Origin of the sequence: Sinorhizobium americanum, from assembly GCF_001651855.1 — a bacterium.
Classification (GTDB): Bacteria; Pseudomonadota; Alphaproteobacteria; order Rhizobiales; family Rhizobiaceae; genus Sinorhizobium; species Sinorhizobium americanum.
The window spans coordinates 56138-277370 of sequence record NZ_LNQC01000077.1; the positions used below are offsets into that span (position 1 = coordinate 56138).

The window sequence follows — 221233 nt, forward strand, 5'->3', positions numbered from 1 at the left end:
TCTCGGCCCTGCCGTCGGGGTGAAGGGTGATACCCCCCTCTGCCCTGCCGGGCATCTCCCCCACAAGGAGGGAGATTGGTCAGAGGCAAAGCCCTGCCCCATCAGCGCACAAATATCGAACCCGTCGAACTCAACAGTAAACGCGCAGCCGAATTCGTTGAGCGGGACGTCACGGCTTGCCGATCTCCCCCCTTGCGGGGGAGATGCCCGGCAGGGCAGAGGGGGGTGCCTGCCTGCACGCGACGACCTTTCCGAGCATGATCTCGAGCGCGTCGAAACCGTCACCCGGCCTACATCCGATTTTTCCAAAGCCGAACAGTTCGAGGCGATGTCGGCGGGCGCCACGACGACGATTGCGCCGATCGAGAGGAAGGTCTTCCAGCAATTCTCCGCCAATCTGCCCTTCAAGGAAGAGCAGAATTTCAAGCTCGGCAAGGCGCTGTTCGAAAAGCTCTGGGTCTCGGCCCCCTCCTCGACGCAGGCTTCTGACGGACTCGGACCTCTTTACAACGCGCGCGCCTGCGAAAGCTGCCATCCGCGCGACGGCCGGGGCCGCCCGCCGGAGGGAGCGGATGCGACGTCGACGGTCTACCGTCTCGCCCGTCCGCCGCGCGACGAAGCCGAACGGCGCATGATCGCGGCTCACCGGGCGCTCAATTTCCCGGATCCCGTCTATGGCGCACAGCTGCAGGACAGCGCCGTGCCGGGGCTTGCTGCCGAAGGCCGTCTCAAGGTCAGCTACCGCGAAGAAGCTGTGCCGCTTGCGGATGGCGAGATCGTCCATCTCCGCAAGCCGCATTACGCAATCACCGATCTCGGCTATGGCCCGATGGACCCGATGACGTCCGTGTCGCCGCGCGTCGCGCCGCCGATGATCGGGCTCGGCCTCATCGAGATGATCCACGAGGCAGACCTCCTTGTGAAAGCCGACCCGGACGACCGGGACGGTGACAAAATCAGCGGACGGCCGGCACTCGTCCGGGATCGGGATAGTGGCGCGATCGCGCTCGGCCGCTTCGGCTGGAAAGCCCAGAACCCGACCATTCGCCAACAGGCCGCAGACGCCTTTGCGGTCGACATCGGCATTTCAACGCCGGCCTTCGACAGCGGCCATGGCGACTGCACCGGGGCGCAAGACGTTTGCCTGGAGCTTCCGACCGGCGTGCAGGCGCGGCTCGGACCGGTCGAGGCGCCCGACCCGGTGCTCGGCCTCGTCACCTTCTATTCCGCCAATCTCGCGGTGCCAGCCCGGCGCAAGGCGAGCTTTCCGCAAACGCTGCAGGGCAAACAGCTCTTCTATGAAGCGGGTTGCCCGGCCTGCCACACGCCGAAATACGTCACCCGGCGCGATGCGCCGCACAAGGAGCTGGCATTCCAGTTAATCTGGCCCTATTCCGACTTCCTGCTGCACGACATGGGTGACGGGCTCGCCGACGGACAGCAGGTCGGAATTGCCAGCGGTCGCGAATGGCGGACACCGCCGCTGTGGGGGCTGGGCTTGACGAAGACGGTCAGCGGTCACACGTTCCTGCTCCACGACGGGCGTGCCCGCAATTTCACCGAGGCCATCCTCTGGCACGGCGGCGAGGCAGAAAATGCCCGCACTGCCTTCGCCGCCATGTCGAAGGACGACCGACACGCCCTGCTTTCCTTTCTGGAGTCGCTCTGATGCGCCTGAGCCTTCCTCTGACCCTCGGCTTGCTGTTTCTTGCAGCCGTCGCGCCCGCGGCGGCCCAGGAGGGCAATGCGCTTTCGCCGGGCGTCCTCGACGAAGCCGCCCTGCCCGGCGTGATGGCAAAGGCGGTCGATAGTTTCATTATTCCCGGCTATCGCGATCTGTCGCAGGCGACGGCGGAACTTGACGAGAAAAGCGCCGCGCTTTGCGCGACGCCGTCCGCCGAGACGCTGGAGGAAACGCGATCGGCCTTCTCGGATCTCGTGCAGAAATGGTCAGCAATCGAAATCATCCGCCTCGGACCGGCGCTCGAACAGAACAGGTTCGAGCGCTTCCTCTTCTATCCGGATCGCAAGAGCACCGGCCTGAAACAGGTCCAGGCCATTCTCGCCAAGCGCGACGAGAGCGCGACGAAGACAGACAGCCTCAAGACGAAAAGCGTCGCCGTGCAGGGCCTCGGCGCGCTGGAATATGTTCTTTACGGCACGGGAGCCGAGACGCTGACCGGCACGGAAGGTGACTTTCGCTGCCGTTACGGAACGGCGATAGCGCAGAACCTGACGACGATTGCCGGCGAGTTGCTCGCCGCCTGGGAGAAGCCCGATGGCCTCCAGCCCGTCTGGAAGTCGCCGAGCCCTGACAATCCGCTCTTCCGCGACAACAAGGAAGCGGCAACCGAACTGCTCGGCGTTCTCGTGCACAGCGTCGAGATGATCAAGGACCAGCGGCTGCGCCCCTTCTATGGCGGGGCGATCGACGGCAAGACGGACGAGGGCCGCCCCAAGCTCGCCATCTACTGGCGATCGGGCAATACGATGAGGTCGATTGCCGGCAACCTCCGCGGCCTGCAGACGCTCTTCAACGTTGCCGGCATGGAGAACCTGCTTCCCGCCGACAGCCGCTCGATCGCCGGTTCGGTGAATTTTCTCTTCAAGACGTTGATCGGCACGGCCGAGCGTGTTGAAGGCCCCATCGACGCAGCGCTCGCAGACAAGAAGCAGCGTTCCCGGCTCGACTTCATCGCTCTCAACGCCGCCGACCTCCTCGACCGGCTGAATCGCGACTTCGGCGGCGCGATCGGGCTCGGGGCCGGGTTTTCCTTCGCGGACGGCGATTGACACTACAGCGCCGTGCGTCCTTTCAGACGCACAAAGGACGCTGTAGCACTTGGAATTACTGCATGTTTTGCCCTTAAATCGGCTACGATTTAAGGAACATACAGTAGCGTGAAAAAGCCTCAGGTTGACAAGCCGCGAATATGGGAGCAAAGCGCATTCGATGCCCATCTCGCGGGCATGCTTCACCCACGAAGGACCAACCCAAGATGAACCCCGACAGTCGAAGTCGAGTCTTCATTGCGGCCGCACGGACCTGATTGATCAGGGCTCCAGGCGGTCCGATGACCTCGCCCATGGAGCCCAGAATGCTGCGCATCTACACAAGCCAGAACGGCCACCTCGTGTTTGTCGATCGTGTCAGCGGTCCTGTCTTTCAGGAGCCGGTGACCTGGTTCGACCTCTTCAATCCATCCGCCGATGAGACGCGTTTTGTCGAGGAGCATCTCGGCATCGCCATTCCGACCCGCGACGAGATGCAGGAAATCGAGTTGTCCGACCGGCTGTACCAGGAGGACGGCGCGGAGTTCATGACCATGACCGCGACCGCCAAGCTCGACAGCGACTATCCCGCCAAGGTGCCGGTGACCTTCGTCCTGAAGGGCGCCACGCTCGTCACGGTCCGCCACGCCGACCCGAAGCCGTTCCAGCTCTATGCAACGCGCATTCAGAAGCCGAACGGCGCCGTCTGCGAGACGGGTGAACTAGTCATGCTGGGTTTGATCGAGGCAATGATCGACCGGATCGCCGACGCGCTGGAACGTGCCGGCAACGAGGTCGACGCGATCTCGCGCGAGATCTTCCGCAAGTCGCATGCCAGCGCCACCAAGAAGACGCGCGACCTGCAGTCGCTGATCGAGCAGATCGGTCAGAAGGGCGACCTTCTGACGACCATCCGCGAAAGCCTGGTCAGCATCGGCAGGCTCGTCGCCTATCACGTCGCGGCGGAAGGCAGCACTGCGCGCAAGGCCGCCAAGGAGAGCCGGCAGCGGATCAAGCTGATCCAGCGCGACGCCGCCTCGCTCGGCGACCACGCGCTGTTCCTGTCGAACAAGATCAACTTCCTGCTCGACGCGACGCTCGGCCTGATCAATCTCGAGCAGAACCAGATCATCAAGATCTTCTCGGTCGCCTCCGTCGTGTTCCTGCCGCCGACACTGGTCGCCTCGGTCTATGGCATGAACTTCGACGCGATACCGGAACTGCACTGGAACTTGGGTTATCCCTATGCACTGGTGCTGATGGTCATGTCCGCGCTGTTGCCGTATCTCTATTTCAAGCGCAGGGGCTGGCTGTAGATGACGCAGTCGAGACCCCTCCCCAACCCCTCCCCACAAGGGGCACGGGCTTGCCCGCCGCGGCCCGCCGAGCGCCATCTGCGACATCCGAACTCGCGGATCCGCTCGAAGCGGCCGAATCGGGCGCGGCATTGTAAGTCCCTCCCCCTTGTGGGGAGGGGTTGGAGAGGGGTTGCGCCGCAGGATCGCCTCTCCGCCGAGAGACGTTCACTGTCGTCGACCACGCGAGAAATCGCATGAGCACCAAAAACCTCATCAATCGACGCAGCTTCGTCAAAATGGCCGGCGCTGCCTGGCTGACGACGCTTGGCTCCCGCGGCGCCGTCGCGCTCGAGCGGGCCGACGCCGTCTTCGCCTCGGCCTTCATGGCACCGGATGGCAGCTATGGCGTGGCGACGCTGACGGAGGAGGGAGAGATCGTCGAGCGGACGCTGCTGCCGGCGCGGGCCCACGGCATGGCCTCCTCGCCGGCAACCGGCCGCGCCGTCGCCTTTGCGCGCCGGCCGGGGACCTATGCTATGATCCTGGCGACCGGCGGCACAGCCGAGCCGGTCGTCATCACCGCCGCCGAAGGTCGCCATTTCTTCGGCCATGGCTGCTTCTCCGCCGACGGGCGACTGCTCTACGCCACGGAAAACGATTTCTCCGCCAATCGTGGCATGATCGGCGTCTATGACGGTACGCGCGGCTTTGCCCGCATCGATGAATTCCCGACCTATGGCATCGGCCCACACGATATGACGCTGACCGCCGACGGCCGGACGCTCGCAATCGCCAATGGCGGCATCGAGACCCATCCGGATTTCGGCCGCACCAAGCTCAACCTCGACCACATGGAACCAAGCCTCGTCCTGGTCGATACGGCGACCGGCGCGCTCATCGAGAAACACGGCCTGCCGCCGGAGCTCAAGCAGCTTTCCACCCGCCACGTCGATATCAGCCCCGACGGTAGTATCTGGTTCGCCTGCCAGTACGAGGGCGCACGCGACGATCTGCCGCCGCTGGTCGGGCATTTCAAAAAGGGGGAGGAACTGAGTTTTGTCCCCCTCCCCGAGCGCACGACCGCCGCCCTCGCCAATTATGTCGGCGCCATCGCCATCAACCGCCGCGAGGGACTTGTCGGGCTCACGTCGCCGAAAGGCAATGTCGCCGTGACGCTCGATGCGAAAACGGGTGTGGTCTTGAAGGAGGAACGGGTCTTAGATGCGGCGGGCGTTGCCACCGCGAGACCCGGCTTCGCCGTCTCGTCCTATGATGGCCGGTTCAAGAATCGTCGAAGCCCGGTCGCCTGGGACCAGCACATCGTCCGGCTGGGATAGCGCCAGATCAATAAGAGACCCCTCCCTATAAGTGGGAGGGGCTACGCGGCCGCGGCGACCGCCTGCCCAGATTCCGCAGGGCATTCGTCGAAAGCGTTGAGACCGAGCGGAAATCGGCGCGGCAGGGTTAAGCCCCTCCCACCTGTAGGGAGGGGTTGGGGAGCGGCCTTGTTATGGATCAGGCCGAGGTCTTGCCGACACCGGAAAGCTTGGCCAGGTCATCCCAGCGATAGGCGATCTGCTCGAGGCTCTCGCGGCCGACGCTGACCCGGCCCTCTCCCACCGCCCGCGCGCCGAGCCGCTCGTAGAAGGCCCGGTTCGGATTGCCCTTGAGCACCCAGGCGAAGAGCGACGAGGCCTGCAGCTCCCGGCAGTGGACCGCGACCGTGCGCACCAGCGCCGCACCAATGCCCGCGCCATGGAACTCCGGCAGAAGATAAAGCTCGTAAAGTTCCCGGTCGAAGGCCGGCGGCATGGACCGCGCCCGGCCGTAATTCGCAAAACCCACCACTCGATCTTCCGAGAGATCGACGGCGACCAGGAGGAAGGCGCCCGGGATTCGCATTCGCCGCGCGTGACCGATCGCCTGGTCCTCGACCTTCATTGCATCGAGATAGGCATCGGAAATGATGCCGCGAAAGGTCGCGCGCCAGGTGCTCACCAGGACCGATGCGATCATCATTACGTCATCCGGTAGGGCCGGGCGGATCTCGATGCGCCTGAAGTTCCTCATCCGGATGATATATGGATGCGGCGTGCGTCCCGAAAGCCCGTCGGCACCGGGTTCACGGTCGTGACGTACGGATGATTGCGCTTGTCCTCGGTCGCGACGCATGCAACTGTCGGCGCGACGGGGTCTGCAGGCCCATACTGCAAGGGGCTTTTCAAATTGAGGGACGACAGCGAACCGCACGATTTCCGTGCCCGCATCCGCGAAAGCTTCGACCGCCAGGCCGCCATGCGCACGATCGGCGCGGAACTCACGCGCGTCGAGCAGGGCACGGTGGAAATCGAACTGCCGTTCGATCCCAAGCTAACGCAGCAGCACGGGCTGCTGCATGCCGGGGTGATCTCGGCAGCGCTCGATGCCGCCGGCACCTATGCGGGCTATTCGCTCATCGACCCCGATGCATCGCTGCTGACCATCGAATTCAAGGTCAATCTCCTTTCGCCCGGTCGCGGCGAGCGCTTCCTCTTTCGCGGCGAGGTCACCAAACCGGGCACGACGATCATCGTCTCGGACGGCAAGGCCTATGCCGTCCGATCCGACGGACCGGCGAAGCTCATCGCCTCGATGACCGGAACGATGATGGTGGTGCGCGGCCGCGAGGGGATCGAGGGATGAGTTTCGAGTTGAAGCCGGTGGCCGGCAAGAACATCCTCTACGTGATGGCCGTCGACCCGGAATACGGCCCCTGCCTCAAGCAGCGGATCAGGCCGCTGATGACCGGCGTCGGCCCGGTCGAGGCGGCCGTCCGCCTGACCAGGGCGCTTTGCGAGCTCAAGGCCGCGGGCAGGCTGCCGGATCTTGTCGTCTCGCTCGGCTCCGCCGGTTCCGCGACGCTCGAACAGACCGAAATCTACCAGGCGACCTCGGTCGGCTATCGCGACATGGACGCCTCGCCGCTCGGTTTCGAGAAGGGCGCAACACCATTTCTCGACCTGCCGGCCGTCGTCAAGCTGCCGCATCGGGTCCCGGGCGTGAAGGAGGCGCGGCTTTCGACCGGCGCCGGTATCGTCTCCGGCAAGGCCTATGACGAGATCGACGCCGACATGGTCGAGATGGAGACCTATGCCATCCTGCGCGCTTGCCAAGCCTTCGAGGTACCGCTGATCGGGCTGCGCGGCATATCGGACGGCAAATCGGAGCTGAAGCATGTCGACGACTGGACGGAATATCTGCACATCATTGACGAGAAGCTGGCAGATGCGGTGGACCGGCTGGAAAAGGCGCTCGGCACGGGCCAAATCCGGCTCTGACGGTTCTGCAGGAGGTCCTAAATTGTCGGGGTGCAATGAAATCGTTGCGCCAAAGGCGGCCTTTCATTAAAGGCTCGCCATGATCAAGCTTGCCTGAAGGCCCGCCATGACCCAGACAGCCCATCCCGACACCGTCCTCATCGTCGATTTCGGCAGCCAGGTGACGCAGCTCATCGCCCGGCGCGTGCGCGAGGCCGGCGTCTACTGCGAGATCGTGCCGTTCCAGTCGGCTGAAGAGGGCTTCAGGCGCCTGAGCCCGAAGGCGGTGATCCTGTCCGGCAGCCCGGCATCGACCCTCGAGATCGGCTCGCCGCGCGCGCCGTCGGTGATCTTCGAAAGCGGCCTGCCGGTCTTCGGCATCTGCTACGGCCAGCAGACCATGTGCGCCCAGCTCGGCGGCAAGGTGGAAAGCGGCCATCACCGCGAATTCGGCCGCGCCTTCCTGGAGGTCGAGAAGGATTGCGCCCTCTTCGACGGGGTCTGGTCGCTCGGCTCGCGCCACCAGGTATGGATGTCGCATGGCGACCGGGTGACAGCACTGCCCGAGGGCTTCGAGGTGGTGGCGACCTCTTCCAATGCCCCCTTCGCCTTCATCGCCGACGAGAAGCGCAAATATTACGCCGTGCAGTTCCACCCGGAGGTGGTGCACACGCCGGACGGCGCCAAGCTCATCTCCAACTTCGTCCACAAGATCGCCGGCATCCGCGGCGACTGGACGATGTCGGCCTACCGCGCCAAGGCGGTCGAAGCGATCCGCCAGCAGGTCGGCGACAAGAAGGTGATCTGCGCGCTCTCGGGCGGCGTCGATTCCTCGGTTGCGGCGCTCCTCATCCATGAGGCGGTCGGCGACCAGCTCACCTGCATCCTCGTCGACCACGGCCTGATGCGCAAGGACGAGGCGGCGAACGTCGTCGCCATGTTCCAGGAGCATTACAATCTCCACCTGCTCCACATCGACGCATCCGATCGCTTCATCGGCGAGCTTACGGGCGTCAGCGATCCGGAGACCAAGCGCAAGATCATCGGCCGGCTGTTCATCGAGGTCTTCGAGGAAGAGGCGAAGAAGCTCGGCGGCGCCGATTTCCTCGCCCAGGGCACGCTTTATCCGGACGTCATCGAAAGCGTTTCCTTCACCGGCGGCCCGTCGGTGACGATCAAGTCGCATCACAATGTCGGCGGCCTGCCGGAGCGCATGAACATGCAGCTCGTCGAGCCGCTGCGCGAACTCTTCAAGGACGAAGTGCGCGTGCTCGGCCGCGAGCTCGGCCTGCCGGACAGCTTCATCGGCCGCCACCCCTTCCCCGGCCCCGGTCTTGCCATCCGCTGCCCGGGCGGCATCAGCCGCGAGAAGCTCGAAATCCTGCGCGAGGCGGATGCCATCTATCTCGACGAGATCCGCAAGGCAGGCCTCTACGACGCCATCTGGCAGGCCTTCGCCGTGCTGCTGCCGGTGCAGACGGTCGGCGTCATGGGCGACGGGCGCACCTACGAATTCGTCTGTGCGCTGCGCGCCGTCACCTCGGTCGACGGCATGACCGCCGACTTCTACCACTACGACATGGAATTCCTGGGCCGCGCGGCGACCCGCATCATCAACGAGGTGCGCGGCATCAACCGCGTCGTCTACGATGTGACCTCGAAGCCGCCGGGCACGATCGAGTGGGAGTGAGCGCTGAGCTCGGGAAACAATTCCTCATCACCCCTACATCGGGTGTTTCATGACGGATGTCGCCTGAGCCGCGCCTTTCGTTAATGCTCGTCTCTGGACACGTTTTGCCCCTATGCTTTGAACGGGCCGCAATCACCCACTTACGAGGTTTCCATGTCTCCCCAGGAAAAGCGCTTGCGCATCGTCCGCCAGGTTGTGATTTTCGGCGCCGTCATGGTCGCGTTTCTGATCTACGTGACTTACCGGCTCAAAACCGGCGACTTCGGTTAGCGCCGCCGAACTGGCCGATATCGATTTGCAAAGCGTCTCGTGCAGAGGCAGAAACGACGTGGAAATTTCCGAGATCATCATCGCCGGCGATACGCCCGGCCTCGAATGGCGGCTGCCGGTGTTCCGGTTTACCGGGACTAGACCTGAGGCACCGCGGACCTATATCCAGGCCGCCCTCCACGCCAACGAGCTGCCCGGCACGGCACTGCTTCACTTTCTCCTAGAGCGACTGCGCCAGGCCGAGAGCGAAGGCGCGATCCTCGGCGATATCACCGTCGTCCCGCAGGCGAACCCGATCGGATCGGCGCAGGCGCATTTCGGCGAGCTGCAGGGCCGCTTCGATCTCGGCACCCGCACCAACTTCAACCGCGACTTTCGGCTGATCGCACTCGGCGAGCGCGCCGGCCTCGTCGAGGGCCTCGATCGGCATTCGGCCATCGACCGGCTGAAGCGGCATCTCCTTCATATGGCGCTCGGCTGCGACCTGGTGCTCGACCTCCATTGCGACGACGAAGGGCTGCAATACGCCTATATCGACGAGGCCTTCTGGCCGGAGGCCGCGGACCTTGCCGCCGCACTCGACATGCGGGCGGTGTTCCTCTCCGACGGCGAAAGCTCCGCCTTCGAGGAGGCCGTCGCTTATGCCTGGAAACACGAGAGCGGCGGCGAAAAGAAGGTTTTGCTGCCCGGCCGGCTTTCGGCGACCGTGGAGCTGCGCGGCACGCGCGATGTCTATCCTGACCTGGCCCGCAAGGATGCCGAGGGCCTCTATCGTTTTCTCGCCGGACGCGGCGGCGTCGCGGCGAACGACGATCCTCTCCCGACCTTTGGCGGCGTGGTCGCGCCGCTCGACAATATCGAGATGATCCGCGCGCCGGCAGCCGGTGCGATCCTCTTTCACCGGGACCCCGGCGAACGCGTCAAGGCCGGAGACCTGCTCGCGACGATCCTGGCCAGGCCCGGCATCCCGGATGGAGCGGTCGCGGTTCGGGCGCCGCAGGACGGCCTGATCGTCACCCGCGTTTCGACCCGCTTCGCCCGCCGCCGATCGGACCTGATGAAGATCGCCTGCGCCGAGCCGTCGCGGGCATTGCGCAGGCCGGGGACGCTGGAGGCGTGACCCTTGAGTGACCCTTGAGCGCCCCTCATCCCCCCTGCCGGGACCTTCTCCCCCGCAGGCGGGGAGAAGGGGCATGCCGCAACGTCTCAGTCGCTCTCGCTGCATGCCGAAGCGGGAATAAAGTCGCCGCGAGTCTCCTTCGCCCCACTTGCGGGGAGGTGCCGGCAGGCGGATGGGGGGGCATGCGGCGGATACAATTACCGTGACCCGCACGTTGGAATTTCCCAACCGGGGCGAAACGGTCGCTGCTACGGCGTCGAACCACCCTGCAGCTTCGGGCTGTCGAGCAAAATCGTCGAGCGCAGCGTCTTGATCTCGGCGATCTGCTCGAACTCGCTCCAGAGCAGGCGCTTGTAATCCGCCACATCGCGCACCGCGATCTTCAGCAGAAAGTCGAAATCGCCGGCGACCGTATGGCACTCGACCACCTCAGGGATGCGCGATACCAGCTCGATGAACCGCTGTCCGACCTTGGGGGCGGTGCGCTCCAGCGTCACCTCGACAAAGGCGTGGAAGCCGATGCCGAGTGCCTTTGGGTCGACGACGACCGTCTGACGGATGACGCCTGTCGAGTAGAGACGCGCCAGCCGCCGCGACAGCGGCGCCGGCGACAGCCCCACCTTGGCGGCGAGCTCGTTGTTGCTGAGCGATGCGTCATCGATCAGCAACCTGATGATCCGCCGGTCGGTCGCATCCAGTTCGGTTCGTTCGATTTCCATCCCCAGATACCAGCAAATTCGTGCAGTAAATGTACAGCATACCGCAAAAACAGACACCATCACCTACAAAACCAGACAAATCTATCGTCGATTTTGCGCCATGGCTATCTTAAACAGGAATCCGGCAAACGGCTTGCCTTTAGACAAACTCAAGACGACTATCGACCGGTCACCGCTTCAAGGATTTTCCAGCATGTTCGACGCCCTCACCCGCCAACCCGACGATCCGTTGCTGGCCCTGATCGGCCTGTTCAGTAAGGATGAACGCCCCGGCAAGGTGGATCTCGGCGTCGGCGTCTATCGCGACGAAACCGGCCGCACGCCGATCTTCCGCGCCGTCAAGGCGGCGGAAAGGCGGCTGCTTGAGACGCAGGAGACGAAGGCCTATGTGGGCCCCGAGGGAGACCTCGTGTTCCTCGACCACCTGTGGGCCCTCGTCGGCGGCGAGACGGTCGAGCGCAGCCATGTGGCGGGCGTGCAGACGCCCGGCGGCTCCGGCGCATTGCGGCTTGCGGCCGACCTGATCCATCGCATGGGCGGCCGGAAGATCTGGCTCGGCCTGCCGAGCTGGCCAAACCACGCGCCGATCTTCAAGGCAGCGGGGCTGGAAATCGCCACCTACGATTTCTTCGACATTCCGTCGCAGTTGGTGAGCTTCGACAATCTCGTCAGCGCGCTCGAAGGTGCTGCCGCCGGAGACGCCGTGCTCCTGCATGCGAGCTGCCACAACCCGACCGGCGGGGTGCTGTCCGAACCCCAGTGGATGGAGATCGCCGCGCTCGTTGCCGAGCGCGGCCTGCTGCCGCTCGTCGACCTCGCCTATCAGGGTTTTGGCCGCGGCCTCGAGCAGGACGTCGCCGGGCTTAGGCACCTCTTGACCGTCGTTCCGGAAGCGCTCGTCGCGGTTTCCTGCTCGAAATCCTTTGGGCTCTACCGCGAGCGCACCGGCGCGATCTTCGGCGTCACCACCTCGTCCTCCTCCGCCGATACGGTGCGTTCCAATCTCGCCGGCCTTGCCCGCACCAGCTATTCGATGCCGCCGGACCATGGCGCGGCAGTCGTCCGCACGATTCTGGCCGATCCCGAACTTGCCCGCGACTGGGCTGAGGAATTGGAAGGCATGCGGCTGCGCATGACCGGCATCCGCAAAATGCTCGCCGAGGGCCTCAGGGGCCGCTGGCAGAGCTTGGGCGCGATCGCCGGCCAGGAAGGGATGTTCTCGATGCTGCCGCTCGCCGAAGCGGAGGTGATGCGGCTCCGGACCGATCACGGCATCTACATGCCGGGTTCGGGGCGCATCAACATTGCCGGACTGAAGACGGCGGAGGTCGCCGGTGTCATCCAGAAATTCACCAGCCTCTGATCGGATCGCCGGAATGACAGCCGACAGCGAAGCGGTCGACACCACGGTCGAACGCCACAAACACTACGAGGACGTGCTCGCCATCCTGACCGGCACGCTCATCGTCTCCCTGGGGGTGGTGATCTACAGCAAGGCGGTGCTCTTGACCGGCAGCACCGCCGGGTTGGCGCTGCTCCTGCAATATGCGACCGGCACCAGCTTCTGGCTGATGTTCTCGCTCGTCAACCTGCCCTTCTACATCTTGGCGGTGAAGCGCCTTGGCTGGCTCTTCACGCTGCGGACTTTCCTGGCGGTCAGCCTCGTCTCGCTCTTCTCGCGGCTGACGACGCAATGGGTCGAGTTCGCTCGGCTCGACCCGGTCTATGCGGCGGTCGTCGGTGGCGGGCTGATGGGGATGGGACTGCTGGTGCTCTTCCGCCACCGCACGGGCCTCGGCGGCATCAACATCCTGGCGATCTACCTGCAGGAAAAGAGCGGCATCCGCGCCGGCTATTTCCAGCTTGCCGTCGACCTCGCGATCCTGGCCGCCGCCTATTTCGTACTGCCGCCCGCCAACCTGATGCTGTCGGTCCTCGGTGCAACCGTCGTCAACATGATGCTGGCAATCAACCATAGGCCCGGGCGCTATGTCGGCGTGACCTGAGATCGCCGGTTCCGGACTTTTCTCCGCCGCCGCGCGCGCCTATGTGTGATCCCGAATCTGGACGGAAGAGAATAGGCAATGGCGGTCACCATTTACGGCATCAAGAACTGCGACACGATGAAGAAGGCGCGCGGCTGGCTCGACGGCAGCGGCACGGCCTACCGGTTCCACGACTACAAGGCCGAGGGCATCGATCGCGCTCACCTCGAGCGGTGGTGCGCGGAGCTCGGCTGGGAGGCGGTCCTCAATCGCCAGGGCATGACCTTCCGCAATTTGCGGGAGGCGGAGAAGCAGGAGCTGACCGCCGAAAAGGCGATCGCGCTGATGCTCAAGCAGCCGTCGATGATCAAGCGCCCCGTGCTCGAAGCCGATAGCAAGCTGCTCGTCGGCTTCAAGCCCGAACTCTACGAAGCCGAATTCGGCGCTTAAGAGCGATGTCTAGGACGACCCGCGCAACGCAGACGCTCGCAAGGGCCGGCATCTCCTTCACGGTGCACAGCTACGAGTACGATCCGGGCGCCGAGCGCGTCGGCCTGCAGGCGGCCGACGCGCTCGGCGAAGATCCGTCGCGCGTGTTGAAGACGCTGATGGCGGAGGTGGACGGCAAGCCGGTCTGCTGCATCGTGCCCTCTGACCGGGAAGTGAGCATGAAGAAGCTCGCCGCCGCCTTCGGCGGCAAGTCGGCGAACATGATGAAGCCGGCCGACGCCGAGCGGCTGACCGGCTATCACGTCGGCGGCATCAGCCCCTTCGGCCAGAAGAAGCTCGTGCCGACCGCGATCGAGCAAGCCGCACTTGGCGAAGCGCTGGTGTTCATCAATGGCGGCCAGCGCGGGCTGCAGCTGCGGCTTGCGCCTAAGGACGCGCAGGCGGTGCTGAAAGCGATCGGCGCGCCCCTGATTTCCTGACGAGGTCATGACAGTTTTGCAAGCAGCGCCGCGAGCGCCTTGGCCTCTGGCTCACTGAGCTTCGTGCCGACATGCGTCTCGATCGACTGCGAATAGATATCCCACATGCGAGCCCGCATCGCCCTCCCCGCTTCAGTGACGGTGACCCAGCAACCGCGCGCATCCTCGTCATAGGATTCGCGGCGCACCAATCCTTCCTTTTCCAGCCGATCGATCAGACGGGACAGATTGTATTGGGCAAGCAGCGTCCGGGCCTCGATCTCGAACGGGCGTAGCCTGCCTGCTTCGACCTTCACGAGTTCCCAGAGCACGTCGTACCAGGAAAGCGGGGGGAGCCCTGCCGCCTTAAACTCCTTTTCGATGGCCGCAAGAACGCGCTGCTGCGCCCGCATGAGCCCTATCCATGCGTCGGTGGTCGCTGATGTCGGCGCAGCTTTCTCTCTCATACATGCAATTACATCTATCTTGACACGGTTCGCAAGCGGAGATATATGCAATTGCATATAATTCTCTCGCGAGCGGAGGCTCCCATGACCGCGTCACTGACCCTGATCAGCCATCATCTCTGCCCCTATGTGCAGCGGGCCGCCATCGTGCTGACTGAAAAGGGCATTCCCTTCGAGCGCGTCTATATCGACCTCGCCAACAAGCCGGACTGGTTCCTCAAGATCTCGCCGCTCGGCAAAGTGCCGCTGCTGCGCATCGCGCAGGACAAGGGCGAGGCGATCCTCTTCGAAAGCACGGTAATCTGCGAATATCTCGAAGACACTCAGCCGGGCACGAAACTCCATCCGACAGATCCTCTGGTAAGGGCACGGCACCGCGGCTGGATGGAATTCGGCTCCTCCGTCCTTTCCGATCTCTGGGTCTATGAGACCACGCAGGACGGCGAGACGCTCGAAGCCAAGCGCAACGTGCTCAGGACGAAATTCGCGACGGTCGAGGCAGAGCTCGGCGAGGGCCCCTATTTCGCCGGCGCCGATTTCAGCCTTGTCGATGTGGTCTTCGCGCCGATTTTCCGCTATTTCGACCTGTTCGACACGATCGCGGAGCACCGCATCTTCGATGGTCTGCAGCGCGTCGGCGCCTGGCGCAAGGCACTGACCGAGCGGCCGAGTGTCAAGGCGGCAGTCACCGTCGACTACGCCGAGCGACTGTTGGCGTTCCTCGAGAAACATGACGCGGCATTGCTGAAAACGGCACAGATCGCCGCCTGATTGGTGGAATACAGAGCCTTCTGTTTTTGCGGGAAGCGGTCTAAAACGGGCGCACCCGCATAACATCCGAGAAGGAGCTGCCATGAACGCCCCCCTCCAGTCGGCCAGAAATCCCGTCGACCCCGCCAAGCTCGAAAAGCTCGCCGAGGTCGCCATCAAGGTCGGCCTGCAATTGCAGCGCGGCCAGGACCTGGTGATGACAGCACCGATCGCCGCGCTGCCGCTCGTGCGGCTCATCACCAAGCATGCCTACAAGGCCGGCGCCGGGCTGGTGACGACCTTCTATGCCGACGAGGAGGCGACGCTCGCCCGCTACGCCCATGCGCCGGACGAGAGCTTCGACCGGGCCAGCACCTGGCTCTATGAGGGCATGGCAAAGGCCTTCGCTGGCGGCGCGGCCCGTCTTGCGATCGCCGGCGACAACCCGATGCTGCTCGCGTCCGAAGACCCGCAAAAAGTCGCCCGCGCCAACCGAGCCAATTCGATCGCCTACAAACCGGCGCTCGAAAAGATCTCCAATTTCGACATCAACTGGAACATCGTCTCCTATCCGAACCTGTCCTGGGCGAAGCAGATGTTTCCGGACGATCCCGAAGCGATCGCCGTCGAGAAACTGGCAAACGCCATCTTCGCCGCCTCCCGCGTCGACGCCGACGACCCGATCGCCGCCTGGGCGGACCACAATGCCAATCTCCGCCGGCGCTCGGCCTGGCTGAACGAGGAGCGCTTCGCGGCGCTGCATTTCACAGGTCCCGATACCGACCTGACGGTCGGGCTTGCGGACGGCCACGAATGGCACGGCGGCGCTTCGACCGCGAAGAACGGCATCACCTGCAACCCGAACATTCCGACCGAGGAGGTGTTCACGACGCCGCACGCGCTGCGCGTCGAGGGGCATGTGTCGAGCACCAAGCCGCTCTCGCACCAGGGCACGCTGATCGACAATATCCAGGTGCGCTTCGAGGGCGGCCGCATCGTCGAGGCAAAGGCGTCGCGCGGCGAGGAAGTGCTGAAGAAGGTGCTCGACACAGATGACGGCGCCCGCCGGCTCGGCGAAGTGGCGCTGGTGCCGCATTCCTCGCCGATCTCGGCCTCCGGCATCCTTTTCTACAACACGCTCTTCGACGAGAACGCCTCCTGCCACATCGCGCTCGGCCAATGCTATTCGAAGTGCTTCCTCGACGGCGCCAACCTCAGCGAGGAACAGATCCGCGCCCAGGGCGGCAATGCGAGCCTGATCCATATCGACTGGATGATCGGCTCCTGCGAAGTCGACATCGACGGGGTGCGCGCCGATGGCGCCCGCGTGCCAGTAATGCGCCAGGGCGAGTGGGTCTAGCTTCCGCCGGCATTTCCGCCCCTCTTCCGGCCTGCCGGCCACCTTCTCCCCGCAGGCGGGGCGAAGGCGACTCGCGGTACCGTTCCAGTCCCCTCTCCCCGCCGGCGGGGAGAGGGCTAGGGTGAGGCGCATTCCGCCTCAACTCACGAATTTCGGCCGCCGCGCCATCTGCGCCTGCTGACTCAGCCAGACGCTCGCAAAGACGACGACAATGCCGAGCGACTGTACGACAGTCAACTCTTGTCCGAGCACACCCCAGCCGAGCAGGATCGCCACGACCGGGCTCAGGAAGCCGAGCGGGGAGACCTGGGACGGCTCGAGCCGTGACAATCCGCGGAACCACAGGAGATAGGTGAAGGCGGCGCCGATCAGGCCGAGATAGGCGAATCCCAGCAGATTGGATACGGTGAGCGGTGGCAGAGAGGGCTCGAAGAACAATGCCACCGGCACGAGGAGAAGCCCGCCGGCCGCCAATTGCCAGGCGGTGAAGGTCAGCGGCGCGACCGGTGGCGCCCAATGGCGGCTCAGCACCGTCCCGAAGGCCATGGAGACCGCGCCGGCGAGACCGGCCGCGACGCCCAGCGGATCGAGCGCGGCGCCGGGCGTCAGCACCAGTAGCGCCACCCCGCCTATGCCGGCCATGCCGGCGATGACGCTCAGCGCCTTGATCGGCGAACCAAGAACGACACGCGACAGCATCACGACGATCAGCGGCTGGATGGCGCCGACGGTCGCGGCGACGCCGCCCGGAAGGCGGTAGGCCGAGACGAACAGCATCGCCCAGAAGAAGGAGAAATTGAGTGCGCCGAGCAGAAAGCTGCGCGGCCACCAGATGCCCTTCGGCATTTGCCGGACGACGAACAGCAACAGCAGGCCGGCAGGCAGGGCTCTCAGCATGGCCACCGTCAGCGGGTAGCCGGCCGGGAGGAATTCGGTGGTGACCAGATAGGTACTTCCCCAAATCGCCGGGGCTATGGCGGTAAAGGCAAGGTCGAGGTTCTGCTTCATTATCTTTATCTCAAGTAACTTGATATCAAGATAAATGTAGCGCAATTTATCTTGACGTCAAGATACACACTTAGTAGTGCCATGCTGAAGGCGCGGAGAGGCTCCGCTGCCATGCCGTATGGATGGCCATGAAACATAGCGACAAGGACCACGTGGATAGGATCCTGGCACAGTGGCGGCGGGAACGGCCGGAGCTGGACGTTTCCGCCATGGGTCCGCTCGGCCGATTGGCGCGGCTGAGGGCTCATGTCGCCCGCGAGCAGGAAACGGTCTTCACCCAGTACGATCTCTCGTCGGCAAGTTTCGACGTGCTGGCGACGCTCCGCCGCTCCGGCCCGCCCTTTCAACTTTCGCCGGGCGAACTGCTTGCGGCAACAATGGTGACCTCCGGCACCATGACCAACCGCATCGACCAACTCGAAAGAGCGGGCCTCGTCGAGCGGCTGGACAATCCCGAAGACCGCCGCGGCGTGATCATCGCATTGACGCCGGAGGGCTTGCAGCGCATCGATGCCGCAGCGGCCGCACATGTCGCCAACCAGCAGCGCCTGATCGCGGGGCTCGAGCCCGAGGAACGGGAGGCGCTCGACACGCTGCTCAGGAAATTTCTCGCGACATTCGAATGAGCTGATCAGATGCGGCTCAGCAAGGCGCGCACGCGCTTGATATGGCGCTTGCGCTTCGCCTCCGTTGCCCGGTCCATGTCGTGAAGGCTGACCATGCGGAACCGGAGATCCTTGCTGCAGAAGGCGGCGATGCCGCGCTTCAGCAGGCGGCGAACCGGGTTGCCCATATAGAGATGCACGACCCACCAGGGCGAGCCGGTCGTCGTAAGCGCCCAGAACAGCTTTATGTTAGTGAGCCGCGGGATGATGCGTCCGCCCGCCGGATCGTGCTCGAACGCGACACCCGGAGCGAAGACCCGGTCGAAGAAGCCTTTCAGGATCGCCGGAAAATTGAACCACCATTGCGGGACGACGAGCATGAGCCCGTCGGCCGCCTGAAGCCGCTCGATCCAGCCGGCAACTTCGGCGGCATCATATCGCTCGGCAAAATAGCTGGCGCGCTCGGCACCGGTCATTCGCGATTCGAAACCTTCGCGATAGAGATCGAGCAGATCGACGCTGTGACCCCGCCCCTCCAAGGTTTCCTTGGCAGCCTTTGCGACGCTCGCCGCGAAGCTGTCCTCAAGCGGATGGGCGAGCACCAGCAGAATCCGCATCGCCACCCTCTTAGAACAGGCTGCCCTGCTTTGTCGGCACGGCCGTTCGGGCCGTTCGTTTCTTCGGCGCCGCGGGCGAGCCGCCCTCGCCCGCAACCGCCGCAACTCGGCCGTCCGCGAATTCGAGCGACAGCGCCATGCCCTCCGTCACCGCCGCCGCCTGCTTCACCGGTTCGCCCGCTGCATCACGCACCAGGGCAAAGCCGCGCTGCAGGACGTTGCGATAGGACAGCGATTGCAGCACCCGGTCCTGCGCCGCGAGCGCGCCCTTCAGCCGGCGCATATCCGCGGCCATGGCGCCATCGGCGCGCGCGCTCAAGCCCGAGACACGATCCGAGGCGCGGTGGATCTGGCTGACGAGACGCGACGGCAGCGCCCGAAGCGACGCATCGGCGGCGGAAACCCGCGCCTGCCGGCGGTCGAGCTGGCGCTCCACGCAGCGCTCGGCTTTGTTCATTGCCTCAAGAAGATGCCGGCGTTGCTCGCGGATCTTCGTCGTCAGCAGCTCCGGGCGCAGATGGGCCGCGATGCGCTCAAAGCTGCGGCGCTTGTTGGCGGTGTTCATCTGCAGGCCGCGGCCGAGACCGGCGGCCGCCTCGTCGAAGCGTCTCCTTGGCAGGGCCAGCAACTGATCGAGCGACGGCAGCGCCCGGGCGAGCGCTCGTAGCGCGTGGCGGCGGTGATCCATCTGCCGTGTGGCGGCCGCCTGCAGCCGGGCCGAAAGATTGGCGATCTGCGCCTCGATATCGGCCTTCACCGGAACCGCCATCTCGGCCGCGCCGGTCGGCGTCGGCGCCCGCTGGTCGGAGGCGTAGTCGATCAGCGTCCAGTCGGTTTCGTGACCGACGGCCGAGATCAGCGGAATGGCGGAGGCCGCCGCCGCGCGCACCACCGCCTCGTCGTTGAAGCACCAGAGATCCTCGAGGCTGCCGCCACCGCGCGCGACGATCAGCACCTCCGGTCGCGGAATGGCGCCGCCGATCTCGAGCGCGTTGAAGCCGCGGATCGCCGCCTCGATCTCGTCGCACGCCCCATCACCCTGGACGCGCACCGGCCAGACGACGACATGGACGGGAAAGCGATCGGCAATCCGGTGCAGGATGTCGCGGATGACGGCGCCTGTCGGCGAGGTGACGACGCCGATCACCTTCGGCATGAAGGGCAGCTGCCGCTTCCGTGCGGCATCGAACAGGCCCTCTGCCGCGAGCTTGCGCTTGCGCTCCTCGATCATCGCCATCAGCGCGCCGGCACCGGCGGGTTCGAGCGAGTCGATTACAATCTGGTATTTCGACGAGCCGGGAAAGGTCGTGACCCGGCCGGTCGCGATCACTTCCATCCCCTCCTCCGGCCGGAATTTCAGCCGCGCGAAGGTGCCCTTCCAGATCACCGCCTCCATTCGGGCGCGATCGTCCTTCAGCGCGAAATAGGCGTGGCCGGAGGAATGCGGCCCGCGATAGCCGGAAATCTCGCCGCGCACCCGCACATGCTCGAAGGCCTGCTCGAGCGTGCGCTTGATCGAGCCGGACAGTTCCGACACCGAATATTCGGCGACGTTGGATGAAGAATCGGATTCGAAGAACGACGTCATGAGCCCTTTGTAGCCGACCGGGCGCCGAAGATCAGCACTCCGTGGCGCCTTTTTACTGTTTTTCCGGCGAGGTGGCCTTCTCGAAAAAGCGTCGCGTCGCCTCGTCCGCTGGAAAGAAGGATTCGATCAGCACGCCCTCCACCAGTGCATCCTGGGTCGAACCGAAGGTCGACAGCGTCGTGATGAAGCGGAGTTGCGTATCACCGACACGCAGTTCGATCGGCAGCACCGGCAAACGATCCGTAACAGGATAGCTGTCGAGCGCCTTGATGACCGCCGGATCGGCAGTGAGCCGGTCGAGCCGGCGCTGCAGCGGACTGCGCGGCCCCTGCAGCCAGGCCTCCGTCCGAACCCGCTGGACAAGATCGGCGGCTGCAGCCTCCCAATTCACGACGAGGCTACGGACGCTCTCGGCTCCCAGGAAAGCATCGAGGAAATTCTCGCCCGGCCTGAACGGCACGTCGGCCGCCTCGGCAAGCGCTGCAAAGGCCGGATTGGCCAAGAGCACGCTGTACTGGTGATCGAGGACAAGGCCCGGATACGGGTCGTGCCGGTCCAGCATCAAACGGATCGCGTCGGCGATGGCGGCCGGCATGGCGTCGAGGCCGGCGGCCGGGCGCGTCGCCATGCGCGGCCGATAGCCGGCCGCGGAAAAGAGCGAGCCCTGGTCGCGCGCCGGGATATCGAGCACCGAGGCGAGCCGCAGGATCATCCCCTCGGTCGGCCGCGAACGCCCGGTTTCGAGAAAAGAAAGGTGCCGGGTGGAAATGCCCGCCGCGGTCGCCAGGTCAAGCTGACTCATGCGGCGATGGCCGCGCCATTCCTTCAGGTGACTGCCGAATGCCATGAATGTCTTCCTTCGTTGCGCGGCAAGAGTGGCCCGAACGCGGCGTGAAATCCATTACCTCCGAGGTAATTGGTTTGGTGCTCGCAACGGGCCAGCATCGCTCCATCGACAACCGAAGGAGACCGACATGCTCGCCCTTTCCCACCGCTCGCTTCTCAACAAGACGTTCATCGCCGACGGCATCTTCTCGCTCGTCGTCGGCACGATCCTGATCGCCGACGCCGGGCCGCTGGCGGCGCTGGTCGGCCCCGCCCTTTCGCCAACAGCCATCGTCGCGCTGGGCATGGGTCTGCTGCTCTGGGGCGCCTTTCACGTGATCTCGGCGCGAAACGGCGGCCCGACTGCTCTGGCGGCCCGAATCAGCATCGCTGGCGACATTCTCTGGGAGATCGCCAGCCTCGTCATCCTCGCCCTTGCCTACGCGTCGCTGACGGCGACCGGCATCGGGCTGATCATCGTGGCGATGATCGGCGTCGCCGACTTTCTTTTCCTGAAGCTGAGGGGTGCCTTCCAGGCGGGCATGCGGCAGGCCGCTTAGGTCAGAGAAATGCGACGGCCAGCCGTTTTGGCGGGCCGTCTTTGAATCGGCCTCAGACTGCCTCCCAGCCGGCCTTCTCGCTGGCGCGATAGATCGCGTCGATGAACTTCTGATTGAGGCGCGAACTCTCCAGCGTCACCACCTCTTCCGCCTCACCCTTCGCCGCACGCGCGAAGGCTTCCGCCTCGAGCTTGTACTGGCGCGCATCCTGGAAGCGGAAAAGCTGCGACTGGGCGTGGTTCTGGTTGGTGAGTTCCACTTCCTCACGGCCGTAGCGATCCGCATTGAACGGCGATTTCACCTCTATGTAGCCCTGGTCGCCGTGGAAGACCATGACCTGACGGGCGGCGAGCTGCGTGGAGATGTAGAAGCTCAGCTCGAAATCACCGAAGTCGGCGCGCACGCTCGAATAGATGTCGGTGCCGAATTCCGGATCCCGGTCGGTATTGGCCTGGACACGCAGCGGCTCCTTGCCGGTGGTGAAGCGGGTGGTGATCGCCGGGTAGACGCCGATGTCAGGCAGGCCGCCGCCGCCGAGCGCCGGAACGTTGCGCATGTTGCCGGGGTCGCGATTGTAATAGGTGAAGGCACCCTGGACGTGCCGGAGCTTGCCGATCGCTCCGTCGGCAATGAGCGAGCGCACCTTCCGCCAGACGGGGCTGTAGGTGACCATATAGGCCTCAGAAACCAGCACCCTGTTGCGGTCGCGCGCCGCGATCACCGCCTCGATCTCCTCGGCCTTGAGCGCCAGCGGCTTTTCGCAAAGCACGTGCTTGCCGGCATCGGCCGCCTTGATCGCCCACTCGACGTGCTGCGAAGTCGGGAGCGGAATATAGACGGCGTCGATCACGTCGGAGGCAAGCATCTCCTCATAGGAACCGAAGGCATGCGGCACCGAGAAGCGGTCGGCCATCGCCCGTGCCTTCGCCTGGTCGCGGCTGGCGATTGCCGTGACCACGCAATTCTCGGCATCCTGAATGGCGGGCACCACGAGTTCGCGGCCGATCCTGGCCGTCGACAGAATTCCGAAGCGCAACATGGGGCAGTCTCCTTTTCGAGCGGAACGTGAGTGAGGCTCTTGACGAGCCCGCATCCTGATCGATTGCTGTAGGTCAGAGCGGGACGCGGGCGGAAAACGGCTCGCACCTTTAGTGAGGACCGATCGCGGTGCGATTCCAAATCGCGCGATCAGGCGAACCGACACTATCGCCGAGGTACGTGCCTAGCAAGCGGGGCGCGGACCGGAAAATCGGTGACTGCAGGTGTCATTGGGCCGGAAGCTGGCCTATGTTTCCCGGCAATCCTCCCGATCGCAGCTCGTTTTAATCCAACCACACGGAGCGAAACCATGGAAATGCGCAGACTTGGCCGTACGGGTCTTTCCATTGCCCCCCTCGTCTTCGGCGGCAACGTTTTCGGCTGGACGGCGGACGAGAAAACCTCCTTCGCCCTCCTAGATGCCTTTTTCGATGGAGGCTTCAATGCCGTCGATACGGCGGACGTCTATTCCTCCTGGGTACCCGGAAACCGGGGCGGCGAATCCGAGACGATCATCGGCAAGTGGTTGAAGCAGTCCGGACGCCCGCGCGACCGGGCCGTCATCGTCACCAAGGTCGGCTCCGACCTCGGACCCGAACGCAAGGGACTCTCGCGCCGCTGGATCCTGCAGGCGGTCGAAGAGTCGCTGAAGCGCCTGCAGACCGACCATATCGACCTTTACTTGTCGCACTGGCCCGATCCGGAGGTCCCCTATGAGGAGACGCTCGCCGCCTATGACACGCTCCTCGCCCAGGGCAAGGTGCGGGCGATCGGCGCCTCGAACCTCGATGCGGGGCAACTCGGCGACACCCTCGCCGTCGCGAAGGCGAAAAACCTGCCGCGTTATGACGTTCTGCAGCCGGAATACAATCTCTACGACCGCGCCGCCTATGACGGGCCGCTGCGCGACCTCTGCATCGCCGAGGAGATCGGCGTCATCACCTATTTCAGCCTCGCCCGGGGCTTTCTTTCCGGCAAGTACCGCTCGCACCAGGATCTTGAAGGCTCGGCGCGGGGCGGCGGCGTCGAAAAATATCTGGACGGGCGCGGCATGCGCATTCTCGGCGTACTCGACGAGATCGCCGAGGAGACCGGCGCGAAACAGGCGGAGATCGCCCTTGCCTGGATCATCGCCCGCGACGGCATCACCGCGCCGATCGCCAGCGGCACGAATCTCGATCAGCTGGCAAGCCTCCTGAAATCGGCGGAACTCAAGCTCTCGGAAGAGGCGATCCAGCGGCTGAACGATGTGAGCGGATAGCACATCACGCAAGAATGGCCCCTCCCCAACCCCTCCCCACAGGTGGGAGGGGCTTGCACACGTCGCTCCGTTAGATGACATACCTAACCATCCGAACTCGAGAGACCGGTGAGATATGCACTTGGTGGGCGCGGCAGGTTAAGCCCCTCCCACCTGTGGGGAGGGGCTTTCGTTACTATGCCCTTACGAGCGCCGGGAACCCCGGATAAAGATCCCCGTGGCTGCCTTCATGGTTGGCCATGCCGGGCTTCGTCAGGAGGCCGCGCGGCTCGGCAAAGCTGCGGATTCTCCGTTGCGGCCGCTCATGCCATTGGATGTTGAAGGCCCAAAGCTTCGGGAAGAAGCAGAGCGAAGCATAGGGGAGGTGGTCGTGGATCCACCAGGCCAGACTCTGCCAACCGCCCTCGCCGCGCTCCCGGTCCCAGACCCGGGGAATGACAATGCAGGCGGTCGCCCCCATGCAGCCGTCTGCGTCGCGCATGTCCCAGATATGGTCGGCCGCCGTCGCCGCATTGGTCGAGCAGTTGAGCTTGTTCCTGTTGCCGAAGTCGTTGACGGCGCGGTTGCGATAGGCGGAGCGGATGTGAAGCCGCCCGAACGTCGCCTGCAGAGGCTCGATAAGTTCCTCGCAGAGCTTGCGACCCGCCGCGATGGCAAGCTCCGGATCGTCCGGGATGTTCGGGATCCGGTAGAAATCGGCGATCTCCGAATGCAGGAAGTCGCGCAGGAAGAAGTTTTTGGACAGGCGCACGCGGCCGAGATCCTCCAGCGACTTCATCGACCCCGGCTTCCTCATGCTTTCTTCCCTCCGCCTGTTCCTCATGTCCTGCTGATCGAAACGCCGCCATCGACCAGCAATGCGGCGCCGGTGACGAAGCTAGCACCGTCGGAAGCGAGGTAAAGCGCGGCCTCGGCGATTTCCGCCGGTCGCGCCATGCGCTTCAGCGCATGCAGACCTTCGACGAAGCCGCGCGTCTCGGGCGGAGCACCCGGCAGGTTCGCGGCATTGGACGGCGTGTCGGTGCCGCCCGGCAGCAGTGCATTGACCCGCACGCCGCGCGCTCCGAACTCGACCGCCAAGGACTGCACTAGGCCGATCAACCCCGCCTTGCTGGCAGCGTAGGCGGCCATCCCCGGGAAGCCTGCCGTGTGACCGACGAAGCTCGACGTGAAGACAAGCGAGCCGCCGCCACGCGCAATCATGGCCGGAGCCTGGTGCTTGGCGGCGAGAAAGGCGCTGGTCAGGTTGGTGTCGAGCGTTTCGCGCCATCCCTCGACGGAGAGCGAGGAGACCTCGCCCATGGCGCCCAACGCGCCGGCATTGTTGAAGGCGACGTCCAATCCGCCGAAGCGGCAAAGCGCCAGATCGACGAGCGCCTCGTTCAAGCCTTCGTCGCGCAGGTCGCCGGCAAGCATTGCCGCTTCGCCCCCCTCTTGCGCGATCTCCTCCACAAGCTGCTCAAGAGCCTCGGCACGCCTTGCGGCGATCACCACCTTTGCGCCTTCCCGCGCAAAGAGAGAGGCTGCCGCACGGCCTATTCCCGAACTCGCACCCGTCACGATCGCCACCTTTCCTGCAAGTCTCAGCATTTCATCTTCCTCACCATTGTTATCGACGCATGGAAGATTCCAGCTGGCGGCGGTCGCGGCCACCCGATTTCAGCGCAGCGGAAGCGGCCGCGCTCATTGGAGATCGACGGGAGACAAGGGCGTCCACGCATTTTCCCCGAAGAAAGGAACAAATGCCTCTGTCTGATGTTGATTGGGCGTCACAGCCAAGCTCCCCACCGGACAAGGAAGGAATTCGACAATGCCCAAGGAAAAGACAATGGACGATCTGTTCTACGACGCGCTCAAGGACATCTACTATGCCGAGCGCAAGATCCTGAAGGCTCTGCCGAAGATGGCGCGTGCCGCGCAAGCACAGGAGCTCAAGGCAGCCTTCGAAAAGCACCGCGAACAGACGGAAACCCATGTCGAGCGGCTGCAGCAGGTCTTTGAGTTGATCGGCAAGCGCGCGACAGGCAAAACCTGCGAAGCGATCGAAGGTATCATTGCAGAGGGCGAGGAAATCATGGACGAGTTCAAGGGCACGCAGGCACTTGATGCCGGCCTGATCTCCGCCGCGCAATCCGTCGAGCACTACGAGATCGCTCGCTACGGCACCCTGAAGACATGGGCACAGACCATCGGCCTCAAGGATGCGGTCCCGCTTCTCGACGCAACGCTGAAGGAAGAAGTCGTCACCGACCAGGATCTGACGAAGCTTGCGACGGCGAAAGCGAACAGGAAGGCCGCCTGACTTTCGTCCGGCGACCGGCGAAGAAGCCGGTCGCCGGGCAATGAAGTCAATGAACGCTTTGAGGGCCGGGAATCCCCGCTCCCTTGCCGCATTTCCCCTCTGCCACCCAACCGCTGACACACGGTCTCTCGGAGACGGGCTATCGCAATTCCGTTGCGGCACACTAACTATGATATGTCCGCCTCGATGATGGCTGGAGCGGCATCGGAGGCGGGAGTATCGCTCACGCAGAATGCGTCGTGTCTTGGCCGCTTCGGGAATGGAGGAATCAGGCATGTCCGATGAGCAGGCCATCAGCGCGGTCATCCATCTCTATGTCGACGGCATGGCTTTCGCCAATGAGGCGGCGCTGCGCAAAGCCTTTCACCCGAGCGCCTCGATCGTCGGCAACTACGAAGACTCGGTCGAATGGCTCACACGCGATGCCTTCATCGCCGCCGTCTCCAAGGAAGGCTCTGCCCCGCCGGAAACGCAGCCCGTGATGGAGGTGGAACTGATCCATATCACCGGCGATGCGGCGAGCGTGAAGGTCATCGATGAATTCGGCGGCTCGCGCTATACGGACTACCTGTCGCTGCTGAAGGTCGACGGCCGCTGGCTGATCGTCAACAAAGTCTGGCATCGCCACGCTTAACCCGGCAATCCCTTCGGAACAGGTATCATGCCGCAACGGACATCGGGCAAGGTCGTCGCCATCCACCATGTGCAACTCGCCATGCCGGAAGGCGGCGAAGCGGAGGCGCGCCGCTTCTATGCCGGCCTGCTCGCAATTCCCGAGGTGGCCAAACCGCCCAACCTCGCGGCGCGCGGCGGCTGCTGGTTCGAGGAGGCCGGCCTCAGGATTCATATCGGCATCGAGAAGGATTTCCTGCCCGCACGCAAGGCGCATCCCGCCTTCATGGTCGACGAGCTTTTCGTGCTGATCGCGCGGCTGCAGGCGGCCGGCTTTGACGTCGTAGAAGACGAGCCGCTCGCTGGTTTCGTCCGCCGCTATGTCAGCGATCCCTTCGGCAATAGGATCGAGCTGATGCAGCCGATCGGTTAATGCTCGCGGAACGGTAGGGGCGAGATCACCCTCCCCACAAGGGGCGCCGATGCGGGGAGAGGGACTGTGGGAGCGCCGGGAGTCTCCTTCGCCCCGCCTGCGGGAGAATGTGGCCGGCAGGCCGGATGAGGGGGCTAACTCAGAGCGTCAGGCACGCAGCACGCCGCCCGTGCTCTTGGCGACGTTGGCGACGATGCGCGAGGTCAGCGCCTCGAAATCCTCGTCGGTGAGCGTGCGCTCGACCGGCTGGATCGTCACCTCGATGGCCACCGACTTCTTGCCCTCGCCAAGCGAAGCGCCCTCGAAGACGTCGAAGACGTTGACAGCTGTCACCAACTTGCGGTCGGCGCCGGATGCCGCCCGCGCGATTGCAGCGGCCTCCACCGCCTTGTCGACGACGAAGGCGAAGTCGCGCTTGACCGCCTGGAAGGGCGAGAGCTCGAGCGCCGGCTTGGTCCGCGTCGCCTTCTTCTTCGGCTCCGGCATGGCGTCGACATAGATCTCGAAACCGGCGATCGGGCCGGAGACGTCGAGGGCGTCGAGCGTCTTCGGATGGAATTCGCCGAAGGCGCCGAGCACGATCTTCGGGCCGAGCTTGATCGTGCCGGAACGGCCCGGATGATACCAGGCAGGGCCGCCGGCCTCGAACTGGACATTACCCATCGGCACGCCGCAGGCCTCGAGCACGGCGATCGCATCGGCCTTGGCGTCGAAGACGTCGACCGGCTTGCCGCCGCCCTTGGCGGCATTCGACCAGAGCCGGCCGGCGCCGTTGAGCGACGCGGTGCCACGGCGGACGCCACCGGTGACGCGGCGCTGCGCCTCGGGCGTGTCGCCCTCATAGGTGCCCGAGACCTCGAAGATTGCCACGTCGCCATAGCCCTTGTCGGCATTGCGCTGCGCCGCGGTCAGAAGACCCGGCAGCAACGACGGCCGCATGTCGGACATGTCGGCGGCGATCGGATTGGCGAGCTTCAGCGCCGGCTGACCGCCGCCGAAAAGCTTCGCCTGCTCCTCCGAGATGAACGACCAGGTGACGGCTTCGAGCATGCCGCGGCTTGCAAGCGCACGTCTCGCCTGGCGCGTGCGGATCTGCAGCGTCGTCAGGATCTTGCCGTTGACGGCGTTGTGGCTCGGCAAGGCCGCGGCGACGATATTGTCGACGCCATGGATGCGCATCACTTCCTCGACGAGGTCCGCCTTGCCGTCGACGTCCGGCCGCCAGGAGGGCACGGTGACGCGGAAGCGCTCGCCGGAGCCCTCGACTCCGAAGCCGAGTTTTTGCAGGATCGAAACGCTCTCCTCGGGGGAAACTTCGAGGCCGGTCAGGCGCTTCACTTCCGAGACCGGGAAATCGACGGCCTTGGCCGTGTGGCCCTCATAGCCGACGACATTGAGCTTCGCCGCCGTGCCGCCGCAGAGCTCCAGCACCAGTTCCGTCGCCCGTTCGATGCCCGGCACCATGTATTCCGGATCGACGCCGCGCTCGAAGCGGTAGCGCGCATCGGTAATGATGCCGAGGGTGCGGCCGGTCTTGGCGATGTTCATCGGGTCCCAGAGCGCCGATTCGATCAGCACGTCGGTGGTCGCCTCGTCGCAGCCGGAATACTCGCCGCCCATGACGCCGCCGATCGACTCGACGCTTTCCTCGTCGGCGATCACCACATTGGCCGGCGACAGCGTGTACTCACGCGTATCGAGCGCCAGCACCTTCTCGCCTTCTTTGGCGCGGCGGACCGTCAGATTGCCGGTAACCTTGGCCGCATCGAAGACATGCAGCGGCCGGCCCTGGTCGAAGGTCAGATAATTGGTGATGTCGACGAGCGCGTTGATCGGCCGAAGCCCGATCGCCGTCAGCCGCTGGCGCATCCACGCCGGGCTCGGGCCGTTCTTGACGCCGCGCACCAGACGGAGCGCGAAGCCCGGGCAGAGGTGCCTGTCTTCGCCGAGTTCGAGCCGGACCTTGATCGCTGTGACGCCTTCGACCGGGAAGGACGGCGCGGGACGCGACTTCAAGGTTCCAAGGCCGGAGGCGGCGAGGTCGCGGGCAATGCCGTGGACGCTGGTGCAATCCGGCCGGTTCGGCGTCAGGTTGATCTCGATGACCGGATCGTCGAGGCCCGCATAGGCCGCGTAGCTCGTGCCCAGAGGGGCATCCTCAGGCAGGTCGATGATGCCGGTGTGGTCGTCGGAAATCTCCAATTCCTTTTCCGAGCACATCATGCCGCGGCTTTCGACGCCGCGGATATTGCCGACCGAGAGCGTCATATCGATGCCGGGCACGTAGGTGCCGGGGGCGGCAAAGGCGCCGACGAGGCCGGTGCGCGCATTGGGGGCGCCGCAGACGACCTGCACCGGCTCGCCGGTGCCGGTGTCGACCATCAGAACCTTGAGCTTGTCGGCGTTCGGGTGCTGCTCGGCGGCGATCACCTTGGCGATGACGAAGGGCTTGAAGGCGGCCTTGTCGTCGACGTCTTCGACTTCGAGCCCGATCATCGTCAGGCGCGCGCAGATTTCCTCGAGCGAGGCGTCGGTTTCCAGATGGTCCTTCAGCCAGGAAAGCGTGAACTTCATAATTTCACCTGTGTCCTAAAATTCTTGCGCGAGCGATCAGGCCGAAAGGCCGCCGAAAAGCGTCGGCATGTCGAGCGGGCGGAAGCCGTAATGGGTCATCCAGCGGACATCGGCGTTGAAGAAGTCGCGCAGGTCCGGCATGCCGTATTTCAGCATGGCGATACGGTCGAGGCCCATACCCCAGGCAAAACCCTGATACTCGTCCGGATCGAGGCCGCCGGCGCGCAGCACGTTCGGGTGCACCATGCCGCAGCCGAGGATCTCCATCCAGTCCTTGCCTTCGCCGAACTTGACGATCGGGCCGGAGCGGTCGCACTGGATATCGACCTCGAAGGACGGCTCGGTGAAGGGGAAGAAGGACGGCCGGAAGCGCATCGTCACCTGATCGACCTCGAAGAACGCCTTGCAGAATTCCTCCAGCACCCAGCGCATGTTGGCGACGTTTGCCGCCTTGTCGATCACCAAGCCTTCGACCTGATGGAACATCGGCGAATGGGTGGCGTCGGAATCCTGGCGATAGGTCTTGCCCGGAATGATGATGCGGATCGGCGGCTGTTGCGCCTCCATCGTGCGGATCTGCACCGGCGAGGTGTGCGTGCGCAGCACCTTGCGCTCGCCCTTCTCGTCCGGCTCGAAGAAGAACGTGTCGTGCATCTCGCGGGCCGGGTGACCTTCTGGGAAGTTCAGCGCCGTGAAATTGTAATAGTCCGTCTCGATGTCTGGCCCTTCGGCAATCGAGAAGCCCATGTCGCCGAAGATCGCGGTGATCTCGTCGACGATCTGGCTGATCGGGTGGATGCGGCCGCGCTCGGCCGGCGAGGAGCGAACCGGCAGGCTGATATCGACGGTCTCGCGCGCCAGCCGCTCGGCGATCGCCGCGTCCTTGAGGGCGAGCTTCCGCGCCGAAATCGCCTCGGTGACGACATTCTTCAGCGCATTGATGCGGGAGCCGCGGGTCTGGCGCTCTTCCGGGCTCATCGTGCCGAGCGTCTTCAGAAGCTCCGAGATCGAGCCCTTCTTGCCGAGCGCACCGACGCGCAACGCCTCGATCGCCCCCTCGTCGGCGGCGGCATCGATTTCCGCCAGCAATGTCCGTTCCAATGTTTCCAGTTCGCTCATTCTGTCCTGCCTCGATGCGGGAATGGTTCGGTATATCGGTTCAACACTGCAGCGATGTGATCGCCGGCGATCGAGCCGAACAAGAAAAACCCGCGCCAGCCCTGCCAGCGCGGGTTTCCCAACAATTTCAGAAACGGTCTTGGGAAAACGCTGGCTTAACGGACAGCGCTTTCAAACTCGTTTGCAGTGCCGGCTTCCTTGAGATAGGCGAGCGCCTTCTTGGCGGCTTCGACGAGCGCCGTGAATGCAGCCGTCTCATGGATCGCCATGTCGGAGAGAACCTTGCGGTCGATCTCGATACCAGCCTTGTTCAGGCCGTCGATGAAGCGGCCATAGGTCAGGCCGTGCTCGCGGACGGCAGCGTTGATGCGCTGGATCCAGAGGGCGCGGAAATTGCGCTTGTTAACCTTGCGGTCGCGATAGGCGTACTGCTTGGAACGGTCGACCGCTGCCTTGGCGGCGCGGATCGTGTTCTTGCGGCGGCCGTAGAAACCCTTGGCGGCCTTCAGTGTCTTCTTGTGCTTGGCGTGGGCGGTGACGCCGCGTTTTACACGTGCCATGTCATGATCTCCTTAACGTGTCCAATATGCCTGAAGTCTCAGAGACCGTTCGGCAGGTAGTTCTTGACGACCTTCTTGCCATCAGGCTCGGCGAGAACCATGGTCCCGCGCGCGTCGCGAATGAACTTGTTGGTACGCTTGATCATGCCGTGGCGCTTGCCGGCAGCGGCAGCGCGCACCTTGCCGGTAGCGGTTACCTTGAACCGCTTCTTGGCAGACGACTTCGTCTTCATCTTGGGCATTTTGCTACTCCATTGTTCTTGATATCTGAAACCGGCTGACGAGGCTGGTTTCCAGCGTTAAGAACGGCCACGGCATGCCCTGCCGGACCGTTCGGACCGGGGGCTTGTAGCCGAAGTCCTGCAAAAGCGCAAGCCGCGCGTCGATCCTACGCCCACGACGTCAGACAGGATCGCGCAACGGACGCCGCACGACCCTGACAGGAAAGGTCAGCCGCGCTCTCAGCCCTCCGAGATCAGATTGATCGATGGTCAAGGAGGCGCCGTAGGCGTCGGCGATATCCGCACTGATCGCCAGACCTAGCCCGGCGCCCTCCGGCTCTCGTTCGTCGGTGCTGTCGATCCGCGCGCCGCGTTTGAGGATCGCGTCGCGGTCCTGCTCGGCAATGCCGGGCCCGTCATCCTCGATCACGATGGTAATCGCGTCGTTCACCCGGCGTGCCGAGAAGCGGATGAATGAACGGGCCCATTTGGCGGCATTGTCGAGGAGATTGCCGAGGCACTCGGCGAGGTCGGCCGGGTCGACGTCAAGGGAAAGCGAGCTGTCGATCGAGACCTCCCAGGCGACATCCCGCTCGGCGGTGACGGGACGAAGGACGCTAACGAGCTTGCCACCAAGGCCCATAACCGACGTCGTCGCCATCCGCTCGACGCCCATGCGCGCGGCCTGCAATTGCCGGTCGGCCCGCTGGCGGGCCAGTTCCACCTGTCTGAGCGCCAGCGCGCGGTCCTCCGCCGGAAGTCGATCGGCAAGCTGCGCCAGCACCGTCAGCGGCGTCTTGAGGCCATGGGCGAGATCGCTTGCACGGGCACGCGCGCGCTCGACCGCCACCTCGCGTTCCTTGAGCAGAAGGTTGATTTCGCTGACCAGCGGCTGCACCTCGCTCGGCCCGGAGGTTCCGAAATCCCGTTCGCGGCCGGCGCGCACTGCAGCCGCCCGCTCGCTCAGGCGGCGGAGCGGTACAAGGCCTATGGCATTCTGGAAAAAGGCGGCGGCGGCCAGAACCCCGGCGGTCGCAAGCAGCATCAGCTGCAGCGGCGCCTGGAAATCATTGAGCGCTTCGTCCAGTTCCCGCTGCGGGAATGCCGCTGACGCGACGAAGCGCACCGGCCGGGGTTCTTCGCCGAGCGACAGCGTTTGGCTGTGCACCAGCATCGGACGCCCGTCCGGGCCTTCACTGGTGGTAAAGCCCTCATAGTGTGAGTTGGGCGGCGCGTCGGAATCGATCGACACGTCCCAAAGCGAGCGCGACCGCAAGCTATTGCTGCCGTCGACGGGTGAGATCTGCCAATAGCGGCCGCCGTTCGGCAGGTCGAAGCGCGGATCGGCCGGCTCGCCGGTGAGCATCAGCCTGCCTTCGCGCAAGACGAGTTCGGCGGCGAGCGTGTCGACCGTCGTCATCATCTCGCTGCGGTAGCGGCCGACCACGTGGTCGGTGAACAGCCGCGTCAGGGAAAACCATGCAACGAGCAGAACGAGGCCGATCGCGATCACCGCTCCGACCGCCAGGCGCAGCCGCAGCGAGCGCATCACGCAGGGGCGTCCGGCAGGAGATAGCCGAAGCCGCGCCGCGTCTCGATGGCGCCGCTTTCGGTCTTGCGGCGCAGACGGGCGATCATCGCCTCGACCGCGTTCTTGGCCGAATCGTCGTCGCGTCCCTGGACATGGCTTGCCAGTTCGAGCGAGGTCAGCACTTCGCCCTTGCGTTCGATGAAGTAGGCGACCATGCGGAATTCGAGCGGGCTGAGTTCGAGCGCCTCTCCGTCGAACGTCACCCGGCGGGTCGACTCGTCGAGCGTAAAACGGCCCGCCGATTTGGTGATCTGGAAACGCGGGCCGGCGCGCCGCAGAAGCGCCCTCAGCCGCGCCAGCAGTTCCTCGGCCCGAAACGGCTTGGGAATATAGTCGTCGGCGCCGGCCTCGAAACCGTCGACGCGCTCCATCCAGGATCCGCGGGCGGTCAGGACCACGACGGGCGTTTCCACGCCGTCGTGGCGCCACCGCTTGAGGATCGACAATCCGTCGAGACCGGGCAGACCGAGGTCGAGGATGATGGCGGCATAGCCGCCGTCTTCACCGCGCTCCCAGATGTCGGGACCGTGCGCCAGCGTATCGACCGCGTAGCCTTCGGCCTCGAGCTTGCCGCGGACATGGCCCGCGATATTGGGATCGTCTTCTGCCAGAAGTATGCGCATGTCTGCCTCAGAAATTCACGAATCTGCCGGTGCGCGCATCGATCCCGAGATCGCGGATGACGCCTGTGCCATCGCGCGTCCTCAGCCGGTAGACGTCGCTGCCCATGTATCGTACCAGCTCGACCGCGATGACCATGCCGTAGAGATCGCGATCGACCAGGGCGAGCAGCTTGCTGAGCGGGAGGATCTCTCCCTTGGCGACGGCGTCGCGCGCATCCTCCTGGCTTCTGGTTTCCCGGGTCCTGTCGATCTCCGGGGCCGCCGTGCTGCGGTCGCCTCGGGTGCCGGTATCGCCGGTGCCGCCGGTGTCCGAGGTGTCGCGGCTGTCCTTTCCGTCCTCGGCCAAAGCGGCACCGCTCGCGGACAACGGCACGACACAGGAAGCGACCGACCAGCAAACAAATGCGGCCAGACTCCGGCGCATGAGCGAAGCGGGACGAGGCGGCGCAGCGCGCTCCAGGCAGATATGGTGTCTCATTATCCCCTCAACACAGGTCGCCGCAGCATCCGCCAGAAAAGTGACGGAAACAGGGGTGGAACTTCGATTTTCTTGCTGAAACGGGCGTGCCCCTTGCAGCAGGATGATGCAAGAGGCACGAATTTGATAAGTCTGCGGCGATGGCGTCAGCCACCGCCGCAGTTCAGGGCTCAGCCCGGAATCGGATCAGTTCGCCGTCGGCGTTCCGCCACCGTCTTGTCCACCGCCGGTACCAGTATCCTGTCCGCCACCGGAACCGCTTTCGCCGCCGGTGCCGCCACCTTCGCCGCCGGTGCCGCCGCCTTCGCCGCCGCTGCCGCCACCTTCGCCGCCGCTGCCGCCGCCTTCGCCGCCGCTGCCGCCGCTGCCGCCACCTTCGCCGCCGCTGCCGCCGCCTTCGCCGCCGCTGCCGCCGCCTTCGCCGCCGGTGCCGCCACCTTCGCCGCCAGTGCCGCCGCCTTCGCCGNTTCGCCGCCAGTGCCGCCGCCTTCACCGCCGGTGCCGCCGCCTTCACCGCCGGTGCCGCCGCCAGTGTCTTGTCCACCGCCCGTACCGGTATCCTGTCCACCGCCCGTGCCGGTGTCCTGTCCGCCGCCGGATCCACCTTCGCCACCTGTAGTGGGGCTGCTCGTGTCGAAGCCGCCGTTAGGTCCGGCTTCGAAGCTGCTGGCCGCGCCGGTATCCGCAAGAGCCATCGTCACGGGTCCTCCAACGACGCCGATCAAGCTCACTGTGGAAACGAGCAGCACTTTTTTGAATGCGCTGTGCATATCTATACCCTTCCTTGTTTTGGAACGGGCAGAGACTGGCATCCGACAACTGACAGGCGGCTGAGCGCGGCTGTCAGCATTCTGTCAGGCCCGCCAACGATGCGCCAGAACGCGAAAAGCCGCCTCACGGCGGCTTTTTGCATGGGATTGGTTTCGCGTGCGGTCGACGCTTTCGTGCTTACTTCGGCGCGAGTACCATCATCATCTGGCGGCCTTCGAGCTTCGGCTCGGCTTCGACCTTGGCGATCGCCTGCGTATCGTCCTTGACCTGCAGCAGAAGCTTCATGCCGAGCTCCTGGTGGGCCATTTCGCGGCCGCGGAACTTCAGCGTCACCTTGACCTTGTCGCCCTCTTCGAAGAAGCGGTTCATCGCCTTCATCTTCACCTCGTAATCATGGGTGTCGATGTTCGGGCGCATCTTGATTTCCTTGATCTCGACGATCTTCTGCTTCTTGCGCGCCTCGGCCGCCTTCTTCTGGTTGGCGTATTTCAGCTTACCAAGATCGAGAATCTTGCACACCGGCGGTTCGGAATTCGGTGCGATCTCCACCAGATCAAGACCGGCCTCTTCCGCCATGCGGAGCGCGTGGTCGATCGGCACGTTGCCCATGTTCTGGCCTTCGGCGTCGATGAGCTGAACCCGGGGAACCCGGATTTCCTTGTTTGCGCGCGGGCCTTCCTTGACTGGGGCGTCCGCTTTGAACGGTCTGCGAATGGTCGTACTCTCCTCGAGCTGTTTTCGGTAATAGTGGTCGATCAAACGATCAGCGTCATCTCAAACTAGCGCTTGAAATAGTCACTGACGGCAATGTGTGAATTGCGGCTCCAGAGTCAATAGCATGGCTCGCAAGGAAAATCACCTCTTCGAGGCTCTGGCGAATTTGTTTTTAGCGGGATATCTGGACGAAACGGGTGCTTGCGAGGAATTAAGCGATGCCAGCCATGCCGGCCGAAACCGAAGTCACGCATGTAAAGGTGGGCGCGGAAGCCTCGGCGCGCAATATCGCCATGCGGATTTTCCGCGCCGAGCTCCCCTCGAACCGCCCGGCGCTCGTCTGGCTCGGCGGCTACCGGTCCGACATGACCGGTACGAAGGCGCTCGAAGTCGAACGCCATGCCCATGCCGTCGGAACGGACTGTGTGCGCTTCGACTATTCCGGCCATGGCGCTTCCGGCGGCGACTTCAAGGAAGGCACGATCTCGCGCTGGGTCGAGGAAAGCCTTGCAGTCGTCGATCACGCGGTCGCCGGGCGCATGATCCTGATCGGCTCCTCCATGGGCGCTTGGGTGGCACTGCGCCTCATCGAAGAGCTGCGAGCACGCGGCCACGGCGAACGCATCGCCGGCCTGGTGCTGATCGCCCCTGCCCCCGACTTCACCGCCGAGCTGATCGAGCCCAACCTGTCGCCGGCCGAACGGGCTTCGCTTGCCGAGCGCGGCTATTTCGAGGAGCCGTCGGACTATAGTCCGGAGCCCAATGTCTTCACCCGCGCCCTGATTGAGGACGGGCGGGAAAACCGCGTTCTCAGGGGGCCGATCGCGACCGGCTGCCCGGTGCATATTCTCCAGGGCATGCGCGATCCGGATGTGCCCTATACGCATGCCCTGAAGCTCATGGAGCACATGCCGGCGGACGATGTCGTCATGACCCTCATTCGCGACGGCGACCACCGGTTGTCGCGCGAGGAGGACATCGTCAAACTGAAACAGGCGATCAACGCCGTGCTCGCCAAGGCCTGAGTCGCCCGGCGGACATCCATTAACGCACCGCCCCGTTTTCGAAACATCCCGGAGAGCCCGGGATGCAAGGCTTCCGCTGCCTTATAGTGGATGATCTTAACCATAAAGGTCAATCAGACGAATCGGTAGATTGACTCAACCCCTTCGACAATATTAACTCTTTATTAACGATTAGAGCAGCGCTAGGGGAAGCCTACAAAAGCTGTCATCAACTTGAGATTGCGCGTGCACGCACGCGCTGCAGGGGATTTGTATGGCATTTTGGACCGGGGTAAAGGCAGGCGTCGCGGGATTCTGCGCATTTTTCATTTCGGCAAGCATGGCGGTTCCGGCTCAGTCGGGATCCACTCCCTGGATGCAGACCGGCTCTGCCACCTCGCAGCCGATCGGCCATTTCGAATTCTGTCAGAAGAACAGAAGTGAGTGCGGCGTCCGGTCTCGGGCGGGCGCGCCGCCGCGCGTCACGGCGAGCGGCTGGGCTGTCATCCGCCAGGTGAACGCGGCCGTCAACCGCGAGATCTCGCCGGTCACCGACCAGGAGCTTCTCGGCCGCGACGAGGTCTGGTCTTACCCGAAGGGCCGGGGCGACTGCGAGGACTTCGCGCTTGAAAAGCGCCGGCGCCTGATGCAGCGCGGCTTCGCGGCCGGCAATCTGCTGATGACCGTGGTGCGCAAGCCCGACGGCGAAGGCCATGCGGTTCTGACGGTGCGCACCGCCCAGGGAGATTTCATCCTCGACAATCTCGACAACGGCGTAAAGCTCTGGACCAACACGCCCTATCGCTTCCTGAAGCGCCAGGCTTCGAGCAATAGCGGCCGCTGGGTGACGATCGACAACAGCGCCGAGGTGCTCGTCGGTTCCGTCGGCAACTGAGCCGCCGGATTATCCGATCAAGAAAGGGCCGGTTTCGGCCCTTTTTTCATGGCGCGTCTCTTCCCAATTCCGCTGTGCCGTCGTCGGCACCGGCATCAGGCATTGCCGATGACGATGCCAGCCGCGAGCACCAGGCCGCCGCCGAGCACGACCTGGAAGGCCGCTCTCAAGAAGGTCGTTTCCATGAACCGGTTCTGGATGAAGGCAATGGCCCAGAGCTCGAAGAAGACGATCGCCACCGCGGTCACCGTCGCCGTCCAGAAATGCGGGATTAGATAGGGAAGCGCATGGCCGAGGCCGCCGAGCGCGGTCATCACACCGGAGGCGAGGCCGCGCTTGACCGGTGAGCCGCGGCCGGAAAGCTTGCCGTCGTCATGGGCGGCTTCGGTAAAACCCATGGAGATGCCGGCACCGATCGAGGCCGACAGCCCGACGAGGAAAGTCTGCCAGGTATCCTGGGTTGCAAAGGCGGCGGCGAAGATCGGCGCCAGCGTCGAGACTGAGCCGTCCATCAGCCCCGCGAGGCCGGGCTGCACATAGGTAAGAATGAACTGCCGGTGCGACGTCCGGTCTTCCTCGGCACGCACTTGCGCCGGCGCATGCCTTTCGCCGAGCCGCCTGGCGAGAGACTCATGCGCCTTCTCGGCAATCGCCAGATCCCCCAGCAGCTTGCGCATTGCCGCGTCCTGTGTGCGTGCCGCCGCCTCGAGATAGAAGCGGTGGGCAGCCTCCTCCATGGCTTCCGCCTCCGCGCGCGCCTTTTCGATCGGCATCTCGGCAATCAGCCAATCGGGCTTCCGCTCCGGAAAATCGCGCACATGCTCGCGGCGGATGAGCGGAATCCGGTTGCCGAAACGCGCCACGTGCAGGTCGATCAGGGCCTGTCGATGGCGGCTCTCCTCCTCGGCCATGTCCTCGAAGACCCTGGCGGAATGCGGATATTTTTCGCGCAACGCATCCGCATAGGCGAGGTAGATGCGTCCGTCGTCCTCTTCGGAAGATATGGCGAGGGCCAGGATTTCCTGTTCGCCCAGCGACAGAAACGGACGCTTCGAGCGGGAGAAGAGACGGGAGAACATGGACGCGGCCTTCTTTAGAATTATTCTAAAGAAATAGGCGGTACATCCTCGGGCGTCAAGCCTGTGGGCCGGGAGGCGATCGGCGTAGCGCCGCTGCCATTATCCGGCCCGCTGGCCATCATTTTCCGCAAAAGGGAAGCTCTCCCTGCCAGGATTGGAGGCCCAATTCAGGCTTGGCGCGGTCCGCCTCGCTTCATTCCGCGTCGGCGACGCGGAGCGTCTCGAGTGCCGGCATCGAGGTGATGTTGTAGCCGGAATCCACGTAGTGGATCTCGCCGGTGACGCCGCGGGAAAGATCTGAAAGCAGGTAGAGTGCCGAACTGCCGACGTCCTCGATGGTCACGGTGCGGCGCAGCGGCGAGTTCTTCTGCTGCCAGGAGAGCATGGCCCGGGCGTCCGAAATGCCGGCGCCGGCAAGCGTGCGGATCGGGCCGGCGGAGATGGCGTTGACGCGAATGCCGCGGGTCCCGTAGTCGGCTGCAAGGTAGCGTACCGAGGCTTCGAGAGCCGCCTTGGCGACCCCCATGACATTGTAGTTCGGCATCACCCGCACCGAACCGCCATAGGTGAGCGTCAGCATCGTGCCGCCATCGCTCATGAGCTCGGCGGCCCGCCTGGCGATCTCGGTGAAGGAGAAGCAGGAGATCACCATGGTGCGGCTGAAATTCTCCCGCGACGTGTCCGCGTAGAGACCTTTCAGTTCGCTCTTGTCGGAGAAACCGATGGCATGGACGATGAAGTCGAGCTTGCCCCAGCGCTCCTTGATCGCGTCGATGACGGCGTCGACCGAGGCGATGTCCTCCACGTCGCAGGGCAGCAGGAAGTCGGAATTTAGCTCCGCGGCAAGCGGCTTGACGCGCTTGCCGAGCGCCTCGCCCTGGTAGGTGAAGGCGAGTTCGGCGCCTTGGCTCGCGAGTGCCTTCGCGATCCCCCAGGCAATAGAATGGTTGTTGGCCACACCCATGATGAGGCCGCGCTTTCCGTTCATCAGTCCGTTCATCTGGTTATCCGTTGTAGCGCTGGAAGACGAGCGTCGCGTTGGTACCGCCGAAACCGAAGGAGTTCGAAAGAACCGTGTCGATCTTGGCGTTGTCGATGCGCTTGCGGACGATCGGCACGCCTTCGAATTCGGGGTCGAGCGTGTCGATATGGGCGCTTTCGCCGATGAAGCCGGCCTGCATCATCAACAGGCCGTAGATCGATTCCTGCACGCCGGCAGCACCGAGCGAATGGCCGGTCAGCGACTTTGTCGACTGGATGTGCGGCATCTTCTCGCCAAACACCTCGCGGATGGCGCCGATTTCCTTCTGGTCGCCGACCGGCGTCGAGGTTCCGTGCGTGTTGATATAGTCGACCTCGCCCTTCACGGTCGCAAGCGCCTGGCGCATGCAGCGCACCGCGCCCTCGCCGGAGGGGGCGACCATGTCGTAGCCGTCCGAGGTCGCGCCATAGCCGACGATCTCGGCATAGATCTTGGCGCCGCGCGCCTTGGCGCGCTCCAGTTCCTCGAGCACGAGGACGCCAGCGCCGCCGGCGATGACGAACCCGTCGCGGTCGACGTCATAGGCGCGCGAGGCCGAGGCCGGCGTGTCGTTGTATTTGGAGGACATGGCGCCCATGGCGTCGAAGAGGTTCGACATAGTCCAGTCGAGATCCTCGTGGCCGCCGGCGAACATCACGTCCTGCTTGCCCCACTGGATCATTTCCGCGGCATTGCCGATGCAGTGCGCCGAGGTCGAGCAGGCCGACGAGATCGAGTAGTTGACGCCGTGGATCTGGAACCAGGTGGCAAGCGTCGCAGAAGCGGTCGAGGACATCGCCTTCGGCACCGCAAAGGGGCCGATGCGCTTGGGGCTGACATTTTTGCGGGTGATTTCTGCGGCCTCGACGATGGTGCGCGTCGAGGCGCCGCCGGAACCCATGATGATGCCGGTGCGCTCGTTGGTGATGTCGGCGGCCTCGAGGCCCGCATCGGCGATCGCCTGCTTCATCGCCACGTGGTTCCAGGCGCCGGCCTGCGACAGGAAGCGCATGGCACGGCGGTCGACGAGTTCGGTGGGGTCGAGCGTCGGCTGGCCCCAGACCTGGCACTTGAAGCCATGCTCGGCGAAATCCGGGGAAAAGGTGATGCCCGATTTCGCCTCGCGCAGCGACGCGGTGACTTCGTCGGCATTGTTACCGATCGAGGAAACGATGCCGAGGCCCGTTACAACAACCCGTCTCATGGTAGATGACCTTTTGTTCGTTGGGGATCCGTGCGGGGGAAGCCCCCGCCGTTCAGTCGGCCTTTTCCTGGAAGAGGCCGACCCTGAGGTCGGTAGCCTTGTAGATCACTTCGCCGTCGGCCTTCATCCAGCCGTCGGCAATGCCGAGCACCAGCCGGCCGCGCATCACCCGCTTGAAGTCGATGCCGTATTCCACCAGCTTGGTCTTCGGCGTCACCATGCCGGTGAACTTCACCTCACCGGTGGAGAGGGCGCGGCCCTTCCCGGGCTCGCCGAGCCAGCCAAGGAAGAAGCCGGTCAGTTGCCACATGGCGTCGAGGCCAAGGCAGCCCGGCATTACCGGATCGCCCATGAAGTGGCAGGGGAAGAACCAGAGGTCGGGGGTGATATCGAACTCGGCGCGCACGTATCCCTTGTCGTGCGGGCCGCCGGTTTCCGAAATCTCGGTGATGCGGTTGAACATCAGCATCGGCGGCAGCGGCAGCTGCGCGTTGCCGCGGCCAAACATTTCGCCTCGGCCGCAGGTCAGGATTTCCTCATAGCTGAAGCTGGATTGCCTGGTGGTCATGAATGGTTGCTTCCCCGAGTTCTCAAACGTTCTCCGACCTGCTTTAGAGCAAGTTCGGCCTGAATTGAAGCGCGGCCCGTCCTGGTCGCTGCCGGTTGCAGTTTGTCACCATCGTCCAAGTAGAGCGACATGCGGGTGGGAAAACCTGTCTCGCATTGTCCTAAGCGCCGCTCCCTATGCGATGGCGTTCCGCCGTCGCTTACAATATGTATGTGGCCTCGGCCAGAGTTAAATGCCAGCCTTCCCCCGCTTTAGGCTGATTTTCAGGCCTTTGCGGGCGCTTCCGGGGCCGGAATCTATTGAAAGCCTCGGCGCCAGAAGTTATATCGCAAGCTGATACTCCATAATCTTGGCAGGAATATCGGAACGGCTGCGCATGACGAAAGCAATGGAAATCTCTTCGCAGGAGAGGCTGCGCAATTCGGGACTGCGCCCGACGCGCCAGCGGATTGCGCTCGCGGATCTGATTTTTGCCAAGGGCGACCGTCACCTGACCGTCGAGGAACTGCATGAGGAGGCGGTCGAGGCGGGCGTTCCGGTGTCGCTCGCAACCGTCTACAACACGCTGCACCAGTTCACCGAAGCGGGCATGATCCGTGTTCTCGCAGTCGAGAGCGCTAAGACCTATTTCGACACGAACGTTTCGGATCACCACCATTTCTTCATCGAGGGCCAGAACGAGGTCCTCGACATTCCGGTGAGCAACATTCAGATCGGCAACCTCCCGGAACCGCCGGAAGGCATGGAGATCTCCCATGTCGACGTGGTGGTCCGTCTGCGCCGCAAAACGCAGCGCTGAGTCTACATGACCTCGTCTGGATCACGGCCCGGGCCAGCCTTGCCGGCCGGTAGCGTCCAGCCATAGCGAAGCGCCCCGCCGCGGACCGCAAAGGCGGCAGCAACGCCAAGCGCCGAACTTGCGGCGAGCGGCAGGCCGAGGAGTGTCGCCACCACGAAGGCGCCGGCGCCGACAAGCGCCGCGGTGACATAGATTTCCGGCCTTAGCAGCACCGACGGCTCACCGGCCAGGAGATCACGCAGGATGCCGCCGAAGGTCGCCGTCAGCATGCCGGTGACGATCGCAACCGTCGGCGAGCCGGTGGCAGCCAGCCCCTTCGCCGCGCCCATCACGCAATAGGCGGAAAGCCCGACCGCATCGAGCCAGACGAGTAGCCGGTAGCGCGACTCGAAACGGTGCGAGGTCAGGAACACCAGGAACCCGACCGCGACGCAAACGAGCACGTAGGCGGGATTCGTCGCCCAGAAGACCGGCGTCGCGCCGAGGATCACATCGCGCATCGTGCCGCCACCGATGCCGGTGACGGAGGCCAGGAACAGGTAACCGACGATGTCGAGTTGCTTGCGCGAGGCAGAAAGCGCCCCGGTCGCGGCGAACACGGCGATGCCGGCATAGTCGAGAATTTCGAGGATCGGCATGGATGCTCCGCTTGGACGACGGCCGAATTGGCAATTTCAAGATCATTAGCGCAGCGTCGCCGACAAGTCAGGAGGCACGCGCGCTCTCGCTGCCGTATTGCCGTTCACGCGTGTATCACTGTGGCAGCAGCGTCTGCGTCCGGCCGAGCAGATAATAGGCGAGAAGCCCCGTCCATTCCTTGGCGGCGGTGGTTGCCAGCTGCGCATTGAGCGAGGGCTGGGTGAAATCAAAGCCGAGCCGCACCTTGCCGCTCGTCCGGTAGTCCGCCGCCCAGGGAACGACCTCGATGCCGTTGGCGCGGAAGAGGCCGATCGAGCGAGGCATATGATAGGCCGAAGTGACCAAAGCACAGCGTTGGAGGCCGTTCGTCGCGAGCAGATCCTTCGTATAGCGGGCGTTCTCGAAAGTGGTGCGCGAGTCTTCCTCGCGGATCACCCGATCGGCCGCGATCCCAAAGGCGTCGAAAAAGCCTCGCGAGGCCCGCGCATCGCCTTCATAGGCGCCGCTGATCGAGCCGTCGCCACCCGAAACGAGGATGCGTGCCGCCGGATTGGCTTTGGCGAGCCGCACCGCCTCGATGAAGCGATCGGCCGCCTGATTGAACTCGATGCCGCCGCGGCTTGCGATCACCACATTCTCGAAGGCGCCGCCGAGCACGATGATGCAGGAGATCTCCGTCGGCGGCGCCGGTCGGGGAAACCGGTCCTCGAGAGTCTGCAGGAAATAGGGCCCGGCGGTGGTGAACAGACTGAGGAACAGCACCACGAGACCGAGCCAAGCGAAGACGCCGCCGCTGCGGCGGAAGCGGGCGAGCATGAGCAGCACGCCGAAGAGGATGCTGAAGAAGGCAACGGAGAGTGGCTGGGCAATGAGCCAGAAGATTTTCGAGGCGAGGAACATCATGATCGTTCTTGTTCCGGTCGGTTAAGATTTCGCAAAGCCCTTAGTCGGCTTCACCGTCCAGACATGCCACTCTCGACTAAGTCTCTCATCAATTTGTCCGTTTTGACTCCGGATGCAAAGCGGATTTCACTCAACCTTGGGGTAGCGTTGAGGGGCGTGTCGTGTTCAAACGCTTGGCTTTAGTACTTGGCTTCCTATGGATGATGCCGCTCAATGCCGGCGCTGCGCAGCTTCAAATGGAGAAGCTCTCGGAGAACATTCATCTGATCCTCGTTGACGGCGAATTTATTGAAGGCGACGACACCCGTTTCAAGAATATGGCGATCACGGCCGAACGAGCCGTGGTTGCGTTCAACAGCCCCGGTGGCCTGGTACAAGTCGGTATCGAGATCGGCCGAACGATTGCGATCAAAGGCTTCTATACGGCCGTTGCGGATCAACATGTATGTGCGTCGTCGTGTGGGTTGGCTTGGCTGGCTGGCCACAAACGGCTGCTTTCTCCAACATCCAAGATCGGATTTCATGCAGCCTTCAACAACGAGAACGGTCGGCAAGATGTCAGCAGTGCGGGCAATGCGCTGGTCGGCTCATACCTCCAGCAACTCAACCTTAATCCCAATATTATCGTCTATGTCACCGCAACCCGCCCCTCCTCCATGCAGTGGCTGACGGCGGATGATGCGGAACGGATCGGTCTGGATGTGGAGGTCTTGCGTCTAGGTGACGCCGCCGCAGGTGCACCAGTGCCCTTTGGCGGAGCCGCGGAAGAACAAGCCAATCTCTCCGTGCCGGAATCCACTGTCCCGCAGCGAAGCTGGCTATATTTCGACTACACCGATCTTCCGGGCTACGACCTGCCCGGCATGCCGCTGAAGCTCGAGACCGCAGCGCAGTGCCAGTCGGCCTGCCAAGCCACCGACCGCTGCTCTGCCTTCACTTTCAATCAAATTCACCGCGCCTGCTTCCTGAAGGGAATGGCCGCCGAAGCGCTGCAGTTTTCGGGCGCCGTTTCCGGGTACTATGGTCAGGCGAGCGAGATCAGCAGGGTCGGCCACGATTTTGGCGCTTCAGTCGCATTTCGGACGAGCAGAAACGTCGAAATCGTGGGCAAACCGTTCGCGAGGATCAAGAACTTCAGTCTGGCCGCCTGTCAGGATCAGTGCGTCCTCACTCCATCTTGCCAAGGCTTTACGTTTTATCGAAACGGAATGTGCCTGATGTTCGAGGCGCGCAACCCCACGAAGGCAAATCTTACGTCAGTAGCCGGGGTTCGCGCGGACTGAGGACTGCTTGGGAAATTTTGGTGGAGCTAAGCGGGATCGAACCGCTGACCTCTTGCATGCCATGCAAGCGCTCTCCCAGCTGAGCTATAGCCCCATCAAGGGTCCGGCAGTGCCGGTTCCGGGAAGTTCGTCGGTCGTCGTGTCCGGCGAGTGGCGGCTTATTACTTCTGCTTTTGGCAGATGGCAAGCCGAAAATTGATGACCGGGGAAAATTTGTTTTCTCTTCCGGCCGGCCGGCCGGCCGCTGCATGGTCGCGCGGCCGGAGCGGCTTTTATCCGTCTTTTGAACGCTTTAGACGTCCTCGTCCTCGTCGGAGACGCCGATGAGGTCGCTCATGTCGTCGTCATCGTCATCGTCCTCGGCCTCGAGGAAGGTGTCGTCGTCATCGCCGTCGATCTCGACGTCGTCATCGCCGAGATCCGGCAGGTCGTCGCCGCCCGATGCCTCGTCGTCGGCATCCTCGAGCGAAACGAGTTCGACTTCGGTGTTCTCTGCATCGACTTCCGTGACGTCTTCCTCTTCTTCCTTCTCGAGCACCTTGGCGACGGAGGTTTCCTCGAAGAAGGACAGCGGATAGGACTTGCCGGTATAGGGGGAGACGATCGGGTCACGGTTCAGATCGTAGAATTTGCGCCCCGTTTCCGGGTCGATGCGCTTTGTTCCAAGTTCCGGTTTTGCCACAGTCAAAGCCTCTTGAATGGCCGGCGAGCCGGCTCTTGCCGGTAAAGCCGGCGGTTAGAAAGGTATCAAGCTGATGATGATTAGCCGGTCCCCATAATCGTCTTGGTGTCGTCTGTCAAAGGCAAACTTCCGGGGCCTGCTGCACCGCATTTTCTTCTTGGGGGAGGATGACCCCTATTGCTCTTTATGTTACGGAGCGCGCAACACCGGCGGTTCCTCGTTCAACCCCAAGCAGCGCTTGATCCCTGGGCCGCCGACGAGCCGGATTGTCAGAGGTAAATATCATGTCCCATGGCCTGAGCCCGCGGCCCGCCACCGCCAAGAAGTCTGCCGATCTCAAGGGCACGGTCCGCATACCCGGCGACAAGTCGATCTCGCACCGCTCCTTCATGTTCGGCGGCCTGGCCTCGGGCGAGACGCGCATCACCGGCCTGCTCGAGGGCGAGGACGTCATCAACACCGGCAAGGCGATGCAGGCGATGGGTGCCAATATCCGCAAGGAGGGCGACACCTGGATCATCAACGGCGTCGGCAATGGCGCGCTGCTCGCGCCGGAGGCGCCGCTCGATTTCGGCAATGCCGGCACCGGCTGCCGGCTGACCATGGGCTTGGTCGGCGTCTATGATTTCGATTCCACCTTCATCGGCGACGCTTCGCTGACCAAGCGGCCGATGGGCCGCGTGCTCGACCCGCTGCGTCAGATGGGCGTGCAGGTGAAGTCGGCCGAGGGCGACCGGCTGCCGGTGACGCTGCGCGGGCCGCAGACGCCGAACCCGATCACCTACCGCGTGCCGATGGCCTCTGCCCAGGTGAAATCCGCCGTGCTGCTTGCCGGCCTCAACACGCCCGGCATCACCACCGTCATCGAACCGGTAATGACCCGCGACCATACGGAAAAGATGCTGCAGGGCTTCGGCGCCAACCTGACGGTCGAGACCGATACGCAAGGCGTGCGCACCATCCGCCTCGAAGGCCGCGGCAAGCTCACCGGCCAGGTGATCGACGTGCCCGGCGACCCGTCCTCCACCGCCTTCCCGCTGGTGGCGGCGCTTCTCGTCCCGGGCTCGGACGTCACGATCCTCAACGTGCTGATGAACCCGACCCGCACCGGCCTGATCCTGACGCTCCAGGAAATGGGCGCCAATATCGAGGTCATGAACCAGCGCCTCGCCGGCGGCGAGGACGTCGCCGATCTGCGCGTCCGCTATTCGGAACTTAAGGGCGTCACCGTTCCGGAAGAGCGCGCCCCGTCGATGATCGACGAATATCCGGTGCTCGCGGTCGCCGCCGCCTTTGCCGAGGGTGCGACGGTGATGAACGGGCTCGACGAGCTGCGCGTCAAAGAATCCGACCGCCTTTCGGCCGTCGCCGATGGCCTGAAGCTCAACGGCGTCGACTGCGACGAGGGCGAAGCCTCGCTGGTCGTGCGCGGCAGGCCGGACGGCAAGGGCCTCGGCAATGCAGCGGGCGAGAAGGTGAAGACCCATCTCGACCACCGCATCGCCATGAGCTTCCTTGTCATGGGATTGGCCTCCGAGCATCCGGTGACCATCGACGACGGGACGATGATTGCCACCAGCTTCCCGGAATTCATGGATCTGATGACGGGGTTGGGTGCGAAGATCGAGTGATCGATATAACAGGACATCGGTCGGGCTCGCGTGGAGCCAAATCTCTGCAAAGCGAAATCGGCAGCGACCGGACGGCTGACGTGGTGTCCTGAGCACCGTGTAGCCGACCTTCCCCGCAGCCTCGCTTTATGAGCCGTCGCCCGAAAGCGACGGCTCATACGTTACTGCGTGCCACCCGATGGGGCTTGCTGAGTACCCTGTCCTCCTGTGGGAGCGGGTTGCGTGGTTTGCCCGCCTTCAGGCGCCTGTTGCGTTCCCTGCCCGCCAGCCGGTGTTTCGATGGTCGGGGCGTTGACATTGACATCCGTGTCACCTCCGCCGCCAGCTCCATCGAACAGGTCGCCGCCAAAGAGGAACAAGGCACCGACGACAAGCAGAACCAACACTATAGCCACGGCCCAGCCGCCGCCACTACCAGTATTCACAACTGTTGGACCTCTATCAGCCATTTAACTTCTCCTTATTCTTCACGCTGTGGCAAAACTCACGGGAGTGATTTAGGTTCCACCAAGAAGAAGGGCGATAAAGCGGGGCGAAATGAGCCTGTGGACGGATTTGAAGTCACGTTTAAATAGTTTGACGCGAAATAATCGTGGTTTTCATCAGTCGGACGAAAGAATTCCCCTATTGTTTGCCCGGCATGCAGGTTGGATGTCGCTCTGAATAGTGCCACCGCTGACCAGCGCCCTACCCGGCCCCATACGCAACAAGGCCGGCGAACCGAAATTTATCGAATGATCGTGGATTCTCCGACGATTTTGATCTAACAGGCCCCGCAGAAACGACCGCAGGACCAAATATGATCACCATCGCCATCGACGGACCCGCTGCCTCCGGCAAGGGCACGCTTTCGCGCCGCATCGCCGAGGAATACGGCTTCCACCATCTCGACACGGGGCTCACCTATCGTGCCACGGCCAAGGCGCTCCTCGATGCTGGGCTGTCGCTCGATGACGAGGCGGTTGCCGAGACGATGGCGCGCGAGGTCGAGCTTGGCGGGCTCGATCGTTCCGTGCTATCGGCGCATGCGATCGGCGAGGCGGCATCGAAAATCGCCGTCATGCCGGCGGTGCGCCGGGCGCTGGTCGAGGCGCAGCGGGGCTTTTCGCGGAAAGAGCCAGGCACGGTGCTCGACGGGCGCGACATCGGCACCGTTGTCTGCCCGGATGCGGCGGTAAAGCTCTATGTCACCGCCTCGCCGGAAGTGCGGGCCAAGCGGCGCTATGACGAGATCATTGCCGGCGGCGGCACGGCCGATTACGGGGCGATCTTCGAGGACGTCAAGAAGCGCGACGAGCGCGACATGGGCCGGGCCGACAGCCCGCTGAAGCCCGCCGAGGATGCGCACTTGCTCGACACGTCCGAAATGGGTATAGAGGCCGCATTCCAGGCGGCGAAGACGCTGATCGACGCTGCCCTGAAAGAGAAGATTTGAAGAAAGCCCTGTTTCCGGTCCCGGCCGGAACCGTCTTTCTCGAAAAGCCTGAAATTCCGTCCATGCGCCGGATTGCCCTTTAAGAAGGGCGGACTGGGTTCAGGCCCTTTTAACGCTAGCCCCCCGGCGCACATGCGTCTCCGGCAGGAGATGCAGCAGGAGATTACATGTCTGCAACCACCCCCACCCGTGATGATTTCGCCGCACTTCTCGAAGAGTCCTTCGCCAAGACGGACCTCGCCGAAGGCTATGTCGCCAAGGGCGTCATCACGGCCATCGAAAAGGACGTCGCCATCGTCGACGTCGGTCTGAAGGTCGAAGGCCGCGTTCCGTTGAAGGAATTCGGCGCCAAGGCTAAGGACGGCTCGCTCAAGGTCGGCGACGAAGTCGAAGTCTATGTCGAGCGTATCGAAAACGCGCTCGGCGAAGCCGTTCTGTCGCGCGAGAAGGCTCGGCGCGAAGAGAGCTGGATGCGCCTGGAAGTGAAGTTCGAAGCCGGCGAACGCGTCGAAGGCATCATCTTCAACCAGGTCAAGGGCGGCTTCACCGTCGATCTCGACGGCGCCGTAGCCTTCCTGCCGCGTTCGCAGGTCGACATCCGTCCGATCCGCGACGTCACGCCGCTGATGCACAACCCGCAGCCCTTCGAAATCCTCAAGATGGACAAGCGCCGCGGCAACATCGTCGTTTCGCGCCGCACGGTTCTCGAAGAGTCGCGCGCCGAGCAGCGTTCTGAAATCGTTCAGAACCTCGAGGAAGGCCAGGTTGTCGAAGGCGTCGTCAAGAACATCACCGATTACGGTGCGTTCGTCGACCTCGGCGGCATCGACGGCCTGCTGCACGTCACCGACATGGCATGGCGCCGCGTCAACCATCCGTCGGAGATCCTGAGCATCGGCCAGCAGGTCAAGGTTCAGATCATCCGCATCAACCAGGAAACCCACCGCATCTCGCTCGGCATGAAGCAGCTCGAGTCCGATCCGTGGGATGGTATCGGTGCGAAGTACCCGGTCGGCAAGAAGATCACCGGTACGGTCACGAACATCACCGACTACGGTGCGTTCGTCGAACTGGAGCCGGGCATCGAAGGCCTGATCCACATCTCCGAAATGTCCTGGACCAAGAAGAACGTTCACCCCGGCAAGATCCTGTCCACCAGCCAGGAAGTCGACGTGGTCGTTCTCGAAGTCGACCCGACCAAGCGTCGTATCTCGCTCGGCCTCAAGCAGACGCTCGAGAATCCGTGGCAGGCATTCGCGCATAGCCATCCGGCCGGCACCGAAGTCGAAGGCGAAGTCAAGAACAAGACCGAATTCGGCCTGTTCATCGGCCTCGACGGCGATGTCGACGGCATGGTCCACCTTTCCGACCTCGACTGGAACCGTCCGGGCGAGCAGGTCATCGAGGAATTCAACAAGGGCGATGTCGTCCGTGCTGTCGTTCTCGATGTGGACGTCGATAAGGAGCGTATCTCACTCGGCATCAAGCAGCTCGGCAAGGATGCGGTCGGTGAAGCTGCCGCTTCCGGCGAACTGCGCAAGAACGCCGTCGTTTCGGCCGAAGTCATCGGCGTCAACGATGGCGGCATCGAAGTGAAGCTCGTCAACCACGAGGACATCACCTCGTTCATCCGCCGCGCCGATCTGTCGCGTGACCGCGACGAACAGCGTCCGGAGCGCTTCTCGGTAGGTCAGGTTGTTGACGCCCGCGTCACCAACTTCTCCAAGAAGGACCGCAAGATCCAGCTGTCGATCAAGGCTCTGGAAATCGCGGAAGAGAAGGAGGCCGTCGCCCAGTTCGGTTCGTCCGACTCGGGTGCTTCGCTCGGCGACATTCTGGGTGCAGCGCTGAAGAACCGCCAGGGCAACGAGTAATCGTTGTCAGGTTGAAATGAAGAGGCCCGCGGAGAGCGATCTCCGCGGGCTTTTTTTACGAGCTGCAGTGCCGTTGGATTTAGTGCCTCAACCGAGATCGCCGAGCTTTTTGTAGAGGTCATAGGCATCGCTTGCCTCCGCATCGGCCGTATCGTCGCCGTCGCCTTCGGGATCCTGCCCTCCGCTCGCCTCTTCCCGGCCGTCTTTCCCGCTGCCGTCGCCCTCGCCGTCATCTCCCGGGTGGCGGGCGGTGCTCTCGTCTTCGTCGTCCACCTCCTCCTTTGCCGGCAGATAGGGCACCATTGCGAAGGGAATGATCTCCGGCAGGCCGCTCTCGACGAGAAGGGCGATGGTCTGTTGCATGGCGACGTCTTCGCCGGCCGGCGCTTGCCGCTGAACGGCAGCCGAACCGCGCGGAGCGGCCTCCGGCTTTTCCGCAGCGACCGGTTCGGAGATGGGCTGCGCGTCCTCGGCGGCGCTGTCCAGGGGCGAAGCCTCCGGCAGCCGCTCAGGCAAATCAGGCGCCGGCCGCGTCGATACCGCTTCTCGCCCGCCGTCGCTGGATACCGGCGCGCGCCCGTCCTCAGCCACCATGTACGGCAGATCGAGGCTCCTTTGGAGGAGCGCCTCGGCGGCACCGGCGAGTGCGGCCTCCGGCACGGTTCCGGGAGGCGCCGCGGCCTGGGCCGGCGGCCGTGCGTCGTTTCCTTTGGCGCGCGTCGGCGCGTAGGTTCCGTCCGTCTCGAAGCCTTCCTCTTCCCCAGCACTGCCTTGCGCGCCGGCCGGTTCCGCTTCGCCAGAAATCTGCTCCGCCCCGTCGTCGGGCAACTCCGCCGCCTGTCGCTGGCCGCCCACTTCGTCGCCCTCGGAACGAACCAGCAAGAGATCGTCCGTCGGAGCCGTGGCACTCTCCAAAGCCTCCGCCGAAGCCGTCTCTATCGCCTCGGCCAACTCGACGCCCTCGTCCGTGGCGACGGCCGCAGGCGCCGGCGCAGCACTAACGCCATTGCTCGGCGACCGTGCCGCTGGGGCCAGTGCCTGCTGCGCCGCGCGGGCCGGTGCGCCGGTCTCTGCCGCTTGCGGCATTTCTTCCAGAACCGGCTCGGCAGATGCACCGTCATCGGCACCGTAGGTCTTCCGCAACATCGCCTGCAGCAGCGCCAGGTCGTTTGGCTGCGGCGTCGGTGCGGAGGCAAGGTGCGGGGCTGCCGACAGCGGCAGCGGCAGATTCCTGATTCCCGTGTGGCCAGCGGGCAAGGGCGTCGTGGGGTTCGCAAATCCTGTCGATGGCCCGCTTTGCGTCAGGGCAGCTAGGCGTCGCGCAAGGCTGCCGCCGCCAAGCTGCCTCTCTATCGCCTGACGCTCCGGCAGCGGCAAGGATTCCACTACCTCGACGAGACGCCGGACAAAGGCGCGGCCGTCTTCCTGCGGCAGCGGCGGAAACTTGAGGAGGCGCGCAAGATCTTCGATGAGCCGCACCAGCGCCTGGCGGGGAAGAACCTCCTTGCCAGAGAGATGACGTCCGGGCATGTCGAGCAGCTTCTGGATCGCCTCGGCGCGCTGGCCGGCGGGCGGCAGCACCCGTCGGACGGCCTGGACCATGTCTTCGCCGGGCGTGCTCGCGGTCCTGATCGTGCCAATCAGTATCGGCATCCTCGTCTCCAATTGCGCGCAGCGGCGCCAGGGGGAGCCGCGCTCGCCATCGAACGTCCTTGCTGCTGGAGGGCGCCTCATGCGCGTAGCGGCCGATGGGCCGGGCCCGCCGCGGCAGCGCCGCGGGCATGGGACTTGGGCATGATCATCAAATATAGGGCACAGAAGTTTAAGAACTGTTAACCATGGCCGCGGCGGCGACGATAAGACGGGGCGGCTTTTCCCCGGGGCCACCGGATCCTGCGTCCGACGCTTCGCTCTTGCGGGAGGGCTCCCGCCGGTCCATCCTGTGAGGGCCAGTCTCGATGGAGCTGCCGATGACATTCCGTCCGCCGCAATCGCTGAGCCGCTTCAATGCCGGAAGCGACGTGAACGTTCTCGAATACGAGCTGATGGCCGAGCGCGCCGATGCCCTGGGGCGCCACGGCCTCAAGGTCGAGAAAGCGATCGCCGCCGTCACCGGCTTCGACCGGGACAGGGGTCGGCCGGAGGAACGCCAGCGGCTGCTCGACGAGGCAGCCGACGCCGTCTGGGCCTTCCTCATCCAGCGGGAAATCTGCGGCTTGCGCGACAGCCGCGACGCGGTGCGCCGCTATGGCATTCCCGGGGAAGTCATGGCGCGGCTCGGGATTGTCAGGAAGCGATAGGCCGCGCGGGACGCGGCAGTCTACTCGCGTCGCAGCTTCAGCCATCCGTCAGGCCCGGCGAAAGCCGCCGCCGAGCCTCATTTGAACGAGCCGTTACCAGCCGTATCTGTAGTACCGATGGCCGTAGTAACCGGGCCGATAATAGCGGTACGGAGCGCCGTAATACCGGTACGGATAGTAACCGGGATAGTAGCCCGGGCCGTAATAGCGGGTGCCGTAATAATAGCGGTTCCCATAATAATGGCGACGCGGATAGTATCCACCGGACCCGAAATAGAAGGCGATTCCGGCCCGTCGATAGCCGGGATAATAGCCCGGCCAGCCGCCATAGTAACCGCCGCGCCAGCGCGGATAATAGCCCCGACCATAGTATCCTCGGTGGGTGACACTCTGGACGTCCGCAGGGGCCTTGATCTCTATGTCGAGCGCCGGACGCGGCATGGCCTGAACGGGCGCTGCAGGGGGGATCATGGAGGCGGCCGCCAGAGCGCAGCTCATAACGAAATTCCGAAATCCCGTCATTTTCTCCTCACTTTCCGAAAGACGTGCTTTCTGGTTCCTGCCCCTCCTCCTCAGACCTCTGTTTGGTTGAGTTTTATTTCACGACGCAGGGCGCGCGCACGCGTACTCACGCCCGGATTTCCGCGCCGTCCAGTCGTCCGCAGAAGCATGCGCCTCTCCGGCCCTCATGTCACTGGAATTCTTGCCCGACTTTGCGCCGTTTGAACGCCCCGGCCGGATCCGCACAAAGCGGGTTATGCCGAAGCGGCGCCGCTTGCCGCGCTTTTTCGCGTCCTGGCGCGAAAACTTCAAAATGCCTGTTGACACTTCGCCCCCGGCCTTTTACATGCCGGTCCGTCGCCCAGATGGCGGAATTGGTAGACGCGCAGGTTTCAGGTACCTGTGCCGCGAGGCGTGGAGGTTCGAGTCCTCTTCTGGGCACCATTTCCCTTTTAGAAATGCAGAAAAAGCCCGGATCTCCGGGCTTTTTGCATTTCTGCGACCCAGACAGAACGGACCTGCTCGCCGCCCTACGCCGCCGTGCCCGCCTGCTCGCCGGGCGGTTGTCCCGCGATCGAGGCGGCCGGCAACACCTCGTAGATTTCCAGCGCAGTGGCACGCCCCTTTGCCTGGGCGAAGCCGAGCGGGCGGAAGCCGATGACCCCGCTGCATTGCGCCACCACGGCGCCGCTCGCGAGTATTGTCGTGCCGTAGTCCTTGTTCATGCCTTCGAGCCGCGAGGCGACGTTCACCGTGTCGCCCATGGCGGTATATTGCAGCCGTTCCTTGGCGCCGACGCTGCCGACGACGGCAGGGCCGGTATGGATGCCGAAGCGGGTGCGGAACTCCGGCAGCCCCATCTCCCGTTGCTTGGCGTTGAAGTCGGCGAGCCGCTCCTCCACGGCCAGGGCGCAGCGGCAGGCGTGTTCGGCATGGCGCGGGTCGGCGACCGGCGCGTTCCACATGGCAAAGACCGAGTCGCCCAGAAACTGGATAATCGTGCCGTCATGGGCGGCGACCACATCGCTGAAGATGTCGAAATATTCCGACAGCATCGCCACCACCGCCTCCGGCGAGTGATGCTCGCTGATCGTGGTGAAATCGTAGATGTCGGTGAACAGCGCCGTCACCTCCTGGCGCCAGCCGGCCCGGCCGGCGAACTGCCCGGATTCGATGCCCTTGCGCACCAGCTCCCGCGGCACATAGAGCGCGAAGGTGAAGATCGCGTCGCGGGCCCTGTTCATCGCGCTGTTGAGGGTCGAGATTTCCGCCACATGCGAGGAGACCTCGATCGGCGTCGCGAAATCGAGATCCTGCAGCCGGTTGGCGCTGGCGGTGAGCTGGTTGAGCGACTTGGTGACGAGATGCGCCAGCACCAGCGAGAAGAGGACGGCAAGCACCACCACCGAACCGGAGATGGCGAGGCCCTGGACGAGAGTCTCGTTGGCGGCGGCCATCAACTCGTCGAGCGGCGCCGCGACCACGATCCGGTGGCCCGCTAGAAGCTGCGCCGATTGGATCGGCGTCACCGCGACGAGATAGGTGCGATCGGCCACATCGATTAGGCCGGCCTCGCCCGGCGGCGGCGGGTTGCGCCGGATGCTTTCGACGAGCGGATCGGCCTCGGGCACCGCGACCGGCGCGGTGCTGTCCTTCGTGGCCAGAATGCGCTTCATCGCCATCGGATCCGAATGGATGATCGGCCTTCCGACAGCATCGAGAACCAGCGACACGGAGTCGGCCGTCAGCCGTTCGCGAGACAGGAAATCGGTGATCGTGTCCACGACGACGTCGGCGCCGATGACGATCTGCGGATTGCCACGATGGGCCTGGGAGATGGTCATGCCGAGCTTGCCCGTCGTCGCCATCTCATAAGGACCGATCGCCATCGGCGCCTTCCCGTTGACGGCCGCGCGGTACCAGGGGCGCGTCCGCGGATCGTAGGGGGTCGAGGGCACGCGGCGCTCGGCGAACTGCAGGCCGCTTGCGTCGAGGAAGAGCACCCGATAAAGCCCCCTCCCCTGGTCGCCCCGCTCCATCGAGCGAACGGCGAGCGTCGCCCCGCGCGGCGCGTCGAGTGCCATCCGCCAGGCGGCCGACCTCAGATCGACCACATGGAAGAAGGCGCCGCTCGGATAGCCGACATAGACGCCATCGATATGAGGCGAGCGGATGATGCCTTCGCGCAGCAGTGCCACCTTGTCGTTCATGCGCTGCGGCGGCGGCACCAGAAAGGCGTTGGCGACCGATGCGACGAGGCTGACCAGCGCCGACGTGTCCCCGGAAAGCATACCGAGCCGATCGACGAGGCGATCGACGAAGGCGCCCATGTTGGCCTCGGCGTCCTCAATCGCCGCATTGCGGGCGCGGCGGTAGTCGAGCCCTACGAGGGTGGCGGACACGACGACGAGCACGGCGACCATGACGAGGCTCAGCAGTGACCGGAGCGTCCAGGTCTCGAGACGCTTGTTCTCCTTAGAGCCGCGCATGTCCGTGCCCCTATGCGGATTGGCTATTTTGATCTTGGCGCTATCGCGCTGCTTTGCATAGGGCCGTTTGTTGCCGTTGTCAGCAGGGCGGCATCAATTGACGCTGACCGGCCGCGATCGCATGCGCGCCACCGTCTCCCGTTCCGCCCGCTTGCAGCGCAACGGCGGCAGGTTGCGGTCCATCAGGTCCATGTCGTCCAGCACCATCTCGCCCATCTTCTTGAAGGCCTGGTCGAGCGCGCCGGCGCGGTGCGCCGAGCGCAGGAAGCCGGGAAGCCGGCGGACCGGATGGTCGAGCGGAAGCGGTTCTTCCGGGAAGACGTCGCTCGCCGCGACGATCCGGCCGCTTTTAACCGCGGCGACCAGCGCGTCGAAATCGACGACGCCGGCGCGGCTGAGCAGAATGAAGGCCGCTCCGGGCCGCATCTTCGCGAAGGCCTCGGCGCCGAGAAAACCTTCGTTTTCGCTGGTGACGGCGGCGACGACGAAGACGAAATCGCTGCTCGAGAGCACCGTCTCGAGCGAGGCCGGCTCAACCCCGGCGTCGGCGAGAATGGAGGCGGGCAGCCAGGGATCGTAGACGCGGATCCTGGCGCGAAAGCCGGAAAGCACCCGGTTCAACGCCCTTCCGAGATCGCCGAAGCCGACGATGCCGATCTCGGAGCCGGAGAGGAGCCGCGCCGAGCGGTTGCCGTCGCCGCCCCAGAGCTCGCGTCCCTCGCGAAAGGCGAGATCGGCATCCACGATGCCGCGGGCGAGATTGAGCGCCATGGCGAGCCCCAGTTCCGCCACCGGCTCGGCAAAGACCTGGCCGGTCGTCACCACGTGAATGCCGCGGCGGAAAAGGACCTCATAGGGCATGTTGTTCAAGAGATTGCTTTCGACATTGAGGATGGCGCGCAGCTGCGGCATGCGTTCGAGCGTCCGCTCATCCAGGGGCGGTTGGCCGATGATGTAGCGAACCTGGCCAAGCGTTGCTTCATCGAGCCCGGCGATATTGTCCCGGTCGGCTTCGACGAGGCGGTAGCGCCTGTTGAGCGCTTCCAGCGTTTCCCGGCTGAAGATCAGCTCGAGCGTGCGCGGCGCCGGCGCGCTGATGACAAGCGGTCGGTTCGTCTCGGGCATTGTTTTCTCCATTCCTTTTGGTCGTCAAAGCCTTGCCGCGCTCAATAGTTCAGGCCCCGCTTCTGCCGTTCCAGAGACGGCGGCAGCCGGCCGCTTTGAAAGACCGGCCCGTCGCCTTTACGGCATCGGTAGATCGTGTCGTAGCGCGGACGGCCATGAGAGGACTCGAAGGGTCCATAGCGGTCGATGAAAACCTGCTCGCACGCCGTGGCCTCACCGTCCTGCAGCGGGTTCACTGGCCGCACGCCGGGAAGGTCATGAAAGCTCTGGGCAAAGTTCAGAGGCGTCTCGTCCGCCGGGGCGACAGTGGCCGAGAGGCCGAGCATCAGGACGGCCAGAAAAAGCGACGGTGCGGAACGGAAGGAGGTCATGCCGGCGGACTTTCGGGAGGACGGCGGCGGGACGCCGACGAGGGACACGGTATCGCGGCCGACAAACTTGCGCTATAGGCCAGCTACGCTCTACAGCGCCGCCCGCCTATGGGCGCGGCCAGGTGCTGCTACTTTGAATCACTGCATGGTTCTTAAATCGAATCCGCTTAAGGAACCATGCAGCTCACGATCTGGGGATTCTCGATGGCGAATACAATACGGTTCCACGAAGGTGATATTTCCGCAGCCGATGCGGCCCGCTATACCGGCGCGATCGCCATCGATACGGAAACGCTCGGTCTTGTCCCCCGCCGCGACCGTCTCTGCGTCGTGCAGCTTTCGCCGGGCGACGGCACCGCCGACGTGATCCGCATCGCCGCCGGCCAGAAAGAGGCGCCGAACCTCGTTGCCATGCTTGCCGATCCGGCCCGCCAGAAGATTTTTCATTTCGGCCGATTCGACATCGCCGTGCTGTTCCACACTTTCGGTGTCACTGCTGCTCCGGTCTTCTGCACAAAGATCGCCTCGCGTCTGACCCGCACCTATACGGACCGGCACGGCCTCAAGGACAACCTCAAGGAACTGCTCGACATCGATATCTCCAAGCAGCAGCAGTCCTCCGATTGGGCCGCCGACATCCTCTCGCCGGCGCAGCTCGAATACGCCGCCTCGGACGTGCTCCACCTGCATGCGCTGCGCGACAAGCTGACGGCACGCCTCCTGCGCGACGGCCGCATGGACCACGCCGAAGCCTGCTTTGCCTTCCTGCCGACGCGCGCCAAGCTCGACCTGCTCGGCTGGGAAGAGACGGATATTTTCGCGCATAGCTGAGACTGCGATTTAGGACGGCATCAGCCACAGCAGCGCCGCATAACGCCCGGCCTTGCCGATCGTCACATAGGCGAGAAAGACCGTGAGCGGCGTCCGGAGCAGCCCGGCGGCGAGCGTCAGCGGATCGCCGACGATCGGCAGCCAGGAGAAAAGCAACACCGGCTGGCCGTATCGCGCGAAGAGAGTTTCGGCCTTTTGCCGCGCCAGCGGTGAGACCGGAAACCAACGCCTGTCCTCGAAACGGATCGCGAACCGGCCGAGGGCGTAATTCACCAGCGCGCCGAGCACATTGCCCACCGTCGCTGCGAGAAACAGCGCGGCCCGGGTCGTCTCGGCTGAAAGCGCCGCAGCAACCACCGCCGCTTCCGACAGGCCGAAGAGCAGGGTCGCGGAGAGAAAGGCTGCGCCGAAGACGCCGGCAAGCGTGGCGAGATCCAGGAGTTCAGCTCCTGTCGACGTGGCCGAGATCGCGCTCCGGCTCGAGGACGTCGCGGATTCGCTGCTTCAATTCCTTTGGCCCTGGAAAGCCCCCGTCGCGCTTGCGTTCCCAGACGAGCTCGCCATCGACGCGGATCTCGAAATTGCCGCCGGTGCCGGGGATCAGCGCCACTTCGCCGAGCGTGTCGGCGAAGGTCGACAGCAGCTCCTGCGCCATCCAGCCGGCGCGCAGCAGCCAGTTGCACTGGGTGCAATAGAGGATCGTGACGCGCGGCTTCTCACTCATCTGGCAATGTCCTGTTTTCGGCCACCATAGCTTCCCGATTGGTACGGAACAACCGGCGCTTCACCGGCTCTTCACACGATTGTCAACTCGAACAATCATGTTTTTATCGCGCGGTCCTTGTTTTTGAAGAGATGTGCGGCAAGAGACTTTTGCATTGCAACACACTGCGAGAGGGATAGCATGACCACTGCAACCAACAGCCGCCCGCGAACGATTCTGCCAGCGCTCGAAAAGATCTACCTGCCGCTCGATACCTTCGCCGAAACGCTGCTACGCGTGCTGGCCGGCGCGCTGCTCGTCACCCATGGCTACGGCAAGATCCTCGATCCGTTCGGCGCCGTCGGCATGGTCGAGGGGCTCGGCTTTTATCCGGGCGCCTTCTGGTCGCCGCTGCTCGCCGCCACCGAATTCTTCGGCGGCATCTTCATCGCCATCGGCTTCCTGACCCGGCCCGCCGCCTTTGCGGCCACCATCGTGCTGCTCGTCACCGTCTATTTCCACGGCATCGTCCAGGGCCAGGGTCTTGGCGGCGCCGAGAAGTCGATCCTCTGGGCGGCGATCACCTTCTTCTTCGCCATCCGCGGGGCCAACGGCCAGTCGGTCGACGCCAAGCTCGGCAAGCAGTTCTGAACCTTGTACCGAGACGCGGCCGGAGTGTTCCGGCCGCGTCTCCAGTATCATGCCTTCTCAGCCTACTTGAACGGCCGCTTCGCCCGTGGTCATCTGATGGCGGGAGGAGCGAAGCATGAGTGAAGCGATCGAAGGCGGCTGCTTTTGCGGCCGCATCCGCTACCGCCTGAAGCGCCGGCCGATGTTCGTCCATTGCTGCCATTGCCGCGATTGCCAGCGCCAGCTCGGCAGCGCCTTCGTCATCAACGGCCTCGTCGAGGCGGAAAACCTCGAGCTTCTTCAAGGCGAGCCAGTGATCGTCACGCTTTCGACCGACAGCGGCCGGCCGCACGACGTCTATCGCTGCGCCGAATGCCAGTCGGCGCTCTGGAGCGACTACGGCCGGCGCAAGTGGCTTGCCTTCCTGCGTCTGGCGACGCTCGACCGGCCGTCCGAATTTCCGCCGGACGTGCATATCTACACGCGTTCGAAACTCGACTGGGTGCCGCTGCCGGCGGGGGCGAGGGTTTTCGACGCCTATTACGACACGCAGGCGGAATGGCCGCAAGAGAGCCTCGAACGACTCAACGAGGCCCGCGCCAAGGCCAAGGGGCAGGCCAAGCCGTGACGAAAAGCGAGCGCGAAAAGATGGCGGCGGGCGAGTGGTACACCTGCGTCGACCCGGAACTCGACGCGCTGCGCGCCGCCGCCCGCCGCGCCGTTAACCAGCACAACATAATGGCGCCGGACGAGCGCGGCCGCATGGCCCCGCCGCTGGAGGCGCTCTTCGTGGCGGTTGCGGCAGACGCGTTCGTCGAGGCGCCGTTCCATTGCGCCTACGGCATGAACATCACCCTCGGCGCCGGCGTCTACCTGAATGCCGGCTGCACCATCCTAGACTGCGCCTCGGTCGTCATCGGCGACGGCTCGATGCTGGGTCCGGGCGTCCATATCTACTGCGCCGAGCATCACAAGGACGTGGCGCTCCGCCGCGCCGGGCTGGAAATCGCTCGGCCGGTGACGATCGGCAGGGACGTCTGGATCGGCGGCGGTGCGATCATCTTGGCCGGCGTGATGATCGGCGACGGTGCCGTCGTCGGCGCCGGCGCGGTGGTGACGAAGGACGTGGCGCCAGGCGCGACGGTGGTGGGGAACCCGGCGCGGGTGCGCTGACAAAGGAAGAACGAGTCTCGATGGCCGAAACAGCTACAGCGATCGCCATTCGCCCGGCGCGCACCGACGATGTGTCGGCGCTTTGCGCCTTCCTGAACGAAATCATACGGATTGGCGGCACCACGGCGCACGAAACGCCGTTTACCGACGAGACCTTCGTCAGCCACTTTCTGGCAGGGCCGGGCTTTGTCAGTTGCTTCGTTGCGGAAGATGGCTCGGGTCAGCCATGCGCCTTTCAGGGCCTGGAGCGCGCGCACGGCCTGCCCGAGGGCTGGGCGGATATCGGCACCTTCGCCCGGCCGCACGCGAAGCTTCCCGGCGCCGGCACCGCGCTTTTCGCCGCGCCGAAAGCGCATGCCCGCGATGCCGGCTTCGAGGCGATCAACGCGACGATCCGAGCCGATAATATCGGCGGGCTAGCCTACTACAGCAAGATGGGCTTCGTCGACTACAAGGTCGACAAGGCGGTGCCGCTGAAGGATGGGCGGGCGGTCGATCGGATTTCCAAGCGGTATTTGCTTTGAGGCATGTGCGAGAATGATCCTGCAAGCTCTGAGCACCAGCGCCGGTCCCTCAGCCGCGCATCCGCCGTGCGCTTAGACATGGATCCTCGGGTCAAGCCCGGTCAAGTCCGAGGATGACGAAGGAGGGGGTTTGCGGCTATCTCCCGACGCGGGCCTGCCGCAACCAACTCTTGGCTGGGTGCAAGGCAGGCCATCAGCCGCTCGGCGCGTTGCCGCGGCTTGGCCGCTGTCTGGCGCCGACCTCTCCACCCGTCATTCTCGGGCTTGACCGGCTTGACCGAGGTTCCATGCGCCGGCGAGAGATGGACGAACCGGCCGATATCAAAACCCTTGAAAGGCGAAATCCGTGGCGGCGACAATTTTGTCGCGGTGGTTTGACAGGTCACCGATCAATTCGCCGAGTTCGTTCAGCGAAATGGCGGCCAAGAGATGGATGGCAACGACGTAGGCGTTCCCGTTGATCGTTGCGCGCGGGTTGAGGCTCGCCATGACGTGGGCAATGTTATGGGCCGGAATGAGAGGCGCGACGATCCTTGTCTTCAGCATATCGAACAGGTCGGCCTGAAGATCGACCACCAATGTCTCGCTTTGCTTCAGGCGGTAGACACGAAATCGGGCCATCAGAACTGCCGCAGTTTGGCCAGCGGCAGTCCGCGTTTTTCGACGAAGTCATTGGCATCGGCGATCGATTTGGCATTCTCCACGCGCCAGAGCCGCTCCTGTTCGGCTCTGACAGCCTGAGCGATGCCCTCTTCCGCTGCGCGCGAAACGTTGATCTTGAGGTCGCGCGCCTGCGAAAGCAGATCGCCATCAAGCGAAAGATTGGTGGGGCGTCTCGCGATCGATCGTTTCATATCCGCTCCCATGAAGATGCGCACAGTATATGCGCATCTTCATGGGAAGAGAACAGTCACTCATCCCCCATCTTCAGCGCCGCGATAAACGCCTCCTGCGGGATCTCCACCTTGCCGAACTGGCGCATGCGCTTCTTGCCTTCCTTCTGCTTTTCCAGAAGCTTGCGCTTGCGGGTGGCGTCGCCGCCGTAGCACTTGGCCGTGACGTCTTTCCGGAGGGCGCGCACCGTTTCGCGGGCGATGATGCGGCCGCCGATCGCCGCCTGGATCGGGATCTGGAACATGTGCTGCGGGATCAGGTCCTTGAGCTTTTCGCACATCACGCGGCCGCGCTTTTCCGCCGCCGAGCGGTGGACCAGCATCGACAGCGCGTCGACCGGCTCGGCATTGACGAGGATCGACATCTTGACGAGGTCGCTCTCGCGATAGTCGGCCAGGTGGTAGTCGAAGGAGGCGTAGCCCTTGGAGATCGACTTCAGCCGGTCGTAGAAGTCGAAGACCACTTCGTTGAGCGGCAGGTCATAGGTCAGCATCGCCCGGCTGCCGACATAGGTGAGTTCCGTCTGGATCCCGCGCCGGTCCTGGCAGAGCTTCAGGATGCCGCCGAGATATTCGTCCGGCGTCAGGATCGTCGCCTTGATCCAGGGCTCGCGAAACTCGGAAATCTTCACGACGTCCGGCATGTCGGTCGGGTTGTGCAACTCGATCTCGGTGCCGTCGATCATCGTCAGCTGATAGACGACCGAAGGCGCGGTGGCGATCAGGTCGAGGTCGAACTCGCGCGACAGGCGCTCCTGGATGATTTCGAGATGCAGGAGACCGAGGAAGCCGCAGCGGAAGCCGAAGCCGAGGGCGGCGGAAGATTCCATTTCGAAGGAGAACGAGGCGTCGTTGAGGCGCAGCTTGCCCATGGCGCTGCGCAGTTCCTCGAAGTCGGCAGCATCGACCGGAAAGAGGCCGCAGAAGACCACCGGCTGCGCCGGCTTGAAGCCCGGCAGCGCCGCCTCCGTCGGACGCCTATCGTCGGTGATCGTATCGCCGACGCGGGTGTCGGCCACTTCCTTGATCGAGGCGGTGATGAAGCCGATTTCGCCGGGGCCGAGCGAATCCATCGCCACCATCTTCGGCGTCAGCACGCCGACGCGCTCGATGGTGTATTTGGCGCCGGTGCCCATCATCCGGATGGTCTGGCCCTTCACCAGCACGCCGTCGATGATGCGCACCAGAACCATGACGCCGAGATAGGTGTCGTACCAGCTGTCGACGAGCAGCGCCTTCAGCGGCGCCTTCTCCCCGCCCGGGCTCTTCGGCGCCGGCAGCTTGTGGACGATTGCTTCGAGCACGTCCGGAATGCCGAGGCCGGTCTTTGCCGAAATCAGCACGGCGTCGGAAGCGTCGATGCCGATCACCTCCTCGATCTGCTCCTTGATGCGGTCGGGCTCGGCCGCCGGCAGGTCGATCTTGTTGAGCACGGTGACGAGCTCGTGGTTGTTGTCGATCGCCTGGTAGACGTTGGCAAGCGTCTGGGCCTCGACGCCCTGGCTGGCGTCGACGACGAGCAGCGAGCCCTCGCAGGCCGACAGCGAACGCGAGACTTCGTAGGCGAAGTCGACGTGGCCGGGCGTGTCGATCAGATTCAAGACATAGGTGTCGCCGTCATTGGCCTTGTAGTGCAGGCGCACGGTCTGGGCCTTGATGGTGATGCCGCGCTCGCGTTCGATATCCATGCTGTCCAGCACCTGCTCGGACATCTCGCGCTCGGCAAGCCCGCCGGTCAGCTGGATCAGCCGGTCGGCCAGCGTTGATTTGCCGTGGTCGATATGGGCCACGATCGAGAAGTTTCGGATATGCGACAGGGGCGTCTTGGAGGATGGTGTGCTCATGGGGCGCATATAGCAGCGCGATCAGGCGGCGCAAAGCGGGAAATGAAGGCTTCGTTCACTATAAATCCGGGCGTGGCGCGGCTATTTCGCCCTCGCCTCCGCCTCGGCAAGCGCGCCCGCATTAGGCACCTGCGCGCTCTTCAGTTCGAAGGTCTCGCAGAGCTGCGGCGGCACGCGTTCACGCAGCCGCAGGCGTATGAGCACGAAGGCCGCATAGAGGATGGCAACGGCGATCGTCGCGTGGATGAACAGCTGAGCGCCGAAGACAGGCGTCAGCAGCGTCACGAGCATCGGTACCAGGGTCGCCGCCGCCGACCAAGCGACCAGCATCGTGCTGGCGAGCGGCACGTAATCGGCGGGAACGGTGCGGTCGTTGGCATGGGCATTGGCAATCGAATAGACCGTCTCGACGGCGCCGGCAAAGAGCGCGAAGACGAGCATCAGCAGCGGAAGGCTTTCAAAGGAGACGACGAGCGCTGCGAGCCCCGCCGCAACGATCAGGACGCAGGTGGCGACAAGAACGATGCGGCGGTCGATCCGGTCGGAAAGCGAGCCCATCGGATACTGGATGAGGAGCAGGCCGAACTGCATGACGAACATCAGCGTCGCCACGTCCTGCTGGCTCATCGCATTGGCGGCGGCATAGATCGGCGTGAAGCCCTGCACCAGCATCGAGAGACCGCCGGAGGCGAGTACGCCGATGAGGGCGACGGGCGAGCTGCGCCAGGCCATGGCGATGTCGATGCTGACCTTGGCGGGCGCGGGCGGCGTCGGCAGGCGTGTGAGGCCGATCGGCAATATGGCGAGTGCGGTGAAGAAGATCGTGACGATCGGGGCGATGTTGCCGTCGACCGGGATGCGGCCGAAAAGCCAGGCACCGGCCCCAAGCCCGATCACATAGGCCATGTAGAAGAGTGCCATGGCCTTGCCGCGCCAGTGGTTGTCGCTCGCGTGGTTCAGCCAGCTCTGGGTGATGATGAAGTTGGTGTTGGCAGCCGCTCCGTAAAGCGCCCGGGCAAAGATCCAGAGGGTGGGATGGACGCCGAGGCTGATCAGCACCGCCGCGAGGATGACGAGCGCCATCGAACAGGAGAAGGCCCGCGCATGGCCGACGCGGCGGATCAGCGGGCCCGCCATCACGCAGCCGATCAGGCCGCCGAAAGCGATCGCGGTGACCGCCGCTCCCGGAATCCACTCCGGTGCCGCGGAGCGCGTCAGCACGAAGGGAACATAGGCAAGCATCATGCCGTTGCCGATGGCGACGGCGGTCATCGAGGTGACGATGCTGGCAATCGACAGGAGAGACGAACGATCGCTGCCCATGTGCTTGTCCTCTCGCAGCCGCTTCTCCGACGCAAACTAGCGCGGCGCCGCCTGTCGCATTGTCGCCGGAGCGGCATGGAAGAAATTTATTTTGGGCCCACGGGGGCCGCTTGACTCCACTATATGAGAAATGCAATCTCAAATAATGGAACAGACAATCAACTCCCTCGAACGGACGATCGGCGAGCGCGTGCGTGAGATGCGGACGCTCCAGGCCCTGACGCTTGACGAATTGGCGATCCGCTCCGGCGTCAGCCGGGCGATGATCTCCCGGGTCGAACGCGGCGAGGCGAGCCCGACGGCACAGCTACTGGCAAAGGTCTGCAGCGCCCTCGGCACGACGCTCTCGGCGCTTTTCGCCTCTGCCGCGGACAACCCCTCGCCGATCGCGCGGCGGGCGGAGCAGCGGCTCTGGCGCGATCCGGAAAGCGGCTATCTCCGTCGCTCGGTGTCGCCGGAGGGCCTCGGCTCGCCGGTCGATATCGTCGAGGTCGAGTTCCCGCCCGGAGCCCGCGTCGTCTTCGAACGCCAGCCGGCCGACCGCGGCATCACCCAGCACCTCTGGCTTTTCTCCGGGCGGCTGGAACTGACGATGGAGAGCGGACCGCAGGTGCTAGAGGCCGGCGACTGCCTTTTCATGGGCCTCGAAGAGGCGCACATCTTCCACAACCCCTACGACGAGCCGGCGCACTACGCCGTGATCCTCTGCCGCACCAAGGTGTAATCATGCCCGACGTCATTATCCACGTGCTTACCGAAGAAGAAACCCACGCCGCGCTGCCGACGCTCGCCGAAATCCTTTCCGACTGCGTCGAGGGCGGCGCCTCGGTGGGCTTCATGCAGCCCTTCGGACCGGAAGACGCGGTGCCCTATTGGCAGGGTGTCGCCGCCGCGGTCGGCCGGCAAGAGACGGTGCTCCTTGTTGCCGAGCTCGACGGACGCGCTTTCGGCACCGTGCAGCTTGGGGTCGCGACGATGCCGAACCAGCCGCACCGCGCCGACATCAAGAAGCTGCTCGTGCATCGGGACGCGCGCGGCCTGGGTCTTGCTCGGCGGCTGATGGACAAAGCCGAGGCCGAGGCGCAAAAGCGTGGCCGGCGCGTGCTGGTGCTCGATACCGCGACCGGCGAGCCGGCGGAGGCGATCTACGAACGCTTCGGTTGGCTGCGCGCCGGCGCCGTTCCCGACTATGCGCTGATGCCGGACGGGCGCTACTGCGCGACGACGTTTTTCTACAAGCATCTGGCGGGTTAAGTGGGACGATGGCTGCCCCCTCATCCCGCTGCCGCGACCTTCTCCCCGCGCGCGGGGAGAAGGGGCAAGGCGCACGCCGCTCAATCCGTCGAAGCTTGGGCGGAGGGGTTCTGATGGTGCCGCATTTGCCTTCTCTCCGCCGGCGGAGAGAAGGTGCCGGCAGGCGGATGAGGGGCGTGCCCGACCAAATCCATCAAAGTAATTTACAGTAGCATTCCCCCGAATCAGGACACCCAAAATGCGCGTTTTCTACTCCGAAGACCACAAGCTCCGGGACGCCAGAACCGAACTCCATGGCGGCGAACTCGTGCCGCCCTTCGAGGCGCCGTTCCGGGCCGAATGGATTCTTGCCGCTGTCAGGGAAGCAGGCTTCTCGGACGTGGTCGCTCCCGAACAGCACGGCATGGAGACGGCGCTGAAGCTGCATTCCGCGGATTACCTCGAGTTCCTCGAAACCGCCTGGCAGCGCTGGGTCGCGGACGGCTACCGCGGCGAGGCTATTCCCGCCTGCTTTCCGGCGCGGCGCATGCGCCAGCATCCGCCGAAGGATATCGACGGCGCGCTCGGCTACTATTCCTTCGCCGCCGAGACGGCGATTACCGAAGGCACCTTCGCCGCCGCGCGCGCCGCCATGGATTGCGCGATTTCGGCCGCCGACCATGTCGCTGTCGGCAATACCGCCGCCTTCGCGCTCTGCCGTCCGCCCGGCCATCATGCGGCGATCGATCTCTTCGGCGGCTACTCCTTCATCAACAATGCCGCCTGCGCCGCCCAGCGCCTGCGCGACCGCGGCGCGCCAAAGGTCGCCGTGCTCGACGTCGATTTCCATCACGGCAACGGCACGCAGGATATCTTCTACGAACGCGGCGACGTCTTCTTCGCCTCACTGCACGGCGATCCCGTCGACGCCTTCCCGCATTTCCTCGGCTTCGCCGATGAGGAAGGGGCCGGTGCGGGGCTCGGCACGACGAAGAACTATCCGCTGCCGCGCGGCACCACCTTCGACACCTGGGTCGCGGCAATGGACGACGCGCTCGCGCGCATTGCCGGTTTCGGGGCCGAGGCGCTGGTGCTCTCGCTCGGCGTCGATACGTTCGAGCGCGACCCGATCAGCTTCTTCAAGTTGAAATCGGAGGATTTTCTGAGCCTGGGCGCGCGCTTGCAGAAAACCGGCCTGCCGGTCGTCGTCTGCATGGAGGGCGGCTATGGCGTGCCAGAGATCGGCCTGAACGTCGCCAACGTGCTGAAGGGCATCGCCGGCTGATCGTCCTCAGCCGTCTACGACACAAAGAACTGCGACAGCCCCTGGCCGGCGGCGAAGGCGAGATAGGCGAGCACCACGAAATAGATGGTGGTGGCGACGAGGAAGAGGTAACCGCCGGCCACCATCAACCCGTCGCGCTGGATGATGCCGAGCGACAGAAGCAGGATGGCGACGCCCGGCAGCGTGTTCGACAGCGGGATCAGCCCGAGCGGGAACATCAGCAGCACGCCGCCGGCCATGATCATCAGGCCGTTGAAGCGGTTCATCACGGCGCCATGGGTGAGGAAATGCAGCCTCGGGCGCACATAGCGGTCGAGTTTCGAAACCAGCGCCGCGCCCTTCTGCAGGGTCGGCACGAGTTTTTCGGTCTCGATCTGCCGGTCGAGAATCCGCCGCGGCAGCCAGGGCAGACGATTGAGGGTGATCGCCAGCGAAATGAGAATGATCGCCGCGCCGAAGACGGTGCTGACGCCGGGGATCGATACCGGGATCAGGAAGGGCAGCGTCAAGAGCGCGCAGAGAAGCAGGAAGCCGTGCTCGCCGATCTCGATCATCAGCTCGCGCAGCGTGATCGTATTGCCCCGGATCGAAGCGATCATGCCGGTCAGCGTATCGCTGAGGCTGCGCTCTGTGTCGTCGAACTCGATCGCCATTCCTGTCCCTCTCGTCTGCGTCTCGGCCGGCCAATGACACCGTAGCGCAAGCCTGTGAAGCTTCGGTTAGCGTCCGCTCTGGACAGCAATGTGGCGAAGCAAGGTATCAATGCTGCAGTGCAGAAACATTACAGCTGCCAGTCCATGTGGAAAGCGTCGCGCCCCTTCATCTTCCTGCCGCAATCGATAGTATGAAGCAGCTTTAGCACCAATGGGGACAATTGATTCGATGATCAAGAAATGCGCCATTCTGGCTGTCGCGGCCATCTATCTTTCCGGATGCACGACCACCGATCCCTATACGGGAGAACAGAAGATGTCGAACACGGCCGGCGGCGCGTTGATCGGTGCGGGGCTCGGCGCCGCAACCGGCCTCCTGGTCGGCGGCAGTGCGGCGGGACGGCGTGACGCCGCACTCGTCGGCGCCGGCATCGGTGCGCTCGGCGGCGGCCTGATCGGCAACTATATGGACCAGCAGGAATCGGAATTGCGCGCCCAGTTGCAGGGCACCGGCGTCTCCGTCACACGCCAGGGCGACCGCATCATTCTCAACATGCCGTCGAACATCACTTTCGCGACCGACCGCGACCAGGTGATCCCGCCCTTCTACCCGACGCTCGACTCGGTCGCGGTCGTGTTGCGCAAGTTCAACAAGACGCTGATCGACGTCGACGGCCACACCGACTCGACCGGCAGCGCCTCCCACAACCAGGGCCTTTCGGAGCGCCGCGCCGCTTCGGTCGCCAATTATCTCGGCAGCCGCGGCATCGACCAGCGCCGCATCTCGACGATGGGCTACGGCATGGAACGGCCGATCGCGTCGAACGCCAGCGAGGCCGGCCGCGCCCAGAACCGCCGCGTCGAAATCTCGATCGCGCCGATCAAACAGGGCTGACAGCTTTTCGATATTTCGCAAGGGCCGCGCGGAATCTCCGTCGCGGCCCTTTGTTTTGAAGCGGCAAGCACTTAGGCGAGTTCGCTTCCACTAAGGCAGCGGTGTTACGGGCAGTGTCCGCGGCCTATCCAGCGACGCACACGTCCCCTACGGTCGTCATCCTCGGGCTTGAGGGAGGCGCGGTCCCCGTTATCGAAAGTGCAGCGCCGCCCGCGGCGACGTCAGCCTTGCGGCGGATAGGTGTGCGCGTTTCCGCGGAAATCGGTGACGGTGTAGCAGCCGCCGCCTTCCGCCTCTATCGAGCTGGCGCTGATCACGGCCTTGCCGTAACCGCCGGGAATATCGAGGATATAGGTCGGCTGGCAGAGGCCCGAGACGCGGCCGCGCAGCGAGGCGACGAGCGCCTGGCCCTCTTCGATCGACAGTCGGAAATGGCCGGTGCCGGGCGCGAGGTCCGGATGGTGCAGGTAATAGGGCTTGATCCGCGTCTCGACGAAGGCGCGCATCAGTTCGGCAAGCACCTCCGGGTCGTCGTTGACGCCCTTCAGCAGCACCGATTGACTGATCATGACGATCCCCGCATCGATCAGCCGGGCCGCGGCGCCGCGCGCTTCGCCCGTCAGCTCGCGCGGATGATTGGCGTGGAGCGCCACATAGGTCGCCTTGCCGCTGCTTTTGAGCGCCGCGATGAGATCCGCATCGATGCGGTGCGGCTCGACGACCGGTACGCGCGTGTGGAAGCGCACGACCTTGACGTGCTCAATCGCGCCGAGACGCTCGAGGATTTCCTGAAGCCGCCGCGGCGACAGCACCAGCGGGTCACCGCCGGTCAGAATCACCTCCCAGATTTCCGGATGCGCCGCGAGATAGGCGATCGCCGCATCGAGCTCGGCGGGCGTCAGTGTGCCGAGCCCCTGCGGGCCGACCATCTCGCGGCGGAAACAGAAGCGGCAATAGACCGGGCAGACATGGACGGCCTTGAGCAGCACCCGGTCCGGGTAGCGGTGGACAATGCCGGGAACGGGGCTGTGGGCGCCGTCGCCGATCGGATCGGCGCGCTCCTCGGGGGTCAGGGTCAACTCCGCTGCGTCCGGTACGAACTGCCTGGCAATGGGATCATGCGGATCGGCGCGGTCGATGAGGTCTGCAACAGCGGGGCTGATCGCGATCGCGTAGCGGGAGGCGACGCGAGAGATCGCTTCCTCGGCCGAGGCGTCGATAAGGCCGGCCTCGGCGAGATCGCCGGCGGTCCGGATGGGACGGTGCGCGGTCATGCGCCGGCCTCCGCCACCGGTGCCCAGAGCACCTGATCGATGCGTGCCGCACCCGTCGCCAGCATCACCAGCCGGTCGAAGCCGAGCGCGATGCCGCTCGCCTCCGGCATAATGGAAAGCGCCGACAGGAAGTCCTCGTCGAGCGGATAGGTTTCGCCATAGACCCGCACCTTTTCCGCCATCTCCAGCTCGAAGCGGCGGCGCTGTTCCTTGGCATCGGTCAGTTCGCCGAAGGCGTTGGCCAATTCGACGCCGCAGGCATAGAGCTCGAAGCGCTCGGCGACGCGAGGATCGCGCGAGGTCGGCCGGGCGAGCGCCGCCTCGGCAACCGGATATTCGTCCAGGATCGTGGTGCGTCCGAAGCCGAGGTTCGGCTCGACCTTTTCGACGAGCACGCGGCTGAAGAGGTCAGCCCAGGTGTCGTCGTCGGCAACGCGGAGACCGGCCCGCCGCATGGCCGCGGCCAGACCTTCGCGATCGGTCGCGCCGTCTTTTTCGATCGAGGCGAGAAGATCGATGCCGGCAAAGCGCGCGAAGGCCTCGGCGACCGACAGCCGCTCCGGTTCGAGGAACGGGTCGCAACGGCCGCCCTGATACGCGAAGGACCGCGTGCCCGTCGTCTCGGCGGCGAGCGCGAGGATCTCGGCGCAATCGTCCATCAGCGTCTCGTAGCTCTCCTCGGCGCGGTACCATTCGAGCATGGTGAATTCCGGATGGTGCAGCGGGCCACGCTCGCGATTGCGATAGACATGGGCGAAGCAGGCGATGCGTCTTTCGCCGGCCGCCAGGAGCTTCTTGCAGGCGAATTCCGGCGAAGTGTGGAGATAGAGCGGCTGCATCGATCCGTCCGACCCAAGCGCCTGCGTTTCGAAGGCGTGCAGATGCGCCTCATTGCCCGGCGACAGCTGCAGCGTTGCCGTATCGACTTCCATGAAGTCCCGCTCGCCGAAGAAGCGGCGGAGTGCCGACTGGATGCGGTTGCGGCCGATCAGAAAGGGACGGCGGTCGGCGTGGACATCCGGTGTCCACCAGGGAGAAGCATGCGGCATGGTCGGTTCGGTCCAAGCTTTCTTCCGCACGAATGCCGCTCAGGCTGGCTATTTGCGCGAAATTAGGGTAGTGGCGGCGCGAAATCGAAACATTCTCGCGTCCTTCCGGGCCGATTTCCGGCCCGCGCGTGTCGCTGATACCTCTGTTACAAGGAAGACTAATGGTCAAGGTCATCGCTTCTTCGGTCCGCAAGGGCAACGTTCTCGACGTCGACGGCAAGCTCTATGTCGTGCTCACCGCGCAGAACTTCCATCCGGGCAAGGGCACGCCGGTCACGCAGGTCGACATGCGCCGCATCTCCGACGGCGTGAAGGTCTCGGAACGCTACCGAACCACCGAGCAGGTCGAGCGCGCCTTCGTCGAGGACCGCGAGCACACCTTCCTCTATGAAGATGCCGAAGGCTTCCATTTCATGAATCCGGAGAGCTACGACCAGCTCGTCATGTCGGCCGAGGACATCGGCGACCTGAAGGCTTACCTTCAGGAAGGCATGGCGGTGATGCTGTCGATCCACGAGGGCATTGCGATCGCCATCGACCTGCCGCGCCACGTCATCCTCGAGATCACCGAGACCGAGCCGGTCGTCAAGGGCCAGACGGCGTCTTCCTCCTACAAGCCGGCCCTGCTTTCGAACGGCGTCCGCACCTCGGTGCCGCCGCATATCCAGGCCGGCACCCGCGTTGTCATCGCAACGGAAGACGGCTCCTACGTCGAGCGCGCCAAGGACTGAGGCACGTCCTGAGAGCGCTGTTTAACAGGGGCGGCAGGTTACCTGCCGCCCTTTTTTTGTCGCGACTCACAACTCAGAATGCGAGTGCGCAAGGCCTGCAAAATTGAGCGTGCATTTTTGAGGCGCGCTGTTTAGGGTCACCTGCCGCTGCCGAAAGCTGGACGAGATCGAGGGATTGCATGTTTCCATTGTCGCATATGATGAAAGCCTTCATCCGCAAAGGCCGCCTTACCGTGATCGACGCCGACGGCAAAAGGCACGTCTTTTCGGGCGAGCCGGGGCCGAGCGTCACAATGCGGCTCACCGACAAGCGGCTCTATCGCAGTCTCGTCCTCAATGCCGAGCTTGCCGCCGGCGAGGCATATATGGACGGGACGATGCGCTTCGAGGAGGGATCGACCCTTCGAGACTTCCTCACCCTCTTCTCGATCAACCGGCTGTCGCTCGGCTCCTACCCGATCCAGAAGCTGCTGCGGGCGATCAAGATGCGCTTTCGCAAGCGCCAGCAGGCAAATCCGAAGGGGAAGGCGCAGCAGAACGTCGCGCATCACTACGATCTCGGCAACGCGTTCTACAAGCTCTTCCTCGACGAGAACATGCTCTATTCCTGCGCCTATTTCCGCGAACCGGACGAGACGCTGGAGGCGGCACAGCGCAACAAGCTCAGGCTGCTCGCCTCAAAGCTCTGCCTGAAGCCCGGCATGAAGGTGCTCGACATCGGCTGCGGCTGGGGCGATCTGGCGCTCTATCTGGCCGCTCTCGAGAATGTCGAGGTTCTCGGCGTGACGCTCTCTAAGGAGCAGCAGGCACTCGCCTCCGAGCGTGCCCGCGCCGCGGGCCTTGCCGACCGGGTGCGCTTCGAGCTCAAGGACTACCGCGACGTCGAGGGGCCGTTCGACCGCATCGTCTCGGTCGGCATGTTCGAACATGTCGGCGTTCATCACTACGACGAATTCTTCAAGAAGGTGAACGCGCTGATGCGCGATGACGGCATCGCCGTCCTGCACTCGATCGGCCATATGAGCCCGCCCGGCATGGCGAGCCCGTGGCTCAGGAAGTATATCTTCCCGGGCGCCTATTCGCCGGCCCTCTCCGAAGTCTTCGAGGTCGTCGAGCGCAACAGCCTATGGGTGAGCGACCTCGAGTTCCTGCGCGTCCATTACGCGACGACGCTCGCCCATTGGGGCGCGCGCTTCGAAGAAAACCGCGACAAGGTGATCGCGATGTATGACGAGCGCTTCGCGAGGATGTGGGAGTTCTATCTGATCAGCGCAGAGATGATGTTCCGCACCGGCAGCCAGCTCGTCTTCCACATGCAGCTGTCGCGCTCCCGCGATGCGGCGCCGATCGTGCGCGATTACATCACCGACCAGCAGCGCGCCTATATGGAACAGGAAAAGGCGCTCGACCTGGCGATCTGAGACCCGTCTGCCTATGCGGTGACGCGGGCAAAATGCGCCGTCAGCGTTTCGCCCAGAGCACCTTGAAGCGCGCATTGCGGCAGGTTTCGCCACTTTCCTTGAAGCTTTCCGCCAGGACCAGTTCATAAGGCAGGCCGCGATTGGCGACCAGCATCAGCCGGCCGCCCTGCTTCAGGGCCTTGGCGGCTGCCTTGATCATCGCCGCGCCGAGGGCGGGCTCGGCCGCGTGGCCCTCGTGGAAGGGCGGGTTCATGACAATCAGGTCGTATTTGTCGCGGGTTTCCTCGCTCGTCAGATCGTGCCAGTAGAAGCGCGCCGGCGTCGACGAAGCGTTCGCCGCCATGTTGGCCCGCGCCGCCTCCAGGGAATTGTGATCCGCCTCGAACAGGTCGATGCCCTTGAGGCCCGGCGAGGCCTCGGCAAGCTTCACCGAGAGAAAACCCCAGCCGGCGCCGAAATCCGCCGCATGGCCGCTGAAATCGCGCGGCAGGCGGGAGGCGAGCAGTTCCGAGCCGGCATCGACGCGGTCGTGCGAGAACATGCCCGGCGCCGCCTCGAACAGGCCGTCGACGCGCACGGGGACCTTGGTGAGCTTCGACACGGCCTCGGAGGCGTCCTCCGGCCGCGTGAACCAGAAGGCGACGCCGTGATATTTCGGCATCGAATCGCCTTCCCAGCCGAACTTGTCGATCTTCTTGCGCAGCGGCTGGATACCGTCCTCCTTGCCGCCGGCGACGACGATGAGGGCGCCGTCCCGGGTGCGTTTCAGCGCCTCGGCAATGCGGTCCTCGTTCTCGCCCTTGTGTTTGCCGCAGAGCACCAACGCTGCGTCGTAGTCCTCGCCCGAGGCGACCGGCGCCGCTTCAGCCCGTGCAGCTTCCAGAGCGCGATACAGGGATTTGAGCGGCTGGACGGCCAGCATCGATGCGGCAAAGCCTTCCGGCAGCCTGTAGCCCGCTTCCGCACCGAGAAACAGGACGCGCTCGCCCTCCCCCGGCGGATCGATGACGCCGGTCTCGAAGGGGTAGAACAGGGTTTTCAGCGCGTCGCGGCTCATGGATGTTTCCGTTAGCAAATCTGTCGGTCGAGTGCGGGCCGCCTCACAGGGAGAGTCTTGTCCCGCGCTTACGAGAAAGGGCGCGAAGCGATCTGCTCCGCGCCCCGAGTTGGATTGAACTGAAGCCGGCTTATTCGGCCGCTTCGCCGCCGTCCTTCTTGTCGGACTTGTCGCCCTTTTCGGCGACGATCTCCTTGCCGGTCGCTTGGTCGACGACCTTCATGGAGAGGCGGACCTTGCCGCGCTCGTCGAAGCCCATCAGCTTTACCCAGACTTTGTCGCCTTCCTTGACGACGTCGGTCGTCTTGGCGACGCGCTCGGAGGCGAGCTGCGAGATGTGGACGAGGCCGTCACGGGCGCCGAAGAAGTTGACGAAGGCGCCGAAATCGGCGGTCTTGACGACCGTGCCCTCATAGATCTGGCCGACTTCCGGCTCGGCGACGATCGAGTGGATCCACTTGCGCGCAGCCTCGATCTCCTTGCCGGACGACGAAGCGATCTTGACGGTGCCGTCGTCCTCGATGTTGATCTTGGCGCCGGTCTTCTCGACGATTTCACGGATGACCTTACCGCCGGAACCGATGACTTCGCGGATCTTGTCGACCGGGATGTTCATCACCTCGATGCGCGGCGCGAATTCGCCGAGCTGGCCGCGGCTCTCGGAAATGGCCTTGGCCATTTCGCCGAGAATGTGCATGCGGCCGCCCTTCGCCTGGTTGAGCGCAACACCCATGATCTCTTCGGTGATGCCCTCGATCTTGATGTCCATCTGCAGCGACGTGATGCCGGCTTCCGTGCCGGCCACCTTGAAGTCCATGTCGCCGAGATGATCTTCGTCACCGAGGATGTCGGAGAGAACGGCGAAGCGGTCGTCTTCCTTGATCAGGCCCATGGCGATGCCGGCGACCGGCTTGGCAAGCGGCACGCCCGCATCCATCAGCGCCAGCGAGGTACCGCAGACGGTTGCCATCGAGGAGGAGCCGTTCGACTCGGTGATCTCGGAGACCACGCGCAGCGTGTAGGGGAACTGTTCCGCCGTCGGCAGCATCGGATGGATGGCGCGCCAGGCGAGCTTGCCGTGGCCGATTTCGCGGCGGCCTGGAGAACCCATGCGGCCCGTCTCACCGACCGAGAAGGGCGGGAAGTTGTAGTGCAGCATGAAGTTTTCCTTGTACATGCCGGTCAAGGAATCGACATACTGCTCGTCTTCGCCGGTGCCGAGGGTGGCAACGACGATCGCCTGCGTTTCACCGCGGGTAAAGATCGCCGAACCGTGGGTGCGCGGCAGGAGGCCGACTTCGGCGACGATCGGGCGAACCGTCACGAGGTCGCGGCCATCGATGCGGCTCTGGGTGTCGAGGATGTTCCAGCGGACGATCTTGGCCTGCAAGTGCTTGAAGACCGAGGCGATTTCCTCTGCCGTGTGAGCCGGGTTCTCGATGCCTTCCGGCAGGAAGTGCTCCTTCACCCTGGCCTTGACGGCGTCGACTGCGGCGTAGCGGGCGGCCTTCTCGGTGATCTTGTAGGCGTTGCGCAGCTCGTCCTCGGCGATCGCCAGCATGGCGTTTTCGAGAGCGGAATGATCTTCCGCTTCGAACTCGCGCGGCTCCTTGGCGGCGACTTCGGCAAGCTTGATGATCGCGTCGATCACCGGCTGGAAGCCCTTCTGCCCGAAAACGACGGCGCCGAGCATGATGTCTTCCGGCAGTTCCTTGGCTTCCGACTCGACCATCAGCACGGCTTCCTGGGTGCCGGCGACGACCAGATCCAGCGAGGACTCGTCCATTTCGTCGAGATGCGGGTTCAAGACGTATTCGCCGTTGATGTAGCCGACGCGGGCGCCGCCGATCGGACCCATGAACGGAATGCCGGAAAGCGTCAGCGCCGCGGAAGCGGCGACCATCGAGACGACGTCCGGGTTGTTTTCAAGGTCATGCTGCATGACCGTGACGATCACCTGGGTGTCGTTCTTGTAGCCTTCCGGGAAGAGCGGGCGGATCGGCCGGTCAATCAGGCGCGAAACGAGCGTCTCGTTTTCGCTCGGGCGGCCTTCACGCTTGAAATAGCCGCCGGGGATCTTGCCGGCGGCATAGGTCTTTTCCTGGTAGTTGACGGTCAGCGGGAAGAAATCCTGGCCGGGTTTCGGTGCCTTGGCGGAGACCACCGTGGCGAGCACGACGGTTTCGCCGTAGGTGGCGAGAACGGCGCCGTCGGCCTGGCGGGCGATCTTGCCGGTTTCGAGCTTGAGCGGACGCCCAGCCCATTCGATTTCTACCTTGTGGGTCTCGAACATGTTCTGTCCTTCGTGTGCGGGAGACCGTCCGCGGCTGTTGCAGCGCAGACGATCCGGTGCCGCTTGGTGTGGCGCATCACGGGCAAGACAACGGGAGGCTTCAATCAGAGCCGGCCGCTCGCCACTTTGCCGCGCTGCCTGCATGGAAGCGCTTCGGCGAGCAGGCGCCGAAGCATCCTGCAATCCTGCCCCATGACGGGCCATCGGTTAATCCGCGATACCGGCCCATCCGGTCCGCTGGACATTCCCCCATTGCGTCTTCGACGCAGGTGGAGGGACGATTGGTGGGCGCTTCAGCGCCCAAAAAAACCGGCGGATCGCCAAGCGACCCGCCGGACAGTCGATTAGCGACGGATGCCGAGGGCACCGATCAGCTTGCTGTAGCGCGCTTCGTCTTTCTTCTTCAGATAGTCGAGGAGCGAGCGACGGCTGGAGACCATCGCGAGAAGACCACGGCGGGAATGGTTGTCCTTCTTGTGGTCCTTGAAGTGTTCGGTCAGGTTGTTGATCCGTTCCGTCAGGAGCGCAACCTGGACTTCCGGAGAACCGGTATCGCCTTCAACGGTCGCGAATTCCTTGATGAGCTGAGCCTTGCGCTCTGCAGTGATCGACATCGGATGTTCCTTTCGTTTTCGAGGATTTGAGGGTCGCCGGCAGCCGGGATGTCGTCCAGCCACGGCCGTTCACACGAAGAGGCGAGGCCTTTTCGCTGGCGTGCCTATAACCGAAACGGACACAAAAGGAAAGGGCGATCGAGCCGGCCACGGATCGGGCGGCTGCGCCGCAATTTTCCTATGCTCAAGCTGCCGCAAGCGTCGACATCGGCAGGCGCCGCATCAATTGTCCGCCCCGCCCTTGGCTCCGCCGTCGCGCGGGATGCGGATGTGCCATTCGATACCGTCGGCATGCATCGTTCTGTCAAGTTCGGCGCGCAAGGCCATGCCGAGCATGCGTTCGATGACCACTGACCCGAAGCCCTTGCGGGGCGCCCGGGCCTGCTCGACGAGGTCCGCGCCACTCTCGCGCCAGCGGATGGTGATCGCTCCCGGCGATATCGACCACTCGAGGTTGACGACCCCCGTCATATTGGCAAGCGCGCCATGCTTGATCGCATTGGTGGCGAGTTCGTGAAGCACCATGCCGAGCGTCTGCGCCAGCTGCGTGTCCAATCGCAAGCTTGGACCGGCAAGCACGATGCGGTCCGGATCGTCGGGGGCAAAAGGCTGAAGCTGGTCCTCGGCAAGCTCGCGGAAATCGACGCCCATCGCCGCATTGGCGATCATCAGATCGGTCGAGCGGGCGAGACCCGCGAGCCGCTTGCGGAACGCGTCGACGAATTCCGTCGTGTCCTCGCTCGACGCGGCGGATTGGGCGAGCATCGACTGGATGACGGTCAGCTGGTTCTTCGAGCGATGCGCGACCTCCCGCATGAGGAGGCGGATTTCCGCCTCGGCCCTTGTTCGGGCCGCCGCCGCGCGGGCAAGCGCCGTCGAAACCGCCTCGACTTCGGTAATGACGTAGCGGCGCGGCTCAATCACCTCGCCGGCGCCGAGGCGCCGCGCGTCGAGCGCCAAAAGCTTGACCCCTTGCGTCAACAGCCGCGCGATGGTCAGCGATCCGGCAACTGCGATGCTAGCAAAAATGATGCCGCCGAGCGACAGCCAGAGAAACGACCACAGAATCGGCGCATCGACGACCTCACGCGGCGCCCAGGCGACGATGCGCCAGCCGGTGATAACCGAAAATTCCGAAACGACGCGGTAATCCACGCCATGCTCGTTAATGTCGCTGACGCCGATGCTGATCTGAGGGAGCTTGTTCAGAAAGAACGCTTCACCGGGGCGGGCCGCGGGATCCGAGGAGGCAATCACCTTGCCCTTGCCGTCGACGAGCGCGGCATTCCAACCCGGTGAAAGCGTGTCCCGATTGACCGCCTTGACCATCCGAGCGGCATCCTGGGTCAGGCCCAACAGATACCGTTCGCCGTCCGGCCCGTTTATCGGCAGATACACGTTGAAGGCCCAATCCTTGGCGGTGCTGGCGAAGAAGGCGCCCGAGACGAGCGGTCCGCTGCTCTTGAGGGCAAGGTCGAGGTCCGGATCGGATCCCCGTCCCAACAGCGTTCCGAAGGGAACTCCGGTGCTCATCCGCAAATTGTGGTCGCTGTCAACGACAATCAGATTGGAATGGGTGCCCGCCAAAGCACTTGAAGCGCGGTGGTAAAACCCGCGCAAGTCGCGAAGATCGACCGCCCCGGAGGTCGACAGGACCCGGAGCGTGGTCATCATGCCCTCGACCTCGCGTTCGACTATCCGGGTCACGGAGCCGGTCGAGGCCCTGAGCAGCGAGGTGACGACCTGCTCCTGTGCATCGACGCTGCGCTTCACGATCACGAAGGAAAAGATGAAGGAAGGGACGATCGCGATCAGCAGCAGCGAGAGCAGGTAGAAGCTGAAGGGCCTGCGAAGGTAAGTACGGACAAAGGCCGCTACGGCCTGCAGACCGCCGGACGAGACCTCTCCCTCGCTTTTCTCTGGCGCCTTGAGCATCCGAACCGCCTTTCGCCCCGGCTTCTCAACCCCGTTTGCGCGCCTACACGCCGCACGCAAAAGCGTAGCGATTGTTGGCCGCGCAATGGCTGCCGGTCAATGGCTGGCGAACACACGTTTCGGTCGAAATTCACCTTCGGCCACTTCACCGATTGCAACGAGCTTGCCGCGTGCGGTTGCGTAGGCCTCCGGGGCCGGCAACGGGGCGTCCCGGCCACGCAGGATGATCGGGTTGCCCATTCTCAAGCGGTGCGCCTGATCGTCGCTCACCGCCACATGCGGCAGTTCGGACAGCGCCTCGCCGGTATCGATCAGATAATCGTCGAGCGCGGCAAGTCGTTCCGCGTCGTCCTCGATCTTTTCCAGCGCCACGAGATCGGCGAGCGCGACCATGTCCTCCTCGCCGAAAGGGGCGACGAAGGTGCGGCGCAAAGAGGCGATGTGACCGAAGCAGCCGAGATCGCGGCCCATGTCACGGGCAAGCGAACGGACATAGGTGCCCTTGCCGCATTCGATCTCGAAATGGGCGAGATGCGGCGTCGAGCCGATCAGCGAGAGACGGAAGACCTCCACCTCGCGCGCGGGAATTTCCACGGTTTCGCCGTCCCGTGCGAGATCGTAGGCACGCTCGCCGTCGATCTTGATCGCCGAAAACTGCGGCGGCACCTGGCTGATTACGCCGGTATATTTCGGCAGCAGGGCACGGATCGCCTCTTCGCTCGGGCGCTCGGAAGACGAGCGAACGGCATCCCCTTCCAGGTCGTCGGTCGAGCGCTCCTCGCCCCAGGCGACGGTGAACTCGTAGATCTTGCGGCCGTCCATGACGTAAGGAACGGTCTTCGTGGCGTCGCCGAGGGCGATCGGCAGCATGCCGGAGGCCAGCGGATCGAGCGTGCCGGCATGGCCGGCCTTCTGCGCCTTGAACAGCCACTTGATCTTGGAGACCGCCTCCGTGGAGCCGAAATCGAGCGGCTTGTCGAGGATGAGCCAGCCCGAAATCGGACGGCCCTTGGGTTTGCGCGGCTTGGACATGGATCTTTCTATTCTTCGTCGTCGCTGTCGGGATCGAGGTCGCGGCTGACTTCCGGCGAGCGCAGCAGCTGATCGATCTTCTGATAGTTGTCGAAGCTGGTGTCGTCCCTGAAGCGGACGTCCGGCATGTATTTCATCTGCCGAAGCTGCGGCCCGAGGCGGCCGCGGATGAATTTCGCATGCTTGTTCAACGCCTCGATGACCGCCGCGTGATCGGCAACACCGAGCGGCGTCACATAGGCGGTGGCGATCTTCAGATCGGGCGACATGCGCACTTCGGAAATCGAAATCACCGTCTTCTCGATCAGCGGGTCGCGCACTTCGCCGCGCTGCAGGACTTGGGTGATCGCGGCGCGCACCTGTTCGCCGACGCGCAGCATGCGCTGGGACGGAGCGGAGGATGTGGATCTGGTCATCGTGCTTATCCTGGATCACGGCGATTGCGGCCACATCGACCGGAATCGAGACGCGATCGCTTCAATAGAGGCGAAACGGCTATGGTGGCGTCTCGTCTCGTCCGCAAAAAACAGGAGCGCCGGAGATGATCCGGCGCCCGCATATTTTCCTGCCGGATCGACTTAGAGCGTCCGCGTGATGTGCTCGACGCGGAAGCACTCGATCGTGTCGCCGGCGCGAATGTCTTCGTAGTTCTCGAAGGCCATGCCGCATTCCTGGCCGGACTGGACCTCGGAAACCTCGTCCTTGAAGCGCTTGAGCGTCTTGAGCTTGCCTTCGTGGATGACGACGTTGTCGCGCACGAGACGCACGCCGACGCCACGCTCGACCTTGCCCTCGGTGACGCGGCAACCCGCAACCTTGCCGACCTTGGTGATGTTGAACACCTCGAGGATCTCGGCATTGCCGAGGAAGGTCTCGCGCCGTTCGGGCGACAGCAGGCCGGACATCGCCGCCTTCACGTCATCCACCAGATCGTAGATGATGTTGTAGTAGCGGATCTCGATACCGGACCGTTCGGCCGCGTCGCGCGCCTGCTTGTTGGCACGGACGTTGAAGCCGATGATCGCGGCATTGGACGCCTCGGCGAGCGAGATATCCGACTCGGTAATGCCGCCGGCGCCCGAGTGAACGATGCGCGCCCGCACTTCATCCGTTCCAAGCTTGTCGAGAGCACCGGCGATCGCTTCGATCGAGCCCTGCACGTCGCCCTTGATGACCAGCGGGAACTCCTTCAGGCCGGAGGCCTGGAGCTGGCTCATCATCTGCTCGAGCGAACCGCGCGAGCCGGACTGGCGGGCAACCATCTTCTCGCGGGCAAGCCGCTGGCGATATTCGGAGATCTCGCGCGCACGGCTTTCGTTCTCGACGACGGCAAACTTGTCGCCGGCCGCCGGCGTGCCGGAAAGGCCGAGGACCTCGACCGGCATGGACGGGCCTGCTTCCTTGACGTGTTCGCCCTTGTCGTTGACGAGGGCACGCACACGGCCCCACTGGTCGCCCGCGACGATGATCTGGCCGGGCGTCAGCGTGCCCTTCTGGACGAGGACGGTGGCCACCGCACCGCGGCCGCGGTCGAGCTCGGCTTCGACCACAGTGCCCTCGGCCGTCCGGTTCGGATTGGCCTTGAGGTCAAGGATTTCCGCCTGCAACAGGATCGCCTCGAGCAGCTTGTCGAGATTGGTCTGGTTCTTCGCCGAAACCTCGACGTCGAGCACCTCACCACCCATCGATTCGACGAAGACCTCGTGCTGCAGCAGCTCGGTGCGAACCTTTTGCGGGTTCGCCGTCGGCTTGTCGATCTTGTTGATCGCCACGATGATCGGCACACCCGCCGCCTTGGCGTGGTTGATCGATTCGATCGTCTGCGGCATCACGCTGTCATCGGCCGCGACGACAAGAACGGCAATGTCCGTCGCCTGGGCGCCGCGGGCACGCATCGCCGTGAAGGCGGCGTGGCCGGGGGTGTCGATGAAGGTGATCTTCTGGCCGTTCTGTTCGACCTGGTAGGCGCCGATGTGCTGGGTGATGCCACCCGCTTCGCCGGCAACCACATTGGCGTGCCGGATCGCATCGAGCAGCGACGTCTTGCCGTGGTCGACGTGGCCCATGATCGTCACGATCGGCGGGCGGGAGATCATCGTCTCATCCAGGTCGGCAACGTTGAAGATGCCTTCCTCGACGTCCGACTCGGAAACCCGCTTGACCGTGTGGCCGAATTCGCCGGCGATGAGTTCGGCGAGATCCGCATCGATCAGGTCGCCAGGCTTCATCATCTGGCCTTCCTTCATCAGGAACTTGATGACGTCGACGGCGCGCTCCGACATGCGCTGCGACAGTTCCTGAATCGTGATGGTCTCCGGCAGAACGACCTCGCGCGAAATCTTCTCGCGAGTTTCCTGCATCTGGCTTCGCCGGAACTTTTCCTGGCGGCGGCGCATCGCCGAAAGCGAACGGCCGCGCTGGCCGCCGTCCTCGTCGACGGCAGCGGTCAGCGTCAGCTTGCCCTGGCGACGGCCCTCGTCGCCCTTGGCGCGCGGAGCGGGCTTTGCCGGCTCGGGACGGACGACCTTGCCGCGGGCCGGTCCGGCGCCGCTGCGCGGGCGTTCATCCTCGTCGTCATTGCCTGGCCGGCGACCGCGAAGAGCGGCGCCGGGGGCACCGGGCGCCTGAGGCGCGGCAGGCGCCGGGCGGACGGGCTGAGGACGCGCCTCGGCGCGGCGCTCGGCGACCGCCGGGCGCTCCTCCTCGGCGACCTCATCGGTCTTTTCGGCGACGGCGGCCGGGCGAGCAGCCTCCTCGGCGGCGCGGCGGGCAGCCTCTTCCTTTTCGCGAGCCAGACGCGCTTCTTCTTCTGCGCGACGACGCACTTCCTCTTCTGCGCGGCGCTTGGCCTCCTCGGCATCGCGGACCTGGGCTTCGGCCAGCGCGCGACGGCGGGCTTCCATCTCGCCGGCCGAGAGGTCGTTCAGCACGACGCCGACGCGAGGACGGTTCTGCTCAGCGCGCGGCTGATGGGGCTGCGGCTGCGGGGCCGGGCGGCCGGCCGGGTGCGGCTGAACCGGGCGCGGTTCGGCCGGTCGCGCAACGGGTGTCGCACTCACCGGCGTGATCGGGCGCTCGTCCTTGTGCCGCGCCAAGCCGAACTTCTTCTTGGTTTCGACCACGACCGCCTTCGTGCGACCGCGGCCCATGTCCTGGCGCACAGTCCCCTGCGTCACCCCGGCGGGCTTCAGGGTCAGCGTCTTCTTGCCCGCTACGCTGAGTGTCTTGTCGTCTTTGTTGTCGGTCATTCCGTTCCGTTCCTAGCGATCAGGGCCGGATGCGTAACACCTGACCCCGTCTTCCAATTTGTCTCAAGCAGCGCTCGCGATGCCGGCCTCCGCCGGTGACGCGTGTCATTGCTGTGGCTTATCAGCGCCGCCTTCGGCCCGGACCGGGACGGATCCTCGGTACTTTTCGAGCATGATTGCGCGCTTCACTACACCCTCACCCGCCTGCCCTGCAAGCGCTGCGGCATGGATAAAAGCATTACTTCCCAAAAGCCCCTCCATTTCCGCCGTCGCAAACGGGCGGAACGCAGGTATTTCCGTTTCATCGTCGGCGACGAAGCTCATCGCCTTGCGGGCCTGATCGATCTTGCGAACGCCGTCGGCGGCCGCGTCGATCGCGTGGAAAACGCCAAGCGCCGCGAGCCCGCGCACCGCCTGCTCCGTCTTCGTGGCGCCGGAGACGAACTGGCCGGCCTTGCGCGCCATGTTCATCATTCCGGCAAGCTGCTCGGCGAGCAGCCTGTCGACCTCGTCGACGAGCGCCGTCTCGGCCTTCACCTCGGCACGCAAAGCGCGGGCGAAAAGCTTCTTCGCCACCGCCTTCTCGACGAGGCGCCGCTCCGCCCTCACCCAGCAGCCGCGTCCCGGAAGCTGCCGCTTCAGGTCGGGTACGACGCGGCCGTCCGGTCCGGCCACGAAGCGGATCAGCTCATCCGGCGATCCGCTCTCGCGCGTGACGATGCAGGTACGGCTGCTGCCGCTCCGGTCCTTGGGGCCCTTGTCCGAGGGCAGGATTTCGGTGACGGCTGTCATCCTGGATCAGGCGTCCTGTTCCGAACCCTCGGCAACTTCGATCGGCTCGTCCTGATCACTCGCGAGGTCTTCCTCGGTGATCCAGCCAGCCGCCAGGCGCGCCTGCACGATCATTGCCTCGGCCTCTTCGCGGCTGACCTCGAGCTTCGAGAAGGTGCCCTCGAAGCGCTTGGTCTCGCCGTCCCTGCGCTCGGTCCAGCCAACGAGGTCGTCGGCGGCGCAGCCGGCGAAGTCCTCGATCGTCTTGATGCCTTCCTCGCCGAGCGCGACCAGCATCTGGCTGGTCAGGCCTTCGATCTGGCGCAGGTCGTCCGAGACGCCGAGCTCCTTGCGCCGGGCGTCCATCTCCGCCTCGATCTTGTCCAGGTATTCGCGGGCGCGCGTCTGGATTTCCGTCGCGGTTTCGTCGTCGAAACCATCGATCGAGGAAATCTCGTCGAGCTCGACATAGGCAAGCTCCTCGACCTGGGCGAAGCCCTCGGAGGCAAGCACCTGGCCGACCATTTCGTCGACGTCCAGCGCTTCCATGAAGAGTTGGGTGCGCTCGTTGAATTCCTTCTGGCGGCGCTCGCTCTCCTCCTGCTCGGTGAGAATGTCGATGTCCCAGCCGGTCAGCTGCGAGGCGAGGCGAACGTTCTGGCCGCGGCGGCCGATCGCCAGCGACAGCTGCTCATCCGGCACGACGACTTCGATGCGCTCGGCGTCCTCGTCGAGAACGACCTTGGTCACTTCGGCCGGCTGCAGGGCGTTGACGATGAAGGAGGCCGGATCCGGCGACCACGGGATGATATCGATCTTCTCGCCCTGGAGTTCGCCGACGACCGCCTGGACGCGCGAACCGCGCATACCGACGCAGGCGCCGACCGGGTCGATCGAGGAATCGTTGGAGACGACGGCGATCTTGGCGCGCGAGCCCGGATCACGGGCGACGGACTTGATCTGGATAATGCCGTCGTAGATTTCCGGCACTTCCATGGTGAAGAGCTTGACCATGAACTGCGGATGCGTGCGCGACAGGAAAATCTGCGGGCCGCGCTGCTCGCGGCGGACGTCGTAGACGAAGGCGCGGACGCGGTCGCCGTAGCGCATGTTCTCGCGCGGGATCATCTCGTCGCGGCGAATGATGCCCTCGCCACGGCCGAGATCGACGATGACGTTGCCATACTCGACGCGCTTGACGGTGCCGTTGACAATCTCGCCGACGCGATCCTTGAATTCCTCATACTGCCGGTCGCGCTCAGCCTCGCGCACCTTCTGCACGATCACCTGCTTGGCGGATTGCGCGGCGATACGGCCGAAATCCATCGGCGGCAGCGGATCGGCGATGAAGTCGCCGAGCTTGGCGTCCGGGTTGCGGTCGCGGGCGAGCTCCAGCGGGATCTGTGTCGAGTAGTCCTCGGCTTTCTCGACAACTTCGAGAAGGCGCTGGAGACGGATTTCACCGGTCTTCGAATTGATGTCCGCCCGGATGTTCGTTTCCGAACCATAGCGCGAACGGGCCGCCTTCTGGATCGCATCTGCCATCGCGGCCAGAACGATCTCGCGGTCGATCACCTTTTCGCGTGCCACAGCGTCCGCGATCTGCAGAAGCTCGAGCCGGTTAGCACTGACTGCCATGTCTTGTCTCCGTCTGGTTACAGGGGCCTCACAAGCGCGCCCTGCCTCATTCGATGTCTGAATCTTCGTCTTCGAAATTCTCATTGGCGGCGCGCGCCGCCTTCGCCTTCTTGTCGGCCGCCAGCGCGTCGCGGATCAGGTCGTCGGTCAGGATCAGCCGTGCTTCCGAAATGGCGGAGAACGGGATGGCGACGACGGCCTCCTCGCCATAGGCGGGCTGGTCGCGCTCGAGGCGGAACCCCTCCTCGTCAACCGACACGATCTTGCCTCGGAAACGCTTGCGCCCGTCGACCATGATCGAAGTCTCGCACTTCATCAGATGGCCCTGCCAGCGGACGAAATCGGACTTGCGCACCATCGGGCGATCGATGCCCGGCGACGACACTTCGAGATGATACGCCTTGTCTATCGGATCTTCCACATCGAGGACCGGCGAAACGGCCTTGGAGACCTCCTCGCAATCCTCGACGGTCATGGTACCGTCGTTGCGCTCGGTCATAATCTGCAGCGTCAGGCCGTTCTGGCCGGACATCCGCACGCGCACGAGACGGAAGCCCATCTGCACCAGCACGGGCTCGATGATATCGGCAATGCGCCGGTCGAGGCCGGTCTCGGTGACCAGCCGCGGTTCATTTGCAGTTTCAGCCGTTGTCTGTTCGGACAAACGATCATCTCCTCGTCGGACCGGCTAATAAAAAAGAGCGGGTCCTGACGGGCCCACTCTTCATCTACCGATCAAGAATTTGACGCTCATATACGCTGCATCGCCGGAAATTGCAAGGCTTGCGGCAGTCCCGGCCGGCAGAGGAGGCAAAGCCCGTCCAATGGCAAGTTTAAGCGGCTGGCGTGCCGCATTTCGAGGTTTATAAACGAACCACACCCCGCATCATCGGCAAATGAGAGAGACACGAGGTGACGAACCGCATATCGCCGCTGGCCCCCTTCCGGCATGATACGTTCCGGATCATCTGGATCGCCAGCCTCGCTTCCAATTTCGGCGGCCTCATTCAGGCGGTGGGTGCCGCCTGGCTGATGACGTCCATCTCCCAATCCGTGAACATGGTGGCGCTGGTGCAGGCCTCGACCTCGCTGCCGATCATGCTCTTCTCGCTGGTCTCCGGTGCGCTCGCCGACAATTTCGACCGGCGGCGCATCATGCTGGTCGCGCAGGCCTTCATGCTTGCCGTTTCGGCGCTCTTGACCGTCTTTGCCTATTACGGGCTGATCACCCCGTGGCTGCTCTTGCTCTTCACCTTCCTGATCGGCTGCGGCACGGCACTCAACAACCCGTCCTGGCAGGCGTCGGTCGGCGACATGGTGCCGCGCGACGACCTGCCGGCGGCCGTCGCGCTGAACAGCATGGGCTTCAACATCACCCGCAGCGTCGGCCCGGCGATCGGCGGCGCCATCGTCGCCGCCGCCGGAGCGGCCGCGGCCTTCGCGGTCAACGCGCTCAGCTATTTCGCCATCCTGTTCGCGATTTCGCGCTGGCGGCCGAGCGTTCCCCAGAGTGCGCTGCCGCGCGAGCGGCTCGGCCGGGCGGTTTCGGCCGGGCTGCGCTATGTGGCGATGTCGCCCAATATCGGCAAGGTGCTGCTGCGCGGCTTCGCCTTCGGCCTTTCGGCAAGCGCGATCCTGGCGCTGCTGCCGCTGGTGGCCCGCGACCTCGTCAAAGGCGGACCGCTCACCTACGGCATCATGCTTGGCGCCTTCGGCCTCGGGGCGATCGGCGGCGCGCTGCTCAGCGCCCGTCTCAGGGAGCGCCTTTCGAGCGAAGCGATCGTGCGGCTTGCCTTCGTAGGATTTGCCGCAAGCGCGATCGTCACTGCGCTCAGCGCGCAGGCATGGCTGACGTCGCTCGCTCTCACCGTCTCGGGCGCCTGCTGGGTACTGGCGCTGTCGCTGTTCAACACCACGGTGCAGCTCTCGACGCCGCGCTGGGTGGTCGGCAGGGCGCTGTCGCTCTACCAGACGACGACCTTCGGCGGCATTGCCGGGGGCAGCTGGCTGTGGGGTGTCGCCGCCGAGGCATACGGCGCTGCGAATGCGCTGATCGGCTCCTGTCTTCTGATGCTGGCCGGCATCGCCATCGGGCTGCGCTTTGCGCTGCCGGAATTCACCTCGCTGAACCTCGACCCGCTCAATCGCTTCAACGAACCGCTGCTCGCTCTCGACCTGAAACCCCGCAGCGGTCCGATCGTGGTGATGATCGACTATGAGATCGAGGAGCCGGACATCCCCGAATTCCTGACGACCATGGCCGAGCGGCGGCGCATCCGTATCCGCGACGGGGCCGGCCATTGGGCGCTGATGCGCGACCTCGAGAACCCGATCATCTGGACAGAGACTTATCATGTGCCGACCTGGGTCGAATATGTCCGCCACAACCAGCGCCGCACGCAGGCAGACGCGGCCGTCGGGGACAAGCTGACGGCCCTGCACCGCGGCGACCAGCCACCTCGTGTCCACCGGCTGATCGAGCGCCAAACGATCGTTCCCGGGCATTATGAGCGCTATAAGCAGCCGGCCGAGATGCATTGAGGGAGCCCGCGGCCCACCCTTCGCCTCGACGAAGACGGGAGGCGAGACGTCGCCACCCCGCCGCTTCGCCCCGACTGCCGAGGCAACGACGTGAGGCTTGAGCCTCGCCCTCGTCGGCCGCTAGTTCGTATTCCCGTCGTCCGCCTTGGCGAGCTCGGTCCAGGCGCCCTTTTGCGACAGCATGGACCGCAGGTAGGCGACATTGGCCTCCGCCTGCTCGGGCGTCAGTTCCTGCCGGGCAACGGTTTCGGCCTCCTGGAAGCGGCCCTGCAGACCGACGGCAAGGGCGAGGTTCTGGCGGACGCTGCTGCCGGCGCCGGGCTGGTCTGCGGCGGAGCGGAGGTAGGTCTCGGCGGTTTTGAGGTCCTTGGTGAGAAGATAGGACATGCCGAGATTGGACAGGATGGTGGGCTCGTTGGGCTGAAGATCCAGCGCCTCGCGATAGCGCGTGCGGGCTTCGGAGGCGCGTCCGAGCTGGTCTAGGACGGCGCCTTCCGCCGATTTCAGCTTCCAGTCAGGGCGGTCGGGCGTTTGGGCCCGGCCGATCGTTTGAAGCGCCTGTTCGAGCTGTCCCGCCGCGGCCTGGGCCTTGCCATAGGCGCCGAGGACCTCTCGGTCCGTCGGATGGTTGATCGCCACCTGCTGCATCACGGCGAGAGCCTGTTCGTTGCGGCCGGTCATTCGCAGGAGATTGGCGTAGTTCAGGCCAGCCTCGCGGTTTTTGGGATCGCGTTCATAGGCCTGGCCGATATTTTCCGCGGCCGCCGCAAGCTCGGTCGCGTTCATCGATTGCACCGGTTTCGAGAGCTTCGGGATCGAGCCGGTCGTCAGCTCCTTCCTGCCCTCTTGTCCGGCGCAACCGCCGAGCGCCAGCGCCATCAGCGCGACCGCGGCTCCGACCGACAGGCGATGCGTGAAGGAGAAGAAGATATTTTTCGTCGTCATCGAGTGGTGCCCCAGCATGCGATTGGCACCGGAACTCCGAACATCAACGGCGCAACTTTCACTCCAGCAATAATCTGTTAACCCTAACAGAGCGTTAATTGCGCCATCCCTATCTGTCAGTCGAGGACATTCATGGCTCCCTTCCAGTTCATCGAGCGGCCGTCGCCCTTCAACACCAGTACCGGCAAGACCTTGCCCATCTTTGCGGTGACGCCGGCGCACATCGAAACGGGGAGTATCGACCCGATCGCCCTCGATTGGGCGAGGAAGGCCGGGTTCAAGGCGGAGTCGGGTGCCGTCCTCCTCGTCCCTTCGGCCGATGGTCATCTCGGCGGCGCACTGTTCGGGCTCGGCTCGAAGCCGTCGGAGGCACCTTTCCTCACCGGCAAGCTTGCGCGCAGCCTGCCCGCCGGCAAGTGGCACATCGAAACGGCGCCGCTGACCGCCAATCGCCTGGCGCTCGGCTACGGCCTCGGCTCCTACCGCTTCGAGCGCTACAAGTCTCCCAGGCGCGAGGCGCCGACGCTGATGATCCCGGCCGACGCGGACGCGGCCGACATCAAGCGGCAGCTTGCCGGTGTCTTCCTGGCGCGCGATCTGATCAACACGCCGACCAACGACATGGGGCCGGAGGCGCTCGAAGCCGCCTTTCGGGCTCTGGCCGCCCACTACAAGGCGGATATCTCGGTGATCTCCGGGGAGGCCCTGCTGACCCAGAACTTCCCGCTGGTGCATACGGTGGGCCGGGCGAGTGCAGAGGCGCCGCGGCTCCTCGAGATGCGCTGGGGCAAGAAGGGGCACAGGAAGGTCACGCTCGTCGGCAAGGGTGTGTGCTTCGACACCGGCGGTCTCGACATCAAGACCGCCGTGTCGATGCATTTGATGAAGAAAGACATGGGCGGCGCCGCAAACGTCATGGGTCTCGCGCTGATGATCATGGACGCGAAGCTGAAGGTCGACCTGCGCGTCATCGTGCCGGCCGTCGAGAACTCCATTTCCTCCAACGCCTTCCGCCCCGGCGACATCTACCGGAGCCGCAAGGGCCTGACGGTGCAGATCGACAACACCGATGCCGAGGGCCGCTTGATCCTTGCCGACGCGCTTGCCTATGCCGACGAGGAACAGACTGACCTCATGGTCGACATGGCGACGCTGACCGGGGCGGCGCGCGTGGCGCTCGGCCCCGACCTACCGCCCTTCTTTACCGACGACGAGGATCTCGCCCGCGACCTTTTCGACGCGAGCCTGACGGTGGACGACCCGCTCTGGCGGATGCCGCTCTATATGGGCTACGACAAGGACGTCTCTGCCCGCATCGCCGACCTCACCAACGCTCCGTCTGGCGGCATGGCCGGCTCGATCACCGCGGCGCTGTTCCTCAAGCGCTTCGTCACCAATGCGAAGAGTTGGGCGCATTTCGATATTTACGGCTGGGCGCAGTCCGAACGGCCGCATTCCCCCGTCGGCGGCGAGGCACAGGCGATCCGGGCGCTCTACCATCACATCGGCCGGTTGGCGGGGTAGCCTTCGTGTTGTCGCCTGCCCGGCAACAAAGAAACGCTTGCGTAACGATCGGCTGGCTATGGTGCCTCGACGTGACTTACGCAGGAGTTTGCCTTGCCGGTCGAACTAACGCCCTCCCAAGCGCTGGGGCTCTGGCATGCCGTGTCGCTCGAGCAAGTACGGGTCGACAGCCGCGACCTGACGCTGCGCCAGATGGCGATCCTGCTCGAAATCTACCTTGTGCCGCCGCCGCACACGGTGCGCGGGCTTGCCGCCAAGCTCGGGGTGACGAAGCCGGTGATCACCCGCGCTCTCGATACGATGGGGGCGCTCGGCCTCGTCGATCGGGTGCGCGACGAGCGCGACAGGCGTAATGTGGTCATCAAGCGGACCGTCGAGGGTGCGCTCTATCTTGAAAAATTCGGCGATCTGATCATCAATCAGGGCCGCAAATTGTGAGTTCAGCCATGCCCGAAGTGCTCGATCGCCGTCTCAATGCCTATCGCGAGGATGTCGCGGAGGAGCGCCTGCGCGGTCTCGTCGAAGCGGAGCGCTTCGTTGAAGGCACGCCGGCTTTCGTGTCCGTGCCCGTGGTGCCGCTGAGGGCGAGGCCGGATCTTGCCTGCGGCACCGATACGGAAGCGCTCTACGGCGAAACGGTGCGAGTCCTCGACGTCGCCGACGGATGGGCCTGGGTCAAGTCGGACCTCGACGGCTATGTCGGCTATGTGCCGGAGGATATGGTGGGACAGGTTGGCGCGGCAGCAACCCATATCGTCGCGGTGCCGCGAACATTTGCCTATCGCGGCGCGGACCTGCGCTTTCCGCAGGCCTTTGCGCTGTCCATGGGAAGCCGGATCAACGTCGTCGGCGAGGCGGAGACGCGCGGCACCCACTACTTCCTGCTCGATGGCGGCCTGGCGGTGGTCGCCAACCATTGCGCCCCGGCCGATGCGCCGATCGGCGACGACTATGTCGCGATCGCCACGCGATTCATGGAAACCCCCTATCTCTGGGGCGGCCGCTCCGGCTTCGGCATCGATTGTTCCGGCCTCGTGCAATTGGCGATGCAGATGACCGGGCGAGACGCGCCGCGCGACACCGATATGCAGGCGGCTCTCGGCCAGCCGATCGGCCGCGACGAGCTCGCCCGCGGCGATCTCGTCTTCTGGCAGGGCCATGTCGCCATTATGGAGGACGAGGAGACCCTAGTGCATGCCAACGGCCATACGATGACGGTGGCGCGCGAAGGGCTCGACGATGCGATCCGCCGTATCGGCTGGCTCTACGGCGAGCCTACGGGGTATCGCCGGCCTTAGGGGGCGGGATGTGCCCTGTTCACGTAGAGTTGCCCCTCACCCTAGCCCTCATGCGGAAAGAGGGGACTTTGGTGGTGCGGCATCGTCCCTTCTCCTGCGCTTGCGGGGAGAACGTCGCGGCAGCGGGATGAGGGGGCATTCGCAGCGACATCCGCGGCTCAATAGCCGGCTAGCTTATCCACCACGTGCTCCAGAGGCAGGCCGCTTTCGAAGCGGCTGATCTGCTCTTCCACATGGGTAAAGAGCGCCTTGACATCGGACGAGGCGGCGACATGCGGCGTCACATAGACGTTCGGCATATCCCAGAAGCGGCTTTCCGACGACAACGGCTCTTTCTCGAAGACGTCGAGCGAGGCTCCGCCCAACACGCCCGCATCGAGGCATTCGAGGATGTCGGCTTCCACCTGGCTGCCGCCGCGGCCGGCATTAATGAAGACCGGCGCGCCGAAGAGGCCCGTGCGGCTGAGTTTCTTGAAGAGGGCTGCATTGAAAATGCCCTTCGTATCCGGCGTCAGCGGCAGCAGACCGACCAGAAAATCCGTCCGGCCGAGAAAGGCATCGAGGCCGGCGGCGTCGTAGGTATCGATGCCTTCGACCACCCGCTTGCTGCGCGACCAGCCGATGACCTTGAAGCCCATCACCGCGAGCTTGCGGGCGGCGTCCTGCCCGAGCACGCCCATGCCCATGATGCCGACGGTGATGTCGGCGGCCTCCGGCTGGCTGAGGTCCCGCCATTCGTGCTTCTCGGCCAGCGCTTCGTAGGCGCGATGCTGGCGCAGATGCAGGAGGCATTGCATCACCACCCATTCGCTCATCCGCGTCGTCAGCGTCCGGTCGACGAAGCGCACCAGCGGCACGTCGGGCAGGCCCGGCAGCGTCAGCACGTGATCGACACCGGCGCCGCCGGAAAAGACGACCTTCAGGTCCGGTGCGCGCGAGAAGAGATCGGGCGCCGACTTCCACACCACCGCATAATTGATCCCCGAGAGATCTCGCCCGCGATGGGACGGATCCGCAAGGTTGATCACCTCGCGCCCGGGAAAGGCGCCCTTAAGGGCGGCGTCCACTTCCTCCGGAATGAATTTCAGGTCGACGATGACGGGGCTCTTGGCGGACATTTCGGGCTCTACTGACGGATGGCGGAAAGGTTGACGGCCTCGAGATTGAAGGCGGCGGCCATCAGCGCCTTGGTGTAGTCCTCGGCAGGCGCCTCGAAAATCCGCTCGGCCGGGCCCTGTTCGACCACCTTGCCGAGCCGCATGACGATCACCTCGTTGGCAAGCGCCCGCACCACCTTCAGGTCGTGGCTGATGAACAGATAGGCGAGATTGTGCTTGCGCTGCAGGTCGCGCAGGAGGTCGACGACCTGCGCCTGGACGCTCATGTCGAGGGCCGAGGTCGGCTCGTCGAGCATGACGAATTGCGGTTTGAGTACCATCGCGCGGGCAATGGCAATGCGCTGCCGCTGGCCGCCGGAGAATTCGTGCGGGTAGCGCCAGCGGGTGGCCGGGTCGAGCCCGACCTCCTGCAGCGCTGCGGCAACGCGCCGGTCGCGCTCGTCGTCGGAGAGCGCCCTCTCATGGATCTTCAGCCCCTCGCCGATGATGTCGGCGACCGACATGCGCGGGCTAAGTGAGCCGTAGGGATCCTGGAAGACCACCTGCATGCGGTTCCTCAGCGGCCGCATCTCGCGGAAACTGTAGGCGTCGATGTTCTGGCCGACGAAGGCGATCCGTCCCTTCGACGAGATCAGCCGCGTCAGCGCCAGGCCGAGCGTCGTCTTGCCCGAACCGGATTCGCCGACGACGCCGAGCGTCTGGCCGGCACGCAGCGTCAGGTCGATGCCGTCCACCGCCTTCACGTGATCGACGACGCGGCGCAGGAAGCCGGCCTTGATCGGGAACCAGACTTTCACGTCCTTGCCTTCGACGACGACCGGCTTCGCTGGGTCGGAAGGCGGCGGCTCGCCCTTCGGCTCGGAGGCGAGCAGGTGCCGCGTATAGGCATGCTGGGGGTTGGCAAAAATCTCGGCGGTCGGGCCGGTCTCGACGATCTTGCCCTTGGTCATCACGCAAACCCGGTCGGCGATCTTGCGGACGATGCCGAGGTCATGGGTGATGAACAGCATGGACATGCCGTGCTGGTCCTTGAGCGCCTTCAGGAGTTCGAGGATCTGCGCCTGCACGGTGACGTCGAGCGCCGTCGTCGGCTCGTCGGCGATCAGCAGCTCCGGCCGGTTGGCAAGCGCCATGGCGATCATCACGCGCTGGCGCTGGCCGCCGGAAAGCTGGTGCGGATAGGCGCCGAGCCGCTTCTCCGCCTCGCGGATGCCGACCTGACTAAGGAGTTCCAGCGTTCGTGCCCGGGCGGCGGGCCCTTTCAGATCCTGATGGAGCTCGAGGATTTCGCCGATCTGCTGCTCGATCGTGTGCAGTGGATTGAGCGACGTCATCGGCTCCTGGAAGATCATGGTGATGTCGTTGCCGCGCACGTGGCGCAGCTCGGCATCGCTGGCCTTCAGGAGATCCTTGCCATTGAAGAGGATTTCGCCGCTCGGGTGGCTCGCGGCCGGATAGGGCAGGAGCTTCAGGATCGAGTTCGCCGAGACCGACTTGCCCGAGCCAGACTCGCCGACCAGAGCAACGGTCTCGCCGCGCTTGATGTCGAAGGAGATGTGGTCGACGGCGATGGAGGTGTCGCCGCCCTGGTGGAAGGCGATGGAGAGATCGCGCACGGAAAGAAGTGTGTCTGTCATCGTCGTGGCGCTCACCGGAATGTCTTCCTCGGGTCGAAGGCGTCGCGCGTCGCCTCGCCGACGAAGATCAAGAGCGACAGCATGACCGACATGGCGCAGAAGGCGGTAAGCCCGAGCCAGGGTGCCTGCAGGTTCGATTTCCCCTGGGCGATCATCTCGCCGAGCGAGGGCGAGCCGGGCGGCATGCCGAAACCCAGGAAGTCGAGCGAGGTGAGCGTTGTGATCGAGCCGGACAGGATGAAGGGCAGGAAGGTCAGCGTCGCCACCATCGCGTTCGGCAAGAGGTGCCGGTACATGATCGTGCCGTTGCCGACGCCGAGCGCGCGGGCCGCATTGACGTATTCGAAATTGCGGGCGCGCAGGAATTCGGCCCGCACCACGCCGACAAAGCCGACCCAGGAAAAGAGCAGCATGATGCCGAGCAGGATGAAGAAGCCCGGCGGCAGGATGGCGGCGATGATCAGCAGGATGTAGAGCACCGGCATCGACGACCAGATTTCGATGAAGCGCTGCAATAAAAGGTCGGTCCAGCCGCCGAAATAGCCCTGCACTGCCCCGGCCGAAACGCCGATCACCGCCGAGGCGATGGTGAGCGCCAGGCCGAACAGCACCGAGATGCGGAAACCGTAGATCATGCGCGCCATGACGTCGCGCGCCTGATCGTCCGTACCCAGCCAGTTCAAATTGCCGAGTATGCAGTCGCGATCGGCCGCGCCTTGCGGATAGGCGGAGCAGCGCTCCTCCTCGCTCATCAGCCAGAAGGGCGCAGTCGGCGCCGAATGCGGAATATTGGAGTTGACGGTCTGATAGGAATAGCGGATCGGCGGCCAGATCATCCAGCCATTCGCCTCGATCTCGTCGCGGATGAAATCGGAGCGGAAGTCGGTCTCGGCCAGGAAGCCGCCGAATTTCTCTTCCGGGTAATCCACCAGCACCGGAAACAGGATCTCGCCCTTGTAGGAAGCAACGATCGGCTTGTCATTGGCGATGAACTCGGCGCAGAGGCTGAGGCCGAAAAGCACAAGAAAAATCCAGAACGACCAGTAGCCGCGCCGGTTTGCCTTGAAATTCTGCCAGCGGCGCCGGCCGATCGGCGTCAGCCAGCCCTTTTCCGGCGCTTGTGAATAGGTCGCGACGGTGCTCATCAGACGTCCCTCCGCTCGAAGTCGATGCGTGGGTCGACCCAGGTGTAGATCAGGTCGGAGATGAGGCTGACGATGAGACCCATCAGCGAGAAGATGTAGAGGGTGGCGAAGACGATCGGATAGTCGCGCTTGACGACGGCGTCGTAGCCGAGGCGGCCGAGCCCATCGAGGGAGAAGATGTATTCGATCAACAGCGAGCCGGTGAAGAAGGCGGAGATGAAGGCGCCGGGAAAGCCGGCGATGATGATCAGCATCGCATTGCGGAAAACGTGGCGGTAGAGCACCTTGCGTTCGCTCAGCCCCTTGGCGCGCGCGGTCGTCACATATTGCTTCTTGATCTCGTCGATGAAGGAATTCTTCGTCAGCAGCGTCGTCGTCGCGAAGGCCGAAAGCAGCAACGTGATCAGCGGCAGCGTCATGTGCCAGAAGTAATCGAGAATCTTCTGGTACCAGGGAAGCTCGTGGAAATTGTCCGAGACGAGGCCGCGCAAGGGGAACCAGTCGAGGAAGGAGCCGCCGGCGAAGATCACGATCAGCAGGATGGCGAAGAGGAAGCTCGGCACCGCATAGCCGATGACGATTATACCGGAGGTCCAGACGTCGAAGGTCGAGCCGTCGGAAACCGCCTTCCGAATGCCGAGCGGGATGGAGATGGCGTAGGAGAAGATCAGGATCCAGACGCCGAGCGAAATCGAAACCGGCATCTTCTCGATGATGAGGTCGACGACCGAGGTATTGCGGAAAAAGCTCTCTCCGAAATCGAAGCGGGCATAGTTCCACATCATGTCGAGAAAGCGCTGGAGCGGCGGCTTGTCGAAGCCGAACTGCTTCTCGAGCTTGGCGATGAATTCCGGATCGAGACCCTGCGCGCCGCGATAGCGCCCGCCCTCGTCGCCGCCCCCCTGCAGGAGATCGCCGCCGCTGCCGGAAAGCCGATCGGAGCCGGCTGCGTTCGTCAGGTCCGAAATCACCTGCTCCACCGGACCGCCCGGCGCGAACTGCACGACGGCAAAGGAGATCGCCATGATGCCGATGATCGTCGGGATCATCAGCAGCAGCCGGCGCAGGATATACGCACCCATCAGGCGAACCTCGGCATTGTGGCGCCGCCTATCGACGGGGCGCTGGTTTGCCGTCTATTTCGTCTCAATCCTATACTCCTTGGGCGTCCGATGCCGCCGGTCGTCCGGTATTTTTAACTGATTCGCTTCCTGCATTTGGAATCGAGAGCGGCCTCAAGCGCAAGTCTTCATTGGCTGGCAGCGCCCTTGAACCACCACACGTCGGGAAAGCCGATCGCGTATTTCGGCAGTTCTGCTGGCCGGCCGAACTTGTCCCAATAGGCGATGTTCGCCTTGAGCTTGTAGTAGAGCGGGACGACGTAATTGTGGGCGAGAAGGACGCGGTCGAGCGCCTTGGTGGCGGCTACGAGGGTGTCGCGATCCTTGGCGAAGATAACGCGCTGGATCAAGGCGTCGACGCCGGGATCGGAGATACCGGCATAGTTCCTTGACCCTTCGCGCGAGGCCGCCTTGGATCCCCAATAATCCGCCTGCTCGTTTCCGGGGCTCAGGCTCTGGCCCCAGACTTCCCAGGTCATGTCGTAGTCGAAGGCACGCTCCCGATTGGTATATTGCGAATCATCGACCAGGCGGATGCTCGCCTCGATGCCGATTCGCTTAAGGTTCTGGGTATAGGGCAGCGCCACCCGCTCGAGTGCCGGGCTGTTCACGAGAATCTCGAAGACGAATGGCTTGCCGGTCAGCTTGTTGACCATGCGGTTGCCTTTGAGCTCGAAACCCGCTTCCTTGAGGAGAGCGATTGCCTTGCGCAAATTGTCGCGTGCCTTTTCCGGCGTGCCGCCGACCGGATTGGTATACGGTGTCGTGAATACTTCCGGCGGCACCAGATCCTTGACCTCGTTGAGGATCTTCAGTTCCTCGCCCTCCGGCAGGCCGGAGGAGGCAAGCTCGGTGCCGAAGAAGAAGCTGTTCACGCGTTGATATTGATTGAAGAAAATGGTCCGGTTCAGTTCCTCAAAATCGAGCGCATAGTTCAGCGCCTGGCGCACGCGCTCGTCGTCGAACGGCTTGCGGCGCATATTCGGCACCATCGCCTGCATCACGCCCGTTGCCCGGAAGGGGTTGGGGATTTCTTCGCGCTTTACGCGGCCGTCTTTCACCGCAGGGAAGTCGAAGCCGGTTGCCCAGCGCATCGCCTGGTTCTCGGTCCAGTAATCCGTGTTGCCGGAGCGGAAGGCTTCAAATTCGACCTCCCGATCGCCGAAGAATGAGTAGGTGATCGAGTTGAAATTGTTCTGGCCGATATTGACGTTGAGCGAAGCGCCCCAATAGTGGTCACGCCGTTCGTAGCGGATCGTGCCGCCAGCGGAGAAGGAAGCGATGCGATAGGGTCCGGAACCGATGACCGGCTCGAGTGTCGTGCGGCTGATGTCCCGCGGCTTGCCGTCCGGCCCCTTGCCCTCCCACCAATGTTTCGGAACGACCAGAATCTGCCCGAGTATGTTCGGCAGTTCGCGATTGTTCTTCTCGTCAAAGTGGAAGGTGACGTCGCGGTCGCCGGTTTTCTCCACCTTCACCACATGCCGGTAATAGCTTTGGTAAAGGGGGTTCAATTCCTTTGCCTTTTCGAAGCTGAAGACGACATCCTCGGGTGTGACGGCTTTTCCGTCCGCCCATTTCGCTTCGGACCGCAGCCGGAAGGTGGCCGACGAGATATCCTCCGGGAAGGAAACCCCTTCGGCGAGAAGTCCGTAGGCGGTGGAGATTTCGTCGTCCGACGGTTTCAGGAGCGTGTCGAAGACGAGCGCCAGCCCGACTGCCGGCTCTCCCTTGGTGGCCAGGAGCGGGTTGAAACTGTCGAAGGTACCGGTCTGCGAGAGCCTGATGTCGCCGCCCTTCGGAGCGTCGGGGTTCGCATAGTCGAAATGTTTGAAGCTGGGAGGGTATTTGAGTTCGCCAATAAGCGACAGTCCGTGGTGCCAAACCTGTTGTTGTTGGGCTTCTGCCGATGGCGTAAGCAGCAGGGACAAAGCTAGTAATACGGCTGCCAGTGTCGTTCGTCCCGTACCGCCACAATCCAGCATCCCGCCGATTCTCCTCGTATTTTCGATAGTTCTTCAAAACCAGAATAGGCCAAATCTGGGCAATTGACAGGACTTGCCCCAAATCAGGCGAATTTTTTCAGTCACATCCGGGTGAGTCGCAAGGCTGATGCAACCGCGGCGAATCAGGATAGAATTGGCGGGATCGAGCCCGCCTGTTGCGCGTCGCTGCCGATGGGGGAAATGGAATGGGACTTGATACGCGTGCCGCGCTTCGACGCTGCGGCTCCGCACTGCTGGCGCTGGTGACGAGCACGGGTCTTCTCGCGACCGATGCGGCCTCGGCGGACGGCACGCCGGCCAAGGAGCTCTTCGGTGCCAGGGCCTTGCCGACCGTGGCGGCGCCGACGTCCTACGGCTTCTATTCCAAGGGCTGCCTTTCCGGCGGCATCGCCATTCCGACCGACGGCCCGACTTGGCAGGCCATGCGCCTGTCGCGCAACCGCCGCTGGGGGCACCCCGAGATGATCGCGCTGATCGAGCGCTTCTCCCACGACGCGGCCGCAAAAATCGGCTGGCCGGGCCTGCTCCTCGGCGACATCTCGCAGCCGCGCGGCGGTCCGATGCTGTCCGGCCATGCGTCGCACCAGATCGGTCTCGACGCCGACATCTGGCTGACGCCGATGCCGCAGAAGACGCTCAGCTATCAGGAGCGCGAATCGATCTCCGCGACCTCGATGCTCGACAAGAGCAAGTTCCTGACGATCGACCGCTCCGTCTGGACGCCATCCCATGCGCGGCTGATCATGCTGGCGGCGAGCTATCCGGAGGTCGAGCGCGTCTTCGTCAATCCGGCGATCAAGAAGAAACTCTGCGACACCTGGCGGGGCGATCGCGCAGCACTCGGCAAGGTGCGACCGATCTACGGCCACGACTACCATTTCCATATTCGCATCAAATGCCCGGCCGGCTCGCAAGGCTGCAAGGACCAGGCCGCCGTGCCCGCCGGCGACGGCTGCGACAAGTCACTCGCCTGGTGGTTTACCGACGCACCCTGGGCAAAACCGAAGAAGAAGCCCGGCGAGAAGCCGCCGAAGCCCAAGTTTGCGACCCTTTCCGACCTGCCGAAGGCCTGCACACTGGTGCTGAACGGCCCGGCTCCGGCCTCCGAACAGCAGGCGACCTTTGGCACGGCCTATCGTGCTCCGGCCGCCATTCCCGCCGCGGCGACGAGCATCGAAGCCGTCATCGGCGCCGCGGCCGAGACGCCGCTTGCCGAGATTCCCGTGCCGCTGCCGCGTCCCGCTCTGCAATAGGGAAACATGCAAGCCGTGTCTTTGCAATTTCACGGCACTCCTGTATAGGCGTTCAAATCGATTTAAATCGGGACCGGAAGTGTGATTGCGCCGTGCTCTCCGCTCCGGCCCCGTGAGCTTGCCGGGGACGCAGCATGGCCGATCGCAAATGTCTCGCCCTGATCGCCCACGATCAGAAGAAGGATGATCTCGCTGCCTTCGCCAAAGCGCACGAAGCGACGCTTTCCGGCTGGAAGATCGTTGCCACCGGCACGACCGGCGGCCGCGTTCTCGACGCCTGCCCCGGCCTCGACGTGACGCGGCTGAAGAGCGGACCGCTTGGCGGCGACCAGCAGATCGGCGCCTTGATCGCCACCGGCGACATCGACTGCCTGATCTTCTTCGTCGACCCGCTGACCGCCATGCCGCACGACGTCGACGTCAAGGCGCTGATGCGTCTAGCCATCGTCTACGACATTCCGATGGCGCTCAACCGGGCGACCGCCGAGCAGTTGATCGACTTCAGGCGCAGCTGATACATCTTCGGAAACTATACGCGCGAGCCGGGACGAATCTGCCATGCTGACTGCGAGTGACCAGAGCTTCTCCTTTCCGATCTTGATCGGCGATATCGGCGGCACGAACGCCCGCTTCGCATTGCTCGCTGACCGGTCCGCCGAGCCCCTGCAGCTTCCGCCGATCAAGACCGGCGACTTCGAGACGATCGAGGAGGCGCTCAAGAAGAGCATTCTCGACAATATCTCCGAAAGGCCGCGTTCGGCGATCCTCGCTGTGGCGGGGCCGATCAAGAGCGACGAGATCCCGCTGACCAATGCCGGCTGGGTGATCCGGCCGAAGGACATGCTGGCGAAGCTCGGGCTGCAGGACGTGCTGGTCATCAACGACTTCGAGGCGCAGGCACTCGCGATCGCTGCGCCGGCCGAAGAGGATGTCGTGCAGATCGGCGGCGGCAGCATCCGGCCGCGGAGTTCCCGCGCGGTGCTCGGCCCCGGCACCGGCCTCGGCGTCGCCGGCCTCGTTTTTGCCCAGGACACCTGGATCCCCGTACCGGGCGAAGGCGGGCATGTGGATATCGGTCCGCGCAGCGAGCGCGATTTCCAAATATGGCCGTTCCTCGAGCCAATCGGAGGCCGCATGGCGGGGGAGCAGATCCTTTGCGGACGCGGCATCATGAATCTCTACCGCGCCGTCTGCGCTGCCGATGGCCTGGAGCCGTCGCTCAAGGATCAGGCGGAAGTGACGACCAGCGCGCTTTCCGGGCAGGATCCGGCGGCGGTCGAGACCGTGTCGCTGTTCTGCACCTATCTCGGCCGCGTCGCCGGCGACATGGCGCTCACCTTCATGGCCCGCGGCGGAGTCTATCTCGCGGGCGGAATTTCGCAGAAGATATTGCCGGCGCTGATGAGGCCGGAATTCCGCGCCGCCTTCGAAAACAAGGCGCCGCACTCGGCACTGATGCAAACCATACCGACCTTCGCGGTCGTCCATCCCATGGCGGCGCTTTCGGGGCTTGCCGCCTTCGCACGCACGCCGAGAGACTTCGGTGTTGCAATGGAGGGACGGCGCTGGCGAAGCTGAGCGGCGGGCCGATGCAAAGACTCGCCAAAGCAGCTTCAAACCACTATAGACCCCCGACACGTGGCGGCGACGTGCGGCATGCCATTACAGCGCCGCGCGTCGCATCAGACGCGCAAAGGTCGCTGTAGCAGTTTGAATTGCTGCATGTTTCCTTAGATCGGCTAAGATCCAAGGAAACATGCAGAAAGGCCAGGGAAAACGGGCTTCTTGAACGCGACGAACAGCAAACAGCGCGCGATCGATTCCGAGACGATCACCGGAATTTTGCGGCGCGTCATCGCCGAGAACGGTCGCGATCACATCCGGGGCTATGCCTTCGCGATTTCCTGCCTGATCGTCGTGGCGGCAACGACCGGCTTCACCGCCTGGATCATGGAAACGGTCGTCAACGAAGCCTTCGCCAACAGGCGGGCGGATATCGTGCTTGTGATCTGCGCCGCCATTTTCGCGGCCTTCGTCCTGCGCGGTCTGGCGACCTACGGTCAGGCGGTCGCGCTTTCGAAGATCGGCAACAACATCGTGGCGCGCTACCAGCGCCGGCTCTACTCACACATCATGGCGCTCAGCGTCGGCTATTTCCACGAGCATCGCTCGGCGCAGCTTGCGGCGAAGATCAGCCAAAACGTCAGCGGCATACGTGACGTGCTCAACATGACGGTCACATCGATCGCCCGGGACTTCCTGACCCTGATCGGTCTGGTCGGCGTCATGTTCAGCAAGGACTGGCTGCTCTCGCTGATCGTTTTCTTCGTCGCGCCGCCGCTGTTCCTCGGACTGCGCTACATTTCGAGGCGTTTGCGGCTGGCGACACGCGAGGCCATCGAGGTCAACAGCCGGGTACTCGGGGCGATGCAGGAGACGATCCAGGGCATCACCATCATCAAGGCCTTCACGATGGAGAACGAGCTCCGCCGCAAGGTCGAGACGATCATCGATCGGGCCGAGAACCGCGCAAACCGCATCGCGCGCCTGAGCGAGCGCACGGCGCCGATGACCGAAACCTTCGCGGGCCTGGCGATCTCCAGCGTGCTTGCCTATGCCGCCTTCCGGACGATCTACGGCAACGTGCCTCCGGGCGCCTTCTTCGCCTTCGTCACGGCGCTTTTGATGGCCTATGATCCGGCCCGCCGCCTCGCACGGCTGCAGGTGTCGATGGAGCGCGCCGCCGTCAATGCCCGCATGATCTACGAGATCCTCGACACGGTTCCGCATCAGCGCGACCGGCCCGACGCCACCGAACTGAAACTCGGCGAGGCGACCGTCGAACTGCGCGATGTGCGCTTTTCCTATGCCAATGGCGATGAGATCCTTAAGGGCGTGAGCTTCCGGGCTGAGGGCGGCAAGACGACGGCGCTCGTCGGCCCGTCCGGTGCCGGCAAGTCGACCATCATTAGCCTCATCCCGCGCTTTTACGATCCGCAATCCGGCGAGATCCTGATCGACGGCCAGAACATCGCCGGCGTTACCAAGCAGTCGCTGCGCAACGGCCTCGCCTATGTCTCGCAGCAGCCTTATCTCTTCGAAGGCTCGATCCGCGACAATATCCGTTACGGCCGTCCCGATGCCACGGATGAGGAAGTCGAGGAGGCCGCAAGGCTTGCCTATGCGCACGACTTCATCCTGGCGCAGCCGCAGGGCTACGACACGCCGGTCGGCGAGCATGGCGTGACGCTCTCCGGCGGCCAGCGGCAGCGCCTGTCGATCGCCCGCGCGCTGGTGCGCAACGCGCCGATCCTTCTTCTCGATGAGGCCACCTCGGCGCTCGACACCGAGTCCGAGGCCGCCGTGCAGAAGGCGCTCGACCAGGCGATGAGCGGGCGTACCGTCATCGTCATCGCCCACCGCCTCTCGACCGTCGTCAATGCCGACAAGATCGTCGTGATGAAGGACGGCAGGGTCGTCGAGGAGGGGTCGCATGAGGAGCTTGCGCGGCGGCCGGACGGTCTCTACGCTCGCCTCCACAATCTCCAGGGCAACGGCGCTGACCTGCCCGACGAAGCGAAAATCCTATAGTTACGAGGAAATCTGGCGATGAGCGAAACGGACATGAAGCTCGTGGTGGTCGGCGCGGCCGGTCGTATGGGCCAGACGCTGATCCGGATCGTTCACCAGACGGCCGGCGTGCGGCTGCATGCCGCGATCGAGCGCTCGAACTCGCCCTTCCTCGGCCGTGACGCAGGCGAGCTTGCCGGCCTTGGACCGATCGGCGTCCCCGTCACCGACAAGCCCCTTGAAGCCTTCGTCGAGGCAGAGGGAGTGCTCGATTTCACCGCGCCGGCGGCTAGCGTCGAATTCGCCGGCCTCGCGGCACAGGCGCGCATCGTTCATATCGTCGGCACGACCGGATGCTCCGCCGATGACGAGGCGAAGATCCGCGCGGCCGCCCGCCATGCCCGTGTCGTCAAATCGGGCAATATGAGCCTCGGCGTCAATCTCCTGGGCGTGCTCACGGAGAAGGCCGCGCGCGCGCTCGGACCCGCCGATTGGGATATTGAGGTCGTCGAGATGCACCACAAGCACAAGGTCGACGCGCCTTCGGGCACGGCGCTCCTCATTGGCGAGGCGGCGGCGAAGGGACGCGGCATCGATCTTGCGGACCATTCGGTCCGCGTACGCGACGGCCATACCGGTCCCCGCCCGCAGGGCACGATCGGCTTCGCGACGCTGCGCGGCGGCTCGGTCATCGGCGAGCATTCCGTGATCCTTGCGGGCGAGGGTGAACTGGTGACGCTATCGCACAGCGCCACGGATCGCTCGATCTTTGCCCGCGGCGCCGTCACCGCGGCTCTTTGGGCGCGCAGCCAGAAGCCCGGCTTCTATTCCATGCTCGATGTTCTCGGGCTCAACTGACACGTCAAACTCAAGAGGAAATCGAAATGAGCGGCACTCTCGTCCTCGTCCGGCACGGCCAGAGCGAATGGAACCTGAAGAACCTTTTCACCGGCTGGCGCGATCCGGACCTGACCGAGCTTGGCGTCGAGGAAGCCATGGCCGGCGGCAAGGCGCTCGCCGAGTACGGGATCAAGTTCGACATCGCCTTCACCTCCGATCTCGTCCGCGCCCAGCGCACCTGCCAGATGGTGCTCGATGCGGTTGGCCAGTCGTCGCTCGAAACGATCCGCGACCAGGCGCTCAACGAGCGCGACTATGGCGATCTCTCCGGCCTCAACAAGGACGATGCCCGCGCCAAATGGGGTGAGGAGCAGGTGCATATCTGGCGCCGCTCCTATGACGTGCCGCCGCCCGGCGGCGAAAGCCTGCGCGACACCGGCGCCCGCGTCTGGCCGTACTACCTGACCGAAATCCTGCCGCGCGTGCTTGCCGGCGAGAAAGTGCTGGTCGCCGCCCACGGCAATTCGCTGCGCTCGCTCGTCATGGTGCTCGACCGCCTTACCAAGGAGCAGGTCCTGAACCTCAACCTCGCGACCGGCGTGCCGATGGTCTACAAGCTGAAGGCGGATTCCACCGTCGCCTCCAAGGAAGTGCTCGGCGACATGTCGGCCGCGCATTGAGCCCCACATCCTCGATCGATCAAAAGGGGCGCCGCGGCGCCCCATTTTGTTTCATGCCTTTCCCGCTTCCCAGCCGAGGATCGCCCGCTTTCGCGTCAGCCCCCAATGATAGCCGGTGAGTTCGCCGCCCTTGCCGAGCGCCCGGTGGCAGGGCACGACGAAGGAGATCGGGTTGCGGCCGACGGCCGCTCCGACGGCGCGCGACGCGGTCGGTTGGCCGATTTCGCCGGCTATCTTCGAATAGGTCGTCGCCTTGCCAAGCGGAATGTTCAACAGCGCCTGCCAGACCCGGATCTGGAAGTCCGAGCCGATCAGGACGATGTTGAGCGGCTCGTCGGCGCACCAGCGCTCCGGGTTGAAAATACGTGCCGCATAGCGTGCCGTTGCGGCGCTGTCCTCGAAATAGACGGCGTTCGGCCAGCGGCGGGCCATGTCCTTGAAGCTCGCCCGCTCCTCGCCCGCATCGGCAAAGGCGAGGCCCGCGAGGCCGCGGTCGGTCACCATCACCAGCGCCGTGCCGAAGGGGGAAGGATGGAAGCCGTAACGGATCGTCAGTCCCGCGCCGCGCGCCCTCCACTCGCCGGGAGACATCGCCTCATGGGTGACGAAGAGATCGTGCAGCCGCCCGGGGCCGGAGAGCCCGACCTCGATGCTGGTCTCGAGCAACGGCATCTCTTCCTGGCGCAGGAGCCGCTTTGCGTGATCGAGCGTCACCGCCTGCAGGAAGGCCTTCGGCGAAAGTCCGGCCCAGCGGGTGAAGACCTTCTGGAGCTGAGTCGGCGACTGGCGGAGGCGGCGGGCGATCGTTTCGAGCGACGGCTGGTCGCGGTAGTCCTCCGTCAGCATCTCGATGACATGGCGCACGGTGTCGTAATCGGTGCCGTCCGGGGTGATGTCGGTGGGAATGGTTGTGACGACGTTCATGGATCATCTCCTGTCATGCCGCAGGAAACCATGCGGGAGACCGGATAACCACCCGATTCTTGATTCATCTCGACCGCGCCGTGGCGAGCGCCCGGGAGAAGGCGACGGCGAAGGTTTCGCGATCGTCGCGGTTGAGAAACGAACCGACGTCCGTCTGCCGGCCGTCGCCGCTGATCCTCATCGAGACGATGCCGATCTCCTGGTGGCGCTTGATGCTGAAGCGCGCCCAGAAGGGGTTGAAGCGATGCTCGATCATGTTTCCCGATGGCGCGAACTTCCTCACCGACACGTCGGTGCGCGAGACGCTGACCTCCTCGCGGGCGCGCGCCGAATGGTAGTTGAGCCAAAAGGCGCCGAAGAGCAGCACGAAATCAAGGCCGAAGAAGAACACGATCGGCCAGGCGCCGATGACCAGGAACACCAGGACATGCACGGCGCTCATCGCAGCCGCGATCATCAGCAGGATCTTGAACCCTTTGAAGCCGAGCGAGCGGTAGGGGGTGAGTTCCGCCGAAAAGATCGGCGCGTCGTTGATGCTTGTCTCGGCGTTGCCTTCGGTCATAACCAATGACTATAGATGCAGCATGAAAAACGTGAAGCGCAAATTGTCGCCGGGACCCGCGAAACCGCGCGCGGCAACGGCTGCCCGCCGATCCACGCGGCAGCGCAGTGTCTATAGCAAGGCGGAGATCGAGGAAATCTTCCGCCGCTTCTCGGTCCAGCGGCCAGAGCCGAAGAGCGAGCTCGAACATGTCAACGCCTTCACGCTGCTGGTGGCGGTGGCGCTTTCGGCGCAGGCGACCGATGCCGGCGTCAACAGGGCGACGCGGCCGCTTTTTGCCATTGCAGACACGCCCGAAAAGATGCTGGCGCTCGGCGAGGAGAAGCTGCGCGACCATATCAAGACCATCGGCCTTTACCGCAACAAGGCGAAGAACGTCATTGCGCTCAGCCAAAAGCTGATTGCCGATTTCGGCGGCGAGGTGCCGAAGACGCGCGAGGAACTGATGACGCTGCCGGGCGTCGGCCGCAAGACCGCCAATGTGGTGCTGCAGATGGCCTTCGGCCAATCGACGATCGCCGTCGACACGCATCTCTTCCGCATCGCCAACCGGATCCGCCTCGCACCCGGCAAGACACCGGACGAGGTCGAGGCCAATCTGATGCGGGACATCCCGGCGACATATCTCTATCACGCCCATCACTGGCTGATCCTGCACGGCCGCTATGTGTGCAAGGCCCGCCGGCCGGAATGCGAGCGCTGCATCATCGCAGACCTCTGCAAGTCGCCCGAAAAGAGTTGCGACATTCCGGCGCCGCTCATCGAATTGCCGCCGCAGATCCTGCCCGTCGCCGGCTGACGACTGGCGCCTCATGGATCGATCAGCCGATCGATCAGCCTGTCGATCGCATAGGCATAATCGGCCCGCGCCGCACCGGCATCGATCTCGAGCGCAGCCCGGTCAAAGGCGGCGGACAAGAGAAAGGCCATTGCCTTGACCGCCTTTTCCTCCAGGCGGTGGGAAGCCATGGCCGTGCCTAACCCTTCTTCCAGAGTTCTGCCGCCATGCGCGGCGTCGATCGCCGCCATCTCGGTGACGCCGAGGACGGCCGGGCCGTCGAGCAACAGCAGGCGCACCCGGCCGGGAACCGCCATTGCGTCGAAATAGGCGGCTGCCCCGGCGAGCAGCGCCTCGCGAGGCGCGAGGCCTTCGGGAGCGGACCGTTCGATCGCCGCCGCGACTTCGCGCGCCTCCCTTTCTATCACCGCCCGAAACAGCGACTTCTTGTCCTCGAAATGGTGATATAGCGCGCCGCGCGTAAGCCCCGCCGCCGCGACGATCTCCGGCGTTGCCGTGTCGGCATAGCCCTTGGCGACGAAGAGTTCGTGTGCCGCGTCGATGATGGCGGCGCGGGTCGTATCTGAACGCTCACGATTCGAGCGCCGCACTGATTCCTGTTGCATACATACAGCCTGTATGTTAACTGAAGATACATGCAGATTGTATGATAATGAGCAATGGAGGAAAAGCATGAAATCGACGAGCTATTATCCGGTGATCATGACCGCCGACGTGCCGGCGACGGCCGACTTCTACGTGAAGCACTTTCGCTTTGAGGCTCTTTTCGAGAGCGACTGGTACATGCATCTGCAGTCGACGGAGGACGAACGCGTCACGCTTGCGGTTCTCGATTATCGCCACGAGACCGTTCCGGAACAGCGTCGAGCACCCGTTCAGGGCCTGCTTCTGAATTTCGAAGTCGAGGATCCCGATCGGCTCTATGCCGAGATGCGCGGCGCCGGGCTTCCCATTCTCAAGGCCCTCTGTGACGAAGACTTCGGCCAGCGGCATTTCATCACCGCCGATCCAAACGGCGTGATGATCGATGTCATCAAGCCGATCCCGCCAAGCGCCGACTTTGCGGATGCCTATGATGAAAGGGCGCTGCCGGCGTGATGGCGACATTTTCGCAGCATTCTTAGAGCTCCGGCATTGCTCGCGCGCCTCAAAGGCGGCACGGCTCTTCCAAATGGTCGGAAAACCGCTATTAACGAACACCGGCCATTTAGGAACCGGACGGAGCTCATGACGAAATTCGATGTACTGACGATCGGCAACGCGATCGTCGATATCATTGCGCGCTGCGATGACAGCTTTCTCGTGCACAACGGCATCATCAAGGGCGCGATGAACCTCATCGATGCGGAGCGGGCGGAATTGCTCTATTCGCGCATGGGCCCGGCTGTGGAAGCCTCCGGCGGCAGCGCCGGAAACACCGCCGCGGGTGTGGCGAGCCTCGGCGGTCGCGCCGCCTATTTCGGCAAGATCGCCAACGACCAGCTCGGCCAGATCTTCACCCACGACATTCGCGCACAGGGCGTTCATTTCCAGACCAGGCCGCTCGAGAGCCTGCCGCCGACCGCTCGCTCGATGATTTTCGTCACCGAGGACGGCGAGCGCTCGATGAACACCTATCTCGGCGCCTGCGTTGAACTCGGTCCGGAGGACGTTGAGGCCGACGTCGTCGCTCAATCGACGGTCACCTATTTCGAGGGCTATCTCTGGGATCCGCCGCGCGCCAAGGACGCGATCCGCGAGGCTGCGAAAATTGCCCATGCGCACGGCCGCGAAACAGCGATGACGCTGTCGGACAGTTTCTGCGTGCACCGCTATCGCGACGAATTTCTCGACCTGATGCGTTCCGGCACCGTCGACATAGTCTTCGCCAACAGGCAGGAGGCGCTGGCGCTCTACGAGACGGACGATTTCGACCAGGCGCTTCGAATGCTTGCCAAGGACTGCAAGCTCGCCGCCGTGACCCTCAGCGAGGAAGGCTCTATCGTCGTTCGCGGCGAGGAACGGGTGCGGGTCGGCGCGACCGCGGTCGAGCAGGTGGTCGACACGACCGGCGCCGGCGACCTCTATGCCGCCGGCTTCCTCTACGGCTACACGACTGGCAGATCGCTCGAAGATTGCAGCAAGCTCGGCAATCTGGCGGCCGGCATCGTCATCGGCCAGATTGGCCCGCGCCCGATGATCTCGCTCGCCAGCGCCGCCCGGGAGGCCGCCCTCGCCTGACGCATTTCGACTGAAAATCGGTGTGAGGACAATCGAAAGCTCTGCTCATGCTCATCATTCTGGGCGGCTTACCGGGAACCGGGAAAACGACAGTTGCGCGCGCCCTTGCGAAGCAACTGCATGCAGTGCATGTGCGAGTCGACACGATCGAGCAAAGCATCCGGGCTTCGGGCGGTCTAAACTCCGACATCGGGCCAGCAGGATATGTGGTGGCCTATGGAGTTGCTGAAGACAATCTCACTCTCGGCAATACCGTCATCGCTGATTCGGTAAATTGCCTCCGCGTAACCAGAGATGCTTGGCTGTCGGTAGCAAAGCGATCGGGCAAATCGGCCATCGAGGTAGAGATCATCTGCTCGGACAAAGTGGAGCATCGTCGGCGGTAGAAACCCGGAAGACCGATGTACGGGGGCTGACAAAGCCAAAGTGGGAAGAAATCACCAATCGAGTTTATGAAGATTGGATGCCGCGTCCCCTCGTTATCGACACTGCAAAGATGGGCGTGGATGAACTCGTTGCCGATCTCATTTCGAAGTTAGGACCGACCAAGTCATGACCTTCGGCACGCCCGTCGATTCTGAGGCGAACGCTTAGCTGGGGGCGTGGTCGCTGGCCGGAGCGGCCTACTTGAAGGCCTCGCCCGGATAGGCGCCCCAGATTTCAGCCTGGGCGATCCAGCCTTCTACCCCTTGCGTCTCGGCATGGCACCAGTCGCCATTGCACTCGCCGATATGCAAGAGCACGCCCGGCTGCATGCGGGCGACGATCGGTGCCGTGCTCTGCGGGTCGCGCCGCAAATTGACGAAGACGCTTTCGCCCTTGCCGCGCATCCATGGTGCGGCAACGGCGGTACGATCGCCGGAAAGCAGCGCCTGGTTGACCCAGCCTTCCGTGCCGTCGGCGTCCCGGATGCGGCGCCAGTTGTCGTATTCCTGGATGATCTCGACGGGGACGCCGGTTTTGAGATAGCGGAAGGCGACCGCGTAATCGAGGCTCGGCCCGATCCTCAGATTCACGCTCTTGGACTTGAGGCTGACGAAGCGGGGGAGCGGCAGGCCGCTTGGACCCTTGGCCGCCTGGGCGAAGGCGGCGGAATTCATGCTAGCCGTTGCGAGGACCATGGCCAGCAGCAATAGAGAGGCTTTGGAAATGAAGTGACGCATGACGAAGCCCATGTTCCGATCGTAAGCGAAGCCTTGCGGCGTCTCCACGGGGTCGCTCGCCTTCTCAGACGCACAAAGCTCGCCGTGGCACTTTGAATTGCCGCTTGTTCCAATCCTCGGGCCGGTTCCGATCCGAGAAGCACCCAGGGGACGCGCCTCGCGGCGCGCGCCGCGAATCCTTTACCCGGACAGCGACTTTCAATTGTCTTCCCCACCGGGTCTGGTAGAAATTGCGGCTATAGCGAGGAACTATCACCCAACTTGGTTAAGGACCCGTCAACGAGGGCCGCTCACAGGCATGACAAGCAAGAAGAAGCCAACCGTCTACATCACCCGGAAACTGCCGGAAGCCGTCGAAACGCGAATGCGCGAGCTGTTCGACGCGGAACTCAACATCGACGACACGCCGCGAAGCCAGCCGGAGCTGGTTGCTGCGGTGAAGAGGGTCGATGTGCTGGTTCCGACTCTGACGGACCGGATTGACGCGGCGCTGATCGAGCAGGCCGGGCCGCAACTGAAACTCATCGCGGCCTTCTCGAACGGCGTCGACAATATCGACGTCGATGCCGCCGCCCGCCGGGGGATCACCGTCACCAACACGCCGAACGTGCTGACGGAAGACACCGCCGACATGACCATGGCGTTGATCCTCGCGGTGCCGCGCCGGCTTGCCGAGGGCGCGCAGGTGCTGACCGACCGCAAGGGCGAATGGGCCGGCTGGTCGCCGACCTGGATGCTCGGTCGGCGCATCGCCGGCAAGCGCATCGGCATCGTCGGCATGGGGCGGATCGGCACGGCGGTCGCCCGCCGCGCCAAGGCTTTCGGGCTGTCGATCCACTACCATAACCGTCATCGCGTCAAGCGGGAGACCGAGGAGCTGCTGGAGGCGACCTATTGGGACAGCCTCGACCAGATGCTCGCCCGCGTCGACATCGTCTCGGTCAATTGCCCGTCGACGCCCGCCACCTATCATCTGCTCTCGGCGCGCCGGCTGGCGCTGATGCGCCCCGACAGCTACATCGTCAACACCGCCCGCGGCGACGTGATCGACGAGACGGCGATGATCAAGAGCCTGCGGGAGGGCAAGATCGCCGGCGCCGGCCTTGACGTCTTCGAGAACGAACCGGCCGTCAATCCCAAGCTCATCCGGCTCGCCGGCGAGGGCAAGGTCGTGCTCTTGCCGCATATGAGCTCGGCGACGCTCGAAGGCCGTATCGACATGGGCGACAAGGTGGTGATCAACATCCGCACCTTCTTCGACGGCCACCGCCCGCCGGACCGGGTGCTGCCGGGGCGGGATTGAAGCGGCAAGTGAGAAACTGTGGCTTTCGCCGGAAGCGGATCCGTCCGATCTGATGAAGCCGTTCCCGGCGGAACTGATCACCATGTGGCCGATCGATCGGAAGGTCGGTTCGCCGAATATGATGCGGCGGACATTCTGAATCCGGTGGAGCCGCCGGACGGGGACTAAGCTGCGCGGCAGCGATCCCGCCGACCCGGCGCGGAACCTCACCCGCGCAGGCCCGGCGCCTCCTGTCCGGTGCGCTCGACATATTCCCGATAGCCGCCGCCATATTGCTGAATGCCGTCGGGCGTCAGCTCCAGGACGCGGTTGGAAAGCGCCGACAGGAAGCGGCGGTCGTGCGAGACGAACAGCATGGTACCCTCATAGGCCGAGAGCGCCTTGATCAGCATCTCCTTCGTGTCGAGGTCGAGGTGGTTGGTCGGCTCGTCGAGGACGAGGAAGTTCGGCGGGTCGAACAGCATCGCCGCCATCACCAACCGCGCCTTCTCGCCGCCGGAGAGCACCCGGCAGCGCTTCTCGACGTCGTCGCCGGAAAAGCCGAAACAACCGGCCAGTGCTCGGAGCGGCGCTTGGCCCGCCTTGGGAAAGCGCTCCTCCAGCCATTGAAGGATGGTGCTCTCGCCGTCGAGCAGATCCATGGCATGCTGGGCGAAATAGCCGAGCTTGACGCTGGCGCCGAGCGTCACGCTGCCCTCGTCAGGCGCGGCGGTGCCGGTGACGAGTTTCAGCAGCGTCGATTTCCCGGCGCCGTTGATGCCCATGATGCACCAGCGTTCGCGCCGGCGCACCATGAAGTCGAGTCCGCCATAGATCGTCCGGCTGCCATAGGCCTTGTGGACGTTCTTGAGATTGACGACGTCTTCCCCGGAACGCGGCGCCGGCAGGAAGTCGAAGGCAACCGTCTGGCGTCGGCGCGGCGGCTCGACGCGGTCGATCTTCTCGAGTTTCTTGACCCGGCTCTGCACCTGCGCGGCGTGCGAGGCGCGGGCCTTGAAGCGTTCGATGAACTTGATTTCCTTGGCGAGCATCGCCTGTTGGCGCTCGAACTGGGCCTGTTGCTGCTTCTCGTTCAGCGCCCGCTGCTCCTCGTAGAAGCCATAGTCGCCGGAATAGCTCGTCAAAGCGCCGCTATCGATCTCGATGATTCTGGTGACGATCCGGTTCATGAACTCGCGGTCGTGCGAGGTCATCAGCAGGGCGCCGTCATAGCTTTTCAGAAAATTTTCCAGCCAGATCAGGCTTTCGAGATCGAGGTGGTTGCTCGGCTCGTCGAGCAGCATGACGTCCGGGCGCATCAACAGGATGCGGGCGAGCGCCACGCGCATCTTCCAGCCGCCCGACAGCTTGGAGACGTCGCCATCCATCATCTCCTGGCTGAAGCTGAGCCCCGCCAGGACCTCGCGGGCACGCCCCTCGAGCGCATAGCCGTCAAGCTCCTCGTAGCGCGCCTGCACTTCGCCGTAGCGCTCGATGATCGCGTCCATTTCGTCCATCCGGTCCGGATCCGACATGGCCGCCTCGAGCGCGCGGAGTTCCGCCGCCACGGCGCTGACGGGGCCTGCCCCTTCCATCACCTCGGCAACCGCCGACCGCCCCGCCATCTCGCCGACATCCTGGTCGAAATAGCCGATCGTCACACCCTTCTCGACCGAGACCTGCCCCTCGTCGGGCTGTTCCTCGCCGGTAATCATCCGGAAAAGCGTCGTCTTGCCCGCGCCGTTCGGGCCGACAAGGCCGATCCTCTCGCCGCGGTTCAAGGCGGCGGAGGCTTCGATATAGAGAATGCGGTGACTGTTGGACTTGCTGATATTCTCGATGCGGATCATGCGGGGGAAAGACCTGATGGTGTTTGCGGGCACCCCTATGCCACGGGTCGGTGCCGCTGTCACGCGACCGGGTGCATCTTGCGGGCGCGAAGGTTCCGCGGGCAGCCGGTTTCAAATTGAGATATGGCGGACAGAGAGGGATTCGAACCCTCGATACGCTTTCACGTATACACGCGTTCCAGGCGTGCGCCTTCAACCACTCGGCCACCTGTCCATCCGTCTGCAGCCGTTGGTCACTCCGGCTGGATGGGGGAGTGAACTCCACCGTGCTGCCGGCAAAACCGGCGGACGGGCGCGATATATACCGATGATTGGCGGCGGATCAACTGGTTTCTGACAGATTGTTGACATTGCGTGAGATGTAGTGGCGCGCTCCGCCATTGCGCTTGCCCGGCGGCGAGCCTATCTCTTTCCACAAGATGCGCCGAGCGTGAATCGGGCGGCTGGAAACAATCGACAGGCTTCAAGGGGCGGACCCGGCCAAGGAGGGTGAATGCGGCTCTTGCTGCGCTTTGCAAGTTTCGTCGCGCTGATGGCCGCCGTGCTTGCCGGCACCGTCGATTCGATCCAGTCGGTGGCCGCCTCCGAGCCGGTGCTGACGCCGCTTGCGGAAGGGATCGGGCTGCTCGGGCCGGATGCGCTCAACTGGGTGCAATCCCTGCAGCGGACCGATGCGGGACCAGCCATCTGGCTGACCGTCCTGCACTGGATCTTCATGCAGCCGGCCTTCGCCGTCATGCTCGTCGTCGCGCTCGTCCTGTGGATGGCAGGATACAGGAAGAAGCCGGCCGCCGGGCGCTTTGCGGCTTGAAGCCGCGCCGCTCAACGCTTTCGGTCATCGGAAGGAGCCGCAGATGTTTCTGATCGACATGTTCAACAAGAAGAACATCCTGCCCGACGCCGAGACCGCGCTTGCCGGCCGCGCCGAGGAAATTCCGACGGCGGCAGCACACTTCGTCTCCGGCCGGCCGCTGAAGGGCCCCTACCCCGATGGCATGAAGAAGGTGCTCTTCGGCATGGGCTGCTTCTGGGGCGCCGAGCGGCTCTTCTGGCAGGTCCCCGGAGTCCACGTGACCGCGGTCGGCTATTCCGGCGGACTGACGCCGAATCCGACCTATCAGGAGACGACGACGGGGCTGACCGGCCATGCGGAGGTCGTGCTGGTCGTCTACGATCCGGAAAAACAGTCGCTTGCCCGGCTGCTCAAGACCTTTTTTGAGGAGCACGACCCGACCCAGGGCATGCGGCAGGGCAACGACATCGGGACGACTTACCGTTCGGCCATCTATGTCTTCGACGAGGAGCAGCTTGCCGAGGCGAATGCCGCGCGCAACACCTTCAAGCGGGCACTCAGGGCCTTCAATCACGGCCGCGAGATCACCACGGAAATTGCGATTGCCGGCCCCTTCTATTTCGCCGAGGACTACCACCAGCAATATCTCGCCAAGAATCCGGGCGGCTATTGCGGCCTGCGCGGCACCGGCGTCAGCTGCCCGATCGGCTGAAGCGAAGTTTGTCCGCTTGCGCCCGCCGCCGGCGCTCCGCAGCGAGCCGGCGGCTTTTTTACCATCTGAAAAATTTTGGATGTTTTTTTGCGAGAAGCCGTGCAAGGATGCGGCCACCCAAGCCTTAAACAGAAGAGGGGCGGGCTCCGCGGACGAAGCTCATGCCGCCGGCGGAAGACCCGAAAAGAATCAATTGCGACAACAGGGCTTCAAGATGAAAAAAACCATTCTCGGTCTCCTTGCTTTCTCGATGATGTCGGCGACGGCGCTGGCCGCCGACGTCAAGCCGGCGCTCATCTACGACCTCGGCGGCAAGTTCGACAAATCCTTCAACGAAGCGGCCTTCAACGGCGCCGAAAAGTTCAAGGCCGAATCGGGCATCGAATACCGCGAATTCGAGATCGCCAATGATGCCCAGCGCGAACAGGCGCTGCGCCGCTTCGCCAGCGACGGCAATAGCCCGATCGTCATGGCCGGCTTCAACTGGGCCGCATCGCTCGAAAAGATCGCTGCGGAATATCCGGATACGAAGTTCGCCATCATCGACATGGTGGTCGAGAAGCCGAACGTCAAATCGATCGTCTTCAAGGAGCAGGAGGGCTCCTACCTCGTCGGCGTACTCGCCGGGCTCGCCTCCAAGTCGAAGACCGTCAGCTTCGTCGGCGGCATGGACATCCCGCTGATCCACAAATTCGCCTGCGGCTATGTCGGCGGCGCCAAGTCTGTCGGCGGAGACGTCAAGGTGCTCGAAGCCTATACGGGCACGACGCCGGACGCCTGGAACGATCCGGTCAAGGGCGGTGAAATCGCCAAGTCGCAGATCGACCAGGGCGCGGACGTCGTCTATCACGCCGCCGGCGGTACCGGCGTCGGTGTTCTGCAGGCTGCAGCCGATGCGGGCAAGCTCGGCATCGGCGTCGATTCCAACCAGAACATGCTGCAGCCGGGGAAGGTGCTGACCTCGATGCTGAAGCGCGTCGACGTCGCCGTCTATGACGCCTTCACGGCGGCCAAGGACGACAAGTTCGAGTTCGGCATCTCCAACCTCGGCCTCAAGGAAGACGGCGTCGGCTACGCGCTCGACGAGCACAACAAGCCGCTGATCACGCCCGAAATGCTCGATGCCGTCGAGAAGGTGAAGGCCGATATCATCTCCGGCAAGGTGCAGGTGCACGACTACATGACGGACGAGACCTGCCCGTACTGATCGGCAAGACATTCTCAGGGCCGCCGGTTCGCAAGTGCCGGCGGCTTTTTGCTGCCCGCCTTAATAGTGTGGCGGTCGTGTCACCGGGATCGCCTCACGGGCCTGTTCCTCAAGACTCAGGAACCGCTCGGTCAGCCGGTCGAGCTTGGCGCGCATCTGCTCGGCCACCTTCCATTGCTCGGCAAGCTGGTCGGAAAGCTCCTCGATGGTTTTTGCCTGATGCGCCACCATCTCCTCCAGGCGGACGATCCGGCTCTCCATGTCGCTCATGCGCTTCTCCATCTCTTTTTTATCGACGGGCAAGTTGACCAACCTGGCTGCGCCGTCAAGCATGGCGGTCAGCCGCGCGCTCCGGCTGCGACGGCGTTAACGGCAGAAAAGCCGGGATCGCGTGCCGAAAGCCTCTTGTGCAGATGCACCATCATCCCCGCGGCAAAGAGCGGCGTCAGCAGGTTGATGAACGGCACGGCCAGGAAGGCCGCGATCACGAGTCCGGCGAGGAACACCGTCGCCCTGTGCTTGGCGCGGAACAGCCGCGCCTCGGCGGGCGAGCGGTGGCGCATGGCGGCGAATTCGAAGAATTCGCGGCCGAGCAGATAGCCGTTGACTAGGAAGAAGGCGATGAGGTTGACGCCCGGCACCAGCAAGAGGAAGAGCGCAACGATGTTGCCGAGAATGACGACCCCTAGGAATTTCACTGAGCTCACCATCGCCTCGGCGAGCGGCAGCGGGGTCCCCGGCGGCTCCGCCGGATAGTCCCGCTTCTCGACCACTTCGGCGACATCGTCGAGAAAGAAGCCGGCGATCAGCGCCGTCACCGGAGCTAGCAACAGCGCCAAGGCGAGAGCGAGACCGAGGCTGGCGAAAATGCCGAAGACGAAGGTGATCCAGCCGGCCCATTCGGGCGTGCCGGGCATCAGCACGTCGATCCAGGGCAGCGCCAGCCAGACGAACAGCTCGCGCATAGCAAACCAGAGGGCGACGAGCGCCAGCAGCGTGAGCGCGATGACCTTCCAGAAAACCGCGCGCGTCTCGGCGGCAAAGAGATTGGCGAAGGCGAGCCGCGCCGAATCGACGATCATGATTGATCTCCATAACAGCAAGTCGGCTCGATGTAGGCAGCCGCACCGGCGTAGGCAAGGCACTTGCACCGCACTCCTTCGCGGTGCACTACGATTCAACAGGCCGGGCTGGCAAACACCATGGACGGCGATATTCTAAAGCGGAGTAAGTGCGGCCCGCTGCGGCGGGCCAGGAATAGACCAGGGGGAAGCCATGACCCACCACAAGACGCTCGCCAGCCTTGCCGTTCTCGTACAGTCGGGACAATTGGATCCGGTCGCGCTCACAGAGGATACGTTGACGCGGATCGAGGGCCATGCGGACCAATCGATCTTCGTCGGGCTGACGCGAGGCCGCGCGGCGCGGGAGGCGAAAGCGGCCTCCGAACGCATCAACGCCGGCCGTTCCCGCGGCCTCATGGACGGCCTGCCGGTCGCCTGGAAGGATCTCTTCGACGTCGCCGGCAGCGTCACGGCCGCAGGCTCCGTCGTCCTCAAGGACAATGCACCGGCCTCTTCAGATGCGGCGGTCGTCGCGGCGGTCGGCAGCGCCGGCATGGTGAGCGTCGGCCGCACCAATATGAGCGAGTTCGCCTTTTCCGGCCTCGGCATCAATCCGCATTACGGCACGCCGCGCAATCCAGCGTCGAACGACGTGCATCGGATTCCCGGCGGCTCCTCCTCCGGTTCGGCCGCAGCGATCGCCGCCGGGCTCGTGCCGCTGGCGATCGGCACCGACACCGGCGGGTCGGTGCGCATTCCGGCGGCAATGACCGGCATTGTCGGCTACAAGGCGACGCGCGGGCGCTATGCGATGAAAGGCGTCTTCCCGCTCGCCCAGAGCCTCGATTCGCTGGGCCCCCTCTGCCACAGCGTGCAGGACGCCGTCTGGGCGGATGCGGCCATGCATGGCCTGACGGCGCCGGTGATCCGCCGCGCGGAGCTCGCCGATCTTTCGCTCGTCATCCCCGAGACGATCGTCTTCGACGAGGCGGAGGCCGAGGTGGTCGCTGCCTTCGAGGCGGCGATCAAGCGGCTCGAGGTGGCTGGCGTCCGGGTGCGGCGCCAGGCCTTCCCGAGCTTCGCCGAGATCTTCGAGCTGACCGCCCGGCACGGCGGCCTGATAAACGCGGAGGCCTATGCCCTGCACCGCGAGCGGCTTGGCGGACCGGACGCCGCCCGGATGGACCCGCGGGTGGTCGTCCGTACGCGCCTCGGCGAGAAGGTCGCCGTCAGCGACTATATCGCTCTTCTCGACGCCCGCGACCGTCTGATCCATGAGACCCTCGAGAGCCTGAAGCCCGGCGAACTGATTGTCCATCCGACGCTGCCGCATGTGGCACCGCCGATCGACCCGCTGCTTGCCGATGACGATCTGTTCTTCAAGGTGAACGCGAAGACGCTGCGCAATACGTCGATCGGCAATTTCCTCGACTTCTGCGGCGTCTCGATTCCTTGCGGCACCGGCGCCGCCGGCATGCCGGCCGGCTTCCTCGTCTCCGCCCCGCATCATCAGGACGACCGATTGCTTTCCGCCGGGCTGGCACTCGAGGCGCTGATCCGGGGCGAGGCATGATCGTCTGCTTCGATATCGGCGGGTCGGCGATCAAGGGCGCGATTACCCATTCGCCGGAGCGTATCTTCCCGCTGCCGCGGCGGACGACGCCGCTCAATGACTTCCGCCGCTTCGTCGAAACGATGGAATCGGTGCTCGACGAGGCGGGCGGCCTTCCCGATCGGGTCGCGATCTCGATCACCGGCGTTATCGATCCGGAAACGCGGCGAATCAAATGCGCCAACATCCCCTGCATCGACGGCCGCGAACTGACGGCCGAGCTCGAAGCGGCGCTGCATCTGCCGGTGGTGATCGCCAATGACGCCGACTGCTTCGCGCTGGCGGAAGCGGGAATCGGCGCCGGCCGTGGCCATCGCATCGTCTTCGGCGCGATCCTCGGTACCGGCGTCGGCGGCGGCCTCGTGGTGGATGGCAGGCTGATCAATGCCGATGGCGGCTTTGCCGGAGAATGGGGACACGGGCCGGTCGCCGCGACCCTTGCCGGGCACCCGCCCATCGCTATCCCCACCTTCGACTGCGGTTGCGGCCAGCGCGGCTGCGTCGACACCATCGGCGGCGCGCGCGGGCTTGAGCGCCTGCACGAGACGATCCATGGCAGGACGCTTTCCAGTGCCGAAATCATTGAGATCTGGCAGAGCGGAGAGGCCGAGGCGGCGCGCACGGTCGACATCTTCATCGACCTCGTCAGCTCGCCGCTGGCGCTCGTCGTCAACATCACCGGCGCGACGATCGTGCCCGTCGGCGGCGGCCTCTCCAATTCCGAAGCGCTGTTGGCCGAGATCGACCGGGCGGTGCGTCAGCGCATCCTCCGCCGCTTCGAAAGACCGCTCGTCGTGCGCGGCGAATGCCGGGTGGAGCCCGGCCTGATCGGCGCCGCACTGCTCGGCTTCGGAGGGCAAGCCCGATGAGCGGCATCCTGCTCGAGGTTTGCGTCGACGATGCCAAAGGCCTGGCAGCCGCGGTCGAGGGCGGCGCCGACCGCATCGAACTCTGCTCGGCGCTTGCCGTCGGCGGGTTGACCCCGAGCGCCGGGCTGATGGCGCTCGCAGCCCACACGCCGGTGCCGGTCTACGCGATGGTCCGGCCCCGTCCCGGCGATTTCGTCTTCAATGCCGCCGAACTCGACATCATGCGCCACGACATCGATGCGGCGCGCGCCGCGGGCCTCGCCGGCGTGGTGCTTGGGGCATCACAGGCCAACGGCCGGCTCGACGCGCAAACACTCGCCGAACTCACCCGCCATGCCTCCGGCCTCGGGCTGACGCTGCACCGGGCCTTCGATCTGGTGCCGGATTTCGCCGAGGCTATTTCGGTTGCCGCCGCACTCGGCTTCGAGCGCATCCTGACCTCGGGTGGCGCCAGGACCGCGCCGGCAGCGGTCGACAGGCTGGAGGAACTGGTGGACCTGGCTGCCGGACGGCTGTCGATCATGCCCGGCTCCGGCGTCACGGTGGAGACGATCGATCAGCTCATGCCGAGATTGTGCGTCATCGAGGTTCATTCCTCTTGCTCGGTTCGTGAGCCGGCTACCGATGCGCGAATGGTCGAAATGGGCTTTGCGCCGGCGGTGGCCCGCCGCACGGATGCGGCGACCGTCAGGGCGATCAAGGCGCGGCTGGACGCCATCCCGGCAGGGGTTTAGTCGAGTGGACACCGCCGCTCCACCGCATCCCGCCAGCCGAGTCCTAAGCCGCAAAGACCCGCTCACCACCGATCCAGGTCGACTTCATGCCGAGCTCCGGCGTCAGCAGCACGAAGTCGGCGTCGGTACCGGGCAGGAGACGGCCCTTGTGCGAGGCGATGCCCATGACGTCGGCGGGGTAGGCAGACGCCATGCGGATCGCTTCCTCCATCGGCAGGCCGAGCTTTTCGTGCACGAAGCGGACGGAGGAGAGCATGTCGATATCGGCGCCGGCAAGGGTGCCGTCGGCAAGCGTCAGGCGCCCGTCCTTGCGCAGGATCTCGCGGCCGTTCAGGAAGAAGCTCGTCATGTCGGTGCCGATCGGCGACATGGCGTCGGTTACCAGGAAGATCTGTGCTGGTCCCCGTTTGCCGCGCAGCGCAATGCCCATCGATGCCGGGTCGACGTGGAAGCCGTCGGCGATTATCCCGGCGTGCAGCGTGCCGGTCGCAAGCGCGGCGCCGACGACGCCGGGCTCACGGTGGCCGAGGCCGCTCATGGCGTTGAAGAGATGCGTGACGGTTCGGGCGCCCGCCTTCGCATAGGCGCAGGCCGTCTCGAAGCCGACATCCGTATGGCCGAGGCTGACGACGATGCCAGCGTCGGCAAGGGCGCGAACCTGCTCCTTCGTGGTGTTCTCCGGAGCGACGGTGACCATCAATGAGCCGAGCGCGTTGACGCAGGCAAGCATCTCCGTCAGATCGGCGTCCTCCATCGGGCGTATCAGCGCCGGATCGTGCGCGCCCTTGCGGGCGACCGAAAGATGCGGGCCTTCCAGGTGCAGGCCGAGGAAGCCGGGCACAGCCGCGGCCCTGGCCGCGACGCCGGCCTCGATTGACTTAGTGCGGATCTCGCGCGTGTCGGTGATCAGCGTCGGCAGCAGCGCCGTCGTGCCGAATTTCGCATGCGCGGCGCAAATCTGCCTGATGCCGTCGAGGGTCGGCTCTTCGTTGAGCAGCGCGCCGCCTCCGCCGTTCACCTGCAGGTCGATGAAGCCCGGCACCAGCAGCAGGCCGCGCGCGTCGATCGTCTCGGCATCGCCGGAAGCGCCGCTCGCGACGATGCCCTTGACATGCCCCGCCTCGATGAGGAGCGCGCATCCGTCGTGCCAATCGATACCGTCGAAAATCCGCGCTCCGGTGATCTTCCTTTTGCCAGTCATCGTGTCTCCGTTACCTTCTTCAGGCTCGCCGGTGCATCCGGGTTCAAGCCGCGCGAGCGCGACCAGGCTTCGACGAAGCCGTAGAATGGCAGGATCAGCGCCAGTGCGTCGGTGAGCGGGTGGCCGGTCGCGACGAAGGGCAGGCGCTTTGCCTTTTGGGCCCTGGCAGAGGTGACATGCACCACCGCTCCCTTGGCACTCATGCCGTCGGCAATCTCGGCGACCGAGCCCTCGGCGGCGTCACGGGCGGCGAGCACCAGAACCGGGAAGCGGGCGCCGACGAGCGCCACCGGTCCGTGCAGCACCTCCGCCGCGGAATAGGCCTCGGCGTGCATGCCTGACGTCTCCTTGAACTTCAGCGCCGCTTCGCTGGCGATCGCCAGCGCCGGGCCGCGGCCGAGCACATAGAGCGATTCGGCCTCGCCGAGATCGGCGGCGAAATTCTGCCAATCGAGCTTCACCGCCTTGGCGAACTGGTTCGGCAGGTCGGCGACGGCGCGCTTCAGGCTCGTATCACCGGTCCATTCGCCGAGGACGGCGAGGCCGGCGACAATTGAGTTAACATAGGATTTGGTCGCCGCTACGGCGAGTTCAGGACCGGCGAGAATATCGAGCGGGTGGCTGCAGGCATCGGCGATCGGCGAAGGCAGCGTGTTCGTCAGGGCGATCGAGACGGCGCCGGCCCGCGTTGCGGCCTCGGCCATCGCCACGATGTCCGGACTCTTGCCGGACTGCGAGATGGCGATCGCCGCCGCACCGCCGAGCTTCAGTTCAGCACCGTAGATCGAGGCCAGCGAGGGTCCGAGCGACGCGACGGGACGCCCGGCCGTGAGCTCGATCGCATATTTCAAGAACAGGGCCGCGTGATCGGAGGAGCCTCGGGCGATCGTCACCAGAAAGGCCGGATCCTTGGCGCGAAGCGCGGTGCCGGCAGCGGCGACGGCGGCGGCCGAGCGGTCGAGCAATCGTGCGGCGGCCTCAGGAATCTCGTCGATTTCTCGCCGCATATTGGTCTGCATCGTCAGGTCCTTTCCTGAATAGGTTCGGAGCGGTAAGCGAGCCGCCTACACTGCGCCTGATACGTCGGCTCAGCTTTCCGGGATCGTCAGCTCCGCGACAAAGTCATAGGTGTCGCCCCGATAGAGCGAGCGGGTGAATTCGACGACGCGCCCCGAAGCGAGATAGGAGACGCGCTCGATCGACAGACCGGCCGCCCCGACGGCGACTCCGAGCATCGTCGCATCGGGGTTCTTGATGTTGCAGGCCGAAATCCGCTGCACCGCCCGCACCGGTCGGGCATGCGATTTTTCAAGCGCGGAATAGAGCGACGAGGTCACGGCGAGCGGATCGGGGACGAACTCGGCCGAAACGCAGGCGCGCTCGATGGCAAGCGGCATGTCGTCGGCAAGGCGCAGCCGCCCGAGGCGCGCGACCAGCGCATCGGCGGGAAGGCCGAGCGTCATCATCTCGTCGGGCGACGGGTGGAAAAGCCCCCGCTCCAGCCATTCGGCGCGGGTGTTGAGACCGCGCCGGGCCATGTCCTCGGTAAAGGAGGTGAGCCGCGACAGCGACTGCTCGACGCGCGAGACCGGCCGGACGACGAAGGTGCCGGAGCCGTGGCGACGCACGAGCAGCCCGTCGCGCACCAGGTCGTCGACGGCCTTGCGGACGGTCACGCGGCTGACATTGGCGTAGTCCGCGAGGTCCCGCTCGGCGGGCAGCGCATCGCCATGATTGAGCTTGCCCGACAGGATCGCCTCTTCCAGCGATTGCCGGAGCTTGAGGTAAAGCGGGCCGGCACCGCCCGATTGGAGGCTTTCGAGCGGCAGGATGGCGGCAAGCTGCTGGTTCATAGAACCGCCTCCGGGCCAGTTCCAAAGCGGGCGGCGGCAAGGGCAACAGCTCCGGTCAGCGCGTCGGCTTCCGCCTCGACGAAGAGCGGCTGATGCCGTTCGGCCAGCCAGGGTCGGTAAAGCGGCGCCAATCCGCCGAGCAGGCAGATCGTCCGGCTGCCCCTGGAGACGACCACGTCAAGCGCCTCGTCCACGGTCGCGGCGGCCGCCTTCAACAGGCGCGTCGCCACGGGATCGCCGCGCCCGGCATGGTCGAAGACGCGGGGCGCGTAGCGACCGAATTCGCCTGGCTTCGCCAGCCGCGCAAAATCGACGACGTCGCGCGGATCGTCGTTGAATTCGGAGAGGACGGAATCGGTCACCGGCGAGGCTTCGTGAATCCGGTCATAGGCAAGCAGGCTCTCCTGCAGCAGCGCGTGGCCGATGCGGGCGCCGCTGCCGTGATCGCCAATCGCAAAACCCCAGCCGCCGATATAGCTGACCGCTTCACCCTGGCGAGCGATATAGATCGTACCGGTTCCGAGAATGGCGACGGCCCCGTCCCTGTCGCCAAGCGCACCCTGAAGCGCGATCAAGCCATCCGATTCGATATCGGCCGCGGCGAAGGGCAAGCGCCGCTTCACATAATGGACGGCATCGCCGACATTGTGCCCCGCGACGCCGACAATCGCACGCGCCGAGGCCATGCCGGCCGGATCGAGACTCGCATCCTCGAAAGCCGCGCGGGCGGCATCGGCAATGTTCTGCAGCGCCGTTTCAGGATCGCTCAGAATATTGGCGGCACCGGATTTGCCGCGGCCGAGGATATGGCCGTCCGGACCGGCGACAGCCGCCCGACAGCTCGTTCCGCCGCCATCAATTCCGATCAGATAGGATGTCATTGGCACCTCCGCCGACTAACATACCAAAAAAATACCATTAACCAAGTGCGATTCCGCCAAGCCAATGTCATTTGCATCATCTGATTGATTTTTATTTGATAATTTTGAAGCGACGCGTTTTATTTCGGCAGACGTTAAATTTCTCCTAGACAATTGGTATTTTTTTGGCATTAATTTGAGAAAGAGGAGAACGACGCGATGCCGGCAGTGAAGACCGAAGAGCGCCACGATAAAGCCAAGGGCCTGGACCTGATGGATCCGGCGCTTGCGCTTCGCGTGCTCGCCGCTGGTCAGCAGGCGGCGGCAAAGGCCGTCGATGCGGCGATCGAACCGATCGCATGCGCGGCGGCGCTAGCAGCGAGCATTCTTTCCGCGGGTGGCCGGCTTGCCTATGCGGGCGCCGGCAGCTCCGGCCTGATGGCGATGGCGGACGCACTCGAGCTGCCGGGCACCTATGGCATTTCACAGCAGCAGATCATTATTCTTCTGGCCGGCGGCGCCGCAAGCCTCGGCGATCTTGCCGGTGGCTACGAGGACGACACGGAGCTTGCCCGCACCGACGTCCGCGAGGCGGGGATTGCAGTCGGTGACTGCCTCATCTCGGTTTCCGCCAGCGGCTGGACACCCTATGCGCTCGCCGCTGCGGAAGAAGCCAGGAAGCGCGGTGCCAAGGTCATTGCGATGGCCAACAACCCCGACGCGCCGCTGTTCGAGCGCGCCGATGTCTCTATCCTGCTCAGGACACCGCCGGAGGTCATTTCCGGCTCGACGCGCATGGGCGCCGGCACGGCGCAGAAGATCGCCTTCAACATGTTTTCGACGCTGGTCGGCATCCATCTCGGCCACGTGCTCGACGGCCACATGGTCAATCTCAGGGCCGACAATATCAAGCTCAACGCCCGCGCCATCCGGATCGTCTCCGATATCACCGGCGTTTCTGCCGGTGAAGCCGAAAGACTGATCGGCGCCGCCTCCGGATCGGTCAAGCTGGCGATCCTGCTCGCTTTTGGCGCTGAGGACCTGCCGGCGGCCGAAGCAGCGCTTGCCAATGCCGATCAGAATTTGCGCCGGGCGATCGCCATCGTCACGGCCTGAACGATAAACTGGGATCCAAACCGCGCCGTAGCGGCGCCTATAAGAGGGAGAACCTGAATGACCCGTACGACAATCAAAGGCTTGCTGCTCGCATCGAGCATTCTCGGCTCGGCCGGGCTTGTGCAAGCCCAGGACAAGACGCTGACGATCGAGAGCTGGCGCAACGACGATCTGACGATCTGGCAGGAAAAACTGATCCCCGCCTTCGAGGCCAAGAACCCGGGCATCAAGGTGGTCTTCTCGCCCTCGGCCCCGACCGAATACAACGCGGCGCTCAACGCCAAGCTCGATGCTGGATCGGCCGGCGACCTCATCACCTGCCGGCCGTTCGACCCCTCGCTGGAGCTCTACAACAAGAAGCACCTCGCCGACCTGACGGGCCTAGCCGGCATGGAGAATTTCTCCGACGTCGCCAAGTCCGCCTGGACCACCGATGACGGCAAGGTGACCTTCTGCGTGCCGATGGCCTCGGTCATCCACGGCTTCATCTACAACAAGGATGCCTTCGACCAGCTCAAGCTGTCCGTGCCGACGACCGAAGAAGAATTTTTTGCCGTGCTCGATAAGATCAAGGCCGACGGCAACTACATCCCGATGGCAATGGGCACCAAGGATCTCTGGGAGGCCGCGACCATGGGCTACCAGAATATCGGCCCGAACTACTGGAAGGGCGAGGAAGGCCGTCTCGCGCTGATCAAGGGCGAACAGAAGCTGACCGACGATGCCTGGGTCGAGCCGTATCGCGTGCTCGCCAAGTGGAAGGACTATCTCGGCGACGGCTTCGAGGCACAGACCTATCCGGACAGCCAGAACCTCTTCACGCTCGGCCGCGCCGCGATCTATCCGGCCGGCTCGTGGGAAATCTCCGGCTTCAACACGCAGGCGCAGTTCAAGATGGGCGCCTTCCCGCCGCCGGTGAAGAAGGCCGGCGACACCTGCTACATCTCCGACCATACCGACATCGGCATCGGCCTCAACCCCAAGAGCCCGAACGCGGAAGCCGCCAAGACGTTCCTGACCTGGGTCGCCTCGCCGGAATTCGCGGATATCTATGCCAACGCGCTGCCCGGCTTCTTCAGCCTGAACTCGACCGCCGTGAAGATGACCGACCCGCTCGCCCAGGAATTCGTCTCCTGGCGTGAGAAGTGCAAGTCGACGATCCGTTCGACCTACCAGATCCTGTCGCGCGGCACGCCGAACCTCGAAAACGAGACCTGGGTGGAATCGGCCAACGTCATCAACGGCACCAGCACGCCGGAAGACGCCGCCAAGAAGCTGCAGGAAGGCCTCGACAGCTGGTACAAGCCGGCCAAGTAAGACCGAAAAGGAGCGCGCGGCCCGGCCGGCCGCGCGCTTTCCTATGCCCCGCGCGAACGCGGGCAAACGACGCCGCAGTTTTGTTGAGACCGGCGCCAGGCCGGGACATGACCGACCGCCGGCTTTGCCGGAGATCACGAGAGCTTGTGATGAAGCACGTGGCGGCATGGAACGCGGCATTTCGAAATGGGGCTGTGCTCCTAGAGCCAGCCATTGGGAACGGGCCAGAGGCCGATGAAACCACGCGAAACCACATTGGAAGTCGGCGAGCTCAAGCGCCCGCGGCGCTGGCACATCCTCGTCTTTCTGCTGCCGGCGCTCATCGTCTACACGGCGGTGATGATCTTGCCGCTGATCGAGACGCTGCGGCAATCCTTCTACAATACCGTCGACGGCCAATATGCATTCGTCGGCCTCGGCAATTTCAAGGTGCTGTTCGGCGACCCGCGCTGGGCCGCGGATTTCTGGAATGCGCTCCGCAACAACTTCGTCTTCTTCCTCATCCACATGGCGGTGCAGAACCCGATCGGCATTGCGCTCGCCGCCATGCTGTCGATCCCGAAGCTGCGCTTCAGCGCCTTCTACCGCACGGCGATCTTCCTGCCGACGCTCTTGTCCTTCGTGATCGTCGGCTTCATCTGGAAGCTGATCCTCTCGCCGATCTGGGGTGTGGCGCCCTACCTCATGGATCTCGTCTGGCTGAAGTGGCTGTTCGCGCCGTGGCTCGGCCGGCCCGATTCCGCGCTGATCGCGGTCTCGCTGATCTCTGTCTGGCAATATGTCGGCATCCCGATGATGCTGATCTATGCGGCTCTCCTCAACATCCCCGATGAGGTGATCGAGGCGGCGGAGCTCGACGGCGTCACCGGCTGGAGCCAGTTCTGGAAGATCAAGCTGCCCTTGGTCCTGCCAGCGATCGGCATCGTCTCGATCCTGACTTTCGTCGGCAACTTCAACGCCTTCGACCTGATCTACACGGTTCAGGGCGCGCTTGCAGGCCCGGACGGCTCGACGGACATCCTCGGCACGCTGCTCTACCGCACCTTCTTCGGCTTCCAGCTCCAGCTCGGCGACCGTTCGATGGGCGCGACGATCGCGGCGATCATGTTCCTGATCATCTTGGCCGGCGTGTCGCTCTACCTCTTCGTCATCCAGCGCCGCATGCGCCGCTATCAGTTCTGAGGAGGACATGAGCATGTCGAAAGCACGAACCTCCTTCGCCCGCACCGGCGCCGTCCATGTCGCGCTGATCGCCTATACGCTGGTGGCGCTATTCCCGGTGTTCCTGACGATCGCCAACTCTTTCAAGAGCCGCAATGCGATCTTCCGCGAGCCGTTGGCGATCCCGACTCCCGAGACGTTCAGCCTGATCGGCTACGAGACGGTGCTGAAGCAGGGCGATTTCATCGGCTATTTCCAGAACAGCGTCGTCGTCACCGTCGTTTCGATCGCGCTGGTGCTGCTGTTCGGTGCCATGGCCGCCTTCGCGCTCTCCGAATACCGCTTCCGCGGCAATACGCTGATGGGGCTCTATCTGGCGCTCGGCATCATGATCCCGATCCGCCTCGGCACGGTGGCGATCCTGCAGGGCATGGTGGCGACCAACCTCGTCAACACGCTGACGGCGCTGATCCTCGTCTATACGGCGCAGGGCCTGCCGCTCGCGGTCTTCATCCTGTCGGAATTCATGCGAACCGTCTCGGACGACCTGAAAAATGCCGGACGCATCGACGGGCTCTCCGAATATGCGATCTTCTTCCGCTTGGTGCTGCCGCTTATAAGGCCAGCAATGGCGACGGTCGCGGTCTTCACCATGATCCCGATCTGGAACGACCTGTGGTTCCCCTTGATCCTGGCGCCGGCGGAGACGACCAAGACCGTGACACTCGGCTCGCAGATCTTCATCGGCCAGTTCGTCACCAATTGGAACGCGGTCCTGTCGGCGCTGTCGCTGGCGATCTTCCCGGTGCTCGTCCTCTACGTCATCTTTTCGCGGCAGCTGATCCGCGGCATCACGGCAGGAGCGGTGAAATGAGTTCTTCCGCAAATCCGATCCACGTCCTCGTGGCCGGGCTCGGCAATATGGGGCGCAGCCATGCGCTCGCCTATCACCAGAACCCCGGCTTCGAGATCGCCGGCCTCGTCAACCGCTCGAAGGTCGAACTGCCGAAGGCGCTCGCTGGCTACGAGGTCCTGCCCTCCTTCCGGGAAGCTCTCCTCGAGCTCCGGCCGGAGCTCTGCTCGATCAACACCTATTCGGACAGCCACGCGGCCTATGCGGTCACCGCGATGGAGGCCGGTTGCCACGTCTTCGTGGAGAAGCCGCTGGCGACCACGGTCGCCGATGCCGAGCGGGTCGTCGCCTGCGCCCGGGCCAATGGCCGCAAACTCATCGTCGGCTATATCCTGCGCCACCATCCCTCCTGGATGCGGCTGATCGCTGAGGCGCGCAAGCTCGGGCCTCCCTATGTCTTCCGCATGAACCTGAACCAGCAGTCGAGCGGAGATACCTGGGCGACGCACAAGTCGCTGATGCAGACGACCGCGCCGATTGTCGACTGCGGCGTCCATTATGTCGACGTCATGTGCCAGATCACCGACGCGAAACCGGTCGAGGTGCGCGGCATGGGCCTGAGGCTCTCCGACGAGATCGCCGCCGACATGTACAACTACGGCCACCTGCAGGTGATCTTCAAGGACGGCTCGGTCGGCTGGTACGAGGCCGCCTGGGGGCCGATGATCTCCGAGACCGCCTTCTTCGTGAAGGACGTGATCTCGCCGAACGGGTCGGTGTCGATCGTCATGGACCAGGCTGCCAAGTCCGATGACATCGACGTGCATACCAAGACCGCCGTCATCCGCCTGCACAGCGCGGCGACCGGTCCGGACGGCCGTTTCCTGATACCCGACGAGGACCTTCAGATGGAAGGTGAACCGGGCCACCAGGACCTTTGCGACCGCGAACAGGCCTTCGTGCTCAAGGCCATTCGCGAAGACATCAATCTCGACCGGCACATGGACGATGCGGTGCAGTCGCTGAAGATCTGCCTGGCGGCGGACGAAAGCGTTCGTACCGGCCGGCCGGTCAAGCTCTAACCCAAGAGGGGCGACACGTGGGATCACTGCAACTCCAATCCATCCGCAAGTCCTATGGCGGCCATGAGGTGCTGAAGGGCATCGACCTCGAGGTGAAGGACGGCGAATTCGTCATCTTCGTCGGACCCTCGGGCTGCGGAAAATCGACCCTGCTCCGGACCATTGCCGGCCTCGAGGACGCGACGTCCGGCAGCGTGCAGATCGACGGGGTCGAAGTCGGGCACGTCGCACCGGCGAAACGCGGCATCGCCATGGTCTTCCAGTCCTATGCGCTTTACCCGCACCTGACGGTGAAGGACAATATAAGCCTGGGCTTAAAGCAGGCCGGCGTGCCGAAGCCCGAGATCGACGACAAGGTCCGTAAGGCGGCCGGCATGCTGTCGCTCGACCCCTATCTCGCCCGCCGCCCGGCCGAGCTTTCCGGCGGCCAACGGCAACGCGTGGCGATCGGCCGCGCCATCGTGCGCGAGCCGAAACTGTTCCTCTTCGACGAGCCGCTGTCGAACCTCGATGCGGCGCTGCGCGTCAATACCCGCCTCGAAATCGCCCGGCTGCATCGCAGCCTCAAGGCGACGATGATCTATGTCACCCACGACCAGGTCGAGGCGATGACGCTCGCCGACAAGATCGTCGTCCTGAACGGAGGCCGTATCGAACAGGTCGGCTCGCCGATGGAACTCTACAACCGTCCCGCCAATCTCTTCGTCGCCGGCTTCATCGGCTCGCCGCAGATGAACTTCATCGACGGCGAAAAGTTCGGCGACAGTGCCAAGACGGTCGGTATCCGCCCCGAACATATCGGCCTGTCGCGCGACGGTGGCAAGTGGAAGGCGAAGGTCATCCATGTCGAACATCTCGGCGCCGACACCATCGTCTATCTGGAGTCCGATGATGTCGGGCCGCTGACGGTGCGGCTGTTCGGCGAGCACCGCTATGCGGCCGACGACGTCGTCCACGCCACCCCGGTGATCGGCGGCCTGCATCGCTTCGACGCCGATGGCCGGGTGATCAATTCCGGGCAGTAATTCAGGATAAAATGTCCCTCACCCTAGCCTCCCCGCTTGCGGGGAGAGGGGATACCTACCGCCCGCGGGGCTGGCGCCTACGACCATATGAGCCGCCGACAGAAGCGGCAAAGTCCTTCTCCCCGCGTGCGGGGAGAAGGTCGCAGCAGCGGGATGAGGGGCGAGACTGCTCCTATATACTGTCGTCCAGCAGCGATCACACCTGCGTGAACAGCCGAAGGCCGCACCACCGAACTCCCCGCGCCTGTTGGATTTTTGCATTCATCGTGCGGCGGCAATACCCTGTTGCGCCCCGGCAAAAATTAACATACATTCATGTTTGTATATTAGCTTTCCGGTATCTTCCCCGATTCCGGCTCCGCTTCATCTCCCTGACGGACCGTGCGGCAGGCGCCGCGAGACGGTCCTTTGCGTATTGGACATTGCGATGCATATGACCCGACCGATATTGGCCGCCTCGCTGGCAACCGTGCTCCTTCTCGCCGGCTGCCAGAAAAGCGAAGAGCAGGCCGCGGCCCCGGCTTTCCCTCCGGCGGCGGTCGCCGTTTTCACAACCGCGGCGGAGCCTTTGCCGATCACCAACGAGCTGCCCGGCCGGATCACGCCGACGCGGATCGCCGAGGTTCGGCCGCGCGTTTCCGGCATCGTCGTCGAACGGGTGTTCGAGCAGGGCACGATGGTCGAGGAAGGCGACGTGCTCTACCGGATCGATCCGGCGCCGTTCCAGGTCAAGGTCGACAGCGCCGAGGCGACGCTGAAGCGGGCAATCGCGGTGCGCGACCAGGCCAAGCAGACCGCCGACCGGCAGTCGCGGTTGAAGGAGGCACAGGTCGCGGCCGTTCAGCAATATGACGACGCGATCGCAACGCTCGCCCAGGCCGAGGCCGATATCGGCATTGCCGAGGCGGGCCTCGCCGAGGCGAAGCTCAACCTCCAATACGCCAATGTGACTGCGCCGATCAGCGGCCGCATCGGCCGGGCGCTGATCACCGAGGGTGCGCTGGTCAGCGCGAGCGACACGCAGAACCTCGCAACCATCCAGCAGCTCGATCCCGTCTATGCCGACTTCACCCAGTCGGCGACCGACCTCATCCGGCTGCGTAAGGCGCTTCAGGACGGCCAGCTGATCAGCGGCAAGAACGAAGCGGAAGTGCAGTTGATCCTCGACGACGGCACGCCCTATGGCTTGAAGGGCCGGCTGCTGTTCTCCGAGGCGGCGGTCGACGCGACCACCGGTCAGGTGACGCTGCGCGGCGAGTTTCCCAATCCCAATAACGATCTGCTGCCGGGCATGTATGTGCGCGTGCAGATCCAGCAGGGGCTGGAAAAGGACGCGATCACCGTTCCGCAGCAGGCGGTGCAGCGCAACAATGCGGGCCAGTCGCAGGTCTATGTCGTTACCGCCGACAAGAAGGTCGAGTTCCGCAACGTCACGCTGGGACGGACCGTCGGCGAGCGCTGGCAGGTGACCGCCGGCCTCAAGGCCGGTGAAAAGGTGATCGTCGAAGGCTTCCAGAAGATCGGCCCCGGCGCTCCCGTCGAACCCACCGATTGGACCCAGGGCGCCAAGCCCGGTAACGAACAGCAGAGCGCGGCGGCCGCCGGCGACAAGTCCGCCACCGCAGTGAAGTGAGACCACATCTATGCCCAGTTTTTTCATCGACAGGCCGATCTTTGCCTGGGTGGTGGCGATCTTCATCATGGTCGCCGGCATCATTTCAATCCCGCTATTGCCCGTGTCGCAGTATCCGGATGTCGCGCCCCCGCAGATCTCGATCAACACCACCTATCCCGGGGCCTCGTCGCAGGACACCTATCAGAGCGTCACGCGGCTGATCGAGGATGAGCTGAACGGCGTCGAGGGCCTGCTTTACTTCGAATCGACCTCGAGCGCCTCGGGCTCCGTCGAGATCAACGCGACCTTCGAACCGGGCACCGACCCCAGCCAGGCCTCGGTCGACATCCAGAACCGGGTGCAACGCGTCGAGCCGCGGCTGCCTGATTCGGTGAAGCAGCAGGGCGTCCAGGTGGACGAGGCCGGCTCCGGCTTCCTGCTGATCATCTCGCTGACCTCGACCGACGGATCGATGGACGCGATCGGCCTCGGCGACTATCTGAGCCGCAACGTCTTGAGCGAAATCCAGCGCGTCCAGGGCGTCGGCCGCGCCCAGATGTTCGCGACCGAGCGCTCGATGCGCATCTGGCTCGATCCGGACAAGATGCTCGGCCTCAACCTGACCGCCGCCGACGTGACCGCGGCAATCCAGGCGCAGAACGCCCAGATCGCCTCGGGCTCGATCGGCGCCCAACCGAACCCAATCAGCCAGCAGATCAGCGCCCCCGTGGTGATCAAGGGCCAGCTTTCGTCGCCGGAGGAATTCGGCGCCATCGTGCTTCGGGCGAACGCCGACGGCTCCGCCGTCCGGCTGCGCGACGTCGCCCGCATCGAGATCGGCGGCGAGAGCTATTCCTTCTCGACCCGCCTCAACGGCAAGCCCTCGGCGGCCATCGCCGTGCAGCTCTCGCCGAGCGGCAATGCGATCTCGACCTCCGAGGCGATCAAGGCGCGGATGGACGAGCTCGCCGAGTTCTTCCCGCCGGGGCTCGAATATTCCATCCCCTACGACACCTCGCCCTTCGTCGCCGTCTCGATCCAGAAGGTGGTGGAGACGCTCGTCGAGGCCATGGTGCTCGTCTTCCTGGTGATGTTCCTGTTCCTGCAGAACATCCGCTACACGATCATTCCGACGCTGGTCGTGCCGGTCGCCCTTCTCGGCACCTGCGCGGTGATGCTGGCGATGGGCTTCTCGATCAATGTCTTGACCATGTTCGGCATGGTGCTGGCGATCGGCATCCTCGTCGACGATGCGATCATCGTCGTCGAAAACGTCGAGCGCATCATGTCGGAGGAAGGGCTGACGCCGAAGGAGGCGACCCGAAAGGCGATGAAGCAGATCACCGGCGCGGTCATCGGCATCACCCTGGTGCTCGCCTCGGTGTTCATTCCGATGGCCTTTTTCCCGGGCGCCGTCGGGGTGATCTATCGCCAGTTCTCGCTGACTATGGTCGTTTCGATCCTGTTCTCGGCATTCCTCGCCCTGTCGTTGACGCCGGCGCTCTGCGCCAGCTTCCTGAAACAGGTCCCGAAGGGCCATCATCACGCCAAGCGCGGCTTCTTCGGCTGGTTCAACCGCAGCTTCGACAGGACCTCGCGCGGTTATACCGGCATGGTCGGGCGCCTGGTGACGCGCACCGGCCGCTTCATGATCATCTACCTGGCGCTGCTCGGCGGCCTCGCCTGGGCATTCCTGCAGCTTCCCTCGTCCTTCCTGCCGGACGAAGACCAGGGCTTCGTCATCGTCATGATGCAGCTGCCGTCAGAAGCGACCGGAAACCGCACGACCGAGGTCATCGAACAGGCGGAGCATATCTTCGGCCAGGAGAAGGCGGTCGATACGATCGTCGCCATCAACGGCTTCTCCTTCTTCGGCACCGGCCAGAACGCGGGGCTCGCCTTCGTGACGCTCAAGGATTGGAGCGAGCGCGACGCCAACAACGCCGCCCAGTCGATCGCCGGCCGCGCAACAATGGCGATGAGCCAGATCAAGGACGCGATCAGCTTCGCGCTGTCGCCGCCGGCGATCCAGGGCCTCGGTACCACCGGCGGCTTCTCCTTCCGCCTGCAGGACCGCGCCGGTCTCGGCGAAGCGGCGCTGGCCGAGGCACGCGACCAGCTTCTCGGCCTTGCCGCCCAGAGCAAGGTGGTGACGGGCGTTCGCTTCGAGGGCATGCCGGATGCGGCCCAGGTCAGCGTCAACATCGACCGCGAGAAGGCCAACACCTTCGGCGTGACCTTTGCCGATATCAACTCGACGATCTCGACCAATCTCGGCTCGTCCTATGTCAACGACTTCCCGAATGCCGGCCGCATGCAACGCGTGACGGTGCAGGCGGACGAGAACCAGCGCATGCAGACGGCCGATCTGCTGAACCTCAATGTCCGCAATTCGAACGGCGGCATGGTGCCGCTCTCGGCCTTTGCCAATATCGAGTGGGTCAAGGCGCCGACGCAGACCGTCGGTTACAACGGCTATCCGGCTGTCCGCATCAGCGGCAATGCCGCTCCGGGCTATTCCTCCGGTGATGCGATCGCCGAGATGGAGCGTCTGGTGGCCCAGCTTCCTGCCGGCTTCGGCTATGAATGGACCGGGCAATCGCTGCAGGAGATCCAGTCGGGCTCACAGGCACCCATGTTGATTGCGCTCTCCTGCCTGCTCGTCTTCCTGTGCCTGGCGGCGCTTTACGAGAGCTGGTCGATCCCCGTCTCGGTCATCATGGTCGTGCCGCTCGGCGTCATCGGCGCGGTGCTGGCGGTGATGATGCGCGACATGCCGAACGACGTCTACTTCAAGGTCGGCCTGATCGCGATCATTGGTCTTTCGGCGAAGAACGCCATCCTGATCATCGAGTTCGCCAAGGAGCTGCGCGAACAGGGCAAGCCGCTGATCGAGGCGACGCTGGAAGCCGTGCACCTGCGCTTCCGGCCGATCCTGATGACCTCGCTCGCCTTTACTCTCGGCGTCTTGCCGCTGGCGATCGCGACGGGCGCAAGCTCCGGCAGCCAGCGCGCCATCGGCACCGGCGTCATGGGGGGGATGATTTCGGCAACGGTGCTGGCGATCTTCTTCGTGCCGGTGTTCTTCGTGTTCGTCATGAAGATCTTCGGGTGGCGAAAAGCGAGGGGCACGGCACCTGGGGCCGCATCCGAGAGCGCTACGCCGGCCGAGTAATGCGTATCAACGGCCCGCCCTCACCGGCGGGCCGTCCAGCAAGGAGAATGACATGCGCCGAACCAAGGCCGATGCCGAGGAAACCCGAAAGAAGATCCTGAGCGCCGCCGAGCGCGTTTTTTACAAGAAGGGTGTTTCGGGTACGACCCTCGACGAAGTTGCCAGCGAAGCCGGCGTGACGCGTGGCGCCATTTACTGGCATTTCGCCAACAAGACCGATCTTTTCCTGGCGCTCTACGATGCGGTGCCTTTGCCGCAGGAAGACATGATTGCGCGTGAGATCGAGACCGAAGCCTCCGACACGCTGGCCATCGTCGAAGCAGCCACCAGCGACTGGCTCGAAATGCTTGCCATCGACGAGCAGCGGCAGCGCATTCTCGCAATCATGCTCCGGTGCGACTACGACAATGAAATGTCGGCCGTACTCGACCGCCAGAAGGAAATGAAGGAGCGCCACACCGCCATGCTCGAACTCGCCTTCGCCCGTGCGCTCGAGCGCGGGCAGTTGCGCGACAACTGGACGCCGACCTCCGCCGTCCGCACGTTGCACTGGATGATGACCGGCCTCTGCACGGAATGGCTGCTCTTCGGCCGCCGATTCGATCTCGCAGCCGAGGGCCGCGACGCGCTGAGGCGCCTCTTCGACAGCTTCCGGCAGACGCTTCCCGCGCAGTCTGCTGCCTGAAGCGAACAGAAACCTCAGGCCGTCAGCATGCTTACGGCGGCGCCAACGAGGTCCTGCTGGGTAGCCGGCTTATCGACCACCACCGCGCCGTCGCATTTCCGTTGCATCGCGTCGGGCAGAGCTTGTCCGCTATAGAACAGGAATGGGATGCCGCGTTCGGCCAGCAGATCGCTGACATTCTCGGTCGTCACATCACCGAGGCGGATATCGAGCACTGCGAGCGAGAGCGGCTCATTTCTGGCCGCATCCAAGGCCGCTTCGAGCGTCAGGCATGGCCCGACAATGTCGGCGCCGGCACCGCGAAAAGCCGCTTCCATGTCGAGCGCAATCAGAAGCTCATCCTCGGCCACCAGAATTCTGGCGCCGGCAAGAGGCAGGTTCTGATCAGCGTTCCGCTCCATTGTGCGGGATCTCCGGGAGCTTGATCTCGATCTTACAGACGACGCCGTCTGGCCGAAACTCGCGGTGAACCGTCGCTCCGGGCAAGCCTTTTTCGATCAGCACGCCGCCAAAGCCCTGTTCGCCCGGCGGTTCGACCGGCGGACCACCGCGTTCCTCCCAAGTAACCGCCAGCCGCCGGTCATTGTTCCCCACTTTCCAGCGGAGGCTCACCTGCCCGTCTGCCGTGGCGAAAGCGCCATATTTCGCGGCATTGGTGGCAAGCTCGTGAAGGACGAGACCGAAGGGGGTGGCGAGATCCGGCGTCAGCATGACCGGCTCTCCCTCTATCTGCAGCCTGCGCCCGTCGGTGCCCGTGTAGGCTTCGAGCTGGCTGAGCGCCAGGGCGCCAAGCTCGGCGCCGTTCCATTCCGAATCGACGAGAAGCTTGTGGGCGCTCGCCAAGGCATCGAGGCGCCCCTCGAATCGCTCGACGAAGTCATCGCTCGAGTGAGTGGTGCGCAACGTCTGCCGCGCCACGGATTGAACGACGGCAAGCGTGTTCTTCACGCGGTGGCTGAGTTCGTTCAGCAGGAGCTGCCGGCGCCGCTCCCAGCGTTTGCGATCGGTGACGTCGCGGGTGCTTTCGAGGACAAGGCGTCGGTCGCCGAGCGGCAGGAGCTCGATCTGGCTCTCCACCGTCAGCACTTGCCCGTCCTTCGTCGTATGGTTCAGTTCGCCGCTCCAATGGCCCTTTTCAAGGAGGGTCCGCCGCAGGACTTCGAAGGATGAGCCCGGCACGACCGTCTTGAGCAGCTCTTCCTTTTGTTTCCCGACGACCTCCTCGCGCGAATAGCCGTAAAGCTCCTCGCTGCCTCGATTCCACTGTTTGATGCCGTCGTCGAAATCCCACACGAAGATCGGCGAGCGTGAGAGCTCGACCAGCCGCATTTCCTGTTCGAGGCGCTGCTTGCTTTCTCGCGCCATCTCTTCGGCCTGGCGGCGCTGCGTAACGTCGACAAACGTCGCCACGACTCCATCGATCTTGTCGTCTATGGTGCGGTACGGGCGCATCCGCACAAGATACCAGCCGTCGTTACGGCTCTTGACCTCCCGTTCTACCGGAGCAAGATCCTCCAATACGGAGCGCGCGTCTTCCGCCAGGTTCTCGTATTCGAGGTTATGCGTGAAATCGGTGATCGGCCGTCCTTCGTCGTTCAGCGTCACGTTGAATATGTCCGTCAAACGCGGCGTGAAGCGCTTGATGCGAAGCGACGGGTTGAGGAAAAGTGTCGCGACATCGGTCGCGGCCATCAAATTCTGCAGATCGCTGTGCGCACGGGACACGCTTTCAAGCTTCAGCTTGAGCTCGTTGTTGACCGTCTGCAGCTCTTCGTTGATCGACTGCAGTTCCTCCTTGCTCGTCTCGAGCTCTTCCGCCGTCGACCGATACTCTTCGTTCATCGACTGGAGCTCTTCGTTGGCGGCGCGCAGTTCCTCGTTGGCCGCTTCCGATTCCTCCCTGGTCGCGCGAAGCCGGTTCTGTGCGAGCTGCAGTTCCTCCTGCAATTGCCGGACCGCCTGATTGGTCGGCACGCGACCGTTCGACGACTCGACGGCGTCTTCGGAAGGGTCCAGCACATCGCCTTCGATGAAGAGCACCAGGGCATGGCGCGTCGGGTCGGTTCCTTGAAGGACCGGCTTTACCTGGAGATAGACGCGATGAGGCTGTCCATCGAGGTGAGCGAGGATCGGCATGCTGAGCGTCGCTTCGTTGCGCTCGAAGGCGCGGTGCAGCGCCGCCCGGAGGTCGAAGCGAAATTCCTCGCGCACGAGGTCCGTCGCATCGGTGCTGACCGGTCCGCCGGATGGCTGCAGAAAGCGACCGGCGTTCTCGGAGAGGTGGACTGCCCGATGGCTTTCATCCACGACCATGCTTGGCGGGGCGATTTTTTCGAGCATCTGCCGGTGCAATGCTGCGTCGCTGACGCTGCCGGCCGCCGATGGCGGGCGTGCGACGACCCGTGTCCGCTCCACCCCGTGGTGCGGGCCGAGCAGCACAGGCAGCACCGGGCGGCGATCGCCGGTGCCCAGTACGGACCTGTAGATGCGCGCCTCGCGATCGATCGTGCGAAACAGTCCCGTAGGATGGTCGGCACTTTCCGACGACCCCAGGAAGAGGAAGCCTCCCGGGTTGAGCGCGTAGTGAAAAGTGCTGCAGGCCTGCTGCTGAAGCTGCCGATCGAGATAGATCAACAGGTTGCGACAGGAAATCATGTCTAGATGGGAGAAGGGTGGGTCTCGCAACAGGCTATGGCTGGCGAAAAGCACGACGTCGCGCAGCTCCCGGCGCACGCGATAGTGATCGCCTTCCCGCTGGAAGAACCGGCGCAATCTTTCCTCGCTGAGATCGCTTTCGACCGTTGATGGAAAACGCCCTTCGCGCGCGATCGCCAGAGCGCCCGCATCAAGATCGGAACCGAAAACCTGAATCTCCGGCGCGAGATCGCGACGCGCCGCTTCCTCGAGCAGGAGGATGCCGATCGTGTAGGTCTCCTCTCCCGTCGCGCAACCGGGGACCCAAACGCGGATGCTGTCGCCGGCTTCCTTCCCGTCGAACAGTTGCGGGATGACGTTCTCGGCCAGCGACTGGAACGCCGCCTGGTCACGGAAGAAGGTCGTAACCGAAATCAGGAAATCGCTGAAAAGCGCCTGCGCTTCTTCCGGATTCTCGCGCATATAGGCGTAATAGTCGGCAAGCGTTTCCTTCCTGGTGACCTGCGCCCGGCGGCCGATGCGGCGCAAGATCGTGGCCCGCTTGTATTGCGAGAAATCGTGACCGGTCCTCACGCGCACATGCGCCAGAATGCGAGCCAGCAGATCTTCGTCGCCGGATCGGATCGGGTGAGAGGGAAGTGCATCGCGGCTCGCGAGCAACTCGATCAGGCGCTCGGAAAGCTCGGGGACGGGAAGCACGAAATCGGCCACTTCGGTCGCAATGGCATTGCGGGGCATCGAGGCATACTCGGCCTCGTTTGGGTCCTGCACCAGGACAATGCCGCCGGCCTCCTTGATGGCCTTGACGCCGATCGCGCCATCTGCACCTGCACCGGTGAGAATGACAGCAAAGCCGGTCCCACTGTGTTCGGCAAGCGATCGAAAGAAAAAATCGATTGGAGCGCGAGCCGCGCGCGTCTCTTCGAACTCAAGCGCGGCAATCGTACCGTCGGCAATCTGCAGCCGCCGATTCGGCGCAATAACGTAGACGTGGTTGTCCTCGAGTTTCGCCGTGTCCTCGACCTGAGTCACCGGCATCCGGGTGCGCGATGCCAGGATATTGGCGAGCTCACTCCGGGCGCGCGGATCAAGATGGATGATGACCACGAAAGCCGCACCGGTATCGGGCGACATGTTGTCGAAGAAGGTCTGAAGGGCCTTGACGCCTCCTGCAGAAGCTCCGATTCCAACAATCGGCGGATCCAATTTCTGGTCCATGCTTAACCTCCCGGCAACATCGCCTGATCAGCCACGATCTCGGCTCGACGTGCCTTCCACTGCGGGATTCGAAATTGGCGCCATTCTACTTCGAACGGCGGCCCCAGCGTGATTTTTTATAGCAGCGGATGAAGGGACCCAACAAGGGTGCTGGGAAAATCTTCCCTTGCCTGCCGCGATGAAGGGCCGCCAATCCGACGCCACATCGAACCTATCCGCTCGTGGAACGTTGTAGGGAAAATGGAGCATGCCATGGACCGCCGCGACGTCATTGCCATTGGGGGGTCGGTGGGAGCGGTTGGCGCCCTGAAGCAATTGCTTGGTGAGCTTCCTTCCGACCTCGCGGCCGCCGTGTTCATCGTCATCCATGTCGGCGCGCGTGGAAACAATCTGCTCGCAGATATCTTCGACGAGCATACTGCCCTTCCCGTCACAACGCCTACTGATGGCGAGCGAGTCGAGCCTGGTCGTGTCTATGTGGCACCTGCAGACCACCATCTTCTCGTCGTCGACGGTGTCGTCAGGCTCGGTCGGGGCCCGCGTGAGAACCTGGCTCGACCGGCGGTCGATCCGCTCTTCAGATCCGTCGGCATGACTCACGGCACCCGAGCCGTCGGGGTGGTCCTGACCGGGATGTTGAACGACGGCGCAGCCGGTCTCGCCGATCTGAAGCGCTGCGGCGGCGTAACCGTGGTGCAGAACCCGCAGGATGCGGCTGCGCCGGACATGCCGCTCGGAGCCTTGAAGGCGAGCGACGTCGACTACCGTGCTTCCCTTGCGGATCTGCCTCAGCTGCTTGTCAAGCTCACGAGCGAGGAGGCCGGGCCGCCGGTTCCCGTGCCGGACGACCTCAAGCTCGAGGTTGACATCGCGCTCGGCCGTCAGATCGACTCTGAAGCGATCGCGACGATCGCCGACGCCGTTCCAATGTCCTGCCCCGCTTGCGGCGGCGTTCTCTCGCAGATCAAGACCTGGCCACCGCTTCGGTTCCGCTGCCAGGTCGGCCATGCCTACACCTCCGATACGCTCGCGGCCGAGTCCGAGGGCTCCGTCGACGAGGCGATGCGGGTTGCGCTACGCATCATCGAGGAAAGGGTGACGCTCAGTGAAAAAATGGCCGACGATGCACGGCGTAGCGGTCGAGACGCCGCTGCCGCCGTCAACAGCCGGCGGGCCGATGAAGGTCGCGAGCATGCGGAAACATTGCGTCGCGCCATTCTCGGCAAGACCGCCGGCGCGGCCGGCGAGGTCGAGGACGCATAGAGATCTCGAGTGACCTGGCTCGGCCTTTTGCACATCCGATCATGGCACGTTGTACAAGACCCTTCCCCAACCCATCCCCACAAGGGGGAGGGGCTACAGTGCCCGCTGCGATCGCCGTCATTTCCGGCCCTTGCCGCAGACACAAAGGTCGGCAAGAGGTGACGACAATGCCGCCCGCTAAGCCCCTCCCCCTTGTGGGGATGGGTTGGGGAAGGGTCGAGAGCCCCCACGGTCGCCTAATGCGCCTCGTCCCAGTTCTGCGCGGCGCGGGCGTCGACCTTCAGCGGCACCTTCATGTTGAGTGCTGGCATGGCGGCATTCTCCATCACAGATACGATCACGGGAAGCGTGCGCTCGATTTCGCTCTCCTCGACCTCGAAGATCAATTCGTCGTGGACCTGGAGCAACATGCGGGCGGAAAGCTTCGCCGCGTTGAGCGCCGGTTCCATCTTCACCATGGCGCGGCGGATGATGTCGGCGGCCGAGCCCTGGATCGGGGCGTTGATCGAGGCGCGCTCGTTGAAAGCGCGGTGTGATGGATTGGAGGAGCGGATATCCGGATAATGGGCGCGGCGGCCGAAGATCGTCTCGACATAGCCGTGCTCGCGGGCAAAAGCCTTGGTGTTCTCCATATAGTCGCGAATGCCGGGGAAGCGCTCGAAATATCTCTTGATGTACTCGCCCGCTTCCGAGCGCTCGATCGAAAGCTGGTTGGCTAGCCCAAAGGCCGAGATGCCGTAGATGATGCCGAAATTGATCGCCTTGGCGCGGCGCCGGATCTCGCTCGGCATGCCGTCCACCGGCACCCCGAACATCTCGGATGCGGTCATCGCGTGGATGTCGACACCATCGGCAAAGGCCTGGCGAAGCTGCGGAATGTCCGCCACGTGAGCGAGCACCCGAAGTTCGATCTGGCTGTAATCTGCCGACACCAGCCTGTGGCCCGGGGTGGCGATGAAGGCGGTGCGGATCTTGCGGCCCTCGGCGGTCCTGACCGGGATGTTCTGCAGGTTCGGTTCGGAGGAGGAAAGGCGCCCCGTCGTGGTGGCGGCGAGCGCATAGCAGGTGTGGACGCGCTTCGTCTCCGGATGCACGAAGCCGGGCAAGGCGTCGGTATAGGTCGATTTCAGCTTGGTGAGCTGGCGCCAGTCGACGATCTTGCGCGGCAGTTCGTGTCCGACGGCGGCAAGCTCCTCGAGCACCGAAGCGGAGGTCGACCATTGGCCGGTCTTCGTCTTCGAACCGCCCGGCAAGCCCATCTTGCCAAACAGGATATCGCCGAGCTGCTTCGGCGAGCCGATGGTGAAGGTCTCGCCGGCCAACCGATAGATCTCGTCCTCGAGCGCTGCGGCGCCCTGTGCCAACTCGCCGGAAAGGCGCGAGAGGATCTGGCGATCGACGGTGATGCCGCGCTCCTCCATCTGCGCCAAGACCGCGATCAGCGGCCTTTCGAGGCGCTCATAGACGCGGGTCAGGCCCTTGGCGGCCAGCCGCGGCTTCAAGACATGCCAGAGGCGAAGCGTCACCTCCGCGTCCTCGGCCGCATAGGCGGTCGCCCTGTGGATGTCGACGAAATCGAAGCTCACCGACGCCTTGCCGGTGCCGGCAACGTCCTTGTAGGGGATTGGCACATGGCCGAGCCAACGCTCGGCGAGTGAATCCATGCCGTGCGCGCCGTTGCCGGCATCCACCACATAGGACATCAGCATGGTATCGTCGAAGCTCTGCAGGACGATGCCGTGCCGCCTCATGACCAGATAGGCGTATTTCAGGTTCTGTGCGACCTTGAGCACCGACGGGTCTTCCATCAGGGCCTTTAGCCGGCTCAGCGCCTCGCGCACCGGCACCTGGTGTTCCACCATGCCACCGCCGAGGAGATCGCTGACGCCGTTCCTGTGGATCAGCGGCACATAGGCGGCGCGGATGGTGCCGCCTAGCGGATTGTTGCGGTAATCGGCAAACGCCATCGAGAAGCCGACGAGTTCCGCCCGCATCGGGTCGAGCGAGTTCGTCGCCGTTTCCAAACCGAGAACGCCCGCCTCGCGCGCATCGGCGATCCACCGGTCGAGGGTTTCGAGATCGCGAATCGTCACATAGGCCGAATGGTCGAAAGGCGCCTTGGCGAAATAGTCGGCGCGCGCCCGCGCCAGTTCCTGGGGCGTCGCGCCGCTGACCTCGGCGTCGCCCTTGCCGGTAAGGAAGGAAACCGCCGCCTTGGCGGCGTTGCCGCGCGGCGGCGTGGCGCTCGACGAGGCCGGCGTCGGCGGCGGACCGGCCGCCTCGCCGACGTCGAGATCGGGCCCATGCGCCTGCGCCCCCCATTCGACCGGCACATGCGCCGGTTCGATTGCCTCCGCATCCGTGTCGGTCGCTGCCGCGACGCGGCGCGTCAAGGTGTTGAACTCCATCGTCTTCAGGAAGGCGATGAGCCTCGGTCCGTCCTGCGAATCGAGCCGCAGATCCTCGAGCGGCACGTCGAGCGGCGTGTCCTTCTTCAAGGTGACGAGCTCGCGCGACAGGCGCGCCTTCTCGGCATTGGCGATGATCGCCTCGCGCCGCTTCTGCTGCTTGATCTCGCCGGCCCGCGAAAGCAGCGTGTCGAGGTCGCCATATTCTTCGAGGAGCTGCGCCGCCGTCTTGGGGCCGATGCCGGGAATGCCCGGAACATTGTCGGTGGAATCGCCGGTCATCGCCTGGAGATCGATCATCTTCTCAGGCGGCACGCCCCATTTCTCGATGACGTCGGGAATGGTGATCTGCTTGTCCTTCATGCTGTCGTACATCGACACATTGGCGGTCACCAATTGCATGAGGTCCTTGTCGGAGGAAACGATGGTGACGCCGGCGCCCACCTCCTCGGCCAGCCGCGCATAGGTCGCGATCAGGTCGTCGGCCTCGTAACCTTCCTTCTCGATGCAGGGCAGGTTGAAGGCGCGGGTGGCGTGACGAATCAGCCCGAATTGCGGGATCAGGTCCTCCGGCGGCGCGGTGCGGTTCGCCTTGTACTGGTCATAAAGCGTATTGCGGAAGGTCTTGGAGGAATAATCGAAGATCACCGCGAAATGCGTCGGCGTCACGCCGACCGAGGTGTCGCGCGCATCGGTCAGCAACTTCCAGAGCATGTTGCAGAAGCCGGCCACCGCATTGACCGGCAGCCCGTCCGACTTGCGGTTGAGCGGCGGGATGGCGTGGAACGCCCGGAAGATGAAGCCCGAGCCGTCGACGAGGAAGAGATGATCACCGTTTTTCATGCGGCCATGGATAGCGCGGGGTGAGCCAAAGGTCCATTGCGGTTTTCGCCCGAATCCTCACGGAAACGTTACGCATTTGTAATGTGCGAGTGGGTCGCACAATCCTTGAAAAGCCACATTTGAATCCTCAAATCAGGGTGAGCGGCACTAAAACGATGCCGTCGTCTGGTGATTGGCCTGTCCCCCGCCCGCACCAGATGTGGACAAAGGCCTCATCCCCCTCTCCGGGCCTTTGTCCCGCTTTCACGAAGCCGCTACGGCGCCGCCTCCGCGCCGTGGCGGTTTTTGTTTGGGGCTACTGCATGTCTCCCTAAATCGATCTCGATCTAAGGCCAAAGACATGCAGCAATTCAAAGTGCTACAGCGTCTGATAAGACGCGCGCGCTGTAGATCCACTCCATCGCCTGCATTGTAACTTGTCTTGATGCCGATTCGGCCCTACGCATGGGCATGGCCTTCAATCGTATGGACTCCGCGACATATCTGGCCAGCCTGCTGGCAAGAAGCTTCTCGCGCGCCCTGCAGGAGCGGGCACAGAAGCTCGGTTTCGCCCCGGGGCAGTTTCCTATCCTGCTGGAACTGTGGGCCGAAGACGGGCTGACGCAGAAGCAGCTTCTCGACCGCCTCGACATCGAACAGGCGACCATGGCCAATACGCTCGCCCGGATGGAGCGCGACGGCCTCGTCGTCCGCCGCAAGCATCCGAACGACCGGCGCTCGCAGCAGATCTTTCTGACGGCGCAGGCCCGCGGCATGGAGGCGGCGGCGAAGGAGGCGGCACTTTCGGCGGAGCAGTCGCTGCTCGCCGGTTTCCGGCGCTTCGAGAAGGAGCTGATGCTCGAATATATGCGCATGGCGCTCGCCAATGCGGCACGCAGGGGCGACCCGTCCTAACGGCCGTCCGGACAATTTGTCGTTGCAGTTTGCTTAAAGCCGCCTCCATTCGATTTTACAGCGCCGCGCGTCCTTTCAGACGCGCAAAGGACGCTGTAACACTTTGAATCTACGCATCGTGCCTTTTGAAAATGGATTTCGATTTTCGGGCCGATGCGCTAGGTTCGCCCGCGAAACCCACAAAGGATTCGCATGATGGCAGACATCACCCCCGTGCTCGAGCGCGCCGACGCAAACCTTCCTGAAAGCCTTGAGCGGCTATTCGATTTCGTTCGCATCCAGTCCATCTCGACCGACCCCGCCTTCAAGGCCGAGTGCCGCAAGGCGGCCGAATGGCTGGTGGCCGAGCTCAAGGCTCTCGGCTTCGAAGCCGCTGTGCGCGACACGCCCGGCCATCCGATGGTGGTCGCCCATCATGCCGCCGCAAAAGCCAGCGCCCCGCATCTGCTCTTCTACGGCCACTACGACGTCCAGCCGGTCGACCCCTTGAACCTCTGGGAGGCTCCGCCCTTCGAGCCGGGAATCAAGGAGCTCGAACCCGGCCGCAAGGTGATCACCGGCCGCGGCACCTCCGACGACAAGGGACAACTGATGACCTTCGTCGAGGCGGTGCGGGCCTACAAGGAGACGCAGGGGGCGCTTCCCTGCCGCATCACCATTCTCTTCGAAGGCGAAGAGGAATCCGGCTCGCCGTCGCTGAAACCCTTCCTCGAGGCCAATGCCGCCGAGCTCAAGGCCGACTATGCGCTGATCTGCGACACCGGCATGTGGGACCGCGAGACACCGGCGATCTCGGCGGGCCTGCGCGGTCTCGTCGGCGAGGAGATCATCGTCAAGGCGGCGGACCGCGACCTGCATTCCGGCCTTTTCGGCGGCGCTGCGGCCAACCCGATCCACATCCTCACCGGCATCCTGGCCGGACTGCACGACGAGACCGGCCGTGTCACGCTCGACAATTTCTACGACGGCGTCGAAGAGACGCCCCCCGAGATCAAGGCGAGTTGGGAGACGCTTGGCCGGACGGCTGAGAAATTCCTTGGAGATGTCGGCCTTTCCATCCCCTCCGGCGAAAAGGGGCGCTCGGTGCTTGAACTGACCTGGGCGCGCCCAACAGCGGAGGTCAATGGCATCACCGGCGGCTATACCGGCGAAGGCTTCAAGACGGTGATCGCGGCGCAAGCCTCCGCCAAGGTCTCCTTCCGCCTCGTCGGCGACCAGGACCCGGCAAAGATCCGCGAGAGCTTCCGTGCCTATGTCCGGTCAAAAATTCCGGCGGACTGCTCGGTGGAGTTCCACGCGCATGGTGCTTCGCCGGCTATCCATCTTCCTTATGACTCGGCGCTTCTCACCACCGCCAAGGTGGCGCTGTCCGCCGAATGGCCGAAGCCGGCCATTGTGATTGGCATGGGCGGCTCGATCCCGATCGTCGGCGATTTCCAGAAGATGCTGGGCATGGAATCGCTGCTCGTCGGCTTCGGCCTTGCCGACGACCGCATCCACTCGCCCAACGAGAAGTACGAGCTCACATCCTTCCACAAGGGCATCCGTTCCTGGATCCGCATTCTCGACGCCGTTGCCGCATGACTCTCGTCAGCCGCTGCGAAGGCGTTCGCGGCGGCTGACCCTCGATGGAAGGACTTCCAATCAGATATCCGGCCAGCGCTGCTTGACCTCACCGCGCCGGAATGCTTCCCTTTTGAAAAGCACAGAATGGGAATGGGCTGTTGGCAAGGGTGAGTATCGAGGCATCGCGTCTCAAGCGCGATTCTTTCTGCGACGGCGGATGTGGCCGCTCTGGCAACGCTTTCCATGCCTGCACAAGCCGCGGTCGATCCATCGCCCTGGCGCCAGCATGACACGGCTAAAGGCATATTTCTGGCCCGCCGTGGGGCTGGCGGCGATCGTTTTTTCGGTGCGTGCGCTGGTCCACGAACTGCGCGGACTTTCACTGAACGAGTTCATTGTCAGTTTCCAAGCGATCTCGATCGGAAGCTGGTCGCTGGCCATAGGCTCGACGCTCGTGGCCTATGCGGCCCTTGCCGCCTATGACAAGCTGGCGCTCGACCATCTCGGCCATCGCATCTCGATCTGGTTCATAACGCTCTGCTCGTTCACGACCTATGCGCTATCGCACAATCTTGGCGCCTCGGTGTTCTCCGGCGCCGTGGTACGCTATCGCGCCTACCGTTCCAAGGGGCTGACACCGGGCGAGATCGGCGTTCTCGTCGCCTTCTGCTCCTTCACCTTCACCCTCGGCACGCTGATGCTGTCGGCAATCGTGTTGCTTGCCAAGCCGGACATCATCGAACGCTTTGCCGAGGTGCTGCCGATCGAGATGTCGCTGACGACGGGCGGCCTGCTCCTGACGTTTATCGGCCTTTACATCCTCGGAAGCCTGGTCGGGCTTCGGCCGCTGCGCACCCGATGGTTCCAGCTTCACTACCCGCGGCCGGCGATTGTGCTCCGGCAGTTGGTGATCGCCCCGGTCGAACTCCTCGGCGCGGCCGGCATCATCTATTTCGCACTGCCGGAGGCCGGCAACCCGGGCTATGTCGTCATCCTCGGCATCTTCCTCGCCTCCTTCTCGGCGGCGCTGCTCTCGCACGCGCCGGGCGGGCTCGGCGTGCTCGAACTCGTCTTCATCGCCGCACTGCCCGAGATGGATCCCGCCGACGTGCTGGCGGCGCTGGCAATCTTCCGCCTGCTCTATCTTTTGATCCCGTTCGTCATGGCGCTTGTCGTCATCTTCGTCTTCGAGCATTCGCGCTTCCTGGAGCAGCGCGACGCGAAGGGGTCGTAGCGACTCGCGTTGCCGTCAGGGCGCGTTGCAGACGCCGGGTATCGCTTTCTCGATCGGTCCCTCCGCCTCCTCGAGACGTGCCGTCTCGATCTGGTAGGGGGTGAACGGTGGCACTTGCAGCGACGGATTGATGATCCGCGCGACATAGCAGCCGGAGAAGAAGCGGATCTTGCCTTGCTGCTCGACCGACTTGATCGCCACCGGCACGGCCGAGTAGATGCTGCCGGCGGCGCCCTCGGTCGTGACCTCGCCGATCCGGATCTCGACTGATTCGGTTTTGGCATAACCATCGGCAAAGGCCTTGAACTCGCCGACCGGCTTCGAATCGCCGAAATAGCCATAGGCCCTGGCATATTCCTTGCGGTTGATGGCGTTATAGAGCGAGCGAACGAGCGTCGCCCCATCCGAACGGTCGTCGACATAAGGGACGGAGTCTTGCGCCCTGACCTCGGCGCTCAACGCCGCCAGGGCTGCTGCCGACACCGGCAGCAGGATCGAACGAAATCTCATCGTCTTCCTTTCGCAAGGATGAACATGGCCGGCCGAATCGCCGACGGAGGCCGGTACGATTGGTCATGATCACGACGATTTTGAGTTGAGGGATCGAACCGTCCTAAAGCGCGTCGCGTTCAGACGTATTCACGCGGCGCGCGTTAGGTCTTTGTTTTTGTGCATGTCGTTATCCCAAAACCGCTGCACACTTTTGGGCCACATGCATTAGACCGGCGGGAGTCCCGCCTTGCGTCTTGCGACTACCCGCTCGCGCCAGACGGTGAAGATACCGGCCGCCACCACCAGCAGCGATCCGAGGATCATGTTGGCGGTCAAGGTCTCGCCGAAGATCGTCACACCCATGATCGAGGCGAGGACGAGCTGCAGATATGTGAGCGGCTGCACCGCCACCGCATCGAGCAGGTCATAGGCACGGATGAGGAAATAGTGGCTCAGGCTGCCGGTGACGCAGAGAAGGATCATCCACATCCAGTCCGGACCCGACAGCGTCGCCCAGAAGAACGGGCCGACGAGGCTGATCGCCGCGGCACCGACGACGCCGGTGTAGAAGAAGCTCGTCATCGCCGAATCATCGCGGCTGACGAGCCGCGTCGTGATCGCATAGATCGCGAACATCAGCGCCCCGGCAAGCGGCAGGAGGAAATCGACCTCGAACGTCCCCCCGCCCGGTTTCAGGATCAAGAGCACGCCGACGAGGCCGGCCGTGATCGCCGACCAGCGGCGCCAGCCGACCCGCTCGCCGAGAAGCGGCATCGACAGCAAGGCGACGAAGATCGGCGTCGCCGCCAGGATCGCCTGCGAATGGGCAAGGCCCACGACGGTGAAGGCCGTGATCACCACGACGATCTGCGCCGGCAGCAGCACGCCGCGCAATAGCTGCAGCAGCGGCCTCTTCGTCACCGCGGTGGCGCGGAGCCCGGCCGGCGACCGCCAGGCCAGCGTGACGGCAAAGGCGGCAAAGGCCCAGTAGCGGATCATCGCCACGAAGACCGGCGGATAGTTGGAGCCGAGATGTTTGGAAAGCCCGTCCTGGATCGAGAAGATGACGATCGCCAGCAGCGCGAAGACGTAGCCGTTAGCCTTGGTTCCCATGGGCTCGTCGATACACGCGTCCAGCGGCTGAAACCACGACTTTCTCTGGCAGCGCGCCCCAGTCGCTGCGAGAAGCGGGTGCGTTGACAGAAAAAGACCCCGAGCCGGGAGGAGGTGGCGTCGGGGTCTTTCAAACTTGGCCGGTTCCTGGGAGGAGGAGTGAAACCGACCCGCATCGGGCGCCGCGGGAGGAGGTGCAGCGCTTCGATGAGGATGATCATAAGTCATTCCGGCTGATTTAATACTGCCAATGTTGCATCGCAGCATTGCAGCGGATGCAAAGCGGATGAATGACCGGCGCCTCGGCGCGCTGTTCCGGCCAACCGCTCTCGGATACGCTCGCGATTGAGCGCCATGGCTTCGGAGGTCGGGTCCCAGTCATTGCACCATTCCAAAGGGAGATCGCCGAGCAGGCCTTCGGCCTCGCGAAAGGCCGGCCGGTAGCCGCGCCGCTGCATTTCCGCGATCAGGCTTGCTTGGCGCTTGGCGAGATAGGCAAGCCGGCTGTAGAAGAACCGGACATGGCCCTTGCCGAGCGTATAGACGGGCGGATTTCGCGGATCGCTCGGGCTCTCGCCGCGTGCGATGGCCGCCCGAACGAGCGCAAAGACGCGCGGCAGTTCTCTATATTCGGCAACCAGATGCGGGCCACACAGTTCCGAAGGCGGAATGCAGTTTATTCTGGTCACTGGCGCCAATCCGTTTCCCTGTAACGCCGAGCCGCTCCCGGTCCTCGCATGCAATATCTAATGTAACACCTGCCGAGCACAAGGCGGCCGCAGCGGCCCTGCCAATGACAGGATGCGCAACCGGCAACGCCAAGGTTTTGAAGGTGCTGGGTTTTTCCCACGCGCCAATTCTTAACTCCCCCTTAAATTGCCGCATTTACAGTCGAGGGATCGGCATGGAGCGGAGCGGCAAGACCGGTGCCGCACGATAATCGCGCCGCCGGTGTCGCCTGGAGCGACGATGAACCGGTTCGGCTTCAGGGGACAATCCTTCCGGCATGGCGAGCAGAAACTCAGGGCAGCGGATCGAGCCTTCCTTCGGCGGCGACTATGATGACGACGACGATCTGCGGGCCGATGCAAGCGACCGCCTCAGCAGCGGCGGACGCAAGGCCAAACGTGCGGGGCCGAGCGGCAAGGGCGGCCGCGAGACGCGCAGCCGGCGCCGCCGCGGCGGCGGGTCGGGCGGCGGCTTTTTCGGCCCGCTGCGTCGGCTTGCCTATTGGTGCGTCGTGCTTGGCATCTGGGGCGCGATCGGCGTCGGCGGGCTGGTGCTCTATTATGGCGCGCGCATGCCGAGTGCGACGAGCTGGTCGATTCCCGAGCGTCCACCGAACGTCAAGATCCTCGCCGTCAACGGAGACATCGTCGCCAATCGCGGTGCGACCGGCGGCGAGGCGCTGGCGCTCGAGGACATGTCCCCCTACATCCCGCAGGCGGTGATCGCCATCGAGGACCGCCGCTTCTATTCGCATTTCGGCGTCGACCCGCTGGGGCTGGCGCGCGCCATGCTGACCAATCTGACGACTGGCCGCATGGTCCAGGGCGGCTCGACGCTGACGCAGCAGCTTGCCAAGAACCTGTTCCTCTCGCCGGAACGCACCCTTGAACGAAAGGTGCAGGAGGTGCTGCTCGCCTTCTGGCTGGAGCAGAAATACACCAAGGACCAGATCCTGGCGATGTATCTCAACCGCGTCTTCTTCGGCTCCAACGCCTATGGCGTCGAGGCGGCGTCGAGGCGCTACTTCAACAAGTCGGCGCGCGACGTCAATCTCGGCGAGGCGGCGGTGCTCGCCGGCCTGCTGAAGGCGCCATCGCGGCTTTCGCCGGCGCGCGACCCTCAAGCCGCGGAAGCGCGCGCCCAGGTGGTGCTCGGCGCCATGCGCGAGGAAGGCTTCATCAGCGATGCCGAGATCAAGACGGCGATGTCGCAGACGCCGACGCGGGCCAAGAGCTTCTGGTCGGGCGCCGAGCACTATGTCGCCGACATGGTGATGGACCAGCTTCCAGGCATGATCGGCGAGGTCAAACAGGACCTGATCGTCGACACCACCATCGATCTGACGCTCGAGAAAAAGGCCGAAGAGGTGATTGCGGCCACGCTCGACGACGAGGGCGGCAAGCTCAACGCCTCGCAGGCGGCGCTCGTCTCGATCGACGGCACCGGTGCGATCCGGGCGCTCGTCGGCGGCCGGGACTATGCGGAGAGCCAGTTCGACCGGGCATCCAAGGCCAAGCGCCAGCCGGGCTCCGCCTTCAAGCCCTTCGTCTATGCGGCGGCGCTCGAAATCGGCCGCACCCCCATGTCGGTCAGGAACGACGCGCCGGTCAGGATCGGCAACTGGACGCCGGAAAACTACGACCAGAAGTATCGCGGCGAGGTGACGCTTGCCGATGCGCTCGCCAACTCACTGAACACCATCGCCGCGCAGCTCGTGATGGAGGTGGGGCCGCCGAACGTTGTCAAGCTCGCGCATCGGCTCGGGATCGATTCGGAAATGCAGGCGAATGCTTCGATCGCGCTCGGCACGTCGGAAGTCACCCTCGTCGAGCTCACCTCTTCCTACGCCCCCTTCATGAATGGCGGCTTCAAGGCGACGCCGCATGTCATCCGCCGCATCTCCACCGCCGAAGGTACCGTGCTTTACGAAAACACATATGACAACCCGCCGCGCGTTCTCGATCCGGCGATCGTCAGCGAGATGAACCGGATGATGGTGCGGGTGCTGACCGACGGCACCGGCAAGAAGGCGCGGCTGCCGGACTGGGAGTCGGCCGGCAAGACCGGCACGACGCAATCCTTCCGCGACGCGCTGTTCGTCGGCTATACGTCGAATCTCACCACCGGCGTCTGGTTCGGCAATGACGACGGCAAATCGATGAAGAAGGTGACCGGTGGCGGGCTGCCGGCCAGGGCCTGGCACGATTTCATGGTGGCCGCCCATCAGGGACTTTCTCCCTCGCCGCTCTTCGGCACGACCGGTGTCCAGCCGGTCTTCGAGGAGACTGGCCCCATTGCCGGCGGCGAGGCCCCGCCTGACGGCCTTGGTGATCCCGCAGCCTTCCCGGAACGGCCGGCGACAATGGACGGTGCGGTCGCCGCCGATCAGTCCCGCCCGATGGAAGAGCCGACGGGCGGCCCCATTCCGCCGGCGGGGGTCGGCGAGACGACCGGCGCGACCCGTCGCACCACGCTTTTCGAGCTCTTGACCGGCGGCTGAGCGCGGGCACACACCGCAAGGCCAGCCTGGCCGATCGCTGGCGCACGCATCGCGCGCGGAAGCGATCGGCACGGGACCGCGGAGAGGTGGCTTGCATTTGCCCCTGATCCCCCCGCAGAATGCCTTGCAGTCCGAAACGCCGGTCCTTATATACGCCGCATCGGCGCAGCCGCGGCTGCGATGAAATGCAAAAGACCATCCCGTTAGGGGCTGTCCCATGAATGCCTGACCGGGTTCCGACAGTCCGCTGCAAGGAGAGAACGACATGGCTAAAGTTATTGGTATTGACCTCGGAACGACCAACTCCTGCGTCGCCGTCATGGACGGCAAGGACGCGAAGGTAATCGAAAACGCCGAAGGCGCGCGCACCACCCCGTCTATGGTGGCCTTTTCGGACGACGGCGAACGCCTCGTCGGCCAGCCGGCCAAGCGCCAGGCGGTCACCAATCCCGAAAACACCCTTTTTGCGATCAAGCGCCTGATCGGCCGCACCTTCGAGGATCCGACCACCCAGAAGGACAAGGGGATGGTCCCCTACAAGATCGTCAAGGCCGACAATGGCGACGCCTGGGTCGAGGCGCACGGCAAGAACTATTCCCCGTCGCAGATCTCCGCGATGATCCTTCAGAAGATGAAGGAAACGGCCGAGTCCTATCTTGGCGAGAAGGTCGAGAAGGCCGTCATCACCGTCCCGGCCTATTTCAACGACGCCCAGCGCCAAGCCACCAAGGATGCCGGCAAGATCGCCGGTCTCGACGTGCTGCGCATCATCAACGAGCCGACCGCGGCAGCGCTTGCCTACGGCCTCGACAAGAAGGAAGGCAAGACGATCGCCGTCTACGACCTCGGCGGCGGCACCTTCGATATTTCCGTGCTGGAAATCGGCGACGGCGTCTTCGAGGTGAAGTCGACCAACGGCGACACCTTCCTCGGCGGTGAAGACTTCGACATGCGTCTCGTCGAGTATCTGGCTGCCGAGTTCAAGAAGGAACAGGGCATCGATCTCAAGAACGACAAGCTCGCGCTGCAGCGCCTCAAGGAGGCTGCCGAAAAGGCGAAGATCGAGCTGTCTTCCTCGCAGCAGACCGAGATCAACCTGCCGTTCATCACCGCGGATGCGTCCGGTCCGAAACACCTGACGATGAAGCTGTCGCGCGCCAAGTTCGAGAGCCTTGTCGAAGACCTGATCCAGAAAACCATTGCGCCGTGCAAGGCAGCCCTCAAGGATGCCGGCGTTTCGGCTGCCGAGATCGACGAAGTCGTTCTCGTCGGCGGTATGACCCGCATGCCGAAGGTCCAGGAAACCGTGAAGCAGCTCTTCGGCAAGGAGCCGCACAAGGGCGTCAACCCGGATGAAGTGGTCGCGATGGGTGCCGCCATCCAGGCCGGCGTGTTGCAGGGCGACGTCAAGGACGTCCTGCTCCTCGACGTGACGCCGCTGTCGCTTGGCATCGAGACGCTTGGCGGCGTCTTCACCCGCCTGATCGAGCGCAACACGACGATCCCGACAAAGAAGAGCCAGGTCTTCTCGACCGCCGACGACAACCAGTCCGCCGTGACGATCCGCGTCTCCCAGGGCGAGCGCGAGATGGCGGCCGATAACAAGCTGCTCGGCCAGTTCGATCTCGTCGGAATTCCGCCGGCACCGCGCGGCATGCCGCAGATTGAAGTGACCTTCGACATCGACGCCAACGGCATCGTCCAGGTTTCGGCCAAGGATAAGGGCACCGGTAAGGAGCACCAGATCCGTATCCAGGCCTCGGGCGGTCTTTCCGACGCCGACATCGAGAAGATGGTCAAGGACGCCGAGGCCAATGCCGAGGCCGACAAGAAGCGCCGTGAAGGGGTCGAAGCCAAGAACCAGGCCGAAAGCCTGATCCATTCTTCCGAAAAGTCGCTGAAGGAATATGGCGACAAGGTTTCGGAGACGGATCGCAAGGCGATCAGCGACGCGATCGCAGCGCTGAAGACCGCTGTCGAAGCGTCCGAGCCGGACGCCGAGGACATCAAGGCGAAGACCAACACGCTCATGGAAGTCTCCATGAAACTTGGTCAGGCGATCTATGAAGCTCAGCAGGCCGAAGCGGCGCACGCGGATGCCGCCGCCGACGCCAAGCGCGACGGCGACGACGTCGTCGACGCCGACTACGAGGAAGTCAAGGACGAGGACGACCGCAAGCGTTCGGCATAAGCCCGCCTCGATCGAACAGCGAAGCCCGGGAGCGATCCCGGGCTTTTCTGTATCGCTGAGGCCCGCGCGGCGAGATGAAAGCCTGCCCGTGAGGCGGGCAGGCAAACGCATTACGAGGCGATAACGTCGGGAAATGGTGCGGGAACACCATTATTCCCGACAAAAAACCACGCGGACGCCATTTGGCCTATGGTATCGCGCTTCAAGGTTTACTAAATCCTGTGGCAAGATAATCGAGGTCGAACCCTTCGCGCTGGCAAGCCTTGTCAACTGGACAACCGTTGAAGCATGAAACGTGATCTTTACGAAACGCTTGGCGTTCAAAAAAACGCGGACGAGAAGGAGCTGAAAAGCGCCTTCCGTAAACTGGCGATGAAATATCACCCGGACCGCAACCCCGGGGACCAGGAAGCGGAAAAGTCCTTCAAGGAAATCAACGAGGCTTATGAAACGCTGAAGGACCCGCAGAAGCGGGCCGCCTACGACCGCTACGGCCACGCGGCCTTCGAGCAGGGCGGCATGGGAGCCGGCTTCGGCAACGGGTTTGCCGGCGGCGGCGCCAGCGGCTTCTCGGACATTTTCGAAGATATCTTCGGCGAGATGATGGGCGGCCGGCAGCGCCGCTCTTCGGGCGGCCGCGAACGCGGTGCGGATCTTCGCTACAATATGGAGATCACTCTCGAGGAGGCCTTTTCCGGCAAGACGGCACAGATCCGCGTGCCGACTTCGGTCACCTGCGACGTCTGCACCGGTTCCGGTGCGAAGCCGGGCACCAGCCCGAAGACTTGCGCCACCTGTCAGGGCTCGGGCCGCATCCGCGCCGCCCAGGGCTTCTTCTCGATCGAACGCACCTGCCCGACCTGCGGCGGCCGCGGTCAGACGATCACCGATCCCTGCACGAAATGTCACGGCCAGGGCCGGGTTACCGAAGAGCGCACGCTATCGGTCAACATCCCGACCGGCATCGAGGACGGCACCCGCATCCGCCTCTCCGGCGAGGGCGAAGCGGGGCTGCGCGGCGGTCCGCCCGGCGACCTCTATATTTTCCTGTCGGTCAAGCCGCATGAATTCTACCAGCGCGATGGCGCCGATCTCTATTGCAGTGTGCCGATCTCGATGACGACGGCCGCCCTCGGTGGCAAATTCGACGTCACCACGCTCGACGGCACGAAATCGCGCGTCACCGTGCCGGAGGGCACCCAGGCCGGCAAGCAGTTCCGCCTGAAGGGCAAGGGCATGCCGGTGCTGCGCTCCAACCAGACGGGCGACCTCTATATCCAGATTCAGATCGAGACGCCGCAGAAGCTCACCAAGCGGCAGCGCGAACTCCTGCAGGAGTTCGAGCAGATCTCGTCGAAGGAAAACAATCCGCAATCGGCGGGCTTCTTCTCCCGCATGAAGGATTTCTTCGATACGCTGAGCGAGTAATCTCTCTCAAGTTTGCCCCTCTCCTCGAGTTTTAACCCGAGGATTACCCCTCTTGCCGTTCTGACGGGGAGAGGGGACTGAGCAGGCGCCGCGCGTCCCCTTCGCCCCGCTGGCGGGGAGAAGGTCGCGGCAGCGGAATGTGGGCGACACGCGCACGCGCACCCTGCGGAAGGCTCAGCCCAACACCACAGCCAATTGCCAGATGCCAACGACGATGAGCCCCGTGCCCGCAACGCGGGAAAGAAGACGCCCGGCCGGCAGCAGCTTTTCGGCCAGCACGAAGACAGCGATCGCGGCGATCCACAGCACATTCATGATGCCGCCGACGAACAGGAGGCCCATCAGCGCCCAGCAGCAGCCGACGCAATAGAGCCCGTGGCGGTAGCCCAGCCTCACGGCACCGCCCGGATTGCTGCGGAAGCCGCCGTGCCGCTGCAGGAAGACGATCGGCGCCTGGCATTGGGTCAGGCAGGCATCCTTGAGCGGCGTCCATTGGTACAGGCCCGCGACGATCAGCACGATGCCGCTGAAGAGACGACTGGCGCTTGCGAGCGCCGGGGTCAGCAGCGTGCCTTCGATCAGCCATTGCCCGAGCGTCGCGACCAGCGCAAAACCGGCCCAGGCCATGAGATAGCCGCCGGTGAAATAGCCGGCCGAAGCGAAGGGCTTGCCGTCGCGGAGGCTCTGCCGTCCGACGCGGGCATAGAGAAGGATCATCGGCGACGCCGAAGGAAGCATCATGCCGACCATCATCACCACCCACATGGTCAGGGTGAAGGCGGCTTCGACGGCGCTCCAAGGGCGCGGTGAAATGCCGAGCATTGCGTCGAGCGGACCGGCCGTCGTGCCGCTTCCCATGTCCATATCCATGTGCATGCCGGTCTCCATCGGCATGGCTCCGTCGGTGCCCGTCGCGGGCATCGGCATGCCGTCCATGTCCATGCCGGCGGCAAGCCACAGGATGTAGATCCAGGAGACAACCGCCAGCATAGCGATCGCCGCAGCGACGATCGCCCGGTCCCGGCGCAACAGGGATTCGAGCGTCGCGTTGGTCATGATGTCAATGCACCACGCCGCGTTCGGTCATATGGATCCTGGCGAAATGGGCGTGCGAATCCGCCAGCGAGAGCGGCAGGACACCGGTCGTATCGGCCCAGCCCCGCCCCATCTCGCAAGTGTCGTATTCAAATCCGTGCGGCAGGTTCAGGCGGGCACGGTGCTCATCGCCGGTCACCGGATTGACGATCGGCTCGCCGCGCGCCTCGATCCATCCCGGCACACGGACGCGCGCCGTCCGCTTCTCGATGTCGACCTCGAAGTCGATCGGGGCGAAGACCGGATCGTGGAACGTCTCGAAGGTCGTCGAGAACACCTGGAAGAAGGTCGCACCGGGTTCGGTGTCCTGGCCGCTCATGATGCGCAGCAGCGCTTCGCGTTGCGCGTCCGAGGCGCGCTCGTCGACGATCGGCACCACTTCGCCCCTGCCCTCGTGGATGGCACCCGGCCAGGCGACGATCATCCCGCACCTCAGGCCATCCAGGCGCGTATCGCCGTAATGGCCTTCCTCGATCTCGATCACCCCCACGGCGCTGCAATGCCCTTGCGTCGGCAGGGCATTGAACTGGCAGGGGCAGCCATAGGCGCAATTGCAATGAATGAATTCGCGGCCCTTGATCGTCCATTTGACGTCCGTCATCTACCCCTCCCGAAATCAGAACGAGTAAGCTGTCAACCGCCTCGCATGCAACCATATCATCAGTGACGGGAATATACTCCCGACCACGAATGATGCCAACGGCGCGAAGTGCCCATGCGCCGCACCATTTCTGGACGAGTCGGGTCGGGAGGCAGCTTCGGCGAGCTGCGGCGCCGTCTCAGCCGATGAGATCAACAGCGTAGTAGGAGAGGGCCGAAATCAGCGCGGCCGCCGGCATCGTGATCACCCAGGCGACGACGATGTTGCCAGCGAGACCCCAGCGCACGGCCGAGACGCGCCGGGCCGACCCGACGCCGATGATGGCGCCGGTGATCGTGTGGGTCGTCGACACCGGAATGCCGAGCCAGGTCGCGGCAAACAGCGTGATGGCGCCACCGGTCTCGGCACAGAAACCCTGCATCGGATTGAGCTTGGTGATCTTCGATCCCATGGTGTGGACGATCCTCCAGCCGCCGAACAGGGTGCCGAGCGCGATCGCCGCCTGGCAGGTGATGACCACCCAGAAGGGCACGTGGAATTCCGGCCCGAGATAGCCTTGCGAAAACAGGAGCACGGCAATGATGCCCATCGTCTTCTGGGCATCATTGCCGCCATGGCCGAGCGAATAGAGCGACGCCGAAACGAATTGCAGGCCCCGGAAGGTGTTGTCGACGGCAAACGGCGTCTGGCGCACGAACAGCCAGGAGACGATCAGCACCAGCAGGAGCGCGAGCACGAAGCCTATCCCCGGCGACATGACGATGGCGCCGGCGGTCTTCAGGAGGCCGGACCAGACGATGGAGCTAAAGCCGGCCTTTGCAAGGCCTGCGCCGACAAGGCCGCCGACGAGGGCGTGCGAAGAGCTCGACGGAATGCCGAAGACCCATGTCAGGATGTTCCAGACGATGGCACCGATCAACGCCGCGAAGATGACCTGCGGCGTAACGATCCCGGGATCGATGATCCCCTTGCCGAGTGTCTCGGCCACATGCAGCCCGAAGAACAGAAAGGCGATGAAGTTGAAGAATGCGGCCCACATGACGGCATATTGCGGCCGCAGCACCCGTGTCGACACGATCGTTGCGATCGAGTTCGCCGCATCGTGCAATCCGTTGAGGAAGTCGAAGAACAGCGCGACTCCGATGAGGCCCACAAGCAGCGGGAAGGCGAGTGTGGCATCCATCAGACGTTCTCGATCACGATGCCGCTGATCTCGTTGGCAACATCCTCGAAGCGATCGACGACCTTCTCCAGCTCGCCATAGATTTCGCTGCCGATGATGTAGGCCATGGGATTGCTGCTGCCATGGCGCTTGAAGAGATCCTTCAGGCCCTGCTCATGCAGTTCGTCGGAGCGACCTTCGACGCGGGTGACCTCTTCGGCGATCGTGCTCAGGCGGTGCGCATTGGCGCCGATCCGGTTGAGGAGCGGAATGGCCTCGGCGACGAGCTGGGCAGCCTCGACGACCGCGGCGCCCATCGCCTGCATGCCGGGATCGAAGCTCTTCTGTTCGTAGAGCCGGATGGTCTTCACCGTCTTGTGCATCATGTCGATCGCATCATCCATCGACTGGATGAGATCCTTGATGTCGCCGCGGTCGAAGGGCGTGATGAAGCTGCGGCGCACCGCAAGCAGGACCTCGCGGGTGATCCCGTCGGCCTCGTCCTCGAACTGGACGATGCGGTCGCAATGGCGCTCAAGATCCGGCCCGCCGGCGAGCAGCGCGTTCAGCGCCTCCGCCGCCCCCATGACCGTGCGCGAATGCTGTTCGAAGAGATCGAAGAAGCGATCTTCACGGGGGAGGAGCTTGCGAAACAGGCCGAGCATCAGCGATCCATTCGGTTGTGGATTGTCATGCGGCTGTCATATTGTACCTGCACGCCCATGAAAAGTTCCCGTTCAGCGGAAAATTGGGGCTTTTCCCCGCCGTTCGGCGCATGGCACGGCCACGGGACCGGCCCGTCCCCGGGACGACCTTTTCACCTTGCCTTCTCCGAGCTTTCGTCCTACCTGACAGGCACGTCGAATTCGGACCCGCAATGCCCCACAAGGTCTATCTCACCCGCCTGAAACTCAATGATTTTCGCAATTATGCGACGCTGTCGCTCGAACTCGACCAGCGGCATGTGGTGCTGACCGGCGAAAACGGTGCAGGCAAGACCAATTTGATGGAGGCGATCTCCTTTCTCTCGCCGGGCCGGGGGCTGCGCCGCGCGGCTTACGCGGATGTCGCCCGGGTGGGCGCGGCGGACGGCTTTTCGGTTTTCGCGGCGGTCGAGGGAATGGACGGACCGGTGGAGATCGGCACCGGTACGGCTGGCGCGGAAGAAGGCCAATCGCGCCGCCTGAGGCTCAACGGCACGCCGGCCCGCACCGTCGACGAACTCACCGACCATCTGCGCGTGCTTTGGCTGACGCCGGCGATGGACGGGCTGTTCACCGGCCCATCCTCGGATCGGCGGCGGTTTCTCGATCGTCTGGTGCTATCACTCGATCCCGAGCATGGCAGACGCGCCAGCGAGTTCGACCGCGCGATGCGCAGCCGCAACCGGCTGCTCTCGGAATTCCGGCCTGATCCCGCCTGGCTGACCGCGATCGAGCGCGAAATGGCAAGCTTGGGCGTCTCGATGGCGCTTGCCCGGCTGGAAATGCTCGGCCTGCTGACGGCGCTTGTGGAACGCAACCAGGACGGCGGCAGCTTCCCGTCCGCCAGCCTGTCGCTTGCCGGCTTTCTCGACGATTGTCACGGCCTGCCCGCCTACGATCTCGAAGAGCGCTATTTCTCGAGGCTCATCGACGGCCGCGCCCGCGATGCGGCGGCCGGCCGGACGCTCGACGGGCCGCACCGCAGTGATCTCCTGATCCGCCACCGGGAAAAGGACATGGAGGCGGAGCGCTGCTCGACCGGCGAGCAGAAGGCGCTGCTCGTAGGCCTCGTGCTCGCCCATGCGCGGCTCGTCGGCGACATGACCGGGCACGCGCCGGTGCTGCTGCTCGACGAGATTGCCGCCCATCTCGATCAGGGGCGGCGGGCTGCTCTCTTCGACCGCGTCGACGAGCTCGGTGGCCAGGCCTTCATGACCGGGACGGACCGGGCGATGTTCGAGGCGCTCGGCGAACGGGCCTGTCATCTGACGGTTGCAAGCGGCCGCGTATCGGCGTGACGTCCGCCCTAGCCCACGGGCTCAGAATACGCCTCGCAGGTATCCCACGGAGACGGACATGACCGAAACGGCACTCGACTCATCGGAAATCGCGCGTTACGCGCGCCATATCGTGCTACCCGAGATCGGCGGCGCCGGGCAGCAGAAGCTGAAGGCCGCACGTGTGCTGCTCATCGGCGCGGGCGGGCTCGGCGCCCCGGTGCTGCAGTATCTCGCCGCGGCCGGTGTGGGCCGGCTCGGCATCGTCGACGACGACGTCGTATCGCTCTCCAACCTGCAGCGCCAGGTCATCCACGCCACCCGCGATATCGGCCGGCCGAAGGTCGAAAGCGCCGCGGCCGCGATCGCCGACCTCAACCCGCATGTGGAGGTCACGCCGCACGCGCTGCGTCTCGCGCCCGAAAACGCCGAGGCGATCTTCCGGCAGTACGACCTCGTCGTCGACGGGTCCGACAATTTCGATACGCGCTATCTGGCGGCGGACACGGCGGAAGCGGCACGGGTCCCCCTCGTCACCGGCGCCGTCGGGCGCTTCGACGGCTCCGTCACAGTGTTGAAACCCTACGAGGCGGACGCCGAGGGGCACCCCAATCCCTCCTATCGCGATCTCTTCCCGACGCCGCCACCGCCGGGCGCGGTGCCAGCCTGCGCCGAGGCCGGCGTGGTCGGGGCGCTCACCGGCGTCATCGGCACACTGCAGGCGATGGAAGCAATCAAGCTCATCACCGGCACCGGCGAGCCACTCGTCGGCCGCCTGCTGCTCTATGACGGCCTCGCGGCCAGCTTCAGCACGATCCGCTACCGGCGCGGCCGGGGTTGAGGGGCGGGATGGAGACGCTCCGCCTCGTCCGGGTTCGCCTGGTGACGACGATCGGATCATAGGGCGACGGAGCGCCGCTTTAGCGCGGGAACCGGTCGGCCATCGCCGCGACCGCCTCCCGCTCGGCAAGGAGGATCCACACAACAGACCGTCGCGATTGACGATGGTGACGGGCCGCTCAAGCTTCGACGAAGGCCTTGATATTCTGGGCCTGGATCTCCCATCCCTTCTCGTTGCTGCAGATCACCTCCTCCCGCCGCTCCTCCGGCAGCGAGCCGAAGCCCGATTCGGTGATCGTCAGATGCGTACCCTTCGTCGTCGGTTTGAGGTGGAATTCGACGCGCGTCGAAGGTGCGCTCGAAATATCGGCATTCGGATCATCGGAGTGCGGCCAACGAAAGGCGAAGAGTCGCGGCGCCTCCATCCGCTCCGTTACCGATGTCCACTCGATGCCCTCGTGGCCGGGATAGGTGATTTCACCCGTGGTGATCTGACCGACGACGAAGGGGCCGCCGAGCTTGACGCGAAACCACTCGCCGAAGGCCTCATGATCGGTGAGCGCGCGCCACACCCTTTCGATCGGAGCTGCCAGTTCGATGCGCTTTTCGATGCTGTCCTTCATGCTCTGTCCTCCGCGACCTTCGGCTCAGCCCGGCGCTTCGCCCGGTCGCGCCGTCAGCCTGTTCTCGACGCTCTGGACGCCGATCACCGAGGCCGCCGCCTCCCCGGCGCAGGCGATGTCCGCTTCGCGCGGCACCGTACCGGACAGGACGACCATGGTGCCGAGGGCGATCACGTCCATGTCGCTCGTGTCGATGAAAGTCGCGTAGCGGAGGAAGCGCAGGACCTTCTGCGCCAGATCGTCGTCGGTCAGGTGCGGGTCGTCGTCCTTGTGCGAATAGGTCCGATGCTCGCTCGACATTCTTCTTGACCCCGTCTTCGGGCGCAACGCTTTGTGACGGCTTAATGTTCCGGGCGCAAATCGTCGCCGCAGCACTTCGAGTTGCTGCATGTTTTTCGTGGGATTGGCTACGGTTGAAGGAAACATGCAGTAGGCCGCTGCCTTGCCTCCACGGTCAAAACGGGTCTATGCCTGCTCTGCATGAATCACAGATGCGCGACTCCGGGCGCGCTCCCCTCCGGCCCGCTCGCGGGAACCGATCGCAATCGGTCGGATCAAGCCAAAATTTCGTGATAAGGCTGGCGCATGTCCGAAGTCTTCCTGAATGTGCTCCCGATCTTTGTGCTGATTCTGACCGGCTGGCTAATCGTGAAGTTCGGCTACCTGAAGCCGCCCGTCGGCGAGGCGCTGGGCGATTTCGTCTTCCGCGTCGCCGTGCCGGTCCTTCTGTTCCGGACCATCGCCGAGGCGGATTTCAAGGAGGGGTCGCCCTGGCCGCTCTGGGTCGCCTATTTCTCCGGCGTTGCCGTCACCTGGACCCTCGGCCATCTGGCCGCCACGCTCGGCTTCGGCCGTGATCCGCGCATGGGCGTGCTGGCCGGTGTCTCCTCGGCCTTTGCCAATACGGTCTTCATCGGCCTGCCTTTGGTGTCGCGGGTGGTCGGGGAAGAGGGGATCATCGCGCTTTCGATCCTGCTTTCGGTTCATCTGCCGGTGATGATGATCGCCGGGACCGTGATGATGGACCGCGCCGACCAGAAGGTAAGCGGCCGACCACGCCAGAGCCTCGTAAAGCTTTTGGCGGGCGTCGGCCGCAATCTCGTCCGCAACCCGCTGGTGATCGGGCTCGCCTTCGGCGCGCTCTTCCATCTTCTCGGCCAGCCGCTCGGCGGGCCGACCAAGATCGTCGTCGACCAGCTTGCCGGCGTCGCCGCGCCCGCAGCACTCATCTCGATCGGCATGGCGCTCGACAAATACGGGCTCGCCGGCAATACCGGACTTGCCGCCGTTACCAGCACGCTGAAGCTCGTCGTGCTGCCGGGCGCCGTCTTTGCCGCCTGCCATCTCCTGGGCCTAAGCGACAGCTGGACCGCCGCCCTCGTCCTTACCTCTTCCGTGCCGACCGGCGTCAATGCCTGGCTGATCGCCAACCACTTCAATGTCGGCCACGGCCTCGCCTCCTCGACCATCACGCTGACAACCGCGCTCGGCGTCGTCAGCGTTTCGGCCTGGGCCTATCTGTTGATGTGATGTGGGGTGCCCCCGCTAGAACAACCGATCGAGCCAGCCGTGCCCGTCGGGGGCGCGGCCGTTCTGGATGTCGAGCAGCGCGGCCTTCAGCCGTGCGGCCACCGGGCCGGCGCCGCCGTCGCCAATCGTGAAGTTGCGGGTGCGGCCCTTCACCTTGCCGATCGGCGTCACCACCGCGGCCGTACCGCAGGCGAAGGCCTCGGTCAGCCGGCCGCTTTCGGCATCGGCCTGCCACTGATCGATCGAATAGGGCTCCTCGCGGACCGTGAGGCCGAGGTCGCGGGCCAGCGTGATCAGCGAATCGCGGGTGATGCCCGGCAGGATCGTGCCGGTGAGCGGCGGCGTCTGCAGCGAGCCGTCCTCGAAGACGAAGAAGACGTTCATGCCGCCGAGTTCCTCGATCCAGCGCTTTTCGACGGCGTCGAGGAAGACGACCTGGTCGCAGCCCTCGCGGGTCGCTTCCGCCTGTGCGGCGAGACTTGCTGCATAGTTGCCGCCGCATTTCGCCTCACCGGTGCCGCCGGGGGCCGCCCGCGTGTAATTCTCGGAAGCCCAAAGGGTCACCGCTGGTGCGCCGCTCTTGAAATAGGAGCCGACCGGCGAGGCGATGACGCAAAAGAGATAGTCGGAAGACGGCTTGACGCCGAGGATCGCCTCCGTGGCGATCATGAACGGCCGGAGATAGAGCGAGGCGCCTTCAGCCGCCGGAATCCAATCGCGATCCGCCCGCACCAGGGCGCGCACGGATTCGACGAATAGCTCTTCCGGCAAGGGCGCCATGGCCAGGCGATTGGCGGAGTTGGTGAAACGGCGCGCATTGGCGCCCGGGCGGAACAATGTGGCGCCGCCGTCCGGCAGTCGGTAGGCCTTCATGCCTTCGAAGATCTCCTGGGCATAGTGCAGCACCACCGTCGACGGGCTGAGATCGAAAGCCTTCCGCGGCTCGATCTTGGCGTCATGCCAGCCGCGTCCCTCGGAATAGCGGATCGTCGCCATGTGATCGGTCAGCACGCGGCCGAAGCCCGGGTTCTTGAGCAGAGTCTCGCGCTCGCCCGCTGCCATGGGGTTCGGATGTGTCTCGATGAGGAAAGTTCCGCCGCTGGTCATCTATCGTCCGCTCCTTCGCTCCGAGCGCAACCGTCCCACTTACATGCAGAGGGACCAAGCTCCGACCGGATTGCATTTGGTTACAGTGTCAGTTGCACAGATATTAGCATCGCCCAAGAAAAATCCGATAGGCGCGGGCATCGGCGCAAAGCTTTTCGGCGCTCACCCGACGGCGACTGATCGGATAGAAAAAGCCCGGTCGATGACCGGGCTCTCCCAGAGAAATACGGGGCGCTTAGTGTGCCGGAGCCGGAGCAGGGGCCGCCGCCTGACCAGCTTCGGCCGGAGCCGGGGCAGGAGCCGCCGTCTGGCCATCTTGGGCAGGGGCGGCAGCCGGTGCCGCTTCCGTCGCGCCGGTCGCATCCGCCGCCGGCAGCGGTGCCGGGGTGTCGGCCTTTTCGCGCAGCCAGGCGATCAGGTTCGCCCGCTCGTCCGGCTTCTTGAGGCCGGCAAAGCCCATGGCCGTGCCCGGCACGTGCTTCTTCGGCGCCTCGAGGAAATAGCTCAGGTGGTCGTAGTCCCAGACGACCTTGCCGCCTTCGGAAAAGGTCTTCATGCCGGCGGAGTAGGCGAAGCCCTCATGCGAGGCGACCGGACGGTTGACGAGGCCCCAGAGATTCGGGCCGACCTTGTTCGGTCCGCCCTTCTCGATGGTGTGACAGCTTGCGCATTTCTTGAACACGGCTTCGCCGGCGGAAGCATCGGCCTTGGCGAGCAACGGACCGATCGGTTCCGACTTTGCTTCCTCGCCGCCGCCCGCACCGGCCTCAGCCGTCGGTTCCTCGGCGACGATCGCAAAACCTTCCTTTTCGGGAGCTTCAGAATGGAAAATGCCTTCAGACGCAATGGACACGGTCATCAGCACGAAGACCGTACCCAGCAAGGCACCCACACCCATGTTCACATATGGATTCATCTGCAAACGCTCCCTTTGCCACCGGCGCAAACAAAAACCCGGCCCATCTTGAAATCGCGCGGAACCTATGTCTTTTGGCTCTGCGTTGCAACAGAGATTATCGACCCCGAAGTGAGACCTTTTGACACTTTCTCAGGGGTTTTTGAAGGCATGACGATGAATCGTGAAAATTCGGGCAAAGCCCTGGTGCTCATCCCGGCGCGCATGGCCTCGACGCGCTTGCCGGGCAAGCCGCTCGCCGACATCTGCGGCCTGCCGATGATCGTCCAGGTCGCCAGGCGCGCAGCGGAGGCAGACGTCGGCCGGATCGTCGTCGCCGTCGATCACAACGAGGTCTACGAGGCGGTGCGCGACGCCGGCTTCGAAGCGGTCATGACCCGCATCGATCATCAGTCCGGCTCCGACCGAATCTACGAGGCGCTGCAGAAGGCCGACCCGAACGGAGAGGCGGAGATCGTCATCAATGTCCAAGGCGATCTGCCGACGATCGAGCCCGGGCCGATCCGCTCAGCCTTGAGGCCGCTCGAAAACGCGGCGACCGACATTGCCACGCTGACAGTGGAAATCACCGACGAGCACGAGAAGACCAATCCGAACGTCGTCAAGGTCGTCGGATCGCCGCTGTCGGAGAGCCGGCTGCGGGCGCTTTACTTCACCCGCGCGACGGCGCCGCATGGCGCAGGCCCGCTCTATCACCATATCGGCCTTTACGCCTACCGGCGGAGCGCACTCGAGACCTTCGTGTCGCTGAAGCCTTCGACGCTCGAAAGGCGCGAATCGCTCGAACAGTTGCGGGCGCTCGAGGCCGGCATGCGCATCGACGTCGAGATCGTCGATTCCGTGCCGCTCGGCGTCGACACGCCGGCCGACCTCGAAAAAGCCCGCCGCATGCTCGCGGCCTGAAAGGACAGCCAACGTGACCGTCAAGACCAACAGGATTGCCTTCCAGGGCGACTTCGGCGCCAATTCCGATATGGCTTGCCGGGACATGTTCCCGTCGATGGATCCGTTGCCCTGCCAGACCTTCGAGGACGCCTTTCTGGCGGTCGAGAACGGCGATGCCGATCTCGGCATGATCCCGATCGAGAACACGATCGCCGGCCGCGTCGCCGATATCCATCACCTGCTGCCCGAATCGCGCCTCCACATCGTCGGCGAATATTTCATGCCGATCCGCTTCCAGCTTATGGTGCTTCCGGGCGTCAAGCATGACGAGATTCGCACCGTGCACAGCCATATCCATGCGCTCGGCCAGTGCCGCAAGATCGTCCGCGCCAATCGCTGGAAGCCGATCGTCGCCGGCGATACCGCCGGTGCCGCCAAGCTCGTTTCCGAGACCGGCGACCGCTCGATGGCGGCGCTCGCCCCGCGGCTGGCCGCCGACCTCTACGGCCTCGACATCATCGCCGAGAACGTCGAGGATACTGACAGCAACGTCACCCGCTTCGTCGTGCTGTCGCGCGAGGAGCAGCGGACGACGCGCAAGTCGGACGACGAACTGATCATCACGACCTTCGTGTTCAACGTCCGCAACATTCCGGCAGCCCTTTACAAGGCGATGGGCGGCTTTGCCACCAACGGCATCAACATGACGAAGCTCGAAAGCTACCAGCTCGGCGGCAAGTTCGTGGCGACGCAGTTCTATGCCGATATCGAGGGCCATCCGGACGACGAGGGGGTGCGACACGCGATGGACGAGCTGCGCTTCTTCTCGGAAAATGTGCGCATCCTCGGGACGTACAGGGCGCACCCGATGCGCGGCGTGCTCTGAGGTTCAGGCAGGAAGGTGTGCGGGTCGGTCTCCATCCGGTCACGCCGTTCGCACGGTTATTTACCCAGCCGCCATCCTCGGGCAATCGCGACGTGGTCAATCCGGTCAGGCGGTCGCCGCAGCACTTTGGACGACCATATACCGATGTTCGGGATTTTGGTGGAAGCGGGATGGAAAGGTGACGACGTCCCGGAAAAGCGGCGAATTATCGTTAATCGGCTACGCGTCCAGCGCATGCCTAATTTGCAATCATGGAACTTCTTAAATCTTAGGCAAATGCCTATTTGACCTTCGTCAAGAAAAAGAAAATGGAGTGTCAAAAATGAAGATCCGTCAGAAGATCATGGAATACGCAAAACTGCGCCGTGCGGTACGCGAGCTGAACGCTCTGGACGACCACGCGCTGAGCGACATCGGTCTTTCCCGTTCCCAGATTCAGGCTGCCGTCTACGGCCGCTAACCCACGGATGGCCGCGCGCAGTTTCAAACTGCGGCGGCGACCTTCGTTGGGCCTGAAAAGACGCCGGACGCGGTAGCGACCGTGCAGCGTCAAGTCTTCCACGCCCCGCCGTCTTTCTCGGGCGGGGTGTGAGGAAGCCTTCAGTTGTCGTAGAGGCAGACGCGCAGGCGATGCCCGTCCGGATCGAGGGCGACGAATGTCGGTCCGAAATCCATCCTCGTCAGTTCCTGTGCGATCGGCAGCCCCATCGCTTGCCATTCCTCGTAGTGGGCGCGAACTGCCTCTTCTCCCTCGACCATGAATGCGAGCTCGGCGCGGCTACCTTCGCCGACCGGCCCGGGCTTGACGCCGGCATTTGCCCACAAACCGAGAACGAATCCTTCCTGCACCTCGAAGGAGGAGAAGCTCGGAAAGGCTACAGTCGGTTCCTTGCCGAGCAGCTTGCGATAGAACTCGACGCTGGCCAGCGGGTCGGCGACGTAGAGGACGATGAGATTGGGTTTTGCCATGATGGTCTCCTTGTTTCGAGACCCTCAAGCTAGCAATGACTGCTGTCAGTTTTTGTCAGCAGTGCGCGCGTGACCGAAAAGAAAATCAAACCCCGACGGGATCGACGCCACGAGCGGCGCGCCAGTCCTTGAGCAGAGCCTGGCGGCGGCGTGGGTAGCGGCTGTCGAGTATCGCCGCTTCTGCAATCCGGTCGGTGCGGAAATGCCGAAAATCCTGACGGAGCTCGCACCAAGCCGCGAGCACCCGTGTCTCCTCGAAGAAGCCGAGCGCGAAAGGCCAGACCGTGCGGCGGCTGTCGCGGCCGTCGTTGTCGAGGTAGCCGAGCTCGAGCTTTTGTTCGGAGCGGATTGCCTTGCGCAAGACACCGAGGTCGATCCGGTCGGCAACCGGTTGACGTGGTCCGACGAGCAGCGTGGACCCGTCTAGCTTCTCCTTGAGCTCGGCCGGCAGCACCGAGCCGATCTTCGCCAGCGCGTCGGCCGCCGCTGCCGCGAGCCTCTTGTCGCCGCGCTTCGTCACCCAGCGCAAACCGAGGACCAGTGCCTCGATCTCCTCCTCGGAAAACATCATCGGCGGCAGCAGGAAGCCCGGCTTGAGGACATAGCCGACGCCCGCCTCGCCCTCGATTTCGGCGCCCTGGGCCTGCAGGCTGGCGATGTCTCGATAGAGGGTGCGCAGGCTGACGCCGGTCTCCTCGGCCAGCTGCCGGCCGCTCACCGGTCGCCGGTGACGTCTCAACACCTGGATGAGATCGATGAGCCGTTCGGATCGCGCCATTCATTCCCGTCCCTTCGCGGTCAGCTACGCTCCGGCCAGGTCAACCAGTCTCGCATCAGCTGGTGGGCGATTGCCCCCTTCGGCGGCGGGATGTGCTCATCCGGCGTCGTGGCGACCCCAGTCGAACGCTCCAGCATCGCTTCGGTCTCCGCCCGGGTGAACCAGCGCACGTCCTCGAGCTCCTGCTCGTCGCGCTTGATGGCGGTCGATCGCGCCTCGGCATAGCAGCCGATCATCAGCGAGTGCGGCAGCGGCCAGGGCTGCGAGGCGTGATAGCGCACCCGGCCGATGCGGATGCCCGATTCCTCGTGCGTTTCGCGGCGCACGGCGTTCTCGATCGTCTCGCCCGGCTCGACGAAACCGGCAAGGCAGGAATACATGCCCGGCGCGAAATGCGGGCTGCGGCCGAGCAGGCAGAGGTCGCGCTCGATGTCGACCGTCAGCATGATGACGACCGGATCGGTCCGCGGAAACACCATGTGGCCGCAGGCGGTGCAGATCCGCCGGTAGCCGCCGGCGGCACCGTCCATCGGCCCGCCGCAGCGGCCGCAGAAGCGGTTGTTGGCGTTCCAGGTGATCAGGCTCGACCCTTGGGCGAACTGCCCGAGGAGCTCCTCCGGCAGCATCTGCTGCCGGTAGAGCATGCGCGCATCGGCGATCTTGAAGGGTCCCGGCACAGTCTCCTCGGTCAGGCCGGAAGGCACGGCGAGGCGCGGCTCGCCGTTCGGCAGGAAGCCGAGCAGGATCGCCTCGTCGATCGTCGGTTCGAGACCGGCGAGCTCATAGGGCGCGAAAAGCGGATCGATGATCTTCTCGTCATGCTTGACGATCAGCTTCGCGCCGGAAAAGGCGAGGAAATGCGCGCCCGGATGTTTGAGGGCCTTTTCGACGCAATCGTCGGCGCGATGCTCGGACTGCCGGTCGAGATGGTTTTCCGCGAAGGCGACGAAGGTGCTCGGCTCCGGATGGGGGCTGTGAAGATCGAAGATCGTTTTCGTCATGTTCAAAAATTTTCCAATATACGTGCTGCGAATGCCTGATGCGCGCCCTCCGGCCACGGCTCTGCCTTGCCGAAGCCCCAGACCGGACCCGGCCAGTTCAGATCGCCCTCGCGGCGGGCGATGACATGCACATGAAGCTGCCGGACGATGTTGCCGAGCGCGCCGATATTGATCTTCTCTGCTCCGGTGGCCTTCTTGAGCGCCGCCGCCACCATGTTCGTTTCGAAAGTCAGCATCGCCTGGTCGAGCGGCGTGAGCTCGAAGACCTCCGAAACGTCGGCGCGCTGGGGAATGAGGATCAGCCACGGCCAGCGGCGGTCGTTCATCAGGCGCATCTGGCAGAGGCCGATCGGGGCGATGGGTATGCCGTCGCGCTCGAGGCGCTCGTCGAGCGTGAATTCCGTCAAGAAAATCTCCTTGGGATCAAGCGGATTCGCGTTGTATTCTATACTGATAGCAGTTTTTTGGCGGCTTGGCTTGCATTTGCTTCAGATATTGCCGATATGGAAGCCGGGAGGTTGGTGGTGGACGAGCCACTCGCCAACCGGGTCAGGTCCGGAAGGAAGCAGCCCTAACGAGCCCCGGCACGGGTCATCGTGCCAGCCTCCCACCTTCTCCGTCCTGTCGGGACAAGAGTTCGAACAGCGGCAGGGTCGATGAGCGACGAAGCGCCCATTTCATCCCCAGTTTCACCCGTCGAAAAACCGGCCGCCTACCGCGTTCTGGCGCGCAAATACCGCCCCAAGGATTTCTCCGACCTGATGGTCGGCCAGGAGCCGATGGTGCGCACGCTCACCAACGCCTTCGAGACCGGCCGCATCGCCCAGGCCTATATGCTGACGGGGGTGCGCGGCGTCGGCAAGACCACGACGGCGCGCATCCTGGCGCGGGCGTTGAACTACAAGACCGGCGAGATCGACAAGCCGACCATCGACCTGCGCGTTCCCGGCGAGCACTGCCAGGCGATCATGGACGGGCGCCATGTCGACGTCATCGAGATGGACGCCGCCTCCCATACTGGCATCGACGATATCCGCGAGATCATCGAGCAGGTGCGCTACAGGCCGGTTTCGGCGCGCTACAAGGTCTATATCATCGACGAAGTGCACATGCTCTCGACCCAGGCATTCAACGGCCTGTTGAAGACGCTCGAGGAACCGCCGGAGCACGTGAAGTTCATCTTCGCGACGACCGAGATCCGCAAGGTTCCGATCACCGTCCTGTCGCGTTGCCAGCGCTTCGACCTGAGGCGCATCAGCGCCTCAGACCTGGTTGGGCTCTTCTCTACCATCTTGAGCAAGGAGGCCGTGCCCTTCGAGCCAGAGGCGCTCGCCATGGTGGCGCGCGCGGCGGAAGGTTCGGCACGCGACGGCCTGTCGCTCCTCGACCAGGCGATCGCCCATGGCGGCGGCTCGGTCGAGATGGAAACCGTGCGCTCGATGCTCGGTCTCGCCGACCGGGCCCGGATCGTCGATCTCTTCGAGCACGTCATCAAGGGAGACGCGGCGGCAGCCCTTGACGAATTCGCGGCGCAATACGAGGCAGGCGCCAATCCGACGGTGGTGCTTACCGATCTTGCCGACTTCACGCATCTCGTGACCCGCATGAAATATGTGCCGGAGGCGGCCAACGATCAGTCCTTGAGCGAGATCGAGCGCCAGCGCGGCGCCGAATTCGCCGGCAGCGTCGCGGTGACGACCTTGTCGCGCATCTGGCAGATGCTCTTGAAGGGCATTCCCGAGGCGGAAAGCTCGGCGCGTCCGGCGGGTGCCGCCGAGATGGTGCTGATCCGGCTCGCCCATGCCGCCCATCTTCCCTCGCCGGAAGAGGCGGCGCGGCGCCTGCTCGAGCTTTCGGGCGGCGAGCCGGGCGAGGGACGCCCGGCCCCGGCCCGCAATGGCGGCAACACCCAGTCTCAGGCCGCACAGCCGCCGGTACAGGCTCGCTCCGTCGAGGCGGCGCCCATGCAGCGCCCCTCCGGCAATGGTGCCACCATGCTGCGCGCCGTGCCGGATGCCGCGGCCCAGCCGATCAGTGTCGGACGCATCGAGGAGAGGCCGGCACCTGTGGCTGCCAAACCAGAGCCGAAGGTGCCAGTCAATTCGGTGAGCGACATCGCCGAACTCTGCGCGAAGAACCGCGACATCAAGCTCAAGACGCTGGTGCGCGGCTTCCTGCGGCTCGTCCATATCGAGCCCGGTCGGCTCGACGTCAATCTTCCCGATGACGCCCCGAAGACGCTGCTCAACGAACTGGCCGTCAAGCTCAAGGAGTGGACCGGCATCCACTGGGTCGTCAGCTACAGCCGCGAGCCGGGCGAGCCGACGCTTGTCGAGGCCGAACAACGTGCCCAGGAACAACGCGTCAACGACGCCCGCCAGGATCCGGACGTCGCCGCGATCCTGGCGCGCTTTCCGGGGGCGCGGATTACCGACGTGCGAATCCGCGCCGCGGAAGAAGAGGCCGAAACGCTCGCCCCGGCGGCCGCCGAATCCGCGGACGGCGATATCGTACCCGGCGACGACATCGAGTAGGCGCCGAGACGCGGGCGCCTTCGAATTCAGGCAGACATAGCAACCGACAGGAGACGACGATGCGCGACATCATCGGCATGATGGGCAAGGTCAAGGAAATGCAGGCCAAGATGGAGAAGCTGCAGGCGGAGATCGCCGCGCTCGAAGTCGACGGCACCGCCGGCGGCGGCCTCGTCACTGTCCGGCTCGACGGCAAGGGCCATATGAAGAGCCTGAAGATCGACCCTTCGCTCTTCAAGGAGGACGATGTCGAAATCCTCGAGGACCTGATCGTCGCCGCCCACAAGGACGCCAAGGAAAAGGCGGACGCGGTGCAGGCGGAAAAGACCCGCGAACTCACTGCCGGCCTGCCGATCCCGCCCGGCATGAAGCTGCCCTTCTGATTGGCGGAGATCGCCGTCAAAGCGATTCCGTTTGTCGGGAAGATGCGCTAAAAGCCGGCCATGGCAAAGCGAGTCACCGGTCCCGAAATCGAAAAGCTTATTCAGCTCCTGGCGAAGGTGCCGGGGCTCGGCCCCCGTTCTGCGCGCCGCGCGGCACTGCATCTCGTCAAGAAGAAGGAGCAATTGCTCGGGCCGCTGGCCGAGGCGATGGGCGAGGCGCATCGCAAGGTGAAGATCTGCTCCTGCTGCGGCAATGTCGATACGATTGATCCCTGTACTGTCTGCACCGACGAGCGGCGCGACCAGGCGGTGATCATCGTCGTCGAGGACGTCGCCGATCTCTGGGCGCTGGAGCGCGCTGGGGCGCTGAACGCTGCCTACCACGTGCTCGGCGGCACGCTGTCGCCGCTCGACGGCATCGGGCCGGATGATTTGAACATCAAGGGGCTCGTCGATCGCGTCGCCAAGGGCGGCGTCCGCGAACTGGTCCTCGCCGTCAACGCGACCGTCGAGGGCCAGACGACAGCTCACTACATCACCGACCAGCTCGAGGGCATGGAGGTGAAGATCACCCGCCTCGCCCATGGCGTTCCCGTCGGCGGCGAGCTCGACTATCTCGACGAAGGGACACTGACCGCCGCGCTTCGGGCGCGCACGACGATCTGAAGGGATGCCGATGCGTTTGAAGTCTCGTTTTCGCTCGTGGTTTGCAGGTCTCCGTGCGGAGAGCACCCCCCTCTGCCCTGCCGGGCATTTCCCCCACAGGGGGGGAGATCAGGTTGGGGCGAGCGCACAAATCCACAACACCGCCGCCGCGCACACGTCTCTTTCCGCAGGGGGAAGCCCTTGCCGCCCGCCAAACTCAACCCTTGTGGGGGAGATGCCCGGCAGGGCAGAGGGGGGTAAGCCTCGCGCACGCCTAATCCTCGCGGCCATCGCCGCACTCCTCGCCCTCAACCTTCCCGCCCACGCCGCCACCAAGGCCGATGTCGAAGCAAAGTTCCGTCAGTGGCTTGCGAACGATCTCTGGCCGGAGGCGAGACAGGCCGGCATATCGAGCGCCGCATTCAAGGCCGTCTTCGCCGATGTGAAGCTCAATTGGGACCTGCCCGATCTGGCGCCGCCCGGATTCCCGAAGGCGAAGGAGCGCAAGCAGAGTCAGGCCGAGTTCTCCTCGCCGGGTTCCTACTTCTCCGAGAAGCGGCTGCAGGGCCTCGCCGCGACCGGCCGCAGCCTCGCCTCCGCGCATGCCTCGACCTTAAAGCGGATCGAACGGAGCTACGGCGTTCCGGGACAGGTCGTGCTTGCCATCTGGGGACGGGAATCCGGCTTCGGCCGGGCGAAGATCCCGCATCCGATCATGGACGTGCTGGCGACCAAGGCGTTCATGTCGACGCGGCCGGAGCTTTTTCGGCGCGAATTGATCGCGGCGCTCACCATCCTTGAGAGCGGCGATGTCAAGGAAAGTGAGATGCGCGGCTCCTGGGCCGGCGCCATGGGCCAGCCGCAGTTCCTGCCCTCGAGCTTCCTGAAATATGCAGTCGACTTTGACGGCGACGGCCGCCGCGACATCTGGAGTTCCGTGCCGGACAGCCTCGCCTCGATCGCCAATTATCTGTCTGAAAAGGGTTGGCAGAGCGGCCGCGACTGGGGCTTCGAAGTGTCGATCCCGGACGGCGTCTCCTGCGCTCAGGAAGGCCCCGACCTGGCGCGGCCGATCGCCGACTGGGCCGGCATGGGGATTACCCGCGTTTCCGGCAAGGCCTTTCCTTCCGCCGAGCGTCCGGCTTCCGGCATGATGTTGGTGCCGGCCGGCACCCACGGGCCGGGCTTCGTCGTCACGCCCAATTTCTACGTGATCAAGGAATACAACAATTCCGACCTCTACGCCCTGTTCATCGGCAACCTTGCCGACCGCATCGCTTCGGGCGGTGGCGCCTTCCGCGGCGAATGGGGCGACGTCGGCAAGATGCTGCGCTCCGACGTTCTCGGCATGCAGAAGGCGCTTGTCGCGATCGGCTACGATGTCGGCAAGGTCGACGGCTTGCCGGGCTACAAGACGCGCCGCTCGCTCGGCGACTGGCAGGCGAAGAACGGCCTGGCGCCGACCTGCTTTCCGGATCCTTCGCTGAAGGCGAAGCTCAGGTGATTTGCGCTTGAGGACGGGGCGTATTAGGCTCCTCTAAAGTGCGGCGCGCTCAAAAGGGTTCACGCGGCGCGCTTTAGAACTTTATTTTTGTGCATGTCGTCATTCCAAAACCGCTGCACACGTTGGGCGACATGCATTAGAACTTATCCGCCACCTGGATGCCGGCGGGGCCGAGAATCACGGCGACGAGGACCGGCAGGAAGAAGAGGATCATCGGCACCGTCAGCTTCGGCGGCAGCGCGGCCGCCTTCTTTTCCGCTGCGGTCATGCGCTGGTCGCGGCTTTCCTGCGCCAGCACGCGCAGCGCCTGAGCGATCGGCGTGCCGTAGCGGTCGGCCTGGATCAGCGCCTGCATCACCGCCTTGACCTCCTCGAGGCCGGCGCGCAGGCCGAGATTTTCGAGCGCGATGCGCCGATCCGGTAGGAAGGAGAGTTCCGCCGTCGTCAGCACCAGCTCCTCGGCCAGCGCCGGCGACTGGGCGGCGATCTCGTCGGCAACGCGCCGCATGGCGAGCTCCATCGACACGCCGGATTCGACGCAGATCAGCAGGAGGTCGAGCGCGTCCGGCCAGGCACGGCGGATCGAATGCTGTCGCTTCGAGATCGCATTGGCGATGAAGATATTCGGCGCGTAGAAACCCAGATAGGCGAAACCGAGCGCGAAGCATATCCTCAGCATGAACGGCTTGTCGGCAAAGTTGCCCAGCACGAAAATATAGACGATGGCCACGGCCAGAAACAGGAACGGCAGGCAGAAGCGGGCGAAAAGGAAGGTGTTCAGGGCGTTCTGGGTACGGTAGCCGGCGGTCTTCAGGCGGTTGACGGTGTTTTCGTCCACCAGCGCTCGCCGGAGATTGAGCCGCTCGACGATCTGGCGGACCGAGCTATTGTGCTGCGCCCTGAGGCTGGCCTTGCCGGCGGCCGCTTCGGCGTTCAGCCGGGCGCGCTCGCGGGCGCGGATCTGCTCGCGCTCGGTGGCGACGGACTTCATCCGCTTCGTCAGGTCGCCGCGCTCGAAAAACGGCACGGCGAGCGAGTAGAAGGTCGCAAGCACGGCCATCGACACGAGAACTGCGATGATGATGTTCGGATCGGTGAGCGTCCTTATCCAGCCGTCCATCGCCGCCTCAAATGTCGAAATTGATCATGTTGCGCATCACCCAGATGCCGATGCTCATCCAGACGGCCGAGGCGCCCATGATGAGGTGGCCGCGCGGATCGGTGAAAAGCACCATCATGTATTCCGGCGACGTCAGATAGACGAGCGTTGCCACAATGAAGGGCAGTGCGCCGATGATGCAGGCCGAGGCCTTGGCTTCCATCGACAAGGCGCCCACCTTCGCCTTCATCTTCTTGCGCTCGCGCAGGACCTTGGAGAGATTGCCGAGCGCTTCGGACAAATTGCCGCCGGCCTGCGCCTGGATGGCGATGACGATCGCGAAGAAGTTCACTTCGGGCAGCGGAATGCTCTGGATCATGCGGGCGCAGGCCTCCGGTACGTTCAGGCCGACCTGCTGCGATTCGACGACGCGGCGGAACTCCGTCTTCACCGGCTCCTGGCCGTCGCTGGCGATCAGCCGCAAGGCATCGTTCAGCGGCAGGCCGGACTTGATCGAGCGGACCATGACGTCGAGGGCATTCGGGAACTCGTCAAGGAATTTCTTGCAGCGCCGCTTGACCATCGCCCCGACCAGCCAGCGCGGCAGACCGGCCGCGGTGATGAGAGCGACGCCGACAGCGATCCAAAGGCCAGCCCCGGCGATGAGAACGACGATCAGGGCGAACAGGCCGAAGATCGCGCTGAAGAGGTAGAACTGCGCCAGTGAGATCGACAGATTGGCCTGGACCAGCCGCTTCTTCATAGACGGGGCGGCGTTGGCGGATTTCTCCTGCTGCTTCTTTTCGAGCTCCTTCAACGAATCCTGCAGCGATTTGCGCCGCTTGGACATTTCGTTGACGCGGTCGCGCGCCGCCTTGAGCTTGGCGCGGTCGGTCTCGGCGGCACCGACGCGGCGCAGGCGGCCCTCCGCCTTCTTGTCGTTTTCGATCCGGGAATAGAGCACACCGTAGGCGAGCGCCGCCGCGGCAATCGCGACGAGGCCGGCCACTGCCAGAACGGTGATGTCTATCCCGAACATCGCTTGGTCTGTTCCTTCGCTTCAGCGGCTTTCCGTCGGAACCCGCTCTAGTTTTTTTCCATCGCGTCGAGCGTGGCGGCGAGCCGCTTGTCCTCGTTGAAATAGCGGGCGCGATCCCAGAAATGCGGACGACCGATGCCGGTCGAAACATGGCGGCCGATGATCCGGCCGTTCGCGTCCTCACCGTCGATCTCGTAACGCATGAGGTCCTGGGTGACGATGACGTCGCCTTCCATGCCGGTCACCTCGGTGATGTGGGTGATGCGGCGCGACCCGTCGCGCAGGCGCGAGGCCTGGATGATGACGTCGACGGAGCCGGCTATGATTTCGCGCACGGTCTTGGCCGGCAGCGTGTAGCCGCCCATGGCGATCATCGACTCCATGCGGCTCAGGCACTCGCGAGGGGTGTTGGCGTGGATCGTGCCCATGGAGCCGTCATGGCCGGTGTTCATCGCCTGAAGCAGGTCGAAGACTTCCGGGCCGCGCACTTCGCCGACGATGATGCGTTCCGGGCGCATGCGCAGGCAGTTCTTGATCAGGTCGCGCATGGTGATCTGGCCCTCGCCCTCGATGTTCGGAGGGCGGGTTTCGAGACGGACCACATGCGGCTGCTGCAGTTGCAGTTCGGCGGAGTCTTCGCAGGTGATGATCCGCTCGTCGGCGTCGATGTAACGCGTCAGGCAGTTCAAGAGCGTCGTCTTGCCGGAACCGGTGCCGCCGGAAATGACGATGTTGCAGCGGACGCGGCCGATGATCTGCAGGAGCGTGGCACCGGCCGGGGTGATCGAGCCGAAGCGCACGAGCTGCTCGAGCGTCAGCTTGTCCTTCTTGAACTTGCGGATCGTCAGCGCCGTCCCGTCGATCGCCAGCGGCGGCGCGATGACGTTGACCCGCGAGCCGTCCGGCAGGCGCGCGTCGCAGATCGGGCTCGATTCGTCGACGCGGCGGCCCACCTGGCTGACGATGCGCTGGCAGATAGACAGCAGCTGGGCATTGTCGCGAAAGCGGATCTCCGACTCCTCGACCTTGCCGCCGACTTCAATGAAGGTCTGGCCGGCGCCGTTGACCATGATGTCGGCGATGTCGTCGCGCGCCAGGAGCGGCTCGAGCGGGCCATAGCCGAGCACGTCGTTGCAAATGTCGTCGAGCAGCTCCTCCTGCTCGGCGATCGACATCGCGAAATTCTTGATGGTGATGATATCGTTGACGATGTCGCGGATTTCCTCGCGCGCGCTCTCGGTATCGAGCTTGGCGAGCTGCGACAGGTCGATCGTGTCGATCAGCGCCGAGAAAACCTGCGATTTCGTATCGTAATAGTCCTCCGCCCGCGGTGCGCGGCGGCGCGCCGGAGCGGCCGGTTGAACGCGGGGCGCCGCAACCGCCGGCTCGGCGAGAACCGGCGCGGCAGCACGCTCCATCACCGTCGACGGCGCCGACGGCATGGCCGGCGGCGCCACGGGCGATTGCGCGCCAGTCTTGCCAAAACCCTCATTTCCGCGTTTGCCAAACATCACTTCATTCCACTTTGCTTAATCGATCCCTCCGCCGCGGGGATGCCTATCGCCTGCCGAGCTTCGCCAGAACCTTGCCGAGGCCGCCCTTGCGCGCCTTCTTGATCGCGGTGCGTCCGGTCAGAAGATGGGCGAGCTGCGAGAAGGTCTCGGCGGCCGGGGATTTCCTGTCGATTTCCGCAATCATCCGGCCGCTGTTGGCGGCGTTTCCGAAGAGCACCGCATCGAAGGGGATGATGGCGGCGGCCTCAATCTCCAGCGACTCGCAGAACTCGTTGGGGGCGATTTCCGGACGCTTCGGCATGCCCACCTGGTTGAGGACGAGATGAGGCGCCCGGTCGTTCGGCCGAAGCTTCTTCAGGGCGTCGAGGAGATTTTTCGTGTTTCTGAGGCTTGCGAGGTCCGGGACGGCGGTGATGACCACCTCGTCGGCCTCCCCGAGCACGGAGCGGGTCCAGTCCGACCAGCCATGCGGAACGTCGAGCACCGAAACGGGGGCGCTGCGCTGCAGGATCTCGAGGATCGGCTGGAAGGCGCCCGCCTCGAAATCATAGGCACGGTCGAGCATGGAGGGGGCGGCGAGCAGCGACAGGTGCTCAGAACATTTGGTCAAGAGCCGATCGAGGAAGACCTCGTCCAGCCGGTCCGGCGCCGAGACGGCCTCGGCAATCCCCTGCGGCGGATCCTGGTCGAAATCGATATTGGCCGTGCCGTAGGGCAGATCGAGATCGGCGAGGATGGTTTCCGTCGAGAACAGGTTGGAAATGCCCCAAGCGCAATTATGGGCGATCACCGACGAACCGCAGCCGCCCTTGGCGCCGATGAAGGCGAGGCTCCGCCCGACCGGCTCGGCCTCGGGATCGACGAAGATCGCCGCAACCGCCGACAGCAGGTCCGCCATCGCCACCGGCGCGACCATATATTCGGAGATGCCGTTGCGGATCAGTTCGCGATAGAGCGCGATGTCGTTGTGGCGGCCGATGATGACCACCTTGGTGGTCGGGTCGCAGACCTCGGCGAGCGGCGCCAGCTCGCCAAGCAGGGATCGCGGCTCCGTGGCGGTCTCGAGGATGATCAGATTGGGCGTCGATACGCTCGCGAACATGTTGGCGGCAGCGGCGATGCTGCCTCCGGTGATGCGCAGGCTCACCTTCGCCATGCGGCGATCCTGGCCGCAGCGCTCCATCAGGCGCTGCATCGCCTCGCTCTCGCAGAAGGCGTGGATCGAAATGCGCGGCAACGGCCGAAGCTGATCGAGGTCGCCGGGGCGCGATCCGTCGGGGGCAAACTCGGCTCCGCCGGTATCGATGCTGTATTCAATCGCGCTCATCTTTGAAACTCCTGCATCATCCCGCCGTCGTTCAGTCAGCGGCCGCGTCGCGCCAGGCGTCGATCACTTCGCCGCGCTGGGCGGCATCGACGGGCGACATCTGGCGGGGGCCGATCAGATCGGTCGGATTGGCGATCTGCGCGGCAAGGTTGGACTGCGAAGCGCAGCCGAAATTGTAGTAGTTGCGGTTCTGCAAGGTGTTGACGGTCAGATCCTCGGGCCACTCGCCGCAGGGCTCGGTCTGCGCGGTGATCGCGACATAGCGCAGGCGGATGGGTGCGGCGTCGCCCGGCGCAAGCGCTTCGTAGCTCGTCTCGATGATCCTCTTCGGCGGCACGCCGACGGCGGCCAGCTGGCGACGGATATCCTTGCGGACGATCTGCGCGGCATGGCTGTTGGCGGAACCGCGCGGCAGCATGATTTGGACGACACCGCTGGAAGCGTTGCGGTATTCGGTGCCAAAGCCACGGATGACGTCGCGAGTGCCCGCGGTCAGCCGCCTGTCACCGGAGGCGACGGGAATATCGATCGCCCGCTCGCCTTCGGCAATCACGATCGGATGGCGGGTCCGGTAGTCGTCCGGGATAGACCCGGTCGAAAGTTTGTCCTTGCTGCCGCAGCCGGCGAGCAGGCCGGCAACGATCGCCAATGCGGCCATGCGCGCGGAAGTGCGGGTCGGTGACATCGGGGCCTGCCTTTCAAGTCTTTTGCAAAGTGCGTTTCGGTTGTGCATGACCCGACCTATTTGTAGATGAAGCCGACATTGCCGTGATAGCGGCCGACAGGCGGTGCCGCTTCCGGACGTCCGTAGATCCGGTTGACGCGGCCCAGGAAAAAGCTTTCGAGATCATTGGCCGGGTTGAAATTGTCGTCCGGCCGCGCCAGTGCGCTGCGGGCCACCGGCCGCACCAGATAGGGCGTCGCGATGATCACGAGTTCCGTCTCGTTGCGCTGGAAGTCCTTGCTGCGGAAGAGCGTGCCGAGGATCGGGATCTTCGAGGCGCCCGGCAGTCCGGACATCGCCTGGCGGATATTGTCCTGCACCAGGCCGGCGATGACGATCGAACCACCGGAGGGGAGCTCGACGCTGGTCGAGGCTTCACGCCGGCGGATGCCGAGGAAGGTTTGGCCGGGGATATCTCTAAAACTGTTTCCCGTTACAACCGATCCCTCATATGTCGGCTCCGAGACCTCCGTCTCGATGGCCAGACTGATGCGGCCGGCACCGAGGACGACAGGCTTGAAGTTCAGGCGAATGCCATATTCGGCATCCTCTACTTCCCGTTCAACGACCGGCACGGCCTGTCCGGTAGCCGGATCCTCTTCCGTCGTGATCTCCTGCGGGCCGGCAAGGCGGAATTCGCCGCCGACATAGAACTTGGCCTCCTGACCGGAAATCGCCGTTAGGCTAGGCTCCGCAAGCGTGCGCATCACGCCGGCCTGCTCCATCGCATTGATGTAGCTCTGGACCAGGGTGCCCCCGACATTGTTCTGTATGATCGAGTTCACGCCGACGCCGATCGCGTTGCCTAGATTGGCTGGGTTGCGGAAGCTCAATCCACTTTCGCCGTCGGATACGCGGCCGTTGAAGCCGAGCTGCTTCAGCACCTGGCGGCTGACCTCGGCAACAGTAACCTTCAGGGTTACCTGATCCTCACCCTCGACCGTCAGCAGATTGACGATCTGGGAGGTCTGGCGTTCCTCGGCAAAAATATCGGCATCGCCGTTTGTGCCCTGGGCAGTAATGTTTCGGGTCGTCGCTTCGCCGCCCTGCAGGAAGGCGCGGGCAAGGTCGACGGCCTTGGTCGAGTCGAGCGGTGTGCGGACGGTACCGGTGAGAACCACGTTGTCGGAGACGATCTCGACATTGATGTCCGCCTCTGGAATGAAGCGGCGCAGATTGGCTTCGAGGCCGGCGACGTCGCGCTCGACGGCAACGTCGAGGCTGACGATCTCCTCGCCATTCGGTCCGAAAACGAAGATATTGGTCTGACCGACGGTCTTGCCGAACAGGTAGATGCGGCGCGACGTGCGCGTCACGGCATCGGCGAGTGCCGGATCGGCAACGAGAATATCGTGAGCGTCCGTCGGAAGATCTACGACCACGGCTTTGTTGAGACCGAGATTGACCTTCTTCTTGACGCCCGGGCCGCTCTCGACGATCCGGACGACCGATGAAGCAGCCGCTTCCGTCGGGGCCGCCGGCAGGATCACGCCTGAAAATGCCAGGGAGAATGAAAGACCGGCTGCCAGACAGGTCCGAAATGTGTTTCCGCTCCGCTTCACGTTGCGCCCCGTCCGATTTTACTGCTGGTTCTGCGTGGTTGTTTCATCGTTCTTGACGATGGAACCGGATTTGATGACCTGGATGCTCGGCTGGCCGTCGCCGCTCAAAAGGTAGTCGGCAGCCGTCGTATCGGCTTCTTGCGCATCGGCGACGCTGCGCAGCGCCAGCGAGATGCGCTCGGCCATCTGTTGGGCGACCGTCATGACTTTCGATTGGTCGGGCGTGAGCTCCAGTGTCGCGGTGGTGCCGATGACGGATTTCGAGCCGTCGTCCTTCTCTTCGACCTGCTGGTCGATCGCCAACACCCGGACATTGCTGAGCACGGTTTCCGTCAGATAGACGTCGCCGTCGGACTTGCGCACCATGATGACGTCGACGCGGTCGTTGGGCAGGATGAAGCCGCCGGCACCGGTCGCAACGGTGATTTCCGTGGCGACGGCCCGCTTTCCGGCCGGCAGCAGCGACGACATGATGCGATTGGACGGGTCGGCGATCTTTTCCTGTCGAACCGGTTCGCCGTCGAAGAGCGGCAGGCGCACGACCGCCCCGGAAAGGTCGTCGATGGCAGCCGGGCGGTTTTCCTCGGTGATCATGCCCTCGGCGACGCCATCTTTCGGCCAGGCCATCCAGTGGATCGAATCACCACCGAGCCGGGAGCCGACCGGCAGGCTCTTGCTTGCAACGAGCACATTGACGCTCGGCGCCTGCTCGACAAGCGGTTCCGCCGTATGCTGCGAGGGAGCACGGGTGAGCTTCATCGCCAATAGCCCAGCCATTGCCGCGGAACCCACGGCTACCGCCAGAATGATGATGCGCACCGGTTTCATGATCTTCTAAGCCCCTGGAAATCCCCGGGGACAGATTGATCAGGAATTGGTGTAATTATAGTTAACGGATCGCTTATGAACGCGGTTAACGAGAGGTAACGCGCGTTTCGCGGCTATACCGTCGTCATGAGAGCTGCGCGAAGGCGGCTTCCATCAGCGGCGACGAGGGATAGGCGGCAAAGCCGCCGAGCGCGATCGCAATGCCATAGGGTATCTTTTTCGCCGTCAGCAGGAGCTGCGGTACCGGAATGCCGCTCGCCAGAATCGCGTTCTCCTGCCTGCGCAGGAACAAGACGGCCAAGGTCAACAAGCCACCGAAAATCGAGACATATACCAGAAAGGCGACGAGCGACGCATCGAGGCCGAACCAGATGGCGCATGCGGTCAGAAGTTTGGCGTCGCCGCCACCCATAATGTTGACCGCGAAAAGGCAGAAGCAGACGGCAAAGACCAAGGTGGCCGCAGCAATATGCAGGCTGATCTCTCCCATCCCCAAGCCAGCAAGTGGCGCAACAATGATGAAGGCGCCCAGCAAAATCACTGAAATGCGATTCGGTATCGTCATCGTGAAAAGGTCCGAGAACGCAGCCAGCGCGAGACAGAACGGAAGGATGACCAGGATGCACGCGATCGTCATGCCGTCCTCTTAAACCCCAAGAGATACAAAGCAACCTACTGTCCAAAAAGAGAGCCGTTTCGCAGGAAACGGCTCTCGGTGTTCGTTGCTACGCCCGAACGCAATTACATGTTGTCTTGGGCGGTCGTCATCTGACCGCTGAGGGCGTTAAACATGTTATCGAGGGAGGTGCCAAGCGCCGTTGCGCCGGTGATCAGGGCAACAGAGATCAGCGCAGCGATCAGGCCGTATTCGATGGCAGTCGCACCGGATTCGTCCTTGATCAGGCGGGCGAGAATGGTCTTCATGGAGGTTCTCCTACTTCACGTTGTTGTTCAGCACGTCCGCCAACTGTTTGCCGTTGATCGGATACCCTGAAATTAGCGGGGGCGAATTGCCACCGGCTTAAGGAAACCGGTTAGCATGAAGTAAACGGGCCACCGTTCTTTCTTGGGTAAATGTGCGGGAAAGAGACGCCATAAATTGCCGAAGACTAATGTAACCTTTCATTCACCAAAACAGGCCAAGATGCGGGCAGCCATTCGCCATCGGGACGCGCCATGAACACCCACTTCGCGACCAAACAGGTCGCCACGCTCGCCTTTGTCACAACCGCGCTTTTCGGCATTTTTGCTGCCGGGGCAACGGCCGCGGCGGAACAGATGATGCGCGTGTACATGGATCACGCGCGCGTGCTGAAGCTGGATCGGCCGGTGAGCAAGGTGATCATCGGCAATTCAGACGTCGCCGACGCGACGGTTGCGGACGCGAAGACGATCGTCCTGACCGGCCGCAATTTCGGCACGACGAACCTCGTCATTCTCGACCAGGACGGCAATGCCATCGTCGACGAGCGCATCCTCGTGTCGATCGACGAGGGCAACACCGTGCGCGTCTACAAGCAGACGACGCGCACCGTGTTCTCCTGCTCTCCGAATTGCGAGCGTCATGCCGAACGCAAGGCGGCCACGTCGGGCGGCAATTGACGCCTTCCCAAGACCACTAAAATTCTTCGGGTCTTGGAAAACGAATCTTCAACAGTTTCCGCTTATTCTCGCACCGATTGCAAAAATTGGGATGCGGGCGAAATTGCATGCACTGCGCATCCCGCTCACGACGTGACATGATGGAACGGCGCAATGTCGACAAAAGCGAAAGCATCCAAGGCAAGCCAGCGCGGGTCGCGCCACCTCCTTCGTCGCCTGCTGGGCGATAGGAGAGGCGGGACAGCAATCGAGTTCGGCATCCTGGCCCTGCCGTTCTTCATCGTCGTCTTCGCCTCGATCGAGACGTTCGTCGCCTTCGCCGGCGAGCAATTGCTGGCCAACGCAACCGACACTCTGGCGCGCAAGATCCGCACCGGCGAGATTACCTTCAACCAGGGCAAGTCGACGGACATGGATCAGGCGGAATTCCGCCAGGCCTTCTGCGACGAGATCGCCATCCTGATGACCTGCTCCGCCACCGAGGTCGACGAGCCGGAAAAGCTCTATCTCGATGTCCGCGAAGTCGCCGATCCGTCTGAGTTTCCCGTGGCGGTGCCGCGCGTCGACTCGGCCGCCTCGTCCGATCTCGATACGAGCGGCTTTCAATTTTCCCCGGGGGCCGGGAAGGATTTCACCATGGTGCGCGCCTATTACCGGTGGCAGGTGATCACCGACCTGGTGCGGCCCTACGTCACCAATCTCCGCCCCGCCGGCAGCAGCATGCCGCACGACTACCTGATGGTCGCAACGGCTACGTTCCGCAACGAAGACTATTGAGGACGCCATGGGACGCTCGCGTGGAATGACCTTTGCCCGGCGTGTCCTGTCGCGTCTGTCGCGCGACCGCCGCGGTGTCGGCGGTGTCGAATTCGCCCTCGTCGCGCCGCTGTTGATCATGGCCTATATCGGCGCTTTCGAGCTTTCCGTCGGCTTGAACGTGGTGCGCAAGGTTGCCCGGGCGTCGAGTACCGTGGCCGACCTCGTCAGCCAGGAAAAGAACGTCGACACGGCGTACCTGGATGGCATGAGCAACGTCGCAGAAAGTGTCCTGGCCCCCTATGCCGGCACGGACTATACGCTGAAGATCACCGGCATACAGGTCAACGGCACCACGACCGGCACCGTCCTCTGGTCGCGCGACCAGGACGGCGGCACGCCTTACCCGGCCAATTCCACGACCACGGTTCCCGCCGATCTCGAGGCGGTAAACGCCTTCGTGGTGCGCACCGAACTGGTCGTCCCGCACGAGCTGCTGCTTTTCTCGCCGGATCTTTCGAGCAGCGTAAGCACGATCGATCTTTCCAAGACTACCTATTACCGCCAGCGCTCCGGCACGAAGATCGAATGCTCCGGCTGCTGAGGCACGCAATCCGCTCAATTGCATTGATTTAGGCGCCGCGCTATTTCTGCGGAATTGCGCGGGATCGCTCCCGCCCAGTTCAATAGCACCGGACCGCGCTCGCGCTCCGGTCCGGCGGGTGTTCAATGGCGCGTGTCTTTCTCTTCGTCCTCGATTCCTTCGGCATCGGCGGTGCGCCCGACGCCGAGGCGTTCGGCGATCTCGGCGCCGACACGCTCGGCCACATAGCCGAGTTCTGCGCGGCGGGCGCCGGTGATCGCGCCGGCTTGCGCGAGGGTCCCCTGCACCTCCCCAACATGTCGGCGCTCGGGCTGATCCATGCGGCGCGGCTGGCGACCGGACGGGTTCCTGCCGGCATGCCGCTGCCGGAGCGCGTCTACGGCGTCTACGGCGCCGCCAGCGAGGTTTCGCGCGGCAAGGACACGCCGTCGGGTCATTGGGAGATCGCCGGCACGCCGGTGAAGTTCGACTGGGGCTATTTCCCGTCCGAGGGGGAGGCGTTTCCGCCGGAACTCGTCGAGGCGATCTGCCGCGAAGGCGACGTTTCAGGCATCCTCGGCAATTGCCACGCCTCCGGCACCGACATCATAGCCCGCCATGGCGAGGAGCATATACGAAGCGGCAAGCCGATCTGCTACACCTCGTCCGACTCGGTCTTCCAGATCGCCGCGCATGAGCAGAGCTTCGGCCTCGAGCGGCTGCTCGATTTCTGCCAGGTCGTGCGCCGGCTCGTCGACGACTACAATATCGGCCGCGTCATCGCCCGGCCGTTCATCGGCGACAATCCGAGCGATTTCACCCGAACCGGCAATCGCCGCGACTATTCCGTCCTGCCGCCGGAACCCACAGTCCTCGACCGGCTCGAGGAGGCCGGGCGCCAGGTGCACGCGATCGGCAAGATCGGCGACATCTTCGCGCATCAGGGCGTGACGAAGCTCACCAAGGCGAACGGCAACATGGCGCTCTTCGACGCCAGCCTCGCGGCGCTCGAAGAGGCGGAGGAAGGCGATCTCGTCTTCACCAATTTCGTCGATTTCGACATGCTCTACGGCCACCGACGCGATGTCCCGGGCTATGCGGCGGCGCTCGAAGCGTTCGATGCCCGTCTGCCCGATCTCGACCGGCGGCTCCGGCCCGGCGACGTGGTGATCCTCACCGCCGATCACGGCTGCGACCCAACCTGGCGCGGCACAGACCATACGCGCGAGCGCGTGCCGGTCCTGATGTTCGGTCCATCGCTCAGAAGCCGGTCGTTCGGCATCGCCGACAGTTTCGCCCATATCGGCGAGACGGTCGCCCGACACCTCGGCATTGCACCGGGTCCACATGGGAGAAGTCTTATTTGACCGCACATCTGAAGAAGGCCGAGCTGCATTGCCACATCGAAGGCGCAACACCGCCGGAACTGGCGCTGCGGCAGGCGCGCAAATACGGCGTCGACACGAGCGCCATCATCCGCGACGGAGCCTATGTCTGGGAGGATTTCACCAGCTTCGTGAAATGCTACGACGCTGTCGCCTCGCTGTTCCGCACCGAGGGCGACTATGCACTGCTCGCGGAAGCCTACCTGACGGAACTCGCCGAAGCGGGAACGATCTATAGCGAGATCATCGTCTCGCCGGACCACGGCAACACGATCGGGCTCGGTGCCGACGCCTATCTCGAGGGGCTTGCCGCCGGCATGGAAGCGGCCGGGGCGAAAACCGGCATCGAGTCGCGCATGCTGATCACCGGCATCCGCCATCTCGGGCCTGAATCGGTCGTCCGGACCGCCGAATATGCCGCCATGCGCCGCCACCCGCTGGTGACCGGCTTCAACCTGGCGGGCGAGGAGCGGCTGCACAGCGTCGCCGAGTTCGCCCGCGCCTTCGACGTCGTCCGCGACGCGGGTCTCGGCCTGACCATCCATGCCGGCGAGCTCTCCGGCGCCTTCAGCGTCCGCGACGCGCTCGACCATGTGCGCCCGTCGCGCATCAGCCACGGCGTGCGGGCGATCGAGGACCCGGATCTCGTCAAGCGCCTTGCCGACGAGGGCGTGGTGCTGGATGTCTGCCCCGGCTCCAACATTTCGCTGCAGGTGTTCCCGGATTTCGCCTCGCACCCGCTCAGGCCGCTTTACGATGCCGGCGTCCGCGTCACGCTCAACTCCGACGATCCGCCCTTCTTCCACACCTCGCTCGCCCAGGAATACGAGATCGCCGCGCATGTGATGGGCTTTGGCGACAGCGAGATCGACCGGATGACGAGAACCGCGATCGAAGCCGCCTTCGTGGACGAGCCGACGAGAGAGAGGCTGCTCAAGGCACTGCATATGTAGCCGCGATATTCGCTGGAAGCACGCCAACACCCTTGCAGCGTCCGCTCATTCCATGGAAAAGAAGGCGGATATGCCAAATTCTCGGGGAAGGTGAAGCCATGGACGGCGTGACAGTGATCGATCATCCGCTGGTGCAGCACAAGCTGACCATCATGCGCAAGAAGGAGACGTCGACCGCAGGATTCCGCCGGCTGCTGCGAGAGATCTCGACGCTGCTCTGCTACGAGGTGACGCGCGATCTGGAACTCACGATCGAACGGATCGAAACGCCGCTCGAGGAGATGGATTCTCCCATTCTCGAGGGCAAGAAGCTCGTCTTCGCCTCGATCCTGCGCGCCGGCAACGGCCTGCTGGAGGGCATGCTCGAACTGGTGCCGTCCGCCCGCGTCTCGCATATCGGCGTCTATCGCGACCATGAAACGCTGCAGCCGGTCGAATATTACTTCAAGGCACCGGAGAACCTGTCCGAGCGACTGATCATCGTCGTCGACCCGATGCTTGCGACCGGCAATTCCTCGATCGCGGCAATCGACAAGCTGAAGGAACGGGGCGCCAAGAATATCCGCTTCCTATGCCTGCTTGCCGCACCCGAAGGCATCCGCAATTTCCAGGGATCGCATCCGGACGTGCCGATCTTCACCGCCTCGATCGACAGCCATCTGAACGAGAAGGGCTATATCATGCCAGGCCTCGGCGACGCCGGCGATCGCATGTACGGCACCAAATAGCTTCGCTCTTTCTTAACCAGGCGATCAAGAATCGGGACGCCGCCGGAATTTCCGGCGGTTTTTTTGCGCAACGTTAGCAATGCTCCGCAGAAGATCGGCGAAATGCGCCAGCCGACCAGGAGCCGAGAATGCTGACACGTCTCATTGCCTTTGCCGGTGGACTTGCCGCCATCGCCCTCGTCGTGCCGGACCTCGTCTCGACTTATCTCGATCGCCGGGGGTCCGGGGCGCCACAGCAAGCGGCTGCGATCGCCACGCCGGCTGCCGCCAACTATGCCGGCGGCAAGGCCGTCGTCCTCGAAGCGGACCGCTCCGGCCACTTCGTCGGCACGTTCCGCATCAACGGACGGCCGGAGCAGGGGCTGGTCGACACCGGTGCAAGCACGATCGCCATCAATGCTTCCCTGGCCCGGCGGTTCGGCATCGCCGTCGCCAGCCTCTCCTTCGATGCGCGGGCGCAGACGGCGAACGGCATCGTCGAGGCCGCTCCCATCAGCCTCGATCGCGTCGAGATTGGCGGCATTTCGCTCCGGAACGTCGAGGCCATGGTTCTTCCGGACAAGGCGCTTTCGGGCATGCTCGTCGGCATGTCCTTCCTCAACCGGCTGTCGTCCTATCGTGTCGAAGACGGGGCGCTGCAGCTCGTCAAATAATTCGCGACACGATGACGGGACGCGATTGAGGGCGCTCGTCGGCGATCACATAAAGCCCTGCAACCCTGTCCCTCACCGCCTCGGCCTGCTGCCGATCGGCGGCATGCACAAAGGCAATCGGTTCGCCCCTCTCAACCTTCGTCCCGAGCGGCTTGAGGCCGGCAAGTCCGACCCGATGGTCGATCCGGTCGTCCGGGCGCATTCGCCCGCCGCCGAGCGCAATGACGGCCATTCCCAGTTCACGCGTCTCGCATGAGGCGAGATAGCCGTCGCGGTTGGCGGGCACCGGGATTATTGCCGGAGCCTTTTCGAGATGAGCTTCGGGACGATCGACGAAATCGGCGGGCCCGCCGAGCCGATGCACCATGAGGGCGAAGCGTTCCATCGCGTCGCCGCTCTCCAGAGCTCGACGAGCCATGGCCTCGCCTTCGGCCGTGTGCGCCGACATCCTCGCCGCGACAAGCATTTCCGCCGCGAAAGCCATCACGACCTGATCGAGGCGGGTTCCCGCCTTCTCGCCGCGCAGATAAGCAAGGCAGTTCTCGACTTCCAGCGCATTGCCGGCTGTATCCGCCAGCGGCTCGTTCATGTCGGTGATGAGCGCCGTGGTCGACACGCCCGCCCCGTTCGCGACATCGACCAGCGAGCGCGCCAGGATTTCGGTTTCGCCGGGATCCGTCAGGAAGGAACCGTTGCCGAGCTTGACGTCCAGCACCAGCGACTGCAGGCCGGCGGCGAGTTTCTTCGAGAGGATAGACGCGGTGATCAGCGGCACCGAATCGACCGTCGCCGTCACGTCGCGGATCGCATAGAGGCGCTTGTCGGCCGGTGCAAGATTGGCGGTCTGGCCGATGATTGCGCAACCGACCTCCTCGACGATTTGGCGAAACAGTTCGGGCGGCGGCTGGATGTCATAGCCCGGGATCGATTCGAGCTTGTCGAGCGTACCCCCGGTGTGGCCGAGCCCTCGCCCCGAAATCATCGGCACGGCGGCGCCGCAGGCGGCAATGATCGGCGCCAGCATCAGCGAGACATTGTCGCCGACGCCACCCGTTGAATGCTTGTCGGCGATGGGGCGGCCGAACCCGCTCCAGTCGAGGGTCTCGCCGGAGTCGCGCATTGCCAGCGTCAGCGCCACGCATTCGTCGCGGCTCATGCCCGAGAACCAGGTGGCCATGGCGAAGGCGGCAACCTGCCCCTCCGAGACAGAACCATCAGTGACGCCCTCGATGAAGCCGCGTATCTCCGCCGGTTCGAGCCGACCGCCATCCCTCTTCTTGCGGATCACTTCCTGAGGAAGAGGGGCCATCTCAGCCTTCGCTCGCAATCATCTCTTTGAGGATCGACGCCAGCCGCTGGCCGCCGAAAGGCGCCATCTCCTTGGTCTCGTGGTGGCTGAGCTCGGCACCGGTCATGCCGGCGCCGTAGTTGGTGATGACCGACGCGGCCGCAACCTTCATGCCGAAGAACCGGGCGAGGATCACCTCCGGCACGGTGGACATGCCGACCGCATCAGCGCCGAGAACGCGGGCCATGCGGATTTCCGCCGGCGTTTCGAAGCTCGGGCCGGAGAACCACATATAGACGCCGCGGGCGAGCGGGATGCCGAGCCGCTCGGCGGCCTCTTCCATCTGAACGGCGAGCGCCGCGTCATAGGCATTCGTCATGCCGACGAAGCGATCGTCGCTCTCGACGCCGATCAGCGGATTGGCGCCGGAAAAGGCGATATGATCGGCGATGCGCATCACCGAGCCGGGCGGCATATCTTCGCGCAGCGATCCGGCCGAGTTGGTGAGGATCAGATTCTCGACGCCGATCCGCTTCAGCGTTTCGATCGGCACGCGCATCGCATTGGCGTCGCCGCGCTCGTAATAATGAACCCGGCCGGACAGGATTGCGACCGGTGCGTCGCCGAGGCGGCCGAGGACGAGCTCGCCCGCATGGCTGGAGACGCTGCTGACCGGGAAGCCCGGTATGTCCGCATAGGAAAAGCGGACCGGCGCGCTGACTGCCTCGACGAGCGAGCCGAGACCCGAGCCGAGGACGATGGCATGGCGCGGCGATAGATCGCCGAGTTTGTCACGCAGGAATTCAGCCGCGCCGGTCATCCGAGGATCTCGGTCTCAAAGCTGTGCGGCAGCAGGTCGGAAAGCGCCAGGCTCTTCTTGATGCCCGTCTCGTCGCAGAGATAGATTCGGGTGCTGGCGCCGGAGAATTCCGCCAGCCGCTGCCGGCAGCCGCCGCACGGCGGGCAGAGCGCGAGTTTCTCGGCAATCACCGCCACTTCCATGATCTTGCGCTGGCCGGCCATCACCATGTGGCTGATCGCCGTCGTCTCGGCGCACCAGCCTTCCGGGAAGGACAGGTTCTCGATATTGGCGCCCGTATAGATCCTGCCATCCTCGGCGCGGATCGCCGCCCCCACCGGAAATTTCGAATAGGGTGCATGGGCCTTGGCCATGGCCTCACGCGCGGCGACGAAGAGCTCGTTCTTCGGCATGGTCTGTCCTTATGTTGTGCATGTCGTTATCCAAAAACCGCTACGCACTTTTGGGCGACATGCATCCTTAATTCATGCATGTCGTTGCCCCAAAACCGCTGCGCACTTTTGGGCGACATGCATCCTTGATTCATGCATGTCGTTGTCCCAAAACCGCTGCGCACTTTTGGGCGACATGCATTAACGCTCCTTCACGTAGGGCACGCCGCCGGCCTTCGGCGGAATGGCCTTGCCGATGAAGCCGGCGAGCAGAATGACCGTGAGGATATAGGGCAGCGCCTGCATCAATTGCACCGGCACCTGGCCGACGAGCGGCAAGGGCGTGCCCTGCAGGCGGATCGCCAGCGCATCAAGGAAGCCGAAGAGCAGGCAGGCGAACATGACGTTCTTCGGCCGCCACTTGGCGAAGATCAGCGCCGCGAGCGCGATATAGCCCTTGCCCGCCGTCATGCCCTTGACGAAGCCGGCGGTCATCGCCAGCGACAGGTAGGCGCCGGCAAAACCGCAGAGGATGCCGCAGCAGATGACCGCGCGGTATCTTAGCCAGATTACCGAGATGCCGGCGGTGTCGACCGCGCCGGGGTTCTCGCCGACGGCCCTCAGGCGAAGTCCGAAGCGAGTGCGGTAGAGGATCCACCAGCTTGCCGGAACCATGGCGAAGGCGAGATAGGTGAGCAGGAAATGTCCGGAGAGCAGGTCCGCATAGATCGGACCGAGGACCGGCACTTCGCGGACGGCGTCCGCGCCCGGCAGATTGATGGTCTGGAACCGGGCGCCCTCGGCAAGCGCCGGCGTGCGGCCGCCCTGGCGGAACCAGGCCTCGCCGAGGATCACCGTCGAGCCGGCAACGATGAAGTTGATCGCCACGCCCGAGACGATCTGATTGCCGCGCTGGGTAATCGAGGCATAGCCGTGGACCAGCGACAGAAGGATGGAGATGAGAATAGCGGCCAGCAGCCCCATCCAGACCGACTGGGTGACGGCGGCGACGGCGCCGGCCGCGAAAGCGGCGCCGAGCATCTTGCCCTCAAGCCCGATGTCAAAGACGCCGGCGCGCTCGGTGAAGAGGCCGGCAAGGGCGGCAAAGACCAACGGCACCGAAACGCGGATCGTTGATTCGAGGAGCACCACGAGAACGTGGAAGAAATCCATGGCTTCAGGCTCCCTTGGTCTGGACGACCGCGGCGGCGCGCTGGCCGCGCATCGCGAAGGCGCGGGTGATCGCCGGGCGGAACATATTTTCGAGCGCGCCGGCAAAGAGGATGACGAGGCCCTGGATGATGACGATCATGTCGCGCGAGATCGACGGCATCTCGAAGGCGATCTCCGCACCGCCCTGGTAGAGCACGCCGAAGAGGATCGCCGCGGGGATGATGCCGCCCGGATGCGACCGGCCCATCAGCGCAACCGCGATGCCGACGAAGCCGGCGCCCTGGACGAAGTCGAGCTGCATGCGGAACTGCTCGCCCATGATCGGGTTCAGCGCCATCATCCCGGCAAGGCCGCCGGAGATCATCATGGTGATGACGGTGATGCGGCTTTCCCGAATGCCGGCATAGCGTGCCGCCGAGGGGCTATGGCCCATGGTGCGCATCTCGTAGCCGAGCTTGGTGCGCCAGATCAGCACCCAGACGCCGAAGGCGGCGGCGAGCGCCAGCAGGAAGGAGATGTTGAACGGCGCCGTTCCGACATTCAGGCCGAAGATCGACAGCAGCCAGTCGAGCTTCGGCAATTGGCCGCCCTCCGCGAAGGTCCGCGTCTGCGGCGCCATCGAGCCGAGCGGCTTCAGGACTCGCGTCAGGAGATAGACCATCAGGCTCGAGGCGATGAAGTTGAACATGATGGTGGTGATGACGATATGGCTGCCGCGCTTGGCCTGCAGCCAGCCCGGCAGGAAGGCCCAGAGAGCGCCGAAGAAGACCGAGCCGACGATAGCCAGCGGGAAGACCACGTACCAGGGCATCACTTGGTCGAGCCAGAGGCAGGCAAGCGCGACGCCGATGCCGCCGACATAGGCCTGTCCCTCACCGCCGATATTGAAGAGCCCGGCATGGAAGGCGACGGCGACGGCAAGTCCGGTGAAGATGAAGGTGGTCGCGTAATAGAGCGTGAAGCCGATATATTCGCCGCGGCCGAAGGCGCCGTTGATCAAATGGTAGGCGGCCTCGAACGGATTCTCGCCGACGAGCAGCACGACGAGACCGGCGACGAGAAAGGCGACGGCAAGGTTTATCAGCGGGATGAGGCCATATTCGACCCAGCCCGGGAGCTTCGCATAGGGTGTGCTCATTCTGCGGCCTCCTTGCGGCCCTCGACGCCGGCCATCAGCAGGCCGAGTTCGCCCTCCGTCGCCTCCGGGCTGCGCTCGCCGACGACGCGGCCGGCAAACATCACCAGGATACGGTCGGAAAGCGAGCGGATTTCGTCGAGCTCGACGGAGACGAGCAGCACGGCCTTGCCCTGGTCGCGCATCTCGATGATCCGCTTGTGGATGAATTCGATCGCGCCCACATCGACGCCGCGGGTCGGCTGGCCGATGATCAGCACATCGGGGCCACGCTCCATTTCTCGGGCAAGGACGATCTTCTGCTGATTGCCGCCGGAGAAATTGGCGGTCTTCAGCCGCGCATTCGGCGGACGGATATCGTATTTGGCGATCTTCTCCTCGGCATCCTTGCGGATCGCGTCGATGTCGAGGAAGGCGCCCTTCAGGTAACGCGGGTCGTTGTGGTAGCCGAGAATGGCGTTCTCGCTCTCCTCGAACTTGAGGACCAGACCGACGTGATGCCGGTCTTCCGGGACATGCGCCAGCCCGCGAGCCCGGAGCTCGGCGGGATCGCGATGGCCCGTCACATCGACGGACCTGCCGTTCAAAAGCACGGTTCCGGAGGTGGCCCTGCGGATGCCGGCGATTGCCTCGAGCAGTTCCGACTGGCCGTTGCCGGCGACACCGGCAATGCCGACGATCTCGCCGGCCCTGACCTCGAAGGAGACGTCGTCGACCATGGTGACGCCGCGGCTGTCCTTGACCGTCAGCCCCTCAACCGCGAGCTTCACGTCGCCCGGACTCGCCTCGCCCTTCTCGACGCGCAGCAGCACGCGGCGGCCAACCATGAGTTCGGCAAGCTCCTCGACCGAGGTCTCGCGCGTCGTGCGGGTCGCGACCATCTCGCCGCGGCGCATGACCGAGACTTCGTCGGTGATCGCCATGATCTCGCGCAGTTTGTGGGTGATCAGGATGATCGTCTTCCCCTGCGCCTTGAGCTGGCCGAGGATGCGAAACAGATGGTCGGCCTCGGCCGGGGTCAGCACGCCGGTGGGCTCGTCGAGGATCAGGATGTCGGCCCTGCGGTAGAGTGCTTTGAGGATTTCCACCCGCTGCTGGAGGCCGACCGGCAGCTCCTCGATCAGCGCATCAGGATTGACCTCGAGCGCATATTCTTTTTCGAGCCGCTTCAGTTCCTGGCGCGCCTTGGCAATGCCCTTGTTGAGGATCTGGCTGTCCTCGGCACCGAGCATGACGTTCTCGAGCACGGTGAAATTCTCGACCAGCATGAAATGCTGGTGGACCATGCCGATACCGACGGAGATCGCCGTGTTCGGATCGCGGATGGAGGCGGGCTTGCCGTCGACGAAGATCTCGCCGCTGTCGGCCTGGTAAAAGCCGTAGAGGATCGACATCAGTGTCGATTTGCCGGCGCCATTTTCACCGATGATGCCGTGGATCGTGCCCTTGCGAACCTTGAGATTGATGTCCTTGTTGGCATGGACCGGACCGAAGCTCTTGTCGATCCCGCGCAATTCAATGGCAATATTGTCCATATTGGCCTGCGATCCCCTTTTTGCCCGCTTCGGTCTGCCCCAAGACCGTGCCGGCAATTTTTTACCATTTGGTATAAGTTTATCATCGATTTTCCGGCACGAAAGCCTCAAAATCGCGACCTCCTTATACTCTCATCGGATCGCCAATGAGAGTCCAGCACGAATATACACAGGGCAGATGAGGGGTCCCGGAGGCCAGAGCGTCGCGCACCGAGAGCCGAGCGCAGGCGGCTGCATGGCCGGGCACGGGTCGCTTCGACTTGGCTTATCTTCAGTCGCCGCGAGGTGCCGAGCGGGCCGATCACCTGAAAGCAGCCGCGCAAATGCCCGGGTGACTTCCTCCAATCCCCTAATTTCTAGTTGCAAAAGCGATGCAACCATGTATGTTTCTTTCCGCGCTGGTACAACCAAAAACGATCCCTGGTCTGATCGGCCCGTAGCGTTTGCGGTCGCATTGCCGTGCCACTGCTTCTTTTCCGCACCTCGCAGAAATCGCCCTGACCGGAAACGGTCAGGGCATTCCGCAAGCGCTGACTCTGCCGTGCCAATCCGCTAAGAAGACGCGTGCCCGGCTGCCGGGCAATTGCTCCGTTCAAAGACAATTTGCGGCGATGGATACGTTTGAACGAGTGATCGGCGAGGAGTTGGCCCCGTACCTCAGGACGGTCGGTTTTCTGCGAGATGGCCAGACCTGGAACCGGCGCACGGAGGGTGTCGTTCAGGTCATCTCGGTCCAGCGGTCGATGAACAATACCGAGCTCAATTCCCGCTTCACGATCAACGTCGGCGTGACCCCCGACACCCGGCCGGCAAATACGCGGCTTGCCGAGCATGAATGCCGATCTCGCCTGCGCATCGGCTTTCTGCGTGCCGAGCGGCAGGATCATTGGTACCGCTATCGGCCGAGGGACCCGGCGAGCGTCCGGCGCGCGGTCGCGGAAGCCCGCGCGGACGTAGAAGCTTACGTGATGCCCTATCTTTCTCAAAAGCCAGGCGATTTTTCACCGTTGCTGCTTCAGGCGACATCGGCGATGCAGACGCATGTCAGGGCATGGAAAGCATTCGACAGCCTTTGCCAAAGGATTGTTCGCCTCTGGCCGTTCAAAACCACATCCGGCCGGTAGCCGGCGTGATCGGCGACGCCGCGTGCTAATGGACGACCAATGGGCAAGGGCGATCCCGCGGCCGAAGCGAGATCGCCCTTCGCCCACAGCGTCATCATTCGTGAATTGTGTAGGATCCGAGCTTGCAGAGATCCTGCTTGTCCACGGTCGTCTCGAGCTCGGAGTTCTCATCGAACTCAAAACGCATGTCGTATTCGCACACGTCGCGGCCGTCGGCGATCGTCAGTTCGATCGTTTCGCCTGGCTCCAGAACCTGGCTGCCGAACACGTCGTCTTCCCATTCCTCCACCCCGACCGGCGACGTGTGGAAACGAACGAGCGTCGCGCTTGTATCGTTCTTCAAGGTAAAGGTCAGGTCCTCGGCTTGAGCCGCCGATGAGAAGGCGAACGCCGCCATAGTGGCGGCAACCAAAGCAATATGCTTCATGAAAGTGTCCCCTGCCCGGAAATGAGCCCGCGTACACTACGCATGGCGGGCAAGCCCACAACGGATTTTTGATTTCACGATCGATTCCACCAAAAATGGATAGTTCTCGCGATGCGCGTCCGGGCCAGCCCCGTTCCAGAGATGACTCCTTCCGGTGTGCTTCCTGTGATATCTTTTCGCCTTGTGCTTCCTTGCGGAGGGAAAGCAACATGGAAGCTCTTACTGTCTTCGCCCGAAACTGCATTCTCGCTGTTCTATCCGCTTGCATGCTCCTCTCGCCGCCGGTGGTCGCCGAAGAGGCTGCCGATGTCGCGACCGGGACGCGGCTTGCCGAATTGCTGAGGGCCGCCCGAAGCGTCCTTTCGAACTATCAGTCGCTCATCAACGATCCGGCCGTCGCGGACAAGCATCTCGACGGCAAACGCTTCACAACCGAGGCGATCGCGCTTTACGGCGAGCGCACCGGCAGTCCTTTGATCTCCGACGATCTGGCGGAGCGCGACCGCAAGCTGCTCCAGGCTCAGATCGACGCGATGCGCGAAGTGATCGACGAGCATCAGGACGACATCAACCGTCCGGGCATCGCCTTTAAGGGCTTCGTACCAGCCGTCTTCGCGCGCCTGATGAACGAGAAATTCGCCGCCAAGGTGGGAAACGAAGCGCTGGTCCGCGTCACGGCGCCGGAGGTTCTGGTGCGCAATCGCAAGTCGCTTCCCGACACCTGGGAGGCGAAGGTCATCAACGAGGTTTTCCCGGATCCGCAGCGACCGAGGGACGCGAGCTATACGGAAGTGACGACCGTGAACGGCCGCCCCGCCTTTCGCATGCTGCTGCCGGAATATTACACCGATTCCTGCCTTGTCTGCCACGGCGTCCCGAAAGGGGAAATCGACGTCACCGGCTATCCGAAGGAGGGCGGCAAGGCCGGCGACCTCGGCGGTGCGATCAGCATCGTCTTGTTCCAATGAGCGCGCTCCGCGAGCAGTTGCAGCCACTCGAACCCGCGCCGGCGCCGAGGCTTGCCAGCCGGATCGCCAACTTGCCGATCTCGGCACGCGTTGCGACGCTCACCGCGGCCGGCATGATCAGCCTTGTCCTCTCGTCGGTTTTCCTGACGCAGGCGCTCCATCGCAGCGCCGCGCGCATGGCCGAAACCCAGGAACTGTTCGACCGGGCCGCATCGGCGGCGGCGGCGCATGTCGCCTTTGGCGACCTCCGATACTGGCTGACCGATCTCTCCGTCAGCCTGTTGATGAATTCGCAGCGCAATGCCGAGCAGGCCCGCGAACGCCTGCAGCTCCAGTTGGAGCGTCTTGCCAAGCACTCTCCGGACGCCGTCAGGGAAATTGGCACGGAAATCGACGCCTATGTCGCAACGGCGCTGCAGGCAACGGAAAGCTATACCCAGGACAACCGCATTCTCGGCAACACCTTGCTGGCGGAAGCACGCACCCACAGCGGTCATGTCGATCAGAACCTCAACAAGCTCGTCGAGCAGGTGAAGGCGGATGCCGAGGCCGCCCGCAACGAGGTCGTGGCGCAGACGCAGAAGACCGCCACGACCGCCGCCATCCTGGTCGGCGGCGTCGTCCTGATCGGCTCGCTTCTGACGCTCCTCGTCCTGCGCTCGATCGTCGGGCCGCTCCGGCGCCTCAACCGGGTGATCGGCGACCTGACCGAGGGCCGCTACGATGTCGAGGTCCCTCAGGAGGGCGGCGACGAATTCGGGGCCATGGCGAAAACGCTTTCGCTCTTCCAGCAGAACGCCATCGAAAAGAAGAAGCTCGAAGACGAGGCGGAGCGGCAAAGGCGGACGATCGCGGCGGCGCTCGAGGCGATCTCCGACGGGTTCGTGCTCTATGATCCCGATGACCGTATCCTCGTCGCCAATAGCAAATATTGCGAGATTTTCCCCAGCCACAAGCCGAACGATCTGCGCGGCAAGAGCTTCCGCGAAATCCTGGAGCAGAATCTCGCAAGAGGGAAAGTGGACCTCGAAGGCAAGGCGCCGGAAGAGTGGATCGAGGAACGCCTGCGCCTCCACCGCAATCCCGCCGGCCTCGTCGACGAGCGACGGTTCAACGACAAATGGGTGCGCATCACCAAGCGCAAGATCCCGGACGGTGGGACGGTCGCCGTCTATACCGACATCACCGAACTCAAGCAGAGGCAGGTCGAGCTCGAGCGGGCCAAGAGCATTGCCGAAGCGGCGAGCGAGGCCAAGAGCCGCTTCCTCGCCTCGATGAGCCACGAATTGCGCACGCCGCTGAACGCGATCATCGGCTATAGCGAGATGTTGATAGAAGAGGCGCGCGACCACCACGAAGACGAACTGGTCCCGGACCTGGAGAAAATCGCCTCGGCCGGTCGCCATCTGCTGTCGCTCATCAACGACATTCTCGATCTGTCGAAGATCGAGGCCAACAAGATGGAGGTCTTCCTCGAAACCTTCGACGTCGCGCGGCTGCTCGGCGACGTGACTGCCACCGTCGCCCCGCTGATGGCGAAGAACCGCAACGAATTCATTCAGGAGCTCGACGGCGATCTCGGGGAGATGCATTCGGACCAGACCAAGCTGCGCCAGAATCTCTTCAACCTGCTTAGCAACGCGGCGAAGTTCACCAATGGCGGCCGGGTCACGCTGTCGGCCCGGCGCGAAGGGCGAGCCGACGGCGACTGGCTCGTCTTCAAAGTCTCCGACACCGGCATCGGCATGACGCCGGAGCAGCAGAACCGGCTTTTCAACGCCTTCACGCAGGCCGATGCGTCCACTACCCGCAATTACGGCGGCACCGGCCTGGGCTTGAGCATCACTCGCAGTTTCAGCCGCATGATCGGCGGCGTCGTCGATGTCGAAAGCGAAGTGGGAAAGGGCTCGGTCTTCACGATGGAAGTGCCGGCGCAATGCCGACGGGAGGCCGAAGAGGCCCGGGCAGCCGAGTCATCGCGGATCATTCAGCCGGGCCGCACCGCGCTCATCATCGACGACGACCCGGCCGCCCGCAACCTGATCGCAAAGGCACTGGCGGAAGCGGGCCTCGCGTCGATGCAGGCGGCAAGCGGCGCGGAGGGAATAGCGGTCGCCCGCGAGCATCGGCCCGACGCCATCATTCTCGACATCATCATGCCGCACCAGGACGGCTGGTCGGTGCTGCGCACGCTGAAGAGCGACCCTGACCTCTGCACCATCCCGGTGATCCTGGCGACCATTCTGGCGGATCGCGAACTCGGCCTCTCGCTGGGTGCGGTGGAATATCTGACCAAGCCGATCGACACCGACAAGCTGATCCGGACGGTCGAGGCTTGCGGGGGCGGCAACCGCGACGTGCTGGTCATCGACGACGATCTGGCATCCCGCGAATTCCTGCGGCGCATTCTGGTGAAGAGGGATTGGAAAGTCCACGAGGCAGGCGATGGGATTCGCGGTCTCGAAACGATGAAACGGCTTCTGCCGCGCCTGGTCCTGCTCGATCTGCTGATGCCGGAAATGGACGGTTTCCAGACGCTCAGCGAGATGCAGGGAATTCCCGAGTTGCAGAACATTCCGGTGGTAGTGGTCACGTCGAAAGACCTTTCCGCCAAAGAGTTGCGATGGCTGCGCGAACGGGCGGTTGCCGTCGTAAACAAGGGGGCGAACAGCAGGTCGCAACTGGTCGAGGCTCTAGAGCGCCAGATCGCGTCGCGCGAAACGGCCGACCAGAGCGTCGGCGACGGCTGAAGGCTGAATCATGCCGTGCAAACCTGCAGCGGGGCAGGAGGAGACCGGAAATGACGAGAATCCTTCTGGTGGAAGACAATGAAATGAACCGCGACATGCTTTCGCGGCGCCTGTCCCGCCGCGGCTTCGACGTGCTCATTGCCGAAAACGGCAAGGCAGGCGTCGAGCTCGCCACTTCGGAAAGGCCGGATGTGATCCTGATGGATATGAGCCTGCCGGTCATGGACGGCTGGGAAGCGACCAGACAGATCAAGGCCAACCCGCTGACTTCCGGGATCCCGGTCATCGCGCTGACCGCTCACGCCATGGCCAGCGATCGGGACATGGCGCTCGATGCCGGTTGCGACGACTATGACAGCAAGCCGGTCGACCTGACGCAGCTTGTCCGCAAGATCGAACAATTGCTCACCGCATCTCCCTGAGTGGCGTTTGAAAAATGAGTGTCGGGAACGAATTCCAGCGTCAGGCCCTCGCCACCCATGTGGCGCAGCGGATGGCCGGGCCGGCACAGGCGATCCTGGGTTTTCAGGAGTTGTTGCTCGAACAGGCGCGGGATCTCGGCGCGTGCGAGTTGCTTGCTGACCTGGAGCGCATCGGCACCGCGGCGAGGCAACTGAACGGTTTTATCGAGAGCATCGTCGACGCCAAGGCGGGCTGCCCGGCCGGAGACGCCGCCGAGGCGGAGGCGCGGCTGCGACACGATCTGCGCACGCCGCTCAACGCCATCATCGGCTATTCCGAAATGATCCTCGAAGAGGCCGGAGAGCCGCAGCCGCAAACGCTGAAGGATGACCTCGGCGTGATTCTGGCGGCAGCCTCCGAACTGTTGAAGCAGGTCGACGCCATCGCCGGCCTTTCGCGAGGGGCGGCCATCGGGGCGCTTCAACCGAGGGATGAGGCCGAGCTCGACACAGCCGCCCTTGAACGGCTGCTGTTCCAAAGCAGGCAGGATGCCTGGATCGAACAGGGCGGTAGGATCCTGGTGGTCGATGACGTCGCCAGCAATCGCGACCTGCTCTGTCGCCGCCTTCGCCACGAGGGCCATCGCGTCGCCGTTGCCGATTCCGGCCGCTCGGCGCTTGCGAGGCTGGCGGAGGGGGAGTTCGACCTTATCCTCCTCGATATCCTGATGCCGGACATGAACGGCATCGAAGTCCTCGCAAGGCTGAAGGCAGAAGACCGATGGCGGCACGTGCCGGTCATCATGATATCGGGCCTCAGCGAAGTGGCGGCGGTGGCCCGCTGCATCGAGGCGGGGGCCGACGACTATCTGACGAAGCCGTTCAATCCCGTCCTGCTTCGGGCGCGGATCAACTCCACGCTTGAAAAGAAACGCTGGCTCGACCGCGAGCACCGCTATCTCGAGCAGATTGAAATGGAAAAGCGGCGCGCCGATGCCCTTGTTCACGCGATCCTGCCCGATCAGATCGTTGCGCGGCTGCAGGGCGGCGAGGAGATCATCGCCGATCGCTTCGAAGAGGTGACCATCCTGTTCGCCGATATCGTCGGCTTCTCGCCCATCGCGGCAAGACTGCCGCCGTCCGATCTCGTCAGGCGACTGGACAGGATGTTCAGCACGTTCGACCTCCTGACAGAGCAGCATCGCGTCGAGAAGATCAAGACCATCGGCGACGCCTATATGGCCGCCTGCGGAATTCCGGAACCTTCCGCCGATCACGCCGACAGGATCGTCGCTCTCGGGAAATCGATGCTGGAATCGTTGCACGGCTCCGCCCGCGACACCGATCGCTTTCGGGTTCGCATCGGCGTCCATTCGGGGCCGGTGGTCGCCGGGTTGATCGGCCGGCTTCGTTTCGTCTACGACGTCTGGGGAGAAACGGTGAATATTGCGAGCCGCCTCGAATCCCAGGGTGTTCCCGACAGCGTGCAGATCTCGGAGGCGACGAGGCGCGCCCTGCATGGCCGGTGGACGCTGGAGCCGCGACGCGCCCTCGATCTGAAAGGCATCGGCAAGATCGAGACCTATCTCGTGCGATAGGACAAGGTGCGGAGCGTCCGCCCCGCACCTTTGCGACGTCCCCTCAATATCAACCCGCTCTTGGCTCGACCGGCTCCCAGATGCTGACCCTGTGGGTCTCGGGCATCAGATAGAGCGCAAGCAGGAAGCAGACGGCAGGCACCACGATCGGGTAGATCAGCGCGTAGCCGACGCTGCCGGTGGCCGCGAAGGCGGCCGAGGTGACGAAGGGCACCAAGCCTCCGCCCCAGCCGTTGCCGATGTGATACGGCACCGAGACCGAGGTGTAGCGGATCCGGCCGGGGAAATATTCCGCCAGGAACGCTCCGACCGGCCCGTAGACCATCCCGACATAGCAGACGAGGATGAAGATGATGAAGATCGCGGTCGGATAGTTGATATTGTCCGGCTGGGTCACCGTGCCGAGCCACAGATACAGCGGGTAGTAGGTGGTCGCGGCGAGCAGCATGCCTCCGAGGATCACCGGCTTGCGGCCGATGATGTCGGACAGCCAACCGAAGAAGATCAGGCTCGGCGTCGCCAGGAGCAGCGCCGCGCCGACAATGTAGGCCGAATTCAATGCATCCACCTTGGAAACCTGCTGCAGGAAGTAAAGCGCCCAAAACTGGCCGCTATACCAGACCACCCCCTGCCCGATCAGCACGATGGTGGCGATCCCGACGAACTTGATGTTGGAGCTGAGGAAGGCCTCCTTCCAGGGATTTCGGGTCATCTGCCCCTTGGCCTTGATCTCCGCAAAGATTGGCGTCTCCTGGAGCTGGAGCCGGATGTAGATCGCGATGCCGACCAGCAGGAACGACACCAGGAACGGCACGCGCCATGCCCAGGCCTCGAAAGCCTCGTTGCCGAAATAGGTGCGGGTCGCGATGATGACCGCGAGCGACACCACGATACCCAGCGTTGGAGAGGTCTGAAGCCAGCCGGTGTAATAGCCGCGGCGCGCGTCGGGCACATGCTCGGCGACATAGGTGATGGCGCCGCCATATTCGCCGCCGAGGCAAAGGCCCTGGATCATCCGCAAGCCGAAGAGAAGGAATGCGGCGGTGAGGCCGATCGCCTCATAGGTCGGTATCAGGCCGATGGCGCCGGTGCCCAGGCCCATTCCGCTGAGGGTGATCAGGAAGGTGTATTTGCGACCGACCCGGTCGCCCATCCAGCCGAAGAGAAATGCCCCCAGCGGACGGATCAGGAAGCCCGCCGTGAACAGCGCAATCGTACTCAAGAGCGCTGCGACTGGGTGCGACTGTTCGAAGAACTTGACCGACAGGACTGCGGCCAAGCTGCCGAAGATGTAGAAATCGTACCATTCGATGATATTTCCGACCGATGCGGCAATGATCACCCGCCGGAAGTCCTTCGGGACTTGGATCGCCATGTTTCTTCCTCCCGTTTCAACACATGGCCCCCAGAATTTTTCGGACTATTCTAGCACGAAACCGGCGCAGCAAAAGAGTTTGCTCCGGCACCGACAGATTTCCGAAGTAATGCTCGCCGTGAATACCCGTTTTTGCTAAAGCTTGGCGGTTGCCGGCGAGTTCCCACGCGGAGCGACAGGAAGCTCAAAACATTGCGTCAGGACATATTGCGGCCGATCGCGCGGCCTGCCTTTGTCCAAGCTGTTCTATTGCGGAGAAAACATGCAACCTTTCGAAGGGCTGCTGCATTGCAGGCAATGTCCGCAACCATGGCCGCAGATCCCTGAAACCCGTCTGCAGGGTCGAAAGCAGCCGACCCGGCACTCGTGGACACCGCCCTGGATTGAAAGTAAGGCTTCACAGGTCCGGGTTGAAATCAGCGGAATCTCGACTAAGCTGTCTGCGGCACCGAACAATTGCACAGATCCGACTGGCGTCGGAGATGGTGTATGCTGTCGATCGAATGGGATCATCGGTGCCCTATGCCCTGACGCTACTCATCCCGGTTCTACTTGCGGCTTCGGGCGTCTCGGTTGCCGTTGCGCAGGAACCCTCCCCCGCACTCGCCGCAAAGGCGGCTCGAGCCGAGCAGGTTTCGGAAATCAAGCTGGGCTATCTTCGTGCCTATGCGCCTGAGCTCGCCCTTTCGGTGCTCGACGTGCCGCCGCGTGACGAAGGGGTCGCCGGAGCCAAGGTGGGGGTGGGCGACAACAACACGACCGGTACCTTCCTCGGACAGAAGTTCACGCTCGATTTGTCCGAAATAAAGCCGGAGGCCGACGCCGTGCCGGCCTTCAGCGCGATGGTGTCGAAGGGCGCCCTCTACATCCTCGCGGATCTCTCGGCCACGCAGCTTCTGTCGATCGCCGATATTGCCCGCGACAAGGGGGTGCTGATTTTCAACGTCGGCGCCACCGACGACCGTCTGCGCGAGGAGGAGTGCCGGGCGAACGTCTTCCACACCGCGCCGACGCGCACCATGCTGGCCGACGGCCTGGCGCAATATCTGGTCTGGAAGCAGTGGCGCCGATGGGTGCTGGTCCGCGGCTCCCATGAGCCCGACAGGCTGTTCGCCGATGCGCTTCGCCGCGCCTCTACGCGCTTCGGCGGCGAGATCATCGCCGAAAAGGAGTTCACCGATACCGGCACGGCGCGGCGGACCGATACCGGTGTCGTTCAGATCCAGCGCCAGATGCCCGTCTTCACGCAGGCGTTCCCCGATCACGACGTGCTGCTCGTCGCCGACGAAAGCGAGGTTTTCGGCACTTACGTTCCGTTCCGGACCTGGATTCCGCGGCCGGTGGCAGGAACTGCCGGCCTCATCCCTTCCGCCTGGCACCCGGCCAGCGAGCAATGGGGCGGGACGCAGATCCAGAACCGATTTGCCAAGGCGAATGGCCGGCGAATGCTGTCGAAGGACATGGCCGCCTGGACGGCGGCGAGGATCATCGGCGAGGCTGCGACGCGCACGCAAAGCGCCGATCCCGAGACGCTCGCGGCCTATATACGCTCCGACGATTTCTCGATCGCCGCCTTCAAAGGGCAGAAGCTGACCTTCCGCAAATGGAACTGGCAGCTGCGCCAGCCGATCTTCCTGGGCGACGGCCGTTCCGTGGTTTCGACCTCGCCCCAGGAGGGTTTCCTGCATCAGTTCTCCGAACTCGACACGCTCGGGGTCGACCAGCCGGAAACCAAATGCGCGCTGACGGCGCCTTAACCAGGAGCGAGCCAAGTGCTGCAAAGACTGACATTTCTTTCGGCCGGATTTGCCATCGTCGCGAGCATCGCTTCGCCGGCCTCCGCCTATATGGTCTATGTCTCCAATGAGAAGGACAACACGGTGACGGTGGTCGACTCGACCAGGAAGGAAGTGGTTCGCACGATCAATGTCGGCCAGCGACCGCGCGGCATCACGATTTCACACGACGGCAAGTTCATCTATCTCTGCGCAAGCGACGACGACACGATCGAGATCATCGACACGGCCACCTACGAAATCGTCGGATCGCTGCCGTCCGGGCCGGACCCCGAACTGTTCGTCCTCTCTCCCGACGGCAAGACGCTCTATGTCGCCAACGAGGACGACAACCTCGTCACCGTCATCGACCTCGAGAGCAAGAGTGTGGTGACGGAGGTGCCGGTTGGCGTCGAACCCGAGGGGATGGGCATCAGCCCGGACGGCAAGTGGTTGGTCAACACCTCGGAAACGACCAACATGGCGCACTTCATCGACACCGCGACACACGAGATCACCGACAACGTTCTTGTCGATTCCCGACCGCGTTTCGCCGAGTTCAAGCCTGACAATTCCGAGGTCTGGGTCAGCGCCGAAATCGGCGGCACCGTCTCGGTCATCGACAATGCGAGCCGTGAGGTAAAGCATAAGATCACCTTCGAGATCCCCGGCTTACGCTCGGAATCGATCCAGCCGGTCGGCGTTCGCATCACCGCCGACGGCGCGAAAGCCTATGTGGCGCTCGGCCCTGCCAATCGCGTGGCGGTGGTCGATGCGAAGACCTATGAGGTGGAAAAATACGTGCTCGTCGGACAGCGGGTCTGGCAGCTCGCCTTCACGCCCGACCAGAAGACGATCATCAGCACCAACGGCGTCTCGAACGACATCACCTTCATTGACGTCGCGACCGACGAGGCAATTCAATCGGTGACCGTCGGGGCGCTGCCCTGGGGCGTGGTCGTGCATCCGAACTGACATGACGGCGAAGCTCTTCGGCAAAGGAGGAGGAAATGCAGAGCTATCGAAATTTCGCGCTTGCCGCCTTTCTCGCCGTCCTTTTGTCGGCAACAGCCGGTTCCGCACAGGAAGGCGACGATGATGACGACGCGGCACAGCCGGCTGCGGCCGCCGAGCAGGTGACGCGGGCCAGCAAGGACGTCCCCGAACTGATCCTTGGATCGAAGGACGACCAGTTCACCGTCAATCAGAAGGATTTCACGCTGATCGCCGGCCAAGGCTACCGCTGGAAGATATCCGCTGCGGGCGGTCTGGAATACAAGTTCCACACCGACCTCTTCCGCAATGTGTGGATGAACCAGATCGTCATCAACGATCTCGAAGTGTACATGAACGGTGCCCCCGCCTGGCTCGAATATGATGCGGACGGCACGATCCAAATCCAGTTCACCACCGTGCGTCCGGGTGTCTATACTTGGTCGGTGCCCGATCTCGCCGGCAGAGGCATGCAGGGAGCGATCACCATTAGATAGGTCGGGATGCGGGCCAACTTGGCTGTTTGAGGAGGACGACGCAAACATGCAGCATGTGAGAGCAAACGACGGATTGAGCCTGCCGGCCGCCCTTGACGTCTCGGCGGTCAACCATAGCTACGGCCGCAAGCAGGTTCTGTCCGACATTTCTTTTTCGGTTGCAGCCGGGCGCTTCACAGTCCTTCTCGGCCTCAACGGGGCCGGCAAGACGACGCTGTTCTCGCTGATCAGCCGTCTCTTCGACACGCGCCGGGGAACGATCCGCATTTTCGGCCACGACGTCAGCCGCGAGCCGGGCGAGGCGCTGCGGCGGCTCGGCATCGTCTTTCAGGCGCGCACCCTAGATCTCGACCTCAGCGTCCATCAAAATCTCTCCTACCACGCCTCGCTGCACGGTATCGGGCAAGGAGAGGCTCGCGCGCGGATCGGAGCGCTGCTTGCCCAGATCGGCATGAGCGACCGACTGCACGACAAGGCGCGCAGCCTTTCCGGGGGGCAGATGCGTCGGATCGAAATCGCGCGGGCGCTGCTGCACCGGCCATCTCTGCTGCTCCTCGACGAGGCAACCGTCGGGCTGGACATCCGGTCGCGCGCCGAGATCCTCGCCACCATCCGTAAGCTCGTGGCGACCGATGGCATCGGTGTCTTCTGGGCGACCCATCTCATCGACGAGGTCGAAGACGGCGATCATGTCGTCATACTCCACCAAGGAAGGGTGCTCGCGGACGGCAGGGTCGACGACGTCGTCCGTTCCTGCGGCGCAAGCAGCATTCGAGAAGCCTTTGCGACGCTGAGCGGGGTCGCTACGGCAGACGGAGGCCGCCGATGAGCTTGCAGTCTGCCGCCGACGGAATTCCGGCCGATCGCCGCCCGGGCTTCAGCGCCCGCCAGTATCTCGTCTGCCTGAAGGGCATCCTCATCCGCGAAGGCCTTCGCTTTCTCAATCAGCGAGAGCGCTTCGTCTCGTCGCTGGTTCGTCCGCTCCTCTGGCTGTTCGTGTTCGCCGCCGGCTTCCGCCAGGTTCTCGGCGTCTCCATCATCCCGCCCTACAAGACCTATGTGCTCTACGAGGTCTACATCACCCCGGGACTGTGCGGCATGATCCTGTTGTTCAGCGGCATGCAGTCGTCGCTCTCGATGGTCTACGACCGGGAAATGGGAAACATGCGGACCTTGCTAATCAGCCCGTTTCCCCGCTGGTTCCTGCTGGTCTCCAAGCTGCTCGCGGGCGTGATTGTATCGATCATGCAGGTCTATGCCTTTCTTGCCATCGCCTGGTTCTGGGACGTCAGGCCGCCATGGACCGGCTATCTGTTGATCCTGCCCGCGCTGTTCCTGTCCGGGATGATGCTCTGCTCGCTCGGAATGCTCCTGTCGTCGATGATCAGGCAACTGGAGAATTTCGCAGGGATCATGAACTTCGTGATCTTCCCGATGTATTTCGCCTCGCCGGCGCTCTATCCGCTGTGGCGCATTCAGGAATCGAGCCCGCTTCTCCACAAGATCTGTATCGCAAACCCGTTCACCTATGCGGTCGAACTGATCCGCTTCGCTCTTTATGGACAGATCGACTGGGGATCGCTGTCGATCGTGGTTGCGTTCACCGTGCTGTTTCTTGGCGGCGCGATCCTCGCCTATGATCCGTCGAACGGCTTGCTCAGCCGCAGGCAGGATACGGGAGGAAATGCCTGATGCGGTGCTCGCCTCTGACGCGCATCATCCCCGCCGCGGTCGCTGCAATCGTCTCATGGCCCGCCTTGGCGGCGCAGGGAGGCGATCCCGACTGGCCCTGCATTCAGCGCAAGGTTCCGGAGCTCTCGCTCGGCCAGGTATGGACCGGCGCCGCACTGCCGCAAACGGCCGCCGGCTGGTCGAAGGATGCGGCCATTTCCCATTTGGTGACGGAACTGGCGGCGCGCCGCGTGCCGCTGCCGGAGGCACAGCAAAAGATCAGGGAATATGGGGATAGCTTGCCGGAGGCCGAGAAGGAACGGCGCATGACCATGCTCGTACAGGGCCTGTTCGATCACATGAACCGGGAACGCTCGGTCGTCATCGCCGGCATCGCCCGCTATGCCCACGCGCAGAGGGACATGGCGGCATTCCTGCGGCAGGAGGCTTCGGCGGTCGATGCGTTGCGGGCGAAGCCCGCTGCCGACCCGAATGAGCTTGCAAGGCGGAACGACCGGCTGATGTTTCAGACGCGTGTTTTTCAGGAGCGCGCGCAATCGTTGAGCTTCGTTTGCGAAGTGCCGACGCTGATCGAGCAGCGCCTCTACGCTCTCGTCAAATCGATCGCGCAGACGCTGGGCGATCGATGAGCCCCCGGGAGCTGTCACCGACCGCGAGGCGGCGGGCTTTCCGCCGTAATTGACGCTGGTTTATCGCGCGCGTATCCTCGTTTTGCGGGCTTTCCATCAGGCACCTTGTGAAGGCCGGCTATCGGACTGGTGCGTTGAACGTGCCAGTCGGCGTTGCCTCTGCGCGTTCGTGCGGGAAAGCTGCTTGAGTGAACCTCGTCGATCTCGTCCTGACCGTCTGCATGCTGGCCGACCCTAGCCGTTGCCGCACCGAGCACCTGTATTTCCAGAGCCACGGATCGCTGGTCCAATGCATGATGTTGGCTCCGGCGGAGATCGCCAAGTGGTCTGCAAGCCATCCGGGACTGAAGATCGTGCGCTGGAAGTGTGTTTTCCCGCCCGGGGAGCGCGAAATCTGACGTCACTGCAAGCAAATCGATGGAGGTGCCATCATGAACATATCGCGGCGCGCGCTTTGCGAGGTGGCCTTGCTCGCTGCTGCCAATCCTCTCGGCTTTCCTGCCTTGGCAACCCCGACTGCTCCGAAAGTGCGGGTGGGCGTCCTGAAATTCGGCACGGTGAATTGGGAACTCGATACCATCAAGCACAATAAATTCGATGCGGCCAACGGCATCGAGGTGGACGTCGTCTATTTCGCCGGCGAGGACGCCACCAATGTGGCCATGCTTGCCGGCGATCTCGACGTCATCGTTTCAGACTGGCTGTGGGTGTCGCGCCAGCGGTCCGAGGGCGAAGACCTGACACTCGCACCCTACTCGACCGCCGTTGGCGCCATCATGGTCAAAAACGAGGCGCCAATTCGTGAAATCCCCGACCTCGTGGGCAAGAAGATCGGCGTTGCCGGCGGCTCGCTCGACAAGAGCTGGCTACTGATCCAGGGACTTGCTGAGCGCGACCACAAGATCGACCTGGCCAAAGAGAGCGACCTGGTTTTCGGCGCGCCGCCGCTGCTCTCGGAGAAGGCGCTTTCCGGCGAGCTCGACGCGGTCCTGAATTTTTGGCATTTCTGTGCGCGACTGGAGGCAAACGGCTTCCGCCGGCTGATCGGTGCCGACGATGCAGCCAAGGCGCTTGGGGCATCGGGGCCGGTCTCGGCCCTCGGATACGTGTTCCGCGACAAATGGGCGGACGAAAACCCCGATGCGGCGATGGGCTTTGTCAAGGCAAGCGCAGAGGCCAAGAGGCTGCTCGCTCGATCAGACGACGAATGGCGGCGCTTGGCGCCGATCATGCGCGCCGAGGGCAAGGAACTCGAAGTGCTGCGCGACCGCTATCGTGAAGGCATTCCGAACCGGCCTCTCGCGGAAGAGGAAAGCGATGCCGCCAAGCTCTACGAAGTTCTCGCGCAACTCGGCGGGGAGAAGCTCGTCGGCAAAGCGCGGCAGATGGCTCCCGGGACGTTCTGGGCTGCATTGAAGACATGACGGCAGAATTCGGATCGGAGAACGGATTGCCTGCACGCCGGCGCCCACGCACCGCCCGTTGGATCGGCGCCGCCTTGCCGGCGGCAACGGCCATGGCATCGCTCCTCGCCTTGGGCTTGCTCTGGAGCCTCGCGGCCGGCATCTGGCCGAGCCGTGCCTTTCCGCCACCGCTCGCGGTCTGGCAGGTCCTTCTCAAGGAGGCGGCGAGCGGCGACCTTTGCTTCCATCTGGCCATGACTCTCTGGCGGGTCGCGGCTGCCTATGTCGTCGCCATGATCGTTGGGTCGGTCATCGGCGTCCTGCTCGGCATGCACAGGCGGGCGGACTTCTTCTTCAATCCGTGGCTCGTGCTTTTCCTCAACCTCCCGGCCCTAGTCGTCATCGTGCTCGCCTATATCTGGTTCGGCCTGACCGAGGCTGCCGCAATCGGCGCGGTCGCCATCAACAAGATACCCAACGTTGTCGTCACGATGCGCGAGGGCGCGCGTGCGCTCGAGCCCCGCTTCGCGGAAATGGCGACGGTCTATCGGCTCGGGCCGATCGACCAGGTTCGCCATATCCTGGTGCCGCAGCTGCAGCCCTATTTCGCCGCCGCCTCGCGCTCCGGCATTGCGTTGATCTGGAAGATCGTGCTCGTCGTCGAGCTGCTCGGCCGCTCCAGCGGAGTCGGCTTCCAGATCTATCTCTACTTCCAGATATTCGATGTTGCCGCCATCCTTGCCTATACGCTCGCTTTCGTGGCTATCATGCTGTCGATCGAACTCCTTCTGGTGCAGCCACTTGAACGACATGCAACCCGCTGGCGTCGCCGCTCCGCTTAAAGTCGACATTGCCGAAAAGACGTTTCGCTCGGCGGAAGGCGTTACGATTGTCGCGCTGCGCGGACTTTCCTTCGAGGTGAGGCAGGGTGAATTCGCCTGCCTGCTCGGCCCGTCGGGGTGCGGCAAGACCACGACCCTGCGCATTCTGCTGGGCCTCGATCGGCAGTTTTCCGGCAGCTATCAACTACCGGAAGACGGTTCCAATCGCGTCGCTGCGGTCTTCCAGGAGCCGGTGCTCCTCCCCTGGCGGACTGTGGAGCAGAACGTCCGTCTTGCCTTGGCGCCGCGCCTCAGGGACAGGGACCTCGACTGGCTGTTCGACATTCTGGGGCTTTCGGCAATGCGGGCGCTCTACCCTTCGGAACTTTCCCTCGGCCTCGCGCGCCGCGCCGCGCTCGCCCGGGCCTTCGCCACGGAGCCCGCAATTCTTTTTCTGGACGAGCCGTTCACCTCGCTCGACGAACGAACCGCCGACAAACTGCGCCAGCTTCTGATGAGGGTGTGGGCGGCGAGGCCCACCACGGCCCTGATGGTCACCCACAATTTGCGTGAGGCGCTTTTGCTTGCCGATCGCATCGTCGTGCTATCGCCGCGTCCGGCGCATGTGCTGGGCATCTTCGACGTGGGCCTCCCGCGTCACTTGCGTGAGGCGGCGTGGCTGGACCAGCTTGTCTCGGAATTTCACCAGAGGTTTCGAGACGCGGTTTGATCGCGCCCAGAGCGCGACGCCAGTCAGAGCCTTTGTTTTTGTGCATGTCGTCATCCCAAAACCGCTGCGCACTCTTGGGTGACATGCTCTAGAAGCAGCGGACCTCCGCTTCAGCCTGCGCTCGCCTCAGTTCAGCGTCGGCGGATTTCGCCGGCGCACTCTGGCGGAAGAGGGCCCCTCTTTCGCCGGTCTGAAGTCCGAGGCTCCTGAAGGTCTCGGCCGTCTCATAGCGTTCGTAAGGCATGATCGACGCTATGACGTCGATCGAGCATGAACAGCGTTCGAGAGCGGCGCGCGTTTCGCCGTTGGCTTTCATGCAGCCATACACATAGTCGACGACGGCAACCGTTGGGTAGCCTCCAGCGGCCGCTGCCGACGCGCCACCCGTGAGCGCAACCAGCAAGCCGATCACTTCCGAGTTACCAGTCGTCACCATGAATCTCCTCCGGCTTCGACACCTAGGGCAGGCTCTTAAATTAATCTGTCTTGGCTATGTATTAGTCTAGTAAATTCTCACATAGCAGCCAATCTTGATTCGACAAATATTAGTAACTTCCGTATTGCAAGGCAGCATCTTTTGTTTTGCATTGCAGCATCGGTTGTATAATGAACCTTGCTTTATTCTGCATGATCGCCTATTCTCCAGCGGTTTCCGGCTTCAAGCCTTGTCTGGGAGCGGCGAAGTCTCGCTTATCAAGAGGTTCGGCAATAACGGTGCCCTCTGCCGATCCGAATGAGCCGTGACACGCTGACGGAAGCGCATGTCCCACGACGAGCATGAGATGCTTGGGCTGGCCTTTGTGGTCACCTGCGGAATTGTGAAGACGAGCCTCGGGTGACTAACGACATCGGGAGGACTTCGCATGCGCATACTCGGAAAATTCGCATATCTGCCGATGGCGGCCGCTGGAGTTCTGACAGCGACCATTGCCGGAAATGCGTTGGCCAATGACGAACTGAAGGCCCTTGCGGCCGACCCGAAGAACTGGGCGATGCCCACGGGCGACTATGCAAACACCCGCTTTTCGAAATTGAACCAGATCAACAAGGACAATGCCAAGGATCTTCAGGTCAAATGGACCTTCTCCACCGGCGTGTTGCGCGGCCATGAAGGTGGTCCGCTCGTGATCGGCGACGTTATGTACGTCCATACGCCGTTCCCGAACATTGTCTATGCATTGGATCTCAAGAACGACGGCAAGATCCTCTGGAAATACGAACCGAAGCAGGATCCGAGCGTCATTGCGATCATGTGCTGCGACACGGTCAACCGCGGACCGGCCTATGGTGACGGTAAGATCATCCTGTACCAGGCCGACACGATGGTCACGGCGCTCGACGCCAAGACCGGCAAGGTCGCCTGGCAGGCACAGAATGGCGAGAAGATCGACGGAAGCCTGTCCGAATCCGGCACGTCCGCGCCCATGGTCGTCAAGGACAAGGTCATCGTCGGCGTGTCGGGTGCAGAATACGGTGTCCGCGGCCACCTCACTGCCTACAATCTGAGCGATGGCAAGCGCGCCTGGCGGGCCTATTCGACGGGTCCTGATTCCGAGACGCTGATCGATCCGGAGAAGACAACCCATCTCGGCAAGCCGGTGGGCAAGGATTCCGGGATGAACACCTGGGAAGGCGAGCAGTGGAAGACCGGCGGCGGCACCACATGGGGCTGGTACGCCTATGACCCGGAACTCAACCTCATCTACTATGGCACAGGCAATCCTTCGACCTGGAACCCCAACCAGCGACCCGGCGACAACCGTTGGTCGATGACGATCTTCGCGCGCGATGCCGATACGGGCATGGCCAAATGGGCCTATCAAATGACGCCGCATGACGAATGGGACTATGACGGCGTCAACGAAATGATCCTTGTCGACGACATGGAAATCATGGGCCAACCGCGCGACGTGCTCGTGCATTTCGACCGCAACGGCTTCGGCTATACGCTCGACCGTGCAACGGGTGAGCTTCTGGTCGCCAAGAAATACGATCCGACGGTGAACTGGGCGACCGAGGTGGTGATGGACCCCAAGAGCGACCAGTACGGCCGTCCGCAGGTGGTGGACAAGTATTCCACCGAGCATAACGGCGAGGACTTCAACACCACCGGCGTCTGCCCGGCGGCGCTTGGCACGAAAGACCAGCAACCGGCAACCTATTCGCCAAAGACGAAATTGTTCTATGTGCCGACCAACCATGTCTGCATGGACTACGAACCCTACCGGGTGAGCTACACGGCCGGTCAGGCCTATGTGGGGGCCACCGTGAACATGTACCCGACACCCAACAGCCATGGCGGCATGGGTAATTTCATCGCCTGGGACGCGGCCAAGGGCGAGATCGTCTGGTCGAAGCCGGAGCAGTTCTCAGTGTGGTCGGGTGCGCTTGCAACGGAAGGCGACGTCATCTTCTACGGCACGCTTGAAGGCTACATCAAGGCCGTGGATATGCAGGGAAATGAACTCTACAAGTTCAAGACTCCTTCCGGCATCATCGGCAACATCAACACCTTCGAGCACGGCGGCAAGCAGTATATTGCGGTGCTGTCGGGTGTCGGTGGTTGGGCAGGCATCGGCCTTGCCGGCGGCCTCTTGGCAGCCGAGGGTGCAGCAGCGTGGCAACAGGCGGTATCGGGTGAGAAAGCTCCGACGGACGAAAGCAAGAGCATCGCCACGGCAGGTTTGGGTGCGGTGGGCGGCTATGCCGCACTGGCCGAATACACCACGCTCGGCGGGCAACTGACGGTATTCGGTCTCCCGGATTGATAAGCCGGCAAGCGCCTGCCCAGACGAGAGCCCGTATCAGCAGAGACTGCCGGGCTCTCGATTTCACCGACTGAATCTCAAGCCCTCAGCCATGGTCGATGGCGGTTGGAAGACGAGGTCATGCATGTCATCACGCTTCATCAGTTCGGCGCTTGCCGTCGTTCTCCTGCTGATTGCAACTGACGCCGCCCGAGCTGAGGACAGCAAGGAAAAGGCGGCCAGCGCGTCAGAGGAAGACGGCAAGCATTTCGACGCTGACGGCAATCCCACCTTCAAGATCGAGAACGGCGTCGTGGATTGGTACACCTTCAACGGATATCGCCGCTATCACGCCGATTGTCATGTCTGCCACGGGCCGGACGGCGAAGGCTCCTCCTATGCGCCGGCTCTCGCCAAAACCATGATCAACCTCGATTACGGGACCTTCCTGTCGATCGTCGCCGAAGGACGCAAGAGCGTCGTCGGCGGCAAGGAGGTTGTCATGCCGGCGTTCGGCGAAAACAAAAACGTCTATTGCTACCTCGATGACATCTACATCTACCTGCGCGCCCGCGCTGTCGGCGCTGCGCCCCGTGGTCGTCCGCCCAAGAAGGCCGACAAGCCGGAGGCGGCTACCGCCTATGAAGCGTCCTGCATGGGGGGATGAGATGGCACAGGGCATCCAGCCGACCTGCAGAACCTTCATTTCCCTGGTGGCGGCCGTGCTGATGCCATTGCAAGCGCATTCCCAGAGCGCCGGGCTCGGGGCCGCCGGCGAACTGGTCGACCCGGAGACGCTGCGGGTCTGCGCCGACCCCTCCAACATTCCCTTCTCCGACCAGAGCGGCGAGGGCTTCGAGAACAAGCTCGCCGAGATGGTCGCGGCCGCGACAGGACGAAGCTCGGTCGTCTATACGTGGTTTCCCTCGATCCCCGGTTTTGTCCGCAACACCCTCGGCGCCAATCGCTGCGACGTCATCATGGGTTACGCGCAAGGGGACGAACTCGTCCAGAACACCAATGCTTACTATCGCTCTTCCTATGTGCTGATCTACAGGAAGGATGGCGATCTTTCCGGTGTCGAGACGCTGAGCGATCCGAGGCTTCTCGACAAGCGGATCGGCGTGGTCCACGCAACACCACCCTCCGCGAATATGGCGGCGGCAAAACTGATGCGCAAGGCAAAGGTCTATCCTCTCGTGGTCGACACGCGCAACGTGCCGTCGATGGCCGAGGTGATGATCCGGGACATTGTGGCAGGCGTGATTGATGCGGCCGTAGTCTGGGGACCGATGGCAGGGTATTATGCAAGCAAGTCGAAGGTCGACATGGCGATCGTGCCCCTGACCAGGGAGAAGGGTGGTTCACGCATGATCTATCGCATCACGATGGGCGTGCGGCCGTCGGACCAGCAATGGAAGCGCACGCTCAACACCTTCATCCGGGACAATCAGGCGGACATCAACAAACTCTTGCTCTCCTACGGTGTGCCGCTGCTCGATGAACAGGACGAGAGGATCACGCAGTGAAGATGCCGTCACTTTGATGGCTGAGCTGGTTGCCGGTGGTCATCGGCAAGGATCAACTGCCGAGCGCTGGTAGGAGGGCTGCATCGGTCGGGGTGTACTGACGAACCAGCCGAGCTCGATTATAATGTGCAAAGGGGATGGAGACATGGACGTACGCGCCGCTGTAGCCGTTCAGGCCGGCAAACCTCTGGAAGTGATGACCGTACAGCTCGAGGGTCCTCGGGCCGGCGAGGTGCTGATCGAAGTCAAGGCCACCGGCATCTGCCACACCGACGATTTCACCCTGTCGGGCGCCGACCCGGAAGGGCTGTTTCCGGCGATCCTC

212 protein-coding genes, 3 tRNA genes, 1 other RNA gene and 3 pseudogenes (1 of these 219 only partly in view) are annotated in these 221233 nt (G+C 63.9%); 115 read left to right on the plus strand and 104 right to left on the minus strand.

The genetic code is table 11. From position 1 onward, the window contains the following. From ATC00_RS26010 to ATC00_RS26025, 4 genes are all read left to right on the plus strand, one after another. A protein-coding gene (locus ATC00_RS26010) for a di-heme oxidoreductase family protein (protein WP_082912567.1) crosses the window boundary here: on the plus strand, window positions 1-1669 show its 3' portion. 86 nt of this gene lie to the left of the window's left edge; 1669 of the gene's 1755 nt are visible here — the last part of the coding sequence; the start codon falls outside the window, past its left edge; the stop codon is at window positions 1667-1669. Continuing rightward, on the plus strand, window positions 1669-2793 hold the full coding sequence (locus tag ATC00_RS26015; RefSeq protein WP_064254999.1) for an imelysin family protein: 1125 nt from the start codon (window positions 1669-1671) through the stop codon (window positions 2791-2793). Before ATC00_RS26010 ends, ATC00_RS26015 begins: the two co-directional genes overlap by 1 nt. A gap of 305 nt (window positions 2794-3098) precedes the next feature. Beyond that, window positions 3099-4088 carry a magnesium transporter CorA family protein gene (locus ATC00_RS26020; protein WP_064255000.1) on the plus strand — a complete coding sequence of 330 codons (990 nt, stop codon included), beginning with the start codon at window positions 3099-3101 and terminating at the stop codon, window positions 4086-4088. Window positions 4089-4324: 236 nt separating this feature from the next. Next, window positions 4325-5407: a DUF1513 domain-containing protein gene (locus tag ATC00_RS26025; protein WP_064255001.1), complete on the plus strand. Its 1083-nt coding sequence runs from the start codon at window positions 4325-4327 to the stop codon at window positions 5405-5407. A 178-nt stretch (window positions 5408-5585) separates the two neighbouring features. On the opposite strand, the gene ATC00_RS26030 is transcribed toward ATC00_RS26025, so the two are convergent. Continuing rightward, window positions 5586-6140 (minus strand): GNAT family N-acetyltransferase, encoded by a 555-nt coding sequence (locus ATC00_RS26030; RefSeq protein WP_037377930.1) that lies wholly within the window; start codon window positions 6138-6140, stop codon window positions 5586-5588. A 225-nt stretch (window positions 6141-6365) separates the two neighbouring features. On the opposite strand from ATC00_RS26030, the gene ATC00_RS26035 reads away from it, so the two are divergent. The 4 genes from ATC00_RS26035 to ATC00_RS26050 all read left to right on the plus strand — a co-directional run bounded on the left by ATC00_RS26035 (window position 6366) and on the right by ATC00_RS26050 (window position 10446). Continuing rightward, window positions 6366-6752, plus strand: a complete 387-nt coding sequence (locus tag ATC00_RS26035) for a PaaI family thioesterase (protein ID WP_234782428.1) — start codon at window positions 6366-6368, stop codon at window positions 6750-6752. Further along, window positions 6749-7387, plus strand: a complete 639-nt coding sequence (locus tag ATC00_RS26040) for a 5'-methylthioadenosine/S-adenosylhomocysteine nucleosidase (protein ID WP_064255002.1) — start codon at window positions 6749-6751, stop codon at window positions 7385-7387. The genes ATC00_RS26035 and ATC00_RS26040 overlap by 4 nt, the downstream gene beginning before the upstream one ends. A 106-nt stretch (window positions 7388-7493) precedes the next feature. After that, the gene (guaA, locus tag ATC00_RS26045) at window positions 7494-9056 is read left to right on the plus strand and encodes a glutamine-hydrolyzing GMP synthase (protein WP_037377926.1); all 1563 of its coding nucleotides are present in this window, start codon (window positions 7494-7496) and stop codon (window positions 9054-9056) included. A 328-nt stretch (window positions 9057-9384) separates the two neighbouring features. Further along, complete coding sequence (locus ATC00_RS26050; protein ID WP_064255003.1) at window positions 9385-10446, plus strand: M14 family metallopeptidase; 1062 nt, start codon at window positions 9385-9387, stop codon at window positions 10444-10446. A 248-nt stretch (window positions 10447-10694) separates the two neighbouring features. On the opposite strand, the gene ATC00_RS26055 is transcribed toward ATC00_RS26050, so the two are convergent. After that, window positions 10695-11165, minus strand: a complete 471-nt coding sequence (locus tag ATC00_RS26055) for an Lrp/AsnC family transcriptional regulator (protein ID WP_037377922.1) — start codon at window positions 11163-11165, stop codon at window positions 10695-10697. A 193-nt stretch (window positions 11166-11358) separates the two neighbouring features. Between ATC00_RS26055 and tatA the strand changes: the two genes are divergently transcribed. The 4 genes from tatA (at window position 11359) to ybaK (ending at window position 14079) form a co-directional block, all read left to right on the plus strand. Further along, window positions 11359-12528, plus strand: a complete 1170-nt coding sequence (gene tatA / locus ATC00_RS26060; protein WP_064255004.1) for a tyrosine aminotransferase — start codon at window positions 11359-11361, stop codon at window positions 12526-12528. A 13-nt stretch (window positions 12529-12541) separates the two neighbouring features. Next, window positions 12542-13171, plus strand: a complete 630-nt coding sequence (locus ATC00_RS26065) for a YitT family protein (RefSeq protein ID WP_037377918.1) — start codon at window positions 12542-12544, stop codon at window positions 13169-13171. Window positions 13172-13249: 78 nt separating this feature from the next. After that, window positions 13250-13600, plus strand: a complete 351-nt coding sequence (locus tag ATC00_RS26070) for an ArsC family reductase (RefSeq protein WP_037377917.1) — start codon at window positions 13250-13252, stop codon at window positions 13598-13600. A 5-nt stretch (window positions 13601-13605) separates the two neighbouring features. After that, window positions 13606-14079 carry a Cys-tRNA(Pro) deacylase gene (gene ybaK, locus ATC00_RS26075; RefSeq protein ID WP_064255005.1) on the plus strand — a complete coding sequence of 158 codons (474 nt, stop codon included), beginning with the start codon at window positions 13606-13608 and terminating at the stop codon, window positions 14077-14079. A 5-nt stretch (window positions 14080-14084) separates the two neighbouring features. Here ybaK and ATC00_RS26080 read toward each other — a convergent pair whose 3' ends face one another. Continuing rightward, complete coding sequence (locus ATC00_RS26080) at window positions 14085-14525, minus strand: MarR family winged helix-turn-helix transcriptional regulator (protein ID WP_037377912.1); 441 nt, start codon at window positions 14523-14525, stop codon at window positions 14085-14087. Between the two features lie 84 nt (window positions 14526-14609). Between ATC00_RS26080 and ATC00_RS26085 the strand changes: the two genes are divergently transcribed. After that, entirely contained in the window at window positions 14610-15296 is a 687-nt protein-coding gene (locus ATC00_RS26085; RefSeq protein WP_037377909.1) for a glutathione S-transferase family protein, read from the plus strand. An 82-nt stretch (window positions 15297-15378) separates the two neighbouring features. Next, window positions 15379-16635: an aminopeptidase gene (locus tag ATC00_RS26090; RefSeq protein ID WP_064255006.1), complete on the plus strand. Its 1257-nt coding sequence runs from the start codon at window positions 15379-15381 to the stop codon at window positions 16633-16635. Window positions 16636-16773: 138 nt separating this feature from the next. Here ATC00_RS26090 and ATC00_RS26095 read toward each other — a convergent pair whose 3' ends face one another. Further along, window positions 16774-17643, minus strand: a complete 870-nt coding sequence (locus tag ATC00_RS26095) for an EamA family transporter (RefSeq protein ID WP_064255007.1) — start codon at window positions 17641-17643, stop codon at window positions 16774-16776. Window positions 17644-17771: 128 nt separating this feature from the next. Here ATC00_RS26095 and ATC00_RS26100 point away from each other — a divergent pair, with 128 nt between their 5' ends. Then, window positions 17772-18269 (plus strand): MarR family winged helix-turn-helix transcriptional regulator, encoded by a 498-nt coding sequence (locus ATC00_RS26100; protein ID WP_064255113.1) that lies wholly within the window; start codon window positions 17772-17774, stop codon window positions 18267-18269. 5 nt (window positions 18270-18274) lie between these two features. Here the strand turns inward: ATC00_RS26100 and ATC00_RS26105 are convergent, their stop codons facing one another. Genes ATC00_RS26105 through ATC00_RS26115 form a run of 3 tightly spaced genes read right to left on the minus strand, consistent with a single transcriptional unit; the run spans window position 18275 to window position 21300 of the window. Then, on the minus strand, window positions 18275-18865 hold the full coding sequence (locus ATC00_RS26105; RefSeq protein WP_064255008.1) for an NAD(P)H-dependent oxidoreductase: 591 nt from the start codon (window positions 18863-18865) through the stop codon (window positions 18275-18277). Window positions 18866-18875: 10 nt separating this feature from the next. Then, entirely contained in the window at window positions 18876-20453 is a 1578-nt protein-coding gene (gene xseA / locus ATC00_RS26110; protein ID WP_064255009.1) for an exodeoxyribonuclease VII large subunit, read from the minus strand. 52 nt (window positions 20454-20505) lie between these two features. Beyond that, window positions 20506-21300 carry a helix-turn-helix domain-containing protein gene (locus ATC00_RS26115; RefSeq protein WP_037377894.1) on the minus strand — a complete coding sequence of 265 codons (795 nt, stop codon included), beginning with the start codon at window positions 21298-21300 and terminating at the stop codon, window positions 20506-20508. A 127-nt stretch (window positions 21301-21427) separates the two neighbouring features. On the opposite strand from ATC00_RS26115, the gene ATC00_RS26120 reads away from it, so the two are divergent. Continuing rightward, entirely contained in the window at window positions 21428-21838 is a 411-nt protein-coding gene (locus ATC00_RS26120; protein WP_037377892.1) for a hypothetical protein, read from the plus strand. Window positions 21839-21890: 52 nt separating this feature from the next. Here the strand turns inward: ATC00_RS26120 and ATC00_RS26125 are convergent, their stop codons facing one another. Beyond that, complete coding sequence (locus tag ATC00_RS26125) at window positions 21891-22877, minus strand: Gfo/Idh/MocA family protein (RefSeq protein WP_037377889.1); 987 nt, start codon at window positions 22875-22877, stop codon at window positions 21891-21893. 309 nt (window positions 22878-23186) lie between these two features. Between ATC00_RS26125 and ATC00_RS26130 the strand changes: the two genes are divergently transcribed. Next, window positions 23187-24137 carry an aldo/keto reductase gene (locus ATC00_RS26130; protein WP_037377886.1) on the plus strand — a complete coding sequence of 317 codons (951 nt, stop codon included), beginning with the start codon at window positions 23187-23189 and terminating at the stop codon, window positions 24135-24137. 175 nt (window positions 24138-24312) lie between these two features. Here ATC00_RS26130 and ATC00_RS26135 read toward each other — a convergent pair whose 3' ends face one another. Both ATC00_RS26135 and ATC00_RS26140 read right to left on the minus strand, forming a co-directional pair. Further along, entirely contained in the window at window positions 24313-24933 is a 621-nt protein-coding gene (locus ATC00_RS26135; RefSeq protein ID WP_064255010.1) for a hypothetical protein, read from the minus strand. Window positions 24934-24956: 23 nt separating this feature from the next. Then, window positions 24957-25727 carry an SDR family oxidoreductase gene (locus tag ATC00_RS26140; protein WP_064255114.1) on the minus strand — a complete coding sequence of 257 codons (771 nt, stop codon included), beginning with the start codon at window positions 25725-25727 and terminating at the stop codon, window positions 24957-24959. Between the two features lie 220 nt (window positions 25728-25947). Here ATC00_RS26140 and ATC00_RS26145 point away from each other — a divergent pair, with 220 nt between their 5' ends. From ATC00_RS26145 to ATC00_RS26155, 3 genes are all read left to right on the plus strand, one after another. After that, a complete protein-coding gene (locus ATC00_RS26145) occupies window positions 25948-26439 on the plus strand; it encodes a YciE/YciF ferroxidase family protein (protein WP_037377882.1) in 492 nt (163 codons plus the stop codon). A 274-nt stretch (window positions 26440-26713) separates the two neighbouring features. Further along, window positions 26714-27073, plus strand: a complete 360-nt coding sequence (locus ATC00_RS26150) for a nuclear transport factor 2 family protein (protein ID WP_037377880.1) — start codon at window positions 26714-26716, stop codon at window positions 27071-27073. Between the two features lie 27 nt (window positions 27074-27100). Then, window positions 27101-27484, plus strand: coding sequence for a VOC family protein (locus ATC00_RS26155; RefSeq protein WP_064255011.1), 384 nt, complete (start codon window positions 27101-27103; stop codon window positions 27482-27484). Between the two features lie 147 nt (window positions 27485-27631). Here the strand turns inward: ATC00_RS26155 and pheT are convergent, their stop codons facing one another. The 8 genes from pheT to infC form a co-directional block, all read right to left on the minus strand. Further along, window positions 27632-30058: a phenylalanine--tRNA ligase subunit beta gene (gene pheT / locus ATC00_RS26160; RefSeq protein ID WP_064255012.1), complete on the minus strand. Its 2427-nt coding sequence runs from the start codon at window positions 30056-30058 to the stop codon at window positions 27632-27634. A gap of 36 nt (window positions 30059-30094) precedes the next feature. Continuing rightward, a complete protein-coding gene (gene pheS / locus ATC00_RS26165) occupies window positions 30095-31177 on the minus strand; it encodes a phenylalanine--tRNA ligase subunit alpha (RefSeq protein WP_064255013.1) in 1083 nt (360 codons plus the stop codon). Between the two features lie 155 nt (window positions 31178-31332). Then, window positions 31333-31737 (minus strand): 50S ribosomal protein L20, encoded by a 405-nt coding sequence (gene rplT / locus ATC00_RS26170; protein WP_026613580.1) that lies wholly within the window; start codon window positions 31735-31737, stop codon window positions 31333-31335. Between the two features lie 38 nt (window positions 31738-31775). After that, window positions 31776-31979: a 50S ribosomal protein L35 gene (rpmI, locus tag ATC00_RS26175; RefSeq protein WP_012710090.1), complete on the minus strand. Its 204-nt coding sequence runs from the start codon at window positions 31977-31979 to the stop codon at window positions 31776-31778. Between the two features lie 160 nt (window positions 31980-32139). After that, window positions 32140-33510 carry a sensor histidine kinase gene (locus ATC00_RS26180; protein WP_064255014.1) on the minus strand — a complete coding sequence of 457 codons (1371 nt, stop codon included), beginning with the start codon at window positions 33508-33510 and terminating at the stop codon, window positions 32140-32142. Further along, window positions 33507-34172: a response regulator transcription factor gene (locus ATC00_RS26185; protein ID WP_064255015.1), complete on the minus strand. Its 666-nt coding sequence runs from the start codon at window positions 34170-34172 to the stop codon at window positions 33507-33509. Before ATC00_RS26185 ends, ATC00_RS26180 begins: the two co-directional genes overlap by 4 nt. A gap of 7 nt (window positions 34173-34179) precedes the next feature. After that, window positions 34180-34518, minus strand: a complete 339-nt coding sequence (locus ATC00_RS26190; RefSeq protein ID WP_234782424.1) for a PepSY domain-containing protein — start codon at window positions 34516-34518, stop codon at window positions 34180-34182. Between the two features lie 1080 nt (window positions 34519-35598). Further along, entirely contained in the window at window positions 35599-36135 is a 537-nt protein-coding gene (gene infC / locus ATC00_RS26200) for a translation initiation factor IF-3 (RefSeq protein ID WP_072642836.1), read from the minus strand. A gap of 218 nt (window positions 36136-36353) precedes the next feature. On the opposite strand from infC, the gene ATC00_RS26205 reads away from it, so the two are divergent. Together ATC00_RS26205 and ATC00_RS26210 are read left to right on the plus strand one after the other, a co-directional pair. Next, window positions 36354-37160 carry an alpha/beta hydrolase gene (locus ATC00_RS26205; protein ID WP_037377835.1) on the plus strand — a complete coding sequence of 269 codons (807 nt, stop codon included), beginning with the start codon at window positions 36354-36356 and terminating at the stop codon, window positions 37158-37160. 253 nt (window positions 37161-37413) lie between these two features. After that, window positions 37414-38034 (plus strand): transglutaminase-like cysteine peptidase, encoded by a 621-nt coding sequence (locus tag ATC00_RS26210; protein WP_037377833.1) that lies wholly within the window; start codon window positions 37414-37416, stop codon window positions 38032-38034. Between the two features lie 95 nt (window positions 38035-38129). Here the strand turns inward: ATC00_RS26210 and mbfA are convergent, their stop codons facing one another. The 4 genes from mbfA to fabA form a co-directional block, all read right to left on the minus strand. Beyond that, window positions 38130-39113: an iron exporter MbfA gene (gene mbfA / locus ATC00_RS26215; protein WP_037377831.1), complete on the minus strand. Its 984-nt coding sequence runs from the start codon at window positions 39111-39113 to the stop codon at window positions 38130-38132. A 193-nt stretch (window positions 39114-39306) separates the two neighbouring features. Then, a complete protein-coding gene (gene fabI, locus ATC00_RS26220) occupies window positions 39307-40113 on the minus strand; it encodes an enoyl-ACP reductase FabI (RefSeq protein WP_037377830.1) in 807 nt (268 codons plus the stop codon). A gap of 4 nt (window positions 40114-40117) precedes the next feature. Beyond that, entirely contained in the window at window positions 40118-41338 is a 1221-nt protein-coding gene (fabB, locus tag ATC00_RS26225; protein WP_037377828.1) for a beta-ketoacyl-ACP synthase I, read from the minus strand. A 52-nt stretch (window positions 41339-41390) separates the two neighbouring features. Next, the gene (fabA, locus tag ATC00_RS26230) at window positions 41391-41906 is read right to left on the minus strand and encodes a 3-hydroxyacyl-[acyl-carrier-protein] dehydratase FabA (RefSeq protein WP_037377826.1); all 516 of its coding nucleotides are present in this window, start codon (window positions 41904-41906) and stop codon (window positions 41391-41393) included. Between the two features lie 376 nt (window positions 41907-42282). On the opposite strand from fabA, the gene irrA reads away from it, so the two are divergent. After that, a complete protein-coding gene (gene irrA, locus ATC00_RS26235) occupies window positions 42283-42705 on the plus strand; it encodes an iron response transcriptional regulator IrrA (RefSeq protein WP_037377824.1) in 423 nt (140 codons plus the stop codon). Window positions 42706-42707: 2 nt separating this feature from the next. Here irrA and ATC00_RS26240 read toward each other — a convergent pair whose 3' ends face one another. Beyond that, entirely contained in the window at window positions 42708-43343 is a 636-nt protein-coding gene (locus ATC00_RS26240) for a trimeric intracellular cation channel family protein (protein ID WP_037377822.1), read from the minus strand. Window positions 43344-43458: 115 nt separating this feature from the next. Beyond that, window positions 43459-44244 (minus strand): YdcF family protein, encoded by a 786-nt coding sequence (locus ATC00_RS26245; RefSeq protein ID WP_037377851.1) that lies wholly within the window; start codon window positions 44242-44244, stop codon window positions 43459-43461. 164 nt (window positions 44245-44408) lie between these two features. Here ATC00_RS26245 and ATC00_RS26250 point away from each other — a divergent pair, with 164 nt between their 5' ends. Then, complete coding sequence (locus ATC00_RS26250) at window positions 44409-45530, plus strand: PAN domain-containing protein (protein WP_153045287.1); 1122 nt, start codon at window positions 44409-44411, stop codon at window positions 45528-45530. Window positions 45531-45548: 18 nt separating this feature from the next. Here ATC00_RS26250 and ATC00_RS26255 read toward each other — a convergent pair. Next, a tRNA-Ala gene (locus ATC00_RS26255) sits at window positions 45549-45624 on the minus strand. Between the two features lie 198 nt (window positions 45625-45822). After that, window positions 45823-46212, minus strand: a complete 390-nt coding sequence (locus ATC00_RS26260; RefSeq protein WP_037377820.1) for a TIGR02300 family protein — start codon at window positions 46210-46212, stop codon at window positions 45823-45825. 284 nt (window positions 46213-46496) lie between these two features. Between ATC00_RS26260 and aroA the strand changes: the two genes are divergently transcribed. From aroA to rpsA, 3 genes are all read left to right on the plus strand, one after another. Further along, entirely contained in the window at window positions 46497-47843 is a 1347-nt protein-coding gene (gene aroA / locus ATC00_RS26265; protein WP_037377818.1) for a 3-phosphoshikimate 1-carboxyvinyltransferase, read from the plus strand. A gap of 799 nt (window positions 47844-48642) precedes the next feature. Next, a complete protein-coding gene (cmk, locus tag ATC00_RS26275) occupies window positions 48643-49278 on the plus strand; it encodes a (d)CMP kinase (RefSeq protein ID WP_064255020.1) in 636 nt (211 codons plus the stop codon). A gap of 167 nt (window positions 49279-49445) precedes the next feature. Then, entirely contained in the window at window positions 49446-51152 is a 1707-nt protein-coding gene (gene rpsA, locus ATC00_RS26280) for a 30S ribosomal protein S1 (RefSeq protein ID WP_037377801.1), read from the plus strand. 87 nt (window positions 51153-51239) lie between these two features. Here rpsA and ATC00_RS26285 read toward each other — a convergent pair whose 3' ends face one another. Then, window positions 51240-52805 carry a hypothetical protein gene (locus ATC00_RS26285; protein ID WP_064255021.1) on the minus strand — a complete coding sequence of 522 codons (1566 nt, stop codon included), beginning with the start codon at window positions 52803-52805 and terminating at the stop codon, window positions 51240-51242. A 317-nt stretch (window positions 52806-53122) separates the two neighbouring features. Between ATC00_RS26285 and ATC00_RS26290 the strand changes: the two genes are divergently transcribed. Beyond that, entirely contained in the window at window positions 53123-53452 is a 330-nt protein-coding gene (locus ATC00_RS26290; RefSeq protein WP_037377847.1) for a DUF6665 family protein, read from the plus strand. Window positions 53453-53545: 93 nt separating this feature from the next. Here the strand turns inward: ATC00_RS26290 and ATC00_RS26295 are convergent, their stop codons facing one another. Further along, the gene (locus ATC00_RS26295) at window positions 53546-53974 is read right to left on the minus strand and encodes a hypothetical protein (protein WP_037377799.1); all 429 of its coding nucleotides are present in this window, start codon (window positions 53972-53974) and stop codon (window positions 53546-53548) included. 338 nt (window positions 53975-54312) lie between these two features. Here ATC00_RS26295 and ATC00_RS26300 point away from each other — a divergent pair. Further along, window positions 54313-54397 (plus strand) — tRNA-Leu (locus ATC00_RS26300). An 86-nt stretch (window positions 54398-54483) separates the two neighbouring features. Here ATC00_RS26300 and ATC00_RS26305 read toward each other — a convergent pair. The 3 genes from ATC00_RS26305 to ATC00_RS26315 form a co-directional block, all read right to left on the minus strand. Then, window positions 54484-56442, minus strand: a complete 1959-nt coding sequence (locus ATC00_RS26305; RefSeq protein ID WP_064255022.1) for an adenylate/guanylate cyclase domain-containing protein — start codon at window positions 56440-56442, stop codon at window positions 54484-54486. Window positions 56443-56535: 93 nt separating this feature from the next. Further along, the gene (locus tag ATC00_RS26310) at window positions 56536-57567 is read right to left on the minus strand and encodes a hydroxyacid dehydrogenase (RefSeq protein WP_082912569.1); all 1032 of its coding nucleotides are present in this window, start codon (window positions 57565-57567) and stop codon (window positions 56536-56538) included. Window positions 57568-57608: 41 nt separating this feature from the next. Then, complete coding sequence (locus ATC00_RS26315; RefSeq protein ID WP_412458436.1) at window positions 57609-57893, minus strand: hypothetical protein; 285 nt, start codon at window positions 57891-57893, stop codon at window positions 57609-57611. Window positions 57894-58142: 249 nt separating this feature from the next. Here ATC00_RS26315 and ATC00_RS26320 point away from each other — a divergent pair, with 249 nt between their 5' ends. Beyond that, the gene (locus ATC00_RS26320) at window positions 58143-58769 is read left to right on the plus strand and encodes a ribonuclease D (RefSeq protein WP_037377845.1); all 627 of its coding nucleotides are present in this window, start codon (window positions 58143-58145) and stop codon (window positions 58767-58769) included. Window positions 58770-58778: 9 nt separating this feature from the next. On the opposite strand, the gene ATC00_RS26325 is transcribed toward ATC00_RS26320, so the two are convergent. Both ATC00_RS26325 and ATC00_RS26330 read right to left on the minus strand, forming a co-directional pair. Continuing rightward, window positions 58779-59126 carry a YqaA family protein gene (locus ATC00_RS26325; RefSeq protein WP_037377787.1) on the minus strand — a complete coding sequence of 116 codons (348 nt, stop codon included), beginning with the start codon at window positions 59124-59126 and terminating at the stop codon, window positions 58779-58781. An 85-nt stretch (window positions 59127-59211) separates the two neighbouring features. Next, entirely contained in the window at window positions 59212-59493 is a 282-nt protein-coding gene (locus ATC00_RS26330; RefSeq protein WP_064255024.1) for an Rdx family protein, read from the minus strand. 180 nt (window positions 59494-59673) lie between these two features. Between ATC00_RS26330 and ATC00_RS26335 the strand changes: the two genes are divergently transcribed. From ATC00_RS26335 to ATC00_RS26350, 4 genes are all read left to right on the plus strand, one after another. Next, a complete protein-coding gene (locus ATC00_RS26335; RefSeq protein ID WP_037377781.1) occupies window positions 59674-60123 on the plus strand; it encodes a DoxX family protein in 450 nt (149 codons plus the stop codon). 115 nt (window positions 60124-60238) lie between these two features. Then, complete coding sequence (locus tag ATC00_RS26340) at window positions 60239-60730, plus strand: GFA family protein (RefSeq protein ID WP_064255025.1); 492 nt, start codon at window positions 60239-60241, stop codon at window positions 60728-60730. After that, entirely contained in the window at window positions 60727-61275 is a 549-nt protein-coding gene (locus ATC00_RS26345; RefSeq protein WP_082912570.1) for a sugar O-acetyltransferase, read from the plus strand. The genes ATC00_RS26340 and ATC00_RS26345 overlap by 4 nt, the downstream gene beginning before the upstream one ends. Before the next feature lie 20 nt (window positions 61276-61295). After that, window positions 61296-61799: a GNAT family N-acetyltransferase gene (locus tag ATC00_RS26350; protein WP_064255026.1), complete on the plus strand. Its 504-nt coding sequence runs from the start codon at window positions 61296-61298 to the stop codon at window positions 61797-61799. A gap of 321 nt (window positions 61800-62120) precedes the next feature. On the opposite strand, the gene ATC00_RS26355 is transcribed toward ATC00_RS26350, so the two are convergent. The 4 genes from ATC00_RS26355 to ATC00_RS26370 all read right to left on the minus strand — a co-directional run bounded on the left by ATC00_RS26355 (window position 62121) and on the right by ATC00_RS26370 (window position 65859). Then, a complete protein-coding gene (locus tag ATC00_RS26355) occupies window positions 62121-62420 on the minus strand; it encodes a CcdB family protein (RefSeq protein ID WP_064255027.1) in 300 nt (99 codons plus the stop codon). Continuing rightward, on the minus strand, window positions 62420-62653 hold the full coding sequence (locus ATC00_RS26360; protein WP_037377772.1) for a type II toxin-antitoxin system CcdA family antitoxin: 234 nt from the start codon (window positions 62651-62653) through the stop codon (window positions 62420-62422). The genes ATC00_RS26355 and ATC00_RS26360 overlap by 1 nt, the downstream gene beginning before the upstream one ends. A 56-nt stretch (window positions 62654-62709) precedes the next feature. Beyond that, window positions 62710-64545, minus strand: a complete 1836-nt coding sequence (lepA, locus tag ATC00_RS26365; protein ID WP_037377770.1) for a translation elongation factor 4 — start codon at window positions 64543-64545, stop codon at window positions 62710-62712. A 72-nt stretch (window positions 64546-64617) separates the two neighbouring features. Then, on the minus strand, window positions 64618-65859 hold the full coding sequence (locus tag ATC00_RS26370) for an MFS transporter (protein ID WP_064255028.1): 1242 nt from the start codon (window positions 65857-65859) through the stop codon (window positions 64618-64620). A 145-nt stretch (window positions 65860-66004) separates the two neighbouring features. Here ATC00_RS26370 and ATC00_RS26375 point away from each other — a divergent pair, with 145 nt between their 5' ends. From ATC00_RS26375 to ATC00_RS26385, 3 genes are all read left to right on the plus strand, one after another. Beyond that, window positions 66005-66583 carry a helix-turn-helix domain-containing protein gene (locus ATC00_RS26375; RefSeq protein ID WP_199275557.1) on the plus strand — a complete coding sequence of 193 codons (579 nt, stop codon included), beginning with the start codon at window positions 66005-66007 and terminating at the stop codon, window positions 66581-66583. A 2-nt stretch (window positions 66584-66585) separates the two neighbouring features. Next, entirely contained in the window at window positions 66586-67113 is a 528-nt protein-coding gene (locus tag ATC00_RS26380) for a GNAT family N-acetyltransferase (RefSeq protein WP_037377762.1), read from the plus strand. Between the two features lie 238 nt (window positions 67114-67351). Then, the gene (locus tag ATC00_RS26385; RefSeq protein WP_064255029.1) at window positions 67352-68377 is read left to right on the plus strand and encodes a histone deacetylase family protein; all 1026 of its coding nucleotides are present in this window, start codon (window positions 67352-67354) and stop codon (window positions 68375-68377) included. A gap of 14 nt (window positions 68378-68391) precedes the next feature. Here the strand turns inward: ATC00_RS26385 and ATC00_RS26390 are convergent, their stop codons facing one another. Continuing rightward, complete coding sequence (locus ATC00_RS26390; protein WP_037377758.1) at window positions 68392-69030, minus strand: exopolysaccharide biosynthesis protein; 639 nt, start codon at window positions 69028-69030, stop codon at window positions 68392-68394. Between the two features lie 229 nt (window positions 69031-69259). Between ATC00_RS26390 and ATC00_RS26395 the strand changes: the two genes are divergently transcribed. Then, window positions 69260-69925 carry an OmpA family protein gene (locus tag ATC00_RS26395; protein WP_037377841.1) on the plus strand — a complete coding sequence of 222 codons (666 nt, stop codon included), beginning with the start codon at window positions 69260-69262 and terminating at the stop codon, window positions 69923-69925. A gap of 221 nt (window positions 69926-70146) precedes the next feature. Here ATC00_RS26395 and ATC00_RS26400 read toward each other — a convergent pair whose 3' ends face one another. Continuing rightward, a complete protein-coding gene (locus ATC00_RS26400) occupies window positions 70147-71199 on the minus strand; it encodes a lysine-2,3-aminomutase-like protein (protein ID WP_064255030.1) in 1053 nt (350 codons plus the stop codon). Further along, window positions 71196-72248, minus strand: coding sequence for an EF-P lysine aminoacylase EpmA (gene epmA, locus ATC00_RS26405; RefSeq protein ID WP_037377753.1), 1053 nt, complete (start codon window positions 72246-72248; stop codon window positions 71196-71198). The genes ATC00_RS26400 and epmA overlap by 4 nt, the downstream gene beginning before the upstream one ends. Window positions 72249-72409: 161 nt before the next feature. Here epmA and efp point away from each other — a divergent pair, with 161 nt between their 5' ends. Beyond that, on the plus strand, window positions 72410-72979 hold the full coding sequence (gene efp / locus ATC00_RS26410; protein ID WP_037377751.1) for an elongation factor P: 570 nt from the start codon (window positions 72410-72412) through the stop codon (window positions 72977-72979). Between the two features lie 179 nt (window positions 72980-73158). Beyond that, a complete protein-coding gene (locus ATC00_RS26415) occupies window positions 73159-74400 on the plus strand; it encodes an SAM-dependent methyltransferase (protein WP_064255031.1) in 1242 nt (413 codons plus the stop codon). Window positions 74401-74440: 40 nt separating this feature from the next. On the opposite strand, the gene ATC00_RS26420 is transcribed toward ATC00_RS26415, so the two are convergent. The 10 genes from ATC00_RS26420 to rimP all read right to left on the minus strand — a co-directional run bounded on the left by ATC00_RS26420 (window position 74441) and on the right by rimP (window position 87652). Then, window positions 74441-75457 (minus strand): class I SAM-dependent methyltransferase, encoded by a 1017-nt coding sequence (locus tag ATC00_RS26420; RefSeq protein ID WP_064255032.1) that lies wholly within the window; start codon window positions 75455-75457, stop codon window positions 74441-74443. A 130-nt stretch (window positions 75458-75587) separates the two neighbouring features. After that, the gene (gene pnp / locus ATC00_RS26425; RefSeq protein WP_037377746.1) at window positions 75588-77750 is read right to left on the minus strand and encodes a polyribonucleotide nucleotidyltransferase; all 2163 of its coding nucleotides are present in this window, start codon (window positions 77748-77750) and stop codon (window positions 75588-75590) included. Between the two features lie 344 nt (window positions 77751-78094). Continuing rightward, complete coding sequence (gene rpsO, locus ATC00_RS26430) at window positions 78095-78364, minus strand: 30S ribosomal protein S15 (RefSeq protein WP_037377744.1); 270 nt, start codon at window positions 78362-78364, stop codon at window positions 78095-78097. 222 nt (window positions 78365-78586) lie between these two features. Continuing rightward, window positions 78587-80299: a sensor histidine kinase gene (locus tag ATC00_RS26435; RefSeq protein WP_064255033.1), complete on the minus strand. Its 1713-nt coding sequence runs from the start codon at window positions 80297-80299 to the stop codon at window positions 78587-78589. A gap of 96 nt (window positions 80300-80395) precedes the next feature. After that, window positions 80396-81331 carry a tRNA pseudouridine(55) synthase TruB gene (gene truB / locus ATC00_RS26440; protein ID WP_064255034.1) on the minus strand — a complete coding sequence of 312 codons (936 nt, stop codon included), beginning with the start codon at window positions 81329-81331 and terminating at the stop codon, window positions 80396-80398. An 8-nt stretch (window positions 81332-81339) separates the two neighbouring features. Further along, the gene (gene rbfA, locus ATC00_RS26445; protein ID WP_064255035.1) at window positions 81340-81747 is read right to left on the minus strand and encodes a 30S ribosome-binding factor RbfA; all 408 of its coding nucleotides are present in this window, start codon (window positions 81745-81747) and stop codon (window positions 81340-81342) included. Between the two features lie 162 nt (window positions 81748-81909). Further along, on the minus strand, window positions 81910-84579 hold the full coding sequence (gene infB, locus ATC00_RS26450) for a translation initiation factor IF-2 (RefSeq protein WP_064255036.1): 2670 nt from the start codon (window positions 84577-84579) through the stop codon (window positions 81910-81912). 105 nt (window positions 84580-84684) lie between these two features. Next, window positions 84685-85371, minus strand: coding sequence for an RNA-binding protein (locus tag ATC00_RS26455; RefSeq protein ID WP_064255037.1), 687 nt, complete (start codon window positions 85369-85371; stop codon window positions 84685-84687). Window positions 85372-85377: 6 nt separating this feature from the next. Next, on the minus strand, window positions 85378-86988 hold the full coding sequence (gene nusA / locus ATC00_RS26460; protein WP_064255038.1) for a transcription termination factor NusA: 1611 nt from the start codon (window positions 86986-86988) through the stop codon (window positions 85378-85380). A 46-nt stretch (window positions 86989-87034) separates the two neighbouring features. Next, window positions 87035-87652, minus strand: coding sequence for a ribosome maturation factor RimP (rimP, locus tag ATC00_RS26465; protein ID WP_064255039.1), 618 nt, complete (start codon window positions 87650-87652; stop codon window positions 87035-87037). A gap of 248 nt (window positions 87653-87900) precedes the next feature. On the opposite strand from rimP, the gene ATC00_RS26470 reads away from it, so the two are divergent. Further along, a complete protein-coding gene (locus tag ATC00_RS26470; RefSeq protein ID WP_064255040.1) occupies window positions 87901-89529 on the plus strand; it encodes an MFS transporter in 1629 nt (542 codons plus the stop codon). Window positions 89530-89649: 120 nt separating this feature from the next. On the opposite strand, the gene ATC00_RS26475 is transcribed toward ATC00_RS26470, so the two are convergent. Then, window positions 89650-90474 (minus strand): tetratricopeptide repeat protein, encoded by an 825-nt coding sequence (locus ATC00_RS26475; protein WP_037390613.1) that lies wholly within the window; start codon window positions 90472-90474, stop codon window positions 89650-89652. A 132-nt stretch (window positions 90475-90606) separates the two neighbouring features. Between ATC00_RS26475 and ATC00_RS26480 the strand changes: the two genes are divergently transcribed. The 3 genes from ATC00_RS26480 (at window position 90607) to ATC00_RS26490 (ending at window position 93296) form a co-directional block, all read left to right on the plus strand. Further along, window positions 90607-91998, plus strand: coding sequence for a leucyl aminopeptidase family protein (locus tag ATC00_RS26480; RefSeq protein WP_064255041.1), 1392 nt, complete (start codon window positions 90607-90609; stop codon window positions 91996-91998). Window positions 91999-92091: 93 nt separating this feature from the next. Beyond that, a complete protein-coding gene (locus ATC00_RS26485) occupies window positions 92092-92436 on the plus strand; it encodes a MarR family transcriptional regulator (RefSeq protein ID WP_014766585.1) in 345 nt (114 codons plus the stop codon). 8 nt (window positions 92437-92444) lie between these two features. Then, window positions 92445-93296 carry a C40 family peptidase gene (locus tag ATC00_RS26490; RefSeq protein ID WP_064255042.1) on the plus strand — a complete coding sequence of 284 codons (852 nt, stop codon included), beginning with the start codon at window positions 92445-92447 and terminating at the stop codon, window positions 93294-93296. Window positions 93297-93454: 158 nt separating this feature from the next. Here ATC00_RS26490 and ATC00_RS26495 read toward each other — a convergent pair whose 3' ends face one another. The 5 genes from ATC00_RS26495 to ATC00_RS26515 all read right to left on the minus strand — a co-directional run bounded on the left by ATC00_RS26495 (window position 93455) and on the right by ATC00_RS26515 (window position 100302). Continuing rightward, window positions 93455-94414, minus strand: coding sequence for a 2-hydroxyacid dehydrogenase (locus tag ATC00_RS26495; RefSeq protein WP_064255043.1), 960 nt, complete (start codon window positions 94412-94414; stop codon window positions 93455-93457). Between the two features lie 8 nt (window positions 94415-94422). Further along, window positions 94423-96051 (minus strand): ABC transporter ATP-binding protein, encoded by a 1629-nt coding sequence (locus ATC00_RS26500; protein ID WP_064255116.1) that lies wholly within the window; start codon window positions 96049-96051, stop codon window positions 94423-94425. Between the two features lie 11 nt (window positions 96052-96062). Continuing rightward, on the minus strand, window positions 96063-97196 hold the full coding sequence (locus ATC00_RS26505) for an ABC transporter permease (protein WP_037390618.1): 1134 nt from the start codon (window positions 97194-97196) through the stop codon (window positions 96063-96065). Beyond that, entirely contained in the window at window positions 97196-98278 is a 1083-nt protein-coding gene (locus ATC00_RS26510; protein ID WP_064255044.1) for a microcin C ABC transporter permease YejB, read from the minus strand. The genes ATC00_RS26505 and ATC00_RS26510 overlap by 1 nt, the downstream gene beginning before the upstream one ends. 167 nt (window positions 98279-98445) lie before the next feature. Beyond that, window positions 98446-100302 carry an extracellular solute-binding protein gene (locus tag ATC00_RS26515; RefSeq protein WP_064255045.1) on the minus strand — a complete coding sequence of 619 codons (1857 nt, stop codon included), beginning with the start codon at window positions 100300-100302 and terminating at the stop codon, window positions 98446-98448. Window positions 100303-100508: 206 nt separating this feature from the next. Here ATC00_RS26515 and mepA point away from each other — a divergent pair, with 206 nt between their 5' ends. The 6 genes from mepA to ATC00_RS26545 all read left to right on the plus strand — a co-directional run bounded on the left by mepA (window position 100509) and on the right by ATC00_RS26545 (window position 106666). Continuing rightward, window positions 100509-101576 carry a penicillin-insensitive murein endopeptidase gene (mepA, locus tag ATC00_RS26520; protein ID WP_064255046.1) on the plus strand — a complete coding sequence of 356 codons (1068 nt, stop codon included), beginning with the start codon at window positions 100509-100511 and terminating at the stop codon, window positions 101574-101576. Window positions 101577-101710: 134 nt separating this feature from the next. Then, entirely contained in the window at window positions 101711-102091 is a 381-nt protein-coding gene (locus tag ATC00_RS26525; protein WP_037390623.1) for a methylglyoxal synthase, read from the plus strand. 43 nt (window positions 102092-102134) lie between these two features. Next, a complete protein-coding gene (locus ATC00_RS26530) occupies window positions 102135-103154 on the plus strand; it encodes a glucokinase (RefSeq protein ID WP_064255047.1) in 1020 nt (339 codons plus the stop codon). A 207-nt stretch (window positions 103155-103361) separates the two neighbouring features. Continuing rightward, a complete protein-coding gene (locus tag ATC00_RS26535) occupies window positions 103362-105167 on the plus strand; it encodes an ABC transporter ATP-binding protein (RefSeq protein WP_064255048.1) in 1806 nt (601 codons plus the stop codon). An 18-nt stretch (window positions 105168-105185) separates the two neighbouring features. Beyond that, window positions 105186-106004: a 4-hydroxy-tetrahydrodipicolinate reductase gene (gene dapB / locus ATC00_RS26540; RefSeq protein ID WP_064255049.1), complete on the plus strand. Its 819-nt coding sequence runs from the start codon at window positions 105186-105188 to the stop codon at window positions 106002-106004. 26 nt (window positions 106005-106030) lie between these two features. After that, a complete protein-coding gene (locus ATC00_RS26545) occupies window positions 106031-106666 on the plus strand; it encodes a 2,3-bisphosphoglycerate-dependent phosphoglycerate mutase (RefSeq protein WP_037390691.1) in 636 nt (211 codons plus the stop codon). A gap of 51 nt (window positions 106667-106717) precedes the next feature. Here the strand turns inward: ATC00_RS26545 and ATC00_RS26550 are convergent, their stop codons facing one another. Both ATC00_RS26550 and ATC00_RS26555 read right to left on the minus strand, forming a co-directional pair. Next, a complete protein-coding gene (locus ATC00_RS26550; RefSeq protein ID WP_064255050.1) occupies window positions 106718-107590 on the minus strand; it encodes a methylated-DNA--[protein]-cysteine S-methyltransferase in 873 nt (290 codons plus the stop codon). A gap of 64 nt (window positions 107591-107654) precedes the next feature. Next, on the minus strand, window positions 107655-108152 hold the full coding sequence (locus tag ATC00_RS26555; protein ID WP_037390689.1) for a DUF2244 domain-containing protein: 498 nt from the start codon (window positions 108150-108152) through the stop codon (window positions 107655-107657). 22 nt (window positions 108153-108174) lie between these two features. Here ATC00_RS26555 and nth point away from each other — a divergent pair, with 22 nt between their 5' ends. Beyond that, window positions 108175-108951: an endonuclease III gene (gene nth, locus ATC00_RS26560; RefSeq protein ID WP_064255051.1), complete on the plus strand. Its 777-nt coding sequence runs from the start codon at window positions 108175-108177 to the stop codon at window positions 108949-108951. Between the two features lie 11 nt (window positions 108952-108962). On the opposite strand, the gene ATC00_RS26565 is transcribed toward nth, so the two are convergent. Beyond that, on the minus strand, window positions 108963-109556 hold the full coding sequence (locus tag ATC00_RS26565) for a TetR/AcrR family transcriptional regulator (RefSeq protein WP_064255052.1): 594 nt from the start codon (window positions 109554-109556) through the stop codon (window positions 108963-108965). Between the two features lie 67 nt (window positions 109557-109623). On the opposite strand from ATC00_RS26565, the gene ATC00_RS26570 reads away from it, so the two are divergent. The 3 genes and pseudogenes from ATC00_RS26570 to ATC00_RS26580 all read left to right on the plus strand — a co-directional run bounded on the left by ATC00_RS26570 (window position 109624) and on the right by ATC00_RS26580 (window position 111727). Continuing rightward, the gene (locus tag ATC00_RS26570; protein WP_037390686.1) at window positions 109624-110049 is read left to right on the plus strand and encodes a VOC family protein; all 426 of its coding nucleotides are present in this window, start codon (window positions 109624-109626) and stop codon (window positions 110047-110049) included. A 129-nt stretch (window positions 110050-110178) separates the two neighbouring features. Further along, on the plus strand, window positions 110179-111171 hold the full coding sequence (locus ATC00_RS26575) for an adenosine kinase (protein WP_037390685.1): 993 nt from the start codon (window positions 110179-110181) through the stop codon (window positions 111169-111171). A 47-nt stretch (window positions 111172-111218) separates the two neighbouring features. Next, window positions 111219-111727: pseudogene (locus ATC00_RS26580) on the plus strand (AAA family ATPase). Window positions 111728-111794: 67 nt separating this feature from the next. On the opposite strand, the gene ATC00_RS26585 reads toward ATC00_RS26580, so the two are convergent. After that, complete coding sequence (locus ATC00_RS26585; RefSeq protein WP_412458437.1) at window positions 111795-112292, minus strand: SH3 domain-containing protein; 498 nt, start codon at window positions 112290-112292, stop codon at window positions 111795-111797. 340 nt (window positions 112293-112632) lie between these two features. Here ATC00_RS26585 and ATC00_RS26590 point away from each other — a divergent pair, with 340 nt between their 5' ends. Together ATC00_RS26590 and ATC00_RS33780 are read left to right on the plus strand one after the other, a co-directional pair. After that, a complete protein-coding gene (locus tag ATC00_RS26590) occupies window positions 112633-113637 on the plus strand; it encodes a 2-hydroxyacid dehydrogenase (RefSeq protein WP_064255053.1) in 1005 nt (334 codons plus the stop codon). 19 nt (window positions 113638-113656) lie between these two features. Beyond that, window positions 113657-113805: pseudogene (locus ATC00_RS33780) on the plus strand (SOS response-associated peptidase); the annotation flags it as partial. Window positions 113806-113843: 38 nt separating this feature from the next. Here the strand turns inward: ATC00_RS33780 and ATC00_RS26595 are convergent. Next, entirely contained in the window at window positions 113844-115466 is a 1623-nt protein-coding gene (locus tag ATC00_RS26595; protein WP_064255054.1) for an ABC-F family ATP-binding cassette domain-containing protein, read from the minus strand. Window positions 115467-115590: 124 nt separating this feature from the next. Further along, window positions 115591-115680, minus strand: a tRNA-Ser gene (locus ATC00_RS26600). A gap of 279 nt (window positions 115681-115959) precedes the next feature. On the opposite strand from ATC00_RS26600, the gene ATC00_RS26605 reads away from it, so the two are divergent. From ATC00_RS26605 to ATC00_RS26615, 3 genes are all read left to right on the plus strand, one after another. Next, window positions 115960-116277, plus strand: a complete 318-nt coding sequence (locus ATC00_RS26605; RefSeq protein WP_037390681.1) for a hypothetical protein — start codon at window positions 115960-115962, stop codon at window positions 116275-116277. 43 nt (window positions 116278-116320) lie between these two features. Beyond that, a complete protein-coding gene (gene msrA / locus ATC00_RS26610) occupies window positions 116321-116971 on the plus strand; it encodes a peptide-methionine (S)-S-oxide reductase MsrA (protein ID WP_037390697.1) in 651 nt (216 codons plus the stop codon). Window positions 116972-117185: 214 nt separating this feature from the next. Then, complete coding sequence (locus ATC00_RS26615; protein ID WP_064255117.1) at window positions 117186-118178, plus strand: BMP family lipoprotein; 993 nt, start codon at window positions 117186-117188, stop codon at window positions 118176-118178. A 60-nt stretch (window positions 118179-118238) separates the two neighbouring features. Here the strand turns inward: ATC00_RS26615 and ATC00_RS26620 are convergent, their stop codons facing one another. Both ATC00_RS26620 and ATC00_RS26625 read right to left on the minus strand, forming a co-directional pair. Then, window positions 118239-118448, minus strand: coding sequence for a SlyX family protein (locus ATC00_RS26620; RefSeq protein WP_037390680.1), 210 nt, complete (start codon window positions 118446-118448; stop codon window positions 118239-118241). Window positions 118449-118516: 68 nt separating this feature from the next. After that, complete coding sequence (locus tag ATC00_RS26625) at window positions 118517-119260, minus strand: sulfate transporter family protein (RefSeq protein ID WP_064255055.1); 744 nt, start codon at window positions 119258-119260, stop codon at window positions 118517-118519. Between the two features lie 193 nt (window positions 119261-119453). Here ATC00_RS26625 and ATC00_RS26630 point away from each other — a divergent pair, with 193 nt between their 5' ends. From ATC00_RS26630 to ATC00_RS26640, 3 genes are read left to right on the plus strand one after another with little or no spacing between them, the layout of a single operon-like run. Then, window positions 119454-120815, plus strand: coding sequence for an amidase (locus ATC00_RS26630; protein WP_064255056.1), 1362 nt, complete (start codon window positions 119454-119456; stop codon window positions 120813-120815). Continuing rightward, window positions 120812-121723 carry an ROK family protein gene (locus ATC00_RS26635; protein ID WP_064255057.1) on the plus strand — a complete coding sequence of 304 codons (912 nt, stop codon included), beginning with the start codon at window positions 120812-120814 and terminating at the stop codon, window positions 121721-121723. The genes ATC00_RS26630 and ATC00_RS26635 overlap by 4 nt, the downstream gene beginning before the upstream one ends. Next, window positions 121720-122457, plus strand: a complete 738-nt coding sequence (locus ATC00_RS26640; protein WP_064255058.1) for a copper homeostasis protein CutC — start codon at window positions 121720-121722, stop codon at window positions 122455-122457. Before ATC00_RS26635 ends, ATC00_RS26640 begins: the two co-directional genes overlap by 4 nt. Before the next feature lie 43 nt (window positions 122458-122500). On the opposite strand, the gene nagA is transcribed toward ATC00_RS26640, so the two are convergent. From nagA to ATC00_RS26660, 4 genes are all read right to left on the minus strand, one after another. Then, complete coding sequence (gene nagA / locus ATC00_RS26645; RefSeq protein ID WP_064255059.1) at window positions 122501-123658, minus strand: N-acetylglucosamine-6-phosphate deacetylase; 1158 nt, start codon at window positions 123656-123658, stop codon at window positions 122501-122503. Next, window positions 123655-124677, minus strand: a complete 1023-nt coding sequence (locus ATC00_RS26650; protein WP_037390674.1) for an SIS domain-containing protein — start codon at window positions 124675-124677, stop codon at window positions 123655-123657. The genes nagA and ATC00_RS26650 overlap by 4 nt, the downstream gene beginning before the upstream one ends. 69 nt (window positions 124678-124746) lie before the next feature. Beyond that, complete coding sequence (locus ATC00_RS26655; protein WP_064255060.1) at window positions 124747-125511, minus strand: GntR family transcriptional regulator; 765 nt, start codon at window positions 125509-125511, stop codon at window positions 124747-124749. Continuing rightward, window positions 125508-126392: a glucosamine kinase nucleotide-binding domain-containing protein gene (locus ATC00_RS26660; protein WP_064255061.1), complete on the minus strand. Its 885-nt coding sequence runs from the start codon at window positions 126390-126392 to the stop codon at window positions 125508-125510. Before ATC00_RS26660 ends, ATC00_RS26655 begins: the two co-directional genes overlap by 4 nt. Window positions 126393-126590: 198 nt before the next feature. Here ATC00_RS26660 and ATC00_RS26665 point away from each other — a divergent pair, with 198 nt between their 5' ends. From ATC00_RS26665 to ATC00_RS26705, 9 genes are all read left to right on the plus strand, one after another. Continuing rightward, window positions 126591-127487 (plus strand): N-acetylmuramic acid 6-phosphate etherase, encoded by an 897-nt coding sequence (locus tag ATC00_RS26665; protein ID WP_064255062.1) that lies wholly within the window; start codon window positions 126591-126593, stop codon window positions 127485-127487. A gap of 57 nt (window positions 127488-127544) precedes the next feature. After that, window positions 127545-128804: an ABC transporter substrate-binding protein gene (locus tag ATC00_RS26670; protein ID WP_064255063.1), complete on the plus strand. Its 1260-nt coding sequence runs from the start codon at window positions 127545-127547 to the stop codon at window positions 128802-128804. Window positions 128805-129038: 234 nt separating this feature from the next. Further along, a complete protein-coding gene (locus ATC00_RS26675) occupies window positions 129039-129986 on the plus strand; it encodes a carbohydrate ABC transporter permease (protein WP_064255064.1) in 948 nt (315 codons plus the stop codon). A 13-nt stretch (window positions 129987-129999) separates the two neighbouring features. Then, the gene (locus tag ATC00_RS26680) at window positions 130000-130839 is read left to right on the plus strand and encodes a carbohydrate ABC transporter permease (RefSeq protein WP_064255118.1); all 840 of its coding nucleotides are present in this window, start codon (window positions 130000-130002) and stop codon (window positions 130837-130839) included. Then, window positions 130836-131900 carry a Gfo/Idh/MocA family protein gene (locus tag ATC00_RS26685; RefSeq protein ID WP_064255065.1) on the plus strand — a complete coding sequence of 355 codons (1065 nt, stop codon included), beginning with the start codon at window positions 130836-130838 and terminating at the stop codon, window positions 131898-131900. The genes ATC00_RS26680 and ATC00_RS26685 overlap by 4 nt, the downstream gene beginning before the upstream one ends. A gap of 17 nt (window positions 131901-131917) precedes the next feature. Continuing rightward, window positions 131918-132925 carry an ABC transporter ATP-binding protein gene (locus tag ATC00_RS26690; RefSeq protein ID WP_064255066.1) on the plus strand — a complete coding sequence of 336 codons (1008 nt, stop codon included), beginning with the start codon at window positions 131918-131920 and terminating at the stop codon, window positions 132923-132925. Window positions 132926-133352: 427 nt separating this feature from the next. Next, a complete protein-coding gene (locus tag ATC00_RS26695) occupies window positions 133353-134558 on the plus strand; it encodes an efflux RND transporter periplasmic adaptor subunit (protein WP_064255119.1) in 1206 nt (401 codons plus the stop codon). Between the two features lie 10 nt (window positions 134559-134568). Beyond that, window positions 134569-137715, plus strand: coding sequence for an efflux RND transporter permease subunit (locus ATC00_RS26700; RefSeq protein ID WP_064255067.1), 3147 nt, complete (start codon window positions 134569-134571; stop codon window positions 137713-137715). Window positions 137716-137767: 52 nt separating this feature from the next. Next, entirely contained in the window at window positions 137768-138400 is a 633-nt protein-coding gene (locus ATC00_RS26705) for a TetR family transcriptional regulator (RefSeq protein WP_064255068.1), read from the plus strand. 14 nt (window positions 138401-138414) lie between these two features. Here ATC00_RS26705 and ATC00_RS26710 read toward each other — a convergent pair whose 3' ends face one another. Together ATC00_RS26710 and ATC00_RS26715 are read right to left on the minus strand one after the other, a co-directional pair. Beyond that, window positions 138415-138801 (minus strand): response regulator, encoded by a 387-nt coding sequence (locus ATC00_RS26710; RefSeq protein WP_064255069.1) that lies wholly within the window; start codon window positions 138799-138801, stop codon window positions 138415-138417. Then, window positions 138785-142273, minus strand: a complete 3489-nt coding sequence (locus tag ATC00_RS26715; protein WP_064255070.1) for a chemotaxis protein CheB — start codon at window positions 142271-142273, stop codon at window positions 138785-138787. The genes ATC00_RS26710 and ATC00_RS26715 overlap by 17 nt, the downstream gene beginning before the upstream one ends. Window positions 142274-142525: 252 nt before the next feature. On the opposite strand from ATC00_RS26715, the gene ATC00_RS26720 reads away from it, so the two are divergent. Next, window positions 142526-143536 carry a chemotaxis protein CheB gene (locus tag ATC00_RS26720; RefSeq protein ID WP_037390694.1) on the plus strand — a complete coding sequence of 337 codons (1011 nt, stop codon included), beginning with the start codon at window positions 142526-142528 and terminating at the stop codon, window positions 143534-143536. 236 nt (window positions 143537-143772) lie between these two features. On the opposite strand, the gene polA is transcribed toward ATC00_RS26720, so the two are convergent. Beyond that, window positions 143773-146787, minus strand: coding sequence for a DNA polymerase I (gene polA, locus ATC00_RS26725; RefSeq protein ID WP_064255071.1), 3015 nt, complete (start codon window positions 146785-146787; stop codon window positions 143773-143775). 450 nt (window positions 146788-147237) lie between these two features. Here polA and ATC00_RS26730 point away from each other — a divergent pair, with 450 nt between their 5' ends. The 3 genes from ATC00_RS26730 to ATC00_RS26740 all read left to right on the plus strand — a co-directional run bounded on the left by ATC00_RS26730 (window position 147238) and on the right by ATC00_RS26740 (window position 150481). Beyond that, a complete protein-coding gene (locus tag ATC00_RS26730; RefSeq protein WP_064255120.1) occupies window positions 147238-147681 on the plus strand; it encodes a MarR family winged helix-turn-helix transcriptional regulator in 444 nt (147 codons plus the stop codon). 192 nt (window positions 147682-147873) lie between these two features. Continuing rightward, window positions 147874-149265, plus strand: a complete 1392-nt coding sequence (locus ATC00_RS26735; RefSeq protein WP_082912573.1) for a dipeptidase — start codon at window positions 147874-147876, stop codon at window positions 149263-149265. A 268-nt stretch (window positions 149266-149533) separates the two neighbouring features. Next, window positions 149534-150481, plus strand: a complete 948-nt coding sequence (locus tag ATC00_RS26740; RefSeq protein ID WP_064255121.1) for a lysylphosphatidylglycerol synthase transmembrane domain-containing protein — start codon at window positions 149534-149536, stop codon at window positions 150479-150481. 15 nt (window positions 150482-150496) lie between these two features. Here the strand turns inward: ATC00_RS26740 and ATC00_RS26745 are convergent, their stop codons facing one another. The 3 genes from ATC00_RS26745 to ATC00_RS26755 all read right to left on the minus strand — a co-directional run bounded on the left by ATC00_RS26745 (window position 150497) and on the right by ATC00_RS26755 (window position 152775). Next, window positions 150497-150991, minus strand: a complete 495-nt coding sequence (locus tag ATC00_RS26745; RefSeq protein WP_064255072.1) for a hypothetical protein — start codon at window positions 150989-150991, stop codon at window positions 150497-150499. 207 nt (window positions 150992-151198) lie between these two features. Next, a complete protein-coding gene (locus tag ATC00_RS26750) occupies window positions 151199-152086 on the minus strand; it encodes a DMT family transporter (RefSeq protein ID WP_064255073.1) in 888 nt (295 codons plus the stop codon). Window positions 152087-152310: 224 nt separating this feature from the next. Further along, window positions 152311-152775 (minus strand): pyrimidine dimer DNA glycosylase/endonuclease V, encoded by a 465-nt coding sequence (locus ATC00_RS26755; protein ID WP_082912581.1) that lies wholly within the window; start codon window positions 152773-152775, stop codon window positions 152311-152313. Window positions 152776-153092: 317 nt separating this feature from the next. Between ATC00_RS26755 and ATC00_RS26760 the strand changes: the two genes are divergently transcribed. The 3 genes from ATC00_RS26760 (at window position 153093) to dnaJ (ending at window position 158934) form a co-directional block, all read left to right on the plus strand. After that, on the plus strand, window positions 153093-155315 hold the full coding sequence (locus tag ATC00_RS26760) for a transglycosylase domain-containing protein (RefSeq protein WP_064255074.1): 2223 nt from the start codon (window positions 153093-153095) through the stop codon (window positions 155313-155315). Between the two features lie 265 nt (window positions 155316-155580). Then, window positions 155581-157506 carry a molecular chaperone DnaK gene (gene dnaK / locus ATC00_RS26765; protein ID WP_037390649.1) on the plus strand — a complete coding sequence of 642 codons (1926 nt, stop codon included), beginning with the start codon at window positions 155581-155583 and terminating at the stop codon, window positions 157504-157506. Between the two features lie 288 nt (window positions 157507-157794). Continuing rightward, the gene (gene dnaJ / locus ATC00_RS26770) at window positions 157795-158934 is read left to right on the plus strand and encodes a molecular chaperone DnaJ (RefSeq protein WP_037390648.1); all 1140 of its coding nucleotides are present in this window, start codon (window positions 157795-157797) and stop codon (window positions 158932-158934) included. 174 nt (window positions 158935-159108) lie between these two features. Here dnaJ and ATC00_RS26775 read toward each other — a convergent pair whose 3' ends face one another. The 4 genes from ATC00_RS26775 to ATC00_RS26790 form a co-directional block, all read right to left on the minus strand. Then, window positions 159109-159993 carry a DUF2182 domain-containing protein gene (locus ATC00_RS26775; RefSeq protein ID WP_412458438.1) on the minus strand — a complete coding sequence of 295 codons (885 nt, stop codon included), beginning with the start codon at window positions 159991-159993 and terminating at the stop codon, window positions 159109-159111. Window position 159994: 1 nt separating this feature from the next. Then, window positions 159995-160630: a DUF1326 domain-containing protein gene (locus ATC00_RS26780; protein WP_037390646.1), complete on the minus strand. Its 636-nt coding sequence runs from the start codon at window positions 160628-160630 to the stop codon at window positions 159995-159997. 178 nt (window positions 160631-160808) lie between these two features. Then, window positions 160809-161813 carry an inorganic phosphate transporter gene (locus ATC00_RS26785; RefSeq protein WP_037390645.1) on the minus strand — a complete coding sequence of 335 codons (1005 nt, stop codon included), beginning with the start codon at window positions 161811-161813 and terminating at the stop codon, window positions 160809-160811. Further along, window positions 161813-162457, minus strand: a complete 645-nt coding sequence (locus tag ATC00_RS26790; RefSeq protein WP_037390644.1) for a DUF47 domain-containing protein — start codon at window positions 162455-162457, stop codon at window positions 161813-161815. The genes ATC00_RS26785 and ATC00_RS26790 overlap by 1 nt, the downstream gene beginning before the upstream one ends. Before the next feature lie 212 nt (window positions 162458-162669). On the opposite strand from ATC00_RS26790, the gene recF reads away from it, so the two are divergent. Beyond that, the gene (gene recF, locus ATC00_RS26795) at window positions 162670-163794 is read left to right on the plus strand and encodes a DNA replication/repair protein RecF (protein WP_037390643.1); all 1125 of its coding nucleotides are present in this window, start codon (window positions 162670-162672) and stop codon (window positions 163792-163794) included. A gap of 58 nt (window positions 163795-163852) precedes the next feature. Beyond that, window positions 163853-164614 (plus strand): molybdopterin-synthase adenylyltransferase MoeB, encoded by a 762-nt coding sequence (locus ATC00_RS26800; protein ID WP_064255075.1) that lies wholly within the window; start codon window positions 163853-163855, stop codon window positions 164612-164614. A 178-nt stretch (window positions 164615-164792) separates the two neighbouring features. On the opposite strand, the gene ATC00_RS26805 is transcribed toward ATC00_RS26800, so the two are convergent. After that, the gene (locus ATC00_RS26805) at window positions 164793-165236 is read right to left on the minus strand and encodes an SRPBCC family protein (RefSeq protein ID WP_064255076.1); all 444 of its coding nucleotides are present in this window, start codon (window positions 165234-165236) and stop codon (window positions 164793-164795) included. A gap of 24 nt (window positions 165237-165260) precedes the next feature. After that, entirely contained in the window at window positions 165261-165536 is a 276-nt protein-coding gene (locus ATC00_RS26810; RefSeq protein ID WP_064255077.1) for a BON domain-containing protein, read from the minus strand. Window positions 165537-165821: 285 nt separating this feature from the next. Here ATC00_RS26810 and ATC00_RS26815 point away from each other — a divergent pair, with 285 nt between their 5' ends. Then, window positions 165822-166766: an AEC family transporter gene (locus ATC00_RS26815; protein WP_064255078.1), complete on the plus strand. Its 945-nt coding sequence runs from the start codon at window positions 165822-165824 to the stop codon at window positions 166764-166766. A gap of 15 nt (window positions 166767-166781) precedes the next feature. Here the strand turns inward: ATC00_RS26815 and ATC00_RS26820 are convergent, their stop codons facing one another. After that, the gene (locus ATC00_RS26820) at window positions 166782-167873 is read right to left on the minus strand and encodes a branched-chain amino acid aminotransferase (RefSeq protein ID WP_037390638.1); all 1092 of its coding nucleotides are present in this window, start codon (window positions 167871-167873) and stop codon (window positions 166782-166784) included. A gap of 235 nt (window positions 167874-168108) precedes the next feature. Then, window positions 168109-168789, minus strand: a complete 681-nt coding sequence (locus ATC00_RS26825) for a c-type cytochrome (protein WP_064255079.1) — start codon at window positions 168787-168789, stop codon at window positions 168109-168111. Window positions 168790-168945: 156 nt separating this feature from the next. On the opposite strand from ATC00_RS26825, the gene ATC00_RS26830 reads away from it, so the two are divergent. The 3 genes from ATC00_RS26830 to ATC00_RS30600 all read left to right on the plus strand — a co-directional run bounded on the left by ATC00_RS26830 (window position 168946) and on the right by ATC00_RS30600 (window position 171020). Then, complete coding sequence (locus ATC00_RS26830) at window positions 168946-169692, plus strand: 3-deoxy-manno-octulosonate cytidylyltransferase (protein WP_037390652.1); 747 nt, start codon at window positions 168946-168948, stop codon at window positions 169690-169692. Between the two features lie 13 nt (window positions 169693-169705). Then, window positions 169706-170560, plus strand: a complete 855-nt coding sequence (locus tag ATC00_RS26835; protein WP_037390636.1) for a prephenate dehydratase — start codon at window positions 169706-169708, stop codon at window positions 170558-170560. A gap of 322 nt (window positions 170561-170882) precedes the next feature. After that, window positions 170883-171020 (plus strand): DUF1127 domain-containing protein, encoded by a 138-nt coding sequence (locus ATC00_RS30600; protein ID WP_012710021.1) that lies wholly within the window; start codon window positions 170883-170885, stop codon window positions 171018-171020. A 140-nt stretch (window positions 171021-171160) separates the two neighbouring features. Here ATC00_RS30600 and ATC00_RS26840 read toward each other — a convergent pair whose 3' ends face one another. The 4 genes from ATC00_RS26840 to ATC00_RS26855 form a co-directional block, all read right to left on the minus strand. After that, window positions 171161-171529 (minus strand): VOC family protein, encoded by a 369-nt coding sequence (locus tag ATC00_RS26840; protein ID WP_064255080.1) that lies wholly within the window; start codon window positions 171527-171529, stop codon window positions 171161-171163. An 85-nt stretch (window positions 171530-171614) separates the two neighbouring features. Then, a complete protein-coding gene (locus ATC00_RS26845) occupies window positions 171615-172307 on the minus strand; it encodes a helix-turn-helix transcriptional regulator (protein WP_064255081.1) in 693 nt (230 codons plus the stop codon). 20 nt (window positions 172308-172327) lie between these two features. Beyond that, complete coding sequence (gene nudC / locus ATC00_RS26850) at window positions 172328-173308, minus strand: NAD(+) diphosphatase (protein ID WP_037390633.1); 981 nt, start codon at window positions 173306-173308, stop codon at window positions 172328-172330. 2 nt (window positions 173309-173310) lie between these two features. Then, window positions 173311-173715: an HIT domain-containing protein gene (locus ATC00_RS26855; RefSeq protein ID WP_064255082.1), complete on the minus strand. Its 405-nt coding sequence runs from the start codon at window positions 173713-173715 to the stop codon at window positions 173311-173313. 106 nt (window positions 173716-173821) lie between these two features. Between ATC00_RS26855 and ffs the strand changes: the two genes are divergently transcribed. From ffs to ATC00_RS26880, 5 genes are all read left to right on the plus strand, one after another. Next, an RNA gene (gene ffs, locus ATC00_RS26860) (signal recognition particle sRNA small type) lies at window positions 173822-173919 on the plus strand. 45 nt (window positions 173920-173964) lie between these two features. Then, window positions 173965-175842, plus strand: coding sequence for a DNA polymerase III subunit gamma/tau (locus ATC00_RS26865; RefSeq protein ID WP_037390631.1), 1878 nt, complete (start codon window positions 173965-173967; stop codon window positions 175840-175842). Window positions 175843-175901: 59 nt separating this feature from the next. Continuing rightward, complete coding sequence (locus tag ATC00_RS26870) at window positions 175902-176225, plus strand: YbaB/EbfC family nucleoid-associated protein (RefSeq protein WP_037390630.1); 324 nt, start codon at window positions 175902-175904, stop codon at window positions 176223-176225. A 60-nt stretch (window positions 176226-176285) separates the two neighbouring features. Next, on the plus strand, window positions 176286-176891 hold the full coding sequence (gene recR, locus ATC00_RS26875) for a recombination mediator RecR (protein WP_037390629.1): 606 nt from the start codon (window positions 176286-176288) through the stop codon (window positions 176889-176891). A gap of 214 nt (window positions 176892-177105) precedes the next feature. After that, window positions 177106-178374, plus strand: coding sequence for a lytic murein transglycosylase (locus ATC00_RS26880; protein ID WP_412458433.1), 1269 nt, complete (start codon window positions 177106-177108; stop codon window positions 178372-178374). Window positions 178375-178510: 136 nt separating this feature from the next. On the opposite strand, the gene ATC00_RS26885 is transcribed toward ATC00_RS26880, so the two are convergent. The 9 genes from ATC00_RS26885 to ATC00_RS26925 all read right to left on the minus strand — a co-directional run bounded on the left by ATC00_RS26885 (window position 178511) and on the right by ATC00_RS26925 (window position 187391). Continuing rightward, window positions 178511-179494 (minus strand): type II secretion system F family protein, encoded by a 984-nt coding sequence (locus ATC00_RS26885; protein ID WP_064255083.1) that lies wholly within the window; start codon window positions 179492-179494, stop codon window positions 178511-178513. 7 nt (window positions 179495-179501) lie between these two features. Beyond that, on the minus strand, window positions 179502-180512 hold the full coding sequence (locus tag ATC00_RS26890; protein ID WP_064255084.1) for a type II secretion system F family protein: 1011 nt from the start codon (window positions 180510-180512) through the stop codon (window positions 179502-179504). 47 nt (window positions 180513-180559) lie between these two features. Next, window positions 180560-182023, minus strand: coding sequence for a CpaF family protein (locus tag ATC00_RS26895; protein ID WP_064255085.1), 1464 nt, complete (start codon window positions 182021-182023; stop codon window positions 180560-180562). Window positions 182024-182069: 46 nt separating this feature from the next. Beyond that, complete coding sequence (locus ATC00_RS26900) at window positions 182070-183353, minus strand: AAA family ATPase (RefSeq protein WP_064255086.1); 1284 nt, start codon at window positions 183351-183353, stop codon at window positions 182070-182072. Between the two features lie 31 nt (window positions 183354-183384). Next, complete coding sequence (locus ATC00_RS26905) at window positions 183385-184038, minus strand: CpaD family pilus assembly protein (RefSeq protein ID WP_064255087.1); 654 nt, start codon at window positions 184036-184038, stop codon at window positions 183385-183387. Window positions 184039-184094: 56 nt separating this feature from the next. Next, complete coding sequence (locus tag ATC00_RS26910; protein ID WP_064255088.1) at window positions 184095-185639, minus strand: type II and III secretion system protein family protein; 1545 nt, start codon at window positions 185637-185639, stop codon at window positions 184095-184097. Window positions 185640-185657: 18 nt separating this feature from the next. Beyond that, window positions 185658-186467: a Flp pilus assembly protein CpaB gene (cpaB, locus tag ATC00_RS26915; RefSeq protein WP_064255089.1), complete on the minus strand. Its 810-nt coding sequence runs from the start codon at window positions 186465-186467 to the stop codon at window positions 185658-185660. A 124-nt stretch (window positions 186468-186591) separates the two neighbouring features. Next, entirely contained in the window at window positions 186592-187104 is a 513-nt protein-coding gene (locus tag ATC00_RS26920; protein WP_064255090.1) for an A24 family peptidase, read from the minus strand. Between the two features lie 104 nt (window positions 187105-187208). Continuing rightward, on the minus strand, window positions 187209-187391 hold the full coding sequence (locus ATC00_RS26925) for a Flp family type IVb pilin (protein WP_064255091.1): 183 nt from the start codon (window positions 187389-187391) through the stop codon (window positions 187209-187211). A 252-nt stretch (window positions 187392-187643) separates the two neighbouring features. On the opposite strand from ATC00_RS26925, the gene ATC00_RS26930 reads away from it, so the two are divergent. The 7 genes from ATC00_RS26930 to ATC00_RS26960 all read left to right on the plus strand — a co-directional run bounded on the left by ATC00_RS26930 (window position 187644) and on the right by ATC00_RS26960 (window position 193127). Next, on the plus strand, window positions 187644-188069 hold the full coding sequence (locus tag ATC00_RS26930) for a pilus assembly protein N-terminal domain-containing protein (RefSeq protein WP_064255092.1): 426 nt from the start codon (window positions 187644-187646) through the stop codon (window positions 188067-188069). Window positions 188070-188222: 153 nt separating this feature from the next. Then, on the plus strand, window positions 188223-188846 hold the full coding sequence (locus ATC00_RS26935) for a TadE/TadG family type IV pilus assembly protein (protein WP_064255093.1): 624 nt from the start codon (window positions 188223-188225) through the stop codon (window positions 188844-188846). 25 nt (window positions 188847-188871) lie between these two features. After that, window positions 188872-189429 (plus strand): TadE/TadG family type IV pilus assembly protein, encoded by a 558-nt coding sequence (locus ATC00_RS26940; RefSeq protein WP_064255094.1) that lies wholly within the window; start codon window positions 188872-188874, stop codon window positions 189427-189429. 125 nt (window positions 189430-189554) lie between these two features. After that, window positions 189555-190775, plus strand: a complete 1221-nt coding sequence (locus ATC00_RS26945; RefSeq protein WP_064255095.1) for a phosphopentomutase — start codon at window positions 189555-189557, stop codon at window positions 190773-190775. Next, a complete protein-coding gene (locus ATC00_RS26950; RefSeq protein ID WP_064255096.1) occupies window positions 190772-191746 on the plus strand; it encodes an adenosine deaminase in 975 nt (324 codons plus the stop codon). Before ATC00_RS26945 ends, ATC00_RS26950 begins: the two co-directional genes overlap by 4 nt. Before the next feature lie 98 nt (window positions 191747-191844). After that, window positions 191845-192474: a uracil phosphoribosyltransferase gene (upp, locus tag ATC00_RS26955; protein WP_064255097.1), complete on the plus strand. Its 630-nt coding sequence runs from the start codon at window positions 191845-191847 to the stop codon at window positions 192472-192474. Between the two features lie 128 nt (window positions 192475-192602). Then, window positions 192603-193127 carry a retropepsin-like aspartic protease family protein gene (locus ATC00_RS26960; protein WP_064255098.1) on the plus strand — a complete coding sequence of 175 codons (525 nt, stop codon included), beginning with the start codon at window positions 192603-192605 and terminating at the stop codon, window positions 193125-193127. Here ATC00_RS26960 and deoA read toward each other — a convergent pair. The 6 genes from deoA to ATC00_RS26990 all read right to left on the minus strand — a co-directional run bounded on the left by deoA (window position 193120) and on the right by ATC00_RS26990 (window position 199449). Beyond that, entirely contained in the window at window positions 193120-194436 is a 1317-nt protein-coding gene (gene deoA, locus ATC00_RS26965) for a thymidine phosphorylase (RefSeq protein WP_064255099.1), read from the minus strand. The two genes, ATC00_RS26960 and deoA, sit on opposite strands and share 8 nt — an antisense overlap. Window position 194437: 1 nt before the next feature. Beyond that, a complete protein-coding gene (locus ATC00_RS26970) occupies window positions 194438-195235 on the minus strand; it encodes a purine-nucleoside phosphorylase (RefSeq protein WP_064255100.1) in 798 nt (265 codons plus the stop codon). Then, on the minus strand, window positions 195232-195627 hold the full coding sequence (locus ATC00_RS26975; RefSeq protein WP_018235360.1) for a cytidine deaminase: 396 nt from the start codon (window positions 195625-195627) through the stop codon (window positions 195232-195234). Before ATC00_RS26975 ends, ATC00_RS26970 begins: the two co-directional genes overlap by 4 nt. Before the next feature lie 180 nt (window positions 195628-195807). Next, window positions 195808-196779, minus strand: a complete 972-nt coding sequence (locus ATC00_RS26980) for an ABC transporter permease (protein WP_064255101.1) — start codon at window positions 196777-196779, stop codon at window positions 195808-195810. Between the two features lie 4 nt (window positions 196780-196783). Further along, window positions 196784-197917, minus strand: coding sequence for an ABC transporter permease (locus ATC00_RS26985; protein WP_037422744.1), 1134 nt, complete (start codon window positions 197915-197917; stop codon window positions 196784-196786). Further along, the gene (locus ATC00_RS26990; RefSeq protein ID WP_064255102.1) at window positions 197914-199449 is read right to left on the minus strand and encodes an ABC transporter ATP-binding protein; all 1536 of its coding nucleotides are present in this window, start codon (window positions 199447-199449) and stop codon (window positions 197914-197916) included. The genes ATC00_RS26985 and ATC00_RS26990 overlap by 4 nt, the downstream gene beginning before the upstream one ends. Window positions 199450-200060: 611 nt before the next feature. Here ATC00_RS26990 and ATC00_RS26995 point away from each other — a divergent pair. Next, window positions 200061-200573, plus strand: coding sequence for a DUF4304 domain-containing protein (locus tag ATC00_RS26995; RefSeq protein ID WP_064255103.1), 513 nt, complete (start codon window positions 200061-200063; stop codon window positions 200571-200573). 94 nt (window positions 200574-200667) lie between these two features. Here ATC00_RS26995 and ATC00_RS27000 read toward each other — a convergent pair whose 3' ends face one another. Next, the gene (locus ATC00_RS27000; protein WP_037390576.1) at window positions 200668-201000 is read right to left on the minus strand and encodes a hypothetical protein; all 333 of its coding nucleotides are present in this window, start codon (window positions 200998-201000) and stop codon (window positions 200668-200670) included. Between the two features lie 209 nt (window positions 201001-201209). On the opposite strand from ATC00_RS27000, the gene ATC00_RS27005 reads away from it, so the two are divergent. The 4 genes from ATC00_RS27005 to ATC00_RS27020 are packed head-to-tail and all read left to right on the plus strand — an operon-like array spanning window position 201210 to window position 206717. Beyond that, window positions 201210-201968, plus strand: coding sequence for a Tll0287-like domain-containing protein (locus ATC00_RS27005; RefSeq protein WP_037390575.1), 759 nt, complete (start codon window positions 201210-201212; stop codon window positions 201966-201968). Beyond that, complete coding sequence (locus ATC00_RS27010; protein ID WP_037390574.1) at window positions 201965-204718, plus strand: response regulator; 2754 nt, start codon at window positions 201965-201967, stop codon at window positions 204716-204718. Before ATC00_RS27005 ends, ATC00_RS27010 begins: the two co-directional genes overlap by 4 nt. 50 nt (window positions 204719-204768) lie before the next feature. Continuing rightward, window positions 204769-205140 carry a response regulator gene (locus ATC00_RS27015; RefSeq protein ID WP_037390573.1) on the plus strand — a complete coding sequence of 124 codons (372 nt, stop codon included), beginning with the start codon at window positions 204769-204771 and terminating at the stop codon, window positions 205138-205140. A 14-nt stretch (window positions 205141-205154) separates the two neighbouring features. Then, window positions 205155-206717, plus strand: a complete 1563-nt coding sequence (locus ATC00_RS27020; RefSeq protein ID WP_064255104.1) for an adenylate/guanylate cyclase domain-containing protein — start codon at window positions 205155-205157, stop codon at window positions 206715-206717. A 49-nt stretch (window positions 206718-206766) separates the two neighbouring features. On the opposite strand, the gene ATC00_RS27025 is transcribed toward ATC00_RS27020, so the two are convergent. Next, on the minus strand, window positions 206767-208092 hold the full coding sequence (locus ATC00_RS27025) for an MFS transporter (RefSeq protein ID WP_037390571.1): 1326 nt from the start codon (window positions 208090-208092) through the stop codon (window positions 206767-206769). A gap of 482 nt (window positions 208093-208574) precedes the next feature. Here ATC00_RS27025 and ATC00_RS27030 point away from each other — a divergent pair, with 482 nt between their 5' ends. From ATC00_RS27030 to ATC00_RS27075, 10 genes are all read left to right on the plus strand, one after another. Next, a complete protein-coding gene (locus ATC00_RS27030; protein WP_234782427.1) occupies window positions 208575-209849 on the plus strand; it encodes an ABC transporter substrate-binding protein in 1275 nt (424 codons plus the stop codon). 18 nt (window positions 209850-209867) lie between these two features. Then, the gene (locus ATC00_RS27035; RefSeq protein WP_072642835.1) at window positions 209868-210842 is read left to right on the plus strand and encodes a YVTN family beta-propeller repeat protein; all 975 of its coding nucleotides are present in this window, start codon (window positions 209868-209870) and stop codon (window positions 210840-210842) included. Window positions 210843-210877: 35 nt separating this feature from the next. Next, window positions 210878-211357 (plus strand): cupredoxin domain-containing protein, encoded by a 480-nt coding sequence (locus ATC00_RS27040; protein ID WP_064255106.1) that lies wholly within the window; start codon window positions 210878-210880, stop codon window positions 211355-211357. A gap of 46 nt (window positions 211358-211403) precedes the next feature. Continuing rightward, window positions 211404-212186, plus strand: coding sequence for an ATP-binding cassette domain-containing protein (locus ATC00_RS27045; protein ID WP_037390567.1), 783 nt, complete (start codon window positions 211404-211406; stop codon window positions 212184-212186). Beyond that, window positions 212183-213049, plus strand: a complete 867-nt coding sequence (locus ATC00_RS27050; protein WP_052035647.1) for an ABC transporter permease — start codon at window positions 212183-212185, stop codon at window positions 213047-213049. The genes ATC00_RS27045 and ATC00_RS27050 overlap by 4 nt, the downstream gene beginning before the upstream one ends. Then, window positions 213049-213678 (plus strand): hypothetical protein, encoded by a 630-nt coding sequence (locus ATC00_RS27055; protein WP_037390566.1) that lies wholly within the window; start codon window positions 213049-213051, stop codon window positions 213676-213678. Before ATC00_RS27050 ends, ATC00_RS27055 begins: the two co-directional genes overlap by 1 nt. A gap of 188 nt (window positions 213679-213866) precedes the next feature. Further along, a complete protein-coding gene (locus ATC00_RS27060) occupies window positions 213867-214076 on the plus strand; it encodes a hypothetical protein (RefSeq protein WP_037390565.1) in 210 nt (69 codons plus the stop codon). A gap of 33 nt (window positions 214077-214109) precedes the next feature. Beyond that, entirely contained in the window at window positions 214110-215102 is a 993-nt protein-coding gene (locus ATC00_RS27065) for an ABC transporter substrate-binding protein (protein ID WP_064255107.1), read from the plus strand. A 92-nt stretch (window positions 215103-215194) separates the two neighbouring features. Further along, on the plus strand, window positions 215195-215923 hold the full coding sequence (locus tag ATC00_RS27070; protein ID WP_064255124.1) for an ABC transporter permease: 729 nt from the start codon (window positions 215195-215197) through the stop codon (window positions 215921-215923). Then, window positions 215892-216632, plus strand: a complete 741-nt coding sequence (locus ATC00_RS27075) for an ABC transporter ATP-binding protein (RefSeq protein WP_064255108.1) — start codon at window positions 215892-215894, stop codon at window positions 216630-216632. Before ATC00_RS27070 ends, ATC00_RS27075 begins: the two co-directional genes overlap by 32 nt. Window positions 216633-216720: 88 nt before the next feature. Here the strand turns inward: ATC00_RS27075 and ATC00_RS27080 are convergent, their stop codons facing one another. Further along, the gene (locus ATC00_RS27080) at window positions 216721-217068 is read right to left on the minus strand and encodes a hypothetical protein (protein ID WP_037390562.1); all 348 of its coding nucleotides are present in this window, start codon (window positions 217066-217068) and stop codon (window positions 216721-216723) included. A gap of 460 nt (window positions 217069-217528) precedes the next feature. Here ATC00_RS27080 and ATC00_RS27085 point away from each other — a divergent pair, with 460 nt between their 5' ends. From ATC00_RS27085 to ATC00_RS27100, 4 genes and pseudogenes are all read left to right on the plus strand, one after another. Continuing rightward, window positions 217529-219400 carry a methanol/ethanol family PQQ-dependent dehydrogenase gene (locus tag ATC00_RS27085; RefSeq protein WP_052035649.1) on the plus strand — a complete coding sequence of 624 codons (1872 nt, stop codon included), beginning with the start codon at window positions 217529-217531 and terminating at the stop codon, window positions 219398-219400. Window positions 219401-219524: 124 nt separating this feature from the next. Beyond that, the gene (locus ATC00_RS27090; RefSeq protein ID WP_037390560.1) at window positions 219525-220046 is read left to right on the plus strand and encodes a c-type cytochrome, methanol metabolism-related; all 522 of its coding nucleotides are present in this window, start codon (window positions 219525-219527) and stop codon (window positions 220044-220046) included. A 1-nt stretch (window position 220047) separates the two neighbouring features. After that, the gene (locus ATC00_RS27095) at window positions 220048-220908 is read left to right on the plus strand and encodes a substrate-binding domain-containing protein (protein WP_037390559.1); all 861 of its coding nucleotides are present in this window, start codon (window positions 220048-220050) and stop codon (window positions 220906-220908) included. Between the two features lie 145 nt (window positions 220909-221053). Further along, window positions 221054-221233, plus strand: a pseudogene (locus tag ATC00_RS27100) (alcohol dehydrogenase catalytic domain-containing protein); the annotation flags it as partial.

What these genes read in the sequence shown, in the direction of transcription:
- nudC (WP_037390633.1), bottom strand. Translation starts at nt 173,308, where the DNA reads ATGACGAAAACGATCTTCGATCTTCACAGCCCCCATCCGGAGCCGAGC.
- irrA (WP_037377824.1), top strand. Translation starts at nt 42,283, where the DNA reads ATGACGAAAGCAATGGAAATCTCTTCGCAGGAGAGGCTGCGCAATTCG.
- ATC00_RS27040 (WP_064255106.1), top strand. Translation starts at nt 210,878, where the DNA reads ATGCAGAGCTATCGAAATTTCGCGCTTGCCGCCTTTCTCGCCGTCCTT.
- ATC00_RS26245 (WP_037377851.1), bottom strand. Translation starts at nt 44,244, where the DNA reads ATGTTCCTCGCCTCGAAAATCTTCTGGCTCATTGCCCAGCCACTCTCC.
- ATC00_RS26815 (WP_064255078.1), top strand. Translation starts at nt 165,822, where the DNA reads ATGTCCGAAGTCTTCCTGAATGTGCTCCCGATCTTTGTGCTGATTCTG.
- ATC00_RS26115 (WP_037377894.1), bottom strand. Translation starts at nt 21,300, where the DNA reads ATGGCATTCGGCAGTCACCTGAAGGAATGGCGCGGCCATCGCCGCATG.
- ATC00_RS26360 (WP_037377772.1), bottom strand. Translation starts at nt 62,653, where the DNA reads ATGAAACGATCGATCGCGAGACGCCCCACCAATCTTTCGCTTGATGGC.
- ATC00_RS26735 (WP_082912573.1), top strand. Translation starts at nt 147,874, where the DNA reads ATGATGGCAGACATCACCCCCGTGCTCGAGCGCGCCGACGCAAACCTT.
- ATC00_RS27005 (WP_037390575.1), top strand. Translation starts at nt 201,210, where the DNA reads ATGGAAGCTCTTACTGTCTTCGCCCGAAACTGCATTCTCGCTGTTCTA.
- ATC00_RS26185 (WP_064255015.1), bottom strand. Translation starts at nt 34,172, where the DNA reads ATGCGCATACTTCTGGCAGAAGACGATCCCAATATCGCGGGCCATGTC.
- ATC00_RS26350 (WP_064255026.1), top strand. Translation starts at nt 61,296, where the DNA reads ATGGCCGAAACAGCTACAGCGATCGCCATTCGCCCGGCGCGCACCGAC.
- ATC00_RS26940 (WP_064255094.1), top strand. Translation starts at nt 188,872, where the DNA reads ATGACCTTTGCCCGGCGTGTCCTGTCGCGTCTGTCGCGCGACCGCCGC.
- ATC00_RS26640 (WP_064255058.1), top strand. Translation starts at nt 121,720, where the DNA reads ATGAGCGGCATCCTGCTCGAGGTTTGCGTCGACGATGCCAAAGGCCTG.
- ATC00_RS26510 (WP_064255044.1), bottom strand. Translation starts at nt 98,278, where the DNA reads ATGGGTGCGTATATCCTGCGCCGGCTGCTGCTGATGATCCCGACGATC.
- ATC00_RS26420 (WP_064255032.1), bottom strand. Translation starts at nt 75,457, where the DNA reads ATGAGCCGCGACGCGCTGAAAACCCTGTTCTACCCCTTCGAGACCGGC.
- ATC00_RS26085 (WP_037377909.1), top strand. Translation starts at nt 14,610, where the DNA reads ATGACCGCGTCACTGACCCTGATCAGCCATCATCTCTGCCCCTATGTG.
- ATC00_RS27095 (WP_037390559.1), top strand. Translation starts at nt 220,048, where the DNA reads ATGGCACAGGGCATCCAGCCGACCTGCAGAACCTTCATTTCCCTGGTG.
- rbfA (WP_064255035.1), bottom strand. Translation starts at nt 81,747, where the DNA reads ATGACCAGATCCACATCCTCCGCTCCGTCCCAGCGCATGCTGCGCGTC.
- ATC00_RS26055 (WP_037377922.1), bottom strand. Translation starts at nt 11,165, where the DNA reads ATGGAAATCGAACGAACCGAACTGGATGCGACCGACCGGCGGATCATC.
- ATC00_RS26130 (WP_037377886.1), top strand. Translation starts at nt 23,187, where the DNA reads ATGGAAATGCGCAGACTTGGCCGTACGGGTCTTTCCATTGCCCCCCTC.
- ATC00_RS27090 (WP_037390560.1), top strand. Translation starts at nt 219,525, where the DNA reads ATGTCATCACGCTTCATCAGTTCGGCGCTTGCCGTCGTTCTCCTGCTG.
- ATC00_RS26100 (WP_064255113.1), top strand. Translation starts at nt 17,772, where the DNA reads ATGAAACATAGCGACAAGGACCACGTGGATAGGATCCTGGCACAGTGG.
- ATC00_RS26570 (WP_037390686.1), top strand. Translation starts at nt 109,624, where the DNA reads ATGAAATCGACGAGCTATTATCCGGTGATCATGACCGCCGACGTGCCG.
- efp (WP_037377751.1), top strand. Translation starts at nt 72,410, where the DNA reads ATGGTCAAGGTCATCGCTTCTTCGGTCCGCAAGGGCAACGTTCTCGAC.
- ATC00_RS26710 (WP_064255069.1), bottom strand. Translation starts at nt 138,801, where the DNA reads ATGGAGCGGAACGCTGATCAGAACCTGCCTCTTGCCGGCGCCAGAATT.
- ATC00_RS26400 (WP_064255030.1), bottom strand. Translation starts at nt 71,199, where the DNA reads ATGACCGCGCACCGTCCCATCCGGACCGCCGGCGATCTCGCCGAGGCC.
- ATC00_RS26810 (WP_064255077.1), bottom strand. Translation starts at nt 165,536, where the DNA reads ATGTCGAGCGAGCATCGGACCTATTCGCACAAGGACGACGACCCGCAC.
- ATC00_RS26390 (WP_037377758.1), bottom strand. Translation starts at nt 69,030, where the DNA reads ATGGCGATCGAGTTCGACGACACAGAGCGCAGCCTCAGCGATACGCTG.
- ATC00_RS26080 (WP_037377912.1), bottom strand. Translation starts at nt 14,525, where the DNA reads ATGAGAGAGAAAGCTGCGCCGACATCAGCGACCACCGACGCATGGATA.
- ATC00_RS26335 (WP_037377781.1), top strand. Translation starts at nt 59,674, where the DNA reads ATGACCACTGCAACCAACAGCCGCCCGCGAACGATTCTGCCAGCGCTC.
- ATC00_RS26315 (WP_412458436.1), bottom strand. Translation starts at nt 57,893, where the DNA reads ATGCTCGGCCTCTCGGCCACTGTCGCCCCGGCGGACGAGACGCCTCTG.
- ATC00_RS26040 (WP_064255002.1), top strand. Translation starts at nt 6,749, where the DNA reads ATGAGTTTCGAGTTGAAGCCGGTGGCCGGCAAGAACATCCTCTACGTG.
- recR (WP_037390629.1), top strand. Translation starts at nt 176,286, where the DNA reads ATGGCAAAGCGAGTCACCGGTCCCGAAATCGAAAAGCTTATTCAGCTC.
- ATC00_RS27015 (WP_037390573.1), top strand. Translation starts at nt 204,769, where the DNA reads ATGACGAGAATCCTTCTGGTGGAAGACAATGAAATGAACCGCGACATG.
- dapB (WP_064255049.1), top strand. Translation starts at nt 105,186, where the DNA reads ATGAGCGAAACGGACATGAAGCTCGTGGTGGTCGGCGCGGCCGGTCGT.
- ATC00_RS26590 (WP_064255053.1), top strand. Translation starts at nt 112,633, where the DNA reads ATGACAAGCAAGAAGAAGCCAACCGTCTACATCACCCGGAAACTGCCG.
- pnp (WP_037377746.1), bottom strand. Translation starts at nt 77,750, where the DNA reads ATGTTCGAGACCCACAAGGTAGAAATCGAATGGGCTGGGCGTCCGCTC.
- ATC00_RS26660 (WP_064255061.1), bottom strand. Translation starts at nt 126,392, where the DNA reads ATGACATCCTATCTGATCGGAATTGATGGCGGCGGAACGAGCTGTCGG.
- ATC00_RS26845 (WP_064255081.1), bottom strand. Translation starts at nt 172,307, where the DNA reads ATGGCGCGATCCGAACGGCTCATCGATCTCATCCAGGTGTTGAGACGT.
- fabA (WP_037377826.1), bottom strand. Translation starts at nt 41,906, where the DNA reads ATGACCACCAGGCAATCCAGCTTCAGCTATGAGGAAATCCTGACCTGC.
- fabI (WP_037377830.1), bottom strand. Translation starts at nt 40,113, where the DNA reads ATGAACGGACTGATGAACGGAAAGCGCGGCCTCATCATGGGTGTGGCC.
- ATC00_RS26295 (WP_037377799.1), bottom strand. Translation starts at nt 53,974, where the DNA reads ATGACGGGATTTCGGAATTTCGTTATGAGCTGCGCTCTGGCGGCCGCC.
- ATC00_RS26695 (WP_064255119.1), top strand. Translation starts at nt 133,353, where the DNA reads ATGCATATGACCCGACCGATATTGGCCGCCTCGCTGGCAACCGTGCTC.
- ATC00_RS26980 (WP_064255101.1), bottom strand. Translation starts at nt 196,779, where the DNA reads ATGGATTTCTTCCACGTTCTCGTGGTGCTCCTCGAATCAACGATCCGC.
- ATC00_RS27000 (WP_037390576.1), bottom strand. Translation starts at nt 201,000, where the DNA reads ATGAAGCATATTGCTTTGGTTGCCGCCACTATGGCGGCGTTCGCCTTC.
- ATC00_RS26375 (WP_199275557.1), top strand. Translation starts at nt 66,005, where the DNA reads ATGGAACAGACAATCAACTCCCTCGAACGGACGATCGGCGAGCGCGTG.
- ATC00_RS26505 (WP_037390618.1), bottom strand. Translation starts at nt 97,196, where the DNA reads ATGAGCACCGTCGCGACCTATTCACAAGCGCCGGAAAAGGGCTGGCTG.
- ATC00_RS26125 (WP_037377889.1), bottom strand. Translation starts at nt 22,877, where the DNA reads ATGTTGCGCTTCGGAATTCTGTCGACGGCCAGGATCGGCCGCGAACTC.
- ATC00_RS26780 (WP_037390646.1), bottom strand. Translation starts at nt 160,630, where the DNA reads ATGACGGACGTCAAATGGACGATCAAGGGCCGCGAATTCATTCATTGC.
- ATC00_RS26760 (WP_064255074.1), top strand. Translation starts at nt 153,093, where the DNA reads ATGGCGAGCAGAAACTCAGGGCAGCGGATCGAGCCTTCCTTCGGCGGC.
- ATC00_RS26820 (WP_037390638.1), bottom strand. Translation starts at nt 167,873, where the DNA reads ATGACCAGCGGCGGAACTTTCCTCATCGAGACACATCCGAACCCCATG.
- ATC00_RS26985 (WP_037422744.1), bottom strand. Translation starts at nt 197,917, where the DNA reads ATGAGCACACCCTATGCGAAGCTCCCGGGCTGGGTCGAATATGGCCTC.
- infB (WP_064255036.1), bottom strand. Translation starts at nt 84,579, where the DNA reads ATGACCGACAACAAAGACGACAAGACACTCAGCGTAGCGGGCAAGAAG.
- dnaJ (WP_037390648.1), top strand. Translation starts at nt 157,795, where the DNA reads ATGAAACGTGATCTTTACGAAACGCTTGGCGTTCAAAAAAACGCGGAC.
- rpmI (WP_012710090.1), bottom strand. Translation starts at nt 31,979, where the DNA reads ATGCCCAAGATGAAGACGAAGTCGTCTGCCAAGAAGCGGTTCAAGGTA.
- ATC00_RS26210 (WP_037377833.1), top strand. Translation starts at nt 37,414, where the DNA reads ATGGCATTTTGGACCGGGGTAAAGGCAGGCGTCGCGGGATTCTGCGCA.
- ATC00_RS26945 (WP_064255095.1), top strand. Translation starts at nt 189,555, where the DNA reads ATGGCGCGTGTCTTTCTCTTCGTCCTCGATTCCTTCGGCATCGGCGGT.
- ATC00_RS26870 (WP_037390630.1), top strand. Translation starts at nt 175,902, where the DNA reads ATGCGCGACATCATCGGCATGATGGGCAAGGTCAAGGAAATGCAGGCC.
- ATC00_RS27025 (WP_037390571.1), bottom strand. Translation starts at nt 208,092, where the DNA reads ATGGCGATCCAAGTCCCGAAGGACTTCCGGCGGGTGATCATTGCCGCA.
- truB (WP_064255034.1), bottom strand. Translation starts at nt 81,331, where the DNA reads ATGTCCAAGCCGCGCAAACCCAAGGGCCGTCCGATTTCGGGCTGGCTC.
- ATC00_RS26135 (WP_064255010.1), bottom strand. Translation starts at nt 24,933, where the DNA reads ATGAGGAAGCCGGGGTCGATGAAGTCGCTGGAGGATCTCGGCCGCGTG.
- ATC00_RS26030 (WP_037377930.1), bottom strand. Translation starts at nt 6,140, where the DNA reads ATGAGGAACTTCAGGCGCATCGAGATCCGCCCGGCCCTACCGGATGAC.
- nagA (WP_064255059.1), bottom strand. Translation starts at nt 123,658, where the DNA reads ATGACTGGCAAAAGGAAGATCACCGGAGCGCGGATTTTCGACGGTATC.
- ATC00_RS26680 (WP_064255118.1), top strand. Translation starts at nt 130,000, where the DNA reads ATGTCGAAAGCACGAACCTCCTTCGCCCGCACCGGCGCCGTCCATGTC.
- ATC00_RS26805 (WP_064255076.1), bottom strand. Translation starts at nt 165,236, where the DNA reads ATGAAGGACAGCATCGAAAAGCGCATCGAACTGGCAGCTCCGATCGAA.
- ATC00_RS26370 (WP_064255028.1), bottom strand. Translation starts at nt 65,859, where the DNA reads ATGGGCAGCGATCGTTCGTCTCTCCTGTCGATTGCCAGCATCGTCACC.
- lepA (WP_037377770.1), bottom strand. Translation starts at nt 64,545, where the DNA reads ATGCGCCCCATGAGCACACCATCCTCCAAGACGCCCCTGTCGCATATC.
- ATC00_RS26340 (WP_064255025.1), top strand. Translation starts at nt 60,239, where the DNA reads ATGAGTGAAGCGATCGAAGGCGGCTGCTTTTGCGGCCGCATCCGCTAC.
- ATC00_RS26665 (WP_064255062.1), top strand. Translation starts at nt 126,591, where the DNA reads ATGCCGGCAGTGAAGACCGAAGAGCGCCACGATAAAGCCAAGGGCCTG.
- rpsA (WP_037377801.1), top strand. Translation starts at nt 49,446, where the DNA reads ATGTCTGCAACCACCCCCACCCGTGATGATTTCGCCGCACTTCTCGAA.
- ATC00_RS26575 (WP_037390685.1), top strand. Translation starts at nt 110,179, where the DNA reads ATGACGAAATTCGATGTACTGACGATCGGCAACGCGATCGTCGATATC.
- aroA (WP_037377818.1), top strand. Translation starts at nt 46,497, where the DNA reads ATGTCCCATGGCCTGAGCCCGCGGCCCGCCACCGCCAAGAAGTCTGCC.
- ATC00_RS26900 (WP_064255086.1), bottom strand. Translation starts at nt 183,353, where the DNA reads ATGAGCGCGATTGAATACAGCATCGATACCGGCGGAGCCGAGTTTGCC.
- ATC00_RS26555 (WP_037390689.1), bottom strand. Translation starts at nt 108,152, where the DNA reads ATGACCGAAGGCAACGCCGAGACAAGCATCAACGACGCGCCGATCTTT.
- epmA (WP_037377753.1), bottom strand. Translation starts at nt 72,248, where the DNA reads ATGCCGCATGCTTCTCCCTGGTGGACACCGGATGTCCACGCCGACCGC.
- ATC00_RS26480 (WP_064255041.1), top strand. Translation starts at nt 90,607, where the DNA reads ATGGCTCCCTTCCAGTTCATCGAGCGGCCGTCGCCCTTCAACACCAGT.
- pheS (WP_064255013.1), bottom strand. Translation starts at nt 31,177, where the DNA reads ATGAGCGAACTGGAAACATTGGAACGGACATTGCTGGCGGAAATCGAT.
- ATC00_RS26150 (WP_037377880.1), top strand. Translation starts at nt 26,714, where the DNA reads ATGTCCGATGAGCAGGCCATCAGCGCGGTCATCCATCTCTATGTCGAC.
- pheT (WP_064255012.1), bottom strand. Translation starts at nt 30,058, where the DNA reads ATGAAGTTCACGCTTTCCTGGCTGAAGGACCATCTGGAAACCGACGCC.
- ATC00_RS26655 (WP_064255060.1), bottom strand. Translation starts at nt 125,511, where the DNA reads ATGAACCAGCAGCTTGCCGCCATCCTGCCGCTCGAAAGCCTCCAATCG.
- ATC00_RS26415 (WP_064255031.1), top strand. Translation starts at nt 73,159, where the DNA reads ATGTTTCCATTGTCGCATATGATGAAAGCCTTCATCCGCAAAGGCCGC.
- ATC00_RS26605 (WP_037390681.1), top strand. Translation starts at nt 115,960, where the DNA reads ATGCGGCTCTTGCTGCGCTTTGCAAGTTTCGTCGCGCTGATGGCCGCC.
- ATC00_RS26035 (WP_234782428.1), top strand. Translation starts at nt 6,366, where the DNA reads ATGCGCACGATCGGCGCGGAACTCACGCGCGTCGAGCAGGGCACGGTG.
- ATC00_RS26700 (WP_064255067.1), top strand. Translation starts at nt 134,569, where the DNA reads ATGCCCAGTTTTTTCATCGACAGGCCGATCTTTGCCTGGGTGGTGGCG.
- ATC00_RS26890 (WP_064255084.1), bottom strand. Translation starts at nt 180,512, where the DNA reads ATGTTCGGGATAGACATCACCGTTCTGGCAGTGGCCGGCCTCGTCGCG.
- ATC00_RS26380 (WP_037377762.1), top strand. Translation starts at nt 66,586, where the DNA reads ATGCCCGACGTCATTATCCACGTGCTTACCGAAGAAGAAACCCACGCC.
- ATC00_RS26530 (WP_064255047.1), top strand. Translation starts at nt 102,135, where the DNA reads ATGCTGACTGCGAGTGACCAGAGCTTCTCCTTTCCGATCTTGATCGGC.
- ATC00_RS26750 (WP_064255073.1), bottom strand. Translation starts at nt 152,086, where the DNA reads ATGGGAACCAAGGCTAACGGCTACGTCTTCGCGCTGCTGGCGATCGTC.
- ATC00_RS26290 (WP_037377847.1), top strand. Translation starts at nt 53,123, where the DNA reads ATGACATTCCGTCCGCCGCAATCGCTGAGCCGCTTCAATGCCGGAAGC.
- ATC00_RS26720 (WP_037390694.1), top strand. Translation starts at nt 142,526, where the DNA reads ATGGACCGCCGCGACGTCATTGCCATTGGGGGGTCGGTGGGAGCGGTT.
- ATC00_RS26935 (WP_064255093.1), top strand. Translation starts at nt 188,223, where the DNA reads ATGTCGACAAAAGCGAAAGCATCCAAGGCAAGCCAGCGCGGGTCGCGC.
- ATC00_RS26585 (WP_412458437.1), bottom strand. Translation starts at nt 112,292, where the DNA reads ATGGTCCTCGCAACGGCTAGCATGAATTCCGCCGCCTTCGCCCAGGCG.
- ATC00_RS26015 (WP_064254999.1), top strand. Translation starts at nt 1,669, where the DNA reads ATGCGCCTGAGCCTTCCTCTGACCCTCGGCTTGCTGTTTCTTGCAGCC.
- ATC00_RS26625 (WP_064255055.1), bottom strand. Translation starts at nt 119,260, where the DNA reads ATGATCGTCGATTCGGCGCGGCTCGCCTTCGCCAATCTCTTTGCCGCC.
- dnaK (WP_037390649.1), top strand. Translation starts at nt 155,581, where the DNA reads ATGGCTAAAGTTATTGGTATTGACCTCGGAACGACCAACTCCTGCGTC.
- ATC00_RS26355 (WP_064255027.1), bottom strand. Translation starts at nt 62,420, where the DNA reads ATGGCCCGATTTCGTGTCTACCGCCTGAAGCAAAGCGAGACATTGGTG.
- upp (WP_064255097.1), top strand. Translation starts at nt 191,845, where the DNA reads ATGGACGGCGTGACAGTGATCGATCATCCGCTGGTGCAGCACAAGCTG.
- ATC00_RS26305 (WP_064255022.1), bottom strand. Translation starts at nt 56,442, where the DNA reads ATGCGCGGCTCTAAGGAGAACAAGCGTCTCGAGACCTGGACGCTCCGG.
- ATC00_RS26330 (WP_064255024.1), bottom strand. Translation starts at nt 59,493, where the DNA reads ATGAGTGAGAAGCCGCGCGTCACGATCCTCTATTGCACCCAGTGCAAC.
- ATC00_RS26800 (WP_064255075.1), top strand. Translation starts at nt 163,853, where the DNA reads ATGACCGAAACGGCACTCGACTCATCGGAAATCGCGCGTTACGCGCGC.
- mepA (WP_064255046.1), top strand. Translation starts at nt 100,509, where the DNA reads ATGGGACTTGATACGCGTGCCGCGCTTCGACGCTGCGGCTCCGCACTG.
- ATC00_RS26740 (WP_064255121.1), top strand. Translation starts at nt 149,534, where the DNA reads ATGACACGGCTAAAGGCATATTTCTGGCCCGCCGTGGGGCTGGCGGCG.
- ATC00_RS27030 (WP_234782427.1), top strand. Translation starts at nt 208,575, where the DNA reads ATGGTGTATGCTGTCGATCGAATGGGATCATCGGTGCCCTATGCCCTG.
- ATC00_RS26635 (WP_064255057.1), top strand. Translation starts at nt 120,812, where the DNA reads ATGATCGTCTGCTTCGATATCGGCGGGTCGGCGATCAAGGGCGCGATT.
- ATC00_RS26745 (WP_064255072.1), bottom strand. Translation starts at nt 150,991, where the DNA reads ATGAGATTTCGTTCGATCCTGCTGCCGGTGTCGGCAGCAGCCCTGGCG.
- ATC00_RS26715 (WP_064255070.1), bottom strand. Translation starts at nt 142,273, where the DNA reads ATGGACCAGAAATTGGATCCGCCGATTGTTGGAATCGGAGCTTCTGCA.
- rplT (WP_026613580.1), bottom strand. Translation starts at nt 31,737, where the DNA reads ATGGCACGTGTAAAACGCGGCGTCACCGCCCACGCCAAGCACAAGAAG.
- cmk (WP_064255020.1), top strand. Translation starts at nt 48,643, where the DNA reads ATGATCACCATCGCCATCGACGGACCCGCTGCCTCCGGCAAGGGCACG.
- ATC00_RS26495 (WP_064255043.1), bottom strand. Translation starts at nt 94,414, where the DNA reads ATGTCCGCCAAGAGCCCCGTCATCGTCGACCTGAAATTCATTCCGGAG.
- ATC00_RS26095 (WP_064255007.1), bottom strand. Translation starts at nt 17,643, where the DNA reads ATGAAGCAGAACCTCGACCTTGCCTTTACCGCCATAGCCCCGGCGATT.
- ATC00_RS26830 (WP_037390652.1), top strand. Translation starts at nt 168,946, where the DNA reads ATGAATCGTGAAAATTCGGGCAAAGCCCTGGTGCTCATCCCGGCGCGC.
- ATC00_RS26070 (WP_037377917.1), top strand. Translation starts at nt 13,250, where the DNA reads ATGGCGGTCACCATTTACGGCATCAAGAACTGCGACACGATGAAGAAG.
- tatA (WP_064255004.1), top strand. Translation starts at nt 11,359, where the DNA reads ATGTTCGACGCCCTCACCCGCCAACCCGACGATCCGTTGCTGGCCCTG.
- ATC00_RS26925 (WP_064255091.1), bottom strand. Translation starts at nt 187,391, where the DNA reads ATGAAGACCATTCTCGCCCGCCTGATCAAGGACGAATCCGGTGCGACT.
- ATC00_RS27055 (WP_037390566.1), top strand. Translation starts at nt 213,049, where the DNA reads ATGCGGTGCTCGCCTCTGACGCGCATCATCCCCGCCGCGGTCGCTGCA.
- ATC00_RS26990 (WP_064255102.1), bottom strand. Translation starts at nt 199,449, where the DNA reads ATGGACAATATTGCCATTGAATTGCGCGGGATCGACAAGAGCTTCGGT.
- ATC00_RS26615 (WP_064255117.1), top strand. Translation starts at nt 117,186, where the DNA reads ATGAAAAAAACCATTCTCGGTCTCCTTGCTTTCTCGATGATGTCGGCG.
- ATC00_RS26490 (WP_064255042.1), top strand. Translation starts at nt 92,445, where the DNA reads ATGCCCGAAGTGCTCGATCGCCGTCTCAATGCCTATCGCGAGGATGTC.
- ATC00_RS26920 (WP_064255090.1), bottom strand. Translation starts at nt 187,104, where the DNA reads ATGACGATCGCGTGCATCCTGGTCATCCTTCCGTTCTGTCTCGCGCTG.
- ATC00_RS26825 (WP_064255079.1), bottom strand. Translation starts at nt 168,789, where the DNA reads ATGAATCCATATGTGAACATGGGTGTGGGTGCCTTGCTGGGTACGGTC.
- ATC00_RS26155 (WP_064255011.1), top strand. Translation starts at nt 27,101, where the DNA reads ATGCCGCAACGGACATCGGGCAAGGTCGTCGCCATCCACCATGTGCAA.
- ATC00_RS26475 (WP_037390613.1), bottom strand. Translation starts at nt 90,474, where the DNA reads ATGACGACGAAAAATATCTTCTTCTCCTTCACGCATCGCCTGTCGGTC.
- ATC00_RS26395 (WP_037377841.1), top strand. Translation starts at nt 69,260, where the DNA reads ATGATCAAGAAATGCGCCATTCTGGCTGTCGCGGCCATCTATCTTTCC.
- ATC00_RS26240 (WP_037377822.1), bottom strand. Translation starts at nt 43,343, where the DNA reads ATGCCGATCCTCGAAATTCTCGACTATGCCGGCATCGCCGTGTTCGCC.
- ATC00_RS26120 (WP_037377892.1), top strand. Translation starts at nt 21,428, where the DNA reads ATGCTCGCCCTTTCCCACCGCTCGCTTCTCAACAAGACGTTCATCGCC.
- ATC00_RS26595 (WP_064255054.1), bottom strand. Translation starts at nt 115,466, where the DNA reads ATGATCCGCATCGAGAATATCAGCAAGTCCAACAGTCACCGCATTCTC.
- ATC00_RS27080 (WP_037390562.1), bottom strand. Translation starts at nt 217,068, where the DNA reads ATGGTGACGACTGGTAACTCGGAAGTGATCGGCTTGCTGGTTGCGCTC.
- ATC00_RS26865 (WP_037390631.1), top strand. Translation starts at nt 173,965, where the DNA reads ATGAGCGACGAAGCGCCCATTTCATCCCCAGTTTCACCCGTCGAAAAA.
- ATC00_RS26970 (WP_064255100.1), bottom strand. Translation starts at nt 195,235, where the DNA reads ATGACCGGCGCGGCTGAATTCCTGCGTGACAAACTCGGCGATCTATCG.
- ATC00_RS27020 (WP_064255104.1), top strand. Translation starts at nt 205,155, where the DNA reads ATGAGTGTCGGGAACGAATTCCAGCGTCAGGCCCTCGCCACCCATGTG.
- ATC00_RS27045 (WP_037390567.1), top strand. Translation starts at nt 211,404, where the DNA reads ATGCAGCATGTGAGAGCAAACGACGGATTGAGCCTGCCGGCCGCCCTT.
- recF (WP_037390643.1), top strand. Translation starts at nt 162,670, where the DNA reads ATGCCCCACAAGGTCTATCTCACCCGCCTGAAACTCAATGATTTTCGC.
- ATC00_RS26620 (WP_037390680.1), bottom strand. Translation starts at nt 118,448, where the DNA reads ATGAGCGACATGGAGAGCCGGATCGTCCGCCTGGAGGAGATGGTGGCG.
- ATC00_RS26285 (WP_064255021.1), bottom strand. Translation starts at nt 52,805, where the DNA reads ATGCCGATACTGATTGGCACGATCAGGACCGCGAGCACGCCCGGCGAA.
- ATC00_RS27070 (WP_064255124.1), top strand. Translation starts at nt 215,195, where the DNA reads ATGGCATCGCTCCTCGCCTTGGGCTTGCTCTGGAGCCTCGCGGCCGGC.
- ATC00_RS26895 (WP_064255085.1), bottom strand. Translation starts at nt 182,023, where the DNA reads ATGTTTGGCAAACGCGGAAATGAGGGTTTTGGCAAGACTGGCGCGCAA.
- ATC00_RS26385 (WP_064255029.1), top strand. Translation starts at nt 67,352, where the DNA reads ATGCGCGTTTTCTACTCCGAAGACCACAAGCTCCGGGACGCCAGAACC.
- nusA (WP_064255038.1), bottom strand. Translation starts at nt 86,988, where the DNA reads ATGGCAGTCAGTGCTAACCGGCTCGAGCTTCTGCAGATCGCGGACGCT.
- mbfA (WP_037377831.1), bottom strand. Translation starts at nt 39,113, where the DNA reads ATGTTCTCCCGTCTCTTCTCCCGCTCGAAGCGTCCGTTTCTGTCGCTG.
- ATC00_RS26500 (WP_064255116.1), bottom strand. Translation starts at nt 96,051, where the DNA reads ATGACAGACACACTTCTTTCCGTGCGCGATCTCTCCATCGCCTTCCAC.
- ATC00_RS26515 (WP_064255045.1), bottom strand. Translation starts at nt 100,302, where the DNA reads ATGCTGGATTGTGGCGGTACGGGACGAACGACACTGGCAGCCGTATTA.
- ATC00_RS26545 (WP_037390691.1), top strand. Translation starts at nt 106,031, where the DNA reads ATGAGCGGCACTCTCGTCCTCGTCCGGCACGGCCAGAGCGAATGGAAC.
- ATC00_RS26025 (WP_064255001.1), top strand. Translation starts at nt 4,325, where the DNA reads ATGAGCACCAAAAACCTCATCAATCGACGCAGCTTCGTCAAAATGGCC.
- xseA (WP_064255009.1), bottom strand. Translation starts at nt 20,453, where the DNA reads ATGACGTCGTTCTTCGAATCCGATTCTTCATCCAACGTCGCCGAATAT.
- ATC00_RS26065 (WP_037377918.1), top strand. Translation starts at nt 12,542, where the DNA reads ATGACAGCCGACAGCGAAGCGGTCGACACCACGGTCGAACGCCACAAA.
- ATC00_RS27065 (WP_064255107.1), top strand. Translation starts at nt 214,110, where the DNA reads ATGAACATATCGCGGCGCGCGCTTTGCGAGGTGGCCTTGCTCGCTGCT.
- ATC00_RS26650 (WP_037390674.1), bottom strand. Translation starts at nt 124,677, where the DNA reads ATGCAGACCAATATGCGGCGAGAAATCGACGAGATTCCTGAGGCCGCC.
- ATC00_RS26565 (WP_064255052.1), bottom strand. Translation starts at nt 109,556, where the DNA reads ATGCAACAGGAATCAGTGCGGCGCTCGAATCGTGAGCGTTCAGATACG.
- ATC00_RS27010 (WP_037390574.1), top strand. Translation starts at nt 201,965, where the DNA reads ATGAGCGCGCTCCGCGAGCAGTTGCAGCCACTCGAACCCGCGCCGGCG.
- ATC00_RS26840 (WP_064255080.1), bottom strand. Translation starts at nt 171,529, where the DNA reads ATGGCAAAACCCAATCTCATCGTCCTCTACGTCGCCGACCCGCTGGCC.
- ATC00_RS26885 (WP_064255083.1), bottom strand. Translation starts at nt 179,494, where the DNA reads ATGGACGGCTGGATAAGGACGCTCACCGATCCGAACATCATCATCGCA.
- guaA (WP_037377926.1), top strand. Translation starts at nt 7,494, where the DNA reads ATGACCCAGACAGCCCATCCCGACACCGTCCTCATCGTCGATTTCGGC.
- nth (WP_064255051.1), top strand. Translation starts at nt 108,175, where the DNA reads ATGAAAAACGTGAAGCGCAAATTGTCGCCGGGACCCGCGAAACCGCGC.
- ATC00_RS26105 (WP_064255008.1), bottom strand. Translation starts at nt 18,865, where the DNA reads ATGCGGATTCTGCTGGTGCTCGCCCATCCGCTTGAGGACAGCTTCGCG.
- ATC00_RS26525 (WP_037390623.1), top strand. Translation starts at nt 101,711, where the DNA reads ATGGCCGATCGCAAATGTCTCGCCCTGATCGCCCACGATCAGAAGAAG.
- ATC00_RS26785 (WP_037390645.1), bottom strand. Translation starts at nt 161,813, where the DNA reads ATGGATGCCACACTCGCCTTCCCGCTGCTTGTGGGCCTCATCGGAGTC.
- ATC00_RS26145 (WP_037377882.1), top strand. Translation starts at nt 25,948, where the DNA reads ATGCCCAAGGAAAAGACAATGGACGATCTGTTCTACGACGCGCTCAAG.
- ATC00_RS27085 (WP_052035649.1), top strand. Translation starts at nt 217,529, where the DNA reads ATGGCGGCCGCTGGAGTTCTGACAGCGACCATTGCCGGAAATGCGTTG.
- ATC00_RS26090 (WP_064255006.1), top strand. Translation starts at nt 15,379, where the DNA reads ATGAACGCCCCCCTCCAGTCGGCCAGAAATCCCGTCGACCCCGCCAAG.
- msrA (WP_037390697.1), top strand. Translation starts at nt 116,321, where the DNA reads ATGTTTCTGATCGACATGTTCAACAAGAAGAACATCCTGCCCGACGCC.
- ATC00_RS27050 (WP_052035647.1), top strand. Translation starts at nt 212,183, where the DNA reads ATGAGCTTGCAGTCTGCCGCCGACGGAATTCCGGCCGATCGCCGCCCG.
- ATC00_RS26310 (WP_082912569.1), bottom strand. Translation starts at nt 57,567, where the DNA reads ATGCCCGAGACGAACCGACCGCTTGTCATCAGCGCGCCGGCGCCGCGC.
- ATC00_RS26730 (WP_064255120.1), top strand. Translation starts at nt 147,238, where the DNA reads ATGGCCTTCAATCGTATGGACTCCGCGACATATCTGGCCAGCCTGCTG.
- ATC00_RS26705 (WP_064255068.1), top strand. Translation starts at nt 137,768, where the DNA reads ATGCGCCGAACCAAGGCCGATGCCGAGGAAACCCGAAAGAAGATCCTG.
- ATC00_RS30600 (WP_012710021.1), top strand. Translation starts at nt 170,883, where the DNA reads ATGAAGATCCGTCAGAAGATCATGGAATACGCAAAACTGCGCCGTGCG.
- ATC00_RS26550 (WP_064255050.1), bottom strand. Translation starts at nt 107,590, where the DNA reads ATGAACGTCGTCACAACCATTCCCACCGACATCACCCCGGACGGCACC.
- ATC00_RS26435 (WP_064255033.1), bottom strand. Translation starts at nt 80,299, where the DNA reads ATGCTCAAGGCGCCAGAGAAAAGCGAGGGAGAGGTCTCGTCCGGCGGT.
- ATC00_RS27075 (WP_064255108.1), top strand. Translation starts at nt 215,892, where the DNA reads ATGCAACCCGCTGGCGTCGCCGCTCCGCTTAAAGTCGACATTGCCGAA.
- ATC00_RS26995 (WP_064255103.1), top strand. Translation starts at nt 200,061, where the DNA reads ATGGATACGTTTGAACGAGTGATCGGCGAGGAGTTGGCCCCGTACCTC.
- ATC00_RS26930 (WP_064255092.1), top strand. Translation starts at nt 187,644, where the DNA reads ATGAACACCCACTTCGCGACCAAACAGGTCGCCACGCTCGCCTTTGTC.
- polA (WP_064255071.1), bottom strand. Translation starts at nt 146,787, where the DNA reads ATGAAAAACGGTGATCATCTCTTCCTCGTCGACGGCTCGGGCTTCATC.
- ATC00_RS26320 (WP_037377845.1), top strand. Translation starts at nt 58,143, where the DNA reads ATGGCGAATACAATACGGTTCCACGAAGGTGATATTTCCGCAGCCGAT.
- ATC00_RS26880 (WP_412458433.1), top strand. Translation starts at nt 177,106, where the DNA reads ATGCCCGGCAGGGCAGAGGGGGGTAAGCCTCGCGCACGCCTAATCCTC.
- ATC00_RS26455 (WP_064255037.1), bottom strand. Translation starts at nt 85,371, where the DNA reads ATGACAGCCGTCACCGAAATCCTGCCCTCGGACAAGGGCCCCAAGGAC.
- ATC00_RS26975 (WP_018235360.1), bottom strand. Translation starts at nt 195,627, where the DNA reads ATGCCGAAGAACGAGCTCTTCGTCGCCGCGCGTGAGGCCATGGCCAAG.
- cpaB (WP_064255089.1), bottom strand. Translation starts at nt 186,467, where the DNA reads ATGAAACCGGTGCGCATCATCATTCTGGCGGTAGCCGTGGGTTCCGCG.
- ATC00_RS26670 (WP_064255063.1), top strand. Translation starts at nt 127,545, where the DNA reads ATGACCCGTACGACAATCAAAGGCTTGCTGCTCGCATCGAGCATTCTC.
- ATC00_RS26630 (WP_064255056.1), top strand. Translation starts at nt 119,454, where the DNA reads ATGACCCACCACAAGACGCTCGCCAGCCTTGCCGTTCTCGTACAGTCG.
- ATC00_RS26790 (WP_037390644.1), bottom strand. Translation starts at nt 162,457, where the DNA reads ATGCTCGGCCTGTTTCGCAAGCTCCTCCCCCGTGAAGATCGCTTCTTC.
- ATC00_RS26205 (WP_037377835.1), top strand. Translation starts at nt 36,354, where the DNA reads ATGCCAGCCATGCCGGCCGAAACCGAAGTCACGCATGTAAAGGTGGGC.
- ybaK (WP_064255005.1), top strand. Translation starts at nt 13,606, where the DNA reads ATGTCTAGGACGACCCGCGCAACGCAGACGCTCGCAAGGGCCGGCATC.
- ATC00_RS26905 (WP_064255087.1), bottom strand. Translation starts at nt 184,038, where the DNA reads ATGTCACCGACCCGCACTTCCGCGCGCATGGCCGCATTGGCGATCGTT.
- ATC00_RS26675 (WP_064255064.1), top strand. Translation starts at nt 129,039, where the DNA reads ATGAAACCACGCGAAACCACATTGGAAGTCGGCGAGCTCAAGCGCCCG.
- fabB (WP_037377828.1), bottom strand. Translation starts at nt 41,338, where the DNA reads ATGAGACGGGTTGTTGTAACGGGCCTCGGCATCGTTTCCTCGATCGGT.
- ATC00_RS26685 (WP_064255065.1), top strand. Translation starts at nt 130,836, where the DNA reads ATGAGTTCTTCCGCAAATCCGATCCACGTCCTCGTGGCCGGGCTCGGC.
- deoA (WP_064255099.1), bottom strand. Translation starts at nt 194,436, where the DNA reads ATGGCCCCTCTTCCTCAGGAAGTGATCCGCAAGAAGAGGGATGGCGGT.
- rpsO (WP_037377744.1), bottom strand. Translation starts at nt 78,364, where the DNA reads ATGTCGATCACTGCAGAGCGCAAGGCTCAGCTCATCAAGGAATTCGCG.
- ATC00_RS26020 (WP_064255000.1), top strand. Translation starts at nt 3,099, where the DNA reads ATGCTGCGCATCTACACAAGCCAGAACGGCCACCTCGTGTTTGTCGAT.
- ATC00_RS26140 (WP_064255114.1), bottom strand. Translation starts at nt 25,727, where the DNA reads ATGCTGAGACTTGCAGGAAAGGTGGCGATCGTGACGGGTGCGAGTTCG.
- ATC00_RS26960 (WP_064255098.1), top strand. Translation starts at nt 192,603, where the DNA reads ATGCTGACACGTCTCATTGCCTTTGCCGGTGGACTTGCCGCCATCGCC.